197 protein-coding genes, 4 tRNA genes and 3 pseudogenes (2 of these 204 only partly in view) are annotated in these 230686 nt (G+C 42.1%); 96 read left to right on the top strand and 108 right to left on the bottom strand.

What is annotated here, in order from left to right; genetic code table 11:
- The 5 genes from CTY47_RS07130 to CTY47_RS07150 form a co-directional block, all read left to right on the top strand.
- Positions 1-238: the 3' portion of a TIGR04149 family rSAM-modified RiPP gene (locus tag CTY47_RS07130; protein WP_099464167.1), read on the top strand. 14 nt of this gene lie to the left of the window's left edge; only the last 238 of its 252 coding nucleotides appear in the window; the start codon falls outside the window, past its left edge; it ends in the stop codon at positions 236-238.
- Positions 239-356: 118 nt separating this feature from the next.
- Entirely contained in the window at positions 357-1589 is a 1233-nt protein-coding gene (locus CTY47_RS17295; protein WP_233202120.1) for a PDZ domain-containing protein, read from the top strand.
- A 28-nt stretch (positions 1590-1617) separates the two neighbouring features.
- Entirely contained in the window at positions 1618-2937 is a 1320-nt protein-coding gene (locus CTY47_RS07140; protein WP_099464168.1) for a radical SAM/SPASM domain-containing protein, read from the top strand.
- Positions 2937-4184, top strand: coding sequence for a radical SAM peptide maturase (locus CTY47_RS07145; RefSeq protein ID WP_099464169.1), 1248 nt, complete (start codon positions 2937-2939; stop codon positions 4182-4184). The genes CTY47_RS07140 and CTY47_RS07145 overlap by 1 nt, the downstream gene beginning before the upstream one ends.
- Positions 4185-4198: 14 nt before the next feature.
- Positions 4199-5437 (top strand): TIGR04150 pseudo-rSAM protein, encoded by a 1239-nt coding sequence (locus tag CTY47_RS07150; protein ID WP_099464170.1) that lies wholly within the window; start codon positions 4199-4201, stop codon positions 5435-5437.
- A gap of 124 nt (positions 5438-5561) precedes the next feature.
- Here the strand turns inward: CTY47_RS07150 and CTY47_RS07155 are convergent, their stop codons facing one another.
- The 8 genes from CTY47_RS07155 to CTY47_RS07190 all read right to left on the bottom strand — a co-directional run bounded on the left by CTY47_RS07155 (position 5562) and on the right by CTY47_RS07190 (position 16254).
- Entirely contained in the window at positions 5562-6878 is a 1317-nt protein-coding gene (locus CTY47_RS07155; protein WP_099464171.1) for an HlyD family secretion protein, read from the bottom strand.
- Positions 6878-9076: a peptidase domain-containing ABC transporter gene (locus CTY47_RS07160; RefSeq protein ID WP_199163407.1), complete on the bottom strand. Its 2199-nt coding sequence runs from the start codon at positions 9074-9076 to the stop codon at positions 6878-6880. The genes CTY47_RS07155 and CTY47_RS07160 overlap by 1 nt, the downstream gene beginning before the upstream one ends.
- Before the next feature lie 26 nt (positions 9077-9102).
- Positions 9103-10356, bottom strand: a complete 1254-nt coding sequence (locus tag CTY47_RS07165) for a TIGR04150 pseudo-rSAM protein (protein ID WP_099464172.1) — start codon at positions 10354-10356, stop codon at positions 9103-9105.
- Entirely contained in the window at positions 10353-11828 is a 1476-nt protein-coding gene (locus CTY47_RS07170; protein WP_099464173.1) for a radical SAM peptide maturase, read from the bottom strand. Before CTY47_RS07170 ends, CTY47_RS07165 begins: the two co-directional genes overlap by 4 nt.
- 3 nt (positions 11829-11831) lie before the next feature.
- Positions 11832-13079 carry a 6-bladed beta-propeller gene (locus CTY47_RS07175; RefSeq protein ID WP_099464174.1) on the bottom strand — a complete coding sequence of 416 codons (1248 nt, stop codon included), beginning with the start codon at positions 13077-13079 and terminating at the stop codon, positions 11832-11834.
- Between the two features lie 209 nt (positions 13080-13288).
- Positions 13289-13525, bottom strand: coding sequence for a TIGR04149 family rSAM-modified RiPP (locus CTY47_RS07180; protein ID WP_099464834.1), 237 nt, complete (start codon positions 13523-13525; stop codon positions 13289-13291).
- 37 nt (positions 13526-13562) lie between these two features.
- Complete coding sequence (locus CTY47_RS07185) at positions 13563-14843, bottom strand: TIGR04157 family glycosyltransferase (protein ID WP_099464175.1); 1281 nt, start codon at positions 14841-14843, stop codon at positions 13563-13565.
- 16 nt (positions 14844-14859) lie between these two features.
- The gene (locus tag CTY47_RS07190) at positions 14860-16254 is read right to left on the bottom strand and encodes a galactosyltransferase-related protein (protein ID WP_158228510.1); all 1395 of its coding nucleotides are present in this window, start codon (positions 16252-16254) and stop codon (positions 14860-14862) included.
- 357 nt (positions 16255-16611) lie between these two features.
- On the opposite strand from CTY47_RS07190, the gene CTY47_RS07195 reads away from it, so the two are divergent.
- The 3 genes from CTY47_RS07195 to CTY47_RS07205 are packed head-to-tail and all read left to right on the top strand — an operon-like array spanning position 16612 to position 19549.
- Positions 16612-18009: a glycosyltransferase gene (locus tag CTY47_RS07195; protein WP_099464177.1), complete on the top strand. Its 1398-nt coding sequence runs from the start codon at positions 16612-16614 to the stop codon at positions 18007-18009.
- The gene (locus tag CTY47_RS07200; RefSeq protein ID WP_099464178.1) at positions 17999-18847 is read left to right on the top strand and encodes a glycosyltransferase family protein; all 849 of its coding nucleotides are present in this window, start codon (positions 17999-18001) and stop codon (positions 18845-18847) included. The genes CTY47_RS07195 and CTY47_RS07200 overlap by 11 nt, the downstream gene beginning before the upstream one ends.
- Before the next feature lie 6 nt (positions 18848-18853).
- Positions 18854-19549 carry a glycosyltransferase family 32 protein gene (locus CTY47_RS07205; protein WP_099464179.1) on the top strand — a complete coding sequence of 232 codons (696 nt, stop codon included), beginning with the start codon at positions 18854-18856 and terminating at the stop codon, positions 19547-19549.
- A 117-nt stretch (positions 19550-19666) separates the two neighbouring features.
- Here CTY47_RS07205 and CTY47_RS07210 read toward each other — a convergent pair whose 3' ends face one another.
- Together CTY47_RS07210 and CTY47_RS07215 are read right to left on the bottom strand one after the other, a co-directional pair.
- Entirely contained in the window at positions 19667-20845 is a 1179-nt protein-coding gene (locus tag CTY47_RS07210; RefSeq protein ID WP_099464835.1) for a 6-bladed beta-propeller, read from the bottom strand.
- 137 nt (positions 20846-20982) lie between these two features.
- Entirely contained in the window at positions 20983-21795 is an 813-nt protein-coding gene (locus tag CTY47_RS07215; protein ID WP_099464180.1) for a radical SAM protein, read from the bottom strand.
- Positions 21796-22230: 435 nt separating this feature from the next.
- Between CTY47_RS07215 and CTY47_RS07220 the strand changes: the two genes are divergently transcribed.
- The 12 genes from CTY47_RS07220 to CTY47_RS07275 all read left to right on the top strand — a co-directional run bounded on the left by CTY47_RS07220 (position 22231) and on the right by CTY47_RS07275 (position 34651).
- A tRNA-Trp gene (locus CTY47_RS07220) sits at positions 22231-22303 on the top strand.
- A 216-nt stretch (positions 22304-22519) separates the two neighbouring features.
- Positions 22520-24106, top strand: a complete 1587-nt coding sequence (locus tag CTY47_RS07225; protein WP_099464181.1) for an SUMF1/EgtB/PvdO family nonheme iron enzyme — start codon at positions 22520-22522, stop codon at positions 24104-24106.
- A 37-nt stretch (positions 24107-24143) separates the two neighbouring features.
- Entirely contained in the window at positions 24144-25526 is a 1383-nt protein-coding gene (locus tag CTY47_RS07230) for a Gfo/Idh/MocA family oxidoreductase (protein ID WP_099464182.1), read from the top strand.
- Positions 25527-25537: 11 nt separating this feature from the next.
- A complete protein-coding gene (locus CTY47_RS07235; protein WP_099464183.1) occupies positions 25538-26488 on the top strand; it encodes a sugar phosphate isomerase/epimerase family protein in 951 nt (316 codons plus the stop codon).
- A 27-nt stretch (positions 26489-26515) separates the two neighbouring features.
- Complete coding sequence (locus CTY47_RS07240) at positions 26516-27193, top strand: helix-turn-helix transcriptional regulator (RefSeq protein WP_199163419.1); 678 nt, start codon at positions 26516-26518, stop codon at positions 27191-27193.
- 14 nt (positions 27194-27207) lie between these two features.
- Positions 27208-27783: a response regulator transcription factor gene (locus CTY47_RS07245; RefSeq protein WP_099464185.1), complete on the top strand. Its 576-nt coding sequence runs from the start codon at positions 27208-27210 to the stop codon at positions 27781-27783.
- A gap of 83 nt (positions 27784-27866) precedes the next feature.
- Positions 27867-30197: a TonB-dependent receptor gene (locus CTY47_RS07250; RefSeq protein ID WP_099464186.1), complete on the top strand. Its 2331-nt coding sequence runs from the start codon at positions 27867-27869 to the stop codon at positions 30195-30197.
- 36 nt (positions 30198-30233) lie between these two features.
- Positions 30234-30623: a putative signal transducing protein gene (locus tag CTY47_RS07255; RefSeq protein WP_099464187.1), complete on the top strand. Its 390-nt coding sequence runs from the start codon at positions 30234-30236 to the stop codon at positions 30621-30623.
- Positions 30624-30637: 14 nt separating this feature from the next.
- Positions 30638-30820, top strand: a complete 183-nt coding sequence (locus tag CTY47_RS17300; RefSeq protein ID WP_099464836.1) for a hypothetical protein — start codon at positions 30638-30640, stop codon at positions 30818-30820.
- Between the two features lie 163 nt (positions 30821-30983).
- Complete coding sequence (locus tag CTY47_RS07265) at positions 30984-32318, top strand: NADP-specific glutamate dehydrogenase (RefSeq protein WP_099464188.1); 1335 nt, start codon at positions 30984-30986, stop codon at positions 32316-32318.
- Positions 32319-32489: 171 nt separating this feature from the next.
- The gene (locus CTY47_RS07270) at positions 32490-33920 is read left to right on the top strand and encodes a RapZ C-terminal domain-containing protein (protein WP_099464189.1); all 1431 of its coding nucleotides are present in this window, start codon (positions 32490-32492) and stop codon (positions 33918-33920) included.
- Positions 33917-34651: a nucleotidyltransferase family protein gene (locus CTY47_RS07275; protein ID WP_099464190.1), complete on the top strand. Its 735-nt coding sequence runs from the start codon at positions 33917-33919 to the stop codon at positions 34649-34651. Before CTY47_RS07270 ends, CTY47_RS07275 begins: the two co-directional genes overlap by 4 nt.
- Positions 34652-34668: 17 nt before the next feature.
- Here the strand turns inward: CTY47_RS07275 and CTY47_RS07280 are convergent, their stop codons facing one another.
- Positions 34669-37620 (bottom strand): PEP/pyruvate-binding domain-containing protein, encoded by a 2952-nt coding sequence (locus CTY47_RS07280; protein ID WP_099464191.1) that lies wholly within the window; start codon positions 37618-37620, stop codon positions 34669-34671.
- Positions 37621-38006: 386 nt separating this feature from the next.
- On the opposite strand from CTY47_RS07280, the gene gdhA reads away from it, so the two are divergent.
- On the top strand, positions 38007-39341 hold the full coding sequence (gene gdhA / locus CTY47_RS07285) for an NADP-specific glutamate dehydrogenase (protein WP_099464192.1): 1335 nt from the start codon (positions 38007-38009) through the stop codon (positions 39339-39341).
- A gap of 155 nt (positions 39342-39496) precedes the next feature.
- Here the strand turns inward: gdhA and CTY47_RS07290 are convergent, their stop codons facing one another.
- Genes CTY47_RS07290 through CTY47_RS07300 form a run of 3 tightly spaced genes read right to left on the bottom strand, consistent with a single transcriptional unit; the run spans position 39497 to position 42045 of the window.
- Positions 39497-41125 (bottom strand): glycoside hydrolase family 172 protein, encoded by a 1629-nt coding sequence (locus CTY47_RS07290; RefSeq protein ID WP_099464193.1) that lies wholly within the window; start codon positions 41123-41125, stop codon positions 39497-39499.
- A gap of 48 nt (positions 41126-41173) precedes the next feature.
- On the bottom strand, positions 41174-41734 hold the full coding sequence (gene ruvC / locus CTY47_RS07295; protein WP_099464194.1) for a crossover junction endodeoxyribonuclease RuvC: 561 nt from the start codon (positions 41732-41734) through the stop codon (positions 41174-41176).
- Complete coding sequence (locus tag CTY47_RS07300; protein ID WP_099464195.1) at positions 41731-42045, bottom strand: DUF4286 family protein; 315 nt, start codon at positions 42043-42045, stop codon at positions 41731-41733. The genes ruvC and CTY47_RS07300 overlap by 4 nt, the downstream gene beginning before the upstream one ends.
- Before the next feature lie 78 nt (positions 42046-42123).
- Here CTY47_RS07300 and CTY47_RS07305 point away from each other — a divergent pair.
- Positions 42124-42197: transfer RNA gene (locus tag CTY47_RS07305), tRNA-Ala, on the top strand.
- A 140-nt stretch (positions 42198-42337) separates the two neighbouring features.
- Here the strand turns inward: CTY47_RS07305 and CTY47_RS07310 are convergent.
- From CTY47_RS07310 to CTY47_RS07330, 5 genes and pseudogenes are all read right to left on the bottom strand, one after another.
- Complete coding sequence (locus CTY47_RS07310; RefSeq protein WP_099464196.1) at positions 42338-42730, bottom strand: hypothetical protein; 393 nt, start codon at positions 42728-42730, stop codon at positions 42338-42340.
- A 196-nt stretch (positions 42731-42926) separates the two neighbouring features.
- Positions 42927-43865 carry a sugar phosphate isomerase/epimerase family protein gene (locus tag CTY47_RS07315; RefSeq protein WP_099464197.1) on the bottom strand — a complete coding sequence of 313 codons (939 nt, stop codon included), beginning with the start codon at positions 43863-43865 and terminating at the stop codon, positions 42927-42929.
- Between the two features lie 42 nt (positions 43866-43907).
- The gene (locus CTY47_RS07320; RefSeq protein ID WP_099464837.1) at positions 43908-44690 is read right to left on the bottom strand and encodes a porin family protein; all 783 of its coding nucleotides are present in this window, start codon (positions 44688-44690) and stop codon (positions 43908-43910) included.
- 11 nt (positions 44691-44701) lie between these two features.
- Positions 44702-45796 carry a PCMD domain-containing protein gene (locus tag CTY47_RS07325; protein WP_099464198.1) on the bottom strand — a complete coding sequence of 365 codons (1095 nt, stop codon included), beginning with the start codon at positions 45794-45796 and terminating at the stop codon, positions 44702-44704.
- Between the two features lie 277 nt (positions 45797-46073).
- Positions 46074-46961, bottom strand: a pseudogene (locus CTY47_RS07330) (DUF4301 family protein); the annotation flags it as partial.
- Between the two features lie 373 nt (positions 46962-47334).
- Between CTY47_RS07330 and CTY47_RS07335 the strand changes: the two are divergent.
- The gene (locus CTY47_RS07335) at positions 47335-48462 is read left to right on the top strand and encodes an Lcl domain-containing protein (protein WP_099464199.1); all 1128 of its coding nucleotides are present in this window, start codon (positions 47335-47337) and stop codon (positions 48460-48462) included.
- 322 nt (positions 48463-48784) lie between these two features.
- Here CTY47_RS07335 and CTY47_RS07340 read toward each other — a convergent pair whose 3' ends face one another.
- Positions 48785-50212, bottom strand: coding sequence for a CCA tRNA nucleotidyltransferase (locus tag CTY47_RS07340; protein ID WP_099464200.1), 1428 nt, complete (start codon positions 50210-50212; stop codon positions 48785-48787).
- 93 nt (positions 50213-50305) lie between these two features.
- On the opposite strand from CTY47_RS07340, the gene CTY47_RS07345 reads away from it, so the two are divergent.
- Positions 50306-51133: a hypothetical protein gene (locus tag CTY47_RS07345; protein WP_099464201.1), complete on the top strand. Its 828-nt coding sequence runs from the start codon at positions 50306-50308 to the stop codon at positions 51131-51133.
- 173 nt (positions 51134-51306) lie between these two features.
- Here CTY47_RS07345 and CTY47_RS07350 read toward each other — a convergent pair whose 3' ends face one another.
- From CTY47_RS07350 to CTY47_RS07360, 3 genes are all read right to left on the bottom strand, one after another.
- On the bottom strand, positions 51307-53910 hold the full coding sequence (locus CTY47_RS07350) for a DUF6383 domain-containing protein (protein WP_099464838.1): 2604 nt from the start codon (positions 53908-53910) through the stop codon (positions 51307-51309).
- 207 nt (positions 53911-54117) lie between these two features.
- Positions 54118-56931: a DUF6383 domain-containing protein gene (locus tag CTY47_RS17570; RefSeq protein ID WP_099464202.1), complete on the bottom strand. Its 2814-nt coding sequence runs from the start codon at positions 56929-56931 to the stop codon at positions 54118-54120.
- A gap of 626 nt (positions 56932-57557) precedes the next feature.
- Complete coding sequence (locus CTY47_RS07360; RefSeq protein ID WP_099464203.1) at positions 57558-58403, bottom strand: mechanosensitive ion channel family protein; 846 nt, start codon at positions 58401-58403, stop codon at positions 57558-57560.
- A 154-nt stretch (positions 58404-58557) separates the two neighbouring features.
- On the opposite strand from CTY47_RS07360, the gene CTY47_RS07365 reads away from it, so the two are divergent.
- The gene (locus CTY47_RS07365) at positions 58558-59379 is read left to right on the top strand and encodes a tetratricopeptide repeat protein (protein WP_099464204.1); all 822 of its coding nucleotides are present in this window, start codon (positions 58558-58560) and stop codon (positions 59377-59379) included.
- Positions 59380-59442: 63 nt separating this feature from the next.
- On the opposite strand, the gene leuB is transcribed toward CTY47_RS07365, so the two are convergent.
- The 18 genes from leuB to CTY47_RS07455 form a co-directional block, all read right to left on the bottom strand.
- Positions 59443-60510: a 3-isopropylmalate dehydrogenase gene (gene leuB / locus CTY47_RS07370; protein ID WP_099464205.1), complete on the bottom strand. Its 1068-nt coding sequence runs from the start codon at positions 60508-60510 to the stop codon at positions 59443-59445.
- A gap of 15 nt (positions 60511-60525) precedes the next feature.
- Positions 60526-60969, bottom strand: a complete 444-nt coding sequence (locus CTY47_RS07375) for a methylglyoxal synthase (RefSeq protein ID WP_099464206.1) — start codon at positions 60967-60969, stop codon at positions 60526-60528.
- Positions 60970-60995: 26 nt separating this feature from the next.
- On the bottom strand, positions 60996-62507 hold the full coding sequence (locus CTY47_RS07380) for an alpha-isopropylmalate synthase regulatory domain-containing protein (protein ID WP_199163408.1): 1512 nt from the start codon (positions 62505-62507) through the stop codon (positions 60996-60998).
- A 4-nt stretch (positions 62508-62511) separates the two neighbouring features.
- A complete protein-coding gene (locus CTY47_RS07385) occupies positions 62512-62982 on the bottom strand; it encodes a GxxExxY protein (RefSeq protein WP_099464207.1) in 471 nt (156 codons plus the stop codon).
- Between the two features lie 15 nt (positions 62983-62997).
- Positions 62998-63585, bottom strand: a complete 588-nt coding sequence (leuD, locus tag CTY47_RS07390; protein ID WP_099464208.1) for a 3-isopropylmalate dehydratase small subunit — start codon at positions 63583-63585, stop codon at positions 62998-63000.
- Positions 63586-63651: 66 nt separating this feature from the next.
- Positions 63652-65055 carry a 3-isopropylmalate dehydratase large subunit gene (gene leuC / locus CTY47_RS07395; RefSeq protein ID WP_099464209.1) on the bottom strand — a complete coding sequence of 468 codons (1404 nt, stop codon included), beginning with the start codon at positions 65053-65055 and terminating at the stop codon, positions 63652-63654.
- Between the two features lie 15 nt (positions 65056-65070).
- On the bottom strand, positions 65071-66573 hold the full coding sequence (locus CTY47_RS07400; protein ID WP_099464210.1) for a 2-isopropylmalate synthase: 1503 nt from the start codon (positions 66571-66573) through the stop codon (positions 65071-65073).
- 319 nt (positions 66574-66892) lie between these two features.
- The gene (locus CTY47_RS07405) at positions 66893-68362 is read right to left on the bottom strand and encodes a DUF4434 domain-containing protein (protein ID WP_099464211.1); all 1470 of its coding nucleotides are present in this window, start codon (positions 68360-68362) and stop codon (positions 66893-66895) included.
- 64 nt (positions 68363-68426) lie between these two features.
- Complete coding sequence (locus tag CTY47_RS07410; protein WP_099464840.1) at positions 68427-69971, bottom strand: ADP-ribosylglycohydrolase family protein; 1545 nt, start codon at positions 69969-69971, stop codon at positions 68427-68429.
- A gap of 131 nt (positions 69972-70102) precedes the next feature.
- Positions 70103-71704: a DUF4434 domain-containing protein gene (locus CTY47_RS07415; RefSeq protein ID WP_099464212.1), complete on the bottom strand. Its 1602-nt coding sequence runs from the start codon at positions 71702-71704 to the stop codon at positions 70103-70105.
- 115 nt (positions 71705-71819) lie between these two features.
- Entirely contained in the window at positions 71820-73223 is a 1404-nt protein-coding gene (locus CTY47_RS07420; protein WP_099464213.1) for a DUF5018 domain-containing protein, read from the bottom strand.
- Between the two features lie 18 nt (positions 73224-73241).
- On the bottom strand, positions 73242-74831 hold the full coding sequence (locus tag CTY47_RS07425) for a RagB/SusD family nutrient uptake outer membrane protein (protein ID WP_233202121.1): 1590 nt from the start codon (positions 74829-74831) through the stop codon (positions 73242-73244).
- Between the two features lie 17 nt (positions 74832-74848).
- Positions 74849-78280 carry a TonB-dependent receptor gene (locus CTY47_RS07430; protein ID WP_158228512.1) on the bottom strand — a complete coding sequence of 1144 codons (3432 nt, stop codon included), beginning with the start codon at positions 78278-78280 and terminating at the stop codon, positions 74849-74851.
- Between the two features lie 152 nt (positions 78281-78432).
- The gene (locus CTY47_RS07435; protein WP_099464216.1) at positions 78433-79389 is read right to left on the bottom strand and encodes a FecR family protein; all 957 of its coding nucleotides are present in this window, start codon (positions 79387-79389) and stop codon (positions 78433-78435) included.
- Between the two features lie 78 nt (positions 79390-79467).
- Complete coding sequence (locus tag CTY47_RS07440; RefSeq protein WP_158228513.1) at positions 79468-80019, bottom strand: RNA polymerase sigma-70 factor; 552 nt, start codon at positions 80017-80019, stop codon at positions 79468-79470.
- A gap of 359 nt (positions 80020-80378) precedes the next feature.
- The gene (locus tag CTY47_RS07445; protein WP_099464218.1) at positions 80379-81740 is read right to left on the bottom strand and encodes an efflux transporter outer membrane subunit; all 1362 of its coding nucleotides are present in this window, start codon (positions 81738-81740) and stop codon (positions 80379-80381) included.
- Positions 81741-81743: 3 nt separating this feature from the next.
- A complete protein-coding gene (locus CTY47_RS07450) occupies positions 81744-84938 on the bottom strand; it encodes an efflux RND transporter permease subunit (RefSeq protein ID WP_099464219.1) in 3195 nt (1064 codons plus the stop codon).
- Between the two features lie 11 nt (positions 84939-84949).
- Positions 84950-86056 carry an efflux RND transporter periplasmic adaptor subunit gene (locus CTY47_RS07455; RefSeq protein WP_099464220.1) on the bottom strand — a complete coding sequence of 369 codons (1107 nt, stop codon included), beginning with the start codon at positions 86054-86056 and terminating at the stop codon, positions 84950-84952.
- 313 nt (positions 86057-86369) lie between these two features.
- Between CTY47_RS07455 and CTY47_RS17310 the strand changes: the two genes are divergently transcribed.
- Together CTY47_RS17310 and CTY47_RS17315 are read left to right on the top strand one after the other, a co-directional pair.
- Positions 86370-86672 carry a DUF134 domain-containing protein gene (locus CTY47_RS17310; RefSeq protein WP_233202122.1) on the top strand — a complete coding sequence of 101 codons (303 nt, stop codon included), beginning with the start codon at positions 86370-86372 and terminating at the stop codon, positions 86670-86672.
- A 132-nt stretch (positions 86673-86804) separates the two neighbouring features.
- A complete protein-coding gene (locus tag CTY47_RS17315; protein ID WP_233202123.1) occupies positions 86805-87215 on the top strand; it encodes a NifB/NifX family molybdenum-iron cluster-binding protein in 411 nt (136 codons plus the stop codon).
- A 425-nt stretch (positions 87216-87640) separates the two neighbouring features.
- Here the strand turns inward: CTY47_RS17315 and ilvC are convergent, their stop codons facing one another.
- Genes ilvC through ilvD form a run of 5 tightly spaced genes read right to left on the bottom strand, consistent with a single transcriptional unit; the run spans position 87641 to position 93587 of the window.
- Positions 87641-88684, bottom strand: a complete 1044-nt coding sequence (gene ilvC, locus CTY47_RS07465) for a ketol-acid reductoisomerase (RefSeq protein WP_099464221.1) — start codon at positions 88682-88684, stop codon at positions 87641-87643.
- Positions 88685-88723: 39 nt separating this feature from the next.
- Entirely contained in the window at positions 88724-89449 is a 726-nt protein-coding gene (locus tag CTY47_RS07470) for an acyl-[acyl-carrier-protein] thioesterase (protein WP_099464222.1), read from the bottom strand.
- A gap of 11 nt (positions 89450-89460) precedes the next feature.
- Positions 89461-90015, bottom strand: a complete 555-nt coding sequence (gene ilvN, locus CTY47_RS07475; protein ID WP_099464223.1) for an acetolactate synthase small subunit — start codon at positions 90013-90015, stop codon at positions 89461-89463.
- A gap of 12 nt (positions 90016-90027) precedes the next feature.
- On the bottom strand, positions 90028-91728 hold the full coding sequence (gene ilvB / locus CTY47_RS07480) for a biosynthetic-type acetolactate synthase large subunit (protein WP_099464224.1): 1701 nt from the start codon (positions 91726-91728) through the stop codon (positions 90028-90030).
- A gap of 23 nt (positions 91729-91751) precedes the next feature.
- On the bottom strand, positions 91752-93587 hold the full coding sequence (ilvD, locus tag CTY47_RS07485) for a dihydroxy-acid dehydratase (RefSeq protein WP_099464841.1): 1836 nt from the start codon (positions 93585-93587) through the stop codon (positions 91752-91754).
- A 410-nt stretch (positions 93588-93997) separates the two neighbouring features.
- Here ilvD and CTY47_RS07490 point away from each other — a divergent pair, with 410 nt between their 5' ends.
- The 3 genes from CTY47_RS07490 (at position 93998) to aroC (ending at position 97233) form a co-directional block, all read left to right on the top strand.
- Positions 93998-95179, top strand: coding sequence for a MalY/PatB family protein (locus CTY47_RS07490; RefSeq protein ID WP_099464225.1), 1182 nt, complete (start codon positions 93998-94000; stop codon positions 95177-95179).
- 304 nt (positions 95180-95483) lie between these two features.
- Entirely contained in the window at positions 95484-96059 is a 576-nt protein-coding gene (locus CTY47_RS07495; protein ID WP_099464226.1) for an FKBP-type peptidyl-prolyl cis-trans isomerase, read from the top strand.
- 97 nt (positions 96060-96156) lie between these two features.
- Positions 96157-97233: a chorismate synthase gene (gene aroC / locus CTY47_RS07500; RefSeq protein ID WP_099464227.1), complete on the top strand. Its 1077-nt coding sequence runs from the start codon at positions 96157-96159 to the stop codon at positions 97231-97233.
- A gap of 109 nt (positions 97234-97342) precedes the next feature.
- On the opposite strand, the gene rlmH is transcribed toward aroC, so the two are convergent.
- Entirely contained in the window at positions 97343-97816 is a 474-nt protein-coding gene (gene rlmH / locus CTY47_RS07505; RefSeq protein ID WP_099464228.1) for a 23S rRNA (pseudouridine(1915)-N(3))-methyltransferase RlmH, read from the bottom strand.
- An 88-nt stretch (positions 97817-97904) separates the two neighbouring features.
- Between rlmH and CTY47_RS07510 the strand changes: the two genes are divergently transcribed.
- Entirely contained in the window at positions 97905-98276 is a 372-nt protein-coding gene (locus CTY47_RS07510; protein WP_099464229.1) for a DUF4783 domain-containing protein, read from the top strand.
- Positions 98277-99116 (top strand): carboxylating nicotinate-nucleotide diphosphorylase, encoded by an 840-nt coding sequence (gene nadC, locus CTY47_RS07515; RefSeq protein WP_099464230.1) that lies wholly within the window; start codon positions 98277-98279, stop codon positions 99114-99116.
- A gap of 163 nt (positions 99117-99279) precedes the next feature.
- Here nadC and CTY47_RS07520 read toward each other — a convergent pair whose 3' ends face one another.
- Together CTY47_RS07520 and CTY47_RS07525 are read right to left on the bottom strand one after the other, a co-directional pair.
- Entirely contained in the window at positions 99280-99855 is a 576-nt protein-coding gene (locus CTY47_RS07520; RefSeq protein ID WP_099464231.1) for an acyltransferase, read from the bottom strand.
- A 12-nt stretch (positions 99856-99867) separates the two neighbouring features.
- Positions 99868-100572, bottom strand: coding sequence for an SAM-dependent methyltransferase (locus CTY47_RS07525; RefSeq protein ID WP_099464232.1), 705 nt, complete (start codon positions 100570-100572; stop codon positions 99868-99870).
- Positions 100573-100624: 52 nt separating this feature from the next.
- Between CTY47_RS07525 and CTY47_RS07530 the strand changes: the two genes are divergently transcribed.
- Positions 100625-102007: a methyltransferase RsmF C-terminal domain-like protein gene (locus tag CTY47_RS07530; protein ID WP_099464233.1), complete on the top strand. Its 1383-nt coding sequence runs from the start codon at positions 100625-100627 to the stop codon at positions 102005-102007.
- Between the two features lie 128 nt (positions 102008-102135).
- On the opposite strand, the gene CTY47_RS07535 is transcribed toward CTY47_RS07530, so the two are convergent.
- Positions 102136-104208, bottom strand: coding sequence for an RNA degradosome polyphosphate kinase (locus CTY47_RS07535; RefSeq protein WP_099464234.1), 2073 nt, complete (start codon positions 104206-104208; stop codon positions 102136-102138).
- 58 nt (positions 104209-104266) lie between these two features.
- On the opposite strand from CTY47_RS07535, the gene CTY47_RS07540 reads away from it, so the two are divergent.
- On the top strand, positions 104267-104761 hold the full coding sequence (locus tag CTY47_RS07540) for a metallophosphoesterase family protein (protein ID WP_099464235.1): 495 nt from the start codon (positions 104267-104269) through the stop codon (positions 104759-104761).
- 11 nt (positions 104762-104772) lie between these two features.
- Here CTY47_RS07540 and CTY47_RS07545 read toward each other — a convergent pair whose 3' ends face one another.
- The 3 genes from CTY47_RS07545 to CTY47_RS07555 are packed head-to-tail and all read right to left on the bottom strand — an operon-like array spanning position 104773 to position 108981.
- On the bottom strand, positions 104773-105903 hold the full coding sequence (locus CTY47_RS07545) for an NUDIX hydrolase (RefSeq protein ID WP_099464842.1): 1131 nt from the start codon (positions 105901-105903) through the stop codon (positions 104773-104775).
- 58 nt (positions 105904-105961) lie between these two features.
- Positions 105962-106807 carry a lipoyl synthase gene (gene lipA, locus CTY47_RS07550; RefSeq protein WP_099464236.1) on the bottom strand — a complete coding sequence of 282 codons (846 nt, stop codon included), beginning with the start codon at positions 106805-106807 and terminating at the stop codon, positions 105962-105964.
- Complete coding sequence (locus CTY47_RS07555) at positions 106807-108981, bottom strand: S9 family peptidase (RefSeq protein ID WP_099464237.1); 2175 nt, start codon at positions 108979-108981, stop codon at positions 106807-106809. Before CTY47_RS07555 ends, lipA begins: the two co-directional genes overlap by 1 nt.
- Before the next feature lie 92 nt (positions 108982-109073).
- On the opposite strand from CTY47_RS07555, the gene CTY47_RS07560 reads away from it, so the two are divergent.
- Entirely contained in the window at positions 109074-110006 is a 933-nt protein-coding gene (locus tag CTY47_RS07560) for a TIGR01212 family radical SAM protein (RefSeq protein WP_099464238.1), read from the top strand.
- On the opposite strand, the gene CTY47_RS07565 is transcribed toward CTY47_RS07560, so the two are convergent.
- On the bottom strand, positions 109996-110487 hold the full coding sequence (locus tag CTY47_RS07565; RefSeq protein ID WP_099464239.1) for a DUF4251 domain-containing protein: 492 nt from the start codon (positions 110485-110487) through the stop codon (positions 109996-109998). The two genes, CTY47_RS07560 and CTY47_RS07565, sit on opposite strands and share 11 nt — an antisense overlap.
- A 152-nt stretch (positions 110488-110639) precedes the next feature.
- Between CTY47_RS07565 and CTY47_RS07570 the strand changes: the two are divergent.
- Positions 110640-113378: pseudogene (locus CTY47_RS07570) on the top strand (calcium-translocating P-type ATPase, PMCA-type); the annotation flags it as partial.
- A 101-nt stretch (positions 113379-113479) separates the two neighbouring features.
- Here the strand turns inward: CTY47_RS07570 and CTY47_RS07575 are convergent.
- The 8 genes from CTY47_RS07575 to CTY47_RS07610 all read right to left on the bottom strand — a co-directional run bounded on the left by CTY47_RS07575 (position 113480) and on the right by CTY47_RS07610 (position 124534).
- A tRNA-Thr gene (locus CTY47_RS07575) sits at positions 113480-113552 on the bottom strand.
- A 39-nt stretch (positions 113553-113591) separates the two neighbouring features.
- Complete coding sequence (locus CTY47_RS07580; RefSeq protein WP_099464241.1) at positions 113592-114053, bottom strand: hypothetical protein; 462 nt, start codon at positions 114051-114053, stop codon at positions 113592-113594.
- Between the two features lie 66 nt (positions 114054-114119).
- The gene (locus CTY47_RS07585) at positions 114120-115091 is read right to left on the bottom strand and encodes a DUF6340 family protein (RefSeq protein ID WP_233202124.1); all 972 of its coding nucleotides are present in this window, start codon (positions 115089-115091) and stop codon (positions 114120-114122) included.
- Positions 115092-115165: 74 nt separating this feature from the next.
- Positions 115166-116017 carry a sugar phosphate isomerase/epimerase family protein gene (locus CTY47_RS07590; protein WP_099464242.1) on the bottom strand — a complete coding sequence of 284 codons (852 nt, stop codon included), beginning with the start codon at positions 116015-116017 and terminating at the stop codon, positions 115166-115168.
- Positions 116018-116117: 100 nt separating this feature from the next.
- A complete protein-coding gene (locus CTY47_RS17080; RefSeq protein ID WP_199163409.1) occupies positions 116118-118121 on the bottom strand; it encodes a sensor histidine kinase in 2004 nt (667 codons plus the stop codon).
- A 41-nt stretch (positions 118122-118162) separates the two neighbouring features.
- The gene (locus tag CTY47_RS07600; protein WP_099464243.1) at positions 118163-120784 is read right to left on the bottom strand and encodes a valine--tRNA ligase; all 2622 of its coding nucleotides are present in this window, start codon (positions 120782-120784) and stop codon (positions 118163-118165) included.
- Between the two features lie 210 nt (positions 120785-120994).
- Positions 120995-123850: a DUF6383 domain-containing protein gene (locus tag CTY47_RS17575; protein ID WP_143813354.1), complete on the bottom strand. Its 2856-nt coding sequence runs from the start codon at positions 123848-123850 to the stop codon at positions 120995-120997.
- A gap of 159 nt (positions 123851-124009) precedes the next feature.
- Positions 124010-124534, bottom strand: coding sequence for a hypothetical protein (locus CTY47_RS07610; protein ID WP_143813355.1), 525 nt, complete (start codon positions 124532-124534; stop codon positions 124010-124012).
- Positions 124535-124737: 203 nt separating this feature from the next.
- Between CTY47_RS07610 and CTY47_RS07615 the strand changes: the two genes are divergently transcribed.
- The 3 genes from CTY47_RS07615 (at position 124738) to mazG (ending at position 128637) form a co-directional block, all read left to right on the top strand.
- Positions 124738-125655: an RluA family pseudouridine synthase gene (locus CTY47_RS07615; RefSeq protein ID WP_099464246.1), complete on the top strand. Its 918-nt coding sequence runs from the start codon at positions 124738-124740 to the stop codon at positions 125653-125655.
- 16 nt (positions 125656-125671) lie between these two features.
- On the top strand, positions 125672-127744 hold the full coding sequence (locus tag CTY47_RS07620; RefSeq protein ID WP_099464247.1) for a protein-disulfide reductase DsbD family protein: 2073 nt from the start codon (positions 125672-125674) through the stop codon (positions 127742-127744).
- Between the two features lie 107 nt (positions 127745-127851).
- Entirely contained in the window at positions 127852-128637 is a 786-nt protein-coding gene (gene mazG / locus CTY47_RS07625) for a nucleoside triphosphate pyrophosphohydrolase (protein WP_099464248.1), read from the top strand.
- A 94-nt stretch (positions 128638-128731) separates the two neighbouring features.
- On the opposite strand, the gene CTY47_RS07630 is transcribed toward mazG, so the two are convergent.
- The 8 genes from CTY47_RS07630 to hisS all read right to left on the bottom strand — a co-directional run bounded on the left by CTY47_RS07630 (position 128732) and on the right by hisS (position 135825).
- Positions 128732-129199 carry a hypothetical protein gene (locus CTY47_RS07630; protein WP_099464249.1) on the bottom strand — a complete coding sequence of 156 codons (468 nt, stop codon included), beginning with the start codon at positions 129197-129199 and terminating at the stop codon, positions 128732-128734.
- A 43-nt stretch (positions 129200-129242) separates the two neighbouring features.
- Positions 129243-129638 (bottom strand): hypothetical protein, encoded by a 396-nt coding sequence (locus CTY47_RS07635; RefSeq protein WP_099464250.1) that lies wholly within the window; start codon positions 129636-129638, stop codon positions 129243-129245.
- A 49-nt stretch (positions 129639-129687) separates the two neighbouring features.
- Positions 129688-130239: an RNA polymerase sigma factor gene (locus CTY47_RS07640; RefSeq protein ID WP_099464845.1), complete on the bottom strand. Its 552-nt coding sequence runs from the start codon at positions 130237-130239 to the stop codon at positions 129688-129690.
- Between the two features lie 112 nt (positions 130240-130351).
- A tRNA-Leu gene (locus CTY47_RS07645) sits at positions 130352-130438 on the bottom strand.
- 208 nt (positions 130439-130646) lie between these two features.
- A complete protein-coding gene (gene groL / locus CTY47_RS07650) occupies positions 130647-132287 on the bottom strand; it encodes a chaperonin GroEL (protein WP_099464251.1) in 1641 nt (546 codons plus the stop codon).
- 42 nt (positions 132288-132329) lie between these two features.
- Positions 132330-132599: a co-chaperone GroES gene (locus tag CTY47_RS07655; protein ID WP_099464846.1), complete on the bottom strand. Its 270-nt coding sequence runs from the start codon at positions 132597-132599 to the stop codon at positions 132330-132332.
- A gap of 413 nt (positions 132600-133012) precedes the next feature.
- Positions 133013-134452, bottom strand: coding sequence for a glycoside hydrolase family 30 protein (locus CTY47_RS07660; RefSeq protein ID WP_099464252.1), 1440 nt, complete (start codon positions 134450-134452; stop codon positions 133013-133015).
- A 14-nt stretch (positions 134453-134466) separates the two neighbouring features.
- Positions 134467-135825 carry a histidine--tRNA ligase gene (hisS, locus tag CTY47_RS07665; protein WP_099464253.1) on the bottom strand — a complete coding sequence of 453 codons (1359 nt, stop codon included), beginning with the start codon at positions 135823-135825 and terminating at the stop codon, positions 134467-134469.
- Between the two features lie 84 nt (positions 135826-135909).
- On the opposite strand from hisS, the gene CTY47_RS17620 reads away from it, so the two are divergent.
- Together CTY47_RS17620 and CTY47_RS17525 are read left to right on the top strand one after the other, a co-directional pair.
- Entirely contained in the window at positions 135910-136047 is a 138-nt protein-coding gene (locus tag CTY47_RS17620; RefSeq protein ID WP_394340713.1) for a DUF6722 family protein, read from the top strand.
- 2 nt (positions 136048-136049) lie between these two features.
- Positions 136050-136178: a hypothetical protein gene (locus CTY47_RS17525; RefSeq protein WP_262497727.1), complete on the top strand. Its 129-nt coding sequence runs from the start codon at positions 136050-136052 to the stop codon at positions 136176-136178.
- 50 nt (positions 136179-136228) lie between these two features.
- Here the strand turns inward: CTY47_RS17525 and CTY47_RS07670 are convergent, their stop codons facing one another.
- From CTY47_RS07670 to CTY47_RS07690, 5 genes are all read right to left on the bottom strand, one after another.
- The gene (locus tag CTY47_RS07670; protein WP_099464254.1) at positions 136229-136915 is read right to left on the bottom strand and encodes a zinc metallopeptidase; all 687 of its coding nucleotides are present in this window, start codon (positions 136913-136915) and stop codon (positions 136229-136231) included.
- 121 nt (positions 136916-137036) lie between these two features.
- Positions 137037-138308 (bottom strand): adenylosuccinate synthase, encoded by a 1272-nt coding sequence (locus CTY47_RS07675; protein WP_099464255.1) that lies wholly within the window; start codon positions 138306-138308, stop codon positions 137037-137039.
- Between the two features lie 29 nt (positions 138309-138337).
- Entirely contained in the window at positions 138338-138805 is a 468-nt protein-coding gene (locus CTY47_RS07680; protein ID WP_099464256.1) for a Fur family transcriptional regulator, read from the bottom strand.
- Positions 138806-138861: 56 nt separating this feature from the next.
- Positions 138862-139548, bottom strand: a complete 687-nt coding sequence (locus tag CTY47_RS07685) for a DNA alkylation repair protein (RefSeq protein WP_099464847.1) — start codon at positions 139546-139548, stop codon at positions 138862-138864.
- Between the two features lie 30 nt (positions 139549-139578).
- Positions 139579-141630: a dipeptidyl-peptidase 3 family protein gene (locus tag CTY47_RS07690; protein ID WP_199163410.1), complete on the bottom strand. Its 2052-nt coding sequence runs from the start codon at positions 141628-141630 to the stop codon at positions 139579-139581.
- A 268-nt stretch (positions 141631-141898) separates the two neighbouring features.
- On the opposite strand from CTY47_RS07690, the gene mnmA reads away from it, so the two are divergent.
- The 8 genes from mnmA to CTY47_RS07735 all read left to right on the top strand — a co-directional run bounded on the left by mnmA (position 141899) and on the right by CTY47_RS07735 (position 150246).
- The gene (gene mnmA, locus CTY47_RS07695) at positions 141899-142987 is read left to right on the top strand and encodes a tRNA 2-thiouridine(34) synthase MnmA (RefSeq protein WP_099464258.1); all 1089 of its coding nucleotides are present in this window, start codon (positions 141899-141901) and stop codon (positions 142985-142987) included.
- Positions 142988-143035: 48 nt separating this feature from the next.
- The gene (locus CTY47_RS07700; RefSeq protein WP_394340710.1) at positions 143036-143170 is read left to right on the top strand and encodes a hypothetical protein; all 135 of its coding nucleotides are present in this window, start codon (positions 143036-143038) and stop codon (positions 143168-143170) included.
- Positions 143171-143624: 454 nt separating this feature from the next.
- A complete protein-coding gene (locus CTY47_RS07705; RefSeq protein WP_099464259.1) occupies positions 143625-144851 on the top strand; it encodes an AraC family transcriptional regulator in 1227 nt (408 codons plus the stop codon).
- Positions 144852-144986: 135 nt separating this feature from the next.
- The gene (locus CTY47_RS07710; RefSeq protein WP_233202125.1) at positions 144987-146069 is read left to right on the top strand and encodes a DUF3575 domain-containing protein; all 1083 of its coding nucleotides are present in this window, start codon (positions 144987-144989) and stop codon (positions 146067-146069) included.
- Positions 146070-146075: 6 nt separating this feature from the next.
- Complete coding sequence (locus tag CTY47_RS07715; protein WP_099464261.1) at positions 146076-147134, top strand: DUF6562 domain-containing protein; 1059 nt, start codon at positions 146076-146078, stop codon at positions 147132-147134.
- A gap of 123 nt (positions 147135-147257) precedes the next feature.
- A complete protein-coding gene (locus CTY47_RS07720) occupies positions 147258-148346 on the top strand; it encodes a DUF6562 domain-containing protein (RefSeq protein ID WP_317044058.1) in 1089 nt (362 codons plus the stop codon).
- 289 nt (positions 148347-148635) lie between these two features.
- The gene (locus CTY47_RS07730) at positions 148636-149871 is read left to right on the top strand and encodes a site-specific integrase (RefSeq protein WP_004348478.1); all 1236 of its coding nucleotides are present in this window, start codon (positions 148636-148638) and stop codon (positions 149869-149871) included.
- 12 nt (positions 149872-149883) lie between these two features.
- Positions 149884-150246: a hypothetical protein gene (locus CTY47_RS07735; protein WP_004348477.1), complete on the top strand. Its 363-nt coding sequence runs from the start codon at positions 149884-149886 to the stop codon at positions 150244-150246.
- An 80-nt stretch (positions 150247-150326) separates the two neighbouring features.
- Here the strand turns inward: CTY47_RS07735 and CTY47_RS07740 are convergent, their stop codons facing one another.
- Together CTY47_RS07740 and CTY47_RS07745 are read right to left on the bottom strand one after the other, a co-directional pair.
- Positions 150327-150632, bottom strand: coding sequence for a helix-turn-helix domain-containing protein (locus CTY47_RS07740; protein ID WP_004348476.1), 306 nt, complete (start codon positions 150630-150632; stop codon positions 150327-150329).
- Between the two features lie 31 nt (positions 150633-150663).
- Complete coding sequence (locus tag CTY47_RS07745) at positions 150664-150963, bottom strand: helix-turn-helix domain-containing protein (RefSeq protein WP_004348475.1); 300 nt, start codon at positions 150961-150963, stop codon at positions 150664-150666.
- Positions 150964-151165: 202 nt separating this feature from the next.
- Here CTY47_RS07745 and CTY47_RS07755 point away from each other — a divergent pair, with 202 nt between their 5' ends.
- The 13 genes from CTY47_RS07755 to CTY47_RS07815 all read left to right on the top strand — a co-directional run bounded on the left by CTY47_RS07755 (position 151166) and on the right by CTY47_RS07815 (position 171100).
- Positions 151166-151522, top strand: a complete 357-nt coding sequence (locus CTY47_RS07755; protein ID WP_002561004.1) for a helix-turn-helix domain-containing protein — start codon at positions 151166-151168, stop codon at positions 151520-151522.
- A 3-nt stretch (positions 151523-151525) separates the two neighbouring features.
- Positions 151526-151876, top strand: a complete 351-nt coding sequence (locus CTY47_RS07760) for a helix-turn-helix domain-containing protein (protein WP_004291454.1) — start codon at positions 151526-151528, stop codon at positions 151874-151876.
- A 20-nt stretch (positions 151877-151896) separates the two neighbouring features.
- Complete coding sequence (locus tag CTY47_RS07765; RefSeq protein ID WP_004348473.1) at positions 151897-153465, top strand: DUF3945 domain-containing protein; 1569 nt, start codon at positions 151897-151899, stop codon at positions 153463-153465.
- Positions 153466-153526: 61 nt separating this feature from the next.
- The gene (locus CTY47_RS07770) at positions 153527-155614 is read left to right on the top strand and encodes a type IA DNA topoisomerase (RefSeq protein WP_005790822.1); all 2088 of its coding nucleotides are present in this window, start codon (positions 153527-153529) and stop codon (positions 155612-155614) included.
- A gap of 162 nt (positions 155615-155776) precedes the next feature.
- A complete protein-coding gene (locus CTY47_RS07775) occupies positions 155777-156229 on the top strand; it encodes a DUF1896 domain-containing protein (RefSeq protein ID WP_004304266.1) in 453 nt (150 codons plus the stop codon).
- Positions 156219-162032, top strand: a complete 5814-nt coding sequence (locus CTY47_RS07780) for an N-6 DNA methylase (protein WP_005790817.1) — start codon at positions 156219-156221, stop codon at positions 162030-162032. Before CTY47_RS07775 ends, CTY47_RS07780 begins: the two co-directional genes overlap by 11 nt.
- A gap of 656 nt (positions 162033-162688) precedes the next feature.
- Complete coding sequence (gene tet(Q), locus CTY47_RS07785) at positions 162689-164614, top strand: tetracycline resistance ribosomal protection protein Tet(Q) (RefSeq protein ID WP_004293868.1); 1926 nt, start codon at positions 162689-162691, stop codon at positions 164612-164614.
- Positions 164614-166932, top strand: coding sequence for a hybrid sensor histidine kinase/response regulator (locus tag CTY47_RS07790; protein ID WP_004348456.1), 2319 nt, complete (start codon positions 164614-164616; stop codon positions 166930-166932). The genes tet(Q) and CTY47_RS07790 overlap by 1 nt, the downstream gene beginning before the upstream one ends.
- A complete protein-coding gene (locus CTY47_RS07795) occupies positions 166925-168247 on the top strand; it encodes a sigma-54-dependent transcriptional regulator (RefSeq protein WP_004293870.1) in 1323 nt (440 codons plus the stop codon). Before CTY47_RS07790 ends, CTY47_RS07795 begins: the two co-directional genes overlap by 8 nt.
- Before the next feature lie 279 nt (positions 168248-168526).
- A complete protein-coding gene (locus CTY47_RS07800; RefSeq protein WP_004293871.1) occupies positions 168527-168949 on the top strand; it encodes a dihydrofolate reductase family protein in 423 nt (140 codons plus the stop codon).
- A gap of 238 nt (positions 168950-169187) precedes the next feature.
- The gene (locus CTY47_RS07805) at positions 169188-169793 is read left to right on the top strand and encodes an RteC domain-containing protein (RefSeq protein WP_004293872.1); all 606 of its coding nucleotides are present in this window, start codon (positions 169188-169190) and stop codon (positions 169791-169793) included.
- 103 nt (positions 169794-169896) lie between these two features.
- Positions 169897-170376: a Panacea domain-containing protein gene (locus CTY47_RS07810; RefSeq protein WP_004293873.1), complete on the top strand. Its 480-nt coding sequence runs from the start codon at positions 169897-169899 to the stop codon at positions 170374-170376.
- A complete protein-coding gene (locus CTY47_RS07815) occupies positions 170345-171100 on the top strand; it encodes a hypothetical protein (protein ID WP_004293874.1) in 756 nt (251 codons plus the stop codon). The genes CTY47_RS07810 and CTY47_RS07815 overlap by 32 nt, the downstream gene beginning before the upstream one ends.
- 52 nt (positions 171101-171152) lie before the next feature.
- On the opposite strand, the gene mobC is transcribed toward CTY47_RS07815, so the two are convergent.
- The 4 genes from mobC to CTY47_RS17665 form a co-directional block, all read right to left on the bottom strand.
- Positions 171153-173162, bottom strand: a complete 2010-nt coding sequence (gene mobC, locus CTY47_RS07820) for a conjugal transfer protein MobC (RefSeq protein WP_004348455.1) — start codon at positions 173160-173162, stop codon at positions 171153-171155.
- 30 nt (positions 173163-173192) lie between these two features.
- Entirely contained in the window at positions 173193-174440 is a 1248-nt protein-coding gene (gene mobB / locus CTY47_RS07825) for a conjugal transfer protein MobB (protein WP_004348454.1), read from the bottom strand.
- Positions 174419-174847 (bottom strand): conjugal transfer protein MobA, encoded by a 429-nt coding sequence (gene mobA, locus CTY47_RS07830; RefSeq protein WP_004291488.1) that lies wholly within the window; start codon positions 174845-174847, stop codon positions 174419-174421. The genes mobB and mobA overlap by 22 nt, the downstream gene beginning before the upstream one ends.
- A gap of 319 nt (positions 174848-175166) precedes the next feature.
- Positions 175167-175382 carry a hypothetical protein gene (locus tag CTY47_RS17665; protein WP_070612954.1) on the bottom strand — a complete coding sequence of 72 codons (216 nt, stop codon included), beginning with the start codon at positions 175380-175382 and terminating at the stop codon, positions 175167-175169.
- A 146-nt stretch (positions 175383-175528) separates the two neighbouring features.
- On the opposite strand from CTY47_RS17665, the gene CTY47_RS07845 reads away from it, so the two are divergent.
- From CTY47_RS07845 to CTY47_RS07930, 18 genes are all read left to right on the top strand, one after another.
- Positions 175529-176284: a ParA family protein gene (locus CTY47_RS07845; RefSeq protein ID WP_005643916.1), complete on the top strand. Its 756-nt coding sequence runs from the start codon at positions 175529-175531 to the stop codon at positions 176282-176284.
- Positions 176285-176289: 5 nt separating this feature from the next.
- Positions 176290-176739 carry a DUF3408 domain-containing protein gene (locus CTY47_RS07850; RefSeq protein WP_004311202.1) on the top strand — a complete coding sequence of 150 codons (450 nt, stop codon included), beginning with the start codon at positions 176290-176292 and terminating at the stop codon, positions 176737-176739.
- Entirely contained in the window at positions 176736-177125 is a 390-nt protein-coding gene (locus CTY47_RS07855; RefSeq protein ID WP_287647342.1) for a DUF3408 domain-containing protein, read from the top strand. The genes CTY47_RS07850 and CTY47_RS07855 overlap by 4 nt, the downstream gene beginning before the upstream one ends.
- Positions 177122-177862, top strand: a complete 741-nt coding sequence (locus CTY47_RS07860) for a hypothetical protein (protein WP_005643920.1) — start codon at positions 177122-177124, stop codon at positions 177860-177862. Before CTY47_RS07855 ends, CTY47_RS07860 begins: the two co-directional genes overlap by 4 nt.
- A gap of 202 nt (positions 177863-178064) precedes the next feature.
- Positions 178065-178376 (top strand): DUF4134 domain-containing protein, encoded by a 312-nt coding sequence (locus tag CTY47_RS07865; RefSeq protein WP_004311205.1) that lies wholly within the window; start codon positions 178065-178067, stop codon positions 178374-178376.
- Between the two features lie 10 nt (positions 178377-178386).
- The gene (locus CTY47_RS07870) at positions 178387-178719 is read left to right on the top strand and encodes a DUF4133 domain-containing protein (protein WP_048928299.1); all 333 of its coding nucleotides are present in this window, start codon (positions 178387-178389) and stop codon (positions 178717-178719) included.
- A complete protein-coding gene (locus CTY47_RS07875) occupies positions 178716-181220 on the top strand; it encodes a TraG family conjugative transposon ATPase (RefSeq protein ID WP_048928298.1) in 2505 nt (834 codons plus the stop codon). Before CTY47_RS07870 ends, CTY47_RS07875 begins: the two co-directional genes overlap by 4 nt.
- Positions 181221-181257: 37 nt before the next feature.
- On the top strand, positions 181258-181641 hold the full coding sequence (locus tag CTY47_RS07880) for a DUF3876 domain-containing protein (RefSeq protein ID WP_055229054.1): 384 nt from the start codon (positions 181258-181260) through the stop codon (positions 181639-181641).
- Positions 181642-181671: 30 nt separating this feature from the next.
- Entirely contained in the window at positions 181672-182301 is a 630-nt protein-coding gene (locus tag CTY47_RS07885; RefSeq protein ID WP_004308927.1) for a DUF4141 domain-containing protein, read from the top strand.
- 3 nt (positions 182302-182304) lie between these two features.
- Entirely contained in the window at positions 182305-183309 is a 1005-nt protein-coding gene (traJ, locus tag CTY47_RS07890) for a conjugative transposon protein TraJ (RefSeq protein ID WP_048928297.1), read from the top strand.
- 31 nt (positions 183310-183340) lie between these two features.
- Positions 183341-183964, top strand: a complete 624-nt coding sequence (gene traK / locus CTY47_RS07895) for a conjugative transposon protein TraK (protein ID WP_048928296.1) — start codon at positions 183341-183343, stop codon at positions 183962-183964.
- A 5-nt stretch (positions 183965-183969) separates the two neighbouring features.
- On the top strand, positions 183970-184278 hold the full coding sequence (locus tag CTY47_RS07900; protein ID WP_048928295.1) for a TraL conjugative transposon family protein: 309 nt from the start codon (positions 183970-183972) through the stop codon (positions 184276-184278).
- Complete coding sequence (gene traM, locus CTY47_RS07905) at positions 184259-185608, top strand: conjugative transposon protein TraM (protein ID WP_048928294.1); 1350 nt, start codon at positions 184259-184261, stop codon at positions 185606-185608. The genes CTY47_RS07900 and traM overlap by 20 nt, the downstream gene beginning before the upstream one ends.
- A gap of 68 nt (positions 185609-185676) precedes the next feature.
- Positions 185677-186663: a conjugative transposon protein TraN gene (gene traN, locus CTY47_RS07910; RefSeq protein WP_048928293.1), complete on the top strand. Its 987-nt coding sequence runs from the start codon at positions 185677-185679 to the stop codon at positions 186661-186663.
- 2 nt (positions 186664-186665) lie between these two features.
- On the top strand, positions 186666-187241 hold the full coding sequence (locus CTY47_RS07915; protein WP_032937888.1) for a conjugal transfer protein TraO: 576 nt from the start codon (positions 186666-186668) through the stop codon (positions 187239-187241).
- Positions 187242-187249: 8 nt separating this feature from the next.
- Positions 187250-188128 (top strand): toprim domain-containing protein, encoded by an 879-nt coding sequence (locus CTY47_RS07920; protein WP_048928292.1) that lies wholly within the window; start codon positions 187250-187252, stop codon positions 188126-188128.
- 18 nt (positions 188129-188146) lie between these two features.
- Entirely contained in the window at positions 188147-188653 is a 507-nt protein-coding gene (locus CTY47_RS07925; RefSeq protein WP_048928291.1) for a DUF3872 domain-containing protein, read from the top strand.
- Positions 188650-189177, top strand: a complete 528-nt coding sequence (locus tag CTY47_RS07930; RefSeq protein WP_048928290.1) for a glycoside hydrolase family protein — start codon at positions 188650-188652, stop codon at positions 189175-189177. Before CTY47_RS07925 ends, CTY47_RS07930 begins: the two co-directional genes overlap by 4 nt.
- Positions 189178-189242: 65 nt before the next feature.
- Here the strand turns inward: CTY47_RS07930 and CTY47_RS07940 are convergent, their stop codons facing one another.
- The 11 genes from CTY47_RS07940 to CTY47_RS17085 form a co-directional block, all read right to left on the bottom strand.
- Complete coding sequence (locus tag CTY47_RS07940) at positions 189243-190550, bottom strand: hypothetical protein (RefSeq protein ID WP_229119787.1); 1308 nt, start codon at positions 190548-190550, stop codon at positions 189243-189245.
- 157 nt (positions 190551-190707) lie between these two features.
- Complete coding sequence (locus tag CTY47_RS07945) at positions 190708-191016, bottom strand: hypothetical protein (protein ID WP_048928289.1); 309 nt, start codon at positions 191014-191016, stop codon at positions 190708-190710.
- Positions 191017-191068: 52 nt separating this feature from the next.
- Positions 191069-191374 (bottom strand): DUF6956 domain-containing protein, encoded by a 306-nt coding sequence (locus CTY47_RS07950; protein ID WP_083434146.1) that lies wholly within the window; start codon positions 191372-191374, stop codon positions 191069-191071.
- Positions 191314-191544: a DUF3873 domain-containing protein gene (locus CTY47_RS07955; RefSeq protein ID WP_008778214.1), complete on the bottom strand. Its 231-nt coding sequence runs from the start codon at positions 191542-191544 to the stop codon at positions 191314-191316. The genes CTY47_RS07950 and CTY47_RS07955 overlap by 61 nt, the downstream gene beginning before the upstream one ends.
- 20 nt (positions 191545-191564) lie before the next feature.
- Entirely contained in the window at positions 191565-191822 is a 258-nt protein-coding gene (locus CTY47_RS07960; protein WP_008778215.1) for a hypothetical protein, read from the bottom strand.
- Between the two features lie 24 nt (positions 191823-191846).
- On the bottom strand, positions 191847-193112 hold the full coding sequence (locus CTY47_RS07965) for a PcfJ domain-containing protein (protein ID WP_004310303.1): 1266 nt from the start codon (positions 193110-193112) through the stop codon (positions 191847-191849).
- Positions 193109-193528, bottom strand: coding sequence for a PcfK-like family protein (locus CTY47_RS07970; protein ID WP_004310304.1), 420 nt, complete (start codon positions 193526-193528; stop codon positions 193109-193111). The genes CTY47_RS07965 and CTY47_RS07970 overlap by 4 nt, the downstream gene beginning before the upstream one ends.
- A 23-nt stretch (positions 193529-193551) precedes the next feature.
- Positions 193552-193773: a hypothetical protein gene (locus CTY47_RS07975; RefSeq protein WP_008019901.1), complete on the bottom strand. Its 222-nt coding sequence runs from the start codon at positions 193771-193773 to the stop codon at positions 193552-193554.
- A gap of 11 nt (positions 193774-193784) precedes the next feature.
- Positions 193785-194000 (bottom strand): hypothetical protein, encoded by a 216-nt coding sequence (locus CTY47_RS07980; protein WP_034530475.1) that lies wholly within the window; start codon positions 193998-194000, stop codon positions 193785-193787.
- Positions 194001-194007: 7 nt separating this feature from the next.
- Positions 194008-194343: a hypothetical protein gene (locus CTY47_RS07985; protein ID WP_048928287.1), complete on the bottom strand. Its 336-nt coding sequence runs from the start codon at positions 194341-194343 to the stop codon at positions 194008-194010.
- Positions 194344-194430: 87 nt separating this feature from the next.
- Positions 194431-194817 carry a hypothetical protein gene (locus tag CTY47_RS17085; protein WP_229127933.1) on the bottom strand — a complete coding sequence of 129 codons (387 nt, stop codon included), beginning with the start codon at positions 194815-194817 and terminating at the stop codon, positions 194431-194433.
- 14 nt (positions 194818-194831) lie between these two features.
- Between CTY47_RS17085 and CTY47_RS17090 the strand changes: the two genes are divergently transcribed.
- From CTY47_RS17090 to CTY47_RS17330, 4 genes are all read left to right on the top strand, one after another.
- Complete coding sequence (locus CTY47_RS17090) at positions 194832-194987, top strand: hypothetical protein (protein WP_199163411.1); 156 nt, start codon at positions 194832-194834, stop codon at positions 194985-194987.
- Positions 194988-195370: 383 nt separating this feature from the next.
- Positions 195371-195985 carry a hypothetical protein gene (locus tag CTY47_RS07995; RefSeq protein ID WP_099464263.1) on the top strand — a complete coding sequence of 205 codons (615 nt, stop codon included), beginning with the start codon at positions 195371-195373 and terminating at the stop codon, positions 195983-195985.
- Between the two features lie 191 nt (positions 195986-196176).
- The gene (locus CTY47_RS17325) at positions 196177-196602 is read left to right on the top strand and encodes a transposase (protein ID WP_233202126.1); all 426 of its coding nucleotides are present in this window, start codon (positions 196177-196179) and stop codon (positions 196600-196602) included.
- A 29-nt stretch (positions 196603-196631) separates the two neighbouring features.
- Positions 196632-197474, top strand: a complete 843-nt coding sequence (locus tag CTY47_RS17330) for an IS3 family transposase (RefSeq protein WP_233202109.1) — start codon at positions 196632-196634, stop codon at positions 197472-197474.
- A 61-nt stretch (positions 197475-197535) separates the two neighbouring features.
- Here CTY47_RS17330 and CTY47_RS08005 read toward each other — a convergent pair whose 3' ends face one another.
- The 3 genes from CTY47_RS08005 to CTY47_RS08015 all read right to left on the bottom strand — a co-directional run bounded on the left by CTY47_RS08005 (position 197536) and on the right by CTY47_RS08015 (position 201137).
- On the bottom strand, positions 197536-198480 hold the full coding sequence (locus CTY47_RS08005; protein WP_099464264.1) for a ribose-phosphate pyrophosphokinase: 945 nt from the start codon (positions 198478-198480) through the stop codon (positions 197536-197538).
- A 62-nt stretch (positions 198481-198542) separates the two neighbouring features.
- Positions 198543-200243 carry an alpha-amylase family glycosyl hydrolase gene (locus tag CTY47_RS08010; RefSeq protein WP_099464848.1) on the bottom strand — a complete coding sequence of 567 codons (1701 nt, stop codon included), beginning with the start codon at positions 200241-200243 and terminating at the stop codon, positions 198543-198545.
- 54 nt (positions 200244-200297) lie between these two features.
- A complete protein-coding gene (locus CTY47_RS08015; RefSeq protein WP_099464849.1) occupies positions 200298-201137 on the bottom strand; it encodes a patatin-like phospholipase family protein in 840 nt (279 codons plus the stop codon).
- A gap of 166 nt (positions 201138-201303) precedes the next feature.
- Here CTY47_RS08015 and CTY47_RS08020 point away from each other — a divergent pair, with 166 nt between their 5' ends.
- Positions 201304-203508 (top strand): sodium-translocating pyrophosphatase, encoded by a 2205-nt coding sequence (locus CTY47_RS08020; RefSeq protein WP_099464265.1) that lies wholly within the window; start codon positions 201304-201306, stop codon positions 203506-203508.
- Positions 203509-203597: 89 nt separating this feature from the next.
- On the opposite strand, the gene CTY47_RS17335 is transcribed toward CTY47_RS08020, so the two are convergent.
- The 3 genes and pseudogenes from CTY47_RS17335 to CTY47_RS08035 form a co-directional block, all read right to left on the bottom strand.
- Positions 203598-203777, bottom strand: a complete 180-nt coding sequence (locus CTY47_RS17335) for a hypothetical protein (protein WP_233202118.1) — start codon at positions 203775-203777, stop codon at positions 203598-203600.
- Positions 203778-204782, bottom strand: a pseudogene (locus CTY47_RS08030) (ISAs1 family transposase); the annotation flags it as partial.
- A gap of 234 nt (positions 204783-205016) precedes the next feature.
- Positions 205017-205448: an eCIS core domain-containing protein gene (locus CTY47_RS08035; RefSeq protein ID WP_099464266.1), complete on the bottom strand. Its 432-nt coding sequence runs from the start codon at positions 205446-205448 to the stop codon at positions 205017-205019.
- A 282-nt stretch (positions 205449-205730) separates the two neighbouring features.
- Here CTY47_RS08035 and CTY47_RS08040 point away from each other — a divergent pair, with 282 nt between their 5' ends.
- Positions 205731-207920, top strand: coding sequence for a glutamine synthetase III family protein (locus CTY47_RS08040; protein ID WP_099464267.1), 2190 nt, complete (start codon positions 205731-205733; stop codon positions 207918-207920).
- Positions 207921-208014: 94 nt separating this feature from the next.
- Here CTY47_RS08040 and CTY47_RS08045 read toward each other — a convergent pair whose 3' ends face one another.
- Positions 208015-208899 carry a TIM barrel protein gene (locus tag CTY47_RS08045; protein ID WP_099464268.1) on the bottom strand — a complete coding sequence of 295 codons (885 nt, stop codon included), beginning with the start codon at positions 208897-208899 and terminating at the stop codon, positions 208015-208017.
- An 82-nt stretch (positions 208900-208981) separates the two neighbouring features.
- Here CTY47_RS08045 and CTY47_RS08050 point away from each other — a divergent pair, with 82 nt between their 5' ends.
- Positions 208982-210310 carry an MATE family efflux transporter gene (locus tag CTY47_RS08050; protein ID WP_099464269.1) on the top strand — a complete coding sequence of 443 codons (1329 nt, stop codon included), beginning with the start codon at positions 208982-208984 and terminating at the stop codon, positions 210308-210310.
- A gap of 77 nt (positions 210311-210387) precedes the next feature.
- On the top strand, positions 210388-211668 hold the full coding sequence (locus CTY47_RS08055; protein ID WP_099464270.1) for an O-acetylhomoserine aminocarboxypropyltransferase/cysteine synthase family protein: 1281 nt from the start codon (positions 210388-210390) through the stop codon (positions 211666-211668).
- 3 nt (positions 211669-211671) lie between these two features.
- Here the strand turns inward: CTY47_RS08055 and CTY47_RS08060 are convergent, their stop codons facing one another.
- The 3 genes from CTY47_RS08060 to CTY47_RS08070 all read right to left on the bottom strand — a co-directional run bounded on the left by CTY47_RS08060 (position 211672) and on the right by CTY47_RS08070 (position 215926).
- A complete protein-coding gene (locus CTY47_RS08060) occupies positions 211672-212829 on the bottom strand; it encodes a glycosyltransferase family protein (protein ID WP_099464271.1) in 1158 nt (385 codons plus the stop codon).
- Positions 212826-213626: a UDP-2,3-diacylglucosamine diphosphatase gene (locus tag CTY47_RS08065; protein ID WP_099464272.1), complete on the bottom strand. Its 801-nt coding sequence runs from the start codon at positions 213624-213626 to the stop codon at positions 212826-212828. Before CTY47_RS08065 ends, CTY47_RS08060 begins: the two co-directional genes overlap by 4 nt.
- Before the next feature lie 143 nt (positions 213627-213769).
- Positions 213770-215926 carry an elongation factor G gene (locus CTY47_RS08070; RefSeq protein ID WP_099464273.1) on the bottom strand — a complete coding sequence of 719 codons (2157 nt, stop codon included), beginning with the start codon at positions 215924-215926 and terminating at the stop codon, positions 213770-213772.
- 229 nt (positions 215927-216155) lie between these two features.
- Here CTY47_RS08070 and hemW point away from each other — a divergent pair, with 229 nt between their 5' ends.
- The 3 genes from hemW (at position 216156) to CTY47_RS17095 (ending at position 218160) form a co-directional block, all read left to right on the top strand.
- A complete protein-coding gene (gene hemW, locus CTY47_RS08075; RefSeq protein ID WP_099464274.1) occupies positions 216156-217283 on the top strand; it encodes a radical SAM family heme chaperone HemW in 1128 nt (375 codons plus the stop codon).
- Between the two features lie 141 nt (positions 217284-217424).
- The gene (locus tag CTY47_RS08080) at positions 217425-218000 is read left to right on the top strand and encodes a zeta toxin family protein (protein WP_099464275.1); all 576 of its coding nucleotides are present in this window, start codon (positions 217425-217427) and stop codon (positions 217998-218000) included.
- Positions 217993-218160, top strand: a complete 168-nt coding sequence (locus CTY47_RS17095; RefSeq protein ID WP_199163412.1) for a hypothetical protein — start codon at positions 217993-217995, stop codon at positions 218158-218160. Before CTY47_RS08080 ends, CTY47_RS17095 begins: the two co-directional genes overlap by 8 nt.
- A gap of 744 nt (positions 218161-218904) precedes the next feature.
- On the opposite strand, the gene CTY47_RS08085 is transcribed toward CTY47_RS17095, so the two are convergent.
- The 4 genes from CTY47_RS08085 to CTY47_RS08100 all read right to left on the bottom strand — a co-directional run bounded on the left by CTY47_RS08085 (position 218905) and on the right by CTY47_RS08100 (position 223033).
- The gene (locus CTY47_RS08085; RefSeq protein ID WP_099464276.1) at positions 218905-219111 is read right to left on the bottom strand and encodes a hypothetical protein; all 207 of its coding nucleotides are present in this window, start codon (positions 219109-219111) and stop codon (positions 218905-218907) included.
- Positions 219112-219323: 212 nt separating this feature from the next.
- Positions 219324-221483, bottom strand: a complete 2160-nt coding sequence (locus tag CTY47_RS08090; protein WP_099464277.1) for a S46 family peptidase — start codon at positions 221481-221483, stop codon at positions 219324-219326.
- 15 nt (positions 221484-221498) lie between these two features.
- Entirely contained in the window at positions 221499-221975 is a 477-nt protein-coding gene (locus CTY47_RS08095; protein WP_099464278.1) for a CYTH domain-containing protein, read from the bottom strand.
- Positions 221975-223033: a DUF2027 domain-containing protein gene (locus tag CTY47_RS08100; protein ID WP_099464279.1), complete on the bottom strand. Its 1059-nt coding sequence runs from the start codon at positions 223031-223033 to the stop codon at positions 221975-221977. Before CTY47_RS08100 ends, CTY47_RS08095 begins: the two co-directional genes overlap by 1 nt.
- Positions 223034-223095: 62 nt before the next feature.
- On the opposite strand from CTY47_RS08100, the gene CTY47_RS08105 reads away from it, so the two are divergent.
- Complete coding sequence (locus CTY47_RS08105; protein ID WP_099464280.1) at positions 223096-224319, top strand: S-adenosylmethionine:tRNA ribosyltransferase-isomerase; 1224 nt, start codon at positions 223096-223098, stop codon at positions 224317-224319.
- A gap of 65 nt (positions 224320-224384) precedes the next feature.
- Positions 224385-226361 carry a PorE family type IX secretion system protein gene (gene porE, locus CTY47_RS08110; protein ID WP_099464281.1) on the top strand — a complete coding sequence of 659 codons (1977 nt, stop codon included), beginning with the start codon at positions 224385-224387 and terminating at the stop codon, positions 226359-226361.
- 16 nt (positions 226362-226377) lie between these two features.
- On the opposite strand, the gene CTY47_RS08115 is transcribed toward porE, so the two are convergent.
- Both CTY47_RS08115 and CTY47_RS08125 read right to left on the bottom strand, forming a co-directional pair.
- Complete coding sequence (locus CTY47_RS08115) at positions 226378-226728, bottom strand: hypothetical protein (RefSeq protein ID WP_099464282.1); 351 nt, start codon at positions 226726-226728, stop codon at positions 226378-226380.
- Positions 226729-227254: 526 nt separating this feature from the next.
- Positions 227255-228385, bottom strand: coding sequence for an aldose epimerase family protein (locus CTY47_RS08125; RefSeq protein ID WP_099464284.1), 1131 nt, complete (start codon positions 228383-228385; stop codon positions 227255-227257).
- 212 nt (positions 228386-228597) lie between these two features.
- Here CTY47_RS08125 and CTY47_RS08130 point away from each other — a divergent pair, with 212 nt between their 5' ends.
- The 3 genes from CTY47_RS08130 to CTY47_RS08140 all read left to right on the top strand — a co-directional run.
- Complete coding sequence (locus CTY47_RS08130) at positions 228598-229392, top strand: thymidylate synthase (RefSeq protein WP_099464285.1); 795 nt, start codon at positions 228598-228600, stop codon at positions 229390-229392.
- 62 nt (positions 229393-229454) lie between these two features.
- The gene (locus tag CTY47_RS08135; protein WP_099464286.1) at positions 229455-229949 is read left to right on the top strand and encodes a dihydrofolate reductase; all 495 of its coding nucleotides are present in this window, start codon (positions 229455-229457) and stop codon (positions 229947-229949) included.
- 99 nt (positions 229950-230048) lie between these two features.
- Positions 230049-230686: the beginning of an alpha-2-macroglobulin family protein gene (locus CTY47_RS08140; RefSeq protein ID WP_099464287.1), read on the top strand. The gene runs 5008 nt beyond the window's last position; only the first 638 of its 5646 coding nucleotides appear in the window; its start codon is at positions 230049-230051; its stop codon lies off the right edge, out of view.

Below are 230686 nucleotides of genomic sequence, written 5' to 3' on the forward strand. Positions count from 1 at the left end.
GTTAAAATTGAATGAAGTGGCAAGAGCTGAGTTGAATGAACGAAGTATGTGCCGTATTCTAGGAGGAGGAACTCCCGGTTGTTGTCAATGTAGTTGTGCGTACGAAGGCCAAGGTGGTTCTACCACAAGTGCGAATAGTGGTGCTAATAATGCCGGTGGATATACATCGGACGGCTCTAATCCTTGCTGTGGGCCTAAGCCACATTCGTCTTGTGGAGTTAACGGCTTCTGCTCTTGATAAACTGTGTACATAGGTATCTTGTAAGGAAAACTTGTGTGATTTGAAATTAACAAACCACTGCACTACTATAGAAGTTATTCTAGTAGTGCAGTATAAACCTATATAATCTGCCAGTATGAATAAAATCCATAAAGCCATCTGTCACTCCGGCTTCGTTATTGCCCTTATAGCAGCAAGCATTTGTTGTACGAAACCTATGCAAGAGAGTTTCCCCAATCGGGTATCTTTTATTATTGGTCCTAAAAGCTTAGTAATGGAATTACCGGTACATTTTAATGATAGTGTAACTGCAAATTTAATTTTTGATACAGGAGGAACTATATTTGAGTTGGATTCTTCTTTTTGTATAGCGCATCCCGCCATTATGCATTCATCGCCAGATGCAATATTACCAACAGGAACGGCATGGTCTAAAGGTAGTAGTGCACTAGCTTCGACATATTATTCTGCAGCAATGACTATTCGCGTGGGAGAGACAAATCTTTTATTTAATAGAATGAATGTTTGGGATTGGAAAGGAACTATGTGCGATTGTTCTGATGGATTGTTTCATATTCCACAAAATGATACAACACATATATGGGAACTGAATTTTGAACATAATTATATAGAGATTCATTCTGATTCAAACTTCGTTATGCCGGAAAACTGCCAGACATTTCCTTTGACACGAGATCCACTTTCTCGGGTTTACGTTGACCTACCCCTGCAAGTGACCTTCTCTGATGGAGATACTTTGACACTTAACCGTAGATTTCTGATAGACACCGGTATGCATTGGGATGTGGTTCTGATTTCGGGAGTTCCGGAATTTGATTTTTTCAACAGCCGCCAAGATGCAGTCTGGGTACAAGAGCCCTATTATTTCCGACGTTTTATTGTGGGTGCTACACTATCCAATCAAGTACAATTGGATTCATTGAGAATTCATACAGCCGACTTTCCTACTTCAATGCCTGGTCAATATTTGGTAGGACTGAACTTTCTCAAAAGATTTAATGTCTATTTTGATTTGAAAAACAAGCAACTAGGCTTATTGCCAATCAAGAGCTTTCAGCGTATTTTCAATCCATTGTCCAAACGTTTTCACATGTCTTCCAACATGAATAAACAAGGAAAGTTTATTATTGATAAAATAGCTGATTATGATGAGAATTATTGTAAGAAAGCGGGATTAAAGGAGGGGGATGAAATTATTGCTGTTAATGGGAAAGATATTAAAACATGTACTACTGAAGAAAAGAAGGAATTTCTACTGCAAGATACGCTTATGTATGATATCAATCGCCAAGGAAAGCGATTGAAAATAAAAGTGATTGTGGATAGGAGTGAGAATTTTGAACTCTGATATATAAAGATAATTAAAAAGAAATAACATGAATGATAAAGTAAGCCGATACAACATTGAAATTGAATATCCTGAGGGGACTATACTTTATAATACACTGTCTGATACACTTTTGCCAATAGAAGCAAAAGAGTATGCCGTAATTGAAACTTTGATGGAGCATTTACCGACATTTCAAGAAAAATACCCGGACTTATATGCTGCATTCCGACAGTCTGGTTTCATTCTGCAATCTGATTTTGATGAACTGGCCTATCTCAAACTCCAGAATAGGCGAAGTGTGTATATGAATAGAAATTATCATCTTACGATAAATCCAACCTTAGATTGTAATCTGAAATGTTGGTATTGTTCGGTTGATTATACCGGAACAAAACACGACAAAAACAGGATGAGTGATGAAGTGGTGGATCATTTATTAAAGCACATTCATTGGTTAGTAACTAAACATAAATCGAATTCAATACTGTTGGATTGGTTTGGAGGTGAACCATTGATGTATTTTAATGAAATAATAAAGAGTGTGTCAGATTTTGCATTGCCACTTGCACAGCAATATCAAGTTGACTTTAAGCAACAAATCACAACTAATGCCACTTTATTGGATGAAAATAAAATTAAATATATGAAGGAGGCAAAATTTAATTTCATTCAAATATCTATTGATGGAAATGAACAGCGTCAAAATCTTATTAAGCGCTATGCCAATAAACGTGGTACATATAGAGATGTTATGAATAATATAAATTTGCTAACAGAATTGATTCCTGATATAGCAATTTGTTTACGTATAAATTATGATAGACAGACACTGAAGGACATAAAAGATATTATAAATGATTTTACAGAAAATAGTAGAAAATGTATTATGATTGATTTTCAGAAAGTGTGGCAGGTTTCATGCACAAATGAAACGCATAAATTATTGAAAGAAACAAGAGACTTATTTACAAAGTCTGGATTCAGATCTCGCATTTGGACCTATACCCCTTTTCGTTACAAATGTTGCTATGCGGACAGTATTAATCATTATGTAATCAATTATAATGGTGAAATATTTAAATGTACAGCTCGTGACTATAATGAAAAATTAATGATAGGGAACTTACAAAATGATGGATTGATAAGTTGGAATGATGGGATAATCAGTAAAATGTTTGCTAAGGCAACATTCGAAAATGAATGTTGTGAGAAATGTCGAATATTACCCCTTTGCATGGGACCTTGTATTCAAAAAAACTACGAGGCACTTATTAATAATAATCAACCCACCTGTATATATGACAATCCTGAATACTATTTGTCTTCTTATGTCTTAGAAAATGCAAAAAACAGAAATTTAATATAATGGATAATAAGTACTTAACAGCAGATGATATCAAATTTCAGTTAGCCAATCTGCGGCAATTAACGTTTGAGGTGACAGATGCTTGTAACTTATGCTGCAAATATTGCAACTATGGTGAGTTATATAATGACTATGATAAGCGTAAGAATTTAAAAATAAGTTTACCTGCTTCTCTAAAATTGATAGATTATTTAGCTTCTTACTGGAATTCTGAATATAATGTTTCTGTTAAGCGATATACATATATAAGTTTTTATGGAGGAGAACCGCTATTGAATATGACATTTGTTAAATCGATAGTAGATTATATAGAGAAGCTTCCTTGCCCAAATCGTAGTTTTGTTTTCTCGATGACTTCTAATGCATTACTTCTTAATCAGTATATGGATTATCTGGTAGATCATGGTTTTAATTTACTTATTAGTTTAGATGGAGATGAACACGCAACTTCTTATCGGGTAAATAAGAAAGGTAAGGTTGTATATTCTGACATTATTAGGAATATAGAAATATTGCGTAAAAAATATCCAGAATATTTCGAACACAAAGTGAATTTTAATGCAGTCTTACATAATCGGAATTCAGTCAGTAGTATTTACGAATTCTTTAAGACACATTATAATAAAACACCAAGTATTGGCGAGTTGAATAATATGGGTGTAAGCCCAGATAAAATAAAATTATTTCAGGATACGTATCGCAATTCAGAAGAAAGCTTACATCAAGCTGAAAATTATGAAGAAATAGAACGAGAGATGTTCCTGAAATCAGCGACCTATCAAACAGTGACGCATTTCATTCACCAATACAGTGGATATGTGTTTAGAAATTATTCAGACTTATTATATGGCAGAACAAACAAGAAAATTCCTACAGGTACCTGTCTTCCATTTAGTAAAAGGATGTTCGTTACTGTAAACGGTAAAATTTTACCGTGTGAACGTATCGGACAGCATTTTGCATTGGGTAAAGTTTCGGATGACAGTGGCGTTGAGCTTGATTTTGAAATGATAGCTGATAGATATAATGCTTATTATGCAAAATTAGCACCTCTATGTAAGAAGTGCTATAAAGCAGCATCTTGTATACAATGTCTTTTTAACCTTAAAGGGTTAGAGGATTCCCCCATTTGCTATGGATATATGGATAAGCGTTCATTTGAAATGTATAAATCAAATCAAATAGCATTTTTACGTAAACACCCGACAGATTATTATAGAATAATGGAAGAGGTCATAACTGAATAAAAACAAAATGCAACATGTTTGATAAAGAAAAAAAATATTGGTTAGTTATTGCTCCTTATGTATACTGTTGTATCAAGAACAAACAAGCTTTATTATATAATACTAAAAATGGGAAGTCTTTAGAGATTGAAAATAAAGCCATAATAGCTTTATTGCAGCAACTGCATAAAAAACAAAATCTTGGTACAGTTTATTGTAAAGGTAATAGGTTGGTAAAACCTGAATACAAAGATTTCTTATGTTCTTTTTTGGCGAAAGAAATGGGGTATATTCAGGATATAATGGATTTTCCCGAAAGGCCTATACAAATGATGCCTATTCTAAATATTCAATGTGACGTTGATAAATTACAAAAAACAGAAGAGAGAGATGTGGGAGAAATGGTTCTACTTTATTTGTCAGAATTGAATATTTACCTATATAATGTTTGTCATCATCATTGTGGTAACTGTAATAAGATTGCTAAACAAAAATTATGTTGCTACTTAAAAGAAAACGAACTATGTCAGGTTATTGACTTTACAGCATTAAAGCATATTTTTTCCCAAATTAAATACGCTCCAATAGGAAAGTTGAATTTATTTGGAGGTAATATATTTCAGTATCCACACTATGAAGCTTTATTACCTTTATTGACTCAATTCAAAGGAAAAATTCATATCTGGAGTCATTATTTGGACTTTGTGAATAATGTGAATTTGAATCCGAACTTTATTTACAATATTATTGTACCTTTTCCTTTGGAAAAAGAGCAACTGTTATTATCCTCATCACTGTTAAATAGTTTACAAATGAAAATTCATTTTTATGTTACTCAATATGATGAGTGTACAAAAGCTGAAGAGATAATAGATAAATATAAAATAGATGATTTCTCAATACATCCAGTGTATATAGATACAAATTCGGACTTCTTTAAAGAATATGTCTATATGAGTAAGGATGATATTTTGCAGTTTAATACCTCGTTCAATCAAATTTTTATACACCAAAATATGAATTCACATTTCTTTGGTTCGTTAACAATATCCGTGAATGGAGATGTAAGCGCAAATCTGAATAGTCCTGTTTTAGGAAATATCTATAAAGATGCTTTAGTTGATATAGTGAACAGAGAAATGATAGAAAATACAGCTTGGAGGAGAATTAGAGATAGTCAGCCTTGCTCAGACTGTTTGTTTCAATATCTTTGCCCTTCCCCATCTAATTATGAGGTTGTTATTGGAAAGTCAAATTTATGCCATGTGAAGTAACAATCTGTATAGCCACATATATCTTTATAAAATCAAAAAGTGATACATAAAAGCACTTTCAAAATTTGGAAATATTTAATAATAACTGTAAGAAGGATGATTATTCATAAGTAAGACAAAAAAATCACAACCCCAGCCCTTCCCTAAACACCTTCTTCAGCGGCATGAAGAAACGTTCGATCAAACGAAGATCATCTGTTACGATTTCTGCGGTAGCGGTCATTTCGTGTGAGACAGGAAGGGTTTTACCATAATTGGTTATAAGCCCTTGTGGAAAAGCGATTTCAATGGTATAATTGTTATCCGTAGGAACTAAAGAAATACTATTAACGGTTCCGTTCACAACTCCGAATTCCTGATCCGGATAGTTTGAAAAACGCACAATCACTCGTTGTCCGACTTTTACCTTACCCGAGCGTGCTACAGGTAATAAAGCTTTTCCCATTAATAAATCGGAAGTGGCAGGTACTACTGTAAAAACAGGGTCTCCTAATGGAATATACTGATTTTCATTCCAATATTTTGTAAACGTAACCTTGCCGTCTATAGGAGATGTCAAACAATAAGTCAGCTCCCACGTATGAATTACATTTGCCAACTCACTAGCTGTTGTCTGTAAATCTTGTTGTAATTGTGTCTTTTTTTCCATTTCCTGTAATTGAAGATCTAACACCGCTGTTTCGAGCGATGCTATCTGGATTGCCGCATTTTCAAATGAAGCGGCTACATCTTCCACCGTTTGGCGGCTTTGTAACAAAGCAGACCGGGCTGTCTCTTGTTCGTAGGGAGAAATTACGTTCCGTGAAAACAATAGCGAATCTCTTTCATATTGTTGATGCGCAATATCATACCGAGACTCTACAACCTGAAGTTGCCTTTTAAGATTCTGCGCATATTGCTTATATTTATCGATCTGATTATGTGTAGCAGCTATCTTTTGCGGATAGTAATTCAATTCGATATAATTCCTGTATTCCTGCAAGCTTCTGAGGAAAGAGACATAAGTTGTCTGCACATCTCCTAAAGCCATATCACGATCTTTCGGAAAATAAGCAGATAAACTGTCGGGATTATCAGGATACAGTTTCAGGTTCTCTTTTAAAAAGAGAATATCTGCTGTCGATGCCGGATTTTCAATCACGGCAAGTACTGTTCCTTCTGTTACATTAACTCCGTCGGCCACCATTAATTGATTAATCTTTCCGCTAGAACGTGAAACAACTTGCACTGCCGGATACCGCCCGGTTAATGTCATTTCGGATGTGATTACGTCGGGATAACGGAAAAAATAACTGCCGATAAGTATTGCCATCGTGACAATAAACAACAAAGTAATTCCCCAACGAACAATCCATGCAGGGATACTACCCATGACTTCCTGAACTTCTTCACTACGAAGATCAACCTGCTTTACACTATTTTTTTTAGTATCGTCTTCCATTAATTCCCCATCTCCAATTGATTTTTGACCAAGGTATAATAAATTCCCTTTCGGGCAGTCAATTCTTCATGTTTGCCTTCTTCTACAATTCGTCCATTATCAAGAACAACAATATTGTCTGCATCCCGTACGGTGCTAAGTCTGTGCGCTACTACCACAACTGTTCTTCCTTCATAAAATTTATGGAGTTGTTCCATTATCTCCCGTTCGTTATTTGCATCGAGCGCGTTAGTTGCTTCATCAAGGAAGATAAACTCCGGATTCTTATATACAGCACGCGCTATAAGTATCCGTTGTCGCTGTCCCTGGCTTATACCATTCCCTTCCGAACCAATCTTGGTATTATATCCCAAAGGGAGGGAATCAATAAAGCCTTTTATATTTGCTACTGTTACGGCATGCTGTAATTTATCTTTATCAATTGTATCTGTCCCAATAGCAATATTACGTGCAATTGTGTCGGAAAAGATAAAACCATCCTGCATCACACTTCCGCTTTTCTGCCGCCAGACATGAGGATTTATTTGTTTGAGAGGGATATTTCCTACGCGTATATTTCCTTTGTTCGGCTCATAAAACCCGAGCAAAAGTTTAATCAGAGTAGTTTTTCCGCTTCCACTGGAACCGACAATAGCCGTCACTTTCTTCTCCGGTATGGTGAGATTTACATTATCCAGGACATAATCTCTGTCTGCCCCATCATAACTGAATTTAAGATTCTCGATAGTCAATGTTCTCATCTCAGGCAATGTCGTCACCTTCATGCCGGCATTTTCCTCCTCATCTTCTTTCTGATGTATTTCCCCTAGTCGCTCCAAACTGATTTTAGCATCTTGGAAAGCACGCGCAAAACCAATAAACTGGTCTATAGGAGAAGAAAGCTGTCCTACAATATAAGTAAGAGACATCATCATACCAAGTGTCATATTCCCGGAAACGACTTCACGTGCTGCAAGGAAAGAGATCAGAATATTAGTTGTTTGACTAAAAAACGCGGTTCCTACCTGCTGATACTGCTCCACTGCCAGGCCTTTGATACTAATCTTAAATAATTTCACCTGTATACGCTCCCATTGCCAACGTTTTTCAGTCTCACAGTTATTAAGTTTAATCTCCTGCATCCCGGTGATAAGCTGAAAAAGATTACTCTGCTCTCCGGCAGCCTGTGCAAAGCGCTTAATATCAAGTTCACGACGGTACCGCATGAAAGCCAGTACCCAGACAATATACAATCCGTTTCCTACTAAAAACAGCCCCAGAATAGAAAGGCTGTAATAAGCCAATACAAAAGAAAAAACAATAAAGTTGACAAAAGAGAAAAGCGTACTGATAGATGAACCGGTCATAAAAGTCTCGATTCGTTTATGATCGCCGATACGCTGCATAATATCTCCAATCATCTTGGTATCAAAAAAACGGATAGGAAGACGCATTAATTTAGCCAGGAAATCTGATATTAATGCAATATTTACACGTGTATTGACATGCAATAGAATCCAACTTCTTATAAAATCGACAGATAACCGGGCAAGAAAAATGACAAGCTGAGCAATTAATATTAAAGTAATAAAGTTGAGGTTAGAGTCCCGTATGCCGGTATCCACTAAAGATTGTGTCAGAAAAGGCATGATCAGTTGAAATATACTGGCCGCAATCATACCAAGTATCAACTGTGTTAATTCATGCTTATAAGGCGAAATGTAACGGAAAAAGAAAGATAATTTATGTTTGCCTGCCTTTTTTTCTTCTTCAGCGTCGTAGAAGGATGGCCCCGGCTCCAAAAGTAAAGCGGTTCCGGTATCTTCATCTCCCGTTTTAGAACTGAGCCAACAACGGGAAAATTCGGATTCGGTATAAGTTACCAATGTGTTTGCCGGATCTGCAATATAGAATTTATCGTTTTTTACTTTGTAAAGAACAACAAAATGTTTCTGGTTCCAATGAAGGATACATGGAAGGGATACCTCTTTTTTTAATTGTTCCAAAGTAATCTTCACGCCACTTGTCCTAAAGCCAATAGATTCGGCGGCATCGCTGATTCCAAGCATGGAAACTCCTTCACGAGTGATGAAGGATTTCTCCCGTAAAGATTGAAGGGAATAGGTACGGCCATAATATTTTGCCACCATGCGAAGGCAGGTAGGTCCGCAATCCATAGCATCTAATTGGAGGTAGTGTGGAAATGTTTTTTTTATCATAATTGCATGATTATAGTAAACTCTTTTTATTTTAAACGGCATAAATTTGCTTTGCCGATCGCTATTTCATAGTTTGAAGGTGATGGACATAAATATTTATAAATACAAGTATTGCATGGCTCTACTTTATCACGGGTTTTACGCCAAAATGTGCCGGTTTTTAATTCTTGATATACAGATTTAAGTATTGTTTCATGACAAGTTCCTATTGGTTCTGAATTTACGTTTGAACAAATATCTCCATTTGTTTTTATATACAATTTCCCAAAATAATTTGTATTCACATGCTGATGAGAGAATATATCTTTTTTATTCAAATTTGGATTAAGAATATCTTTTTCATCCTGAAAAACATAATTTTCGAAGAAATCTAAATTGTCTCCTGTATAAAATGGTAATATTTTAGCCGTTATTCCTAACGCTTCAAATAAATTAGATACATAATTGAATTGATACTCATTAGATATTTTACATATAAATTCTGCTTTATCTTTTACCATTAGTACGCATTCTTGCATATTCTCAGTAATATCTGAAGCATCCATATGTATATTAAAAACTATATTACTTAAGGTCATCAATTCGTTGATTTTACTCTTATAGCCAATATCTTGCAAATGCTTAATATTAATATAAATATTTATTTTGAAATTGTAACTTTCAGAGTCTCTAATTAAAGAGATTAAATCCGGCCAATATATATACTCTAAAATATTACCTCCCATGAAATGTATATCAAAAACGTTGGCATATTTAATTTCGCGGAAAATTTTATTTACTATGTCAAATGACATCATTTGCTCCATACTATAACACCAATTTATCTGATTACAAATAGATTGGCAGTTGTCACAGGCATATGAACATTTTCCTCCTAACTCTAAATAAATATCCGTTAGATTTTTCAGTATAGTTGAACCAAAAACAGCGGAACTATTAATGTCATTTAAGTTTCGATCGACATCTTCGTTTATATTTATCTCGGGAACAACCACAACTGGTTTACCTAACGAGCTATTTTGGGGCAATAGGTCACCACAAAAATTATTCCTAACAGAATTTATAAAACCAGCAATAACCTCATTTGCTAATTCATTACAACTAACAGAAATACAATACAAATTATCTTTAGATATTAATCGATCTACAAACTCTGATAAAGCCGTATCACACATATATGTATATCCTCTTTTTGATAAAGTATTATATAATAATATTTTATCCTGCTTTTTCCAGATAAAGCAATATGAATCTAATAAAAACAAATATTCTTTTTTCATGCAAAAATAAGTTTATTAACCTCATTAAATAAATAACGATTATCCTCTAAATTTGAGAAAAGCACAGACAAATAATTCTGATATTGAACTTTATCCATACGTGTAGGACAGATTGGGACACCTTTCTCCATTTGCATCTGAAATATGCATTGACCGCAATCTGCAATAGAATAGCAATGTTTGCATTGTGATTCCATTTTTACGAAATAGGCATTATACATCTCCGCTATTTTATTAAAATCAATATGGAGATCATTATCAATATTTCCTAGTGCATATTGCGTACCGATTCTTTCACATGCATAAATCCGGCAATCAGAAGAAATAAATATTTTCTTAAAAAATGGAAGGCAAGTTCCTGTAGGGATTCTTTTCTTATAACGAGTATTCTGATATAAAAACTCGCAATAATGTTTATATGAATTGTTTAACTGATAGTAGAAAAAGAAACCTAACTCCTTATACAAAGGGGAACGCTCTTTTCGTTTAGATATTAATCGGGGAGGCTCAATATATGCAGCTTGTATTGCCTCATATTCTTTAAATCTATCTTCATTCAATTCATTCTGAGAAATTGGTTCAATTAACGGTATTTTACCAAACTCATTAAATATGAATTCATGAATTTCTTCTACTGTAGAATATTTATTTAAAACAGAATTGAATTCGACGTTTTTATTGAAATAGTCAGGATATGCATACATCAAATTTTTTGCATTGCTAAAAACTCTCTTGAAAGAAGGATTGTTGTTTATGTCAACCCGCAATTGGTCGTTCTCTTCATTTCCATCCAAACTAATAAGTAACCTGAATTCATGCTTTACTATAAACTCTTGATATTTATTCAGCAGAAGGCCGTTGGTAGTCATTGAATAAGAAAAATTTATTCCATATTTTTCTCCATATTCGGTAGCCAAAGCAACCACCTGCTCTATCAATTCAAAATTAACAAGTGGTTCTCCCCCATAAAAACCAATTCTTATAGGATGGTTATAGGATAAATTGTGACCAGACCTCCAATAATCCGACAGATATTCAAAGAAAACACGAACAGTTGAAATAGAAATAGTAGTTTCCAGATTCCCATTCATATATAAATCCCCATAGCAACAATATTTACACCTCAAATTGCATTTACCTGTTACCTGAAACAAAAGTGAGTCTACATTTGCAATTTGTTGTTTCACAATGTCTCCATTTATCCTTCCGGTTACATACTTTTCGGTATTCAAAGAAGAAAAAAAGCCATTGCTTTTCAGAAACTCATATTTCTTTATATAGTAAAGGATATCCTCACGGGATAGGTCTGGATATAGCGAAAGAAGGCACATTTCATTATTTTCTGAACATTCCGATTCATCCAGAGATCTGATTGTTTCTATAACAGGATGAATATTCACTAAACATAAATTCTTTATATCGTAATAATATGAAAAATTATTTTTTGTCTTGAAATACACTGTAGAATTCATAGATCACTTTTTTAAATGTACAACAATCACAATCGGATTATCCTCCGAAAAATCTCTCCCTGCAAACCGGGAGAACCGAGGGTCTGTCTTTGCCTTTTCCTTTAGCCACTCCTCTTGTTCGTATGGCCAGAAAAAGTCGATCATCTTTTCTCCAACAAGTCCGCATCGCATAAAGAAGTTCGGATATCCCGTCAAATCATCTTTAATTTTTACGGTCGATTTTATTTTTTTCTTCTTTTTGTCATAGTAAATTAAAACCGAAGGAGATTTTGGCACTTTTCTCAATGGACGAAAGGCGATTACCTCTCCGGCCGTTATAAATACATAATTATTACTTTCATATACATTCGACACCGAATATTTATGGTCCATAAGTTTTGCCAAAGGAGTATTATCCAGCTGGCCACCCTGGTAATCTTTAAAAGCTATATCAAACAATTCTTCAAATTTATACAAGGCATCGTCCGGAAGCTTCAATTCGTCGAACTTGATAATCCATCTCGGACTAAACTCCGCTCCGGAAACTTGGAAAACAGTATCTCTGAAATAGTTATAAAACAAAACATCCTCTTTGTAATTAGTCATAAAACGATCATAAGGTCCATCCCATGAAAGAAAGTGAGAAACTCTGTTTTTATGCCATGGCATCACAAAATGTTTAGATACGAACTCCAAATTCTTGTTCATCACAAAAACCGTATCCGGGAAATTGTATAATAGTAACTTGTCTTTTGATGAATTGAAAGCCACAGTATTAGCCAGATTCTTATTCGTTATTACGAACTCCGATTTGTTCACAGAATATAAAGAACGTTCCTTGCCTGTAAAAAAGCCCAGACTATCATATTCAATAACCTTATGTCCTTTTGTATAAAAATTATCCTCACAATACGTAATTTTACTTATTATTTCCGCCGGCTCTTCTCCCGGGCCTTGTCCCAAATTCCCGACTTTAAATAAGAATTTACCTGACCAGTCAAAACAATAGTTCAGATAAGCGATATAACGAGGGCTAAAAGAATAAAAAGGATAATTTCGTAACAGGCATTCATCTTTGGTTTCCAGTGGGATATAACTGACACTATCTGCCAACTCCGACAATAAGATTTCTTTTTGCGGGTTCAATAACGCTTTGGTTATCTCAATAGTAACAGGCATGTCTTCAGGCTCCACGCTTTCGGCAGAGCTTGTACTTTTGTCTTGACAAGAGATTAGCGCTAATATAAAGTATAAGAAGATTGCATTTTTCATATTATTTCGTTTTTAACAACAAACATTCAATGTGAAAAATCAGTATCTTACATCAAATTCTTCTCGTTTGTAAAAAATCAATAAAGACCCCAATCTATAAGATACTGATTCTATTTATCTCGCTAAAGGAAATCTTAATACTTTGGTCTTGTAGAAATTGATGTTTTCTTACTTGATCAAGTCTTTTACAGACCAAAGTATTTAATTTGTTAGCAAGTAGTTCCCCATGAAGTAGTGTATTTGTAAAATTCAGCTTGGCTATTTAAGCCTGTACTTCCATAATAATCTCCAGAGCATGCACAAGAACATTTACCACTTCCTGTATTGGCTTCTTTGTTTTCTCCTTCAAAGGCACAATAATTACCACCATAAATTCGTCCCATTTCACGATCTTTGAGATTAGATTTGCTGAGTGCATTCAGCTTTAAACTTTCGAGTTTTTTCATCTTTTGCATTTTTAAAATTGTTTTTAAGTCTTTTGGGTTAATTCGGCATTTTGTAGAAAGGAGACTTTTTGCCTTTAAAACAAAATGTATATAATTGATTGATGTTTTTCTCCATGCTTTTGTTTGTGTATCGTTGTGAATACAGCATCCTACTCTGTTTCGCATATTTATCCAGTGATGGCAACTGTATGAAGTTGTATAAAAAAGCAACCAGTTCTTCTATTGGAAAACTGACGCAGTCATTTTTCTCTTGTAAATGCACTTTATATCCATTTAAACCGTCTATTATCATTTCATCCAACCCCGACGAATCTGTGCCTATTATGGGTAAACTGTGCATCATCATCTCTATTGCAACGTAGCTGCATTGTTCATGCATAGAAGGTAACACTCCAATATCACTCATCTCATAAAACTCTGCAACTTGTTCAGGTAACAATCTGCCGCAAAAAGTAATCCGTTTCCAAATAGGATAACACAGCGGTAGGTATTCTTTGAATGAACCATCGCCAATTATGTACAAATGAACGCTTTGTGTACTTGCAACAATCTCTTTAAATGCCTCTATTAAATATTGTAGTCCCTTTATATGATCTAGCCGCCCAACAAACAGGATCATTTTTTCATTTCCAGGAATACCATATTTCTCCCGTAATTGCATTTTGTCCATTACCGTGTGATAATCGGTAAGACCATTATTAATTAACCATAATTTACAGGTTGGTATCTCGTAATAATCAATTAGAATCTGTTTGGCAAAATGTGATAAACAAATTATTTCATCGGCTAATTTAAATAACTGTTGTTCAAATTGTCCGGAGTATATAACTTCTTTCTCGAAGTCAGACAAGTCATTCACATTTTTGGATATAATACTTGAAAGCCGGGTTATATTGCTCTGCAAGGCAAAACACCAGGTAAAATAATGAATTGTCAGAATTATTTTACTTTCCATCCATTTACCTTTTAAGCATTCTGCCAAAAAATAATCTTGCGTGTAGTTTAAATGGAATATATGGGAATCGGCAGATGAAACATACTGTTCTAATTCTGATACCACATATTGGCAATATCTCTTCCTGTTTTCTTTTTGTTCCAAATCCAACTCTTTTCCTGCATAGTCAAGCAGTAATGGTATATCAATATATCGGACTCCATTATTTGTAGTCATTGTTGTTGCCTCCACATACGATCTTAAAGTCACCACTGTTATATTAAAGTCGCTAACAGCACATGCAGAAATCACACTCTGTATATACGTGCCAATTCCATAAACAGAAGCCCGTCCTTTTTCATCAAAGAGATATAATTGATTCATACCAACACGCTTTTATTTACTGATTATGATTATCCAACCAATGCCATGTGTTTATTTCATTTTGTAAATCAGGACTGTTCATCCGGCAAATTCTGATCAACTCTTTTTTTGCTTTTAAGTTTTGTTCCTGATTTGCAAAACAAGAGTTTTCTTTGCGGGGATGCCATAGATGATAAATGCTTCCCGGGACACGAAATACCGGTAAATTCAGAATTGTAATCCGTTTTAACCTTTCTGCATCTTCCGGCCCCCAGCCTACAAAATTTTCATTTTCCATACCTGCCCTCATGTATTGTTTACGGTTTGCCAAAAAGACGCCTCCAACAGTCAGCATACCGAACATGGTAGATAAAACGGGGTGCTTATTCTCCAACAGTCTTATATCCGGATTTTCCCGATATTTACTACTTAGTTCTTCAGGGATGCTATAGCAACATCCATCAAACGGATATGATAATACATTACCATACTTACGTATCGCTTCTGCCGCCACATACAATTGATCCAGAGGTACGACTATATCAATATCCCAAATCGCAACAATTGGAGTTCCAGCTCTTTTTATCATCTCATTCCGATAATGCGTATGATGAAAAATCCGGTTATTGTCTTTGCAAAAAATATACTCTACATGATTATAATGTGTAATGTTGACTAATTGAGTTTCACCCGCCTCTAGGAGGATAAAGCGTGCATTTGTCCGGGATGTATAGAATTCGATCATTGTATATAAATTTTCCAATCTTTGAGTGCTGTCAATTCTGACAGGAATTAAGATGGTGAGATCATCCAGGTTTTTATTTGCAGAGATGCAAGATGCGTTTTCTTTGTAATACATGTTTTCAATCATACGATTCTGTAGCAACTCAGCCTGAGTATTACATATATTATACTGAAAGAAATGACGGATGAATGCCTTAATGTCTTTTACTTCTTCATCGCTCAATTTTGCAATCTTTTTAAAAAGGGGGTATGAATATCCATTTAGTCCCACTCTTGCAGACAAGATGTCAAGTATAGATAACAAAGCTGATTTGGAAGTAAGCGTACAAATATTATTGTCGGAAGCATACTTGTCTTCCAGACGATAAAAAAAGTAGGAAGCTAATCCTGTCAATCCTTTTGCATGACTCAGATCATAATGATTACGAAAACAGACCGACAAAAAAAGTATTTCATCAATTTCAACGAAAACCTCATCAGCCACAGCTTCAATCATTTGTTGGTTAATGGCATATTGGATACCGGCACCAATACCTGCTAAACCTGTAGAAAAATTTGGATATTGCTTTGTGTCATAATCGGAAATAACAGATTCTATTATTCCAATAGCCTTATCCTGATTATCACCGGTAGACAATAATTGAATAGCATACGTTATTTGCGGGCAAATATTTAAAGGTTGTTCCATAACCATAGATATTATGAATCTAAAACTAACAACACGCACATAAACGCTTCTTGGCAAATATACGTTATTTTAATATAAATATAAGTCTAAATTCGAGAAATTATCCTTGATTTTTAAATATATAATTTGTTGACCAAATTAATATTTTTAATTATCTTTACAAAAAAAACAGATCATTTTTTTGATACATGATTATGAAATAGTTTTAGTAAACGAATCCTTCAATATTTCATAGTTATAATTTTATCGGATCATAGTTATAACTTTAGAAAATCATAGTTATGACTTCTTCTTTTGCATGAAGCTTTTGCGAAAAGCTGATATTTAGAATTGAATACCTTAAGCCATTAGAAAATTATGAATTGTAAAATTAGCATAAACATGTCTGTCGTTGTTCCGGTATATAATGTTGAAGAATATCTGCCGGCATGTATTGAATTTCTCCTGGATCAGGATATTACCATTGAAATCATTCTGATCAATGATGGTTCAACTGATGGTTCGGGAATGATAGCCGACCAATATGCCAATCAAGACAAACGGATTAAAGTGATTCATCAGGAAAATGGAGGAGCCTCGGCTGCACGCAATGCGGGTTTGGAAATTGCACAAGGAGAATACATCGCTTTTATTGATAGTGATGATTGGGTAAAGCAAAATTCGTTAGGTGAATTATACAGAGAAGCCACTAAACATCAAGCCGATATGGTAATGGGCAATATGCTGTTTTATTATCAAGACGGTAGCTTAAGTAACCCCAGTAATCCTGCCCCTAAAGACATTTGTAATATTCTACTTTCCGGCAAAGATGGATTTGTAAAACTAGCAAAGGCCAACGTTTATTCATCCATGGCATGTAATTATATATATTGCAAGAAGTTTTTAGATAAAATACAGGCCAGGTTTGAGGAGGGTATTATGTGTGAAGATGAGTTGTGGAGTCCTGTCGTTTTTTATCAAGCTGAGAAGTTCCTGATTACTGATATTAATTTCTATTATTACCGTCAAAGGGAAGGATCTGTCATGCATGCATCGAGTCGCCGACAACGTATGAAAGCCTTGTTCCGGGTCGGCAATCGTTTAACAGAATTTGCCGGACACCTTGATTTTATGGGAGAAGACGGAGAGTTTAAAAATTGGTTATATGTTAATATATTTTGGATTTATTCTAAAGCATTCATGTTTCTTTCCCGGATAAAAGATACTTCATACGTAGTACCTCAGTATCACTTAGATCGTTTTTGGCGGGATTGTTGGGAAATGATGCCCGAACCGCAAAAAAGATGTAAATATTATTATGATCTTGCGATAGCAGACTTACAAAGATATACGAATTGGTGTACTTCCGAAGGGGTGGCATCTGTCGCTTATCAAATTAAATCAGGAAAGAAACTGATGTTGATATACAATGCTGTACGCGGTGAAAATTTACATATAAAAAATGAAGTTATTCCGGCAAACTGGCTTATCACCACCGACCGACGCTATTTTCAACAAGCCGATGTTGTCGTGTTCTATCTTCCGGATTTAGCACAAGAGGTTGAAGGTGATTTAGACAAACCGGAAGATCAAATCTGGGTAGCCTGGCATTTGGAGGAGACAGAAAAGAACTATCCATGGGTTAATGATCCGGAATTTAAGGAGCTTTTCGACCTGCAAGTCTATTATCCTGAGGATGAAAAACAAGAAGAACATCCTGTGATTCAATTATGCCGTGCAATAAATAATAAACTAGATAAAAACTATGAATCTTAAATTCTGGCACCCACACAGAGGACCCGGCAACTTTGGTGACGAATTGAATGTTTCTCTTTTCAATCGTCTGTTTGGCTCTGTATTTGAAATGGAGAAATACAAAGATGTTGACTTCTACGGAATAGGAACCATCATCAGACCTGATATTGGGCAACAAAATAAGTGTGCAATTTTTGGGTCGGGTGTTTGGGAAGTGGCACCGCGTTACGACAAGCAAAATTGGAATGTATTCTTTCTGCGAGGACCTGTTTCATCTAACATTCTGGGATATGGTGGAGAAAAGTTTATTACGGATGCAGCCTATTCGCTTTTATTGTTGGATGACATGATACCCAGGCTTCCTAAAAAACATCCGGTTTCCGTGATGCCGCACATGTTGCAAATGCAACTGGTTGATTGGAAGTATATTTCTGAACAAACAGATGTAAACATAATTGACCCGTATGCACCAGTAGATTTTATAATGGAAGAAATAGCCACATCGGAGAAAATCATATCGGCAGCCATGCACGGAGCTATTGTTGCAGATATTTGCAGGGTACCTTGGGCTCGTTTGAAAATGGAACTTCTTACATTAGATGAAACATTTTTTATCAATGAACTGAAATGGAGAGACTGGTTGTATTCTATGGGACTATCGGAAAAAAGTGTTGCAGTTTGGAATACGCATACACAATCCAATCATGGAGAGTATGGCTATATTCAAGACATAGCAAACACTCTACAACGAGAAATAAAAAACGGGCATACATTCCAGTTATCTTCGGATATTATACTGGGGAATAAAATTAATTGTATTGCCAATGAAGCCGACAGGTTCTTAAATTACTACAAATAAACAATTATGAAAATACCCAAAATCATCCATCAAATCTATGATAATCCGGCAGGTGTTCCCGATATTCTGTCTGACGTATCGGAATCATGGAAAAAAGAACATCCTGCATGGAACTATCGTTTATGGGATCATGAAGCTATTCAAAAATTTCTGGAAGATAGTTGCCCTGAATTTATTCCGATTTATAAATCATTTCTTTGCAACAAACAAAGATGGGAGTTTATGCGTTATCTGATTTTATATCACGAAGGCGGCCTGTATGTTGACATGGATTACGAGTGTATTCAGCCTATGGACAGCCTTCTGGAAACACATTCCTGTTGTTTGGCTCTTGAACCGGCGGAGCATGCCGAACGATTTGGCAAACAAGAATTAATAGGAAATGCAATGCTGGCAGCCATTCCTCATCATCCTTTTTTTGAAAAGATAATTGAACAAATTATTCTTTCAGGCAACGGAAGAAAACAAACTATGACATGGCACGATACTCAAAATGCCGGAATCGAGATGATTAATAATTTGTATGAAGGATACGACTTCAAAGAAGAAATCACTTTACTCCCTGCAGATTTAGTAACACCTTTGTCTGCAAGAGAAATTTCTCTTTTATTGCTAAACAGGGAAACTCCGGAAATGGAGGATAAAGTGGAAAAAGCGTTTGCTGTACACTATTTCTTGGGGCAATGGAGGTTGAAACTGTAAATTCTTTGTATACAATTGAATATGCTGAGCCGTTAATGATTCCTAATAAAGAGGTATTTATATTTGCATAAAACTTTCCGTCTATGAAGCCAATCGTTTTCATCATATTTGTTTTTATTACTTGAACTTAAAAATCCGAACTACCGGATTATCATCTTCCTGAAGATTTTTTGCAACTTTCTCGCCATTTCCTTTCAGCTGTTTGTTTTTGTAAGCATCTATAACTGATGACGCTTGAATCAGTTCGGCAGCCATGTTTTTTGCAATGGCCGGTGTTCCGTTTGGCCCTCCCCATCTTCCTTGTCTCCAGGATTTTGTTTCATATTCTGTATCCCAGATAGATGCTTTATTTATTTCTCCGGTTTTAAAGTCATATATAAATGTAGGGATTCTTCCTTCAGGAGCATTAAAATCCAAAAGGAATGTACCTATTAACATAAATTTATCGGTTGTTAAAAAAGGTGTCCATATATTAGGTGGGTCAGATGCATAAACTGACGGTTTTCGGGTTAATAGGGGGATTAATCCTTTGGTTGCAGATAGTTGGTATAGTGTGTCGGATGATATATCTGCAATTATTATATCCGATCCGTAATACATATTATGGGAATAATACATTACGCGAGTCCTCCATTTTTTGCCTTCTGTTTGAACTATTGTATTTGAAATTCTTTTGGGGAAATGGATTCCTAATACCGAAAAAAGACTACCGTCTTTTTTTGAAACAAGTCTATAAGGTTTTTTTTTAGTTTTGTTTTCACGCCCAGGCTCTATAAAAACATCATCATATATAAGCAGTGACTCTTCATCAAAATTTAAAATTTTCATATCATTTTCAAACCCATTTATTTTCAAAGTCCGTTTGTACTCTCCCTTAAGAGAATATACTTGTATGTATTGGGAGCACACATAGATTTCTTCTTTTTTTTCATCTAAAATTGTACCGTTCTTAATCCATGAATACTCCACACCGCTCTGTCCTTTGTGATTAAAATGAGAATAGAGCTTCCCTGTATTACGATCAAAAACAAAGATGTCACCCAGTTGAAGTTCATATATAAGGATATATTTATTAGTAATTGCAGAAAGTTTCGCTGCTCCACCCAATAAAATATCATCGGTAGTTTCCAGTGGCACATACTCAATATCCGCCATGTCTTGAAGACACATTTTTTTTAGAGGATATTCTTTTGATAAGTCAAATACAGGCAAGTTACTCATCTTTGATTGGGAGTTCATTACTTGGCTTCCCAATAAAAAAAAGGATGTCAGTAGGATGAGATTTTTTATTTTCATGGTTTCCATATTTAAACATTATTGTGTAAATAGAAAATATCATACAATAAGTGATTTCCTTATATTTTCGATTTGTGAAGTTTTTTTGTCGAACTCTAAGTTTATTCTTGCTCGTATATAATAGAGCTACTGCCTAGTTAAGTCCATTCGTCCAAACTTCGGTTTGAGCGACCCCACTTTATTTCCAATTCCTGTGCATTCATATTGCAATATTTGCAGCAGGGTATTGGAGATGTTATCAACTTAATAAATTCGTCTTTTGACTGTGCTTTGTAAATATCGATGTAATTTTCAGCGGACTCTGAAATTCCCAGATTGAAAAAGTGGTTTAAATGATGGAAATTGGCTGCATTATTACAGGGGAAGAACTTTCCATTATTTAATTGACAGCAAGAACCAAAAATTTCGCAGGCCGCGTGGGACAATTGATCATCGGCCAAGCCTGACAGATCATAAACATCTTTATGGAAATTTTTAGGAGCTTCTTCCGGCTCGATAAAAAGGTCTACACCTTCTATCATTGCTTTTTCTTTGAATGCTGAAAAATCCAATGAAATAGGATAATGACTAACACGGATGAACGTACCTGTTGCCCGACACGTTTCCCAGAATGATTTAGACTTATTAAGCAATAGCAATCCATTAGTCACCAGTTGTAAAGGCATATAGGGAAAATATTTCACAACGATTCTCATAAAATCATTCACTTGCGGATGTAACAGAGGTTCTCCACCCAATAGGGTTATCATCTGGATATCATTCCTATCAAATAGTTGCGCCATTCTCGCCATATCTTTTTCAAACGCTCCAATTTCTAAAAACTCTTCATCAGCCAAAGGCGAAAAATGAGAACAACCCTTACAATTCAAATTACAATGTTCTGTCAAATGTATTTCGAACCTAAACCCAGAGGTTCTGATGGCTTCTAATTTATTTTGATAATCAGACATAGATAATTGATAAATTAATTTATAAAATCAGATATATGCACAAGCTAACCTTATGATAAAAATCTCAATCAGATATGTATCTTTAGATAACTAAAACATAGTGTGTAAATATCATAATTTTAATTCAATATTAACAACTATTCATCCATTAAATGGCAAAACCTACCACTAATATTAGTTAAAAAAGCAGACAAATACCTGATAAGAAATTAATGATTATAAGTCCACTTGATTTTCACCATAAAGCCCTCAAAATATAAGCTCAAGGCTAAATACGATTCCATGTCATAGATTAAGTAATTACAAAACACAAAATACAGAAAATTATAAGATATATTTAAAGCCAAATGGTATTCATCCGATAAAAATTACCCTAAAACATACGACACCCCTTGCATATTAAAAATATTAAACTACTTTTGCACCCGCAACGATACGGAAGTAGCTCAGTTGGTAGAGCACTGGTCTCCAAAACCAGGTGTCGGGAGTTCGAGCCTCTCCTTCCGTGCAAATTAACGATAGTAAGTTTTATACTATCGTTTTTTGTTTTACAAAGTATCTGTCATGTTGCACCTTTATTTCCGATATAAAAAAAATCTAATTTCGAGACATAATTCGTTAAATAGAAGCCATACCCTTTCATTTTTATAAATGAATATGCTACTTTTATTGCCGATTTTAAATCTAATTTAAGACTTACAATTTAAGAATACCATAAAAACAAATGACGGACAATAGATTTGCGAAACGCTACTCTTCCGACAAAAAGAAAAGTTTTTTTAAAGGAAAAAGCTTTATCTTACTGTTGGGAATACTTTTTGGAGCAGGAATAATGATTGCTGCCTATAAAACTTCAGTATACTTCTCTACAGACGAATCATGTATGATATGCCATGTTCATCCGCATGTAGAAACTAGCTGGAAATTATCGAAACACGTAAATAACAGAAGTGGAGTCAAAACACATTGTGTTGCGTGCCATCTTCCGCCACAGAACAACACATGGGCTCATTACTCAGCCAAAGCAAAACTGGGACTGACAGATGTATGGTCTTACCTGACTAAAGATAGTTCTGATTTTAATTGGGACAGCAAATCAGAACTTGAACATGCAGTAAAATACATTCCGAACGAATCATGTAAAGAATGCCATCAAAATCTTTTCCCTGAAGGTATTTCTAACGATGGAGTAACTGCCCATCTTTATTATGATGAAAATGAAAAGAAACTGAACCTGCAATGTATCAGTTGTCACCTGGATGCAGGACACTATAATCCGAACTATGTTCACTCCAAACTGACAGGCATACCGGGAGCTGACAAGGTTTCAGCAAGCGATTCAAGCAAGTTTTTCACTGATACAGTCAGACTGACTTCATTCAGTAACTATACCGAACAAATTCCGGGTACCGCCGTTTCATTCAAAATGATCGCGATCCCAGGCGGTACATTTGAAATGGGAAGCACTGAGAAAGAGCCATTCCACAAAGCCGATGAAGCTCCGGTTCGTAATATAACGCTAAGCCCGTTCTTTATGGCAGAAGTGGAAGTAACCTGGGATCAGTACTGGGCATTTTATGGCAATACCATGAGTGAAGGACGTACACCACCCGAAAAAATATATGCTAATAATAGCAATCCGAATGTAGATGCAATATCCGGACCTACTCCTCCTTTCGGCTTCCCGGATCAAGGTTGGGGGGGCGGAGACCGTCCGGCTATCACCATGACCCATTATGCTGCAGAAACATTCTGCCAATGGCTATCTAAAAAGACTGGAAAAAAATATCGCCTACCTACTGAGGCTGAATGGGAATATGCAGCCCGTGGAGGAACAGAAACTCCTTATTTCTTTGCAGGTAATCCAAAAGATTTCTCCGATCAGGGCTTTTGGCGTAAGTTCTTTGACGCAAAAACAGATAGTATAAGTTCATACGTGATTTACAGCAAAAACAGCCGTAATAAGACGCAGGAACCTGCTTTAGTGTTACCGAATGCATTCGGCCTGAAAAATATGTTGGGAAATGTAATGGAATATTGTGCCGACAAATATAATCCGGAAGCATATAGTAAGAGCAGTGTAAATGAAAAAAATCCGCTCGTTACGGAAGGTACAGAATGGGTGGTACGTGGTGGCAACTATACCTCTGATGCTGCAGATGTACGTTGTGCAGCCCGCGATCATACAAAACACGATGCCTGGTTGAAAACAGACCCACAACAGCCTAAGAGTATCTGGTGGTATTCTGACATTCGTGGTATTGGTTTCCGCGTAGTTTGTGAACCGGACGCCTCTTTAGGTGCTAAATAAAAGAAAAATCAATCTTAAAAGACTTTATAGAAATATCATGAAAAAAGAAAACAGTATCAGTAGAAGATCATTCCTTAAAAGCTCTGCACTTGCAAGTGCACTAGGAGCCGTAGGAACAGGCAGTGCAGCAAGTGTTATTTTAACCTCTTGTGGTGGCGAAAAAACCAATGCAGCGAAACCTCTGAAAGAGGCAGGAACCTATTATATTCCCGAATTACCAGACATGGCAGCTGACGGAAAAGAGTTGAAAGCCGGTATTATCGGTTGCGGAGGCCGCGGATCAGGTGCAACATTTAACTTCCTAAACGCAGCTAACGGAGTAACAGTCGTAGCATTGGGCGATACTTTCCAGGAAAAAGTAGACAATCTGGCAAAGAAACTGAAAGACGAAAAAGGCATCGACATACCTGCAGACAAACGTTTTGTTGGATTAGACGCATACAAGCAAGTAATAGATAGCGGCGTAGATGTAGTGATCATAGCCACTCCTCCTGTTTTCCGTCCTGTGCATTTCCAATATGCAGTTGAAAAAGGTAAGCATGCTTTCCTGGAAAAACCTATATGTGTAGACCCTGTAGGTTATCGTACCATCATGGCTACGGCTAAACAAGCAGCAGCCAAGAACCTTTGTGTTGTAACCGGAACACAACGTCACCACCAACGCAGCTACGTAGAATCCTACAAAAAGATCATGGAAGGTCTGATCGGCGAAATCACGGGTGGAACTGTTTACTGGAACCAGAATATGCTTTGGTATCGCGATCGCCAGCCAGGGTGGAATGACTGCGAATATATGATCAAAGATTGGGTAAACTGGAAATGGCTATCGGGCGATCATATTGTAGAACAACACGTACATAATATAGATGTATTTACTTGGTTCAGCGGACTAAAACCGGTAAAAGCTGTAGGTTTTGGTTCACGTCAACGTCGTGTTACAGGCGATCAATATGACAATTTCAGTATCGACTTTACCATGGAGAATGGCATCCATCTACACAGTATGTCACGCCAGATAGATGGTTGTGCTAACAACGTAAGCGAATTTATTCAAGGTACACGCGGTTCATGGGACAGCAGCACAATGGAGATCAAAGATTTGGCTGGTAATGTAATCTGGAAATATGATAGTGAAGCCGAAAAAGCTAACTTCAAACAATGTGATCCTTATACCCTGGAACATGTAAACTGGATAAATACGATTCGTGCCGGCAAACTTATCGAGCAAGCTTCGGAAACAGCCATATCCAACATGGCAGCCATTATGGGACGCGAATCGGCCTACAGTGGTGAAGCTATAACCTGGGAAACGATGACAGCTTCGGCTCTCGATTATACCCCGAAAGATTTGAACCTCGGCAAAATGGATATGAGTGGCTTTACTGTTCCTGTTCCAGGCAAACCTCAGGATAAAAAATAAACGATAAGCATATGACATTCAGCAGAAGAAACTTTTTAAGGACTACCCTATCAGGCGCAGCTCTTGCAGTGGGTAGTACAACGATTGCAGCTTGTTCCTCAAAGTCCGGCCAGCAAACAGCGACACTGGCAGGTGAAAAAAAGGCATGTAGCCTAAATGATAAAAAAGCAGAGCTAAAAATATCTTTCCAGGAGGGTACGGCTCCCGGCGAAAGCCTGAATGAGAAGCTAGACTACATGGAGAAACTAGGGGTCGTTGGTTTCGAACCCGGTGGCAAAGGCCTCGGCGAACGCGTAAAAGAGATCAAAGACGCTTTGAACGGACGCAATATCAAGGTTAGTGCAATTTGTGCCGGTTTTGACGGTTTTATCCTTTCTACTGATCCTGCCATCCGCAAGCAATGCATGGACACAATGAAAGAAATTATTACCGCTGCCGGCGAATTAGGTTCGACAGGTGTAATCATCGTACCAGCATTTAATGGGCAAGTTCCTGTGCTGCCCCACACTATGGAGACACGCGACTTCCTTTGCGAACAATTTAATGAAATGGGAACATTTGCCGCTCAAAACGGAACAACGGTCATATTTGAACCTTTAAACCGTAAAGAATGTTTCTATCTCCGTCAGGTAGCTGATGCGGCATCTATTTGCCGCGACATCAACAATCCGGGTGTACGCTGTATGGGCGACTTCTGGCACATGACATGGGAAGAACCATCGGACATGGGAGCTTTCATCAGTGCAGGAGATTATCTGCAACATGTACATGTGGCCAGCCGCAAACGTCGTAGTATGCCGGGTGAAGATGGAGATGCCGACAATTATATAAACGGCTTCAAAGGCCTAAAAATGATTGGCTATGACAAGTATGTAAGTTTTGAATGCGGCTGCCAGGGCGAACGTGAAACGGTAGTACCTGCCGCAGTAAAACTACTACGCGAACAATGGGAACAAGCTTAATACAATATGGCATTAGTTTATCCTAATATGCAATTAAGTGAGGTGGTGCAAGAGCATCCCTCACTTATTCCTGTTATCAACCGTTTCGAGATCCGTCTCGGATTAGGGGACAAGTCCGTGAGCGCTATTTGTAATGAGTATACTCTGGATACGGACTTCTTTCTGACTGTCATTAACACCTTTCTCAATGAAGAGTATTTCCCGGAAAAAAAACTTCGGACCTTCCATACTTCACAGATTATTGACTATCTGACAAAAACCAATCAATATTACCAACGTTACCAACTACCCAATATAGAACGCCATCTCGGTTCATTCATCTCCATGAGTACACCGGGTAACAATACTCTTAACCTTATTGGTAAGTTTTTCTCCTCATTTAAGGAAGAACTGACTACACGAATCAGAAAAGATGAACAAGTATGGTTCCCCTATTGTCTTTCATTAAGCGAGAAACTCCATTCCGGACCAAAGGAAGAGCTACTATTAAATTCCAGCCAACCGGAAGAAGATACCATCGAAGAATTGCTGGCAGACTTGAAAAGCATTATGATCAAGCACTTATCCGGCGAATATGATGAGAACCTATGTTATGCTGTAATTTTTGCTGTCAGTAGTCTGGAAAAAGACATAAAACAACACAACCGGATACGCTATCGCATCCTCATGCCAATGGTTTCGGCAATGGAGAAACTTTGTATTTAACGCTTTGTTTCAAAATGCACAGAAACAAACAAATAGCAATTATTTTGCCCGACACATTGCAAAGTCTGGGACTCTACAGCTTGCTGAACGAATACTTTCCTCCAGTGGAAGTGAACAGCTTCCCTTCCTTTGACGTTTTCTGTGCAGAGGGGAACGATTTATTTGATTACTATTTTGTACAACCCGAAACCTTTACATTCAACACCGATTTCTTTCTTCCCCGCAGGAGCAAAACAATCATCTTAACAGACGGAATAGAAGAAATGCGCTGTCAACAGTCTTTAAACCACCTCATGACAAAAGCTTCACAAGAAACAATCATCGAACAATTACAACAATACCTGGTAACCGACACCCCCAATACTTCTTCCGGCGACAACAACAAAGAATTATCTTCCCGCGAAACTGATGTACTTCAACTCATTGCCCGCGGTATTACAAACAAAGAGATTGCCGATAAATTAAACATCAGCCTTAACACTGTACTCACCCACCGTAAAAATATCACTGCAAAACTTGGCATTAAAACAGTTTCCGGCCTTACTTTCTATGCTATCATGAATGGAATCGTATCCGGAGAAGAATTTTAAAAATCACTACATCTAGTGATTGCCCATCCCACTCTTTTCCATTTTCTTTGCAAACAAAATAATTACTAACAAAAGGAATTTGCATGAAACAACACTACCTGTCTGCACTGGCGGTTCTTACTTTATTGGCTGTACAAACAGTTACAGCCGAAGAAGTACACAACAACGACACTATCAAAACATACAACTTAAATGAAGTAGTGATTACTTCATCCACCAAAGAAACAAACAATCTACGCACACTACCCGGTTCTGTCTCCATTCTGTCTCCTCAACAAATTGCAGGAAGACAAATCGAAGCACTAAAAGATATCAGTTCATTCGTTCCAAATCTTTATATGCCCGACTACGGGGCAAAGTTAACTTCCGCTATATATATTCGTGGAATTGGAGCCCGAAGTAGCGGACAATCCGTAGGCCTTTATGTAGATAACGTCCCATATCTGGATAAAAGTACATTCGATTTTGACCTGACAGATATACAGCGTATCGAAGTATTACGTGGTCCTCAGGGCACATTATATGGCAGAAATGCTATGGGAGGCATTATAAATGTGTACACCATCTCTCCTTTTGATTTTCAGGGAAAGAAACTATCTGTTTCTGCCGGAAGCTACGGACAATATACAATCAAAGCATCTCACTATGGAAAATTAAGTAATACAATAGGATTTACAGCCGGTGTTTACTACGACCATAACGATGGATTCTATACAAACGAATACACAGGAAAGCGTGTAGACAAAGGAGACGTGGCAGGTGGTCGCATCAAATTGGAAGGCCGTTTCACCCCCAACTTCCGCATAGTTTACTCCTTATCCGCCGACTACACCAATCAGGGCGCTTTTGCTTACGGACTTTACAATAAAGAAACAGGAAAAGTTGAACCCGTACGTTTTAATGATCCCAGTTCATATAAACGGACAATGGTCAATAACAATCTTTCCCTGGAATATAAAACCGACAAATTCGTATTTAGCAGTACTACAGGATATCAGTACTTCAAAGATGACATGAAAATGGATCAGGATTTCGATACACTATCCATGTTTACCCTGAATCAGAAACAAAAACAAAATGCCGTTAGTCAGGAAATAGCCTTCAAGAGTAATACAAAAAAAAATTATCAATGGTCTTTCGGTCTATATGGTTTTTATGATGCATTGCATACGGAAGGACCTGTAAACTTCAAGGAAGACGGCATCAAAAATATCTTACAGAAAACATTTGACGATTTGAAAAAACAAAACCCCAAAATGCCCCAACTTGTTGTAATGGATGAAAACCTGCTTATTCCCGGATCATTCGACACACCTTCTTACGGATTAGCTTTATTCCACCAGTCTACTTACAATAACCTGTTTGTAAAAGGCCTATCCATTACAGCAGGCATACGTCTGGATTATGAAAAACAAAAAATGACATACAACTCGGAAGCCAGGATGAAGATGGGAGTCAGTTTTAACGGAAGTCCGGCTATCGAACTAGATAAATTCTTTCCATATCCAACATCAAAAATAGACGAAAGCATATCACAAGACTTCTGGCAGGTATTGCCCAAAGTATCCCTTAAATATGAATGCACTCCTACTACATTCACTTATCTATCGGTTGCCAAAGGATATAAAACAGGAGGATACAATGTGCAAATGTCTGCCGATGTAATGAAGAGTCAGATGCAATACGACATGATGAAAGCCGTTGAAAGCATGTTACCTTTTCCTATAAAAGAACCATTGCCACTGGACGAAGTATCGGCTTACAAACCGGAATATAGCTGGAACTACGAAGCTGGAATCCGCAGCGAATTGATTAACGGACGCCTGAGTGCCGAATTCACATTATTCTATATGGATATACGCGACCTTCAACTGACCAAGTTCGTTGATAGCGGAAACGGACGTATTCTGACAAACGCTGGAAAAGCACGGAGCGTCGGTACGGAAATATCATTACGTGCCCGTCTGACCGACAATCTAACGGCCGATATAAACTATGGTTTCACACGTGCTACATTCCGTGATTATATCAGCGAAAAGAAAGAAAATTCAGAAGTTATTTCCACGGACTGTAAAGGGAATTTCATTCCATACACTCCGAGGCACACATTAAATATCGGAGTCCAATATACAAAACTGATACAAAACTGTTGGTTGGACCAGTTTACTGTTTCTGCTCAATTCTGCGGGGCAGGTAAAATATTTTGGACCGAATATAATGATATCACACAAAACTTCTATGGAACCCTTAATGCAAAAGCTGGTGTTCGTAAAGGAATCGTCAATGTAAATCTGTGGAGCCGTAATATTACAAATACAGATTATGCCGCTTTCTATTTTGAATCATTAGATCGTCCGTTTATCCAGAAAGGTAAACCATTCCAGATCGGAGCAGAAGTAGCTATTGCATTCTAGCGAAAAACAGCTATCTTTGTACAAAACGACACAGTTATGGATAAAATGGTGGAAATAGCGAGGTTCACATATCCTGCAGAAGCACAAACATTAATGTCTCTTCTCCGGGCTGAGGGCATAGAATGTTATCTACGAAATGAAATCAGTAGCCAGGTTATGGCCGGCTATGTAGATATAGGCGGCGCCAGACTGGAAATTCTGGAGAAGGATTTACCTCGTGCTTTAGAAATTATGGAGGAAGGAGGATATATGTCCCAAGAAGAAACAGAAGAGGATGAACCGATCGAACAAGTGGCGGGTTTAGCACAACATATACCATTCCTACGCAAATATTCACTCGAAAAACAAATCATTATTTTATTTGTAATAGTTGCCATATTCCTCGCGCTCGTTATCTACTTTGGTTCTCTGGCATCTTCAAACTAAACAAAATGTACGCAATGGCTCGCAGAAAGATCACAAATAGTCAGATTGTATGCATAACACTCTTATGGGGAGTTTTATGTTATATATTACTTGCATACAGCAAAACAATAAACTTTGATATCATATTCACATTAGTAGCATCCGCTATCATAGTATTTGTTCCTATCTATAAAAACGTAAAGCACAGAAACGAATAACATTTAGTCAGCTTTACGCCTCCAAAATATCTAAATGATATTTTTTCAGTATTTTTTCTTTCAAATATTTGCCAGTATCAAAATTTGACTTACCTTTGCGTCGTTGTGAATACAACAATGATGGGATAACATTGGTATAACATTCAAAATAAAAATCAGTCTTATGAAGGCAAGTGAAGTTTTAGACAACCTGAAAAGAAGATTTCCGAATGAACCGGAATATCATCAAGCAGTTTCAGAAGTATTAGGAACAATCGAAGAAGCTTATAACGAACATCCTGAATTTGAGAAAAGCAATTTGATTGAACGTCTTTGCATTCCTGATCGTACCTTCTCATTCCGTGTAACATGGATGGATGACAAGGGACAAATTCAGACAAACATGGGTTACCGTATCCAGCATAATAACGCTATCGGCCCATATAAAGGAGGTATTCGCTTCCACGCTTCTGTTAACCAGTCTATTCTTAAGTTCCTAGCTTTCGAACAAACATTCAAGAACTCACTTACTACACTTCCTATGGGTGGAGGTAAAGGTGGTTCGGATTTCAGCCCGAGAGGCAAATCAAATGCTGAAATCATGCGTTTCTGCCAGGCATTCGTTTTAGAATTATGGCGCCATATTGGTCCGGACACAGACGTACCTGCCGGTGATATTGGCGTAGGCGGACGCGAAGTTGCTTACATGTATGGTATGTATAAGAAACTGGCCCACGAAAATACCGGAACATTCACAGGTAAAGGACGTGAATTCGGTGGTTCACTGATTCGCCCGGAAGCAACCGGTTATGGAAATGTTTATTTCTTACTGGAAATGTTGAAAACTAAAAACATTGATATCAAAGGTAAGGTCGTTACTGTGTCTGGTTCAGGTAATGTTGCTCAATACACGGTAGAAAAATTGATCGAGTTAGGTGCAAAACCCGTTACCATGTCCGATTCTGACGGTTATATATACGACCCGGATGGTATAGACCGTGAAAAACTGGATTATATCATGGAATTAAAGAACCTGTATCGCGGCCGTATACGTGAATACGCCGAAAAATACGGATGCAAATATGTACAGGGAGGTCGCCCTTGGAATGAAAAATGCGATATTGCTATGCCAAGTGCAACTCAGAACGAATTAAATGGCGATGATGCAAAAGTTCTCTTAGCCAATGGTTGTTTTGCTGTATCGGAAGGAGCAAACATGCCTTCTACCCCGGAAGCAATCGATGCCTTTCTGGAAGCTAAGATTCTGTATGCTCCGGGTAAAGCAGCTAATGCTGGTGGTGTATCTGTATCAGGTTTGGAAATGACACAGAATGCCATGAAACTGAGTTGGACAAGCGAAGAAGTAGATGCTAAGCTAAAACAGATTATGCACGACATCCACGAACAATGCGTAAGATATGGCACTCAACAAGATGGTTACACAAACTATGTAAAGGGTGCAAACGTAGGAGGATTCATGAAAGTTGCCAAAGCTATGATGGCACAAGGAATCCTGTAATATCAAAAGATTAATGATTATATAGGGGGCTGGCTAACGATAAAAGTTAGTCAGTCCCTTTCTTGTTCGAGTTAGAAAAAGCAGGTTTGAAGTCCCACGCAAATAGAAATTTCCGATTTTCAATTCCCAGTTCTCAATTAAATAGTACCTTAGTGCCATAATTTAAGAGATATGGTAACAGAAGCACTAAAAAGACTCTACTACACTTATACCGGACATGAAGCAAATGAGATTACAGAATTACCTTCTTCCGGTTCTAACCGCCGATATTTCAGACTAACAGGAATTAAAACTTTAATTGGAGTAAGCGGAACATCACAAGAAGAAAATAGCTCGTTCATATACATGGCCGATCATTTCCGAAAAAAAGGATTGCCTGTTCCTAATGTATGCTGCTGGTCGGAAAACAAAACCTATTATCTTCAAGAAGATTTAGGAGACACTTTATTGTTCAATGCCATTGAAAAAGGGAGAAAGAGCAGCGTATTCGACGAATGCGAACGTAGTTTACTAAGAAAAACCATTACGATATTACCCTCTATTCAATTTGCAGGAGCTGAAGGATTCGACTTCTCAAAATGTTACCCTCAACCGGAATTCAACAAGCGTTCCATTCTTTGGGATCTGAATTATTTCAAATATTGTTTTCTGAAAGCTACCGGAATGGAATTTCAGGAAGACCGGCTTGAAGACGATTTCTTAAAAATGAGCGACGTATTACTTCGAAGTTCTTCTGCAACCTTTATGTACCGGGATTTTCAGTCTCGTAATGTTATGATAAAAGAGGGAGAACCCTGGTTTATCGACTTCCAAGGTGGACGCAAAGGGCCCGTTTATTATGACGTAGCTTCTTTCCTATGGCAGGCAAAAGCCAAATTTCCGGAAGACCTGAGAAATGAACTGCTGAACGATTACATACAAGCTTTACGCAAATACATTCCCGTAGATGAAAAGTACTTCTTCAGTCAGCTACGGCATTTTGTCCTTTTCCGTACACTACAAGTATTGGGAGCATACGGTTTTAGAGGTTATTTTGAAAAAAAGCCTCATTTCATCCAGAGTGTACCGTTTGCTATCGATAACCTGCGTCAGCTGTTACGCGAAGATTATCCCGAATATCCATACCTCAGTTCCGTATTAAGAGAACTAACCAACCTGAAACAGTTCTCCGACGATTTGCAGAAACGCACACTTGAAGTTAAGATTGTAAGTTTTGCCTATAAAAAAGGAATACCGAATGATCCAACCGGCAATGGTGGAGGTTTTGTATTTGATTGCCGCGCCATTAATAACCCTGGAAAATATGAACGTTACAACCATTTTACAGGATTGGACGAACCAGTAATCAACTTTCTGGAAAACGATGGAGAAATTACTGAATTTCTTGAACACGCATATACAATGGTGGACGCTTCCGTAAAACGCTACTTAGACCGGGGATTCACCAACCTGATGGTATGTTTCGGATGTACCGGAGGACAACACCGCTCAGTATATTCAGCACAACATTTGGCCGAACATCTCAGTTCCAAATTCGGAGTAAAAATACATCTTACACACAGAGAACAGAATATTGAACAAATCTTTGACGCAACAATATGAAAGCAATGATTTTTGCTGCCGGTTTGGGTACAAGGCTCAAACCATTGACAGATACTACCCCAAAAGCTCTACTCCCCACCGGAGGAAAGCCTATGTTGGAACATGTGATACAGAAGCTAAAAGATGCCGGGTTTCATCAAATCGTTATTAATATCCACCATCACGGACAACAGATACTGGACTTTCTGGAAGCCAACAATAACTTTGGCATCCGGATAAATATATCCGATGAACGCGATTATCTGCTCGATACTGGCGGAGGAATAAAAAAAGCCGCCCGTTTCTTGCAAGGAAACGAACCGTTCTTAATCCATAATGTAGATATATTATCTAATGTCGATTTACGCCATTTATACAACAAACACCTAGAAACTAATCCTTTAGCAACGTTATTGGTAAGCAAAAGAAATACTTCCCGATATCTTCTTTTTAATAAGGAAAACAAGCTTTGCGGATGGCGTAATCATGATACGGGAGAAGTAAAATCTTATTATCCCGACTTTGACCCGAAGCAGTATAATGAATATGCATTCAGTGGTGTTCATGTTGTGTCTCCCCAAATATTTGAATGGATGGAAGAATGGACAGGCAAGTTTTCAATCATCAACTTTTATCTGTCAATCTGTGCCAAAACAAACATCCACGCATATGAAATGGAAAATCTTCGTCTGTTAGATATAGGTAAGCCGGATACTCTGGAAAAAGCAGAAAAATGGATAACCGGCAAATAAGCCGGTTTCCAATATCCTTACGGTTTCATCACTACTCCCAGACTTTTCTTACCATCCATCTTTATGACTATAGGATTATCAAAGCAGACATGGCGAAGGTACTCTGTCTCCTCAACCGCCGGTTGAGCATTGAGGAAGTCTTCGTCAAACCATCCGTCACCTTTGAATGGATTGATTGTAAAATAACCAACACCAAATGAAGTCAGGTTCTGGAAGAAATGGGTTCCCTGACTCGGATCGATCCGGTAATTTTCAAGCCCGCATTCTACAATGACACGGGCATTACTGATATGAGGCCACTTTACCGGAATTCCCAACCATGAATCACTACTGCCCCAACGCCCCGGTCCAACCAGGACATAATTCTTTTCCTGTTCTGCGAACTGACGGTTCATTTTTTCTATTTCATAAGCAATTAACTGATTATTCGACGAATTAAATGCTCCTGTCTTCACATAAATTATATCTTGTACATCATTCACAATGCCATGTCCCAAAACACTTGTAGACGACAAAATCGTATCTTCATTGTTTACAACCGTAAGATCCTCATCCATAATTTCCTTATTATCCACAATAGGACGAACCTGTAACAGATAGAAAGTAGCCCTGCTACTATCGTTCGGATCAATATTAACGGCAAATTCAATCTCTATAGGGCGACCCATTTCATCTTGTCCGATATGCAACAACTTATCAAGCGTTTCAGCCAGGGGAAATACATCATGCTGAAGTATATTCACAAATGATACGATCTTACGGCCTCCCGGATAATATCCGTCACGGATAATCTGATCGTACGGATCATATGTAGAGACAATGTATTTTAAGGCACCGTCTGCGTCGGCTTCTTTCAAGCTCAGTTTCAAAAGATTGAAAGCATCGTCTACTGAAAAATTCTCCGCCAGATTCTTTAAGTCGAGTGCATAAAAACGAGTCTGCGTCTCACGCAATGCAAAATCCATCGTACTCATCTGTAAGATATTGTGCGGATGACGCGGAGAAAAACGCAACGTTATTCCTCCGTCTACAATATATTTCCCCAAGCCTAGCGCCACGTTAGCTATACCGTCCTCGGCCTTCTCATTACCTATCGGATAGAAGTTTAGCGAACGGGCTACACCAGAAAGAGTCGGATAGAAGTGATCATTATACCGGCTACCAACAACCTCTTGCAATACAATAGCCATCTTCTCCTGATCTATCAGATTGGATGTTGCAGTCATATACGCTTTACTGTCACGATAGAATACGGAAGCATAAACAGCCTTTATTGCATCACTTAACGTACGCAACATCTCATACTGATCTTCTACCTTCGGAACCATGTAGGTAGAATAAATACCGGCGAACGGTTGATAGTGAGAATCTTCTAACAGGCTGGATGAACGGACGGCAATAGGTCCTTTTACCACGTCGTAAAAAGCCATCAGGTCTTCTATCAGGCGTGAAGGCAGGCTGGCACGAAGGAAATATTTTAAAATTGTTTCGTCGTCAACATCACTAAGAGCTACCGGATACAATTCGTTTGTCTCCATAAACTCGTCGAAGATGTCGGTACAGATGACTACCGTTTTCGGAATCGTCACAAAAAAGTTTTCGTACTCTAATTTAGGATAACGCTTCACCATAGCCCCAATAAAAGCCAGTCCTCTACCCTTTCCTCCCAGCGAACCGTCACCGATACGGGCAAAATTACTATACTCATCAAAACGGTCTTTCTGATAGATAGCCACAACACCGGAGTTCTTCATGCGACGATACTGCACAATCAAGTCGAATATCAACTTGCGAGCTTCGTCCATATCTTTATAATCACTCACGTCTACATGCTTCAATACCTCAGCAGGAGGAAACATAGCCCTTGAATAGAAGAAACGGGAGAAATGATTACGCGAAAGATGATAAACCAATGAATCATCAGGTATCTGGAATACCTTACGCTGCAAATCTTTCAGGTCGGTGATACGCATGATCTCTTCCTTCGTTTGGGGATCGAGAATAACAAAGTCGCCAAAACCGAAGCGCTGCATAATCTTCTTTCTCAAATCCTGCGGATAGCTCTTTGAATTTTTGTCGATAAAAGAAGCCCCCAGTTCCCTGGCATACACAGAATTACTTGCCTCGGACGATTCAAGAACAAAAGGAATAATCATTCCTGTTTTTCTTACATACTGGCCAAATTTGTAACCGGCATACGGATCTTTTACCCCGTCGTGCATAAAGCTCATATCCGATATGATTCCTAATATATTATCCCGGTATTGATTAAATATACGCACGGCCTCTTCATACGTACGTGCCAGTTTTATTTTAGGACGGCCACGCATACGCAACGTACGTTGGTGTCCATTCAGAGCTTCTTTGGCAAACATTTGGCTCTGTTCCAATACAAACTTATATAAGTGAGGCAACGCAGACGAATAAAAACGAACCGAATCTTCAACCAACATGATGATCTGCACACCAACTGCCGTATCATCAGGAGCATTCATCTTATCCTCTATCAATTTAATAATTGCAAGAAGTAATTCCGAATTACCCAACCAGCTAAACACATAGTCTATCGCTCTCAAGTCTTCTTGTGCCATGCGTTTGGATACTTCTTTCGAAAAAGGAGTAAGAACTACGATCGGAATATTAGGATAATGGATCTTTATCTCTTTTGCTGCAGCAAATATATCGCGATTATCCATATTAGGCATACAGATAATCAACTCGAAGTTACGATTACTTAACTCGGCCAGAGCTTCGGCTTCCGTAGTTACCTGAGTAAAACGGGGAGGATAGCGTAAACTCAACGAAGTATATTCATTGAATATTTGTTCGTCAACCCGCCCATCATCCTCCAGCATGAAGGCATCATATTTAGTAGCAATAAGCAATACGTTATATATACGCTTATTCATCAGATTAGCAAAAGATGTGTCTTTAAACACAAGATCTTTAAAGTCCGGTATACCGCTCATATCTTAATACTGTAAGAATTATATGCAGCCAAAAGTAAAGAAAAATCCGTAAACATACCGAATATTGTGCCCGAATAGCATGCCTGACGAAAAAAAGATACAATGCTTTGTCTTTTTTCATCAGGACAAGAATATAGTGTTACCATACGGAAAATAAAAGTTTTAACCCGATAAAACAAATCAGCCCCACATATTCTTTCAAAAGAATCCTACTGATAAAATGTCAGCGCATACACCCCATACAAACCGATATTCACCCGTATTCACTCAAAAACATGCACCAATAACATATAAATCACTATCAAAAAGTCACCAAAAACGCATTGTTATTCCGGAGCATTCTTTACATTTGCATACAGAATGTAATCTTAAAAAAGATATATACTATGAAGACTGAATTAATCTTATCGGCACTGGAAGCAAAGCATCCGGGAGAAAAAGAGTATTTACAAGCAGTAAAAGAAGTTCTTCTGTCCATCGAAGAAGTCTACAACCAGCACCCTGAATTTGAAAAGGCTAAAATCATTGAAAGACTGGTTGAACCAGACCGTATCTTTACCTTCCGTGTGCCCTGGGTAGACGATAAGGGCGAAATACAGGTAAACTTAGGTTACCGCGTACAATTCAACAACGCCATCGGCCCGTATAAAGGAGGTATTCGTTTTCATCCGTCTGTAAATTTGTCCATCCTTAAATTCTTAGGATTCGAACAAACATTTAAGAATGCATTGACCACACTTCCTATGGGGGGCGGCAAAGGAGGTTCAGATTTCGCGCCAAGAGGTAAGAGCGATGCAGAAATCATGCGCTTCTGCCAGGCGTTCATCTTAGAATTATGGCGCAACCTGGGACCTGACCGCGATGTTCCTGCCGGAGATATAGGAGTAGGCGGACGTGAGGTAGGCTATATGTACGGTATGTACAAAAAGCTGGCACGCGAAAACACCGGAACCTTTACAGGTAAAGGCATGGAATTCGGAGGCTCTATACTCCGCCCGGAAGCAACCGGCTTTGGAGCCTTATACTTCGTTCATCAGATGTTAGAAACACATGGAATAGATATAAAAGGAAAAACCATTGCCATTTCCGGTTTTGGAAATGTGGCATGGGGTGCCGCTACCAAAGCTACCGAACTGGGAGGTAAAGTGGTAACCATATCTGGTCCTGACGGATATATATACGACCCTGCAGGCATCTCGGGTGAAAAGATCGAATATATGCTCGAACTTCGTAATTCCGGGAATGACATTGTAGCTCCATATGCAGAGCAATTCCCCGGTTCTACATTCTATCCGGATAAAAAGCCCTGGGAACAGAAAGTTGACATTGCACTACCTTGCGCTACCCAGAATGAACTGGATGCCGAAGATGCACGCAAGTTAATTGCCAACAAGACACTTTGCGTTGCCGAAGTTTCCAACATGGGATGTACTGCCGATGCTGTAGATTTGTTCATTGAACATAAACAACTCTTTGCTCCCGGCAAGGCGGTTAACGCCGGAGGTGTTGCCACTTCGGGCTTGGAAATGACGCAGAACGCAATGCATATCTCCTGGACAGCGGCCGAAGTAGACGCACGTTTGCACCAGATAATGAGTGATATCCATAATCAATGTGTAGCCCACGGTAAAGACGGAAAATATATCAATTACGTAAAAGGAGCAAACATTGCAGGCTTCATGAAGGTAGCCAAGGCTATGATGGCACAAGGCGTGGTATAGAGAATCATATAAACACACTTTTATAAAAGCTATCGGCAGGGAAGGTTACTCTGTCGGTAGCTTTGTTTTTGATACCTTTCTTTATATAAAAGGAAAAAAGAAAGCCGCCGTAAAAGAAGATCACGGCGGCTTTGGCTTCTGAAAAGAACAGTATCCTATTCTGTTACAGGCGGAGGTAAAATGCGCTTTGCTTGGTCTTCGCCGGAAGTACCTTGCGCCTGGGCATTATAATCGCCATACCAGTAAATGGTGGTGGCATAGTCTACATAGCCGCTGTCCCAACCCAACATCTCTATATCAAACCTGAACTTCTCCTTAAACGGTATACCATCCAGATTGCGGGTACGCAGAAAAGCATTGTAGGCATGCGAACTGGGCAGATCGGCTCTGGGAGCTCCGCCAAATGGCGTGTAGAAAGGATAAACCGGAGCCCATGAGCTGTTGTAATAGTCTTCCGTGCCTGTACCAAAGTGAGAAGGGAATGTATCGTTGTCTACCCATATCTTTTCATCGCCTTCGCCGTACCAGCGGGGAGCATGGTTGAATAGAGATAGCAGGTCACCTTTATATACGCCTTTACCTTGAATCGTGGCAAAATTCCAGTCGGCACACTTGGCAGCCTCGTCAGGATTATTATGAATATAGATTCCGGTGTCTTGCCACCATGAAGCATGGAAGTATAACGAACGATCTTTGTCCCAAGCCAGTGGCAGGATGTTTACTTCCATCTTAGCATCTACGTCTGAGGAAGAGATATTTTGTAGTTTCAACGTTCCGTTTTCTTTATACGGCATCAGCCAGCGGCTCACGATCTTTCCCTTTCCATCAGAATACAAATACCAGCAATTGACGGCAGGAGCACCCATACCTCCGCCCGAAAAGTCGCTCAAAGGAACCCAAACAGTTTGTTTTCCGTCAAACTCGGCACTGAAGATAATTTCACGCATGAGTTGGGCAAACTGCGCCGTGTCTGCTATTCCTATCGTAAAGGTGACATCATAAACTGCGTTCTCGCCCTGAGGGAGTGTAATACTGGTAGCTTCGGAAGCCGACAATCGTTTCTGTTCTTCCAGTATAGTTCCTCGTTTGGCAACCGGATTCTGAAGTTGTTTGTTTACTTCCGCAATCTTATCGGCTACCCGTTGCAACACTTCGGCCGAAAAGGTTTCCACCTTCGTTCCTGCCGGATAGGTTCGGTAGTTAATACCGTAATATTTAGGAGTAGGATCTACACCCGGCTCATCTTCAAATGTAATCTTACAACTTTCGGAATATGGGATTGGCAAAAAGGATGTGTTTCCACCCTTTCCTTCGGGTTCATAACTGGTATGTGCCTGAACCAGGCCGGGAACAACGTCTGGGATATTGATTTGCATTAGGTCATAGGCCGGGATAATCCATCCGGGCTCTGTTGCTCCATCAAAGTAAAAGCGCCAAGTCCCGCGTTTATTCAACGTTGTAATCCAGATACGGGTGATTACTCCAGGACCTTTTTCGTCAAACATAACCTTTTCGATTCGTCCCTCTATCGTATCAGTCCGTTCTATACCGAAGCCGTCGTTATTGGCAAACCACCCAGGATCGGAAGGAGATACGGAACGCCGGTCATAACTGCTTACCTGACTACAGGTATAATACGGATCAGGATAAAGCGATAATTCTTCCATGGAAACCATCTCGTCCAAAAGAGATTCCATGGTAACTGTTTTGTGCGGAGAATCGCAACTGAGAATTGTTGTCCCAAACAAGACAACCAACACAACTAGTTCTTTAAGCTTTTTCATTAACACAGATTTAAGTTCATTTTATTTACATTAGTCATTCTATCTACATCAATCTCTTACTTTACCGGGGTTCTTTGCAATGAAATCTTTCCAACCCGTATATTTCTTCTCCTGGGCCGGCCTGTTGGTCTGGAAATAATGACAAACGGCCGCCGCCAATCCGTCTGTTGCATCCATCTGCGGAAGCATCGATTCCTGAGGAATATGCAAAAAGCGTTGCAACATACCGGCTACTTGTTCCTTTGCTGCATTACCATTGCCTGTAATAGACATCTTTATCTTCAGGGGTGCATACTCAAAGATAGGAATGTCCCGTTCCAGAGCAGCAGCCATTGCGACTCCCTGAGCACGTCCGAGCTTCAGCATGCTCTGTACGTTCTTTCCAAAGAAAGGCGCCTCGATGGCCAACTCATCCGGATGATATTGATCTATCAATCCGAGAACACGCTCGAATATTTTACGAAGACGAAGATAATGATCTTCAAATTTATCCAATTGCAAAACACCCATCGCCTCCATGCTTGGCTTATTACCTTCAATTTTCAATACGCCGTATCCCATAACAATAGTACCGGGGTCTATACCTAATATAATGCGGTCTTTCGTCATCTTTCCCAATCTATATCTTCCAGCAATGTACTAAAACCTGCAATTTTATGACCGAACCGATTGACCAACGCCGTATGGAGCCCACTTCCTTCTTTTTCCAACCAATAGTTTAATGTATCGATATTCTTCACAAAGAATTGCACCGAATAACTAAACCCTTCATCTTCGGCAGTCTGCATAATACGACGCAAACTTGGAGCTTGCAGAAACCCACTAGCCGTAGCCTTCGGAATATAATTTTCCTTAAGATACTTCAGGCCTTCTTCGTGAATATCCCTCTCTATATGAAAAGTTGTATTATAAACAATCATTTATCTATTAAATTTATCACACAAAGATAACGGATATATCAGGAAAACATCTATATTTGCACTCAGAAAATGATAACCGGGGCATTAGCTCATCTGGCTAGAGCGTTAGACTGGCAGTCTAAAGGTGATCGGTTCGAGTCCGATATGCTCCACGATAAATCTATAATTAATTAAGCCTTAGCGTAAACATAAAAAGAATACCGTTCTATCCTCTCGGACCAAACGGTATTACGCGCTGTCTAATTTCCAATTTAACTAATAGTAATCAATAAAGTTCTTCGTAATTGAAAAGTTATAACGTGATATCCATTCCTGTTGGAAAATTGGAACGTGGAGAAACCATATTTGGATCACGCCAATATAAATGATAACTCTTGCGATGGATTCCAACTGCTAAAATCGTAAAAGTAAAATTTGTTCTATCCGAACAATAATAGAATAACGTAACTGTATTATTCGATATGTGGAAAATAGTCTCTGTACCATACTTGTATCTAGTTCCCTCTAGATTCTTTGTGTCATTCTTTGACTGCAACGTTGCAAAAACGCTATCTAAATGTCCGGTTTTTATCTCATCTTTCGAACTTTTACCAACAGTAGCCTGTACGTTAGTGTTCCCATTAATCCAAGCGGCAAGAACTGCTGATGTAGCTAATACTGTACCGTTAATCTGCATTTGTGCCATAATAATTCTTTTTATAAATTAATACTTACTTGCAAGCTTATGAAACAAAAGTACTACGACAGATATACTCAGCCTATTTTTATTTGCAGATTGTGGATAATGCTTGTTGAAACCAAGAATATAATCTCTATATCCTACAAACTGAAACAGGCTGCCTCTTTTCGAGGCAGCCTGTTTCAGTTTTATTTTTAATATGTCATTTTACAAAAGGAGCCTTTTTAAGATAAGCGGCACAATCTTTCACCCCGGCAAATTGTGTACGTCCGTCCGGCATGTGTTCCAGTTCAACAAAATAATCCTGAATACCATTTGCGTACATCTGCTTAAAGATCATTTCAAAATTCATCATACCACTCTGACCCAGCACAGCACGGTCTTTAATATGCAGAACCTTAATGCGGTCAGCATATTTCTTCATATATTCCACCGGATCATTTTGTCCCATAACCGTCCAGTAAACATCCATCTCAAAAAATACCAAAGAAGGATCAGTCCCTGCAAGGAACAAATCATAAATGACATCGCCCGATCTATCCCAAAAGCCATCTCCCTTACGTTCCCCGGGTTTAACCACACGCTGAAATTCCATATTATGATTATGATAGCCAAACGGAAGACCTGCAGCTTTTACAATTTCGCCACCTTTATTAAATATATCACAAATCAATGCGGCATCTTCATGGGATGCACATTTAGGCATCATAGGTTGAATCAGATATTTACAACCCAGCTTTACATGGTCTTCGGCAGTAGGTTTCCAATACTCCAGGATTTGAGACATATTTTCTTTTGTATACTCCCTTGTAGGAGGATTTACATGAGAACTGATGATTTTAAGACCGGCATCTTCTGTCATCTTTTTAAATTCCATCATGTCTACATCCCCTATTTTCCCTTTATTATATCCGGCAAGTTCAAGATCGGTATAACCCATTTCTTTTACTTCCTTCAAACGTTTAGGAAGGTCTTCATACAATTCTCCGGCAAGGGAATATATTTGTAAACCTATCTTTTTCTTTGCGGCAACTACAGGAGCCGGAGTAGTGGCTGCATACATAGATCCGGCTTTACCTGCCAATAGTCCTGCAGCAGTAAAAAGGGATGCATTCTTCAAAAAATCACGTCTGTTACTCATAATAATATATTTTTCTATGGTATGTACAAAGTTATGAAAATATCAGAAAGCGTAACCAAATCCTACATTCAAATAAATAGGATACATAGCAAAAGTTACCGTATCGAAATCTTTCTGGAATATATCACTCAATCCCCAGGTCAGATCGGCACAAACATCAAGATGCTTAAATGCTCTCCATTTCGTACCAACTTGTACCCCACATTGGAAGGTTCTCAGATTATCTGAAAAATCATACGAAGCACGGTTGTCATCTTTAAACTCAACTTTTGTTCCGGTCGGATTAATTTCACGTAAATAACCATCATAAACATACCCGGAGAAGTCGCCGTTTGTCAGGAAAGAAACATACGGACCTGCAGAAAAACTCATTCTGTTATTCAGTTTGTAAGAAGCAAGTACCGGGATACTGAAATAGGTATTACGTACTTTAGTTTGCACACCTCCCGTCCAGTTTCCTTTCAGTTTTTCACCTCCGGTCCCTATGATTTCCATACTATAATTCTTCACTGTAGCCTTTGTTTCCATACCTTTGTTTTCAACGCGGAGCCCCAAAATCATTCCCCACTTTTTCTCTACGCCGAACCATTTTATAACATTGCCTTCAACCGACAGGCAAAGAGTAGGTTTATAGCCGTCTATAGAACGTATTTCACGAGGTAACGGAACCGGAGCAGTACCGCCAATGTTAAAACCGGCTTTCACCTCATATTCTAATCCCCGGAGAGAAGACCATATAATGCCTTCGTTTCTCTCGACCTGCGCGTTTACCGTTGCAGCAAACAGTAGCATCAATACACAAATTGCAGATATATGTTTTTTCATCATACTTCCTTTTATTCGTTTTCAGAATGAATCACCTCTACCTCATCAATATATAGGGTACTGCCTACAGCCCCTTCAAAGTAATCTCCCCGTATGCTGGAAGAAAATACAACAGCCAGCTGGTAGCCTCCGTTTTTCAGCTTTTCTTTATCCACAACCTTGCCCGGGCGTGCCACAAAAGGAATATAGAAATGAGTCCACTCATCGGTTGCCTGCTGATTTGAAATCCGGGCAACAGAAATCAGATTGGGACTGGTAAGTGCATTCGTGCCGTCCAGATAGCGGACATTTTCATCCGTTTCATAAAAAATGGCATAAATATCACACTGGTCTTCCTTTCCCGGAACCGGTTTTCCTTTAGAAGTAAATTCTTCCCCCGGTTTATACTTATAATACCCGCTTAAATAGGTAGGAACATGTTCAAAAGGTCTGCCAAAACGAGTTGCTTTTAATGCATTTGTTAATGCAGACGACGCATCAAATGTTCCTATAAATAAATTACCGGCTGCAATATACATTCCGACTAAACTGCCCAGACTACCTGTACTACATGTCACAAGTTTTGCACATTTGCCAACATATCCGTCCGCAAACTGGCTGGTAGGATAATCCGTCGGGCTTTTTGGCACACCGGTTAAAGCATAACCGGCATTCGCACTTCCCCAATTTACAGCATCACCACTTGATGAAAGATCATAGAATATCTGGAAACGCTCATTTTTAGGTTCCAAAGTAATCGTCTCAAAATGATAATCGGTACTAATTCCCGAAACTATACAACGTACAACATATGTCTTATTCCAGTTTCTATCTTCCGAAGTTACAACATACGTACGCGGAGTCGTAAAATCAAAAGTCGTTCCGCTGGCCGGACTAATTGTTGCACCAGGGGTCAAAGTAAACTCAGGGGATAATTTGGTTATATCTGCATCACTTCTAACAATGAGAGTTATACTTTCATTCTCTATTTCCGGTTCTGCCTTCAGAACATTGCCCGGCACCGAACAAGTAAGTATATCGGCTTCGGCATTCGGAGCCTCACTTTGTATACACGACAATAGAGGCAAACACAAAAGAAAGCATGCAATTACACTTCGTATTTTCATCGTCTATATCCTTTTTACAACTGTTTTACACTCATTTTTTTGAAAAAACATTGACAAAGGTAAGCCTATATTTTGAAAAGAATCAGACTTAATCAGGTTTAATAACTTTTTTTACAATGGGATATAGTTTTATTACCATCTCCCGGCTACTATGAAAAACAGTATAAATCACTTTGTCATTATGCAAGAAGAAAGCAGATCGTTAACCGGAAAACAAACCATCCCGATGATTTTGTAAAATCATCGGGATGGTTTTCAAAAAAGATCGGGATAATTCTTATTGATGTTCTCTGCGTAATAAATCGTTCACAGTCTTCACCGGATTAAATGTTTCGATAGGCACCTCTACAAAAACTGTATTCCAATCGCTCATAGCACCATTCCATAAACCGGGCAATTCCAAAGCTTTCAGATCACGCCCGTCTTTACTTTTATAAGATATAAAACCGGTATTCTTATCCACATAATCAGGCAAATTATATTTTTCGCCTTTATAATTCTTCACGGCACAAACCAAATCAACAGGGTTAAAATGCGTCCCTTTCTCAAACATTGCTTTCTTAGCAGGATCAGTCATATCAATCTGGGAGCTTTCCAGGACTTGCAAAGAAACTGTTCCGTCAGGATTAACGGCAAGGAACGGACCTCCGCCTGGTTCGCCTACATTTTTCACCATTCCGCAGACACGCAACGGACGTAGCAATTTACTACGGATATATAATACAAGTTCTGCATCCTCAAGCAATTTTATATCATGATTCTTAATACATAAATCGTTTTGCAAGAAATAAATCATCTCTTCGATCTGACTATGGTTATATTTACCGCTTTCAATCAGATTCAGATAATTAAATATCTTTTCCTGCAGAGAAACCAATACGCCTGCAATAACTTTTTTCCAAATAACAGTAGAGCATTTAAAACTATCCGGAACTACATTATCTATGTTTTTAATAAATACAACATCGGCCTCCACATCATTCAGATTCTCAATCAATGCACCATGTCCGCCCGGACGGAACAATAATTTACCATTCTTATCACGGAACGGATTGTTTTCCATATCGGCCGCAACCGTGTCGGTACTCGGTTTTTGGATAGAGAAAGATATGTCATATTTAACGGAGAATTTCTCTTCATATTCTCCCTTTTTAGAGGCAACCAACCTGTCTCTTATACTCTTCTGACGCTGCCGACGATCTTATGCGTTTTCTTCTTTTTTTTTTTCTTTTTTTTTTTTTTTTTTTTTTTTTTTTTTCTTCTTTTTTTTTTTTTTTTTCTTTTTTTTTTTTTTNGGAACAAAAAACAACTACGACAGAACAGGAAACAACACAAACCCTATTGGCATAGAAAACTCCACCTCCGTAAATGCAAACACCGTAACCTGGTATGTAGGAGAAAACGTACAATCCGGCTACTCGGCCACTAACGCTACCGAAAGAAACAGGCTGAAAGCACCCAATGCTGCGAGGGTAACGCTGACAGGAAGCAAAACCCTGGCGACAGACGATGCCTACACATGCCACTTCGACGTCTTTATGGGCAAAAGCGGCAGTGTGGAAGACTTCTCGTTACGCCGACACACCAACTACACGCTGACGGTAAACATCAACAATTCACTTGAATTTATTAGAAGCTATGTAACAAATAGTAGTGGCAACCTATATTATAAGAATGATGATCCCCGGATATGGCACAGCGTGGCTTCTGTGTGGGTACCGATTAATCAAGCGTTGGCCAATACATATAAAGCTTGGATAGGAAGTAATTTAACTAATTATCCACCTTTTAATTACGATGGTGGTACAGTTACGGGTACTCTTGGCTCCGATTATATGGGCGTTTCTTCTACCGCTACTTTAAATACGCCTTATTCAATAGAGGTTGAGAAGACAGAACGTGGTACTACTACATCTAATTACGCTGCCGCTATTGATTATTGTAAAGGTAAGGGTAGCGGTTGGCGTATTCCTACAATAATAGAGTCAAAAGGAATATATGATAATAGGCCATCCCTCCAAAGCGCCGGTTGCGCTGCGTTCATCGGCAATTGGTACTGGAGTAGTTCGGTCTGCAGTGGTAGTACCGGCATTCGTTGCGTACTGGTCTTTAGTAATGATAGTTACAGATACGCCAGCACGGACAACAATAGTTATTATGTCCGCTGTGTGCGGGGTACATTAGTACCGCCAAATGGAGTCACCATCACCCAGTCCGTAGCCGATGCTTACAAGGCTGCTAAGCCTAACCTTACAACTTATCCTCCATTCAATTATGATGGTGGTGCGGTTTCCGGTACAACGGGTTCTGATTATAAGGGTGTATCTTCTACTGCTACTATAAGTACTCCTTATTCCATCGAGGTGTCTAAAACTCAGCCTTCGGGTACTTATCGTTACGATAATGGCAATGTCAAGGTTCAGTGTACAGCTTTGGGTAGCGGTTGGCGTCTTCCTACTCAGATCGAGTTGTTCGCCATGTATCAGAATAAGTCTAAACTAGAGTCCGTATCCGGCTTCGCTGCATTCATCAGCTCTTACTACTGGAGTAGTTCGGTCTACAATGGCAACGCCGACGGACGTTGCGGACTGTACTTCAGTAATGGCAATTTCGGTTGGAGCGGCACGAGCAACAACCACTGTGTTCGCTGCGTGCGGGATATCTGATTAGCAGATAGAAAATGGCTTTAGCCTGGTTTCAATTGCCGTCGGTTGAAACCGACGGAGGCGGTAGATTCCCCTCTTTCAAGGGCTTTAGCCCAACCTGAAAGAAATTTGGCTAAAGCCAACAAAAAATGTACATCCCTTAATCCGTCCACTAAAGTAGACGGCAACCGAACTTAGGCTAAAGCCAACAAAGAGAACATACTTTAGGCCGTCCGCTGAAGCGGACGGTAACTAAAACCAGGCTAAAGCCATTACATAGCAAGGGAACATCCGGAGTATTTCGCTGTATCCGGTAATGTTTTTTTGACACGCTCCGTTGCTGTTAGTGCGGCATAAGCCCCATCTTTTCAGCCCTTTCCAACATGAATAAACGGGCGGCTTCGTACTCGTTAGGGATAATACCATCCAGGATAGCATTCTTTATAGCCTCCTTAATCACTCCTACCGGCTGCGAAGGCGGAAGTCCAAAGGTATTCATGATCTCTTCGCCCGATACCGGCGGCTGGAAATTACGAACACGGTCTTTCTCTTCTATTTCTGCAAGTTTCTCCCTTACCAACCGGAAGTTTGCCAGGAAGCGGCGTACTTTCTCAGGATTTTTGCTCGTTATATCGGCTTCACACAGCTTCATTAAATCATCAATATCGTCGCCGGCATCAAAAAGCAAACGGCGGATAGCAGAATCGGTCACCTCGTCGTCCGCCAAGGCAATAGGACGCATATGCAGGCTAACCATTTTCTGGACATACTTCATCTTCTCATTCATCGGAAGCTTCATTTTCCTGAAAATACCCGGAATCATACGTTCGCCTATAAAATTATGGTTGTGGAACGTCCAGCCCAAACGATTGTCGAACCGCTTTGTTGCCGGCTTAGCTATGTCATGGAAGATGGCACTCCATCGCAACCATAAATTATCCGTGGTCTTACTTAATCTGTCCAGCACCATTAAGGTATGTGCAAAATTGTCTTTATGTCCGATGCCTTCTTTTGTCTCCACTCCCTTTAAGGCACATAGTTCAGGAAAGATAAGAGGCAAAAGCCCGCACTTGTCAAGCAGGTCGAAGCCGATGGAAGGCTTTGGGGAGAGCACTATCTTATTCAGTTCATCCACTATACGTTCTTTCGAGATTATCGAAATCCTGTCTTTATTACGTATAATAGCATCAAATGTATCGGGATAAATAAAGAAGCCCAGTTGAGTAGCAAAACGTACGGCACGCATCATCCGCAACGGATCGTCGCTAAAGGTGATGTCCGGGTCGAGTGGCGTACGGATAGTTAAGTCGTCCATATCATCCAGTCCTCCGAAAGGATCAACCAGCTCTCCATACCGGTCTTTATTCAGACAAAGGGCTAAAGCATTAATCGTAAAGTCGCGTCTATTCTGGTCGTCTTCCAGTGTCCCGTCTTCCACTACCGGTTTACGGCTGTCATGGCTATATGATTCTTTCCGTGCACCAACAAATTCCAATTCCAAATCGCCGCATTTAACCTGGGCTGTCCCGAAATTCTTAAACACGGACAAGTGCGCCCCGCGTCCTAACTTTTTTGCAACACTCTTTGCCAGTTCTATTCCGCTGCCAACAGCAACGACATCTATATCTTTAGACGTGCGGTTCAGATAAATATCTCTCACATAACCACCTATTACATACGCTTCGACACCTAATTCATCGGCCGCTTCCGAAATAATGCGGAACGGTTTTGCCGAAATATGTTTCAATATATCTTCTTGCTCTATATACATATATGTCAATAAAATGGTACAAAGATAATTAAATAATCAGACATATTTTCTGTAAGTTTGCAACTTGAAATAAAATCAAAAGGAGAATTACAAATGAAAAAGACAGCCATTTGCATAGCACTAGCTGCTCTCACTTTAGCAGGATGTAACGATACGGAAAAAAAAGCACAAGCCCATTTGGATAAAGCACGTGCCATGTACGAACGTAACGAATTGTTCTCTGCCAAGAACGAAATAGACAGCATACGCGCCAACTATCCCAAAGAATATAAAATACTAAAAGAAAGTCTCGCATTAATGCGCCGGGTCGAATATAAAGAGGCCGAACGCACGCTTGCTTTCTGCGACAGCATGATGCCTGTCAAACAACACGAAGCCGACAGCCTGGCCAAAAAATTCACTTTCGAGAAAGACAGTGTCTACGAAGAAATAGGCAACTATATATGGAAACAGCAAACGATAGAACGTAACTTGAAACGTTGTTATATCCGTTGCGGTGTAAACGAAAAAGGCGAAATGTATCTGGCAAGCGTCTATTTCGGCAGCCGCCCGATAGAACATACCGGGATTAAGCTCAGTACTAAAGACGGTATGTTTGCAGAAACAGCTTCAATACCATACGATGGCGGAGTAAACTACCGTTTCCAGGATCTGGGCAATACAACGGAAGTAGTTACTTATAAAGGCGATAATGGCATCGATGCTGTAAAATTCATCTTTACAAATGAAAAAGAACGGATCAAAGTAGATTATACGGGAGGAAAGCCATACGTCATCTATATAGCTGATGGAGACAAGAAAGCCATCGTGGAGACTTATAATCTGGCTACCGTATTAAGTGACATTGAGAACATGCGTAAAGAAACGGAAAAAGCAAACAAACGCATGAGCTACCTAAAGAACAAGCTGGATAAATCGTAAACCTTTGCAGATAAATGCAGACCGTATTGATATAAAGTTAGCATCTGAAACAAATTTGGTAAGCATCCGAATAAAAAAAGGTAGGCATCTGAATAACTGTTCATAAAAAGAGCCGTATGGCAAGCTCCCGAAGGGCTTCCATACGGCTCTACTATTTTATAGAGACAGGTAACTTATCTCACGATTACTTTCTGAGCGTTTCCGCCTTCAACAGATACAACTACGATACCCTTTCCTGCAGGCAGGGTGAAATTGTCGGAAGTAGCTGTTACAGTAGCGATAACCTGACCTAAAATATTAGTCAAAGTAACCTTCTTGCCTGTTGCATTGTAAATTGTAACATTATCCGTACCGCCGGTAATCACGATTTCAGAAACCGCAACATCTTCATTTCCGGTAGGAGCAGATGTATTATCCACAGTAAACGGAGCACCTACGTTAGACATTACAACTACATTATTAACTACGCCCACATACGGAGTATGGAAATCATTACCACCGCTAAGCGTACGATTCAGTTCCCTCTGATTTTCTAACAGATAACCACCATCAGAAGCGGTCTTGAAAGCAAACAAAGCAGGACTGTCGGCCATAGTCTTAATTGTATCACTTGTTATAAAGCCTGCACGGTAATAAGTTACATTGTTATTAACAAATGTCTTATTGGAATCGCGCAATGAAACCAGATAGTAGCGGGTAGCTGCGTCTGCAGTTGCAGTTTCCGGAGCATGCAAAGCAGAAGAAACATAATACAGGCTCTTACCAGGTATTACCGTGTCTGCTTTTTCAACCCACAAACTAAAGTTATCGGCACTATAATCAGCCTTTAAGATTTCCTGGCCTTCGTTCTTAACTTCGGCATAGAAATTCAGCGGATTCATTGTCAGATATTTTCCATTTGTACCAATTTGCTTATGGTTGTTTCCAAATGAAGCATATTCGGGAGCATCTACGGCAGTAAAGTCAAAGTATGCAACCTTATCAGACAAAATCAGATTTGCATTGTTGATATCCAAAGATACGAAATCAGCGCCTGTAGTCAATTTATACTTGCCACCTTCCAAAGCGGTTACAAATGTAAATGTAAGGGCTTTACCTGCTGTAGAAGTCAGTACCAAACCTGTATTGTTAGGTTCTACATTGTTGGCTACAGAATCGTTAGTAAACTGCTGAGCCAATTTATAAGTAGCCGTATACAACTTATCACCTAAGCTGGTTGCACCCGTATTTTCACCTACATTAGGTATAGAATCCTGTACAATAGCAACTTTAAATGCAATTGGAGTTTCTGAGCTGCCTGCTTTAGCACGCAACATAGAATCTGCTGCAAATACCGGCAAATTACCAACACCCAAACCGGCAACAGCACTTAACTGATATCCGTTATCTGCAATTTCGGAAACTGTAAAATGACGAACACCTAAGAATTTATCATCAAAGTTTATATCTTTCTGATATACGAATGTGATAGAGTCGGTTCTGCCTGAAATAGTATATGTATTAGCCATACCTTGTACCGGGAAGATTTCTTTGTTCATTCCGAAATCGGTACCATCATAACGGCTACCAACACTATATTTACCATTGTTCTCCAATACATACCACTGTCCTTTAGCCTGGAATGCAGACAAAGAATCGGCAGACATCATAGGAACAGAAGCAGAAGTAGATACCCAATACTCACCTGCAGTATTCAGACCGGCACTCTTCAGATAGTAAACACCTGTTCCTGTAGGAATAGTAGAAGGCGTACCTCTTTTAACAGTAATCATAGGTGCTGTTCCTTGTGCAGGAGCAGGCGTAGTTGCCACCAAGTTAGCGACAGTCAACACTTTTGTAGAACCAACACTTGCATACACAACACGTGCAGAATCGCCTAATATTCCAATAGGACTTGCATTTACAGTAGGAGCATCTTTTACAAACATAGCCAAAGAATCATTCTTCAGGTTAATTGTAAATTTAAACTTCTGGAAGTCTGCATTACCTACTGTATGTAAACTGTTTTGAGCATAAGTTGAATCCAATGCAAAGTTTGCACCGAACACACCGGTAGCTCCAGCTATAACAGTCTTTGTTGTATCCACTCCAAAGTATTTAGGAGTACCATCCGGGAAAGACTGGTCATTTTGCAATTGCAATGTCATATAGCCTTCATCACCTGCAGCAGACAAGTTTTTCGCTAAGATTTCCTGACCTGCAAAAATGTTACCACCATAAGTACCGTCGAACATCAACTGAAAGACAGAAAAGCCATTACCTAATTCTTCGGCGTTAAGCTTCAAAGAAGCAGGAGGAAGCGCAACAGTAAAGCTTGATGTAGATGTAGAAGACAGTTCTAAATCACTACCATTTACATATAGCGCCATTAGCTGATTATTTCCGTAAGAAGCTTTAATAGCACCTCCATCTGTAAATAACCACTTATCGATACCAGCAGCCAAATTAGGCACTGCATCTGCAGAAGCAGCAAAAGACAACACGGCTTGGGTTGCCTTATTGGTAAACTGATAAGCAGTACCGCCAATTGTTGTGCCCGCATTCGTTATTTGCCATAATGCCGAGTCAATCGAAGCTTTTGTTGCAGTTGCAAGATCAATAGTCTTAACAATCACAGAGTCAGCCTTGTCTCCACTCAATGCCAAATAGTTACTACCATCTTGTAAATAATAGTAGTTTCCGGCCGTCCATTCGGCAGGAGGCACAGCAGCATTAGCCGTGAATACGCCTGCAACCATAAGTGCAGCCGCAGCCAAAAGTGTACATTTTTTGTTCATATACATATAGATTTTATTTATACAATCAACCTCTAAACAAGAAGCTTTACAAAAATGTTCTCGATGTGAGCTGCATTAACAGCAATTTAGCGACTTATAACAAATAGGAGGATTGATGCAAGGTTTGCTATATGCACAAGCAGAAAAGCCCCACCGGAAAACCGGTGGGGCGAATCTATGAATAGGATAAACCTATTTAGTTTTCAATTATTTTACAACAGCCTTAACAGCAGCTTCGCCTTCTACAGCTACGATTACAACACCCTGAGGAGCAGCAATCACTTCACTGTCTGAAGTTGCAACTATTGTAGTCTTCTGACCTAATACGTTAGATACAGTTACAGCCTTACCAGCAGCACCGTAAACAGTTACGTTACCTTCGCCAGCTACTACACTGATAGTGTTAGCTTCTGTTGATTCGTTGCCGGTTGGAGTATCAACTGCCTTAGTTGTGAATGGAAGAGCATTTTCTGCAGCAACAAGAACTAATTTACCATTATCCTGTTTCATGCATTGACCGTTTGCTGCTTCAATCAACATTTCACCGTCTGTAGGAGTTGCACGGAAGGCAAATACAGCTTTATTATCAGACATCTTTACTGTATCAGGATCAGCAGCCAGATCCTTACGGTTGTAAACCAACAATGTATCTTTTGCCAAACCATATTGTTTTGCAAGGATGAATTCCAACTTACCATCTTTATTTACATTCAGATAGTTAGCCATTACATCACCAGATGTTTCTGACTTCAGTTCCAAACCGGCTGTTGTCATAAGGTAGAACAACGGTTTCTTTGGATCTGTTACTTTTGCTGTATCTACGAACAATGAATAAGCTGCATCCAATTCTGATTCTGATTTCAATACCGGTTCAAACTTATCGTTCATACCGATCATCAATGATGTATTTTCTGTAGAAGTAAACTGCATATGAGCAGATGAATTCTTTGTCACATTTACATAATCAGGAGCTGCTGGAGTTACAATCTTGAAATAACCGGCAACTGTTGAACCATATTTTACAGGAACCATTACACCTGCACTTGCAAATGATACTACAGAATCTTTTGATGTTGTTAAATCATCATATTTAACAGGAGCAGTAGTATTAACATTAGCCATAATCAATTCATATTCTCCGGCATTCTTTGTGGCACGGAAGAATACTGCAACTGAATCCTGGTCTACCGTCTGGTTTGTCTTCATCATACGGAAAGTCTTAGGATCGTTTGCGCTGGAAGCATGCCAGTTATAACCTAATACTCTCTGGTCGCCAAACTGTTCTTTCAACAAATAAGCAGAACGTTGCAGATCGTCAGCTCCAAACTTATTGTCTGTTGCACCATTGGCAGAAACCAATTTGAACTTCATGGCATCGGCTTCTTCCATATCTTTAGCATTTACTGCACTGTCACCGGAAGCAACATATACATAAGCGCTAGAACCCAGAGGAGTCACAACCTGCAACTTAACAGAAAGGTTTGCTAATTCATCAGCTGTAAAATGTTTGTAACCAAGATACTTGTCAGCCTTAACTTCATCTTTAATAGCTGTCAATTTAACTGTATCACCATTTTGCATGATATAGTTACCGTCTAATGCATAAACAAATGCATTGTTATTAGTTGTATTCTTATTGTCTCTATTAATGAACTGATAACGACCGGCACCATCTTTCTTAACAGACCACTGTGTAGCAGGAATCAAATCTGAAATTTCATCTGAATACTGAATAGTTGATCCTGTCAATAATGCTGTCCAATATTTATTATTGTTGTCTTTAACAGCACCTTTCACAACTTGTACATAATATGACTTTGTTACATCGATGTCAGCCTTTGTTCCAGAACCTAAAGTAACATAAGGAAGAGCATCTATATTAGCAGCAGGAGAAGTTGTTAACACTTTTGTACCTGCACTACCCAGATAACCCCAAGCTACATTTGATTCTATCGTAGCTGTTTTATCTGCTGTAGTAGTAGCAGTATTAGTTAAATCTGCCGTATTAGCTTTGATAATCAAAGAGTCACCAGCAATACGACCTGTATTCACTTTAATTGCAAACAAATAAGTTGCTAAAGGACGACCAGCAGCAGCAACTGTATCAGTAGGTGTACCTGCTACAGTTCCATAAACAGCAGAACCAAACGCCGAGTGTCCTAAGGTGTCTAATACAAATTTAAAACCTGCACCAGCATCCCATGTAGCTGCACCTTGTGTCTTATGTTGAACTGTATCTGCAACGATAAATAATGTATCTGTTACAAGTTTTGTTCCATAGTAGTTCTCGTTTGTCCACTTAGGACCTTCTACAACCTGAAGCATAATTGAATCGCTTGCAGCAGCATTTCCGGCAGATTTACCTTCTGCACTACTACCTGTAAAATCAACAGCTTTAATTTTGTATTTTGTGAATACATTATCAGACAAGTCATTACCAAATGCCAGCTTGAAATAACCATTGTTCTGATTATTCAATTCTTCTGCTGTTAATTGGATATCAGCAACTTCTGTAGCTGTCCAGTTCGTAGCAGATGCATTCTTCTGAATCTTTACAACACTACCAACAAGATCCATTGAATAGATATCGCTACCAATCTTAGCTTGAATAGAACCGTTAGCAGTAGTTTTCCAACCCCACTCTGTAATAGGATCTTTGTCTGTTACAATAGCATTACCTGCTTTAGCCGGCAAATTCAATTTAGCAGTAGTAGCTTTATTTTCAAAAGTAAAAACAGAGTCACCTGTTGTCTTTTGAACTTCAATAGTCAGCTTCCACATAGCAGAGTCCAAAGATAAAGGCTCTGTAAAGTTACCAGCAGCAACAGTCATGACTTTAATACTGTCTTTTCCGTCACGCTTGTCTGCAGCAAGATAACTTGAACCATTTTTAATGTGATAGTACTTATCAGCAGGAGCCAATTTAGCCGCAATTTCACTTCCTGGAGCGTACTGTGCGCTTGCTGATAATCCACCGGCCATCAGAGCAATGGCCAAAAGAGTAGAAAATCTCTTGTTCATAATTCAAATAATTTATATTAATACTAAGTAAATAAGTTCTTTAATCTAAAAATATCCCTCACCTCAAAACATACCAAGGGATGTAATTCATCTAATCTTGCCAACAAAAGTAAGCATTGTTTTTATATCTGCAATCCATTTCTTGTGTTTTTTTCTCTTTTAGTATACTTTCTTATCAACAAAACAACATAGTGTGTACGAAATTGTCGATTCCTTATACAAAACACTCAACAGTGGTATATTTAAGCGGATATTCCAATATATAATATAATGTACGCGCATGTACATATCTTTATATCCAAATCATCGGGATCATTTTTCAATATCATCCCGATGATTTCAAAAAATGATCCCGATGATTTCTTTCTGAGAAAATGAAAAGCCCGCAATCAAGAGACCACGGGCTTAAAATCGTTCCTTTTATAACCAAATAATACTAAAGTAATAAAATAAAAGCCCTGAAATATCTTTTATCAGACAGAATGATTTACTTCTGCCGATTATATATCTTTTAAATTTTGATACACAAAGATAAATCTTTTCGATCATCTATAGGAAAAAATCTATTCGATCTAACCAAGTCTATTGGTTTATGAACAAAAAGATTCATTTCGAGTACATATCCCTCAATCTTTCGCCTGATGTACAGTAAGCTGAGGGAATGGGAATCCGATACCTTCGGCATTAAACGTTGCATAAATAGCCTGATTTATATCAAAATAAACTCCCCAATAATCAGCACTCTTCACCCACACGCGTACAACAATATTTACACTGCTATCTGCCAATGCCGTTAATGCAATAAATGGAGCTGCCGGATCAGACAATATACGCGAATCTTTAGCCAAGACAGATTCTATTACGGACTTTACCTTCTCAAAATCACTTCCATATTCAACTCCAAAAGTCCAATCTACACGGCGGCTTGTCTGATGACTAAAATTTGTCACTACCCCACTGCTTAACGAACCGTTTGGAATATAAATTATCTTATTATCAGCAGTAGACAGAACCGTATGGAAAATTTGTATCTCTTTCACCGTTCCCCCGACATTCTGAGCTTCAATATAGTCTCCTACTTTATAAGGTTTAAAAAGAAGAATAATTAAACCGCCGGCAAAGTTTGACAAATTGCCGCTCAGAGCCATACCGACTGCAACACCGGCAGAAGCAAGCAAAGCTGCAAACGATGTTGTTTGTACTCCCAATGCTCCTACAACCGAGATAATTAACAATATCGTAAGAACAACATTTACTAAACTACCGACAAATGTCTTAACAGAAAGGTCGATATCACGTTTATTCAATATCCGGCGAACCAACTTATTAATCAGGTTAATAACTAACCGGCCAACTATAAAAACCAAAAAAGCTTTTATCAGTGTCCAACCCAAAGTAGATCCTTGTTCAACAAGAGACCTCAAAGCAATTTCCAGCTTCGTAGCAGTTTCTGTAGCATCTAATAATAACATATCCTTTAAATTTAATTCTTATATTATATTTAACTCTTAGCGAATAAAATTATTACAAATTGTAGCAAAGGTATAAAGTTTTTTTATTCCAGCTAAAAGATTAATTTATTATGTAGATTTGCGGCAAATCAAATAACAGATTAAACATAATAGAATGAGAATCCTTAGCATATTTGCAGCTCTATTCTTACTTGTAGGCAATGTCTACGCCCAAACATACGAAGAATACATAAAAAAAAGCTATGACTTCCTGGATAAGAACGATTTAGTATCTGCTGAAGAAAGCCTGAAAGCGGCAATGCGTTTAGAACCAGGAAATCCTACCAACTATGCACTGCTTTCAAATCTGGGAACAATTCAACGCAGGCAAGGTAAATTAGAAGAGGCTCTCACTTCATATTCCGCCGCATTGAGCCGCCAGTCTAAAAATATAGGAATTCTGGAAAATCGAGCTTCCTTATATTCCGAATTGGGAGAAACAGAGAAAGCGTTGAACGATTACACAACCCTTCTGCTTATCGATCCAACCCACCAGGAAGCTCTTTATTGCCGGGGATTACTTTACATACAATTAAAAAACTTCATTTGGGCAGAACAGGATTTCGACAAAATCCTGGAAGTAAACGAAAAGTCTGTACGCGGCCGCCTTGGGCATGCGATCCTTGAAAAAATGCGCGGCAATTATGATGAGAGCGAACGCATATTCAACTACCTGATTAATGAAATGCCCCGCGACTGGATTTTATACGAAGGCCGTGCCGATCTTTACTTTATGATGGGGAAGAATGCACGCGCCATGGCTGATATAAACCGGGTGTTTGTTGAAAGTACTCCCAGTGCTGCACTTTATGTTTTGCGAGGTAAGATAAAACTATCCCAATATGAAAAAGAGCCGGCTGCTCTCGACTTCCAAAAAGCATTAGATATGGGTTACGATAAGGCTGTGATTGAAGAGTTAATGAAAATGACAAAATAAAATAATGGCGGTGCGTTCACTAATTCCGACTTTTGACACACCGCCATTTCCAAATCCCTATTTTCAATTACTGATTCGTTCGGCAATCCAGTCTCCTACTTCACTGGTAGAATATGATTTGCCATTCTGTGAAATATCTTCCGTCACCACGCCGGCATCCATAGAGGCAGCGACAGCCTCACGGATCACTTTTCCTTCTTCCATCAGATTGAAGGCATATTCAAACATCAGGGCGGCACTCAGGATAGTAGCCAACGGATTAGCTATATTTTTTCCGGCTGCCTGCGGATATGAACCGTGAATAGGTTCAAATACAGATGTATGTACACCTATGGAAGCAGAAGGAAGCATACCCAACGAACCTGTAATAACAGAAGCCTCATCGGTCAGAATGTCGCCAAACATGTTTTCAGTAACCAAGACATCAAAACTCTTTGGCCATTGGATCAGACGCATAGCTGCATTATCCACAAACATATATTCCGTCTCCACATCCGGAAATTCTTTTTCTATCTCTTGTGATACCTGTCGCCATAAACGGGAAGTAGCCAAAACATTAGCTTTATCTACAACAGTTACTTTTTTACGGCGTTTCTGTGCATACTGATATGCCAGACGTACAATGCGTTCAATCTCTTCGCGAGTATAAATACATGTATCATAAGCCGTATTGCCATCTTCGCTACGTCCTTGCGGGCGCCCGAAGTACATACCTCCGGTCAACTCACGGATACACATAAAGTCTGCACCTTCCACCAGATCGGCACGAAGGGGCGATTTATGGATCAAGGAAGGGAATGTTGTCACCGGACGAATGTTTGCAAACAAGCCCAGCTTTTTACGCATAGCCAGCAAGCCCTGCTCCGGACGAACCTTTGCAGACGGATTATTGTCATACTTAGGAGAACCGATAGCTCCGAAATAAACCGCATCACTCTGCATACACAGTTCGTGTGTTTCATCGGGGTACGGATTGCCTACCGCATCAATAGCACAAGCACCAACCAATGCCTCCTTATAACTCAAATCATGTCCGAACTTCCGGCATACGGCTTTTACAGCTTTCATGCCTTGTTCTACTATTTCGGGACCAATCCCGTCTCCTGCCAATACAGCAATATTCAATTTCATTACGTTAGTATTTTGTTATTCTCTTTTGAAATATTCATACTTGGGCTCTGTAGGAACGTAAGAATCATCATCCCACAAAGAGCTTGTAATCATCAGGTCTGCACTGTAACGGTTACAAGCAATAGGTACATTATGAACACGGCATTGGCGAAGCAACATCTGAATGTCTGCTTCATGTGGCTGTGGATTCAGGTCGTCAATCAGGAACACGGCCAAATCTATTTCTTTGCGAACTACCATGGCTGCGATCTCCGCATCACCCCCCAAAGGACCGGAATGCATCCGTGTCATATCGATTATAGCCCCGGTTTCTTCAAGTGCCTTTTTAACAAGACCGCCCGTAGTTCCGGTACAAACCAAATGATGATGTGACAGGTATGTAGCATTGTGAACTGCCCATTCAACCATATCCGCCTTACGATTATCGTGCGCTACAAGCGCAATAGTTAACCTTTTCATACTACCTATAATTTTAATTAGACAATTTAGCCTTCTATTTTATTCAGCATCTTCAGAGTTGCTTTGATGGCTGCTTCCGTTTGGTCGGCATCCAATCCGCGTGTCTTAAAATCTACCCCGGCATAATTCCAACTAATGACAGTCTGCACAAAAGCATCGGTACGTCCACCGGGAGGAATCGTTACAGAATAGTTTGTCAACATTGGAAACGGCCGTCCAAGATTTGCATAGATACGACGTAAAGCGCGTACAAAAGCGTCATACTGACCGTCACCGGAAGCCGATTCTTCATATGCCTCACCATCGATCTCTATCTTCAACGTTGCAACCGGTTTCAGCCCCTGAGCCAAAGATAAAGAATAATTCAATATCCGTATCTTCTGATCTGCCATCGCATCATGATGCAACACATCACTAATGATATACGGAAGGTCTTCAGGAGTAACCATCTCTTTCTTATCTCCCAGTTCGATGATGCGTTCGGTAATCTTCTGCATGGCTTCTTCATCCATATCGATCCCCAGGGTTTCAAGATTCTTACGAATATTTGCCCTGCCGGATGTCTTACCCAACGCATATTCGCGAACACGCCCAAAACGTTCGGGAAGCAGCTCGTTACAATACAGATTATTCTTGCTATCTCCATCTGCATGTACGCCGGCGCATTGTGTAAAAACATTCTCGCCTATAATTGGTTTATTGAGCGGGATATGTACACCCGAATAAGTCTCGACCAAACGGCTCACATGGTTAATACGTTCTTCGCGGACACTGCTCACTTCATCCAACTGGTCTTTAAGCATTGCCACCACACTACTGAGCGGCGCATTTCCGGCACGTTCGCCCAAACCGTTCACTGTTGTATGGATGCCGCGAATGCCGGCACGAATTGCAGAATAGACATTCGCCACTGCCAGATCGTAATCGTTATGCGCATGGAAGTCGAACTTCAACTGAGGGTAACGATCCACCATCATTTTACAATATTCGAAAGTATTACCCGGATTCAACACGCCCAGCGTATCAGGCAGCATAAAACGGCAAATAGGCAAATCCATCAATCCGTCTATCAATTGGAATACATAATCGGGGGAGTTCTTTATCCCATTCGACCAGTCTTCCAGATAAATATTTACATCGATATTCCTTTCGGCAGCATTCGATACAACCGAACGGATATCGGCAATGTGCTGTTCGGGGGTCTTACGAAGTTGCTTGGTAACGTGCTTGTAAGAACCTTTGCAAAGCAGATTCATCACATGGCAACCGGCAGAACCGATCCAGTCGAGCGAAACCGTCCCGTCAACAAAGCCCAGCACTTCAAGTTGTCCCAGCCTTCCGGCACGTTCCGCCCACTGGGCTATTTCTTTGACCGCCTCAAACTCTCCATCCGAAACACGGGCGGAAGCAATCTCTACCCGGTTCACGCCAAGTTCGACAAGCAGCATTTTTGCAATGCTCAGCTTTTCGCGTGCCGAAAAAGAAACGCCCGACGTCTGTTCCCCATCCCGGAGAGTTGTATCCATTATCTCGACCATATTCTCATTTCTCCTTCGTTGTTACTTTTTGGCACACAGATGAGACAGATGAGACAGATGACCGCAGATTATTTTTTTTATCATTCGTAAAGATCTTCCTCTTTACTTGCGGATGTTCTCCAAAGTTCAACAATAAGCCTATTTCAATCTGTGTTGCCTTTAAATAGTTTATCAATTGCAATTCATGTTCAGAGCAGATACTGCTTGTAGCTTTTAATTCTAGAATAATATGATTATTGACAACTATATCTGCAAAATATTCTCCCACAACCAATCCTTGATAATACACTTCTATGCGTTTCTGCGCTTCGCAGGCATAGCCACGCTGTTTTAATTCCCAATAGAGCGCATTCTGGTACACACGCTCCAGAAAGCCATACCCCAAAGAATTATAAACGCTATAAAAAGCATTTATTATTCCTTCCGTCTCTTCTTTAAATAAATAATCCGCGTTAATCTGTCCCATCTGTGTCATCTGCGTGCCATTGTGTTATCTAGCCCTTTCGTAGGCTTCTATTTTAGACTGGTTGGCCAGGAGATAATCGATGTCGTCCAGGCCATTCACAAGACAGTCCTTTTTGTAAGCATTGATGTCGAAGTGCTCACTATGACCGGTAGCATTGTTGGTAATGGTCTGCCGAGGCAAGTCTACCGTCAGTGTCACTGCAGGATCTGCCCCTACAGAAGCAAAAACTTCGGCAAGGAACTCTGGTGATACAACAACCGGCAAAAGGCCGTTGTTCATAGAGTTATTTTTAAAAATATCGGCAAAGAAGCTGCTAACAACCACGCGAAAACCATATCCGCTTATCGCCCACGCGGCATGTTCTCGGCTCGATCCGCTACCAAAGTTCTTTCCGGCTACCAGTATCTGCCCCTTATAAGTATTCTGGTTTAGCACAAAGTCGGGATTAGGGTTGCCCGCTTCATCGTACCGCCAGTCACGGAAAAGATTGTCGCCGAATCCTTCGCGTGTGGTTGCTTTCAGAAAACGGGCGGGAATGATCTGGTCTGTATCCACATTTTCCAAAGGCAGAGGGACGCAGGTTGATGTCAGGATGCTTATTTTCTCTTTCATTATATTTATCTTTTATGTTTTACTATCTTATTTCACCTAAGATTAAATCATTTCCCATGTTTTGATTTAATCTTCTGCCAAATCTCTCGGATCTGTTATACAGCCGGTAACTGCTGCTGCCGCTGCAACCAGCGGCCCCGCCAAAATCGTACGTGCGCCGGGACCCTGACGGCCTTCGAAGTTACGATTGGAAGTAGAGACGGCATATTTTCCGGCCGGCACTTTATCTTCATTCATAGCCAGACAAGCCGAGCAGCCCGGTTGACGGAGTTCGAAACCTGCCTCGTTCAATATTTTGTCTATACCCTCGGCACGTATCTGACGCTCCACCATCCAGCTTCCGGGGACCAGCCAGGCAGTTACATTATTGGCCTTCCTTTTTCCTTTCACCAAAGATGCAAAAGCACGGAAATCTTCAATACGGCCATTCGTGCAGCTTCCCAGAAAGACATAATCTATTTTCTTTCCCAGTACAGGTTCTCCAGCTGTAAATCCCATATAGTCCAACGATTTTTTATATGAAATACGACCGGCTTCATCTATTTTTTCCATAGCCGGAATGTTTTCACGAATGCCCATGCCCATGCCCGGATTGGTTCCGTATGTAATCATAGGTTCTATATCTTCGGCATGGAAAACAATCTCTTTATCGAATCTGGCATCGGCATCACTATAAAGTTTACGCCATTCGGCAAGACTCTTTTCCCACGCTTCGCCACGCGGAGAAAATTCGCGGTCTTTCAGATAAGCAAACGTTACGTCATCCGGAGCAATCATACCGCCACGGGCACCCATCTCGATAGAAAGATTACAGATTGTGAGGCGTTCCTCCATTGTGGTATTGCGAATGGCCTCGCCGGCATATTCCACAAAGTAGCCGGTAGCACCTCCGGTTGTCATCTTGCTTATGACATAAAGGGCGAAATCCTTAGCCGTTACGCCCGGTTTACGTTTTCCGTCAATGGAGATACGCATTGTTTTAGGTTTGCGTTGCATAATACATTGGGTTGCCAATGTCATCTCCACCTCACTGGTTCCGATACCGAAAGCAATAGCCCCCAAAGCACCATGGGTAGAAGTATGCGAGTCGCCGCAAACCAATGTCATTCCCGGTTGGGTAAGTCCGTTTTCAGGACCTACGACATGGATAATACCGTTTTTAGGATGCTGCAAACCGTAATAGGTCAGGTTAAAATCCTTCGCATTCTGTTCCAGCGTATCAACTTGGTTCTTGGAGACTGGATCGTCTATTGGCTTATCCTGATTCAGAGTCGGAATATTATGATCCGGCATGCAGGTAATCTGTTCAGGCCGGAAAGGTTTCAGGCCACGGGCTTTTAATCCGGCAAATGCCTGCGGGCTGGTTACTTCATGACAGTACAATCTGTCGATATATAACTGGATGGTTCCATCGGGCAGCGTGTCTACGACATGCTTTTCCCAAATCTTTTCAAATAATGTCTTGCCCATATCTTGATTCTGTTATTATTCTACGATAAATTTATTAATTGCATCTACAAAAGCTTCCACCGAAGCAGCTATAATATCAGTATTTGCAGAAAAGCCGTAATAAATAGAGCCGTTGTATTCTACCTGCATATGAACTTTTCCGGTATCGTCGCTACCTTTACTTATTGCCTGAATAAGAAACTCCTGTATTGTCATATCGCTATTACTGATAGCTTTTTTCACCGCTTTGATACCTGCATCGACAGGGCCGTTCCCTGCAGCCGCTTCATAGCGCTTAACGCCCGACATATTCAAACAGATACTGGCAACAGACTGTACACCTACACCGCTTGTTACTTGCAGATAATCCAGTTTGATACGGTGGGTAGCCGTACGGTCTTTACCTACCAGCATCAGCACGTCATCATCATTTATATCTTTCTTGCGATCGGCCAGTTTCAGAAACTCTTCGTACGCTTTATCCAGCTTTTCCTGGTCAAGTTCCACTCCTAAAACATGCAGACGATTCTTCAAAGCAGCACGGCCGCTACGGGCGGTCAGTACGATAGCGTTATCGTCAATACCAACATCCTTCGGATCTATGATTTCATACGTCTGTACATTTTTCAGCACACCGTCCTGATGGATTCCCGACGAATGTGCAAAAGCGTTACGGCCTACTATAGCCTTATTAGGCTGAACCGGCATATTCATCAGGCTCGAAACCATGCGGCTTATTCCATATATTTTAGATGTATTGATATTGGTAACGATTTCGCGCTCTTTGTGACTTTTAAAAATCATGGCGATCTCTTCCAGTGAAGTATTTCCCGCACGTTCGCCAATGCCGTTGATTGTGACTTCCACTTGGCGGGCGCCATTCAATACGCCCTGTACGGTGTTAGCTGTTGCCATGCCTAAATCGTTATGGCAATGGGTAGAGATAATGGCATTTTGAATACCGTCTACATGTTCCATCAGGTATTTGATCTTCGCACCATATTCATCCGGCATGCAGTATCCTGTTGTATCAGGTATATTGACAACAGTAGCTCCTGCTTTGATAACCGCTTCTACTACACGAGCCAGATATTCATTGCTGGTACGTCCGGCATCTTCGCAATAAAATTCAATATCTTCGGCATATTTCTTTGCATACTTAGTAGCGGCAATGGCACGTTCGAGTATCTCATCTTGATTGGAGTTAAACTTATATCTGATATGATAATCGGAAGTTCCGATACCTGTGTGAATACGTCCGCGCTTGGCAAACTTCAAGGCTTCTGCAGCGACCTCTATATCTTTTTCAACAGCACGCGTCAATGCACAAATAGTAGGCCAAGTCACAGCCTTGGATATTTCAACCACACTTTTGAAATCACCCGGACTAGACACAGGGAAGCCTGCTTCTATCACATCCACTCCCAACATTTCGAGAGCTTTGGCAACCTGGATCTTTTCTACTGTATTTAACTGGCAACCCGGGACCTGCTCCCCATCCCGTAATGTTGTGTCGAAAATGAATAATCTGTCTGACATATTATTATCGTTTAATGTATTAATATCTTACGTTTGTCCGCTAAAACTAAAAAAGCCCTTCTCACAAGGAAGTGAGAAAGGCTCTTTCATTTATTTATCATGCCCGGCAAAGCATACAGTCTCACTTCCTATCCCGTTCCCAGAGTAGAATAATAGATAGAGAAATAATGAGACTATTTTGTATGTTCCGTGTCATTTCTATTTCTGTTTAATGATGCAAAGATACAGTCTTTTTTTTAACCACAAAATATAATTCGATATTTTTTGATTAATATTACTTATAAAACGTAAGATAAATCCTATTACAACAATCAAATCATCAATACCCAATCGTATCACGCCCGGTTACCAGATATTGCATATAGTCATTATACAATTTCACAGTAGGCTCACCTCCCGGTTGAGCAGTCTGCCAACTGGCATTCATCAATCCGGTATAAGCATAACAGCAAACTTTCTCGAAATTGTCAAGCATCAGCAAATCATGCACCACCTGATCTATCGGACGAGGATAAAGCGCATTTTTCTCACCAAAAAGGAAGACTTCCATATCCATCCAAAGATGGCTACCGGCTTCGTCACAATAATTCTGGAGGATTTCTGCGACTTCTTTTCCTGTATAGTCTCCTTCCGGCATACGGTGGAAACCAAACGGACAAAGAATATCCAAGTTGGCAAGCAGTTTCGGGTAATAACCGTTCGAGCTCTTAACATCGTGACAGTTGGTAGCCAGCATCACAGGTTTATCCGGAGCCAACGAACGGGCATAAGCTGTAAACTCTTTAAAGAAATGTACCAACTCATCCCGGCGTTCATCATTCTCACCCAAATAACCTCCTACCTCATTCGAAATATACCATCCGTAGAAGGACTTATGGTGTCCGTACATCTCCCATAATTCTTTTGCCACTTTCTTAGACCAATCCAAGGAACCTTGTGTGAAATCAAACCAGGCATAACCACCCACACCCAGAAATACTTTCATGTTCAGTTTGTCGGCTTCATCCAAAACAGACTCCAACGGCTTATCTGCAGCTAAATCTTTCCAGGCAGGATAGTTAGGAGATTCTTTACCGAAATTAGTATGATTCAACAAGGAATCACCTTCTTTCTTCGGATATACTTTAGACTCATAGTAAGGGAATCCGGTATAACCTGTTTTATCCATATCATGCTGACCTACATATTTCTGGTTACGGAAAAGTTCCTGTATTACCACAATATCCATCTCTATATCATGCATACCCTTCATCATTTCTGCCCATTGTGCATTTGTCAACTTGATAATATCCTTGTTCCAGAAATGTCCCTCGTTCTCGCACCAGTGATAAAACTCGAACCAACCACCATCTATCCGGCGTGTAGAACGTATTTTGGAGTCGATAATAGTCAGAGGTTCAATCATTGTCTTCACTTCATTTCCCGATTCAGCCACCAGAATAATGTTGCGGTTACCTATATACTTCTCAGTATCCAGCCAGAAACGGACACCCGTATTTCCTCCTGCAGGAACTTCCTTTTCTTCAGTATGCAAACAAGAGGCTTTATCTACATTATCCATATAGACAGAGATTTTGTACTTCCGGTCAGCTGGTGATTCATTCCAAACAGCACCCCGGATATCAAGTTTTACATTCTTGGTAATAGGAGATGGAGGTATTAATGTCAGACTGGCACGGGTGTCTTTCGATATACCTGCAGTTTGATTATTGGTACTGCCGGTACAGCCTGCCATCGCAAGCAGTACCAGCATAATAATACATTGTAACGTTTTCACTGTGTTTTTCATATTAAAATCTTTTTCCTATAAGACACATGTATCCCCGTACATACTTACAGGAACCCCTCATTTCTTATTGACAAGGCAGCTCATGAACTACTTTCTGATCCGTATAAAGAATTGCATCCGTCATCCAGATGTCAGCTCCTTTCACAGGATTTATCCATTTGCATTTAACAGTATAGTCGCCTTTCGGAAGATCGTAGTTGAAATAAATTTCACGTTTCCGGTGATCGAAGAACTTTGGCATCTTGCTTGTATCAACAAGTTTATCGTTCAAATAAATTTCAACTTCTGCCACATAATCTTCAGGAGCTGTACCTTGCAACCAACCTTTCAGCACTAAAGCCGTACCATTATAATGCAGAGAATCAAAAGCGGTAATTGACTTATTCAACGTTTCTTTACTCAACAAATACAAACCTTCAAAACTCACTTCCAAACGAACCGGCTCCGGCTTCTGGTAGGCAATTGTTACCATTTCACCATCTGTCTTACCTCCATTTTTTTCAATCTCGGCAAGTGCATGTTTCATACTCAATTCATATGCTTTGTTCAAAGAGATTGTTGTATGAGAGAAAGGAGTATCAACAACAGGGTCCAATGCCTCAGTCCAACAGGTCGGAATATTACTATATCCTAACATCGTACCCAAGATACCGGCAGCTGTAGAAGGGTTGCAATCCGAATCCTGACCGGCACGTGTCGATATATCCATTGTCTTAAAAAAATCGCCTTCACCATACAATAAACCTAATGCAACATAAGCCGAGTTCATCTTTGCTTCTATGTCAAAAGGAACCTGAATACCATCCGGACAAGAAATTTCTTCACCCCATTTCTTTTCAATCTCAAACCAAGTCTGTTTCCAGTCATTCGGATATTGTTTATGCCAGTCGATGACATCACTTATACATTTATAAAATTCGCTTTCCTGAGGTATTGTCTTCAAGGCTTCACCTACTATGAAATTAATGTCATTACTTACATACGCCAAAGAATACATAGCAGCCACAAAAACGCCACCATACCAGCCGTCGCCATAAGACATAATATGTCCGGTACGGTCACAAATATCTGCAGCTTTATTCGGCATACCGGGTGTCATTATTCCGGCGAAATCTGCCTCAATCTGAAAATCTATACAATCGGCATGTGGATTATTTTTCCAATGCCCACAGGCCGGAGGCATTAATCCGTTAAGCAAATTATACCTTGCTATCTGATTGGCATGATCCAGAGGATAACCAGCTCGAAGAAAGGCCATAGCAAACGAATCCGCAGGTGCATCCGAACCGTATTTATCAATCACATCAACGAATGTAAGATCTACGTAGACATCGTCGTAAAGACCAGGAGCCGTATCATACCATTTTTTTACTTCTCCTTTACTCCAAGGAATAGGAATATAGTCTTGAATCATGGTCCCCACATAACGAAATTCGGTAGGCCCGCCATAGGTACAACCAATAGTCTTACCGGCCCAACTTCCCTTTACCTTATCGAACAGTTGTTCTTTGGAAAGAGTTAAATTCAAATCCGGCTGTTTCTCGGTTTTATTACAACCAAGCAGAGACAGAGCAAAACATCCGGCAACAACAAACAATTGTGCTTTCATAAAATTAATAGATTTAAAATAGAGTGAGCTAAGTAACGTATTTTTTAGCAGTGGACATCTGTTTATAAAAGGAAAATTCCATGAATTATTTACTGAAACTGATAATCCCAAAACCATATTTAATAATTTCATCACTTTCCTTTCAGATACTTTTTATATTCATCAAAAGCCCCGGTTCCGGGTCTAAAAGTAGCCCAGCTAAAATTTGTAATTTTAGTTGTAAATAAGCCGGCTACAAATAATTGATCCTGCAATTCTTCCCAGTCTTTCGGCCTATAAGGAACATCCGGACACCAACAATTTTTAAATGATTCTATATCAACCCCAAACTCTACTCCTGTTTCATCACAAGCTTTTTTAACTTGAGTAAAATAATTAGGTAAATCAACGTCAACATCCACCAAACAACGCCCACCTATATCTTGTAAATAAAGTACATCTATATCCGGTGTTTTTTTTAAAATAGCTTTGAACCATTCACCGCACAAATCTGCAGGTTTTCCCCGGAATAAAGCGGGAGCTATGTGTACCGGATATTTTTTTGTCTTAGACTTACAATAAGCTGCAACTTTTTGCAAATAGTCTGCCAATAAATCCCTTGCAGGATTATTCTGCCAACATCCATCAGGAAAAGAACCATCATGAAATTCTTCCGTAATATACCACCCTGCGAAACAAGAACAGGAACCAAACATCTCATAAATCTCATCAATAACCAATTTGTTTTTTTCAAACAATACATCATAAGTTGCCTGTATATTTTTATCTCCGTTATAATCACCACCAAATAGTCCAAAGACCAACTTAAACCCCTGCCTTTCTGCAGCTGCAACCATATTATTTACTATAGGATACTGTATTTTATTCCAAGGAACTTTCGTATTCAAATACCACGAAACATCATTCTGATTGCCAAACCCCTGCGTATATTGAACAATCCATGTATCAATATCAACATCTTTACAAGCCTTGAAGTCGCTATCCCAGTCTTCGTTTTCATAGCCAGAAGTCAATTGGATAAATAAGCTATTGAATTGAGGTGTTCCGGCTTGAAGTTCATATGAAGTAAGTTGTTCTAAAGCATCAATTTTCACCTCTCCGGAATGTGCTTCCCCTGACTGATTAACTATTTCGATACGATAACCTACAAATCGAGATAAATTCAATGAGTCTTTAGAATTACCTTTCAAAAACTTAAACGAAGAATAAGGTATTACTAATCTTTGCCAGCTGCCACAACTCAGAATGATGTCATTCGTATAAACAAAATACACTCTCTCATCCCTCGAAGCTACCAAAGTTTCATCTTGTATCAAATGTATACGAAGTTGATCCATATTACCTTTTTCTCCTTTTATCCAAATAGATATACCTAAAGGACAAAATGAAAGATCCGGGCGATAGTCCGCCCATACCTCTTCTAACAGAACACTTTCTTTTTCTCCATCTTCAGGTTTTCCTGAAAAATTATACTTTAAAGAGAAAGAACCGTCTCCTTCTATTTTATCTGCTCGATCTACAGTTTTCTTAATTTTCGCCTTCGGACAATTCCTGCCCGGCTCAATAATATATACATTACAAGCTTCTTCATCATAAGTATTTAATAATTTAGTAGCTTTCACTTGTTTCAATAAATCGTTTGATTCTCCGGAGTTAAAAAAATCTGCCGGAGCACGATTAAATGAGCAAGCTGAAAAACACGCATACATAAATATCAATAATAGATTTTTCATAAAATCATACTTTTAACAACAATAAAGGCTGTCTAAAAACTCAGTTTCCTGAACTGAAACCTTTTTTATTTTAGACAGCCTTTTGTTGACTATTAACACCCTTAACCTTTAATACCTATTGTGGATAATATGTCATTTTATAAGCTATAATACCTGATTTATCCGCTGCACCACAAGCAATAGAAGCATAAATATACACCTCACAACCATTTACAATTGTTGCAACATCTCCATATTGATTATAGTTCACTTCACCATATACATCACTTTCCAATAACTTAAATTTGGCATAGTCTGCATCGTCCGGTACTAATGTCAGATTATTCTTATCCGTAATTTCAAAAACTTTCATTACAACACCATCCCAAGCCCAGAAACCTTGTTCCAATGTCACCAGAAATTTATCTCCATTTACCTCAAACACATCAAAATCAAATATTTTATATAGGTTATTTTTCGGATTCATCCGGATAATATCCATACTTGGAGGAAAGACCTCTAAACGGCTACCTTTTTCCAGTTTTTCACTATCATTGCCATCATATATACAATATGTAATATAATGATCCGAATTTTCATCCAGTGACTCACGCTTTACTGAAGCAAATGACCATGCTTCTTTTGCACTCGCATATTTAATAATTGTTGGTTTTGTATTTACCGGAACACCATCACGGAACTCCCAATAATAGAAATCGGTCATACCAGGAGCTGTTGCATAAATATAGCCCTTTCCTTGTTTCAGATTCCCTATCACACTCATTTTTCGTCCTAACAAACCCGGGCAACCAGCATCTTCCGTATAATTCAAAATTTCCTTTGCAGGGCTATTCTCATCATCATAATAATAAACAATAAAACCCGCACTATATTCATTATACCGATTTACAAGAATATGTCCCGCATCATCTGTTTTCACCTGCATGGTAAATGTAGTAGGAGCTGGTATTATCTTTTTGAACTTTCCGGTGATATTATCATATACCCTAACTCCATCTCCAGCGGTCCATATATCTGCATCATGCACATAAATATTATCTCCTGCAGCATCCATACCAGAAATATAAGGGCGGACAATTCCCATTTCCGTAGAATTCTTAAACCACATTTTTTTGAAAATTGTCTTTGGAGGGGTTGGAAGAATTTTAATAATATTCGTACGCTTTACACCTTCCCCATCAGTAACCGTAATTTTCAGAGGATCAGTAAAATCCATTTCACCTGTAATAGCAGGTTCTACATAGCAATTGTTCTCCACGTTGGCAAATGGTTTCAAGCGCGTTAAGTCTAAAGGAGAATCCTCCGTTGTAGGAACTTTAATATATAAAGTATCACCATCATTATACGGCCCTACCATTGTTGCACCATATTCTGTAGATCCACCAGGAATCTTTACGAAGAAATTTAATAGTCCTTTATTATATGTAACACCGTTATCCATATCCGGTGACTCACAACCAAATACTAGGAGCAGGAGCAAACTGCAATAAAAAGCATTCAATATTTTATTGGTATTCATAACATAATCTTTTTAGCATTATTTCCATTCATCAAATTGTTCACAGGCCGGATTACGCTGAATCTCAGTCAGAGGTATAGGAAAACGATAATATTTCTCAGGAAATATACGTTTCTTCCCTCCATCGCAATCTACCTGATCATAAGTAAATGTTCCATCTTCATTTCTAGTTATTTTCGTACCATGACAGTTAACGTTATTAAGGACAATAGAAGCCTGTTTCCAACGTCTTAAATCCCAATAGCGATGTCCCTCAAAAGCCAGTTCAATCATCCTTTCATGCCGTAATAAAGACATAAACTCAGACTTACTGCTTGCTGTAACCGGTTTATCAAATCCTGCACGCAGACGCACCTGATTCAATGCAATTAAGGCTTCACTTAAATTATCTTGTTGGGCCATAGCCTCAGCGTATATCAAAAGAACTTCTGCATAACGCATAGCATAATAAGTCAATTCTCCGGGTTGAAAACCATTCCTCTGGCCTTCATCAAACAGTTTACGCATATAATATCCCGTACATGTTGTACCACCGCCAATAGCATATCCATCAACACCTCCGACATAAGTTTCTATTTTACGTCCTTTCCAATCAGCTCCATTATATAAAATTGATGCATAAAAACGCTTTTCACGTCCTTCATACGGATTCTTTGCCTGTTCAGGATTATCCCAACTAAAATCAGATCCATCAGCCATCTGATAAGCCGATACTAACTCTTCTGTAGGGCTAACCTGCGCATATCCTTTGTCTCCAGGAGGACAATAAAAATAATCAAATGAATAACCAAAATTTGGAGATTGGTAGCCAAAATCAAGAATAGATTCTTTCGATGTTCCCGCGGCTCTTTTATAAGTAAATAATTTGGCATAATCATCTTCCAACTCATAAATACCTAAATCCATTACAGCCTTTGCTGCATCAGATGCTTTCTTCCATCGTTCAGCATAAAGCATATAACGGGCTTTAAAAGCCAAAGCCGCCCCTTTTGTCAATTTTCCTTGATTATTTTCTTTGTCCGAAACAACCTTTACAGGTAGATGCTCTATAGCAAAATCTATATCTCTCTCAATAAAATCCCAGCATTCTTCAACGGAGCTACGAGAGTTTTCTTTCTTATCCGGCAATTGTTCGAAAATAATAAAACTGCCACCATACACTCTTGACAACTTAAAAGAGACCCAAGCTCTAAAAAAACGGATTTCAGCTTCAGCCCGCAATGTTACTTCTTCCGGTAAGTTAGATCCATACTTTTTCAACCCATCCAGAAATTCATTACAATCACGAGTCCACGTATAAGCCCAATCCCAGCAGCCCATTGCATTATTATCCGGAGTTACCATCTGGCTACCAAAAATAAACAAATTGGCATCTGCAACCGGAGTATTCATTTTCAAAATATCTGAATGTGCATCATCTTCCACATAAGGCGTATAATACGTCTGCCCAATCAAAGGATAAAATTTATTCAAATATAATTCCAGATTTTTTTCGTTTGTCCAAGGCACTTCATCTGAATAAGACTTTGTCAGTTCAGGATCAAGGCTACAACTCGCCAAGCATGTCATTGCAAACAAACCAGTATAAATAATTATTTTATTTAGCATATCCATTTCGTATCATATTAAAAGGTTAAATTAAGTCCAAATTCCACCGTACGTTGTTGTGGATAATAGCCTTGATTCACATCCGGCATTTCAGGATCCAAATATGGCAAAGCATCTATCGTAAACAAATTTCCACCAGAAATATAAAAACGAACTCTTTCTATAGATATTTTCTGAGTTAATATCCGAGGAATCGTATAACCTATCTGAGCATTTTTCAAACGAAGATAAGCTCCGTTCTTCAACCACCAGGAAGATTCAGAACTCCCGTTTGAACGACGTGAAATACCTAATCGAGGATATTCTGCATTTGTATAGTCCGGTCTCCAAGCCTTTTCTATCAAATAATAAGGAGAGTTTCCATCACAGAAAAACGGCTGAGTGTAGAATGTATGATCCGAAAATTTACGATCCGAATAGTACCCGCACAAAGAAATATCACAAAGAGCAGCACCCTGGAAAAACATATTAAAGTCAAAACCTTTCCAATCTGCAGCCAAATTTAAGCCAAACATCATTTCTGGCGTAGCACTTCTTCCTATCCACGTTTTATCTTGTTCATACGTAATACGTCCGTCGCCATTCACATCCTTCAGTTTAATATCACCCGGCAAAGTAGGTCCTAAAACAGCACTGTGATCTATCTCTTCCTGTGATTGAAAAAGCCCTTCAGCTATAAATCCGAATTTCTGATTCATAGGTTTTCCTGTTAATCGTCTGTACTCCGGAACATTCGGGTCTTCAGTTGTTTCTATCACTTTATTTCTCGCCCATGATAAATTTCCCCGTACGCTATAATTAACTTCTCCTATTTTATTCCTATGTGTTAATGTTATTTCAAATCCACGATTATCAACAATACCGGAATTCAAATAAGCAGGAAAATAACCGCCCATAGAAGGAGGCATCAAATTTCCCTGAGCCTGCAGAATATCTTTTGTTTTCATATAAAAAAGATCCAATTCTGCGCCCAAAAGGCCATTCCACATTGATGTTTCCAGACCTATATTATAAGAAGTTGTTGTTTCCCATTTTATATTATCATTCGGAACACGATCTACACCCAAATAACGTCCCAAAGCATTTCCAATCATAACAACAGGGTCTTTTCCCATACTCATTGTACGTATATAAGCATAGTCGCCGGTTTCTCCAATATTATCATTCCCCAATTTTCCTACGGATAACCTCAACTTAAGATTATCGACAAAAGATACATTCTCTTTAAAAAAGGACTCATTAGAAATACGCCACCCCAAAGCTACTCCGGGAAAAAATCCCCAACGGTTATGCTGTGGTAAACGAGCGGAGCCGTCAATACGTCCTGTAAACTCAAAAAGATAACGCTCATCATAAGCATAATTTAAACGGGTAACATAACCCGCACGACGAAAGTTAGAATGTGAACCTTTCACCAAATCATCCAATACTATTTCACCATAATCCAGGTCCATAATATCCGTAATAGGGAAGCTTTTTCGTCCGGCAGACATTCCAGTACCATTATCTTCAGCATATTCATATAAGAACAATGCACCAACGGCATGTTTGCCAAATGTATTATCATAATTAGCAGAAGCCTGAACCGTAGAGCGCCAGGAATCAGAAAACCATTGGTTAATCGTTGCATCTCCACTAAGAGAATGACGTCCCCATTCATCATGATACGTCTTATCCCCCATGTGATATACCATCAATTTATAAGGTAAAAGAACAGACTTTTTCATTGAATATCCCTTGTCATACCCTAAATTCAACTTAAAGCTAAGCCCCTTTACGAAAGGTAAATCATATTTTATACTCATACTCCCTTCAAACCGATTACTCCTGTTATTCTGTTCTCCTGAAAGATCGCGGGCTGCCAATGGGTTTTGATTTCCATTATCTGGATTTAGGCTACCAGCATAACTACCATCAGGTCTGAAAGCCGTAACAAAAGGATATGCCAACAATGCCTGACTAAAAATAGATGCATAACTATTTCCCAATCCGGCACTTAATCCAGGTTCTTTCTGAGTCGATTGATTTGCAGCAATATTAAATGATACTGTTAAGTTATCAATCACCTTTGCATCTAAATTTGCCCTTACATTATACCGATCGTACGACGTACGATCTATAATTCCATTTTGATTAAATGCACCAAGTGAAACAAAATATTTAAACCGGTCATTCCCTCCATTCAAAGACACGTTATTAGTAAATGTAGGCGCAGACTTCTTGAACAGGAGATCAAACCAATCTGTATTTCCAAATATCTCTTCCGGATCTCCATTTATAATTCTATTTAAATCACTATCCGAAAAACGGCGAGCCTCTTTAGGCACACCATCCATTTCTTCTGCCTTATCGTACCAATAAGCATAATCCGGTCCATTAAGAAACTTCGGAAAATTTGTATTCATGCTTATCTGAGCAGACGTATTAAAAGTTATCGTTGGCTTTTGTTGTGAACCACGTTTAGTAGTAACCAAAATAACACCATTCGCAGCACGAACACCATAAACTGCCGCAGATGTCGCATCTTTCAGGATAGTAATAGACTCAACTTCATCCGGATTAATGTTTGGAAATGGCCTTTCAAAGCCATCTACTATAACCAAAGGATCATTATTTCCTAAGGTATTTGAACCACGAACTAACAAAGAAGCGCCATCGGATCCTGGTTGGCCAGCTTCTTGTCTGGTTATCAAACCTGGCAAGCGCCCCTGCAACATAGATGATAAATTCCCGGATGTTGCGGTTTTCAAGTCTTTCGCTTCAATCTGAGCAATAGAACCCGTAACATTTATTTTACGTTGCGAGCCATAACCAACAACAACAACCTCGTCCAAAGTCTTAGTATCTTCTTTCAAAACAACTTTAACAGTATTCCTGTTTCCTACACGGATATCCTGAGAAACATATCCTATATAAGATACCTGTAATATATCATCCGGTACTACTTCGATCGAAAAATCTCCATCAATACCTGTAATAACCCCTTGTTTGGAACCTCTCACAACTACATTTGCTCCAATTACAGCCACTCCAGCAGGATCCAGAACAACACCTGTTATTTTCTTCTTTTTAGTAGATATGCTCTGTTTTACTTTTAGAGAATCTCTAGAAGCCAAAACAATCTGGTTACCGGAAACTTCATAAGTGATATTCGTTCCTTTAAAAATATCATTCAAAACATCTTCCAGTTTCTGATTCAAAACATCAACAGTGACAATGCGATCCAGATCTATCATACTGGCATCATACATAAATGACTGGCCTGATTTCTTCTCAATAGCTTGTAATACTTCTTTGACAGTAACTTTTTTAAGATTAACTGTGATCTCCTGTGACAGCAAGTTGTTAGTACTTGCATAAGCGGAAGATACAGGAGAGAAAAGACTAAAAAATGACAATAAAATGCCATAAAAACCTTTTTTTAAGCAATAATTTCTGTGTTTATTCATAACTTTGCAAAAATCAAAGAGGAAACTTGCATAATACACAACTGCAAATCTTGTTTTATGCGTTAACTTCTCAAGAGAGAGGGTCGTTATACGACCCTTTTTCATTAATAATCAGTATTATTTCATAGGCTAACATTTTTCTATTAAACTTTCTATTTGATACTCACATTTTTTTTATCATAGGTTATTTCCATAGGATTTATACGAGACATCATTCTCAAAATTTCATCCAACTGCTCCGTCGTAATTGTAAATGTATATTTATACTTATCTTTCAAATTATCTGCCAGAACAATATCCACATCATACCATTGATTCAAATACTTAACAACTTCACTCAGACTTTTTTCTTCAATCTTGAGTTTCTCTTGTGCCCATAATGCATTGAAATAAGCATCCGTATTTTCGATAAAAGCATTACCCGTACTTTTATCCAAAACAGCTGCTTCACCGGGGTTTATCCATAAAGGATTATCTATAGGTGTCTTCTGAAACGATACTTTACCGGATAGGAGGCTAACAACCAATTCTTCTTTTGTAGAGTTTATACTAAATGAAGTACCATATACTTTAACCAACGATTGATCGACATTGACAAAAAACGGATGCAAGGAATCTTTCTTAACCTCCAGATAGGCTTTACCTTTTATTTGTATGTTACGATTTTCCGGAGAAAAATCATTAGCATAAATAATCTCCGAATGAGGAGCTAACCAAACTTGAGTTCCATCAGGAAGTGCTATTTTACTTTTACCATTTAATGTTGCATACTGGAAAACAACAGGGCATTCCTTGTCTGAATGATTAATAATATATAATGAAGAAATAGCTATCAACAGGATAACGACCGCAACTGATCTATAAATCCATTGAAATGGAATAGCTATACATTTAACTTTTTCTGAAATACGCTTATTTACTATTTCCCAGGCTCTCTCTTTATCCGGATTAAAAGAAGAAGCTTTATATTGAATCATATTCCAGATTTTCTCTACATCTTTCTGTAAATCCACTGAAGAAGCCTTCTTAGCATCTAAAAGCTGAGATGAATCTAAGGACTCCCCTCTTTTTAGCTTACGTATTATATTTATCCAAAAATCATGTTTCATAATAAACCCTTTATATAAGAGTCACCCTATGAAAGCATAACACGTAAGCCTCCACGTTTATTTAACATTGATTTGCAATTACCAAAGATATGAATAATTATTCCCTAAATATTGCCGGATACGCGATAAAGCGTTAGAGATATGAGTTTCTACAGTACGAATAGATAAATTCTTTAGTTCTGCAATCTCTGCATTGGAAAGATTTTGTTCTCGGCTCAGGCGAAAAATTTCACTACATTTTTCAGGTAAAGATAGTATAGCTTCTTGTATAATATTCTGAAGTTCATGCAATTCTATTTCTTCATTCTCACAAGCAACATCATATGGCATCTCATCACAAAATACAATATGTCGATTATCCCTATAATAATTTAAAGTTCTATTCTTTACCGCTTGAAACAAATAAGATTTTAAGGTTAGTTGTATTGTTAACTGTTCACGTTTATCCCACAAATAAACAAACAAGCCCTGTACAATTTCCTCCGACGCAAACGTATCATCCAAACTTATATTGACAAAACGGCACAACGGAACATAGTACTTATCAAATATAAGTCTAAAAGCTCTTTTGTTTCCTTCTTTTACCTGGTTTAAAAGAGCAATATCATCATTTACAAAATCGTCATTCATGACACTGTAAAAAACACATTTATTCGAAATAATTAAATGGCATATACTATAGTACATGAAGANATTATGAATTTACAGTGTTTACTTTAAATAATTTTATTATTATTGCAACGAGATTTGATTTTATGAATAAGAATAGTCATTTTAATTATAGCTGTTGATATAAAAAGGCCTTTTTTTATTATATTTTAGATATTTGAAACTATAGTTCTTCATGGACTACCAATCAATGGAAGATATGAGAAAAAAGAGCCTGCTTCATCAGGAACTGAAATTTCCTTTTTGAAACAAGCTCAAAAACAATAGAAAAGGTTTGGCTAAAATAATTTAAATTTAGATATATGGATTTAAATGCTTCCTTATTCTCTACCTCCTCCCAAAGCATGATAAAGATTTATTATACTTTGAATCTTGGTAAAATGATTGGCTGTTTGTGACAATTGTGCATTTAATAGTGATTGACGGGCTGTCAGCACTTCCAGATAGGTGGTCGTACCATGCTCCATTAATAAAGAGGTACTTTCCAGCGCTTTTTGTAAAGAAAGAACTTGCTTTTCAAACAAATCCATTTTTGCTTTACTGGTCTGGCAAGCAACTAAAGCATCATTGACTTCACTACCTGCATTCAGGAGAGTTTGCAAAAACATTTGGTTTGCTTCTTCCTGTTGTGCTTTGGCTATACGGTATTGAGCCATTATCTGTCCTCTATTAAATAAGGGTTGTGTAAGAGAGCCAACTGCTGATGCCAGGAATTTACCAGGATTGACAATCATACTTCCTGCCGAATTAGTCCATCCGGCACTTCCGTTTAATACAATAGATGGATAAAAAGCCGAACGCGCCTGATTGGTTGCGTAAAAAGCCTGTTCCATCGAACGCTCAGCCGAACGAACATCAGGGCGGTTTGACAACATTTGCATAGGAACTCCGACTGCTACGTCTTCTGGAAATTGCTGACCTGCCAATTTACCACGTTCGTAACGACGTGGAGTTTCAGCAAGCAATAATGCAAGGCTATTCTCCACCTGATTGATTTGTTCTTTCAAGTCAAGTATGGAAGTTTGTACACTATAATAAGCAGCTTCCATTTGAGATGTGGAAGCCTCATTGGCCAAACCGGCTTCCATTAACGCACGAGTAGAAGCTACTGTTTCTTTCCAGGATTCTTCTGTTTGTTCTGAGATAATTAATTGTTCATCCAGCATCAATAGCGTATAATATACATTTGCTATTCCGGCAATCAATTGAGTACGTACGGCTTGCTGATAATCCTTACTTTGGGCATATAACGCTTTAGCTTGTTGCTTTGCATTACGCATACGCCCAAAAATATCTAGCTCCCAACTGGCTGTAACAGGCAATGTGTAGGTCTTAGTTGTTTTACTACCGTCAAAACTGCTTAATGTTCCTTGGGGTGCAAGAGCAAATGAAGGCAAAAAAGCGAGTTTTGCCGACATCAATGCCGCTTCCGCCTCTTCAATCCGTAATTGAGCAGACAAGAGGTCTGTATTATTTTGCAGGCCTTGCTCGATAAGAGTTTGCAATTGCGGATCTGTAAAAAGCTCTTTCCAGCTCATATTACCGAAGTTAGTCGTATCATCAGTAATTACCTCTTCTCCGTATAAATTATCCGGAGTCGTCGTAACCGGCTTATATTTGGTATATATGCCGCAACTGCTCAGCAGGGCAATTGCGGCTGTTAACAAGATTATTCTCTTCATATCTTAATTATTTTCATTGTTTAAACCACTACGTTCAGTTTGGCTTTTTTGCTTTTCCAACGCAACTTGGATATCGGCTTCTACTTCCATCGGCGGACGGATTTTTTCTTGCATATATTCAAAAATTATGTAGAACACCGGTACAACGAACAATAATGCCAATGTCCCAATAGCCATACCTCCGATAACACCTGTACCCAACGAACTATTACCATTGGCTCCGGCTCCGGTAGAAAACATCAACGGAAGCATACCGAAGATCATTGTAAGCACGGTCATCAAAATCGGACGCAAACGAGCTTGAGCTGCCGAATATGCAGATTCTATTATTCCCATTCCTTGACGACGACGCTCAACAGCAAACTCTGTAATCAAAATCGCAGTCTTGGCTAAAAGGCCTATCAACATGATTACACCAGTCTGCAAATAGATGTTGTTTTCTAATCCGAATAATTTAGCAAACAGGAATGACCCCATCAAACCAAACGGCACAGAAAGAATGACAGCCCACGGAACCAAGAAACTTTCGTATAGACAAGCCAGAATCAAATAAATGAGCAGGATGCAGACTGCATAAATAAAGAGCGTTTGTGAACCTCCGCTACTAGCTTCTTCACGCGCCATACCACCATATTCGTAACCGTAACCCGTAGGTAACATTTGTGAGGCTACTTCCTCAATAGCTTTCTGTACTTCACCTGTAGAATATCCTGGTACCGGATTCACATTGACAGTAATACAGCTAAAAAGGTTAAAACGGTTGGCTACTTCGGGACCAAGTACTCTTTTTAGAGTTACAAACTGACTTATAGGAGCCATTTCCGTACCATTTCGTACGAACATATTATTTAGAGCCTGTTCATCAAGGCGATATTCCGGTGAAGCTTGCGACATCACTCGATATACTTTCCCAAACTGATTATAGTTGGAAATGTATGATCCACCACAATAACTGCCCAATACATCAAGTACTGCCGAAGGCGAAATGCCTGCACGTTTACATTTGGCAGCATCCACATCTACTGCTATCTGAGGAAAATTCATGGCATACGACGTATAAGCCATTGCTATTTCAGGGCGTTGGTTTAAGGCTCCGATATACTGCATGGCATTCTTGTAGAACGTACTCATGTCCCCACCCGTACGATCTTGCAAATTCAGTTCAATAGAGTTACCTAAACCGTATCCTGGTATCATACCCGGCTGGAAACAAAATATTTGTGCTTCTTTAATTTGAGCGAATTGTGCATTCAAACGTGCTACTACGGCATCGGAAATATGTTCACTGCCTTTACGTTCATTCCAATTCTTCAAACGAATGATAGCCATACCGTAAGAAGTTCCCTGCCCTGCCAAAAAACCATAACCAGCTACGCGGGAGTAGTGTTCAATTTCCGGTGTGTTTTTTAAAATATTTTCTACTTTATCCAATACTTTCGTTGTTTCTTCCAACGTACTACCCGGGGCAATAGCGACATTAGCCATGATAGTTCCCTGATCTTCCTGTGGAACAAGACCTGTTTTTGTATTGCTGATCAGCCATCCCAATAAAATGACGGATGCAATCATTCCTGCCCACACCATCCAACGGTGATGAATAAAAAACATAACACCTTTTTTATATTTACCCAACACGGCATTGAACGAGGCATTATAAGCAGCACGTACCCGTCCGTTAATACTTTTAGCACTTTTATTACCATCGCTGGGACGCATCATCATGGCACAAAGAGCCGGACAAAGTGTCAACGCACAAATCATGGAAAGTCCCACAGACGTGGCCATTGTTACACCGAACTGCGTATAGAAGATACCTGAGGTTCCCCCCATAAAAGTTACAGGTACGAACACTGCCATAAATACGCACGTACAGGAAATAATAGCCATCGTTACATCTCCCATCGCGTCTTTTGTCGCCTGATAGGGCGATGTATAGCCTGCATCGAATTTTGCTTGCACAGCTTCCACCACCACAATGGCGTCATCCACCACCGTACCGATAGCAAGCACCAAGGCAAATAAAGTTAATATATTGATGGTAAATCCGGCTGCTGTCAGACAGGCAAATGTTCCTATTAATGAAACAATGATCGAAATAGAAGGGATAAATGTACTTTTAAAGTCCTGAAGGAAGAAATATACCACAAGGATTACAAGTATGATCGCTACAATCAATGTTTCTACTACATTATAAATAGAGGCAAAAAGGAAGTCGTTAGAACTCATCATTGTAATAAATTCCATACCGGCAGGCAATTCTTCTTCCATCTTTTTTAATTCTGCAGAGATACGTTCATTTACTTCTGTAGCATTGGATCCTGCAACTTGGTAAATCATAAATGTAACGGCAGGCTTACCGTCCATTTGGCTATCGAAACCATAGCTTAATGTCCCTAGTTCTACCTTAGCAACATCTTTAAGACGTAATACAGAACCATCTTCTCGAGCACGTACAACGATATTCTGGAATTCTTCCACACTTTTCAGACGTCCACGATACTTCATAGTGTATTGGAACACATTTTTCGAATTCTCGCCTAACGAACCGGTTGGAGCCTCAATATTCTGCTCTCCCAACACGGCAGTCACATCTGAAGGTATCAAGCCGTATTGGGCCATACGTTCAGGATTCAACCAGATACGCATACTGTAAGTATCGCCTAGCTCCATAACATCACCTACACCTTCAATACGTTTGATACGAGGAACAACGTTGATGTCTAGATAATTTCCAAGAAATGTTTTATCATAGCGCCCGTCAGGACTTACAAGAGCATCGATTTGCAAAAAGCTGGTTTGCCGTTTTTGTGTGCTGACACCTATACGAGTTACCTCCGCCGGTAATAAACCTTGCGCTTTTGTTACACGATTCTGCACATTGACCGCCGCCATGTCAGGATCTGTTCCCTGTTTGAAATAGACTTCAATAGTTGCCGAACCTGCATTAGTAGAAGTAGAAGTCATGTACATCATATTTTCTACACCATTGATACTTTCTTCCAATGGCATGATGACACTATTCATCACCGCATCGGCATCTGCTCCGGTATAACTTGCCGATACATGGACTGTAGGCGGAGCAATATCCGGATATTGTTCGACAGGTAAAGTGAAGAGAGAGATCAATCCAATCGCCAAGATAAGAATAGAGATGGAAATGGCCATAACAGGCCGTTTGATAAATATGTTTCCTTTCATACTTCGATTCTTTATTTAACTTGTGTTCCTTCACGAACCAATCCGGCTCCTTCGGATATAATTTCTTCACCGACTTTCAGTCCGTCAAGTACAATATATTCACGACCGTCATTGATTTCGGCAACGGTAATTAATGTGGAAACAGCTTTACCGTCCACTACTTTATAAACAATAGTTTTATCTTGCAAACGCACTGTTGCGCCTTGCGGAATAATGATACAGTCATCATAAGCCTGTGGAATAAGTACATTGCCGGAAGCTCCACTATGAAGCAAACGGAATTCGTTTGGAAATACAGCACGTACGCCAACCGTACCAGTCTGCCGATCTATTACTCCACTGATAGATTCGATTTTTCCTTTCTGCTCATAAATAGACTGGTCGTTCAGTTTCAATGTGACTTCCGGCATATTAGCCAAAGCGTCATCCATACTTTTATATTGACGGCTCATTGCTAAAAGCTGATTTTCGGTCATAGAAAAATATACATACATGTTTGAATTATCGGAAACTGTAGTCAGCGGTTGGGGGATACTAGCACTGACCAATGCTCCAACACGATAAGGCAACATACCGATAACTCCGTCACTCGGACTTTTAACTTCTGTATAGGAAAGATTATTACGAGCATTTAACTCCTGTGCCTCCGCCTGTGCTAATTGAGCTTTTGCTGTTAGAAAATTATTTTGGCTTGTTTTCAAATTAAATTCGGAAACAACCTTTTTGGCAAAGAGTTCTTTTGTGCTGTTATAATTCAATTCGGCTGTGCTCAAAGCTGCTTTTGCAACCTCTACATTTGCTTGAGCTGTTTTCAGAGCTGCTTTATAAGGAATTTGATCTATGACAAAAAGCAACTGCCCTTTTCGCACTGCCTGCCCTTCTGTTACACAGAGTCGTTCTATAGTACCCGATACTTGCGGATAAATATCTATATCTTGACGACCACGAATTGTAGCAGAATAGGGTGTAGTCAACTCTTTATCTGCGGTAGAGACTTTCATCGTTGCGTAAGACGCTTTCATCTGCGCATCCGGAGCATGTTTACAGGATGCCATCCACACTATTGTACAACTAACGATAGCCATCAGTTGTATTCCTTTCATATTTGCTTTTACCATATATTGAATATTAAATTGAGTGCAAAAGTAAGAGATAAAAATCGAATCTTGTTTGCTTGAATCTCTAGAGAATTATTCTAATTTTATAGTTACTAAGTGTTTTAAGAAACATAGACCACCAATCAATATCTATCCTTGCCCGAATATCAAGAGCCCGTACAGTCCGGTTATTTACAGATCAGCAACATCTATCATACATACAAAAGGTGGATGAAGAAAATATAACTCAAACAGATTTAAGAAAAGCACTTTGTTATTTTTTTATTTTGAACATTTGTTCATTATCTTTGCGATTGTAAATAGTAAATATACAATGTCACCACGTCCAAAGAACATACGCAAAATCAATAATACGCCTTCTGTTGCAGGATTTAAGCCGATAGCTTTCAACAGTTGTTGTAAAGAGACTATACTCTTGCATTTTGAAGAATATGAAGCTATAAGATTATGTGATTATGAAATGAAAAACCAACAAGAGGCTTCCGTCTCAATGGGGGTATCACGTCCGACCCTTAGTCGGATATATACCAGTGCTAGGCAAAAGATTGCCAAAGCATTGGTTCGTGGTGTTGCTATAATGATAAAAGGCGGAGTAGTGTACACAGATAGTGAATGATTCCGTTGTGGAGTATGCGGTTTTTTATTTAATAATATCGATCCTGCACTTAAAATCCGCAAAATAAAATGTCCTGTATGTCACTCTGATGACACAAACATAAGTAATATTAACATTAATAAAAATGAGATTATGATGAAAATTGCAATTCCGACCAAAGGCAATGTGGTTGATAACCATTTCGGTCACTGTGAGTATTACACAATTTTGACAGTAGGGCAAGACAATCAAATTCTAAGCAGTGAGACTATTCCTTCTCCGCAAGGATGTGGATGTAAATCCAATATCGCAGAAGAATTGGAAAACATGGGTGTCAGTGTAATGTTGGCAGGGAATATGGGACAAGGAGCTTTGAACGTCCTTACATCTCACCATATAAAAGTAATGAGAGGTTGTTCCGGAAATATTCTGGATGTTGCCACTGACTATCTGCGCGGGAAAATTACAGATTCCGGCATAGGCTGTTCGTCCCATGAACATCACCATGAATGCCATGCTTCTCTTTCATTGCACTCAATTGCACCGAAAGATAAGAAAGAATAAACCCTGGCAAGATTCAACCAAGTAAATGGATTGGAGATTTGTACACGTTTCAGGCTTCCGGTTACAGGTACGGTTAATTGATTTGATTTCATAATGCGATGACTTTGGCTAATGCATATATGAAGATTATTTTTGAATTATGACATTTCATAGTTATGATTTTTTTTAGTCATAACTATGATCCGTTAAAATCATAACTATGATTTTTATAAGTAATTATCCAACCAACTTCACTGATAAACAGGGATAAGTTACTGTCAAATCATACTTAAAAAAAGTATTCAATAAATTCAAAACAGTTTCTTATAATCAGATGTGTTTACCTAATATTTTCCCTCATGGACTAAATATTTTTATTTTTGGAGATAATAAAAAAGGCGGAGAATACTCTCTGCCTTTTTTATCACCATAAATTCTGAATATAATTAATTATTTTCCGGACGCAATTTACGTACTACAGCACCTGCACGCCACATTTCGCTTTCACGAAGAGCTTTCAATTCTTTTTCCAAACCTTCGCGATAATCAGGTTTGCTGTTTGTATCAATAGAACGCTGGGCTTCGTTGCCACAGGCAACTTCGCTATATAGCTTTTCAAATACTGGTTTTGTTGCATCATGGAACGGCCCCATCCAATCCAAAGCACCACGCTGGGCTGTAGTTGAACAGTTTGCATACATCCAGTCCATACCGTTTTCAGCAAACAAAGGCATCAATGATTGAGTCAATTCTTCAACAGTTTCATTGAACGCTTCAGAAGGTTCATGTCCATGTTCACGCAATGTTTCGTACTGAGCCAGCAGCAAACCTTGAATAGCTCCCATCAAAGTACCGCGTTCACCTGTCAGATCGGAATATACTTCTTTCTTGAATGTCGTTTCAAACAAATAACCAGAACCAACACCGATACCCAAAGCCACAACACGGTCGAAAGCACGACCTGTAGCATCTTGGAAGATAGCATAACTTGAGTTCAACCCACGTCCCTGAAGAAACATACGGCGAAGGGAAGTTCCTGAACCTTTCGGAGCAACCAGAATTACGTCTACGTCTGCAGGAGGTATAATATTAGTACGCTCTTTGTACGTAATAGCGAAACCATGAGAGAAGTACAATGCTTTCCCCGGAGTCAGGTATTTCTTTATACGTGGCCATACTTCAATCTGTGCTGCATCTGAAAGAAGAACCTGAATAATTGTAGCTTTTGCACAAGCTTCTTCTATGTCGAACAGTGTTTCTCCCGGTACCCAACCGTCAGCTACTGCCTTATCATAAGTCTTACCTTTGCGCTGTCCAACGATAACATTAAATCCGTTATCACGTAAGTTCAAACTCTGCCCTGGTCCCTGAACACCATAACCAATTACTGCGATAACTTCATCTTTCAACACTTCTCTTGCCTTTTCCAACGGAAATTCTTCGCGGGTAACAACATTTTCGTCTACACCGCCAAAATTCATTACTGCCATTTTCTTTTACTATTAAAATATAATGTATTAATAAAAATTCTATTTCCAGGTAACCGCCGCACGACAAATAGCCTTGCCTTTATGGCATATAGCCATATCATACTTACCAGGGATTGTTTCAATAGAATACAATCCCAACATCATACCGTATTTGCCTTCTGCCTGATAAGCTATTTCAAAACGGTTTACCTCTTTCTCGCGGAACATATTAATGTCAAACAGGTCTAGTAAATGTTCCATATATTTAATGCTATTCAAATGTCCGTTTATATCCAGGTCGCTATACTTCACCATGTAAGGGACACCTTCTGTTTTGTTCTCTACCGGGAGAATCTTTCCAGGCTTTTCTATTGGACAAATACGATCGGATATATATATGCTCAACCCTTCCACATCCAACAAAGTAGGACGACGCGATTCCAAATCTATAGCCGCCCAGATAGAACGGGCAAAACCAAAAGTTTTTCCTTCACCATCCGCCAGCTCAAAGCAACGGCTGGTAAAGAGTCGGCCTACCTCATCCACCCAAGTATAAACCGTTATAGATTGGGCATTTTTCGGATATTCAGTCACTTCGAGAGCCAAACGGGACAGAACCCAGGCAGTATGCCTCTCCGTCATATCGTCATACCCGAAACCACGTCCTGCCGCATGTGCCGAAGCTGCATGAATCAAGTAATTACCTATCATTGGAATCGTAACACGACCTCTAAAATCCATTTGGTACGACTCCGCATCAAAGTGAAATACTCCTACTTTCTCCATATCTACCTTTATTACTGTTGTCTTCCTTGCAATTTACGTTCCATATCTGCCAACATATCACTCAAGCGTTCGACTTTACTTTTCGTGATAGCCACGCGCCCGGAACGAATAAACTGCAAAACGCCGATAGACCCGCTAAGTTCTTCAAACAAAGCCTGTGTCTCATCATAATGACCACTCTTTTCCAATACAACGCAATCTTCGTTCATTTCCAAAATACGGGCATTATACTTACGAATCAGGTCTTCCACCGTTCCCATCTTGATAAAGAGCTCGGTACTCAACTTATAGAGAGCTATTTCCTGATATACCAGATCTTCGTCTGTATTATAGTAAGCTTTCAGAATATCAACACGCTTGTCAATCTGTTTTACAACCTTGTCAATCATATCCTCATCGGCAAAAGTCGTAATAGTGAACTTATGGATACCGGCAATAGCTGAAGGCGAAACTGAAAGTGTCTCTATATTCAGCTGCCGGCGCGTAAAGATAATCGTAATCTGGTTCAAAAGACCAACGGTATTCTCCGAAAAGATGATAACGGTATATAATTTCTTTATATTCATAACTGTTCTTCCTTACTTATCTCCTAAAATCATGTTCGTAACACTTCCCCCGGCCGGAACCATCGGATAGACCATACCACAGGTTTCCACATTGGCAACCAATACATAAGCACCGTCATGATTCAGCATTTCGGCAATCGCGTCATCCAGTTCTTCACGTTTATCAACAGCACGGCTGGCTATTCCATAAGCTTTAGCAATCCCAACAAAATCCGGATTCTTCATTATCGTATTTGAATAACGTTCGTGGAAGAATAATTCCTGCCACTGGCGCACCATACCTAAGAAATCATTATTAAGAACAATAACTTTCACATTCAGATTTTCCTGCATGATAGTCCCCAGCTCCTGAATCGTCATCTGGATGCCGCCATCACCGGTAAAAAAACAAACCGTACGTTCAGGAGCGCCCAGTTTCGCACCAATCGCTGCAGGAAGACCATAACCCATTGTTCCCAAACCACCAGATGTTACTACACTGCGGGTTTGTTTATATTTGAAATAGCGCACACCCATCATCTGATTTTGGCCTACGTCTGTAACCAACACAGCATCATTGCCCGTTGCTTCAGATACTTTACGGACTACTTCACCCATCTTCAGTTTGCCTTCGGAAGGATAAAGCTCCTTGCCGATCACTTTTTCGTATTCTTCCTTTTCATCCGGTTCAAATTCGGCATTCCATTCAGGACGTTTACGTTCTTCCAATAAGGCGGTAATCATCGGTATAGAATGTTTAGCATTACCCAGCACTTTTACGTCTACAGGAACATTCTTTCCTATTTCCGAATTATCGATATCCAGATGAATTATTTTTGCCTGTTTAGCATAAGTTTTCAAATCCCCGGTTACACGGTCGTCAAAACGCATACCGATAGCAATTAACACATCACATTCGTTCGTTTTACGGTTCGGACCCACATTTCCATGCATGCCAAGCATTCCTTTATTTAAAGAAAAGTCAGAAGGCAAAGCCGACAAGCCAAGAACTGTTGAACCTGCCGGTATATCATTCTTTAACAGGAATGTTTTCAATTCTTCTTCCGCGCCACCCAACACAACGCCCTGTCCTACCAAACAAAATGGTTTTTCAGCATTATTGATAAGGCTCGCAGCTTCTTCAATCCTTTCTTTCTTTATATCTGGTTCCGGTTGGTAGCTACGGATATAATCTACTTTTTTATATTCATATTCCAGTAAACCAACCTGAGCATCCTTTGCTATATCAAGCACAACCGGGCCAGGACGGCCGGTTGATGCAATATAAAATGCACGCGAAACAGCCCAAGCAATTTCTTCGGGTTTACGAACCTGATAAGCCCATTTGGTAATAGGTTGTGCAATACCAATGACATCTACTTCCTGGAAAGCATCCGTTCCTAATAATGGTGATGGTACCTGTCCGGCAATTACTACCATTGGCGTACTATCCATCATCGCATCGGCAATGCCTGTAATAGTATTGGTTGCTCCGGGACCTGAAGTAACCAATGTCACTCCTACTTTACCAGAAACACGGGCATAACCCTGAGCTGCATGCGTAGCGCCTTGCTCATGGCGCACCAATATATGCCTTAATTTATCTCTGTAATCATATAAACTATCATAAATAGGTATCGCCTGTCCGCCCGGATAACCGAAGATAGTATCTACTCCTTCAGCAATCAGCGCCTTCAGCAAAGCTTCCGAACCGGTTATCTTATGTGTATCCATATTAAATTATATTAGCCTTGTGTTTAATCTTCTATTATACGAACTCCTCCTTTATCCGCCGAGCTTACCATCTTAGCATAAGCCTTCAGCGCTTTCGAGACGACTCGCTGACGGTGAGGAGCAGTAAATGCTCTCGCTCCACGGGCTTCTTCCGCTTTACGACGTTCGGCCAATTCGACATCGCTCACCTTTACATTAATAATACGTTCGGGTATATTTATTTCTATAATATCGCCATCCTTTACCAAGCCGATAGCACCCCCGGCAGCAGCCTCGGGAGATACATGTCCAATAGAAAGCCCGGATGTTCCACCACTAAAACGTCCATCGGTAATCAATGCACATTCTTTACCCAAATGACGGCTCTTGATATAAGAAGTAGGATAAAGCATCTCCTGCATGCCAGGTCCTCCTTTCGGACCTTCATGGGTAATGACAACCACATCTCCTGATACAACTTTGCCTCCCAGGATACCCTCGCAAGCAGCATCCTGTGAATCGAATACTTTTGCCGGACCTGAGAACTTCCATATGCTCTCATCCACCCCGGCTGTTTTTACAACACAACCGTCGAGAGCAATGTTACCTTTCAGGACAGCCAAACCGCCGTCTTTCGAATAAGCATGTTCCACATCACGGATACAGCCATTTGCACGGTCGGTATCTAATTCTTTATAATAAGACTCCTGTGAGCCCATTCGAATACTGAACTTATGTGCAGGTGCACTCTTGTATTTCTTTATAGCTTCATCTGTTACACCTGGAGAAGTAATGCCAAAACTATCTACAGCCTCTGCCAATGTTTTACCATCTACACGCTTTACCGTGCCATCCACCAAACCGCCTTCCATCAACTCTTTCATAATAGAAAGAATTCCACCGGCACGATTTACATCCTGCACATGATAGATATGTGTATTCGGAGCTACTTTACATAAACAAGGCGTCTTACGGGAAAGTTTGTCTATATCGTCCATAGTGAAATCAACTTCTGCCTCTTGAGCAACAGCCAGCAGATGAAGCACCGTATTTGTAGAACCACCCATTGCAATATCCAAAGACATTGCATTAAGGAAAGCCTGGCGGGTAGCTATACTGCGAGGTAAAACGGAGTCATCGCCATCCCGGTAATATTTATAAGCATTTTCGACAATCTGTTTAGCAGCATCTCGGAATAGCTGAATACGATTTGCATGCGTAGCAACAATCGTACCATTGCCAGGAAGAGCCAGACCTATTGCTTCGTTCAGACAGTTCATTGAATTGGCAGTAAACATACCGGAACAGCTTCCGCAAGTCGGGCATGCACTGCGCTCCACTTGTTTAATTCGTTCATCACTCACTGAAGTATCCGCAGACTCTATCATAGCATCAATCAGGTCGAGATGACGGCCGTCCAGTTCTCCAGCCTCCATCGGACCACCAGACACAAAGATTGCGGGAATATTCAACCGCATGGCTGCCATCAACATTCCCGGAGTGATCTTGTCGCAATTACTTATGCAAACCATAGCATCTGCCTTATGAGCGTTCACCATATATTCAACACTGTCGGCAATAATATCACGTGAAGGAAGCGAATAAAGCATTCCATCATGCCCCATAGCTATACCATCGTCAATGGCAATCGTATTGAATTCGGCAGCAAAACATCCGAGTTTTTCTATTTCCGTTTTCACCAGTTGCCCGATTTCATGCAAATGTACATGCCCCGGTACAAACTGTGTAAATGAATTAACTATTGCAATAATAGGTTTGCCTAATTGTTCTTCTTTCATGCCATTGGCACGCCACAAAGCACGCGCACCTGCCATTCTGCGGCCTTCGGTACTGTATGAACTTCTTAACGGATGCTTCATCATATCTTTTATAAATTAAAAAAGCCCTTCTCTATAAGGAGAAAGGCTTAAGAATATCTTCACGATTTCACAACATCTTACACACCTTTCTCCTTACCTACTAATGACTAGAAGGACCACCACGAGAATAATATGCAATACGTTGTTCATCATCTTTTCTTTTCGTCTTTATTTTACTTGACGCAGCAAATGTAGAACAATAATCGGAATCAACAAAGGATTTAAAAGAAAATTCTTTCTTTTTCTTTCATTTATCAACAAAAAAAATATGTTACACTTGCACTTTAACACACCACAAAGGCTTTTCCAATAGATTTAAAAGCAATCATTTCATATATCATAGATATCTATATTATAAAGATTTGTATCTTTGACGGCAACACAGACAAGAAACAGACATTTTATAGAATATGAAACAGTACAACTTTGATGAAGTAATCGAACGTCGCGGCACAAATTGTATAAAACATGATTTACTAAAAGAACGGTTCGGCGATGAAAAGTTAATACCTCTTTGGGTAGCAGATATGGATTTCCGCACACCCGATTTCATTGTCGAGGCCATAAAAAAACGCTGTGAACATGAGGTATTCGGTTATACATACGGCTCGGACGAATATTATGAAAGTATCATTAACTGGGTACATTACAAGCACAACTGGAAAATACAAAAAGAATGGATCAGTTATATTCCCGGCATAGTAAAAGGCATCAGTTTTGCACTTCAATGCTTTACCCGTCCGGGGGACAAAGTCATAATCCAGCCTCCGGTATATCATCCGTTCCGCATCGTTCCGCAAAGTATGAAACGCGAAGTTGTTTACAATCCGTTAAAACTGGTGGAAGGTTCGTATGAAATGGACTTCGAACAACTGGAATCTATTATAGATGAAAAATGCAAGGTATTAATCTTGTGCAACCCACACAACCCGGGTGGTATTGTATGGAAAAAAGAGACATTAGTACAACTTGCCGAAGTATGCGCCAAACATCATATCCTCGTTATCTCCGACGAAATCCATGCAGAAATGGCTTATCCGCAATATAAACACTATCCGTTTGCTACCGTATCCGATAATGCGGCTTTATGTTGCATCACATTTATGGCTCCCAGTAAGACATTCAATATTGCAGGAATCGTAACATCATACGCAATTATCCCCAATGATCGTTTACGCAAAGAATTTTATGAATTTCTCGAAGCCGGAGAATTCGGAGACGGAACAATATTTGCTTATGAAGCAACAACAGCCGCATATACATATGGTGCTGAATGGTTACAACAAATGCGTATGTATATTATGGAAAACGTCCGTTTTGTAGATGAATTCATCAAAACAAACTTACCCAAGATTAAAATGTACATGCCACAAGCCTCCTTCCTTATTTGGTTAGACTGCCGAGGACTAAAACTTAATCAAGAAGAGCTTGTCGATTTATTCCAAAACAAAGCAGGTCTGGCATTAAACGATGGAAGTATATTCGGTCCGGGAGGCGAAGGACACATGCGTTTGAATATTGGTTGTCCACGCTCTATCTTGGAAACATCATTAAATGCATTAAAGAAAGCACTAAATAAAGAAAAGAAATAAATTACCCTGAATAAGGATTGTATATTTCAGGTATACAATCCTTACTTTATTTTGAAAAATCTTGAAAATAATTATATAGTATCATCAAGTACTTCCTCACAATTGCATATTACCTTATATACAATGTTGCCTATTCTAAAATATAGGCTATTAAAACGGTGCAAAGGTAATTATAATATTCTTAAAAATAGATATATCCGGCAAAGCATCCTCTATTTCTTTGGGAAATACGCCGATAAGTCAGAAATAATCCGTAAATTTGTCAGCTTAATAGTATTTTTACATTATAAAAACGAGATTACATATGAAAATTACGGCAAATAAGTACGTTGCGGTTACTTACGACCTGAACGTAGGCGAAGGTGAAGAGCGCGAACTGATGGAAAAAGCAACAGCCGAAGTTCCTTTGAAGTTCATATTCGGAACAGGCATGATGCTCCCCGCTTTCGAAGATGCCTTGAAAGGACTGGAAGTAGGTGATACCTTCAACTTCTCTATAGCTCCTGCCGACGCATACGGCGAATATGTAGAAGAGCATGTACTGGATCTTCCGAAAAACATTTTCGAGGTGGACGGCAAGTTTGACTCTGAAATGATTAAAGAAGGTAACACAGTCCCAATGATGGATTCCAACGGTAATCGTATGAACGGTTCTGTTCTGGAAGTAAAGGAAGATATCATTGTAATGGATTTTAATCATCCTCTGGCTGGTGAAACCTTACACTTTAGCGGAACAGTACTTGATGTTCACGAACCTTCTGAAGAAGAAGTAGCTGCAATGACAGCTCCTGCAGGCGGATGTAATTGCGGCTGCGATGATTGCGGCAGCGACTGTGGAGACAAAGACCACGACAGCTGCGGTTGCGGTGGTTGCCACTAATAATTATAGAATCGATATTTATTGAATGGTTAATAGTTAATTGGCAACAAACAATTAGCTATTAACCATTTTTCATTTAGCAAAAACCCACAAGCTTATGTTCAACACTTTTGGTAATATATACAGGCTAACGTCGTTCGGCGAATCGCACGGCGCAGGTATCGGAGGCGTAATAGACGGCTGCCCTTCCGGCATTGATCTGGATATGGATTTTATCCAGCAGGAATTAAACCGAAGAAAACCAGGGCAGTCACGCATCACTACTCCACGCAAAGAAGACGACGAAGTACAATTCTTTTCCGGTATATACGAAGGAAAAACAACCGGGACGCCAATCGGCTTTATTATCTGGAATAAAAATCAACACTCGGCCGATTATGACAACATGAAGTCTTTATATCGTCCCTCTCATGCTGACTACACCTATCAAACTAAATACGGCATCCGTGATCCGCGCGGAGGAGGACGTTCGTCCGCCCGCGAAACAATTGCGCGTTGTGTTGCCGGAGCTATTGCTAAACTGGCCCTACGCCAGCGAGGCATCCGGATACAGGCATTTACTTCACAAGTTGGTTCTATAAAGCTGGAAGGTTCTTATCAGGATTACGATCTTAACCTGACAGAAGATAGCGCCGTACGTTGTCCTGATCCGGCAAAAGCAGCCGAGATGGAAGAACTTATAGCAGAGATCAAATCAAAAGGAGACACAGTAGGAGGCGTAATCACGTGTGTAATAACAGGTACTCCTGTAGGATTAGGCGAACCTGTCTTTGGCAAGTTACATGCAGCATTAGGGCATGCAATGCTAACTATCAATGCTGTAAAAGGATTTGAATATGGAGACGGATTTGATGCTGCACTTTTCAGAGGCTCCGAACGTAATGACCGTTTCTTCAACGATCATGGCCATATAAATACACATACAAATCATTCAGGAGGAATACAAGGCGGCATTTCAAACGGGCAAGACATATACTTCCGCGTTGCATTCAAATCCGTAGCAACCATTTTGATGGAACAGGAAACAGTAACACAGGATTGTGAAGATACAATACTGAAAGCCCGCGGACGCCACGATCCATGCGTACTTCCGCGCGCAGTGCCCATCGTCGAATCAATGGCAGCCATTACCTTACTTGATTATATGTTATTGCAAAAAACGCATGAATTTTAAAACTGCCCCGAAGCATTTTATTCATTTCTCCACGAAGAACTAAACAGATCACGGCTGTGATCCGACCAAACCACAGCCGTGAACCGATTAAAAGAACCTGTTCCTTATTCTATTCATGATGATAAGGTTCGTTGTTCAGAATAGTCATCGCTCTGTATATCTGCTCCACAAAGATTAAACGAATCATTTGGTGCGAGAAAGTCATTTTACTCAAAGAAATCTTTTCGGATGCAGCCTTGTAAACAGCTTCACTAAAGCCATAAGGACCACCTATCACGAAGACTAGCCGCTTTGGAACCGCGTGCATTTTTTTCTCTATATAGGAAGAGAACTGCATTGAGGTAAACTCCTTGCCCTTTTCATCAAGCAAAACAAGGTAATCTCCCGACTGAAGTGCTCTTAAAATCAGCTCGCCTTCTTTTTCTTTTTGTTGCGACTCGGATAGATTCTTTACATTCTTTATATCAGGAATAACTTCCATCTCAAAAGGGATATAGTGTACCAAGCGGTTCTTATATTCATTAATAGCTTCTACAAAATAACCGGCATCTGTCTTGCCTATCACAACCAATGCAATCTTCATCTGTTTACAATTAACGCATTTAGAGGGGCTAAGTTACGAGAAAAATACATACCTTTGTAGCTGATTATTCACAAAAAAGAGGAAAGCTATGAAACGATTTTTACTTACGCTCGCCTTGATACTCTCTGTATTAAGCATCCAGGCAGCTGATATAACGAATATATCAAATGCTTTCAAAGGAGGAAATGCCTCATCACTATCTGCTTCCATGGATAAAGAAGTAGATATGGCATTGCCCAATTCTACAAAGAAATGCAACAGCAATGAAGCCATTGCACAACTGAACACATTCTTTAGTTCTAACAAACCTTCCGGATTCACGATAGTTCATCATGCCGATAAAAAGGAAAGCGGCTTTTTCGTTGGCAAACTTTCAACAGGAAGCGGCGAATACCGGGTAAATGTGACCTACCGCTCGGAAGAAAACAAAGCGATTATACAATCAATCAGAATAGAATAAATGGATCAACTAATTGACGACTTAATCAAGCTATCTTTCGCCGAAGACATTGGAGATGGCGATCATACGACATTATGCTGCATTCCTGAAACTGCCATGGGAAAAAGCCAGCTTATCATCAAGGAAGATGGTGTACTTGCCGGTGTGGAAATGGCCAAACGTATCTTTCACGACTTCGATCCGGAATTAAAAATGACTATTTTCATCAACGATGGAGCAGAAGTAAAGAAAGGGGATATAGCATTCACGGTAGAAGGGAAAGTACAATCTCTGTTGCAGACCGAACGCCTGATGCTGAACGTAATGCAACGTATGAGCGGTATAGCAACAACAACCCGTAAATACGTAAAAGCATTAGAAGGCACCAAGACACGCGTACTGGATACCCGTAAAACAACTCCGGGTATGCGTATGATGGAAAAAGAAGCTGTAAAGATCGGAGGAGGCGTAAATCACCGTATCGGATTGTTTGATATGATTCTGCTGAAAGATAATCATGTAGACTTTGCCGGAGGTATCGAACAAGCTATCACCCGTGCACAGAAATACCTAAAAGAAAAAGGCAAAAATCTGAAGATAGAAATTGAAGTGCGTAACTTTGATGAACTGGAACAAGCCATGAAAGTGGGTGGAATAGACAGAATTATGCTTGACAACTTCAATATAGAGAATACAAAGGAAGCTGTACGCCGCGTAGCAGGTCGCTATGAATTGGAATCTTCCGGCGGTATCACATTCGACACCTTACGCGACTATGCAGAATGTGGTGTTGACTATATCTCTGTCGGCGCTCTTACCCACTCTGTAAAAAGTCTGGACATGAGCTTGAAGGCTTGCTAAAAAGTATACATGAACAGCAATAAAAGGGATATATGTTTTATTAATAAAAGTCCCGTCTTAACACTTTAAAAGTCTGCTCTTTTAGTGTTAAGACGGGACTTTTTTATTCAAAAGACAACTCTTTTGCAAGCCCTCTCCTACTTATGTTTATCGGACAGCAATATTATTTTATCCGTTTTACTTCATTATCCAGAAGTTGATATTCTTGTCCGCTCTCAGGACAAGTTGCATAGCCAGCCTTATCAAAAGAAAGTTGATGGCCATATTCGCTTACCCAACCTACCTGCCTGGAAGGATTACCTACAACCAATGCATAAGGAAGAATATCCTTCGTCACCACACTTCCTGCCCCAATCAAAGCATAAGCGCCAATAACATGTCCGCAAACGATTGTTGCATTGGCTCCTATTGTTGCACCTTTGCCAACATACGTTTTCTTATATTGATCTTTACGGCAAACGGCACTACGTGGGTTCGTAACATTTGTAAACACGCAGCTAGGACCAAGAAACACATCATCATCGCATACAACTCCGGTATAAACAGAGACATTGTTCTGCACCTTTACATTATTGCCTAATACAACATCCGGTGAAACAACCACATTCTGTCCGATATTACAATTCTTTCCAATCTTGCATCCCGCCATCAGATGGGAGAAATGCCAAATATATGTACCGTCGCCTATAACACATCCCGGGTCAATTACAGCAGTTTCGTGAGCTTGATATGCAGCCATACGCACTATATATTATTTATAGATTAAAAAGATTGTGGGCTTCTTACTTAAATCAGGCACCTTTCCTACCCATTCTTTAATCGGACGAGTATGGATATATTCATCCTCACACGTAATATCAGATGCTATACATAGCTTGGTAGAAGGACGGCACGTACGGATAAGCTCATCCGCCAACTTATTATTTCGGTATGGAGTTTCTATAAAAAGTTGTGTTTGGTTCTCCGAATAGATGCGCCCTTCCAGTTTCTTGATCGCATTTATCCGTTCCGAAGCCTCTATCGGCAAATAACCGTGAAAAGCAAAGCTTTGTCCATTAAAGCCGGAACCCATTACCGACATCAAAATAGAAGAAGGACCAACCAACGGCACAACCGGATAATTTTTACGTTGAGCAATAGCCACCACATCAGCTCCCGGATCTGCAATGGCAGGACATCCGGCTTCAGATATAACACCCATATTCTCTCCTTTTGCCAACGGGGACAAATAGCCGGTCACTTCTTCGGGAGAAGTATGCTTATTCAATTCATAAAAAGTCAGTTCATCTATCACTATAGACGGCTCTACTTTCTTCAGAAAGCGACGTGCCGTACGTACATTTTCAACAATAAAATGCTTTATCTGCAATATAACTTCACGATTGTATTCCGGCAACACACGGCGATGTTCCGTTTCTCCCAAAGTGACAGGTATAAGGAAAAGAGATGCTTGCATACTGTTTGTTTTCTGCAAATGTAGTATTTTTGTAGCAAACAAACAGAATAAGATGTCACTTCCTATTGATTTTATTACCCGTACACGTGCCTTGCTAGGCGACGAATTCAGCAAATTGGAAACAGCTTTGCAGGCCGAAGTACCCGTAAGCATCCGTATCAATGAAAAGAAAGGAACTCATACACCCAACGGCGGCGAACCTGTGGCATGGTGTAAAAGCGGCTTTTATTTGCCGGAACGTTTATCTTTTACTTTCGATCCTTTATTTCATGCAGGAGCTTACTATGTGCAGGAAGCCTCATCCATGTTTCTGGAACAAGCCATTAAACAGTACGTAACCGAACCTGTACGTTGTTTGGATTTATGTGCCGCTCCGGGAGGAAAATCCACCCATCTTGCCAGCCTTTTGCCGGAAGGCAGTTTGCTTGTAAGCAACGAAGTTATCCGGAGCAGAAGCAATATCCTTGCAGAAAACATGGCCAAATGGGGAATACCCGATGTTATTGTTACCAACAATGACCCTGAAGAAATAGGCAAGCTTACCCATCTATTCGATGTCATTGTAACAGATGTTCCCTGTTCCGGTGAAGGAATGTTCCGTAAAGATACCGACAGTACAGGCGAGTGGAGCCTTGCCAATGTTAACTTATGTGCCGGACGGAGCCGACGTATCATCCATGATATATGGAATGCTTTAAAGCCCGGAGGCATACTGATTTACAGCACATGCACATACAATACGGAAGAAGATGAAGATAATGTATATTACATTACAGAAGAATTAGGTGCCGAAGCCCTTTCAATCTCAACACCGGAAGAATGGCAAATAACCGGTGCCCTTAAACACAATTATCCGGTTTACCGTTTCTTTCCACATAAAACCAAAGGCGAGGGGTTCTTTCTGGCCGTTCTCCGCAAAGCAGAAGGTGAAGCCGAAGAAATTCGTTTCAAGACAAAAGAAAAGAAAGAAAAAAGAAAGGCGGAACCTCCCGTTCCGGAATATGCAAAAAAGTTTCTTCAGTATGAAAATTTATTTTCATCAGGATGGAACAAAAATTTCATACTAATGAAACCAAAATCAGTTGCCGATGTATATCCGTTTTTACACGACCGGCTGCATATCCTCTCGGCAGGCGTTTGCCTTGGTGAGCTGAAGGGCAAAGACCTGATTCCTTCGCAAGAACTGGCACTTAGCACAGCACTGCGCCGGGATGCTTTCCCGTCTGTGGAACTTAGCTGGGACGATGCAATACGCTATCTAAAAAAAGAAGCCCTTCTCCTACCCGAAAGTATAGAGAAAGGCTACGTATTAGTTACTTACAAAGGATTCCCTCTAGGTTTCGTAAAACACTTGGGCAACCGTGCCAACAATCTTTACCCACAAGAATGGAGAATAAGAACAAGCTACTTGCCGGAAAATATACAAATTCTGTAGTCAAGAAAGTATATCTAGTATTATTAAAGAACAACAATGGTAAGGAAGAAGTCGTAAAACAAGGAGAAAGTTTCCATTTTAACGCAGAAGAAGGCAGGGATTATTCAAAATAATCCTGCCTTTAATCATCATGATCTATTTTTCAAGTATTCATAAATAGCCAACTGCGCACGGACTTTATGCGGATTATCATCCCGTTTAAAGTTATTGCATAAATTTTCATCGATCCGGCAAGCCTTTACGTTATCACGCATCTGTATATTCAGAATATCTATTATTTCCTGCTTCAACTCCGGTACTAATATAGGGAAAGCTGTCTCAATACGGCGATTCAGGTTACGGCGCATCCAATCGGCAGAAGTCAAATATAAGTTTTCTTCTCCATCATTATAAAAATACCAAACTCTGGAATGCTCAAGAAACATATCGACAATACGGGTAATCCGGATATTACGGCTATACGGTTGATCTGGAACCAAACAGCAAATACCCCGAATAATCAAATCTATCTCTACACCATTCTCACTGGCCTTATATAATTCATTAATCATATTTTGATCATGAAGACCATTCATCTTCAATATGATACGACCTTTCCGGCCTTGCTTTACATGTTCTGTCTCTTGCTGAATCATACGGGTCAATTCCGATACCATATTAAAGCGGGCAACCAATAAATGCCGGAACACCGGTTCTGACGCATTACCTTCTAATATTGCAAACACTTTATTTATATCCTGTACTATTTCAGCTTTGGAAGTAAGCAATGCCATATCAGAATAGATTTTAGCTGTCTTCTCATTAAAATTGCCCGTACTTAGATAAGCAAAGTCTTTCCGCTTGCCTCCGTCTTCATTATCCTTACGTAGGATAACAGCTACTTTTGCATGTACCTTCAACCCCGGGATGCTATAAATAATACGAATGCCGGCCTGCTCCATACGTTCCGCCGTACTCATATTGTTTTCTTCATCAAAGCGGGCTTTCAATTCAACAAAGACCGTAACTTTTTTTCCATTCTGGGCAGCACTGATCAATGTATTGATAACAGCAGAGTTTTCTGCCACACGATATTGGGTAATCTTTATTTCCTCCACCTTCGGGTCAAAAGCTGCCTCCATTAAAAAACGTATCAGATAATCAAATGACTGATAAGGGAAGTGAAGTAATACATCTTTCTTTTTGACGACTTTAAACACAGACTCCATTTCGTCAAGAAAAGAAACACGCATCGGAACCGGTATTTGCTGCTCCAGCTCTTTTCCTTTCGGATTAGGCAGCTTTATTAAATCTTGTAGATTCAGATAACGACCTCCAACAACCAAATCGTCAGCAGTAATTCCAAAAGCTTCACAAACAAAAGCCAGGAAATCATCCGGCATCGCCCGATCATACATAAAACGGCTTAATGCTCCAATCTTCCGTTTCTTTACTTTTTCCCGGATATCTTTAACAATATTACCGCTTTTCTCATTATCCAAATAAATATCTGCGTCTCTTGATATTTTAATACTATAACAACTGTCAATTACATAACCAGGAAATACACTAGACAGGTTTGCACGTATAATATCATCAATAAACATAATATATGATTTTCCCTCATGTACTGGCAACTCTATAAAACGGGGAACTTTTGCATACGGAATCTTCATTAATGCATAATGGTATTCAGGGACATATCCGGGAGTAGATAAGCGCTTGCTTTTCTTCACCATACGGATCACAAGATAAAGACGGCGGTCACGTATAAAAGTTCGGATATCTCCCGCCTGAATCATTACCGGAGATAAAAAAGGGAAAATTTCCTCATTAAAAAAATTATGAACAAATTCTTCATGAAAAGATTCCGGTATACTGTCTTGATAAAGATAAATATTCTGTCTGTTAAGTTCCGGCAAGACTTTATCATAAAATATACGATAATATTCTCCTTGCTGCCGGTTTACCTCTTTCGTAATATCCGCTAAAACTTCCTCTGCCTCAGCACCGCTCTCTTCTGTATAATTCTTTTTCATAATAACACCACGGTGTTCGGCTACACGTATTTCGTAAAATTCTTCCAGGTTGGAAGAATAGATAGAAAGGAACTTAATCCGTTCATAAATAGGAAGAGCATCATCTTCTGCCTCCAACAAGACGCGGTAATTAAAAGATAACCAACTAATGTCCCGTTTAAAGTATTTATATGAATTCTCCATAATATTCTTATCTTAGGTGCGTAAATATAGATACTTTTGTCGGATAAAAGAAATTGTTATGCTTAAAGTTGGACTTCTTTCAGATACGCATGGATACTGGGATGACAAGTATTCGGAATACTTTAAAACGTGTGATGAAATATGGCATGCAGGCGATATAGGTTCAGATATACTGGCCTCCAAACTTGCCTTACTAAAACCATTGAGAGCTGTTTTTGGCAATATAGACGGACAATCAACACGTTTGCAATATCCCAAAGTTGCCCATTTCAATGCAGAAGGGATGAATGTAATGATGACACATATCGGCGGATATCCGGGACGCTATAATCCTGAAATTCGACAAGAACTATATGACACACGCCCCAACCTGTTTATTGCAGGTCATTCGCATATATTAAAGGTGGTATTCGATAAAAATCTGAATTGCTTATATATAAATCCCGGAGCAGCGGGAAAGAGTGGATTTCATCAAGTCAGAACATTAGTCCGTTTTATGATAGAAGACAAAGCGATCAAAGATCTTGAAGTTATTGAATTAGGACACAGATAAAAGAAAAAGTTCTACTGTTTTACAGGATTTTCGCAACAAAAACGTTCTGCCAGCAAAACGGTATTCTGTAAATAGGGAAATTCTTTTTCAAAGGCTTCACTAAATACACCCTTATTCATATTCTCCTCAATCTGTTTCGTAGTCCACAATTTACCTTCTCGTTTTTTACACATTTTTAATTGATCTTCTTTGCGAAGACACACCACATACAATGAAACAAGATGTTTTACTTTTTCATTTTCAAATGTATAACGGATTAAAAAACGAGGAGTTATACCTTCCTCTTTACCTAAACTACCAAGAGTTTCTTTAACTGTATTTTCTATGCTATGCCTGAACAACACATAACTATAATATGGATAGTCAAACATATTCGGAGAAATAAAAGCCTCGTGACTTCTCTTTGCCAAATACAACATTCCGTCATAGATAACTGCTATACGGACAACCGGATGATAATATTTTTTTGATAAAGCACGGCTTACCGACCTGGCAATACAACCTATTACTTTACCTTTTTCGTTCAATACAGGTAGCCACATTTCTTTCTTCAGGCTTCCTCTCATCAAAGACAAACGAATCTGTTCATAAAGAATAACACATACGCCGATAATCAAGCCTAATTCTCTATATAAAAAACGTTCTGTACGCACACTTTGTATCGAATCCGGAAGAATGCTATAAAGCAAGATAATAAATAAATGTAGTGTATAGAAATTCTGGACAATCTGGGATACAAAATAAAATTCATTTAAAGTTGTACGAAGTAATGTCCGTTTATAAGTCGGTTTTTTAGAATCCCTGATTTTTTGTAAAATTGTACGTTTTGAAAAGCCCACTATAGTGAGAACTACAACCAATATAACTTCTGTAATGAGAGGTGAATAGACATATAAAACAGGCTCCAGCTTCAAACAAAGAAAAACAGAAAACAATACTAGTGTAGCAGCAGAAGGCAATAATAAAAACTGGTAAACACGCTCTTTTATCAGCACTTGGAAAAGAAAGATACAAACGAAACAAAAAGTAATACCTATTATAAAGGATAATAAATAAGAAAAATAATTATCCAGAAACATAAATAGCAATAGAGGCAATAATCCTATTGCCTGATTATCCAACCCTTTCTTTACTTTATTCATTCTCCCCCCTTTCATCCGCTTTATAATAAAACAACCAACATTCACAAAAGTTCATCAATTAAATATGCTTTTCCGCATGATAAGATGAACGTACAAGCGGAGCGCTCTCCACTTTATTAAAACCTTTTTTTAATGCTGTCAATCTATAAGATTCAAAGTGTTCAGGGGTTATATACTCTACAACAGAAATATTCTTTCTCGAGGGTTGAAGATATTGTCCGATGGTCAGTACTGAGACACCGGCTTTTAACACATCATCCATTAACTCATACACTTCTTCAGAGCTTTCTCCCAATCCAACCATAATACCTGTTTTGGTTGTTATCCCGCTCTTTGCAATATGGGATAATACGGCTAAACTCACATCATATTTTGCGGCGCTACGCACTAACGGAGATATTCTCCGCACTGTTTCCATATTATGCGAAATAATTTCAGGAGCAGCATTAACCACCATATCCACCAATTCAAGATTTCCCTGAAAATCGGGAATGAGAACCTCCACTGTAGTTTCAGGATTAATCTCTTTAATCTTACGAATCGTATTCACCCAATGCTTTGCACCCAAGTCTGACAAATCATCACGGTCTACCGAGGTGATAACCGCATGCTTCAACCCCATCAGACGGATACTTTCGGCTACATTCTCAGGTTCCTTCAAATCCAAAGGTAAAGGTTTACCTGTTAACGTATTACAAAACCTGCACGAACGCGTACATATTTCGCCGCCAATCATAAAGGTAGCAGTTCCTCTGCTCCAGCATTCACCCATATTCGGACATTTACCACTAGTACAGATTGTATGTAAACAATGAGATTCTACTATGTTTTTTGTCTTTGTGAATTGGTCGTTTCCTCCGAGCCGGATTTTCAACCAATCCGGCTTCCTCAAATGTTCTGCCATTACAAGTTATCAAATAAATAATTAGACATTTTGGTATACAAATGATAACGTGTATTACCACCAATGATGCTATGATTCCGGTCTTTATACACGTGCATATCAAACTGTTTACCAGCTTGCACCAATGCTTCGGCATATTCCATTGTTTGCATAAAGTGAACATTATCATCTGCAGTTCCGTGTATCAATAATAATTTTCCCTGCAAATCTTTTGCTTTACGAAGCGGAGAGGTCGCCGCATAGCCTTCAAAGTTCTCATTAGGGGTACGCATGAAACGTTCCGTATACACAGAATCATAATATTTCCAGTCTGTAGGAGGAGCTACAGCAATACCCACCTTAAAAGTTCCGTTGCCGATACTCAAAGCCATCAACGTATTATAGCCGCCAAAACTCCAGCCCCAGATAGACATTCTATTTTTATCTATATAAGGAAGTTTACCCAATGCCTGGGCAGCTTCGACCTGATCATGAGATTCGATATCTCCCATACGTAAATATGTACATTTGCGGAATGCTTCCCCGCGGGCACCAGTCCCGCGACCATCAACACAAACCACAACAATGCCTTTGCTTGCCAGATAATACTCCCAGTCAAAACTATATTGATCTAGTACTTGTTGAGAGTTCGGGCCACTATATTGTGTCATCATTACCGGATATTTCTTTGAAGAATCAAAATTGGCAGGTTTCACAATCCAAGCATTTAAGTCATAGCCAGATGCCGTATGTACTGTCATAAACTCCTTCCGGGCAAATGAATATTCAGAAAGTTTATTCTTTAAGGCCATATTATCCTGTAACACGCGTAACGTTTTTTTTGTTTTAGTTTCGTTTACCGTGATCTTTGCCGGAGTATTGGCATTTGAATAATTATTTACATAGTAAGCAAAATTATCGCTAAACGTAGCATTATTCGTTCCTTCCTCTGTAGAGAGTTTAGTCTTCGCCCCTTTTGCATCTATCTTATAAACAGAACGGCGAATCGGGCTTTCTTCTGCCGATTGGTAATAAACAGTCTTCGTTGCTTCATCTATCCCCAGGAATTTAGTAACATCCCAATTACCTTTCGTTACCTGGCGTTGCATAACACCTGTCGGCGAATAGAGATAAATATGATTATAGCCATCTTGTTCGCTGACATATACAAAACCATCTTTCATAAACTGGATAGATGTCATCAGATCCGAATCAATATAGCTTTTATTATCCTCGCGAAGAACCAAACGTGAAACGCCGCTCTTCGGGTTAATATAATACATATTAAAAGCATTCTGCCAACGATTCAATGTCATAACAGCCAACTGGTCAGGATTATTGGTAAAGACGATCCGTGGAATATAAATATCCCCGTCACCCGGCACTTTCAGCGTTTTAATATCTTTCGTTTCAATACTATATGAATGAACACTTACTTTTGAATTCTTCTGTCCGGCTTTCGGGTATTTATAATTATAATAGCCCGGATATAGTCCGTCTCCATACATCTGCATAGAATATTCCGGAACTTCCGATTCATCAAAGCGAACATATGCCAAATATTCACTATCAGGAGACCAAGCCATCAGATTCGTTACAGCAAACTCTTCTTCATATACCCAGTCTGTGATACCATTCAATATTTTATTTAATTCACCATCTTTCGTTACCTGTACTTCCGTATCATAGTCAAACTTTCTCAACCAGATATTATTATCACGTACATAAGCACACATACGGCCGTCAGGAGAAAAAGTCGGGATCATTTGTTTACTGGCAGACTCCGTAAGAGGTTTCAAATAATTACGACGGACATCATAATCATAAACAACAGCTTTAGAAGAACGACGGTATATAGGTTCTGTTTCACGCCAGACCAAAATATGATGTCCGGTGTTACTGATCGTATATCCGTCAAAATCTACAAACGTACATTCACGGGCTTTACCGGTGTCAAACAGAGTGTCTACCGGATTACCTGTACGGTAAGAATATTTAATGATCATACTCTTATCTTTACTCATTGCCGTATAGTGTTCGCCATCCGGCAATGAACGCATTTCACCAATATTCGTAACCTGACGGAACTTTCCATCCGTTATCTCTTTCAAACCTAACTGCTTACTTCCATTCTGAGCAAAAGCACTTCCCATTGCTACCAATGAGAGCAATATACAAAGACTTATTCTTTTCATTATCTATTTATAGTAGTATTGTTGTACTTTAAATTAAGTTGCAAAGTTAACATAAAAGCAATGAATAAGAAGTTTTTATATATCTTTGCTGTGTGAAAAATACTAAACCATATAATGAATTCGGAGACTTTTTAAAGGAAATATTCCCTTATAAAGTACAAAAAATATCTATTAACGCCGGATTCACCTGTCCAAACAGGGACGGGTTAAAGGGCTTTGGCGGTTGCACATACTGCAACAACCAGACTTTCAGCCCAGAATACTGTCATACTGAAAAAAGTGTCACCGTACAACTTGAAGAAGGCATACGTTTCTTCTCCCGTAAATATCCGGACATGAAATATCTTGCCTATTTCCAAGCCTACACTAATACGTATGACGAAACGGAAATATTGATCAGGAAGTATGAAGAAGCCCTGAGCTATCCCGGAGTGGAAGGTATTATTATCGGTACACGTCCTGACTGTATGCCAGACACATTACTGGAATACTTTGCCAAGCTATCCACCCGCAAATTCGTTATGATAGAATATGGAGTAGAAAGCACATTGGATAAGACCTTGTTACACATTAATCGCGGACATACATATTCGGAATCGGAAGAAACGATTCGACGTACAGCCGGCATGGGCATCTATACGGGAGTACATCTTATTTTAGGATTGCCCGGAGAAAGCAGAGAAGAAATATTGCATCATGCCGATATTTTATCTGCACTGCCCATTACCACATTAAAGCTGCATCAATTACAACTAATCCGCAACACGCGCATGGCTAAAGAGTATGCAGAGCATCCCGACTTATTTCATCTGTACACGGTTGACGAATACATCGAATTGGTAATCGACTTTATTGAACGGTTAAACCCCTCTATTGTAGTAGAGAGGTTCGTATCTCAGTCTCCCAAAGAACTGCTTATTGCACCCGATTGGGGAGTAAAGAACTTTGAATTCACAGCCAAAGTAAACAAACGAATTGCCGAACGAAACACTTGGCAAGGCCGTTTGATCTCTACTATTTCATAGATGCAACTTCTCCATAGAATGTAATGCTCTGCTTATTGACCGGTACTACATTAATGGTTGATGAACCGTTAGGGTAAATTTGCACATTGAAAGTATAGTTATCTTCATCTGTACGAACTTTAAATTTTATCTGTGCATCTCCCTTCTTTTTATAAGTTACTTTGTATTCGCTCAAGGGTTTCTCAAAACGCAACCCGTTTCCTCCACCATAAGGAACAGAGTAAGCCTGTCCAAAATAGGGGAGATAAGAAATCACTGAATCTCCTTTCACCTCTAATGAATAAGAAGAAGTTAGATTAACTGATCTTCCACTCATTGGAATAGCACGGTTTACATCTATTTTGAAATGACCCTTGTCAATCATTTCTTTCACCTGTAACTCTTTTTGCTCCTTTTTCTCTTTATTACTTTGAGCAAAAAGGGATTGCCCACCAATTAACAGGACAATCCCCAGCAAGAAAACTAACCTAACATTCTTCATAACCTTAAACACTAAACACCACTAGCTTTTATATATAAGACAATTAGTCAGACCAAAAGGTTTAATTAACAGATATAAAATAACTTAATAATAATCTAAAAAAGGAGATTATGAGTATTGGCAAATAAACACCTTGTGTAAGTTCGACAACTTTATCTATCTTTATCGCCATAAAAGCAATAAATAGTATTATAAATTATATGGAGCAAAAACATCAGTACCGGGGTTTAACTAAACAAGAAGTTGAAGAAAGCAGACAGCTGCATGGAGAGAACATATTAACACCTCCTGAAAAAGCTTCACTATGGAGCCAGTTTTTAGAAAAGTTTGACGACCCCATCATCAAAATCTTACTTGTAGCTTGGATACTTTCCATGATTATCGCCGGAGTACACTGCTGGGGGCCGGAGGCTAAAGGTTTTACTGCTTTTTTAGAACCAATAGGAATCTTTTTCGCTATCATGCTTGCCAGTTGCGTAGGGTTCTTCTTTGAAATGAAAGCAAACAAGGCATTTGATATTTTAAATACGGTTAATGACGATACTTTGGTAAAGGCCATCCGTGACGGAAACATATGCCAGATATCCAAAAAAGAGGTTGTAGTAGGCGACATCATTGTACTGGAGACAGGAGAAGAAGTACCAGCCGACGGAAACCTGCTGGAAGCTATTTCACTTCAAATAAATGAGTCGACCCTAACAGGCGAACCAATTATCAGCAAAACAACCAATGAAGCCGATTTTGACCACGAAGCCACCTATCCGTCCAATGCCGTTATGCGTGGAACTACCGTTGTAGACGGACACGGAATAATGAAAGTAGAAAAAGTAGGAGATGCCACCGGATATGGCAAAGTATATGAAGGATCACAAATAGAAAGCGGTGTAGAAACGCCTCTGCAAACGCAATTAGCCGGTTTAGCCAAAGTAATCAGCAAAGCCGGTTATTCTATAGCCGCCCTCACCTTTATTGCTTTATTGGCTAAGTTACTTCTTTCATCATCCGGCATGCCGGTTATGGATCTGATAGCCCATATTCTGAACATTTTTATGGTAGCCGTTACGTTAATCGTAGTTTCAGTACCGGAAGGTTTGCCAATGAGTGTTACCTTAAGTCTCGCATTGAGTATGAACCGAATGCTCAAGACAAACAATCTTGTCCGCAAAATGCACGCATGCGAAACGATGGGAGCAACTACTGTTATCTGTACGGACAAAACCGGTACATTAACGCAAAACCAGATGCAAGTACATCAAACTAATTTCTATAATTTGAAAGGCCAGAAACTTGAAGACAATGAGATTAGCAATTTAATAAAAGAAGGTATCTCTGTAAACTCTACTGCCTATCTGGATTTCTCGGACAACGATAAAGTTAAAACACTAGGTAATCCAACTGAAGCCGCTCTGCTTCTATGGTTAAACAGTCAACAGCAAAACTATCTGGACTTAAGAGAAAATGCAGCCGTAATAGAGCAACTGACCTTCTCTACGGAGAGAAAATATATGGCTACTGTCGTAAAATCACCTTTGCTCAACAAGACAATATTGTATGTAAAAGGCGCTCCTGAAATAGTGTTGGCCAACTGTCAGCGTGTCGCAACCGACGGAACGTTTAAGCCGGTTGAAGATTGTAAAGCCAACATAGAAACGCAACTGCTGAATTATCAAAACCAAGCCATGCGTACACTGGGATTCGCTTATCAGGTATTAGACGACAAACAGGAAACATCCGTTTTTGCAAATGGCAAACTTCATAATGCAGATCTTACTTTCTTAGGAATCGTAGCTATCTCCGATCCTGTCCGTTCGGATGTTCCGGCAGCTGTGCAAAGTTGTCTTAACGCGGGCATTGACGTTAAGATCGTTACCGGAGATACGCCGGGAACCGCAAAAGAAATCGGAAGGCAAATAGGCACATGGCAAACAAACGACACCGAACACAATATTATTACCGGACCTAATTTTGAAGCGTTAAGTGATGATGAAGCACTTAATCGTGTTTTAGACCTCAAAATCATGTGCCGCGCCCGCCCTACAGACAAACAACGTCTTGTTCAGTTGCTTCAACAAAAGGGAGCAGTAGTGGCAGTCACCGGAGACGGAACCAATGACGCTCCTGCACTAAAAGCAGCCCAGGTAGGTTTGTCCATGGGAGACGGAACATCCGTAGCCAAAGAAGCCAGCGATATCACTATCTTAGACAATTCCTTTGGCAGTATCACCCGTGCCGTTATGTGGGGGCGTTCTCTATACCGTAATATACAAAAGTTCCTGTTATTCCAGTTAACGATTAACGTGGCAGCCTGCCTAATCGTTTTACTAGGTTCGTTGCTTGGCACCGAATCTCCATTAACCATTACACAAATGTTGTGGGTTAATCTTATTATGGACACATTCGCAGCAGGAGCTTTAGCATCTTTGCCTCCCAACGAAAAGGTAATGCAAGACAAACCACGTAAAAGCGGAAAAGGAGGAGATTTCATCATTACCCGTTCAATGGCCTACAACATTTTTGGGGTCGGTATCTCTTTCGTCATCATCCTGATAGGACTGCTTTTATACTTCCATGCAGAAGATGGATTAACGCCTCATGATTTATCATGGTTCTTCAGTTTCTTCGTTATGCTGCAATTCTGGAATATGTTTAATGCTAAAGCATTCATGGAAGGCACCTCTGCTTTTGCCAATCTGAAAGAAAGTAAAAGCTTTTTATTTGTTGCTCTGATTATCGTTATAGGGCAATATCTGATCGTTACTTTCGGTGGAAAAATGTTTAGTGTCATACCTCTTTCATGGAAAGATTGGGCAATTATTATCGGTTCCAGTTCATTTGTCCTATGGATCGGAGAAGCATGTCGCTTCATTCAGAGCCTCCTCAAAAAGAAGTAGGCGTATTTCTACAAAAAGGTAGGCAACTAAAATGAAAAAGGTAGGCAACTTTTTACAATTAGTTGCCTACCTTTTTTATGTTCTAAATCATACAAATTATGAGCCGAAAGCCGGACTTGAACCGGCGACCTACGCATTACGAATGCGTTGCTCTACCAACTGAGCTATTTCGGCAATGTTCTTGTTTTTATTTCGGGCACAAAGGTAAAAAGTCTAATCGACATCTGAAAGAAGTTTTGCTAAAAAATCGTCCAGATCTGCATCTAAATCTTTCAACAGAGGATCGTCTAAACGAAGTGTTTCATCGTCAAGGAACAGAAGTTCTTCTATCACAACAAAATCTTCATCCGTTAAACTGATAGATAATGGTTTCATAAAGCGGGGATGATTAAACATATCCTTTGTGGACAAAATAGTCAATACCGCTTTCACAGATGCAGCTACCCGCTTATTGAACACATCCTCCTCTTCCGTATTATTCACCCAATCGAAAATTACAATTTTCTCTATCAGATGTTCTTCATCATCATATATCTGCAACTCTCCGCTTTCTGCATCTGCCTGCACATACAAGTCACTGATAAAACTCCCCGACTCATCTTTTGCAAGCTTATTAATCGCAGTTGAAAACGCAGACTCTATAACAGATTGTATCTTTGCATTATTTGAATTCATAATCTTTATTTATTCTTCTTATTCGAAAGCCTTGCCAAAAGTAATAATAATTCGGATAATATCCGGTTAATCTTCCCCAAATTGCATATTTAGTTTTTTATCCGAACGTACACGGTCCTGCAATGCCCCAACATATATTTTCAACAACTTAGTGTTTGCGTTATCATCGCCTACGTTTTTTTTAAACAAATCATACGATTTGGTAGCCCATTCCTGTGCAACTTCCAGCTTTCCTTCCATCTCATAACACAAGGCTAAATTAGAAGCAGATTTCGCCTGCCCTTTCCAATCCTTTGCATTCTTATAGATTGAGTTCCAACGTTCAACAGCATAATCCCACTTTTGCCCGGAAGTATAAGCAGCCGCTTCCTTCCAACGCGACCCCATTCCGTTATAATACCAACGGGATTCATTAACCCAGTGAGGCACAAAGTTTATATATACTTTTGCACCTATATATTGTCCTGCCGTTCGCAAGGCCGTGTTAGCATCAGGCAATACATATTTCAGTATCGACAAGTTATCCGCACTTTCATTCCAGAAAATACTATCATTTATAAATACCGTAGCCAACGGATTGGAACGCCCCGGCAAATAACAACGTACAACTCCGCCAATTTCAACTTTAATATTCCCCATCAGATATCCTTCGGGAAAGGCAAAAACATCTTTTTCCATATTAAACAACAAGCGATCAAAGGAAATAACAGCTCCTGCCCCGGTCTCTTCACACAGGGAGACAATTTGTTCCGGAAGCAATTTAACATCGGAATAATATATACTATCATTACGTGTGGCATGATGGTAAAGAAGTACATCATCAAAATAATCAGCCTCAACAATAGACTTTCCCAATGAACGGCAGGCATCAAACAAAGCACTGTCTGCCAAAGCCCTGCAAGTATCCTGCTTTGTTCCCATCAAAGTATATTCATACCCAACGTCTGCCGGTTGTGGCAGTGCATTATTCACAATCAAGACTTTCGTCACACTTTCGGGAAAAGTAACTTCCGAAGGGTTATATGTTTGTATATCCATATAGCTTATTGGGCTACAGGCATAACAAAAGAAAACAATCAGCAAATAAAATATATTTCTCATTTTTCTATATATCATGATAAATCACACACTGCCTTAAAATATCCAATAGATTCCGCTATACCAAGAAACGGATCTTTCATATCCTTTTCATATTCCAAACTGCACATCCCCGTATAGTTGACTTCGCGCATCATTCGTACCAACGCTGGAAAATCAATTTTCCCCCGGCCTATCTCTATACCAACTCCGGCTTTAGATGCTTCCGTCACATCTTTTATATGCATGTCGAACACCCGGGTATGATATTTTTTAAGATCTGCTACCGGGTCACAACCATTGCGTAAGTCATGCCCAACATCCAGACACATGCCGATACGTGAATCCAATTCTTTCGTATGTTCCCAAACATCAGTAGCATCAGGATATGTTTTTATGTCAGGCCCATGCAAATGAATGGCATAATTCATATCATATTCTTTTACCTTCTTGTCAACATAGGGCAATAAATCATAATCGGGAACTCCTACAATTGTTTTTACTCCTACCCGTTCAGCATATTCAAAAGCACGATCAATTTCATCTTCGCTTTTCATATAAATGGGTCCAACGGCATATCCTGTTACTTTATGAGCAGCACACTTACGATGAAAAGCCTGTATTTCTTCATTCGTACTATCCAATGGCAAATGAAAATCTTTAATACAAAGGTAATGCACATCTAACCGTTCCAACACCTTTAAAGTTGTGTCCAAATCAAAATTGACAAAAGTATAGCCAGCCATACCTAACTGAAAAGGATTTACAGCTTTAGACGCTCTCCGAATATTATAACCCGGAGTTCGGGCATTTGCCACAGATGCTGTTCCACATAACAGTATACTTGCTGCTCCTTGTTTAAAAAATGTCCGTCTTGAATATTTCATGGTTTAAACTTTATATAAAAGCGATTTTACACTGAGACTTAATCTCCACTTATTTTATATTTGAAACAAATATAACTTTTTTCCGGATGTTTTGTTGCATTTATGAATCATTATCAGAGTCGGAATTTCTCAATGGTAATACCACATAGAATACAGATCCTTCCCCTATTCTTGAGGTTACGTCTATACTCCCTCCCATCTTTTCTATCAATCCTTTACAAATAGCAAGTCCTAAGCCAACCCCTTTACTCCAATCATTTAATTGGACGAAACGTGAAAAAATACGTTTTTGTTGTTCCTCCGGAATACCTTCGCCTGTATCTTGAACAAAGAAGCGGACATTCGAATCAATCAGGGTATAACCAAAACGGATAAATCCCTGCCGGGTATGTTTTATTGCATTCGTCAGAAGATTTGTTAAGATTTGGGTTAACCGATTACGATCTGTTTCCATAATAGCCGGAAAACATTCTTCTAACTTTAGTTCAACATGTTCCGGCATACGCAATAAAATAACGCTGTATATTTCTTTCATTAATGAAGGTAAATCTTGTTCTGCATATATGAAAGTCATCGAATTCGATTCAATTTTGGAGATATCAAGAACGTCTGCTATTAACCGTTGTAGTAGTTCATTGTTGTTTTGTATAATTTCAGCCAGCTTCTCACGGACTTCACGGTTTTCTTCATCTATCAGAACCTGAGAAAAACCCACAATTGCATTCAGAGGCGTACGTATCTCGTGATTCATGTTTGCCAGAAAAGCAGACTTCAGACGATCCGCTTCTTCTGCCTTTTCTTTAGCAACCTTCAACTGCAATCCATATTTATGACGAGAATAAGCTATAAAAAACAATAAACAACATATCACAACAAGAAGTATCAACCCTCCTCCCATAATCAACATATGAGAATGGATTTTTGAAGTTTCAAGCTCCATCTGTTTTGTCTTCAACTCCAATTTGTCCATATCATGTTGTGTTTTTAGCTTAGCCAAATCATTATAAAAAGAAACTTTCTGAATAGAATCCTTTTTCAAAATCAATGAACGATAAATTTTTGCAGCATCACAGGTTTCCCCTTTTAAATTATAAAGATCAGCATTTTTAAACATCATCTTCATTACAAAATCAGTCAAATTCTGCCGTTCATAATATGACATTAACTCATCATTCAATTTTATAGCTAGGTCATATTTACCAATCAATTCATAATACAATGATTTTATTTGTAAAATAACCCTATCTTCACGACGGAGTTTTTCTCTATTTACAATTTTCTCGGCTTCCGTCAAATGCAATAAAGCTACATCCGGTTCTTTCAGTCCAATTGCAATGGTAGCATACGAGCGATGATAGAAATACTGAATCATATATAATGGGTTCTCAGCATCCACACGCTCCACTCCTTTTTCTTTACATTCTTCTATGTAAGTATTCAGTTTATCAAGATAATAAATTTTCTTTTTATTGCTTATCGAACTATTCTGCAAATGACGTATAATGGTAATACGTTTTATTAGAGGAGACTCCTTCTTCTCCATAGCCTGAAAGATTTCTTCATAAAGAGCTTCTCCTTCCTCCGTCAGCCCCTCTCTCAAATAATAATCGGCTAATGCCTGATTAGCCATGTCTTCCCCATCAGGAAAATTATGTTTCTTCGCAAAATCTTTTAAAGCATTAATAGCCGGAATCACTTTTTCTTTCTGGCCGCCACGAGTATAGCTGTAAATGTTCCATCCCTGCATACGGCATATTTCTTCCAAACGATTATCACGAAGCAAAACCGGTTCAGCTCTCTCCATAATAATACGCATACTATCGGCATTCTTCGCATAATAGTACATTGCCTGCAAGAACAAGGCACTTCCTATATAGTAGTTATTACGTTGCTTTTCAGCTTCCTTTAATAATAAGCTGGAATAAATTTCATAAGAGTCATTACGAAAACTCTCATTGGCCAGGTCATAAATCTTTTTCAATTTACAACTGTCCGGTAGTTTTTTCAGTTCAATAATCAGACTGTCTATATCAGCACCTGATTGTGCTGACATAGGCATCTGCATCGTAATCAAAATAAGAATTAAAGTTACTACATACTTCATTACAGAGTTTGTTGTAGCAGATAGTTACATCTATTTCTCATCTATTTCTGCAAAGCAGCAATGCTCTCTTCAATAGATTTAATTTTACTTTCCGCATCGGCCTGCTTCTTTTTCTCCATGTCAATCACCTTAGCCGGAGCCTTGTTTACAAAACTTTCATTAGCAAGTTTCTTCATAACCGAGGCAAGGAATCCTTGCTGATATTTCAACTCATCCTTAAGTTTTGCAAGTTCTTCGTCTACATTAATCATACTTCCCAACGGGACAGCATATTCGGTTGTGCGTACCAGGAAAGATACTGCGCCTGCTGTTTTCTCATCCACATTTGCTATAGCAGATAAATTACACATCTTGGCAATAACCGGATTAAATGTATCCTGGTGTTCTCCTAAAACCTGTAGCTCAAGAGTATCTTTATTCGGTATGCTCTTTTGCAAACGTATAGTACGAACACCACCCACAATTTCTTTTACAATTTCAAATGCATCTAAATAAGAGTTATCAACAGATGCCACTTCCGGCATCTGCGCAACCATTATACTTTCATGCTCTTTTCGAGGTTCGAGCGCCTGCCATAACTCCTCAGTAATGAATGGCATAAACGGATGAAGCAAGCGTAACAGAGAATCAAAGAAACCGAGTGTTGATAAGTAGGTAGACTTATCAACAGGTTGTTGATAACCTGGCTTAACCATCTCCAAATACCAGGAAGAAAACTCATCCCAGAATAATTTATATACAGCCATCATTGCTTCGCTCAGGCGATACTTATTGAAAGAATCATCTACTTCTGCAATAGTCTTGTCGAGCTGCATTTTAAACCACTTTACAGCAATAGCGGAAGCTTCCGGCTGTTCTATTGTTTCATCTACCGTCCAACCTTTTACCAAGCGGAAGGCATTCCATATTTTATTATTAAAGTTACGTCCTTGTTCGCACAATGCATCATCAAAAGGAATATCATTTCCGGCAGGGGCAGCCATCATTAGCCCCATACGTACACCGTCAGCCCCGTACTGTTCTATCAACATTAAAGGGTCGGGGGAGTTTCCTAATGATTTAGACATTTTGCGTCCTTGTTTGTCTCTAACAATACCAGTAAAATAAACATTCTTAAATGGCATGGCATTACGATATTCATAACCTGCCATAATCATACGTGCCACCCAAAAGAAGATAATATCCGGCCCTGTTACCAAATCGCTTGTCGGATAATAATAATTGATTTCTTCATTATCCGGATTATTAATTCCATCGAACAATGAGATAGGCCATAACCACGACGAGAACCAAGTATCAAGGCAATCTTCATCCTGACGCAGGTCTGCCATAGTCAAATTATGATTTCCGGTTTTTTCTTTCGCCAGTTCCAATGCTTTATCGGCAGTTTCTGCAACAACAAAACCACCCTCCGGCAAGAAGTAAGCAGGAATACGGTGTCCCCACCAAAGCTGACGGCTGATACACCAGTCTTTGATGTTTTCCATCCAATAACGGTACGTATTCTTGAACTTAGGAGGATAAAATTTAATATCATCCTTCATTACCGGTTCCAACGCTATTTGTGCCAGATGTTCCATCTTTAAGAACCATTGCATTGACAATTTCGGTTCTATAGCAACACTTGTACGTTCCGAATAACCGACTTTATTTTCATAAGCCTCAACTTTTTCTAGTAAATTGGCTTTTTCAAGGTCTTTTGCAATCTGTTCACGTACATCAAAACGATCCATACCGACATACAAACCGGCAGCTTCGCTGATTGTACCGTTATCATTAAAAATATCGATAGAAGGCAAATTATATTTTTCGCCTAACATATAGTCATTTACATCATGAGCAGGAGTTACTTTTAAACAACCTGTGCCAAACTCGATATCCACATAATCATCTTCGATAACCGGAATCACCCGGTTTACCAATGGTACAATAACTTTCTTTCCTCTCAAATGCTGGTTTTTAGGGTCGTTCGGATTAATACACATAGCCGTATCACCCATAATCGTTTCGGGGCGAGTTGTTGCAACAACGGCATATCCGTCTTCTCCTTCTATTTTATACCGTAAATAAAACAAACGGCTGTGCTCTTCCTTATAAATAACCTCTTCATCCGACAAAGCAGTAAGTGCTTTCGGGTCCCAGTTTACCATACGTACACCACGATAAATAAGCCCCTTAGCATATAAGTCTACGAACACTTTCAAAACACTTTCGGAGCGTTTTTCGTCCATTGTAAAAGCTGTACGATCCCAGTCGCATGAAGCACCCAGCTTACGTAACTGTTTCAGAATAATACCACCATGCTCTTCTTTCCATTCCCAGGCGTGCTTCAAAAATTCATCACGCGTCAGATCTGTTTTTTTTATACCTTCCTGAGCTAATTTATTAACCACTTTTGCTTCTGTAGCAATAGAAGCATGGTCGGTACCCGGAACCCAGCAAGCATTTTTCCCCATCATACGGGCGCGACGAACTAAAATATCCTGAATGGTATTATTAAGCATGTGTCCCATATGCAATACACCCGTGACATTAGGAGGCGGGATAACAATTGTATACGGCTCTCGACCGTCCGGTTTAGACTTGAAATAACCATTATCCAACCAATATTGATACCACTTTCCTTCAACCTCTGCAGGGTTATACTTACTTGCAATTTCCATATTTTATATTCTTTCTTATTCTAATTTGTTTGCAAAAATACAAAAAAATAAGACAGTTAATTAGTTTATCAACCTTTTACATGCAGTAATAAATCACATACGTACATATTATACTATATACAGCGCAAAAAGGCCATCCCAATTACCTTGAGACAGCCTCTAAAACTTTGTATCTGTTCTCCCTTTTCTCAGAGATACTGACAAACGTACTTATTTTACAACAGCCTTAACAGCAGCTTCGCCTTCTACAGCTACGATTACAACACCCTGAGGAGCAGCAATCACTTCACTGTCTGAAGTTGCAACTATTGTAGTCTTCTGACCCAATACATTAGATACGATTACTTCCTTACCAGCTGCACCGTAAACAGTTACGTTACCTTCGCCAGCTACTACACTGATAGTGTTAGCTTCTGTTGATTCGTTGCCGGTTGGAGTATCAACTGCCTTAGTTGTGAATGGAAGAGCATTTTCTGCAGCAACAAGAACTAATTTNGCACCGTAAACAGTTACGTTACCTTCGCCAGCTACTACACTGATAGTGTTAGCTTCTGTTGATTCGTTGCCGGTTGGAGTATCAACTGCCTTAGTTGTGAATGGAAGAGCATTTTCTGCAGCAACAAGAACTAATTTACCATTATCCTGTTTCATACATTGACCGTTTGCTGCTTCAATCAACATTTCACCGTCTGTAGGAGTTGCACGGAAGGCAAATACGGCTTTGTTATCAGACATCTTTACTGAATCCGGTTTTGCATTCAGATCCTTACGGTTGTAAACCAACAATGTATCTTTTGCCAAACCATATTGTTTTGCAAGGATGAATTCCAACTTACCATCTTTATTTACATTCAGATAGTTAGCCATTACATCACCAGATGTTTCTGACTTCAGTTCCAAACCTGCTGTTGTCATAAGATAGAACAACGGTTTCTTTGGATCTGTTACTTTTGCTGTATCTACGAACAATGAATAAGCTGCATCCAATTCTGATTCTGATTTCAATACCGGTTCAAACTTATCGTTCATACCGATCATCAATGATGTATTTTCTGTAGAAGTAAACTGCATGTGAGCTGATGAATTCTTTGTTACATTTACATAATCAGGAGCTGCTGGAGTTACAATCTTGAAATAACCGGCAACTGTTGAACCATATTTTACAGGAACCATTACACCTGCACTTGCAAATGATACTACAGAATCTTTTGATGTTGTTAAATCATCATATTTAACAGGAGCAGTAGCATTAACGTTAGCCATAATCAATTCATATTCTCCGGCATTCTTTGTGGCACGGAAGAATACTGCAACTGAATCCTGGTCTACCGTCTGGTTTGTCTTCATCATACGGAAAGTCTTAGGATCGTTTGCGCTGGAAGCATGCCAGTTATAACCTAATACTCTCTGGTCGCCAAACTGTTCTTTCAACAAATAAGCAGAACGTTGCAGATCGTCAGCTCCAAACTTATTGTCTGTTGCACCATTGGCAGAAACCAATTTGAACTTCATGGCATCGGCTTCTTCCATATCTTTAGCATTTACTGCACTGTCACCGGAAGCAATATATACATAAGCGCTAGAACCCAGAGGAGTCACAACCTGCAACTTAACAGAAAGGTTTGCTAATTCATCAGCAGTAAAATGTTTGTAACCAAGATACTTGTCAGCCTTAACTTCATCTTTAATAGCTGTCAATTTAACTGTATCACCATTTTGCATGATATAGTTACCGTCTAATGCATAAACAAATGCATTTGTATTAGTTGTATTCTTATTATCTCTATTAATGAACTGATAACGACCGGCACCATCTTTCTTAACAGACCACTGTGTAGCAGGAATCAAATCTGAAATTTCACCTGAATACTGAATAGTTGATCCTGTCAATAATGCTGTCCAATATTTATTATTGTTGTCTTTATCAGCACCTTTCACAACTTGTACATAATATGACTTTGTTACATCAATATCAGCCTTTGTTCCAAAATCTAAAGTAATATAAGGAAGGGCATCTATATTAGCAACAGGAGAAGTTGTTAACACTTTTGTACCTGCACTACCCAGATAACCCCAAGATACTTTTGATTCGCCTTCAATTGTATTTGATTTAACAATCAAAGAATCCCCAGTAACACGACCCGTATTCAATTCTATTACAAACAAATAAGATCCCAAAGAACGGCCATCTGCGGCAATTGTATCAAATGCAGTTGTACCATAAACAGGTCTTCCGGGAACAGCACGACCTAAAGTATCCAATGTAAATTTGAAACCAGCAGCAGACTTCCACTCAGCAGCACCCTTTATGTCATATTTAATAGTGTCGACAACCACAAACACTGTATCTGTCGTAAACTTCGTATCCTTTTTTGCATCTATAACCTGAAGCATAATAGAATCGTTTGCCGTCACCTTAACAGCTTTAATTTTATATTTTGTAAATACATTATCAGACAAGTCATTACCAAATGCTAATTTGAAATAACCATCATTCTGATTATTCAATTTTTCTGCCGTTAATTTGATATTAGCAACTTCTGTAACAGCCCATTTTGTAGAAGGAGTGCCTTTTTGAACCTTTACCAAATAATCTGCAGGAGTAAAACCTGTCAACTGCAAAGAATAAACATCGCTACCAATCTTTGCCTGAATAGAACCATTAGCAGTAGTTTTCCAACTCCATTCCGTTATAGGATCTTTGTCTGTTACAATAGCATTACCTTCTTTAGCAGGTAAATTTAATGTTGCACCTGTTGCTTTATTTTCAAAAGTAAATACAGAATCACCTGTTGTCTTTTGAACTTCCACGCTCAGCTTCCACATAGCAGAGTCCAAAGATAAAGGCTCTGTAAAGTTACCAGCAGCAACAGTCATGACTTTAATGCTGTCTTTTCCGTCACGCTTGTCTGCAGCAAGATAACTTGAACCATTTTTAATATGATAGTACTTATCAGCAGGAGCCAATTTAGCCGCAATTTCACTTCCTGGAGCATACTGCGCACTTACTGATAATCCACCAGCCATCAGAGTAATGGCTAAAAGAGTAAAAAACTTCTTGTTCATAATTCTAAATTTAATATCAATGTTTAAGTTCTATTATTCAAATCATCCTGATCTTTTTGTAAAATCATCCCGATCTTTTTGCAAAAAGATCGGGATGAAACGAGAAAAGAAAGAATAGGTATTTTTTACAGATACTGCCAGATAAAAGCCAACGGATTATTATCTAATAGCACCTACTCTCAAATAACCAAAACTTCCCACATGAAATTTACTACCATATTGTTGTGCTATACAATATTCTAAAGCCTGAACATTATTCATTCCGACATTACTTGCCTGAAAGAAACCGAAATTAGGTTCAAAATAAATAATGTCATCACCATTTCCTGTTATAATAAGAATCTCATGATTGGCCGGCCCAAGAGTTGCGCTTGCATTACCAATCCACAATTCTCCTCTATATATACTATTATGGGCAAGAGCTGTTCCACTCGACGGAGGATAATTCGCCGTTTGAGATTTGCCAGCAACATTCTGAGCTTTAGCATAATTCATCATTGCTGTACCTTGTCCGAAATCCTTCGCTGCTTCGACAGCTTCCATAAAACTTCTCAGTTTATGCCATATTCCATGCTCACTTATTAAAAAGTTACACATATAATAACAAACCCCATTTTTCTCAGGGCCACCACCAGATCTTAACCAAGTATCCTGAGAAATCGCTTTTAATTTTACTAATGCCATAATTCTATTATTTTTTAATATTGCCTACTCTATTCAGTTTTCGGCTTCCCTGTTTTTATTTTATCAGAAGCAAAAGTAAATCTGAGAGACAGAGTAAAGGATTTTTGTTTTTAAATTACAGTATTTATTCTCCGGTTTATATCAATACCTATTGCAGCATTCCCTAAATGCCAGTATCTTTGCAAACTATATACATAACGAATATGAGAAGACGCTCAAATTACAAAGGCGCAAATCAGCCAAGAGTTCCAAGAGGACGCAAGATTACAGTAAAAGAACAAAACACCTTGCTCTCTTTTTTGTTTCAACAGCTGAATGAACAAAGTAAAAGCTCCGTAAAAGCATTACTAAGCAAAGGACAAATTTCGGTTAATGGGAAAGTAACCAGCCAATTCGACACACAGTTGGAGCCAAATGATGTAGTCGGAATCAGCTATGAGCGCGGTAAAGTTGCATTTAATAATCCATTATTAAATATCATTTGGGAAGACGACTATTTGATTGTCGTTAATAAAAGGGAAGGCTTGCTCTCTGTTTCGAACAATCGTATAAAAGAGCGTACTGCATACCATATATTAAGCGACTATGTAAAGAAGTCTGACCCAAGAAACAAAATATTTGTGTTGCACCGTTTGGATAGGGAAACATCCGGTTTAATGATGTTCGCCAAAAGTCGTGGCATACAAGAAGTGTTGCAATCCAACTGGAATGAAATGATTACACAACGCAGTTATGTAGCCGTCGTAGAAGGTCGTCCGGAAAAAGATACCGACCTTATCGTTTCAAACCTCGCAGAAAATGCACAAATGCAGGTATATGTTACATCAACCGGAGATGGGAAAGAAGCAATTACCAGATACAAAGTATTAAGAAGTAATGGTTCATACTCTCTGCTGGAACTGGAACTGGAAACAGGCCGCAAAAACCAGATACGCGCACAAATGCAATCCATCGGTCATCCTATTACAGGAGATTATAAATACGGAGCGGAAACCGACCCTACCGGACGTTTGATGTTGCACGCCCGGAAACTTTATTTTATTCATCCCGAAACGGAAGAAGAAATGTGTTTTGAAACGCGCATACCAGACGCTTTCAACTCTTTAGCTAAACAGACTTAGAAACAATTATAAAAACATGAAAAGACTCGTTAGTATTTTAGCATTAGCACTGATAACGCTAACTATACAGGCTCAGATACTCACGCCTGTAAAATGGAAAGTTAAACTGGAGGATTCAGCTTCTCCGGAAAAAGAAATTGTGTTCACCGCTACTTCCGACAGAGGCTGGCATCTCTATGATATGGATCTGCCGGAAGGAGGACCAGTATCTACGTCATTCACCTTTGAGACTCTGAAGGGAGCCGAACTAATCGGTAAACCGGTCTCCTCCGTCAAACCAACCACGGTTTATGACGAGCAGTTTGCTATGAATCTGCGTTGGTACCCGGGAACTGTCTCTTTTACTCAAAAAATAAAGGTGACCGATCCTGCCAAATTCAAAGTAGAAGGACAGATCGAATTTATGGCTTGTAATGATGAAACATGTTTACCTCCGGATCACGTCGATTTTTCTTTTGACAAAAAGAATATTCAGATGGACGCTTCTGCAGCAAACACAAATCCGACTACAGACAAAGATGATGTAACCGCCCTTCAACCTGATACGGAAAAAGTATCCCAGGAGACAGAAGAACTTACTACTCCTGATTTAACAGATAAAACTCCGTCTCCTGCAAAAATAAGCAATGCATTGACGGATGATGCTGCTTTATGGACTCCGGTTATCAGCGAGTTAAAAGGATATGGAGATTCAACAGTTTCAGCCGCAGACACATCCTGGTTATTTATTTTCTTCGCCGGATTCCTTGGTGGTTTAATCGCATTGCTTACGCCTTGCGTATGGCCAATGATACCGATGACTGTCAGTTTCTTCCTGAAACGCACAAAAGATCGTAAAAAAGCAATTCGTGATGCCATCACTTACGGTATTTCCATCATTGTTATTTACCTGATAATGGGATTGCTTATTACCGGTATCTTCGGAGCCAGCGCGTTGAATGACTTATCAACAAATGCAATCTTTAATATTATATTCTTCCTGTTGCTGGTAGTTTTCGCAATCTCCTTCTTCGGAGCATTCGAAATGGTATTACCTGCTTCATGGACAAACAAGCTGGACAATAAAGCAGATTCTACTACCGGTATTTTAAGTATCTTTTTCATGTCGTTTACTTTAGTATTGGTGTCTTTCTCTTGTACGGGTCCTATCATCGGAACCTTACTTGTTCAGGCAGCTTCAATGGGCACAGCAGTTGGCCCGGCAATCGGAATGTTCGGTTTCGCATTAGCATTATCAATACCATTCAGCTTCTTTGCAATCTTCCCGAATATGTTGCAGAGTATGCCAAAATCGGGCGGTTGGCTAAACTCAGTTAAGGTTGTATTAGGCTTCCTCGAACTAGCGTTAGCTTTAAAGTTCCTTTCCGTTGCGGATTTAGCTTATGGATGGCGCTTACTGGATCGTGAAGTATTTATCGTACTCTGGATTATTATATTCTTCTTATTAGGAAGCTACCTGTTAGGCAAAATCAAGTTTAGCCATGACAGTGATGTAAAATATGTATCTGTACCACGCTTATTTATGGCAATTATTTCTTTTTCATTTGCCGTATATATGGTACCAGGACTTTGGGGAGCCCCACTAAAAGCAATCAGCGCCTTTGCTCCTCCATTATATACACAGGATTTTAACCTGTATGATAATGAAGTACATGCTGCTTTCGACGATTACGAATCAGGTATGGCTTATGCCAAGAAGGTGAATAAACCTGTTATGATCGATTTCTCCGGTTATGGTTGTGTAAACTGCCGTAAAATGGAAGCTTCTGTCTGGACTGATCCCAAAGTTAAACAGTTACTGGAAAAAGATTATGTATTAATTACATTATTTGTCGACGATAAAACAAAGTTGCCCGCTCCTATTGAAATAGAAGAACATGGCAAAGTACGTAAACTAAAAACTTACGGAGATAAATGGAGTTATCTGCAACGAAGCAAATTCGGAGCTAATGCACAGCCATTCTATGTACTATTAAATAATGAAGGAATGCCATTAGGACCGTCTTATGCATTCAATGAAGACGTTGCAAGATACATCCAGTTCCTGCAAAACGGACTAAAACAATACAAAGAAGAACAAAATAAATAACGGTTTTACCGGAATTACATAAAGGACGCTGATTAAGCAGATCATTATTCTGCAAAGTCTGCGTCCTTTTGCATTACTCATTCCGGTAAATACAAACAAACATTACAATGAGCAGCAAACAAGAAAAAATGGAAGCCTTTGGCAGATTGCTCGATATTCTGGATGAATTACGGGAAAAATGCCCTTGGGATCGCAAACAGACAAATGAGAGTTTACGTACAAATACGATTGAAGAAACGTACGAGCTTTGTGATGCCATCATGCAAAACGACAACGAAAACATCAAAAAAGAATTAGGAGATTTACTTCTGCATGTTGTCTTTTATGCAAAAATCGGTGATGAGAAACAAGAATTTGATATTAAAGATGTATGCGATAGTCTTTGTAACAAACTGATATTCCGCCATCCCCATGTATTTGGCGATACTTCTGCCGATACATCCCAAAAAGTAGAACAAAACTGGGAACAACTCAAACTCAAAGAAAAGGGAGGCAACAAAACCGTATTGGAAGGAGTTCCCGCATCTCTGCCTTCTATAGTAAAAGCTCACCGCATTCAAAACAAAGCCCGTAATGTAGGCTTCGATTGGGAACAGCGCGACCAGGTTTGGGATAAAGTCCGGGAAGAGTTCAATGAACTTAAAACCGAAATCGATCACATGGAAACTGATAATATGGAAGCTGAGTTCGGAGATTTATTCTTCAGCCTGATTAATGCGGCCCGCTTATACAAAATTAATCCGGACAATGCATTAGAACGTACAAACCAGAAATTCATACGCCGCTTCAATTATCTTGAAGAACATACTATTAAACAAGGGTTATCTTTGAAAGAAATGACTCTGGAAGATATGGACAAACTCTGGAATGAAGCAAAAGCGAAAGGTCTATAAAAACAAAAGGGGAACCGACATCACGTCGCCACCCCTCCCTTAACTTAAACGCCAAAACTAAATCTAAACAAAAAACACAAATAATGATAATATTTTATTTTTTCTGTTTCTCTACCTTCTTTTCTCCCGATTCTCTTATAAAGCTTCTCATAAATCGGTTTTCCGCCTCTTTATATTTATAAAGCTTTTCAGGAGAGAGTATTTTTTTAAATTTATTAAAATACTCTTTTTCCAGTTCTACTTCTTTGGCATGTGCTTCTAAACAAGCATCTATTGCTTCAGTGTACTCAACATCCGTAGGAGTATCTTTAGAACGTAACTGCTTACTCAATTTTCTGCAAGAACGACTGGCTTCAAATGTTTTTTGGCGAAACTCATCACAAAGCGGAATAAACAATGCAGCTTCTTCTGGAGTAAGGCCAACCTCTGCCGTTATAAATGCATTTCTTTTTGCTTGAAACGCCTCCCTATCAAAATGTCTTTGTCTCTTCTCCTGCCCGAAAGCATTTATAGAGCTTAGAACTGAAATCGCTACAAATGTAATAAAAAATATTTTATTCATACAAGTATTTTTTCAAAAAAAATTTATTTAGATGACAAAATCTTCAATTTATTTCAGAATCTGCCATTTCTTGATCAAATAAATAATCAGTATACCGTTCTTCCAGATACTCCAGGTATTCTTGATCTTCTTCTGCTTGTATAGCTACCAATGATTCTGAGGGAACCGCAGTTTTCACAATTAAAGGATTTGAAACATTTTCTTCCTTTTGCTGTATTCCCACTATCGCTTTAAAGAATAAGCCCAAACCAGCAAAAACCGCAGCCATATACAACCAGGGGCGTATGCGGTCAAACATAGAGACTTGCTTTTCTCTAGTGTCCGGTTTGTCCGGTAGTTGGTTCATTATCTGAGAAGTAAGCCCTTCCATATATCCTTGCGGCACAGAAAAAGGATTCTTACCTTTCAATTGTTCCAGATTATTTTGTTCAGTTTTCATACTTCTCTTTTCTTTTAATACTCCTTTGACGATAATTCGACAAAAAGGTTTAAATATCTTTCGTTAAAAACTCTTCTACTTTTTTTACGGCATGATGATACGAGGCTTTAAGCGCACCTACCGAGGTACCTAAAACATCCGACATATCTTCATACTTCATATCGTCAAAATATTTCATATTAAATACCAACCTCTGTTTCTCAGGCAAAGAAAGAATAGCCTCCTGTAATTTCATCTGGGCAGCATCGCCATCAAAGTATTCGTCCCCCTTTAAACGTTCCAGAAGAAAAACATCTGTGTCGTCCACCGACACGTTATTAATAGCCCGCTGTTTATTAAGAAAAGTGATGCATTCATTTATAGCTATCTTGTAAAGCCAGGTGGATAATTTGGCTTCTCCCCTGAAATAATCAATATTTGTCCATGCTTTTAGAAAGGTATTTTGCAGCAAGTCATTGGCATCATCATGGTTTAACACCATTTTACGTATCTGCCAATATAACTTTTCACCATAGATGTTCACCACCAACGTAAAGGCATCCCTTTGTTTGGCCGGATCACGTAGTTGTTCTACTATTTCATCTTCCGTATATTGTTGCATCTCTCCTATTTTGGTTGTAAATATAAGAAATAATGAAGAAACTACAATTATGCACATTTGCAGCGCAACCACAAAATAAAAGCGGACAAATAATAATCTGTCCGCTTTTATCTGGTGCCCAGAACAGGACTCGAACCTGCACGATCGCAAAACCACTCGCACCTGAAACGAGCGCGTCTACCAATTCCGCCACCTGGGCAATCTCATACTTTGTTTCGTATTCCTCCGAATGCGCTGCAAAGGTAATTGTTTTTTCTATATATCAAAATTACTTCTTTGTTTTTATCCCTATTTTAAAAAGTCGAGCTATAATCATCCCCTATACATTAATATATGTGATTAACGCAACAACGGCCGCTTCTTTAATAAGAAACAGCCGTTGCTTTTATATTAATGGGATTTGTTGATTACATCATACCGCCCATTCCGCCACCCATACCCGGATTCATTGGAGGCATAGCTGGAGTATCTTCTTTTTTATCAGCGATAACACATTCGGTAGTAAGGAACATACCTGCAATAGATGCTGCATTTTCCAAAGCTACACGAGTTACCTTAGCCGGGTCGATTACACCGGCTGCACACAAGTTTTCATATTTGTCAAGACGGGCATTGTAACCATAGTCGCCCTTGCCTTCTTTTACTTTCTGTACAACAACGGCACCTTCTTTACCTGCATTTTCTACAATCTGGCGAAGCGGTTCTTCAATTGCTCTTTTAACAATTTCAATACCTGTAGTTTCATCTTCGTTTTCGCCCTTCATGCCTTCCAGAACTTCGATAGCGCGGATGTAAGCTACACCACCACCAGGAACTGTTCCTTCTTCAATTGCAGCACGAGTTGCATGCAAAGCATCGTCAACACGGTCTTTCTTTTCTTTCATTTCTACTTCAGAAGGAGCACCTACATATAATACCGCAACACCACCAGCCATTTTAGCCAAACGTTCCTGAAGTTTTTCTTTGTCGTAATCGGATGTCGTATTTTCAATCTGAGTCTTAATCTGGCCGATACGAGCCTGGATAGCAGCTTTATCACCTGCTCCGTTTACAATTGTAGTTGTATCTTTGTCTACAGTGATCTTTTCTGCTGTACCCAGCATATCTAATGTAGCACCTTCCAGCTTCAAGCCTTTTTCTTCAGAAATTACAGTACCGCCAGTCAATACAGCGATATCTTCCAACATAGCCTTACGACGGTCGCCAAAGCCCGGAGCCTTAACAGCACAAATCTTCAAAGAGCCACGCAGACGGTTAACTACCAATGTAGCCAAAGCTTCGCTGTCAATGTCTTCTGCAATAATCAACAAAGGACGTCCGCTCTGTACAGCCGGTTCCAGAATAGGAAGCAGGTCTTTCAATACAGAAATCTTCTTGTCATAGATCAAAATATATGGATTCTCCATATCGCATTCCATCTTTTCAGTATTGGTTACGAAGTAAGGAGAGATATAACCGCGGTCAAACTGCATACCTTCTACTACGTCTACTGTAGTTTCGGTTCCTTTGGCTTCTTCTACTGTGATAACGCCTTCTTTCTTTACGCGTTGCATAGCTTCTGCAATCAGCTTACCGATGTTTTCATCGCCATTAGCAGATATCTTAGCTACGTGTTCGATCTTTTCGAATTTGTCGCCAACTTCTTCTGCCTGAGCAGCAATACTTTCAACAACTTTTCCAACAGCCTTGTCAATACCACGTTTCAAATCCATAGGATTAGCACCTGCGGTAACGTTTTTCAAACCTACACCAATGATAGATTGAGCCAATACAGTAGCAGTAGTTGTACCATCACCGGCATTGTCGTTAGTTTTAGAAGCAACTTCTTTAACCAACTGCGCACCCATATTTTCAAATGGATTAGACAGTTCGATTTCTTTAGCAACCGTTACACCGTCTTTAGTAATATGAGGAGCACCAAATTTCTTTTCAATAATTACGTTACGTCCTTTCGGGCCTAATGTTACTTTTACAGCATTAGCCAACTCATCTACACCTTTCTTCAAAAGGTCGCGGGCATCCATATCGTATTTAATCTCTTTTGCCATGATATTTATAGTCTTTAATGTTATATTTCAGAATAATGAAAATTAGATAATAGCTAAAATGTCAGATTGACGCATGATAAGATATTTCTCACCATCCAGTTCGATTTCTGTTCCGGCATATTTACCGTACAGGACAGTATCGCCACCCTTCACAACCATTTCTTCATCCTTTGTTCCGTTACCTACGGCAACAACTTCACCCTTTAAAGGTTTTTCTTTTGCTGAATCGGGAATAATGATTCCGCCAAGTGTCTTTTCTTCTGCTGCAGCGGGCTTAATCAGCACTCTGTCTGCTAATGGTTTAATGTTCATCTTCTTTTCTATTTTAATTGTTAATAATATTACTGTAATTTGTGTGTTTGTCACACACGCCTATATATATACCAATTCTGTGCCAAAACGGTTGGTAGAAAAAAGACTGACAATTTTTCACAAGATACGACATTCAATTGCAGACACGACTGACAGGTTGACTATCTATTTTGTCTCATTTGTCTATTATTTGCCACAAAACACCTGCCGTATTAATTTTAAAGAGCTGAATATTTATCTTTTTTATCGTGAAGTTTTATTCTTTTGACCCGGGTCAAAATCAATTTCCAGCCTGGTAAAAATCATTTTTCACCAAGGACAAATTTAATTTCCAGCAGCCCAAAAGCATAAAATGTCAGTATGAAAAAGATAAAATCTTCCATACTGACATTTTAATATTGATATGTTTCCAATTAATCTATAAGAAGGGTAGAAATAGAATGAGCCTGAAGTACGGGCTGATAAACCCGGTCTTCTACCCGTAAGGAGACAAGTCTGTTATCGCTTGTTTCATTGGCAATCACAACAACGATACTTTTATCAGGATTACGGAATGCCAACAAATTAGTATAAGCCCCATCCGTTGCCAGCTTGCGGGCTCCGGGCTGAACATAATGGCTAACGTGTTTCAGCACATAATATTCGGGAGTATAACGATACTTTTTAGTTGCAGGATCGACAACAACCAGTGAGTTTTGTGCCCATCCCCAACGGCTAATACCACCTTCATCCAAGGAAATATTCCAGTACATATAAGCAACAGCACCGTTGTTAAGGTAGTGTTGCATCAAACTCCAGGAATACATGGCGCCTTTCCAATCATTTTTGCCGTCGCCACACTCCTGTTCGGTCTGATATAATTTCATTCCAGGATAACGTTTATGAATACCGGGAATTGCATTTTTGCCGGCCCATTGAAAACCGGCTCCTTTTATATATTTACTACACAGCGAATCTGTAAAAATCGTATCCACCAGCAATTCATTGGAACGTTCCATTGTACCGAACATAACCTCCACACCCAGATCTTCCATTGCCGGGCCCAGATATTCGCCAATAAAACGGGCTAAAGATGAAGCCGTCCAACAACAACTGGGAAAAACCTGCGCCGAATTAAACTCATTCTGCGGCATTACCGCAAAGATAAGAATCCCTTGTTCTTTATATGCTTCTATAAACTTTGAGAAATAAAGGGCATAAGCCCGTAAATACAAAGAATCTTGTATGAACATATCCGTACCTTCGCGCCCTACTTTATCAAGCGGCAAACCATTGCGGTACTTCTCGTCGTAATTTTCCCCGGTATAAGCCGAAGCATAATGTTTATTGTATTTCATCCACGATGGAGGACACCAGGGAGAAGCCCACAGGCGTAATTCCGGCTGGTACTTCTGCGCATTGCGGATAAAAGGGATGAGCGTCTGCAAATCGTTGGCTACAGTGAATTGTTTCATCGCAAAATCGCCATCTGTTTCATTATACGAATACCAGTCGCGAGAGAAATCGTTGGCTCCCACCGGCATACGGCATATAGTAAAATTGGCGCCTTCATCCGGGAAGAACAGTTCTTGCATAATATCTTCCCGTTCGTTAGGTGAAAGTTTATTCAATGATAGCCAGCCCAATTCGTTAAAACAAGCACCAAAGCCGTCAATCTGCTGCTGGGGTTCATCCACACAAACGGTTACATCTATATTAGGTATCGTGTCCAACGATGCAGACAGAATATCCGGTTGCTTTACCCATGGAATAGAATCCGTAGTAGTTACCCATTCTGCCCTAGGCTGGAAAGTACAAGACGCAAATAAGGAAAATAATGCTCCTGCAAATGAATACAGATATAAAGACTTCATTGAATCATCCGGTATTATTTAAATTGGGAGATCAGCTCGTCTATAGTCACCGGCGTTTGCTCGCCGGTAATCATATTTTTCAAGTTAATCTTATTCTCTGCCATCTCTGTCTCGCCAATAATAGCAACAAAAGGTATCTTTTTGGTATCGGCATATCCCATTTGCTTTTTCATTTTGGCAGATTCGGGATAAAGTTCCGTACGGATACCTGCTGCACGAACTTTAGCAACAAGAGGGAACAAGTAAGCTTCTTCCTTTTCTCCAAAGTTGACAAATAATAATTGAGTAGTCTGTAAAGAATCGGCAGGATACAGATCCAGCTGGTTCAATACATCAAAAATACGATCGGCTCCAAATGATATTCCAACACCCGATACACCTTCCATACCAAATACCCCGGTCAAATTGTCATAGCGTCCGCCTCCGGTGATGCTACCAATTTGCACATCAAGCGCTTTCACTTCGAATATTGCGCCGGTATAATAGTTCAAACCGCGTGCTAATGTTAAGTCAAGTTCCAATTCTGCGTGCAAAGATGTATGTTTTAGCCGATCCAGGATAAAGGCAAGTTCATCTACTCCTTTTAAACCGATTTCAGAATTTGCAAGAATATCACGCAGTTTGCTAACTTTCTCTTCGTTCGTTCCATTCAGCATGATGATGGGTTGCAAACGCCGGATTGCTTCCTCCGAAAGTTCTTTATTGCGAAGTTCTTCGTTTACATTGTCCAAACCGATCTTATCGAGTTTGTCGATAGCAACCGTAATATCAACAATCTTATCCGCTTCACCTATAATTTCGGCAATACCGGAAAGAATCTTACGATTGTTCATCTTTATACAAACGCGGATGCCAAAACGACGGAATACTTCATCCATGATCTGCACCAGTTCCACTTCGTTTACCAAAGAGTCTGAACCAACAACGTCTCCATCACATTGGTAAAACTCACGGTAACGTCCTTTCTGCGGACGATCGGCACGCCATACAGGCTGTATCTGATACCGTTTAAACGGAAAACTTATCTCATTACGATGCTGAACCACAAAACGGGCAAAAGGAACAGTAAGGTCATAGCGCAGACCTTTCTCACAAGCTTTCACTCCAAATTTAACAGCATTGCGTTCTAACAATTCTTCATCTGTAATACCTGCAAAACAATCACCTGAATTCAATATCTTGAAAAGCAGCTTATCACCTTCTTCTCCATACTTTCCCATCAATGTAGAAAGGTTTTCCATTGCCGGAGTTTCTATTTGTTGAAATCCGTACAGATGATAAACTTCACGGATTGTATTAAATATATAATTACGTTTCGCCATTTCTTCGGGCGAAAAGTCGCGTGTACCTTTTGGGATAGATGGTTTTTGCATGACTAACTTGTTATTTATTATTCCGGCCACAAAGGTAATGCTTTTGTAGAAATAGGAAAGTTTATCCGGCAAGTTAGTTAATACATAACAACCGGCGTAGTTATATCATCATTCATGAGGGATATTTCACCTTTCAGTTGGGTCATTTATATGGTGTGTACGTTACTAGCTTTGTTTATATTTGCTTTTGGTTTATATTTTACTAAAAAGAAGGAGGAATAAATATGGACAGTTTTAATTGGGGTATATTCATACCAATGGGAGGTGTGCTATTAATAGCCTTTGGCTTCTTTGCATGGATGAAATATGATGAATGGATAGAGAAAAAAGGCAATAAACATTCTTCTAAATAAAAAAGCCTGAGGCATCAAACCTCAGGCTTTTATTTTATCTACTTCCCTCATCAATCTCTACTTCTCGCTCCCAGGAAAATCATTATATAATATAATAATGTAGCCAACGAACCTAAAGCGGCAACCACATACGTATAAGCAGCCGAGCGCAAAGCATCTTCCGCTTTATCATGTGTATATGCATTCGTTATACCTGCCTGATTTAACCATGCCAAAGCACGCTGACTGGCATTTATCTCCACGGGCAAGGTAATAAAACTGAATATGGTGGTTGAAGCAAATAAGATTATACCAAACAGCAACAACTGAGGAAACTGGTGGATCAATAACATACCACCCAACAATACCCATGTCATTATGTTTGAGGCAAAGCTTACCACCGGCACTAATGCCGAACGCATCTTCAACGGAGCATAAGCTGTAGCATGCTGCACCGCATGTCCGCATTCGTGAGCAGCTACGGCTGCGGCGGCAATACTATTACTATAATAAACAGATTCACTCAAGTTTACTGTATGGTTGGCAGGATTGTAATGATCAGTCAAATGTCCCGGTGTTGAAATTACCTTTACATCATAGATTCCATTGTCGTGCAACATCTTTTCTGCAATATCCTTTCCGGTCATACCATTCGGCATAGGTATCTTTGAATACTTCTCAAACTTATTTTTAAGACGAGAAGATACCAACCAGCTTAATAAAGCAAAGCCTATAAATATAATCCAATACATGCTCATAAATTTCTTTCTAATTTAGTTTGTTTATAAAACCTACGGCAAAAAGTCTGCCAAACATAAGAATGGCAGGAGACAGCCCTTACGGGATGTGGTCTTCTGCCATTTTGTATCTTATTTTTAATTAATCTTCTGTATATCTGACAATCGTCTGTTCACGATCCGGGCCAACAGAAACGATTTTAACAGGAACCCCCAACTCTTCTTCCAGGAATGACAAATAAGCATTAAATTCTTCGGGGAATTCATCCTCGCTCTGCATTTTTGTCATATCAGTCTTCCAACCTGGCAATTCAACATATACAGGTTCTACAGTTCCTTCTATTTCATAAGGGAATTCGGTCACTTCCTCTCCGTTGATCTTATATGCCACACAAGCCTTAACTGTGTCGAAAGTATCCAACACATCGCTCTTCATCATGATAAGCTGGCTAACGCCGTTTATCATTACAGCATACTTCAAAGCTACCAGATCAATCCAGCCACAACGACGTTTACGTCCGGTAACAGAACCGAACTCATGACCCAATTCACAAATCATATCGCCTGTATTATCAAACAATTCCGTAGGGAAAGGTCCGCTGCCTACACGCGTGCAATAAGCTTTGAAAATACCGTATACGTCGCCTATATTACGGGGAGAAACACCCAAACCCGTACAACATCCGGCACAGATCGTATTGGAAGAAGTTACGAACGGATATGAACCAAAGTCTATATCCAACATTGTACCCTGAGCACCTTCTGCCAAAACAGACTTGCCTTCTTTCAAGAAGTTATTGATTACATGTTCGCTATCTATCAACTTAAACTGTTTCAGGTATTCCAACGCTTCAAACCATTGAGCTTCCAATTCTTTTATATCATATTCATAGTTCAATGAGCGCAGAATAGACTCGTGGCGGCCTTTTGCGGCAGCATACTTTTCTTCGAAATTATGTAGCAAGTCACCTACACGAACACCGTTACGGCTAACCTTATCGGTATAAGTAGGACCGATGCCTTTACCTGTGGTTCCGATCTTTCCGGAACCTTTGGCTGCTTCGTAGGCAGCATCCAGAATACGATGCGTAGGAAGAATAAGATGGGCTTTCTTTGAAATATACAGTTGCTTTGTCAAATCATGCCCACTGGCAGCCAAAGCTTCTGCTTCTTGTTTAAACAATAGCGGATCCAGAACCACACCGTTACCGATAACATTTACTTTTCCTCCCTGAAAGATACCGGACGGGATAGAACGTAGCACATACTTTTCACCGTTAAACTCTAAAGTATGCCCTGCATTGGGACCACCCTGAAAACGAGTTACCACATCGTAATTCGGAGTCAGGACATCAACAACTTTACCTTTGCCTTCGTCACCCCATTGCAATCCTAATAAAACATCTACTTTCATTTTTCTATATATAATAGGCTGTTAATATTCTATTTACTCAATTTCTGCATTTTATACTTATACTTGCATTTACTGCATATGCCATAAATATATAAACTGTAATATTCCGGCGTAAACCGGGATATTTTCAAACTATCCAGATCCGCCTTCAATATATTATTACGCACTTCACGTATTGCCCCGCACTTCGTACAAACCAGATGCAGGTGCGTATCTGCCAACAATCTCAATTCATACTGTACAACCTTGGTATTAACCTGATGACGTACAATCAGCCCGGCATCAACCAATACTTCCAACGTATTATAAAGCGTAGCTTTGCTAACATGAAAATTGCCATCCTCTAATTGCTGATGGAGCATGCACATATCAAAATGTCCGGGGAAAGCACATATATATTTCAATATAGTGTATCTTTCCTCAGTCTTCCGCAGTTTCTTATCAGTAAGATACTCGGTAAACAAAGTCTGCATTTCGGTATATTCTTTCGCTTCCATTTTTTTGCAAGCCACGCAAACGACAAAGTTAGCGCATTTATTTTAAACGCAAAGCCTTAGAGGTAATATTCAAATTCAAATTTTAATTCATTATAAATTTCCTGCAAGTCCGGACGGCTCTCAAAAACGTGAATCTGTTCGAACCCGCTTAATATCCGCCTGGACTGTTCCTCTGACTGACGACCATAAAATTTCATGGCACTTATAGCCGCCTGCCGCTCCATTAATGAAGCACCGGGCTCTTCATCAGTTACCGTATGCATCAACTCCGATACCAGAACCTCAGCACTGACGGGAAGCATAACATTCTGTCCTTTTTTAAATAATTCACTCCAGATCAGGAAAGCCAGAGTCCGGGAAAATTTATCTTTTTTATTATTGATAAGCTCTAAAGTCAAGTCTCCGGCAAAGGACAGTTTACTAAACAAGTTCCTGCTGCATTGTTCCGCAATTTCCAAATAAGGAATCTCCGCCATCCACTGTTTAGCCTGACCCATTGTAAAGGTCTCTACAGGCTGTAACATCGTAGCCAGCATCTTAAACTCCCGGATATCTTCTTTCCATAAAGCGGCAGCCAAATCTGCATCTTTCTCATACAACGCTGCTATTTGCTTTACTTCAGGATACGGAACACCGAAGTTTAATTTATAAACAATTCCTTTTTCACGCATACTGGTTGAAATAACACCATTCATTGCCAGACGCAAATGCGTGCGTATTTCCTTTATCTTATCTTCTGTCATAGCCCTAACTGCCAACTATCAATTGCCTTTTTAATTATAAGAAGGCAAAAACGAATACTCTTTACTATAGCGAAGCATCTGATCGGCATAGCCTTCTGTATAGTCCAAAACAATATCTACCACCTCGCCTTTTTCATTCTTCACCTCTTTCATAACCGGATTCACAAATCCTTTATATGGAGCAAGATTAAGTTTGGCATAACGTTCCAGCACTTCGGCATGCAGTTCCGGATCCACTTTTACACCATAATCTTCCACAAGTTTCTTGCCGGCTACAAAATCACCTTCACTTTTAATACGTTGCACTTCGGCCAACAGTTCTCCAAACAGATTGCGTAACTTAGCATAATCATTTACAACAACAAAAGTCTTTCCGTCTCTCTTTTTCAGTTCTATTACATTGTCGGTTTTTCCTTTTTCAAATACCCATTTGGCAATTAGCTGACGGTTACGCATATGAGCTTCTTCTACATTCTTTCCCTTTTCAATACGGACAAGTTGAGTCATCAAGCCATTCATTATATATTTATAATATTCGGCCTTATATGCCTCTGCATCCGGCACAAGTCCTAATTCTACTATTTTAGGATCGCCCAGATAATACAAACCAAACAAGTCGGCACGGGTTTCTTCCAGTGTAGAACTATAAGCCTTCAATGCATCCGGATCGGTACCTGGCAGCAGTTTTCCTGAACCATGTCCCAGGCATTCATGCAAGTCGGTATGTAAATTATCTGTTATAAAACCGTATTTATTCAAAGCGTTTCGCTCGGTTTCGCTCCATACAAACTCTTCGTTAAAGCCGTTTCCCTGGGAAGCTTTATCGTATGCCTCCGTAATATTCTCTATTGTCACCGACTTTGAACCATGGTCCCGGCGAATCCAATCTGCATTCGGAAGATTAATGCCAATCGGAGTAGCCGGATAACAATCGCCACCTAACATAGCTACTGTAATTACTTTTGCGCTAACGCCTTTTACTTTTTCCTTTTTAAACCTGGTATCTACAGGAGAATGATCTTCAAACCATTGGGCACTGTCGCTAATCAATTTTGTACGTTTAGTGGCTCCGCTGTTTATAAAGTTAACAGTCGATTCCCAACTGGCTTTCATTCCCAGCGGGTCACCGTATGTTTCGATGAAACCATTTACAAAGTCCACCTCCGAATCCGTATCTTCCACCCATAAAACAGAATAGGCATCAAAGGTTTTCAAATCTCCGGTCTTATAATATTCTATCAGCTTTTCTATAATAGCTTTCTGCGCATCATTCTCGGCAAACGGCACTGCCTTTTGCAGTTCAGCCACGATCTGTTCTATTGCCTGAGAATATAATCCTCCGACTTTCCAAACCTTTTCAACTATTTTTCCGTCTTCTTTTACCAAGCGGCTATTCAATCCATACGAAACAGGCGTATGATCTTTCGGATCTTTCATTTTCCCATAATAAGCTTCAACTTCCGGCTGGGTAATACCGCCACCATAATAGTTATTGGCCGAAGCTAATATAATATCTTCATCTCCACTCTGAATCGTTCGTTTAGCCATTACTGCAGGATCAAACAATACAGGAGACAACTCTTGTATCAACTGCTCCGCGCCCTGCCCGTCACGAACAGGAAGCTTTGCAACATCAACCTGTCGGACACAATCTGCAAAAAACTCTGGGGTAAAGGCTGGAATAAATTTATCTTCAGCATAATGATGATGAATGCCATTAGCAAACCAAACTCGTTTCAGGTAAGTTTCCAATGCTTTAAACTGCGGATTTTGTTTATCTCCTTCATAATTTTGATAAATAGCTTCCAACGTACGGCGGATAGCCAGGTTGTAACGGTTATTCTGGTCATACAAAATATCACGTCCCATCAATGCCGCTTCAGACAAATGATACAGAAGTTGCTTTTGTTTCAGTGAAAGAGACTCAAAACCGGGTACTCTATAACGAAGTATTTGCAGGTCGGCAAATTGATCTGCAACATAATCAAAATCATTGTTATTTACTTCGGCCTTCTCAGCCTTTTGGCCTGTACAGGCTGTCATCGCCATTGCAGTCATAAGTGATACTATTATTTTCTTCATACAATATTATATCTTGAAGTTCTTTCTATAATGTATATCAAAAACAGGTTATCATGCAAAGATAACTACTTTACCACATTCCGAAAACAAATAGTAAAACTTTTAGCCTTGCTTAAAGAATTCCTTATTATTTCTTCAGCATAAAGCTTTTGTTTCACCCCGATGAAACCCCTATAATCAACAGTAAAAGGATTTATTTCATTGCCACTACCCCGGCTCTCTGTTATCTAAAAAAATAACAGTACCTTTGTACTTTATATTTTAATTTATGGAAATAGCAGCATTAGTATCAGGAGGAGTAGACAGTTCTGTCGTTGTTCACATGTTAAAGGAAGCGGGATACAATCCCACCATCTTCTATATCCGGATAGGAATGGAGGATAAAGACGGTTACATAGACTGTCCTGCAGAAGAAGACATCGAGATCACTTCTTATATTGCCCGTAAATATGGCTGCAAATTTGAAGTGGTTTCTCTGCATGAAGAATATTGGGAACGGGTCGTAAGCTATACGATCGATTCCGTTAAACGCGGCCTTACGCCAAATCCCGACATGATGTGCAACAAATTCATCAAGTTCGGATGTTTTGAAGATAAATGGGGTAAAGACTTTGATAAGATAGCAACCGGCCATTATGCCACGACAACAGAAATAAACGGCAAGGTATGGCTTTCGACAGCCAAAGACCCGGTAAAAGACCAGACCGATTTCCTCGGACAAATCACCCGTTTACAAATCAGGAAACTGATGTTCCCTATTGGCCATTTAATGAAAAGCGAGGTACGTGCTATCGCAGAAGAGCAAAAACTCCCCAGTGCCAAACGCAAGGATAGCCAAGGCATTTGCTTTTTAGGAAAGATCAACTATAACGATTTCATAGAGCGCTATTTAGGACGACGCGTAGGCAAAATTGTAGAACTGGAGACAGGAAAAGTTTTAGGCAAGCATAATGGTTATTGGTTTCATACCATCGGACAACGCAAAGGTTTAGGCTTAAGCGGTGGCCCTTGGTTTGTGATCAAGAAGGATATCAAACGCAACATTATCTATGTTTCCAACGGTTATGACCCGGAAACGCAGTACGGCAAAGTAATTAACCTAAATGGCTTCGATTTCATTACAGAAGACCCATGGGGAGATTTTGCCGACGAAAAGGAAATTACGTTCAAGATCCGTCATACGCCGGAATTTACCCACGGACGTATTCGCCGCATAGGCGACCTTTACCGCATAGAATCCGACAACAAAATTCAAGGAATAGCTCCCGGTCAATATGGTGTGGTTTACGACAAAGAACACCATCTTTGCCTTGGCAGCGGCATGATTATAGAGGAAGAGAAAGCAAGATTATACTAAAACCGTCTGCCTATTCATTAAAAGAGATTGTTGTACAAGCAAAAAACATTGAGCGTAAAAACGATCGCTTTGTTGTATCCATATCTTCCACAACAGGTAAAGACGGGACAAGAGAAGACAGAAGCTACAGCCGGCAATTTAAGTGTACAGATAGATAAAATGAAGCAGTCTACATCCAGGTAGAAAAGAGCTTTGTCGGCAAGAAGCCCCGAACCTGCTGTCGCAAGTTAGTATTTTCGTACCGTCCGGTGAAAACAATTGCCATGCTATTTTGATAAATAAATGGTATCCGTTATCTTTGTGCACATTCCGCTTTTCGGGGCGGAATGAGACATGTGACAACGGAAGCGTTTAAAAATACCGATCTCCATAAATCAAACTTCGCAACTTTGGTTCAGTGTTGTTGGAGAGATGGTAGCGACAAACGCTCACGTCCTTTTGTTATATACTTACTTATTGCAACCCTTCCGGGTATGCTACGTGGTAGCCTATATACATAAGTGGCGTGAGTACTGTTGCTTTATCTAACAACACGGGTATTGCGAAGACCTGATTTATGGATAAAGTTAACAGTGGCTCACGTCTTTCTTGTGTTCAGACGCGATGAAACGTAGTGTAAAATGAATAGGATGATTTTATGAACCTGATTATTCCCGAATGGGAATCCGTTTTGCAGATGTTGGTACCGATGTGTACCGTTATCTGCATGGCGGGAGCGATTTTGCTTCTTCTTCATGCAGAAGGCAGTCGTTCCAAGCGTTTGCTGGCGTATGTCATGCTGGCTTGGGGAGTAGCTTATGCAGCCCGTGCCTTTGGTATTTTGTTCGGCTTTATGGGAACGATGGAGAGTAACATCCTTGCCCCTTTTGTCTTGATAGCCGGCAATCTTTATGCCATCATTACCCTTTTCTATCCTCTTGAAGTCGTCCGTCCCGGCTGGCTCAACCCGAAACGCTGTTTGCTGGTCATGTCCCCTTACCTGGTGATTGTAGCTTTCTATTTTGCGGTTATGTATCTGCTCGGCGAAACTCCTGTCTGTCTGGCTCATTGGGGTACCTTTCTCATTAATATGAGACAATTCAATGTCTGGTACAGATTAGTTATCGCTTTTTCCGTGTTTGCATATATTGCTTATCTGATTCTGATAGTCTATCGCTATGAGGTTTCATACCGGCAATGGTGTGATGCAAACTATGCTTCGACCGAAGACATGGAAATATCCTGGCTGCGGTTTTACGGTTTGGGGACGATGTTTATCATGTTCGCTTTCTGCTGGATATTGCTGGATGGCAATACTTATTGCTATATAGTACATAATATCATAGTCCAACTGTTTTTCGGTTTCATCTTTTACAAAGGCTTTTTCCATGAAAACCCGTATCCGGAAAACTTCTTCCGCCATACCATGAATGAAGAAGAAGCCCGGAAAAATGAAGAAGTGGAAAAACTGCTGCCTCCTTTAACCGTGGATAATGTGGAACAACAGGAAAAAAGTATGAATGAAACGGTATTCCTTGTAAAACTGCCCGAATACAAAACAGAAGTACAGCAATGGATGGAAGAAACAAAACCTTATTTGCGTAAGGATTTCAAATTGATGGATGTGGCAGGGGTACTTCCGTTGAACCGGACTTATCTTTCACAGGTATTCAATGAAGGCTGGGGAGAAAGTTTCAGCGATGTGGTACGCAGCTACCGCATACATTACGCCGAAGAGCTGTTGCGGAATCATCCGAGACTTACAGTCAACCAGGTTGCTCTGAAATCCGGCTTCACTTCACCTTCGGCATTGCACCGGGCTTTTGCGCAATATCACGACGGGATTACACCTAAACAATACCGTGAAAAAGAGAATTCAAGATAAAACAGACCTCAATCCCGCATGAATACTAAGATTTTGATAAAATGACAATATAGTTTTGACGAATTGCAACTTAATGATATATAGCTTTGCGAAACAGAGCAAACAACGATAGTCAAAAAACAAATATATGTATTGATGAATAAAAAAATCATTAGTTGCCTGATAACGGGGTTCATTCTTTGTTCCTCATTGAATGCACAAACATTCGTTTTCCATTACCCGCCTTGCATACAAATGTTCAAGGCGGACTACAAAAGTAACCGGCAGACATTACAATTATTGAAGAAACAGTTGCAAACGTTTTCCAAAGGAAAGGATACGCTCTATGTGAACGGTTATTCCGGGGAATGTGGTAATGACTCCCGCAACCGGCGTACCGCTTTTTACCGTTGCAACAACCTGAAAGGTTTTCTTATCAATTACTATGGATTGCGCGAACGCGATTTCAAGACAGTAAATATCCCTCACAACCATCCCGATTTGGGGGATATAATCATAATCAGCTATTCACCACTGCCACCACTCAGGCAGATGGAAGAGGACGCATCGGAATCCCTTCCGGCTGAGAAAGATGAGAAAGGACAGAAGACCGAAGAAACCACTCCGGTTGTTGTGGAAAAAGAGACGGAACCGGTTAGAGAAGAACAGGAAATAAAGGAAGAGATACAACAAGCGGAACAACCGGCCCTCACGGTAACGCCGGAAACCGCATCTTCTTCCGGTCGCTACCTCGCCGTCAAGACCAACCTTGCGGCATGGGCGGGTACAATTATGAATGTCGCCGCCGACGTGCAGGTGAGCGAACATTTCTCCGTAGAATTGCCCGTACTCTGGTGTCCGTGGTACGTCAGCGACAAACATGCCGTGAAGACGTTTACCATCCAGCCCGAAGCCCGCTACTGGCTGTCACGTCCCGGTACGGGGCATTTCTTCGGCGTACATGCACACGTGGGATGGTTCAATGTAAAGTGGAACCGCGACCGCTATCAGGACACCTCCCGTCCGCTACTCGGAGCAGGCATCAGTTACGGTTATCTGCTGCCCTTTAATGAACATTGGGCAGGCGAGTTTACGCTCGGCGCAGGCTATGCTAATATGAAATACAACACCTATTATAATATAGATAACGGCGCACGCATAGACACCCGAACGAAGAACTACTGGGGCATCACCCGCGTGGGGCTGTCCGTTGTCTATCGCTTCAACCTTAAAAAGTAACGGCTTATGAAACAGAAATACACGATAGGATTTCTCGCCCTTGTGCTGACAATCGTCCTTGCCGGTTGTGTACACGATTACCCGTCCATGACGGAAGACGGCGAAGAGGGCGTTGACCCTACGCTCGTTGAGGTCAACACCGAAGTGACGCTCGATTTGGAACTTGTTCCGCTGGAAATCATCACGCAGAAAAATGCACGCAGCGGAACCCATAAGGCCCGCAGCGGAACAACGAAAGCCGCCGACGGCTACCGCCGCCGCTTCATCATCGAGGCGTGGCGGGAAGGCAAGCCCACAGCCCGGCAGGTAACGGTGATGGAGACCGCCGAAGAAGAAAACGGCGACGGGAAAATCTCGCTCCCCATTCATCTGAAACTTCATGCGCTGGACTATACCCTCGCCGTATGGACGGACTACGTAAAGGCAGGTACGACGGACGACCTCTATTACAATACGGACAACTTGCAGCAGGTAGCCTGCCGCGACCCCTATACGGGCAGTACCGACTATCGCGACTGCCTCTACGGCTCCGCCGTCCTCGACCTGCGGCAATACCGCGACGAATGGAACGCCCGGGTGCAGGTGAAAGTGGATATGGTGCGACCGCTGGCGAAGTATGAACTGATAGCCACCGATGTGAAGGATTTCCTCCGCAAGACAAAGAAGCAGCGTGCCGACGATGAAACATTCACCATCACGTTCTCCTACGGCTTCTACCTCCCCACGGTGTTCAACGTCCTCGCGGGCAAGCCTGCGGATTCGCGCACGGGCATAGCCTATACCACTCCGCTCACCGTCCCCGCGGACGGGCAGAAGGAATGCACCATCGGCACGGACTTCGTGTTTGTGAACGGCACGGAATCGTTTGTCAGCCTTTCGATGGAGATACGCGACGGCGGCGGCGACGTCATCAGCCGCACCACCGGGCTGGAAGTGCCCTACCGGCGGGGACACCTCACCACCGTGCGTGCCCGTTTCCTCACCAACGAGATGCAGGGAGGCGTGGACATAGACGACGATTTTGACGGGAATATAGACGTAGACCTCGACGGTCTGCTACATTGATAAAAGAGTGAATTACCAATAAATTAAAATTTTAAATTACTGAACACATGAAAAAGTATCATCTTTACCTCTGGATTATCGCCCTCGTGGGGCTGATGACCTCGTGCAGTCAGGACGAAACCGATGCGCTGCATCCTCGAAGTATGGACGAAAGACCAAATGAGTCCGGCCTTGAAACACCGGGAAGAAAAAGTGGGACTGACCGGCAACAACGTAGTATTCGATTTCAAGATAGATGAAGGCACATACGACTGCCTTTTCTGGGCGGACTTTATCGCAACGGATGCAAACGGTCTGTCTGCCACAATCGGAGGCCTAAGCAGCGGGCATTACGACGACAAGTTTTATGGCACTGCTAACTCCACCAACGGTCTGAAAGCCATCTCGATTATTGAAAGCGCGTACATCTTTAACACCGATGCCCGGGATGCTTTCTTCGGTCACTATGTATTAAATAAAGGAACGGCAGCCGTGACAAATCCCTCTATCCCTGCACTGACCCGCCCGTTTGCCAAACTGACGATAAAAGAAAAGAATGCTACAAACTACGGCTATTGCAACGGGCTGACTGCCACGTATGATGTGCCTACCACGTTTAATGTACTGGACGGAACGGTTGGTAGTGGCACGGCTCAGGTGACTTGCAGCAGCAAATCAGCCGAACAGCAGACCCTCTTCTCCGACTATATCTTTACCGATGCCTCTTCCACTTTAGGCAGTATTAATTTGACCTTTACAGGAGTGTCGGGTAAAGATTTGCAGTCGGTCACCATCCCTGCCGGAATCCCCCTCAAGCGCAACTACAAGACCAACGCTGCCGGAAGCCTGATTTCGGAAAAGCCGGTACCCATCAAAGACGTGAAACTGACTGTGGACATCAACAGCGACTGGGCAACGCCGGATGAGGAGTACGATAACGAAGTCGCCATTGCCAGAAATATCCTTGACCTTGCAAAGACCGAGGGAAGTGGCGACGATGCCAAAGCCTACAAATACACCATCGACACCCCCGAAGAACTGGCGGCGCTCGCCACGCTCGCGAACGCCGATGCGGTGATAACGGGCAGCACCAATGCTAAATATAGTGAAGCCAACTACAAGCTCAGCGGCAACATCGACCTCAAAAACGAACCGTGGACACCGATAAATTATTTTTATGGTACTTTTGACGGACAAAGTTACTACAAAAAAGTGAAATGCGGAAAGTTATAGTGATAGAATTGAGTTACAAGGGTTTTAGTTGAAGTGGCGATAATTCGTGAAGCCATTACAATCCCTGCCGAAGCCAAATCCTGACGCCGCAACGTTACTTGTTCGTAACCATGCCCGAAAATGCGACAAACGGGTACGGATAGCGAAACAATACGTTAAGGAATAGTGAGTTACCGATAACTCACGCAAAAATTTCGGTTACGGAAAAAGATTGCTCCGTTCCTCCCCGTTTTGCGTACCGACACCGGACTCTTCACCAACTAATTTTGAAACCAAAAAATTAAGGACGATGAAGAGTACATTTTCAGTAATCTATTACCTCAAGCGTCAGGTAGTGAAAAAGGACGGGACAGTACCCGTCATGGGACGCATCACGGTGGACGGCAGCCAGACGCAGTTCAGCTGCAAGCTGACAGTCGATCCGAAACTGTGGGACACCAAAGGTGGACGTGTCACAGGCAGAAGCGCGGCGGCACTCGAAACGAACCGTATGCTTGACAAGATGCGGGTGCGCATCAATAGGCACTATCAGGAAATCATGGAACGTGACAACTTCGTCACGGCTGAGAAGGTGAAGAACGCTTTTCTCGGACTGGAACACCGCTACCACACGCTGATGCAGGTGTACCGTCGTCACAATGAGGACTATGAGAAACAGGTGGAAGCAGGCATGAAAGCAAAAGGTACACTGGAAAAGTACCGTATCGTTTACAAGCACCTGCAAGAGTTCCTCGACATCCGCTACCATGTGAAGGACATCGCACTGAAAGAGCTTACCCCCGCTTTCATCTCCGACTTCGAGATGTTCCTGCGCACGGACAAACACTGCTGCACCAATACCGTGTGGCTGTACGTCTGCCCGCTACGGACGATGGTGTTCATCGCCATCAACAACGAGTGGCTGACACGCGACCCGTTCCGCGAGTATGAAATCAAGAAGGAGGAAACAACACGCAGTTTTCTGACCAAAGAGGAAATACGCCTGCTGATGGACGGGAAACTGAAAAACGCCAAACAGGAACTGTACCGTGACCTCTACCTGTTCTGCGCTTTCACCGGGTTGTCGTTCTCGGATATGCGCAACCTCACGGAAGAGAATATCCGCACCTACTTCGACGAACACGAGTGGATAAACATCAACCGCCAGAAAACGGGCGTGGTGTCCAACATCCGCCTGCTTGACATCGCCAACCGCATAATCGGCAAATACCGTGGGCTGTGCGAGAACGGCAAGATATTCCCCGTCCCGCATTATAACACGTGCCTTGCCGGTATCCGTGCCGTCGCCAAGCGTTGCGGCATCACCAAGCATATCACGTGGCATCAGAGCCGCCACACGGCAGCCACGACGGTATTTCTCTCTAATGGCGTACCTATCGAAACCGTCAGCTCCATGCTCGGACACAAGAGCATAAAGACGACGCAGATTTACGCGAAGATAACCAAAGAAAAACTCAATCAGGACATGAAGAACCTTGCCGCAAGGTTGAACAGTGTTGAGGAATTTGCAGGTTGCACCATCTAAAAAAGAGAAGCCATGAAACGTGACATAATCATCATAGAGGACAAGGCGGTCAGCGTAACCGGTAACGACGTGTGGATGACCGCCACCGAAATCGCCGGACTGTTCCATACGACCGTCCCGGCAGTGAACGCCGCCATCAAAGCCATCCGCAAGTCGGACGTGCTTAACGACTACGAGGTGTGCCGCTACATGCAACTTGAAAACGGACTGTACGCAGATGTGTACGCGCTTGAAATCATCATCCCCGTCGCCTTCCGGCTGAACACCTACAACACCCACCTGTTCCGCACATGGCTGGTGGGAAAAGCTCTCGCCAAAGAGAAACGGCAGGCATACGTGATGTTCATACAGAACGGAAAAGCCGGGTACTGCTGATTGCGCATACCACATAAGACAAGGAAACGGGCAGCACCACAAAAAGTGTCGCCCGTTTCCTTTTTTCTTGCCAACCGCGCTCACTCCAGCGGCTTGCGGTAATTTGCTTCCAGCACTTCACGCAGCCCCGTTTCCGGGTAAAGCACCTTCCCTCCCAAAAGTATGAAGGGCAACACGCGGTTGTTGCGGTATTCCTGCAATGTGCGTCGGCTTACGCGGAGCAGTTCCGCCACCTCGCCGTCCGTCAGGTAACGTTCCCCGTCCAGCAGAGGACGGTAACTTTCCAGAAAGGCGGACAGCCATTTCGAGCCTTTGCGCATATCCTGCACCACAGAGGCTATCGGCTCGTCTTCCATCGTAAAAACATCGTTGTTCTCGTTCATCATAACTTCGGATTCAGTGGGTGAATAAATCAAATCATCTGCCGTGCGGATAGAGCGTGCCGATAAGCGGTATCAGCCGCTTCACCTCCTCCGGCTTGTAATAAAACCTGCGGTTTATCTGCGAGTAGCCGATAAGCCGCCTGTCGCGCAGCGTCTGCAACGTGCGCGAACTTATTCTCAACTGCCTACAGACTTCCTCGCCCGTGAGCCATCTTTCCATGCGCCTCGTGTCGCTTTTGCGCCTCAGGGCGGCGACCTTCTCCGAGAGTGCGCCGAATGCCGCCACCATCATCTCGAAAGTCTTTTTCTCGATAGATACTATTTCCATATTCATGCAATTATCGGTTTGCCCGCAAAGGTAACGGTACGGTCCTGAACACGTGCCGTTTTCCGCTGAAAGGCTGCCTGTTGCGCCGTTTGACCGGGTTACGGAGCCATCTTCCGTAAAAATCTTACGTGAGTCACGTAGTGAGTTGTTAAAGCCCCTTTTGTTTATTGCCGATTTTTGCTGCAGAAACAAAAAGAAAGGACTGAATATGAAAGTGATAACGATGGAAAGTTCCGCCTTCCGGTCATTGACGGAACAGATAGCGGAGATTGCGGCACACGTCCGTGCCGCCTCCGGCGACAAGAAAGCGGCATCGCCCGACAGGTTGCTCACCACACGCGAGGCGGCGCACCTGCTTAACGTGAGTACCCGCACCCTCCAGCGTATGCGCAGCGAGCAACGCATCGGTTATGTCGTGCTTCGCGGTAAATGCCGCTACCGGCAGTCGGAAATAGACCGCCTGCTTGAAGCGTGTGCCGTCAACGAGGACGCGGCGACACCGCAGGAATTGAAACGCAACCACACGCTGCGCACTGGCGGCAAACCAAAAGGAAGGAGGACATAGGTCATGGAACTGCTCACACGAAACAACTTCGAGGGCTGGATGCAGAAGCTGATGGAACGGCTCGACCGTCAGGACGAACTGCTGCTGGCGATGAAGGCTGAGGGGAAACAGCCTACTATCACGGAAAGCATCCGCCTTTTCGACAATCAGGATTTGTGCATGCTGCTCCAGATAAGCAAGCGCACACTGCAACGCTACCGCAGTGTCGGCGCATTGCCCTACAAGACACTGGGCAAGAAAACCTATTACAGCGAGGAGGATGTGCTGACATTCCTTTCCAACCATATCAAGGACTTCAAAAAAGAAGATATAGCCTTCTACAAGGCTCGTATCCATAATTTCTTTCATAAATAACCCATTAAAACATTTTTCAAATGGCAAAGAAAAAAGACGAAAAGGACGTGCTGGTAGTCCGTGATGAGAAGACGGGCGAGATCAGCGTGGTAGCCGGGCTGAATGCAGACGGCACACCCAAGCGTACCCCTGCGAAAGCTGAGAACGCGCAGAGTTTCCTGCAATTCGACCGACAAGGCGACGTGCTGGACAACTTCTTCAAGAACTTCTTCCGGCAGTGCAAGGAACCCAGCCGCTTCGGTTTCTACCGCATCGCGGCAGACCAAGTGGATTCCATGCTTGGCGTGATGAAAGACCTGCTTCAGCATCCGTACCAGAACAAACAAATCCTTGCACCGCACAAAATCGACACCTTCCCTTATCAACAGCAGGTGCAGGAAGAGATGGCGGCACAAAAGACAGAGAAACAAGAACCTCAAAAACAGGAAAACATGGAACAACAGAAAGAACAGCAGGAAAGCCCGCAACAGACGCAGGGCAGACAGGGCTACCAACCCATCAACGAGAGCAAAATCAACTGGCAGGAGCTGGAGGACAGATGGGGCGTGAAGCGTGACGACCTTGAAAAGTCCGGAGACCTTACGAAGATGCTCCACTACGGCAAGTCCGACTTGGTAAAGGTCAAGCCCACCTTCGGCGGCGAATCATTCGAGCTGGACGCCCGCCTCTCCTTCAAGAAGGACGGTGAGGGAAATGTCAGCCTCGTGCCGCACTTCATCCGCAAGGAGCAGAAGTTAGATGAGTACAAGGAACACAAATTCTCCGACGATGACCGGAAGAACCTGCGCGAAACGGGCAACCTCGGCAGGGTCGTGGACATTGAGGACAGGGAAACGGGCGAAATCATCCCCTCCTACATCAGCATCGACCGCAAGACGAATGAAATCACGGACATTCCGGCAAACAAGGTGCGCATCCCGGAGCGCATCGGCAAGACGGAAATCACCAAACAGGAGCAGGACATGCTCCGCGCCGGACTGCCCGTGCGCGACAAGCTCATCGAGCGCAACGACGGCAGGAAGTTCGTCACCACCCTTCAAGTGAACGTGGAGCAGCGCGGCGTGGAGTTCGTGCCGGGAACCGGAAGGTCGCCCCGTACCGCACAGACGCAGGAAGCCAAAGGTGACACCTCGAAAAGTCAGGCGCAAGGCGGGGAAAATGCCGCACAGACCAAGAAGGAGCAACGCCGCAACACGTGGATGAACGAGGACGGCAGCATCCGCCCCATCAGCAAATGGAGCGGCGTGAACTTCACCGACAAGCAGAAAGCCGACTACGTGGCGGGTAAAGCCGTGAAACTGGAGAACGTGACCGACAAGCAGGGCTTCCATGCCACGATGTATATCAAGTTCAACCCGGAGAAGGGCCGCCCGTACCGCTACGAAACGAACCCCGACAACGCCCAGCAGGTCGCCCCGTCCAACGAGAGCCGCACACAGGTGGCGGTGAACAACGAGGGCAAAACCAACGAGGCGACAAAGAACCTGAAAGAGCCTTTGCAGAAAGGTCAGACCGCCCCGAAGGACGACCGCCAGCAACAGCAGCAGGAGAAGCCGAAAAAGAAGAACAACAAAGGCATGAAAATGTAATCCCGTGTCCGCCACTGAATCCAAAATAAAATCCAAAGTATCAACAAAAAAGCAAGAAAACATGAAGACAATCATTGCAGAAAAGCCCTCCGTGGCACGTGAAATCGCCCGCATCGTGGGCGCGACAAAGAGAGAGGAAGGATATTTCGAGGGAGGCGGCTATGCCGTGACATGGGCATTCGGACACCTCGTTCAGCTTGCCATGCCCGACGGCTACGGCGTGCGCGGATTTGTCCGTGACAACCTCCCGATTATTCCCGACACATTCACGCTCGTCCCCCGTCAGGTCAGGACGGAGAAAGGTTACAAGCCCGACAGCGGCGTGGTGTCGCAGATAAAAGTCATCAAAAGACTGTTCGACACAAGCGAACATATCATCGTGGCGACCGATGCCGGACGCGAGGGAGAGCTTATCTTCCGCTACCTCTACCACTATACGGGTTGCACCACTCCTTTCGTGCGCCTGTGGATCAGCTCTCTCACCGACAAAGCTATCCGTGAGGGACTGCGGAAACTCGAAGACGGCAGCAAATACGACAACCTCTACCTCGCCGCCAAAGCGCGGAGCGAATCCGACTGGCTCGTGGGCATCAACGGCACACAGGCGTTATCCATCGCCGCCGGACACGGCACGTATTCCGTGGGGCGGGTGCAGACACCAACGTTGGCTATGGTATGTGAACGCTACTGGGAGAACCGCCGCTTTACGTCCGAAGCATTCTGGCTGCTCCATATCGCAACGGACGGTTGCGACGGCGAAGTCGTGAAATTCTCATCCTCCGAGAAATGGAAAGAGAAAGAACCGGCGATGGAACTATATAATAAGGTAAAGGCGGCAGGTTGCGCCACTGTCACGAAAGCCGAGCGCAAGGAGAAGACGGAGGAAACTCCCTTGCTCTACGACCTGACCACGCTCCAGAAAGAAGCCAACGCCAAGCACGGCTTCACGGCGGAACAGACGCTTGAAATCGCGCAGAAACTCTACGAAAAGAAGTTGATAACCTATCCGAGAACGGGAAGCCGCTACATCCCCGAAGACGTGTTTGCCGAAATTCCCAAACTGCTCGCTTTCATCGGCACACAGCCCGAATGGAAAGACAAGGTGCGGGCAAAAGCCGCCCCGACACGCCGCAGCGTGGACGACGGCAAGGTGACAGACCACCATGCCCTGCTCGTCACGGGTGAGAAACCGCTCTTCCTCTCCAAAGAGGACAATACCATCTATCAGATGATTGCCGGGCGCATGGTCGAGGCATTCTCTGAGAAATGCGTCAAGGATGTGACCACTGTCACGGCGGAATGTGCCGGAGTGGAGTTTACCGTAAAAGGCAGCGTCGTGAAGCAAACCGGATGGCGTGCCGTCTATGGCGAGGAAAAAGAGGAAATTACCATCCCCGGCTGGCAGGAAGGCGACACGCTGACACCGAAAGGCTCGTCCATTACCGAAGGAAAGACCAAACCCAAGCCGCTGCATACCGAAGCCACCCTGCTCTCGGCAATGGAAACGGCGGGCAAGGAAATTGAGGACGACGCACTGCGGCAGGCGATGAAGGACTGTGGCATCGGTACTCCCGCCACACGCGCCTCCATCATCGAAACGCTTTTCAAGCGCGGTTACATGGAACGCTGCAAGAAGTCGCTTGTTCCCACCGAAAAAGGACTTGCCCTCAATTCCGTCGTCAAGACGATGCGCATCGCCGATGTTGCCATGACGGGCGAATGGGAAAAGGAGCTGGCGCGTATCGAGCGCGGGGAACTGTCCGCCGACACCTTCCGCAAGGAGATAGAGGCGTACACACGTGAGATAACCTCCGAACTGCTCTCGTGCGACAAGCTCTTCGGCAGCCGTGACTCCGGCTGCGCGTGTCCCAAGTGTGGCACGGGCAGGATGCGGTTCTACGGCAAGGTGGTACGCTGCGACAACACGGAGTGCGGACTGCCCGTGTTCCGGCTGAAAGCGGGACGCACCCTGTCCGACGATGAAATCAAAGACCTGCTCACCGAAGGGCATACCAAGCTGCTCAAAGGGTTCAAGAGCAAACAGGGCAAGAGTTTCGATGCTGTTGTCGCCTTTGACGGGGAATATAACACGACTTTTGTGTTCCCGGAGGCTAAAAAGGGCAAGAAATTTTCAGGACGGAAGAAATAGTATTAACTTTGCCACTTGTTCAGAGTAATGAATTGTTCTTCGATACCGGATTACACTCATACTTTGGATTTAGTGGTGGCACTCGGAGGGATACCGAGTGCCTTTTTCTTCCTTTTTCCAACCGATTATCCCGTTAATTATCAATCCGCTAAATCCAAAGTAATGAACAACAAGAAGAAAAACGAGGGTCAGACCGACTTTTCCTATTACGGTCTGTACCTGCTGGACTATCTCCGCACGAACAAGTTTGAACAGGCTGACGACACCGCTTTCATACGGGAACGGGCCGACCGTGCCGCCGAAACGTATGAGAGGGCACGGCTTGAAGGCTATCCCGCCGATGGTGCGCAGGAACTGGCGATGGACACGCTGCTGCGCGGGCTGCATTATTCCCGTTACGCCATCCTCCGCGAAGTCGTGGAAAACGAGTTTGCCGATGAAGTGCCGGAAGAGAAGCGTGAAGCCTTTGTCCTGAAACTGCTGCCGCTTGTCGGCAACGTGTTCTCCGTCTATGACCTCTCGGATGACAATTTCGCCCTGTCTTCCGATTACGACCTGCTCTACACGGAGCTGACGGGAGCAACCGTCCTTTACTTAGACGAATATGGCGTTTAACCGCAAACAGAAACTGCGGGACAACATCGAGGCGATACGGACGGCATTCATCCTTGACAGGGAAAACAGGACAGCGACAACCGAAGAGCGTGCCATACTTCAAAGGTACTGCGGTTTCGGCGGTCTGAAATGTATCCTCAACCCTGCAAAGGAACTGACGGATGCCGTCCGGTGGGCGAAATCCGACCTCGAACTGTTCGCCCCGACGGTGGAGCTGCACAGGCTTATCCGTGAGAACAGCAAGGACGAAACAGAGTACAAGCGGTTTGTGGATTCGCTGAAAGCGTCCGTGCTGACCGCTTTCTACACCCCCAAAGAGATAACCGACACCATCGCGGACGTGCTGGCAGATTACAGCGTCCGCCCCGCCCGTATGCTCGAACCGTCGGCAGGTGTCGGCGTGTTCGTGGATTCCATGCTACGGCACAGCCCCAATGCGGATGTGATGGCTTTCGAGAAGGATCTGCTCACGGGTACAATCTTGAGGCATCTCTATCCCGACCAGAAAATGCGCACCTGCGGTTTTGAGAAAATCGAAAGACCGTTCAACAATTATTTCGACTTGGCGGTGTCCAACATTCCGTTCGGTGACATTGCCGTGTTCGACGCGGAGTTTCAGCGGAGCGACTCTTTCGGCAGACGCTCCGCCCAGAAAACCATCCACAACTATTTCTTTCTCAAAGGACTGGATGCCGTGCGTGACGGCGGTATCGTGGCGTTCATCACCTCGCAAGGGGTATTGAATAGCACCAAGACCTCCGTGCGTAACGAGCTGTTCAGTCAGGCCAATCTGGTATCCGCGATACGCCTGCCCAACAACCTGTTCACGGACAACGCGGGGACGGAGGTGGGCAGCGACCTGATTGTCCTGCAAAAGAACCTCAGCAAGAAGGAAATGTCGCAGGACGAGCGGCTGATGACCGTGATACAGACGGACACGAAAACCGACCTGACCGACAACGCCTATTTCATCCACCACCCGGAACGCATCGTGCATACGACGTCGAAACTTGACACTGACCCCTACGGGAAGCCCGCTATGGTTTATCTGCACGAGGGCAAGACCGCAGGTATCGCCGGGGACTTGCGCCGGATGCTCAACGAGGATTTCCATTACAGGCTCGCCATGCGTCTGTATTCGGGAACAATCTGGCAGTCGGGAACGGAAGAAAAGGTTACCGTTCAAAAGGAGGCGGAGCGTCCTGCTATAAAATTGGAAACGGTATCTTCGGCGCAGACGGTGGAAACTCCGACGGAAAAACCGCAACCCGTTGAGGAAAAACCGGAGATAGAGCCACGTCCGAAATATTCTGACGGGGTGCAGCTCTCCTTGCTCAACCTCTGGGGGATGACGGAAGAGGTCAGCCAACCGAAAACCTCCAAAAAGAAAAAGACGGTGAAAAAGGCAGTTACGGCAAAGTCCACTCCGCCCAAACCGAAAGTCACGGTTACACCGACAGCTCCAACTGCAAAACCCGCTATGGAGAATAAGGAGGTGAAAGCGGAGAACACCGCCAAGCCTGCCGACCCGGACGACATCTATGCAAAGCTGGACTGGGAAACCAATCCTCCCATCAACGGCTTCTACGAGATGATGATGGAACTCACGCCGGAGCGCAGGAAGGAACTTCGGGAGCTGGCAAGGCAGCATAATGAAAAACATGAAAACAGAACGGTTGCGACGATCACGCCGGAAGTACCACGTGAACAACCCCGGCAGGAGGAAACACAGCCGGAAGCAGTCGCCGCACCTGCTGTTACCGATGCTCCACCGGAAACGGTGGCTACTTCCCTTTTTCCCGACATCGAACCGGAAAAGCCGAAGGAGGAAGTCGCGGACCTTACGCCGCGTGCCTACCATCGCACGCCGGAGATGCACCTGCGCGAAGGCTCGCTGGTGGCTGACCGGGGGCGTCATAACATCGGCTATCTGAAGGACATCACGCCATACGGGGCTACATTCCAGCCGCTCGACCTGAAAGGATACCAGAAGGAAAAGGCGTTGTTGTATGTGTCGCTGCGTGACGCCTACGAGCGTCTGTACCGTTATGAATCGCTCCGGCGCGAGGCAAATGTTCCGTGGCGAGAGCATCTGAATACCTGTTACGATGAGTTTGTCATGCGCTACGGCAACCTCAACGCCAAGCAGAACGTGAAGTTAGTGATGATGGACGCGGGCGGGCGTGACATCCTTTCGCTGGAACGGGTGGAGAACGGAAAGTTCGTCAAGGCGGACATCTTCGAGCATCCCGTTTCCTTCTCCGTGGAGAGCCATGCCAACGTAGGCTCTCCCGAAGAAGCCCTGTCCGCGTCGCTCAACAAATATGGCACGGTCAATCTCGACTATATGCGGGAGATAACCGACAGCACGGCGGAGGAGTTGCTCACAGCCCTGCAAGGACGCATCTATTACAATCCGCTCGTGACCGGTTACGAAATCAAAGACCGCTTCATAGCCGGGAACGTGATAGAGAAGGCGGAACGCATAGAGGCTTGGATGGGCGAAAACCCCGAAAGTGAGCGTATGCCGGAAGTGAAACAGGCGTTGGAGGCTCTGAAAGATGCCGAACCGCCGCGTATCGCCTTCGAGGATCTGGACTTCAATTTCGGGGAACGCTGGATTCCGACGGGTGTCTATGCCGCCTACATGAGCCGGCTGTTCGACACGGAGGTGAAAATCGCCTATTCCGCAAGCATGGACGAGTTTTCGGTTGCGTGCGGCTACCGCACCATGAAAATCACGGACGAGTTTCTGGTAAAGGGGTATTACCGGAACTATGACGGTATGCACCTCTTGAAACACGCCCTGCACAACACCTGCCCCGACATGATGAAGTCCATCGGCAAGGACGAGCATGGCAACGACATCAAGGTGCGCGACAGCGAGGGCATACAGCTCGCCAACGCCAAGATTGATGAAATCCGCAACGGTTTCTCCGAATGGCTCGAAGAACAGTCGCCGCAGTTCAAGGAACGGCTGACGACAATGTATAACCGCAAGTTCAACTGTTTCGTGCGCCCGAAGTATGACGGCTCGCACCAGACCTTCCCCGACCTCAATCTGAAAGGCTTGGCAAGCCGGGGTATCAAGAGCGTCTATCCCTCGCAGATGGATTGCGTCTGGATGCTGAAACAGAACGGCGGCGGAATTTGCGACCACGAGGTGGGAACCGGCAAGACGCTGATAATGTGCATCGCCGCGCATGAGATGAAGCGTCTGAAATTGGCACATAAGCCGATGATTATCGGGCTGAAAGCCAACGTTGCGGAGATTGCCGCCACCTATCAGGCGGCATATCCCAACGCACGTATTCTGTACGCTTCGGAGAAGGACTTTTCGACCGCCAACCGTGTGCGCTTCTTCAATAATATAAAGAACAACGACTACGATTGTGTCATCATGTCGCACGACCAGTTCGGCAAGATACCGCAGTCGCCGGAGTTGCAGCAGCGCATCCTGCAAGCGGAGCTTGACACGGTGGAGGAAAACCTCGAAGTGCTGCGGCAGCAGGGAAAGAACGTGTCGCGGGCTATGCTGAAAGGTCTGGAGAAGCGCAAACACAACCTTGAAGCGAAGCTGGAGAAGGTGGAACATGCCATAAAGTCACGCACGGACGACGTGGTGGATTTCAAGCAGATGGGCATCGACCACATCTTCATAGATGAGAGCCACCAGTTCAAAAATCTGACGTTCAACACGCGCCATGACCGTGTGGCGGGACTGGGCAACAGCGAGGGAAGCCAGAAGGCACTGAACATGCTCTTTGCCATACGCACCATACAGGAGCGCACGGGCAGAGACTTGGGAGCGACCTTCCTTTCGGGTACTACCATCAGCAACTCGCTGACGGAGTTGTATCTGCTGTTCAAGTATTTGCGTCCGAAGGAGCTGGAACGGCAGGACATCCGATGTTTCGACGCTTGGGCGGCGATATTCGCCAAGAAGACGACGGATTTTGAATTTAACGTGACGAACAACGTGGTTCAAAAGGAGCGTTTCCGCTACTTCATCAAGGTGCCGGAACTTGCCGCCTTCTATAATGAAATCACGGACTACCGCACGGCAGAGGACGTGGGCGTAGATCGTCCCAACAAGAATGAGATACTGCACCACATACCGCCCACGCCGGAGCAGGAGGACTTCATACAGAAGCTGATGCAGTTCGCCAAGACTGGCGATGCCACACTTCTGGGCAGGCTGCCGCTTTCGGAAACGGAGGAAAAGGCGAAGATGCTTATCGCCACCGACTACGCCCGCAAGATGGCACTCGACATGCGCATGATAGACCCGCATTATGAAGACCACCCCGATAACAAGGCGAGCCACTGTGCCAAGATGATCGCGGAGTATTACCAAAAATACGACGCGCAGAAAGGCACGCAGTTCGTTTTCTCGGACTTGGGGACATATCAGCCGGGCGACGGGTGGAACGTCTATTCGGAAATCAAGCGCAAGCTGACGGAGGATTACGGCATACCGCCAAGCGAGGTGCGCTTCATTCAGGAGTGCAAGACCGACAAGGCTCGGAAGGCGGTGATAGACGCCATGAATGCCGGAACGGTGCGTGTTCTGTTCGGCTCCACCTCCATGCTCGGAACGGGTGTGAACGCACAGAAAAGGTGTGTGGCAATTCATCATCTCGATACGCCGTGGCGACCGTCCGACCTGCAACAGCGTGACGGACGCGGAGTTAGAGCCGGAAACGAAATTGCCAAGCATTTCGCCGGGAACAACGTGGACGTAATCATCTACGCGGTGGAGAAGTCACTGGACAGCTACAAGTTCAACCTCCTGCACTGCAAGCAGACTTTCATCAGCCAGCTCAAAAGCGGTGCTATGGGGGCGCGTACCATCGACGAGGGGGCAGTGGACGAGAAATCGGGCATGAACTTTTCGGAATATATGGCGTTGCTATCCGGCAACACCGACCTGCTGGACAAGGCGAAACTTGAAAAGCGCATCGCCTCGCTCGAAGGGGAACGCAAGTCGTTTAACAAGGGCAAGCGTGATTCGGAGTTCAAGTTAGAGTCGAAGACGGGCGAGTTGCGTAACAACACGGCTTTCATAGATGCCATGACGGAGGACTGGAACCGCTTCCTTTCGGTGGCGCAGACCGACAGGGAGGGCAACCGCCTTAATATAATAAAGGTGGACGGTGTGGATTCCGCCGATGAGAAGGTTATCGGAAAGCGTTTGCAGGAGATAGCGAAAAACGCCACTACGGGCGGGCTTTACACACAGGTCGGAGAACTGTACGGTTTTCCGATAAAGGTGGTGAGCGAGAGGATACTCAAAGAGGGATTGGAGTTTACCGACAACCGCTTCGTGGTAGAGGGGAACTACAAGTACACCTATAACAACGGACATCTGGCAATGGCTGATCCGATGGCTGCCGCCCGAAACTTCCTGAACGCGATGGAGAGGATACCCTCCATTATCGACCAGTACAAGGCGAAGAACGAGGTGCTGGAGAGGGAGATACCGCAGTTGCAGGAGATAGCGGGCAAGGTGTGGAAGAAGGAGGACGAGCTGAAGCAGCTGAAATCCGAACTTGCCGCCCTTGACCGAAAAATACAGCTGGAACTTGCGCCGCCCACGCCCGAAGTCGCCGAAAAGGAGAAAGAAGGGCAACAGGTCAAGCCGGAAGCGGAAGATGTGAGGAACAGGCAGGCGCAATATCCCGAAAATGCACCGCCGCAGATACGCAGTCCGGCGGATAGTATCGTTGCCAACCATGTCATAATCGGGCGTCCGGGACTGTATGCCAAGGAGGAAACCCGGTTCAAAGGATTGAAAATATAACCTTAGGAATTTTATCTGAAGTATTAATAAGGGCTATCCCAAAAGGTCTAAAAGTAAATTTTATCCTTTCTGCAAGTATCTGTAGGATGGCAACTGCATTTTTTTCTTTTTGGGCAGCCCTTATTAAAATTTATTCTTATTTTAGGTTATATACATTCATGTCCATTTATGTAAAAAATCCTGCTGACCTTGTTTATGTCTTGTCAGTCACCATTTGCAAAACCATATTTGACCCTCAAAGAGGCTGAATTTGATAAGCAACTTGCTACATACTCATAATAAGGAGCTAAATAGAACACGAATGGGAAATACTCAAATGCCAAACTAAAGAAGATATTGGCCAAAATAAACGCTATACCGAGAGAGAAACTTGATTTTTCAACTTCCTAAAACAGTGTTGTTCAAACATTTCTACTTATTTGTACTTACCAGTTGAACCTACGTTTCCCTAATAAAATGTCTATGGTAAAAAGTTAAAAAATCCTCCTACTTTTGTTAGATATATTTTTTTGTGTAATTTTGTAATCGTTATGCGGCAGTAATAATATACATATTAATACGAGTTAGGAATCCTGTAGTTCTCATATGCTACGAGGAGGTATTAAAAGGTGCGTTTCGACAATGCATCTATTGTAGTATATTATTGCTTAATCCAAATGAATATTATAAATTTAGGAATTCTTGCTCACATTGATGCAGGAAAAACTTCCGTAACCGAGAATCTGCTGTTTGCCAGTGGAGCAACGGAAAAGTGCGGCTGTGTGGATAATGGTGACACCATAACGGACTCTATGGATATAGAGAAACGTAGAGGAATTACTGTTCGGGCTTCTACGACATCTATTATCTGGAATGGTGTGAAATGCAATATCATTGACACTCCGGGACACATGGATTTTATTGCGGAAGTGGAGCGGACATTCAAAATGCTTGATGGAGCAGTCCTCATCTTATCCGCAAAGGAAGGCATACAAGCGCAGACAAAGTTGCTGTTCAATACTTTACAGAAGCTGCAAATCCCGACAATTATATTTATCAATAAGATTGACCGAGCCGGTGTGAATTTGGAGCGTTTGTATCTGGATATAAAAGCAAATCTGTCTCAAGATGTCCTGTTTATGCAAAATGTTGTCGATGGATCGGTTTATCCGGTTTGCTCCCAAACATATATAAAGGAAGAATACAAAGAATTTGTATGCAACCATGACGACAATATATTAGAACGATATTTGGCGGATAGCGAAATTTCACCGGCTGATTATTGGAATACGATAATCGCTCTTGTGGCAAAAGCCAAAGTCTATCCGGTGCTACATGGATCAGCAATGTTCAATATCGGTATCAATGAGTTGTTGGACGCCATCACTTCTTTTATACTTCCTCCGGCATCGGTCTCAAACAGACTTTCATCTTATCTTTATAAGATAGAGCATGACCCCAAAGGACATAAAAGAAGTTTTCTAAAAATAATTGACGGAAGTCTGAGACTTCGAGACGTTGTAAGAATCAACGATTCGGAAAAATTCATCAAGATTAAAAATCTAAAAACTATCAATCAGGGCAGAGAGATAAATGTTGATGAAGTGGGCGCCAATGATATCGCGATTGTAGAGGATATGGATGATTTTCGAATCGGAAATTATTTAGGTGCTGAACCTTGTTTGATTCAAGGATTATCGCATCAGCATCCCGCTCTCAAATCCTCCGTCCGGCCAGACAGGCCCGAAGAGAGAAGCAAGGTGATATCCGCTCTGAATACATTGTGGATTGAAGACCCGTCTTTGTCCTTTTCCATAAACTCATATAGTGATGAATTGGAAATCTCGTTATATGGTTTAACCCAAAAGGAAATCATACAGACATTGCTGGAAGAACGATTTTCCGTAAAGGTCCATTTTGATGAGATCAAGACTATATACAAAGAACGACCTGTAAAAAAGGTCAATAAGATTATTCAGATCGAAGTGCCGCCCAACCCTTATTGGGCCACAATAGGGCTGACTCTTGAACCCTTACCGTTAGGGACAGGGTTGCAAATCGAAAGTGACATCTCCTATGGTTATCTGAACCATTCTTTTCAAAATGCCGTTTTTGAAGGGATTCGTATGTCTTGCCAATCCGGGTTACATGGATGGGAAGTGACTGATCTGAAAGTAACTTTTACTCAAGCCGAGTATTATAGCCCGGTAAGTACACCTGCTGATTTCAGACAGCTGACCCCTTATGTCTTCAGGCTGGCCTTGCAACAGTCAGGTGTGGACATTCTCGAACCGATGCTCTATTTTGAGTTGCAGATACCCCAAGCGGCAAGTTCCAAAGCTATTACAGATTTGCAAAAAATGATGTCTGAGATTGAAGACATCAGTTGCAATAATGAGTGGTGTCATATTAAAGGGAAAGTTCCATTAAATACAAGTAAAGACTATGCATCAGAAGTAAGTTCATACACTAAGGGCTTAGGCATTTTTATGGTTAAGCCATGCGGGTATCAAATAACAAAAGGCGGTTATTCTGATAATATCCGCATGAACGAAAAAGATAAACTTTTATTCATGTTCCAAAAATCAATGTCATCAAAATAATGGAGCGGTCAGGAAATTTCTATAAGGCAATACAGTTGGGATATATACTTATCTCCATTCTTATCGGATGTATGGCATATAATAGCCTCTATGAATGGCAGGAGATAGAAGCATTAGAACTTGGCAATAAAAAAATAGACGAGCTCCGAAAAGAAATAAACAATATCAATATTCAAATGATAAAATTTTCTCTATTGGGTGAAACAATACTGGAATGGAACGATAAAGATATCGAGCATTACCATGCACGGCGTATGGCAATGGACAGTATGCTTTGCCGTTTCAAGGCCACCTATCCAGCAGAGCGCATCGATAGTGTGCGCAGTCTTTTAGAGGATAAGGAACGACAGATGTTCCAGATAGTCCGGTTAATGGATGAACAACAATCTATTAACAAGAAGATAGCCAATCAAATTCCGGTTATTGTGCAGAAAAGTGTGCAGGAACAGTCCAAAAAGCCAAAACGAAAAGGTTTCTTGAGCATCTTCGGCAAAAAAGAGGGAACGAAGCCAACGACAACAACGACTACGCTCCGTTCATCCAATAGAAACATGGTCAACGAACAGAATGCGCAGAGCCGTCGATTGTCAGAACAAGCCGATAGTCTTGCTGCCCGTAATGCAGAACTTAACAGACAACTGCAAGGATTGATTTGCCAAATCGAAAAGAAGGTGCAATCTGATTTACAAAATAGAGAAAGCGAGATAACAGCCATGCGTAAAAAATCATTTATGCAGATAGGCGGCTTGATGGGATTTGTTCTTTTGCTGTTGGTCATTTCCTATATCATCATACACCGTGATGCAAAGAACATTAAACGATACAAACGCAAGACAACGGATTTGATCGAGCAATTGGAACAGTCCGTGCAACAAAATGAGATACTCATAACCTCCCGAAAGAAAGCGGTATATACTATTACCCATGAGTTGCGTACACCACTGACGGCAATAACCGGCTATACCGAACTTTTGCGGAAAGAATGCAATAGCGGTAATAATGGGCAATATATCCAAAATATACTGCAATCCTCCGACCGTATGCGGGATATGCTCAACACTTTGCTTGACTTCTTCCGCCTGGACAACGGCAAGGAACAGCCCCGTCTGTCACCCTGCCGGATTTCTGCAATCACGCACACACTTGAAACGGAGTTCATGCCTGTTGCCGTGAACAAAGGGTTGTCCTTGTCCGTGAAGACTGGACACGATGCCATTGTATTGACCGACAAAGAGCGAATAATACAAATCGGGAATAACCTGCTGTCAAACGCTGTCAAGTTCACAGAAGAAGGCGGTGTTTCTTTGATTACTGAATATGATAATGGAGTTCTGACACTGGTCATTGAAGATACAGGTACAGGCATGACAGAAGAGGAACAGAAACAAGCGTTCGGTGCGTTTGAACGTCTATCAAATGCCGCTGCAAAGGAGGGTTTCGGGCTTGGGCTTGCCATAATGCGTAATATTGTGTCGATGCTTGGCGGAACAATCCGTTTGGACAGCAAGAAAGGGAAAGGCAGTCGTTTCACAGTTGAAATTTCTATGCAGGAAGCTGAAGAACAGCTTGGATATACAAGCAATACACCTGTTTATCATAACAATAAATTCCATGATGTTGTCGCCATTGACAATGATGAGGTATTACTTCTAATGCTGAAAGAGATGTATTCCCAAGAAGGAATACACTGCGACACTTGCACCGATGCTGCGGCACTGATGGAAATGATACGCCAGAAAGAATACAGCCTGTTGCTGACAGACTTGAATATGCCTGGTATAAACGGTTTCGAATTGCTGGAACTGTTGCGTTCGTCCAACGTGGGCAATTCACCAACAATCCCGGTGGTTGTGGCAACCGCTTCGGGCAGTTGTAACAAAGGGGAACTATTGGCAAAAGGCTTTGCCGGATGCCTGTTCAAGCCGTTCTCCATATCGGAACTGATGGAGGTTTCCGACAGGTGTGCCATAAAAGCGACACCGGACGGGAAACCGGACTTTTCCGCCTTATTGTCCTATGGCAATGAAGCCGTCATGCTGGAAAAGTTGATAACTGAAACAGAAAAGGAAATGCAGGCGGTACGGGATGCAGCAAAAGAAAAAGACCTGCAAAAGCTGGATTCCCTGATCCACCACCTGCGCAGTTCGTGGGAGGTGCTCCGTGCCGACCAACCGCTGAATGTACTTTACGGATTGCTTCGTGGCGATGCTCTCCCGGATGGTGAAGCGTTAAGCCATGCCGTGACTGCTGTGCTGGATAAGGGAGTGGAAATAATACGGTTGGCAGAAGAGGAAAGGAGAAAATACGAAGATGGATAAGACAAAAATAATTGTGGTGGAAGACAACATCGTGTATTGCGAATATGTCTGCAATATGCTGTCACGGGAGGGCTACCGCAATATGAAGGCTTACCACCTCTCAACCGCGAAGAAACATCTGCAACAGGCAACAGATAATGATATCGTGGTTGCCGACCTGCGTCTGCCTGACGGCAGTGGCATAGACCTTTTGTGCTGGATGCGAAAGGAGGGAAAGATGCAGCCCTTCATCATTATGACCGACTACGCCGAAGTTAATACCGCCGTGGAAAGCATGAAACTCGGCTCGATAGACTATATTCCCAAACAGCTTGTGGAGGATAAACTTGTCCCCCTGATCCGTTCCATACTGAAAGAACGTCAGGCAGGACAACGCCGTATGCCTGTATTCGCCCGTGAAGGTTCCGCTTTTCAGAAAATCATGCACCGGATAAGGCTGGTAGCCGCCACCGACATGAGCGTGATGATATTTGGTGAGAACGGCACGGGTAAGGAGCATATTGCCCATCTGTTGCATGACAAGAGCAAACGTGCAGGCAAGCCATTTGTGGCGGTGGACTGCGGTTCACTCTCCAAAGAGCTTGCACCGTCGGCTTTCTTCGGACACGTCAAGGGAGCGTTTACAGGTGCGGACAATGCCAAGAAAGGATATTTCCATGAGGCGGAAGGCGGCACGCTTTTTCTGGACGAGGTAGGAAACCTCGCGTTGGAAACCCAACAGATGTTGCTCCGCGCCATACAGGAGAGGCGGTATCGCCCGGTCGGAGACAAGGCAGACCGGAATTTCAATGTCCGCATCATCGCTGCTACCAATGAAGATTTGGAAGTAGCGGTGAATGAAAAGCGTTTTCGGCAGGATCTTCTGTACCGCCTGCACGACTTCGGGATAACCGTTCCTCCGTTGCGTGACTGTCAGGAAGACATCATGCCGCTGGCAGAGTTCTTCCGTGATATGGCAAACAGAGAGCTGGAGTGTAGCGTGAGCGGGTTCAGTTCCGAAGCACGTAAAGCGTTGCTGACACACGCATGGCCGGGCAACGTGCGGGAACTTCGGCAGAAAGTTATGGGTGCTGTATTGCAGGCGCAGGAAGGTGTTGTCATGAAAGAGCATCTGGAACTTGCCGTGACGAAACCGACCTCTACTGTCAGCTTCGCCTTGCGCAATGACGCGGAGGATAAGGAGCGGATATTGCGTGCGTTGAAACAGGCAAACGGCAACCGGAGTGTCGCCGCAGAACTGCTCGGCATAGGCAGGACAACACTATACAGCAAACTTGAAGAGTATGGACTTAAATATAAATTCAAGCAATCATAGCCCGTAATTCACTGAATTTGGCTATCTTTGCATAACATTTGAGAAAAACGGCGATTGGCAGGAGCTTTTCGCCGCCAACATATAGGATAAGACCGCAAGGCGTTTCAAGCGAAAATCTGGTAAATTGGAACTACGGAGACGATTGCGTGATGCTTATGCTATGCTTACGCATAGCGTGCATTCACGTACTCTCCGTAAAGGCTTTACCAGAGCCATCGCTTGAAGGTAGTGTGAATTGCACGCTACTTTTTTACCCTTGCCTAACGAAAGGAAACGATTATGGGTAAAGTTCAGATTCTCGCCGTACTGACGATGGACGGATGTCTTTCTTCAGAGTTATATGATAAAGCACATCAGGATTTGTGCCTTGACCGTTGCGGTCTTGATGAAATCAGGAAGAAAGCCCTTTACCGTGTGACACCGGACTATTCCATTTCAATGCTGCACGAATGGAGAAAAGACGGCACAAACATCCGTTACCTCGCGGAAGCCACACTGGATACGGCAGATTATATAAACGGACTACTGCGTATGCACGCTGTGGATGAAATCATACTATACACCGTTCCTTTCATATCCGGAAGCGGACGACATTTTTTTAAGTCGGCTCTGCCAGAGCAACACTGGACGCTTTCCTCCTTGAAAAGCTATTCCAACGGTGTATGTCGCATTATCTATATCCTTGATAAAAAAGCAAGATAGCCAAAATGTGCGGCAAGCATACATTTCTATTTTCAGGAATAGAATAAATGTTCTGATTACAAACAATTTAAGTCGGAGATAATTTGTCCTTGTGAAAAAATATTGAATTTTATACCTCTGAAATCCAGTACTTTGTAAAATTGAGTGTTGGATTTTTTATTTTCTGCCGCGTTTTTTGCCAATTATATTCATGTGCGCACGCAGAAAACAAAGTGTAATTTTCAAAATTGACAGAACCATGAATTATTTCTTGCTGGCGGAAACCGACTTTTTCCGCCTGATAAACGAAGCCGGTGACTGCAATATGGAAACGGCATACACGGCTTTTGCCACCCAAGTGATCGAACTGTGTAACGGTAGCATGGACGCGAACCTTACCGTCATCGCGCTTGCCTACATCGAAATCGAGTTGCAGCACCATCCCGTGCGCAACCTGTCAGAAGAAAAGAGAGAGATTGCCGCCTATGTCAGCAAGGCCCTGTCTTTCGTGAGGAAGATGCAGAAATTCCTTGCCACGCCCCAAGTGCCGCCACTGATATCCGCCAACAACACAACAGAAACCGCCACCAGCCTCCTGCAATGGACGGGCAATGCCATCGACCTCGTGGAACTTATCTACGGCATCGACGAGATGGGCTGCATCAACAACGGCAACATGCCGCTCAAACAGCTTGCCCCGCTCCTTTACAAGATATTCGGGGTTGAGTCGAAGGACTGCTACCGTTTCTACACCGATATCAAACGCCGGAAGAACGAAAGCCGCACCTACTTCCTTGACAGAATGCAGGAGAAATTGAACGAGAGGATGCTGCGCGATGATGAGTTGGATCGTATGAGGAGATAAAAAACAAATTCATTAGAATAAATCACATCAATTCAATTCATTATTTTGTTATATTAGAAAAAGATATTAACTTTGCATTGAAATTGATATAGTCATAATTCAGATGAACTCAATACACGATATAACAGACTACATTATCTTACGAGTAAAATCGGAAGATAGATTTGCGTCTTTAATAAATTTAAAGTTGCAGAAGTTATTGTATTATGTTCAAGCATGGTCTTATGGTATCAATAAAAAACCTATGTTTGACGGCGAGTTTGAAGCATGGATTCATGGTCCGGTAAATCGAGAAATCTACAATCGATTTAATTCTACAAAATATCTCTATTCAGAAATCAATATTGATGATTGCATGAATCACAATGTGAGTTTATCATCAGAAGACGCTGAATTCATTGACTTTATATTGGAGAATTATCTTAAATATAGCGGTGCTGAATTAGAACGATTGTCCCACAATGAGATGCCTTGGATTGAAACACGTGGAGATTTAAATGTAAATGAGCGTTGTGACAAGGTTATTACTCCAGAACTAATGATTGAGTATTATGGGAAAAAATGGGAAACTATTAAATCTTAATTCAGATTCTCCTAAATACGGAAACAAATCATTAGTTACCAAAGAACAAGAAAATGAGTTAAAGAGAAGGAAGATAACTTTTTCCTTCTCTTACTTTAAGCAGATACCTAATTTTCAGATTGGAGAGTGTTCTAAGGGATGGCATATTGGGCTTCTTGAAAGATTAGGTGCTTTGGGTACTATGACACCGCAAGAAGTATTAGAAGAAAATAGAGGTAGTATTGCATTAAGATGTCATCCAATAGATTGGAGTGCTAAAAACATTCCTATTCAACGAAAAGATTTAGATTGGCTACCAAAAGAAATATTGGACAATGAGACAGATTTTCCAATAATGCAATTTTCGATAACAAAAAGTACGGGGCGTATTGTAGGTTATTTTGATCGGGATTCTTCTATATTTCACATAGTATTATTAGATCCTGAACATAATATACAACCGGCAAAGAAAACTAATTATCAAATACAACCAACTACAAAAGGGTTATCTCAATATGATGATTTATTAAATAAGTTGGAACGAATTAAAAGTATCGTATCAGATTGTTCTGATAAAAAGTGCAAATTGCATTCACATATTAGTGTTATAGAAGAATTACATGACAATATTGTTTATATAGGACTTGATAATGACTTCTATAGCACTTATCAAGAAATCTTAAAGAAAATTCCATTGCAAAAAATTTTGGAAAACGGAATCTTAGTAAGTATGGATAATGCTTAAGTTCTAAAAAAATGAAGAAAGGTTTATGGTAAGCCTTTCTTCATTTTTTTATTTACTTCTGCTGCAACAGATATTTCAGGTTATCATCGCCCGCGATGCGCTCCAGTTCCTCCTGCACAATCTGCTTCACCTCTTCCTTGATACGCCGGTAGTTCGCCTGCACCGTTTCTTTCATGCGGTCGTTGCCGTCCTCGTCCGTGAAATCGGTAATGACCGGAATTTTCTTGTAGGCACGTTCCTCCCGCTTCACCTTCTCGGCATCCACCACAATCTCGCAGTGAAAAATTTTCTGTTCGATACGTTCGTTGAAGTTGTCGGACACCGAACCGACAAACATTCCCTGCGTCAGACCGGAAATCTTGCTCGGCGGAATGAGCGCATCCATCTGCGTGTTGATGGAGGTGGAAACATCCTGCCGGTTGATGGAGATAGACTGCCGTTTCTGCAACACCTTACCGAACCGTTCCGATAGTGTCTTTGCCGTTTCACCTACCACCTGCCCGGAGAAAATGTTACCGACCGTATTCATCACCACTTTCGCCTCCTTATCACCGTAGTCGCGCACCAGCTGGCTGAAATCCTGAAATCCCAGACACACGGCAACCTTGTTGCTTCGGGCGGTGGCTATAAGGTTGTCCAACCCCTTGAAGTATATCGTGGGCAGCTCGTCGATGATGACCGATGACTTCAGCATTCCCTTCTTGTTGATGAGTTTCACGATACGGGAGTTATACAATCCGAGAGCCGCCCCGTAGATGTTCTGACGGTCGGGATTGTTGCCCACGCATAGGATTTTCGGCTCTTCGGGATTGTTGATGTCCAGCGTAAACTCGCTGTCCGACATCACCCAATAGAGCTGCGGGGAAATCATCCTCGAAAGCGGGATTTTCGCCGACGCTATCTGCCCCATGAGCTGCTCCGCAGCCCCTCCGAGCCAAGCATCCATGAACGGGGAAAGGTAGTTTTCCAGCTCCGGGTAAGAGGTCAGTATCGGGAAAATATCCTCGTAGCGGCGGTTCAAAAACTCGATGGCATGGGGAAACGTGCAATACTTCCCGTTCTGATAGATTTTGAGATACCAGATAATGCTGGCAAACAAAATGATAGGTGACTCCACGAAGAAGTCGCCCTGCTTTTGCACCCAAGTTTTATTGAGGTTAAGCATTATCGTGTAGGCACTCTCGTAAGCGTCCGTAATATCCTCCATGAAATCCGGGTGTATGGGATTGCAACGGTGTGAGCGTCGCGGGTCGTCGAAATTGATCACATAGAATTTCGGCTTCACCTTGTAGCCCTCCGGGTGGTTCAGCAAATGGTTGTAGGCTATGGTGGACAAGTCACTGAATTTGAAGTCATATACATACATCGAGAAGCCCTTTTCAATCTGTTGCTTGATAAAATTGTTTACCACGGCGTATGACTTGCCGCTGCCCGGCGTACCCAACACGATGGACGCACGGAAGGGATTCACCACATTGATCCAGCCATTGTTCCAACGCTTTTTGTAATAGAAGCGTGTGGGCAGATTGACCGAATACTCGCTTTCGATGAGCCTCGTTTCCTGCATGAAACTCTCATTCTCGTTGTTGAAAACATCCTCCATCAGATTGTGTTTCAACAGGCGGCTCATCCACAGCCCGCCCATCAAAAGACAGACATAGCCCGTGCCGATGGTAAGGATATACAAGCCCGTCACCGCTTCAACCGGCAGCGGCAGAGCCAGTATCCACCAGTTGAGGAAAAACAGCACGAATCCGGCGGCGAGTGCCGTCCATATTCTTCCCCAAGTGATTTTCTCGCCCTTGACCCCTTTCGTACCCAGACAGGACAGGGCAAGCAGCAGGACGGCAAACAGTTTCGTGTACAGAATGGAATGGAACAGCCCCGCCGTGCGGTCGAAGTTCAGAAGGATTTTGTCCACCACACCGATGTTCACGCCCCATAGCCGGATGGCTTCGTAGCAGAACCAGTACACGTTCATGACCACTAAAATGATACTCACGGCACGCAGAAAATCCATGATTTTCGCCAATGCCCTCAAATCGTCTTCTTGTTGTGACATACATTGATTTTTTAATTGTTGATACTCCGATTACAAACCCAAGCCCTTGCGCTTTTTCTTCTTTTTGCGCTTCATCGCCCGGATGAAAGCCTCTTCCTCGGCATCTACCGCCGGACCTTCGGGAGTGAGCAAGCCCATTCCGCCCGATACGTCTTCACGGTCGTATGCGGTCTGTCCGTGTGCCTTGTCCGCAGCATCCATAGGGATGGATAACGGTATCGGCGGTTGTCCGGCGTATGGCAGGGTGAAGTGTTCCTGCAAGGCATTCGCCGAAAGCTCCTTGCCCATGCGCGAACCGTTCAGCACACTCCCCGTGCGGTGGTCGATGAAGGTAGCCCCGTAGATGCGCCCTTCCTCCGTGTAGCGCAGTACGGTGTCGATGCCCTTCTCTTTAAGTTGGGAAACAAACCTATCCTTGTCATAAGTGCCTTGCAGCACGGAAAGAACGGTACGTTTCGTCATGTCTGCCAGTTTCCTGTCCTTAATCTCCGATCTGGAACGTACAAACTTCTTCTGCATGGCTTCATAGCCTGCGGACTTCCCGAAGAGCGAGGACTTGAACGGGTTGCCCACCTTGTTGCCCCTGCCGTCCGTGACGGAATAGACCAGCCCGTGATATTCCCGTCCGCGCACGTTACCCCTCGCTTCCTCCACCGTCAGGTTATAGATGGAAAGGAGCGCACGGTATTCGCCCATCGTCTGGAAACGGTACTGCCCGTTCAGAGCTTTCACGGTGTTGCCTACCTGTTTCTTCACATCGCCTGCCGATGCGTCCACCTTGCTTAGCGGCGTGTCAAGACGGCGGTTCCTGCGCTCCGCATCGTGCAGCCCGTATTTCTTCTCCAGCTCACGGGTGATTTGTTTGCTACGATAGTAGTTGTTCTTGTCGCTGATACATTTCCCGTTCTCGTCCACCCGAACCGTCACGATGTGCAGGTGGTGGCGGTCGATGTCCTCGTGCTTGAAAACAAGATAAGGCTGGTTGCCGAAACCGAGTTTTTCCAGATACTCGCGGGCTATATCCTGCAATTCCGCATCGGTCAACGCATCCTCCGGATGCGGGTTGAGCGAAATATGCACCACCGGCTTCTCCACCTTCATCTGTGGCGGCATGAAGGTGAGAAAACCCTCCATCGCCTTGTTGATGTCCACCTTTCCCGAACCGTCATTGTAGATGCGGTTGGTCGTAAGCAACCGCCCCTGCGCCTCGTTAATCTTCTCCCCGTTATAGGCAATCGCGCCGTACAACGAGTTTCCTACACTGATTTTTGCGACCATTTCGCCTCCATTTCCCTTGAAAGTTCCACAATCCGGCGGCTCAGTTTCACGAGTTCGACGGTGTGTTGCTCTAATTTGTAGAGCAACGCCATCGCCTTTTTCTCTGAAAAATGCAGCCTCAGTTCCTTCACGACTTGGTTGTAATTCGTACCCACGGCACGGAACTGTGCATGAAAATCCGACAGTTTGGTGTAATAGTCCACCAGCGTCTTGTCCACCTTAAGCACCTTGAACGGCTGTCCGAAGAAGTGCGCCTTGAGGAAAACCGACCGTGCATAGACACCCGATTTTCCGAACATGGCGAGGAAACGGTTGTGTTCCTCCTCATTGAAACGGACGGTGTAACGGTACACCGCCGGATCAAGTTTGGGATTTCTCCCTGATTTGCTTTTCCTTTTCTCTTTCATATTACTTTGGATTTAGCGGATTGACGGCATAAGCCGCCGCTTCGGATTACAGCACCGCAGTTTTGAAAGGCTTCCCGACTTCGGAGGGAAAGCCCGCCCCCTGCAAGGGCAAGGCGTTTTCCGGGATGCTCAAAATATTTTGAGCGGCTGAAAACATACCTTGCTATGTTCAGGTGAACATAAAAATCCGTTGGGGACGGATTGGGGATGATTTCTTTCAAACTCCGGGCTGCGCCACCTGCGGCGTACCCTGCCGTTCAGGTGCAAAGTTACGCCCTTAAAGCGATGTCGGACAGAGGCTTGACCCAGACAATCAGTGTCAACCGGCGCAACGTGCTGCCACTTGCCGGAGAAGTGATACAAGTTCCAAAATATCCTTGTTTATTTGCAGTGTGATTCGGATGTGGGACTGAAAATACACTCCTTCCGCCAGATGTTCGGACAGCAATCCGGGCATCAATCCAAACGGTTGAAAACAGGTGTATGTATTCAGATAGTTTTCCAAGCACACGTCCGTGCGGACGGATAAAAGCATGGACGGTTGGACAAACCGATGAATACCCGCAGGCACAGCCGGATTAAGGAGTGAATAAATAAATGAATGGGAGTGCGTGCGTACGTACTAATGACAATACGCTACCGCCACCGGACAGATGTATAACCAAATAAATTATCAAAAAAATGAAAGAAGCAACTTATGTGGCAATCTCCACGCAGAAAGGTGGAGCGGGTAAGACAACCCTGACAGTGCTTGTAGCAAGCTATCTGCACTATGTGAAAGGCTACAACGTAGCCGTGGTGGACTGCGATTTCCCGCAGTACAGTATCCATGACATGCGCAAGCGTGACATGAAAGCCGTCATGGAGGACGGGCATTACAAGGTGCTGGCGTATGAGCAGCTCAAACGACTGAAGAAGAACCCGTACACCATCAGATGCAGCCGTGCGGAAGATGCGGTAAAGACCGCCGAAAATCTGGTGGCAGCGCAGCCCGACCTCGATTTCGTGTTCTTCGACCTGCCGGGAACAATCAACAATGCCGATGTGGTGCAGACCATTTCCCAAATGGACTATATCTTCACGCCCATCATCGCCGACCGTGTGGTAATGGAGAGTTCCATCAAGTTCGCCACTGTCATCAACGAACAGATGATAAGCACGGGCAAGTCCGGCATCAAAGGGATTTACCTCGTGTGGAACATGGTGGACGGACGCGAAAAGACTGAACTTTACAAGGCATACGACAAGGTCTGTGCCGAGTTCGCCCTGCCCATTCTGGAAACACATCTACCGGACAGTAAGCGCTTCCGCAAGGAGACGGCGGCAGAACGCAAGGCGGTATTCCGCTCCACGGCGTTTCCGGCGGACAAAATACTGGTACGCGGCAGCAACCTCGACAAACTCGTCGATGAGATTCTCGGCATCATCAAAAACTGAACGGCATGGCAAAGAAAACAAGAATCGAGGACATCGACAGCGAAGCCGTAATCAACTCATTTCGACTGGACGATACAAGCATTCCGCCGGAAGCAAGAAGCACGGACGGGAACGCTCCTGTCCCACCTCCGAAAGAAGCGATACAAGAAGCCGTTTCTCCACCCGCCTCGCACTCCAAAGAGGAGCCGGAACGCAGGCGCAGGAACAGCAAGCCGGAAAAATTGGATTATGACACAGTATTCATATGCGGTTCCAATATCACGGCAAGGCTCGGCAAGCAGGTCTATATCCGCAAGGAGTACCACGACCGCATACAGAAGATGCTTCATGTAATCGGAGGCAACGAAGTGACTATCGCGGCATTTCTTGACAACGTGCTGACACACCATTTCACGCTGTTCCAAGACGAGATAGCCGAATCGTTCAAACGGCACATGGAATCCTATAATTTATAAACACTCAAAAACAACAAAGAAGTATGAAAAGAACAAATAAGAACCGTCAGGCTGAGTATCTGCAAACAGGAAAGAGTGAAAGAACCGCTGTCCGTGCAGCAAAGTGTGTAACCGACTACGGGCAGGAAAATACCGACGTTGACTTCCGCAAGGATAAAGGCAGAGACAAACCGCTCTCGACTTTCCTGCAAGCATCGGAAATCAAAACGCGGCAATGTATATACATCAGCCGAGAAATTCATGAGAAAGTCGCTATCGTTACCAGTCGGATGGGAAACGGTTTGAGCATCGGCAAGTTTGTGGATAACATCCTCCGCGACCATTTCCGACAATACGGGCAGCAGTACATGGAACAGATTGAAAACGCCCAAAAAGTAAGATTATGACAAAGGCGTTTTTAATCGTATCGGTTGCTTGCAACGTGTGGTTTCTGTTTCTGCTGTTCTATGACCGCATCATGGACACGAAGCTCATCCGTTTCTTCAGACATATTGCCGGGCTGTGGCGGTCATTGGACAGTACGGTGGCAGAGCAAGGAAAGGATAAGGAAATACCTCACGCAGACACCTCGGACATCATTGGCAAGAGCCGTTTCAAGATGGCATCGACCCGGACAACCGCTGCCATACCGACGCAAGAAGCCGCCACTTCGGAAAAAGGCATTGAGCTGTCGGAGGAAGAGGCTACTTTTGACGACGGAAACACGGAAACCGTCTCACGCCCGACACAAGTACCGGAGGACAAACTCGATGAAACCTTCACGAGCATCCCGCCCTCGGAACTGGAGTACGGAGAAGATGAACCGGAGGATGAAGAACCAGACAAAAAGCAGGCTTCGGGAAGTAGCTTCGAGGATATTGACATGGCAGTACACACCATACGGAAGGAATCACCATCCGATGAGGAAATGCGACACGCCGGAAAGGTCATGACGGAACTGGACGGGACAGAGCTTTTCACAAGAATAACGGAACGCCTGACCGATGAAGCAATGAGCGAGAGGATTGCAAAGGCGATGGCAGTTTTCGTGGACACGGTGAACATGACCGTGACACAACAAAAGGAAAAGGTGTTCGTGATTCCCGACAACATCGAGGAGTTCGACTTCCGAAACTATGTATAACAACTAAAAAAGAATGGAAATGAAAACGTAAAATGACGACACCCACGCGCACGGCGGTACAAGGTACAGCCAACCCGCAACGGACAGCCCCAAGTCCGTAGAAACAAACGGGCAACCACTAAAACCAAAGTAAAGTAATCAAGTATCAACCGCCCGAAAAAGGACTATCCACCCTTTGGACGGCACAAAAAAAGAACAGTTTATGAACAAGAACATCAGACAAAAGTTAATCATCGCTGCGGCACTTATGATTGCCGCAACCGCCTCCGCTTTCGCACAGGGAAACGGTCTGGCTGGCATCAACGAAGCCACCTCTATGGTGAGTTCGTATTTCGACCCCGGCACGAAATTAATCTACGCCATCGGCGCGGTAGTCGGGCTTATCGGTGGCGTGAAAGTGTACGGAAAATTCTCGTCCGGAGACCCGGACACCTCGAAGACCGCCGCCTCGTGGTTCGGGGCTTGTATCTTCTTGATTGTCGCCGCCACTATCCTGCGCTCATTCTTCCTTTAATAAACAATGTATGGCTGAATACCCGATAAACAAGGGTATCGGCCGTCCGGTCGAGTTCAAGGGTTTGAAGGCTCAGTACCTCTTCATCTTCTGCGGAGGTCTGCTGGCTCTCTTCGTCCTGTTCGTCATCCTCTATATGGTCGGCATCGACCAGTGGATATGTATCGGCTTCGGCGCGGCATCTTCTTCCGTCCTCGTATGGCAGACCTTAGCGCTGAACGCCCGGTACGGCGAACACGGGCTGATGAAATTGGGAGCGGCAAGGAGCCATCCCCGATACCTTATCAACCGACGGCGGATCACCCGATTACTCAAACGGCAACGAAAGGAAGAAACGACATGAGAAATACATCCAAAATGACAACACTGGAAAACAAGTTCCCCCTGCTGGCGGTGGAGCATGGCTGCATCATCTCCAAAGACGCCGACATCACGGTGGCTTTTGAGGTGGAACTGCCGGAGCTTTACACCGTGACGGGCGCAGAGTACGAGGCGATACACGGCTGCTGGTGCAAGGCTATCAAGGTGCTGCCGTACTTCTGCGTCGTGCATAAGCAGGATTGGTTCATCAAGGAGAAATACAAGCCGGAGTTACAGAAGGACGACATGAGTTTCTTGAGCCGTTCCTTTGAACGCCACTTCAACGAGCGTCCGTACCTGAAACACTCCTGCTATCTCTACTTGACCAAGACGACGAAAGAACGTAACCGTATGCAGAGCAACTTCAGTACGCTGTGCCGGGGACATATCATCCCGAAGGAGCTGGACAAGGAAACCGCCGGGAAGTTCATGGAGGCCGCCGAACAGTTCGAGCGCATCATGAACGACAGCGGCTTTGTGAGGCTGCGCCGCCTCTCCACCGACGAGATTGTCGGGACGGAGAAGTCCGCCGGGCTGATAGAGCGTTACTTCTCGCTCATGCCCGAAGGCGACACGACCTTGCAGGACATCGACCTCTCGGCAAAAGAAATGCGTATCGGTGACAACCGCCTGTGCCTGCACACCCTCTCCGACGCGGAGGATATGCCCGGAAAGGTGGCTACCGACATCCGCTACGAGAAACTCTCCACCGACCGCTCGGACTGTCGCCTCTCCTTCGCCTCCCCCGTGGGGCTGCTGCTTTCCTGCAACCACATCTATAACCAGTATGTGATTATCGACAACAGCGAGGAAAATTTGCAGAAGTTCGAGAAGTCCGCAAGGAATATGCAGTCGCTATCCCGATACAGCCGGAGCAACAGCATCAACCGCGAGTGGATAGACCAGTACCTGAACGAAGCCCATTCCTACGGGCTGACCTCGGTACGGGCGCACTTCAACGTCATGGCGTGGAGCGATGACGCGGAGGAACTGAAGCATATCAAGAACGATGTGGGCAGCCAGCTGGCAAGCATGGAGTGCGTGCCGCGCCACAATACCATCGACTGCCCGACGCTCTACTGGGCGGCGATGCCCGGCAACGCGGCGGACTTCCCGGCGGAAGAGAGTTTCCATACATTCATCGAGCAGGCGGTGTGCCTCTTCACGGAGGAAACCAACTACCGCAGTTCGCTCTCGCCCTTCGGCATCAAGATGGTGGACAGGCTTACGGGAAAACCGTTGCACCTCGACATCAGCGACCTGCCGATGAAGCGGGGTATCACGACCAACCGCAACAAGTTCGTGTTGGGTCCTTCGGGCAGCGGCAAATCCTTTTTTATGAACCACCTCGTGAGGCAATACTACGAGCAGGGTACGCACGTGGTGCTGGTGGACACGGGAAACTCCTATCAGGGCTTGTGCGAGATGATCCGGTGCAAGACAAACGGGGCGGACGGCGTGTACTTCACCTACACGGAGGAGAAACCGATTTCGTTCAACCCGTTCTACACCGATGATTACGTGTTCGACGTGGAGAAAAAGGACAGCATCAAGACATTGCTGCTGACGCTCTGGAAGTCGGAGGACGACAAAGTGACGAAGACGGAGAGCGGCGAACTGGGCAGTGCGGTGAACGCCTATATCGAGCGTATCAGGGCTGACCGGAGCATCGTCCCCTCGTTCAACACCTTCTACGAGTATATGCGCGACGACTACCGCCGCGAACTGGCGGAACGTGAGATAAAGGTGGAGAAGTCCGACTTCAACATCGACAATATGCTCACCACCATGCGGCAGTATTACCGGGACGGACGCTACGACTTCCTGCTCAACTCCACGGAGAACATCGACCTGCTCGGCAAGCGGTTCATCGTCTTCGAGATTGACAGTATAAAGGAAAATCGCGAGCTTTTCCCTGTGGTGACCATCATCATCATGGAAGCCTTCATCAACAAGATGCGCCGATTGAAAGGCGTGCGCAAGCAACTGATAGTGGAAGAGGCTTGGAAGGCTCTATCTTCGGCGAACATGGCTGAGTACCTGCGCTATATGTACAAGACCGTGCGCAAGTATTACGGGGAGGCAATCGTGGTGACGCAGGAGGTGGACGACATCATTTCCTCGCCCGTCGTCAAGGAGAGCATCATCAACAACTCCGACTGCAAGATACTCCTTGACCAGCGGAAGTACATGAACAAGTTTGATGCCATACAGTCCCTGTTGGGTCTGACGGAGAAAGAGAAGTCGCAGATACTCTCCATCAACATGGCGAACAACCCGTCAAGGCTCTACAAGGAAGTGTGGATAGGACTGGGCGGCACGCAGTCGGCAGTCTATGCCACCGAAGTTAGTGCTGAAGAGTATCTGGCGTACACCACCGAAGAAACGGAAAAAGTAGAGGTTTACCGTCTGGCGGAACAGTTGGGCGGCGACATTGAAGCCGTCATCCGGCAGCTTGCCGAAAGGCGGAGAAAAAAGGAATAAATAGAAACAGATTCATCAACTAAAAAAGAAAATGCGTATGAGTATATCAAGAACGAAAATGCTGCAAATCAGCAAGTGTTTAATCGGGCTGGCGGTCATGGTGCTGCAATCCTGCGACATAACGGACAACCGACGCGACCTGCTTTGCGGAAACTGGGAGAGTGTGGAGGGCAAGCCCGACGTGCTTATCTACAAGGAGGGCGAAGCCTATAAGGTGACGGTATTCAAGCGGAGCGGCATCCGCCGCAAGCTGAAGCCGGAAACCTATCTCTTGCAGGAGGAGAACGGCAATCTGTTCATGAACACCGGATTCCGCATCGACGTGTCCTACAACGAGGCGACGGACATCCTGACCTTCTCGCCGAACGGGGACTACGTGCGTGTGAACCCGAAACCGGACCATCCGATAGGCGAGCAATAAATAATGAAATCCACTAAAATCCAAAGTAACATGAGAACAAGAATAACACTTATTATCTGCCTGTGCCTGTTTGCAGTCGGCAGGGCAAGCGCACAGTGGGCGGTGATAGACCCGTCCAACATCGCGCAGAGCATCGTGAACACCTCGAAGAACGTGGTACACACTTCCACGACCGCCCAAAATATGATAAAAAATTTTCAAGAGACCGTGAAGATTTACGAACAGGGCAAGAAGTATTACGACGCACTCAAATCCGTGAACAATCTGGTAAAGGACGCCCGGAAGGTGCAGCAGACCATCTTGATGGTGGGTGACATCACCGACACCTATGTGACCAGTTTCCAGAAGATGATGCGTGACGACAACTTCACGGTGGAGGAACTGGGAGCCATCGCCTTTGGCTACACCAAGTTATTGGAGGAATCCAACGATGTGCTGACGGAACTGAAGAATGTGGTGAATATCACCACGCTCTCCATGACGGACAAGGAGCGCATGGACGTGGTGGAACGCTGCTACTCCAAAATGAAGCGTTACCGCAACCTCGTGAGCTACTACACCAACAAGAACATTAGCGTGAGTTACCTGCGTGCGAAGAAGAAAAACGACCTTGACCGCATCATGGGGCTGTACGGGAACATGAACGAAAGATATTGGTAGCCTATGAATTTCGACAACCTTCACCAAATTCTGCGCTCGCTCTACGAACAGATGGTGCCGCTATGCGGGGACATGGCGGGCGTGGCGAAAGGCATCGCCGGGCTGGGCGCACTCTTTTATGTGGCCTACCGGGTATGGCAGTCGCTGGCGAGAGCCGAACCGATAGACGTGTTCCCTATGCTCCGCCCGTTCGCGATAGGCTTGTGCATCATGTTCTTTCCGACGGTGGTATTGGGTACGATAAACAGCATCATGTCGCCCGTCGTGCAGGGTACGGCAAAGATGCTGGAGGCGGAAACGCTGGACATGAACCGATACCGTGAGCAGAAGGACAAACTGGAGTACGAAGCGATGATGCGCAATCCCGAAACCGCCTACCTCGTGTCAAACGAGGAGTTTGACAAACAACTGGAAGAACTGGGCTGGTCGCCCGGCGACATGGTGACGATGGCGGGGATGTACATCGAGCGCGGGATGTACAACATGAAGAAGGGCATCCGCGACTTCTTCCGCGAGATACTGGAACTGATGTTCCAAGCCGCCGCCCTCGTGATAGACACCATCCGCACGTTCTTCCTCGTGGTGCTGGCGATACTCGGTCCGATAGCCTTCGCCATATCGGTGTGGGACGGCTTCCAAAGCACGCTTACACAGTGGATATGCCGCTACATACAGGTCTATCTGTGGCTGCCCGTGTCGGATATGTTCAGCACCATACTGGCGAAGATACAAGTGCTGATGCTGCAAAGCGACATCGAACGGATGCAGGCTGACCCGAACTTCTCGCTGGATTCGAGCGACGGGGTGTACATCGTCTTCATGATAATCGGCATCATTGGTTACTTCACCATCCCCACGGTAGCAGGCTGGATTATCCAAGCCGGAGGCATGGGAAGCTACGGTCGCAACGTGAACCAGACGGCAGGACGAGCCGGAAGTATTGCGGGCAGCGTGGCGGGCGCAGCCGCAGGAAACGTGGTCGGACGTGCCGGGAAACTGCTGAAATAATCAACTGACAATTAAAAACGAATAAACAACAATGGAATTTAAGTCACTTAAAAACATCGAATCATCGTTCAGGCAGATACGCCTGTCCGGTATCGTCTTCCTCTCGTTGTGTGCCGTAATAACGGTATGGAGCGTGTGGAGTTCCTACCGCTTCGCGGAGCGGCAACGAGAAAAGATTTACGTGCTGGATAACGGCAAGTCGCTGATGCTGGCTCTCTCGCAAGACTTGTCGCAGAACCGTCCGGCAGAAGCGAGGGAACACGTGCGCCGTTTCCACGAGCTGTTCTTCACGCTCTCACCCGAAAAGAGCGCGATAGAGCATAATGTGAAACGCGCCCTGCTATTAGCGGACAAAAGCGTGTACAACTACTATTCGGACTTCGCCGAGAAAGGGTACTACAACCGCATCATCGCCGGGAACATCAACCAAGTGCTGAAGGTGGACAGCGTGGTGTGCGACTTCAACGGCTATCCCTACCGTGCCGTGACCTACGCCACGCAGAAGATCATCCGGCAGAGCAACGTCACCGAGCGCAGCCTCGTGACCACGTGCCGCCTTTTGAACTCGTCCCGTTCGGACGACAATCCCAACGGTTTCACCATCGAGGGCTTCACCATCATCGAAAACAAGGATTTACAAACCATCAAAAGGTAACAGACATGAAGAAAATCAGAAAATCATTTTGGCGTGCGTACTGGAAGCTCCACGACAAAAAGAAAATGCTGGTGGCAAGGCTCAAAGGCTATCTGGACGGTTTGCCCCCGAAAACACGCAAGCGCATCGTGCTGGCGATGCTCGCCGCCTTCACGGTGCTTGCCCTTTACACCTTCGGCAAAGCTGTCTATGACATCGGCAGGAATGACGGCAGCCGGATAGTAACAGACCATGCCGGACAGGTGGAACTGTCCGTAAAGCCGGAAAACAATCATAATGTAATACCTTATTTATATGAAACAGACGAAGAATGAACCTAAAAACGAGAACAAGGCGGCTCCCGACAACGGGAAACCGAAGAAGGAGCGCAAGCCGCTGACCGAAGCCCAAAGGCTGAAACGTCAGAAAATGATAGTGCTGCCCGCTATGGTGCTGGTATTCATCGGTGCTATGTGGCTGATATTCGCCCCGTCTTCCGACAAGGAGCAGCAACCGGGAACGGGTGGTTACAATATCGAAATGCCCGACGCTGACAAGGCGAACCGTCAGATCATCGGCGACAAGGTGAAAGCCTACGAACAGGGGGCGATGGAGGAACGGCAGGAGAACCGCAGCCGCACCATGCAGGAGCTGGGCGATATGTTCGACCGCGAAGTGGCGGAAACGGATAGCGGCAGGGACTTCGACCTTGCCAATCCCGGAGGCATGGAAGAGAATGTGAAGTCCGCCCCGAAGACCATCCAATCATCCGCAGCCGCCTACCGCGACCTCAATGCCACGCTCGGCAACTTCTACGAGCAGCCAAAGAACGACAATGCGGATATGGACGAACTGTTAGAGCGTATCGCCTCGCTGGAATCGGAACTGGAAACCGAGAAAGGCAAGGCATCCGCTATGGATGACCAAGTGGCACTCATGGAGAAGTCCTATGAACTGGCGGCGAAGTACATGGGCGGGCAGAACGGCACACAGCCACCTGTCGGACAGGCGGCAGAGCCTTACCCCGTGCAGAAAGCCGGAAAGAACACTGCTGCACCTGTCAGGCAGGTAACGCATCAGGTGGTATCTTCGCTCTCACAGCCGATGAGCAACGCTGAGTTTGTCGCCTCCTTCTCGCAGGAGCGCAACCGCAGTTTCAATACGGCGGTGGGTGTCACGACTGTATCGGACAGGAACACCATATCGGCGTGTGTCTATGGGGCGCAGAGTGTGACTGACGGGCAGGCGGTAAGATTACGGCTGCTGGAGCCGATGGCAGTGGCGGACAAAATCATACCCCGCAATGCAGTGGTGGTAGGCACGGCAAAGATTCAGGGCGAACGACTCGATATTGAAATTACTTCGCTGGAGTACGCAGGTACGATTATCCCGGTAGAACTGGCGGTGTATGACACGGACGGACAGCCCGGCATCTTCATTCCAAACTCGATGGAGATGAACGCCGTCAGGGAGGTTGCCGCCAACATGGGCGGCTCGCTGGGCAGCAGCATTAATATCTCCACCAACGCAGGGGCGCAGCTCGCCTCCGACTTGGGCAAGGGGCTGATACAAGGCACGAGCCAGTATATCGCCAAGAAGATGCGTACCGTCAAGGTGCATCTGAAATCCGGATACAAGGTCATGCTATATCAGGACAGAGATTGAAAACAATAACAATCAACGACTAAAAAACAACAACCAAATTTTTATTTACCACTAAAATCCAAAGTAGAATGAAAAAAGTAATCATCATGCTTGTCCTCGCTATGGGCATCGCAACTGCCAACGCGCAGGAGAACGTAACCGTTGTAACGGACAACGGAAGTGAACAACCGACCTTGACAAAGGAGGTCTATCCGCAGAAGGAGGCGGACGGCGATCTGTATCACGGGCTGACAAAGAAGCTGACCTTCGACCGCATGGTTCCCCCGCACGGCTTGGAAGTGACCTACGACAAGACCGTCCACGTCATTTTCCCCTCGGAGGTGCGCTACGTCGATTTAGGCTCGCCCGACCTGATTGCGGGTAAAGCCGACGGAGCGGAGAACGTCATCCGCGTGAAAGCGACCGTGAGGAACTTCCCGAACGAAACCAATATGTCCGTGATAACGGAGGACGGGAGTTTCTATACCTTCAACGTGAAGTACGCCGCCGAACCGCTGCTGCTCAACGTGGAGATGTGCGACTTCATCCATGACGGCGAGGCAGTGAACCGCCCGAACAATGCGCAGGAAATATACCTGAAGGAGCTGGGCAGCGAAAGCCCGATGCTGGTGCGCCTTATCATGAAGTCCATCCACAAGCAGAATAAGCGCGAGGTGAAGCACATCGGCTGCAAGCGATTCGGCATCCAGTACCTGCTGAAAGGCATCTACACGCATAACGGGTTACTCTATTTCCACACGGAGATAAAGAACCAGAGCAACGTGCCTTTCGATGTGGACTACATCACATGGAAAATCGTGGACAAGAAGGTGGCGAAGCGTACCGCCGTGCAGGAGCAGATCATCCTGCCGCTCCGTGCGCAGAATTACGCCACACTCGTGCCGGGAAAGAAGAGCGAGCGCACGGTATTCACGATGGCGAAGTTCACCATTCCCGACGACAAATGCCTCGTGGTGGAACTCAACGAGAAGAACGGAGGTCGCCACCAGTCTTTCGTGATTGAGAACGAGGACTTGGTACGTGCCAATACCATCAACGAACTTCAAGTGCGCTGACCATGAGAAAGTACATCGCAATAGTCATCGCGTCGCTTGCCCTGTTCACGGGGCAGGCGCACGCCCAGCGATGCCTGCCGAAGATGCAGGGCATCGAGGTCAGGGCGAACATGGCGGACGGTTTCAATCCCGGCGGCAACGACGGCGGGCACAGCTTCGGGGCGGCTCTTTCCACCTACACGAAAAAGGGGAATAAATGGGTGTTCGGCGGCGAGTACCTGTTGAAGAACAACCCTTACAAGGACGGGAAGATACCCGTGGCGCAGTTCACGGCGGAGGGGGGATACTACTTCAAGATACTCTCCGATGCCCGTAAAATCGTGTTCGTCTATGCAGGGGCTTCGGCTCTTGCCGGATATGAATCGGTGAACTGGGGCGAAAAGGTGTTGCATGACGGCTCCACGCTCCATGACCGGGACTCCTTTATCTACGGCGGTGCACTGACGCTCGATGTGGAGTTTTACGTGGCAGACCGTATCGCTCTGCTCGCCAACCTCCGGGAGCGTTGCCTGTGGGGTGGCGACACGAGGAAGTTTCATACGCAGTGGGGCGTGGGCGTGAAGTTCATCATAAACTGACGCACCGCATGGAACGGACGGAAATCGATGCCATGAGGCATATACCCCTTGCGGACTTCCTCGCACGGCTGGGACATGAGCCTGTACGAAGAAGCGGCAACGAATTGTGGTATCGTGCGCCATACCGCAATGAGCGCACGCCCTCTTTCCGTGTGAACGTGGCGAAACAGCTCTGGTACGACTTCGGTACGGGCAAGGGCGGCGACATCTTCACGCTTGCCGGGGAGTTTATCGGAAGCAACGACTTCATGGAACAAGTGAAGTTCATAGCGGAAACCGCCAATATGCCTATGCCTGTTCCCGAAATGAGTAAACCGACTTTCCTGCCTAAACCGTCAGAACCTGCCTTTGAAGGAGTGGAAGCCACCCCGCTGTTTCGTTCTCCACTGACGGACTATCTGGCGGAACGGGGTATTCCTTACGGCATTGCATCCCGGTATTGCTGCCGACTGAATTACGGTGCGCGTGGCAAGCGGTATTTCGCCGTCGGTTTTCCGAATGTGGCGGGTGGCTATGAAATCCGCAGCCGCTTCTTCAAAGGATGTGTGCCTCCGAAGGATGTGTCGCTGGTCAAGGCGGAAGGCTCTCCGGCTGACGTATGTAGCGTATTTGAAGGATTCATGGACTTTCTTTCCGCTGCCACGCTCGGATTGGAAACGGGTGATTGCCTTGTGCTGAACTCCATTTCCAACGTGGAAAAGGCTATGAGGTATCTGGACGGTTACGGGCGCATAGACTGTTACCTCGACCGTGACGAAGCCGGACGGCGCACGTTGGAAATGCTGAAAGGACACTACGAGGAACGTGTCTGCGACCGTTCCGCCCTCTATGATGGTTGCAAGGACTTGAACGAGTATCTGCAACTGACAACGAAAAAAGAACAATAACTTAAAAATCAAAGGACAATGAACATACTGAACAACAAGAACAAGAGAACACCAATCTTCAAGGCGTTGGCACTCTGCCTTTTCGCCGCCGTGTCGCTCACCGCCGTATCGTGTGACGACGATATGGACATCCAGCAATCCTATCCCTTCACGGTGGAAACCATGCCAGTACCCAACAAGGTGACGAGTGGGCAGACGGTGGAAATCCGCTGTGAGCTGAAAAAAACGGGCGACTTCGCCAACACCCTCTATACCATTCGTTATTTCCAGTTCGAGGGGGAAGGCACGCTGAAAATGGCGGGCGGCATCACGTTCCTGCCCAACGACCGCTACCTGCTTGAAAACGAGAAGTTCCGGCTGTATTACACGGCGGAGGGCGACGAAGCGCACAACTTCATCGTAGTGGTGGAGGACAACTTCAACAACTCATACGAGCTGGAATTTGACTTCAACAACCGCAGCGTGAAGGACGACGGGATTGTTTCCGTTATCCCCATCGGCAATTTCAAACCTCTGCCAAGATGATGCGTGTATTCATGGCTATCCTCTGTTCACTTATGGCGGTCTGTTCTGTGTCCGCACAGATCAGCCGCCAAGAGGAAACGGACGGGCAGGCGGCAATTTACCGCCTGCCGCTTATGGAACGAGCATTTTTGTGTACCCGCTACTTTGAGGGCTGGCACTCGGAGAAACACCACCCATACGTGGGCTGGGGTCACCGTGTGCAGTCGGGCGAAAGCTATTCGGCACGCACCATGACGAAACGACAGGCGGACGCACTCCTGCGGAAAGACTTGCGTAAGTTCTGCGCCATATTCCGCAAGTTCGGGCGTGACAGTCTGCTCCTTGCCACACTCGCCTACAATGTCGGTCCATACCGGCTTTTGGGGAGCGGAAAGATACCTAAAAGCACGCTGATCCGAAAATTGGAGGCGGGCGACAGGAACATTTACCGGGAGTATATCGCTTTCTGCAACTACAAGGGTAAACGGCACGCCATGCTGCTCAAACGGAGAAAGGCGGAGTTTGCGCTGCTGTACATTCCGTAACATGGCAAATGTCTGACAAATGAAACTCCGATGAAGCCACAACTTCATCGGAGTTTCCCATTTTGTTAGAATTGAATTCTGACTTCTTTCTCTTTAATATGTATCAAATCCCCCATAATCGTCATAGGACACATTTTCCCATTCCAAGGTTCGTCATAGCATTCCTCTTTATCACAATTTTGTTTTTCACAAAATGAATGCAATGGACAAACATAACCACATTTATGTAATCCCGTTAAATATGTGAACAGAGCATTGTGTCCAATTAAAGCTAACATATCGTCAGACAGTTTACTGGAATCTGTTAAGGACGATGGTGGTGGATTAAAATCTCCGTTGTCAGTATAGCTATAAGGCATTCCTAAAAAATCTATCAATGTTTTGATTCGTTCCTTAGATAGAGGTTGGTAATCAGTAATCAAAGTTAATATTGGAACAAAACCTTTGGCTGGACGTATTCGTTCAAGAACTTCTCCAATATAATCTATTTCTACTTGGACACTTTTAGAAAACACTTGCTTGAATGCGTCTATAAGAGTATCAAAAAAGTCACAAACTGACATTGATTTACCATTGATATTTATTTTAGCTTCATTTATGAACTGTTCAAACAGTTCTATTGCTGATAAATTCGGATTTTCATTCGCATATGCTAATTCATTGATTAAAACTTCAGCAGGAGAAAGACTAAATAAAGATATGTAGCAAATTGTTATCAATTTTATATTATCTGACGCTATTGCTGAAAAATGTTGTTCTGCAATAATCTTAACTAAATTATATGGGAGGTCATATCTTTCATGAGTTGCAGTTTCATCAATTAGCATTTGATATAATGCAGCCATACTCTCCTTGATAATATTAGCCCCCAAAGTTATTGCTTGTTTTGAACCATCTGTAAAACAGATGTCTAATGTTATCACAGGCAATATCCTATTATTCAATTGTTTATATTTTCGATGAATACAGATACGTTCATTTACATCTATCTTAAAATCATTTCTCCGTGTATCTGCAAGTGGACAATATCCCATTCCACATTTCACAATAGCTATTTTATTCGCCAGTTCTGGAGAATAATCTATATCTAATGGGAGTGTGATAGTAGATGTTGCATTTTCTACAAAAGCATATGTTTCTGCCATTATATTATATCGAACCATACTATCATATAGTCCCCACGGAGTTGATACATTTTGAAGAAAGTGAATATACTCATGAACAATAGTGCCTAATGTTGGAATATCAAGTTCATCTATATTTCCATCATATGAATCATGAATACGAATCTGCATAAACGCAGGTTTATATTCACCTCGACTATTATTCAGTTCGGTTATAATGTGTTTTTGACTTGTCGTTAATTCACACATATTTTACTACTATAATTATGAGTATTAAACTTTTGCAAAGATATTCATAATATTCCATATATCGCCAAAAGCGATTGAAACAGCGGTTTCTTTGCTACTTTCTTTGTCCGCCATCATGCTCACTGAAAGAAAGTAGGCGGCTTTCGCCGCCCACCTCTCAAAAACGGGTGTAAAGCCCCGTCACCATCGTGAACATTTCCTCCAGCATATCGCAATATATCCCCTCGTGCGTTTCAATGTCCTTCGTCCTGCTCTCGAATGTCTTTTTGCTGAACGTCCTGCGGTAGAAACGCATATTGTAGAGGTCTGCACCTCCGTCGTAAATGATGTCAAGACGGTTGGCACTCGTTTTGTTCCTCGCAAGGCTCATGCGTAAGCCGTTGCCCATGTCTATGAAGTCTTTGCTTCCCGTCATGGCGGCAAAGCGTCTGCCGCCTATCTGCTCCAAAATAGTCTTTGCTATCATATTCGTTGTTTTTAGGTGTTATGTTGTGGCGGTGCGGACACCGCCACAATGTTCAAAATTCTGTTTTCTCGGTTATGGGTGTGCATCTTTCCAGCCACTCTTTCAGACACTCCATGTTATACTCGCTCGTTATGACTGCCGTATGGCTGTCAATGGCAGTAAACCTGCTACTTTCATAGTTGTCTATCCACCCCTTTAAGGTATCAACTCCCCATGCTTCGGCATCGTCAAACATACCGTCCAATACCGTGATAGGCTCGCTGAACTTGACTATCAGCGTTTGGTAGCCTGCTTCGTTCATCGCTTGTCCTCCTTCCTTTCCTTTGCCGTTAGCCACTTGTCCCGTGCGGCTCGACATTCGTCTAATGTGGGTTTGACACAAGAGAAAAGTTCCCCGTCCGTGTGGCGGTAGTCGTATTGCACAAGGGTGCGTTTGCGTCTGCCGATACCCGTTTGGAAATTCTCGTAGTTCTCCGTTCCTGCCGATTGGCAGGTGCTTACTCTGTTAATTGTCATTTTTGTTGCCATAGTCGTTGTTATTTAGATGATTAGAAATGTACAGACAGCACTCTGTGTTGCATCACCATTTCGGGGTTACTCGTATAGCGTTGGTGCAGGTAGAAATGATGTGAGCCGAAGCCGTAAAGGAAGAACTTGCCAAGTTCGTGTTTCTCGGCAAAGTCCTTGACGCTCGCCCTTAATTGCTCCTCACTCTGACAAAGAGTGAGGAGGTTCATAAATTCAAGGAACATCGTGGGGATTTTATCATCCCATAGGAAAAGCATGCTTTCAAATCTTACTTCCATAATGTTAGTTGTTAGATGTCGATATTATGCCGCTTTCATCCGCTGGCGGATAAGGTTGGCGTTCTTGTTCACAAGGGCGATGATGCGGTCGTGGTATTCGGAGTTCTCGTTGCATACGCCACGACACTGCACCACCTCAAAAGTTTTTAGTGACACCTCTATCGTTTCAATTCGTTTTCCGTCAATGGTGGCGGATAGGATAAGGGAGTCTTTTCGTTTGTGGTAACCGCCCACACAATGGTGCATCGTCCTTCCTTCCTCTGCCATTTCTTCCACGCTCTCTATGACTTTGACGCAAATAAGGCTGTCGGTAAAGGCAAGTCCGAAGAATATGCCCTTAGCTTTCAGATATTGTTTCTCGTCCTCAATCGCTTTCCTGCGTTGCTGTTCAGTCCGCTCATGTTTCCTTTGCAGGTTGCGCTTTGCCACCAACTTGTCGTGTTCAACTTTGAGGTCGGCAGGGCAAACGTATTTCGGGCTGTTTGTGTCCTTGCCGAAATGACGCAGGAGGTCTATGGTGTCACGCCACATTGAGCCGTCCTCAATGGTATAGCCGTTGCGGATACATATCTTGATTGAAGCCCAATACTCTCCAATATTGAAAGAGTGGTACAGATAGTAGCGCAACATGGGATATTGCCCTGCCTTCAACAGCGTTTCCGCACGGCTGTCCGACAATAATGCCGGTATTAGTTTGGTGGGTACAATGTCGTGGAAATTGCCGTTAAAGCCGTTTCTGCGGAGCGTCGGCAACACCTTATATCTTGGATATATCGGGGAATATGAGATATGGCGGTACGCTTCATTGTCATTGCGGATAGCAAAAGGAGAAGCGAATGAGAACGTGTCGATGTAGCATCCCAATGTGCGTGGAATGGCAACAACAGCCTTACGCCCTTGTTCATTCCACCAATACTGCCCGATTTCAAGGGCATAGGACTTGGCATTAACCCCTTTCTCCATACCCACGACAAGCAAGAACATTCGTAGCACTTGGTATTCTCCGCTTGTGGTAAGGGTTGTGAAATACTGCTTTTGTCTTACCTTGCGCTGATAGGTGAGGCAGACTTTCAAACTTGCTCCACATTCAGGACACGTACAATGCTCGGTCTGCTCCGTCATTACCCAACTATGACCGCAATCCATACAAGTGGTACGACCTTTCGGCAAGCGGTGTGCATAATGCTCCACGCAATTACGGAATGCCCAATTAATCTGTATCGGGGTTATCGGGCGTAGTTTCTTGCTTTGGGCAAGAACTGCTTTTTCAAATTTGTTTCTCGGTTTCATAAGCCAAAATCAAATAATGAGGGTTGAACTTGGGTTTCTGTTTTCGCCTTTGTCGGCTTGGTGCGGTTCTGCAACTTGCGGAGTTCCTCGTCTTGGTATCTGCGGACTGCCTGCTGACGTGCTTCTGCTTTTTCCTCTGCCGTGAGTTCCACAATGTGGTTCACCGCCACTTGGCATTGGATAGGCTTGCCCACCTCAATCTCGTTCTCGTCATAGTAGTGTACTGCTTGTCCGTATATCTCTCCGTCCGTGAAGCCGTTACAACCGCTTTTCTGCACATAGTTCAGAATGTAGGTTACGCAATCGTCAATGTTCTTGGCTGGATTGCGGTAGTTCTTCGCAAAGAGCGTGTCTTCCTCCGCACGTTGTTCCAAATACATCTGTATCGTTCTCTTGAAATGGTCTGTTCCTTTCATATCGCTGTCGTTTTTATGAGTTGTCAAATAGTATGTTTCAAAATCTCCCTCCAATAAATCGGCTCAACCTCGCTCAATAGGAAGTCTATAAAGTCCTTCCGTGCGTCCTTGTTCAGTTCGTGGTAGAGTCCACGGAAGACGGACATATTGCCGTTGAGGTATGTTTCCACCATGTACTCGAAGATGTTGCCCACCTCGTAGTATCTGCATTGTTGCTCCACTGTCTTGCTTCTTCTCTTTGCCATGTCGGTAGGGATTAAAGGGTGAATAACCAAAGAATGAAGTCAAAGAACAGGATAACGGAAAGAATAGCCACGATTACCCCTATTGCCACTCGGAACACTCCGTTTATTATCTCTCTGACGATGTACCAAAGGATGCCGGACACCCAAAAGGCGGTGCGCATGATTGGGGTGCATATCGCAAGCCCTATGTATTGCGCCATTTGTCTGAAATTTACCGTTGCTGTCATAGCCGTATCATTTGTTAAGTTCCACGATGCTGTCTATCCTGCCGTATAGGAAACTGCGGAGTGCCGTCTTGTCGGTAGCCTTGTATTCCGCCCAATGCCCATACTGCTTTACAATGTAGGTTCGGAGAATGTCGGAAAAGTCAAACATCCAACCTTGCAAGGGTACTGCGCTCTTGAAATAGGTGTTGCTGTTCACGTTGCGTGTAAGCCAATCCTTTTCCTCTCGGCTCAATTTCTCACCATTGTTCAGTTTGGTGCGAAGTCCGTACACCTTGCTGCCTTGCAGGTTCTCCAAACTTGATACTTCCCATGCCACGAATTTTGTTGCTATTGCCGTTCTCATATCCGTTTTGTTTTTGATTTTTTGTTTTTTAATGCGGATTCAAGAGCTGAGGGAGTTGAGTTTCAAACTATCTTATCTGCCTCTCGTTTATCCGACATTTTTTTTTAATGCGTCTTTCTGTCGCATCGGTCGTTTTCGTTTCGGGTGCTTAAAAAGGTAGGGATTAGGGAATGCAAGGTTTTTCGGAAAAATACTACCCGAAGGGCTGGAGATTTTTCCAGAAAACAGGAGGCTTGACCTTGCTTTCCCGTACAATCCCGGAGTTACCTTTGCACCCAGCACGAAAATGACTGCCTGATGCGGCTCACTGAAAGGCGCGAAAATGGAGGTAAACGGAAGTGGAGGCAGATTAGACAGGAAAACTTCAAAAGAGAAATCCGTGAAAAAGACATCCCCAACAGAAAAGAACATAGCCGGTAGCGTGAAACCGGGCAAACCATCGGCAAGGAAGTATGTTTTTATCTGTTTGGCCAAACGTGTTTGGTCGGATGGATAAAATCATTCTTCCCGGTTTGTCTGCCGTGAGTGACGGCTTGTTCCATTTATGGAATGTGCGGTCATACACGGCTTTCCGCTTCCGGCGCAAAAGGACAACGAAAAAAGAAAAATCGTCAAAACCCCGTAAAAGCACCTCTTTGGCATAAGCACAAAAGAAAGGGGCCTTGTCTCATCAGTCTAAACTATTGTTTAGGCGTGAGGCAAAGCCCTTTTCTCCGCTTATGCGGCAGTCGGCACACGTTCGTTCAAAATCTTTTTGGGCGATGGTGTGCTGACGGATAAAATCGCTTTTACGGAAAAACTTGTGTGAGAAGAAAAAAACGGGAGATTCATTTCTAAATCTCCCGTTTTATTGTTACTTTTGCATACGAAGAGTTCTTTGAAGGTTACGCAACGCACAGAAGAATAATGCAGTAGATAACTAACTAATTCGTAACCTATTACTATTATGAGCGATTACCCAATGCTCATTTCCAATAAATTACACTCTTTTCGTAACTTCCTATGACAAGGCTACACCATCAGCAATATGAACGTTTCAATCATATCCCAATCCACTTCCGATATTAATGCCGGATTGTTCGGATATATAAGCTCATACGGAACGGTCAGCAACCTTATCGTGGTGGGAACGGTCACCGTAAATGGCGGAGGTAAATGTAGAGCCGGAGGTATATGCGCTTGGCTGGGTGGAACCATTGAATTTTGCCGCTTCAACGGTACCGTTTCCTCCACCACCACGGGCAGCGACAAGTTGAACTATGCCGGAGGAATTACGGGAACTCATGTCGGGGCCCTCCGAAAGATCACCGGCTGCATTGCCAATGCAAAGGTAACGGTTAACGGCGGAAAAGCCGACGAATCCGCAGCAGGCGGTCTGGCAGGCAGTTTCTATGGCTCTGACTGCAAATACTCGGCGTGGAACAACGCCTCCAACGAAGGGACTTCCAATATGATAGGAAAGAATGCAGACACCAACAGCAGCACGGGCACCGGCAACAACTCCTTCACCAACATCAGCGAACTGAACGCCCTGCTCTCCGGCATCAACACCGGCGTGCCCAACAGCACTTATATCTGGCAAGCAGGCGATGGCGGCACCGATTACCCGAAGCTCGTTCAGCGCACGCCTGCCGGAAACTGACCTGCGGGAAACAGCTATTCGGGCAGCCATGCGTTAATGTCCGGGTGTCAAATCAGATAAGGCACTTCCCCGCCTCGTCCGGTTCGATTTCAGCAAATACGAAAAAAAGAGCCTGTCAAACAATTGACAGGCTCTTTTTATGATTAATATGTCTAGTCCTAAAATAGCGTTACACCAAATTAAGTAACGAAATGAAAAAGTCAGAAACCAAGTACATTAGACGTACACAAAAGGATTACAGCATGTCCTTTAAATTATCAGTAGTTCAAGAGTATGAAACAAGCCGGCTAAGTATGGAGGCTATTCAGCGTAAATATGGCATACAAGGAAGCCATACATTAAAACGTTGGATTGAAAAATATGGTAACTTTGACGTGTCAAACAAATCTCATTGTCCCGTGGAAAAGAGTAAGGAACAGCAACTGCTTGAATTGGAGCAGAAAATAAAGTTGTTGGAGCGCAAGAACGCCCGCCTGGAGAAGGAACTCGAATTAAAGGATATAAAAGCCGAATTCTTTGATATGATGATAGATATCGCAGAAAAGGAATATCACATCGATATCCGAAAAAACTCCTTTCCCGAACAGTCCTCCAATACAAAGAAGAAAAATCCGTAAGTATCAGCGGGATCTGCCGACTGCTCGGGATAAGCAGGCAAAAATATTACCGTCAGCATTGGAGTATAGACAGGAGTCGCCAAAAAGCTACCGAAGTTGTAGAGATAGTACAGGGTCTCCGTTTGGAGATGCCCCATATAGGTACCCGTAAACTCTATCATATGCTTCAGCCGGTATTGAAAGAGAAGAAAGTTGGCCGTGACAGGCTGTTTGACATACTACGTGCCAACCACATGCTCATAAAGCCTGTCCGTTCCTATCATGTGACGACCAACTCCCACCATCGGTTCCACAGGCACAAGAACCTTGTGGCAAATATGGAATCTATACGTCCGGAAGAAATCTGGGTTTCGGATATAACCTATATAAGAAATAGAAACAGTCACTTGTATCTCTCATTGGTTACAGACGCTTATTCAAAGAAGGTTATGGGATATGACCTTTCCTGTTCTTTGGACACTCAGGGTACCCTTAATGCCTTAAAGATGGCCAACGGCAACCGATTGTACAGGGAGGAACCCTTAATACATCACTCAGATCGTGGTATACAATACTGCTCCGATGCATATCAGAGATTATTGAAACGGTATCATATCATACCGAGCATGACTGAATCCTATGATCCTTATGCAAATGCCATAGCAGAAAGGATAAACGGGATACTCAAACATGAGTTTCTGCTTGAAGACCTTAATCTTCCATTGGCACAGATGAAGCGTCTGGTAAAGGATGCTGTTTATAAATATAATAATCTCAGACCACATTACTCGTGCGGATACAAAACACCGGAGTATATGCACCATCAGAGGCAGATTAAAATTAAAAGTTATAAAAACAAACAGTTCAGCAAGGCTAGCCTTGCTGAACTGTGATAAATGTTTTAGTTTTGTCCAATAACTGTAACGGTTATTTAGGACTAGTCAATATGAAAAATTATTTGATCACATACAATGAGCTGATAGATTCGTCTTTACATACACGACGGATAGCCTCAGCAAACATATCTGCAATAGAAAGCACTTTCACTTTTTCGCATTTTTTTGCATAAGGTATAGAATCGGTAAAGATCATCTCTGTAAGTGCGGACTGGTCTACACGCGTAGAAGCAGGATCCGACATTACGGCATGACTGGCAATGGCACGTACGGATTTAGCTCCATTTTCCATCATCAGGTTAGCAGCCTTTGTAATAGTTCCGGCTGTATCGACCATGTCGTCAACCAATAACACATCCAATCCTTTCACATCACCAATAATACGCATCTCTGCCACTTCATTGGCACGTAAACGGGATTTATGGCAAATCACCATTGGCAAGCCCAAATATTTAGAATAACTGCTGGCACGTTTTGTACCACCGACATCCGGCGTAGCTATGCACAAATTATCCATTGGTAAAGATTCCTTGATATAATCAAGGAATACGGATGATGCATACAAGTGATCTACCGGAACATTGAAAAATCCCTGAATCTGATCAGCATGCAGATCCATCGTAATCAAACGGTTAATACCTGCCGTACTTAACATATCAGCAATTAACTTAGCACCGATTGACACACGGGGTTGGTCTTTTCTGTCTTGGCGTGCCCAGCCAAAATAAGGAATTACCGCAATGATAGAATGAGCCGAAGCACGTTTGGCTGCATCAATCATTAAAAGCAGTTCCATCAAATTGTCCGAATTAGGAAACGTAGATTGTACCAAGAATACATCCCTGCCACGAATAGATTCTTCGTAAGAAACCGAAAATTCTCCATCGGCAAAGTGTTGAATGTTCATCTGTCCCAGAGGACAACCTAGACTGTTGCAAATTTTCTCTGCAAGATACCGGGAGTTGGTTCCCGAAAACACCAAGAAAGGAGTTTGTGCACTCATTATTCCGAATATTTATCTTAAAGTGAATTGTTTTAATGTGCCGCAAAGGTATAAAACAATTGTCAATTATTATAAGTAAATTTCAATAATTTGCCGGAATAAGCAGGAAGCGCCACCTGATAAGGGTAAGCATCAGTGAGTGTACTAACGGTATGTTCTGTTGTCAGCAGGTCTGTCAATACAGCTGCTTTGTTATCTTCAAAACCTAATGCTTTAAATGCATCAGCCGGTATTTCCACGCGTACAGTTTGCTCCGCCTTGTCAAAATTAACTACAGCCAATAAAACTTCATTTTTATACTTACGCATAAACACATATTGACGATGCGGGTTAAAATACGGATTCGATTTATTTGCATACATCAAATCATAAAACTCGCCATTTGCAATAATAGGCTCATCGTGCACTACATTCAATAATTTACCATATACTTCACGTAGCTGTTTCTGGTCATCAGTTAGTTTTCCTCCGTCAAACTTCCAGTCATCGATCCAATTACGCAAAGACTCCACACTCCAGTAATCAAAAATTGTGGTACGTCCGTCACGACCGCTAAACCCTTCCTGATCCATGCCACGTTCACCAACCTCCTGACCGCTATATATCATTACCGGATTCACATTCATTGCTGCGGAAACAATCATGCCGGGAACTCCGGGACGGGCATCGCCCGCAAAGAAATCCGAAGCGATACGTTGTTCATCATGGTTTTCCAAAAAATTCAACATATTATGCTGGATACCTTCCAGCGCTTGCCAGGAATATGTAATATTACTTGCAGGAGCCTGCCCCGTCATAACCGCACGGACTGTATCATACAAGCCTACTTTATCGTATAAATAATCAAAATGTCCGGTATAAATATAATTCCGATACTCGTCCGGATTATACACTTCAGCAATGAATATTATATCCTTATAGATCTTCTTTACCTCAGGAATAACCCAATTCCAGAACTCAACCGGAACCATCTCCGCCATATCGCAGCGGAAACCGTCAACACCTTTATCTGCCCAAAACAGTAAAATGTCTAACATTTTATCCCATGTACCGGGACGAGGATCAAAATGGCAGGTTCCGCCATTCATATAATCTACACCATAATTCAGTTTCACGGTCTCATACCAGTCATTTTTTCCCGGAGAAGCACTAAAACAATTATTTCCTGTAACTTTAGCCGGGAATTCGCTATATTCGTAGTCTTCTTCCTGGGCTCCGAAATGCAGCGTTAGCGACTGCCCCGGTATATAATAAAAATTATTATTCGCATCAAATGCTTTTGTTGTATTATCTTGCTGTCCCAAGTCTTGCACAAACGGCAGCCGGACATCCGAATTATATTGACGTGCCACATGGTTCGGCACAAAGTCTATAATAACTTTCATTCCGGCATTGTGCGTACGCTTCACCAGTTCTTCAAACTCCTTCATTCGCTCATGTACGTTATCCGCCAAGTCCGGATCTACATCATAATAATCTTTGATTGCGTAAGGGGAACCGGCCTTGCCTTTCACTACGGCATTATGGTCTTTACGTATCCCATAAGCCGTATAGTCTGTTTTTGTTGCATGCTCTATTACTCCGGTATACCAAATATGAGTTATCCCCAACTCCTTAATTTTGGCTAAAGCTTTCGGCGTAAAAGCAGAGAACTTTCCTACGCCATTCATCGTTTTATCTCCATACTTTACCAGGAAAGTATTCAAGTTCCCGAACCATCGTGGGAACACCTGATAAATAATCATCTTTTCCATTTGTTTCATCGTGTTATTCATCGACTCAGTTTTTTATTTCCGGAAAGCCCCGCACAAAAATCATTAAGGCTGTAAAGCTCTGTTCTTTTTTGTAGTAATAGCTTTCACCAACGTTTCAAATTTGTTTTCCCGTAACACTTTCTCGAAAGCGCGTCCGGCAGCGGCATAACCGATATTTGTTATAGTCTCTACATTTTCAAGGTCGAAAGTTTTATACAGCCCGAACTCTTCCGCTTCTATCAACACATCGCACATCTCCCGGTCTTCCAGTGTATTGGCACGGAACATATAATGATAAGACCGTTCTGCGATATGAAATATCGTCTGCTTATATTTTTGAGAAACAAGCGGACTTACATTCACGCCTATTACTTTATCACATACATCACGTATTATCGAGACAGGGAAATTATGGAACAATCCGCCATCTACATAATGCACTCCATTTATCACAACCGGACTGAATATAATAGGAATGCTGCATGAAGCCGTAACAGCTTCAACAATAGGACCGCTCCGGAACTCATGACTTTCGCCATTATCCAAATCGGTTGCCATAATTACAATCGGGATCCTCAAATCCTCTATATTTTTAGTTCTCAAATGCCTTTTCAGAAAATAACGGAAGCGTTTACTATCAAACAATCCGGCTTTGGGCAACTGTAACTGGGCGAATTCAGAAAACTCGCGTCCGGTAAAAAGTTCCTTGATTTCGTCTGCCGTATATCCGTCTGCAAACAACGTTCCCATCAAAGCTCCTACACTTGTTCCGGCTATTATATCCGGCATCAGTGCACATTCTTCAAGCATTTTGAAAACTCCGATATGCGCAAAACCCTTTGCTCCTCCTCCACTCAGAGCCAAACCTAATTTATAAGCTTTACGATCCGTTTCTCCTGTCATCTGCATTTCACTTCTTTATATCGGTAACAAATATGCTGTTTTTTTTAGTATGAAACATAATTATTCATGAAAAAGTTTCCCACCGGTTATATTTTTGCTACATTTACGGATAAAGATAAAGCGTCAATATTTCTACTATATTACATAAACTTTAAATCTGTCGGCTATGGTTACAAGTATTTTCTGGATTATTCCGCTGGCGTCTCTCATAGCGCTGGCGTTTGCCTGGTATTTCTTCAGGCAGATGATGAAAGAGAGTGAGGGTACTGAATTAATGGCAAAAATTGCATTGCATGTACGTACGGGAGCCATGTCTTATCTGAAACAACAATACAAAGTCGTGGCTCTTGTCTTTCTTGGCCTTGTTGTCTTGTTTTCCATTATGGCTTACGGTTTGAAAGTTCAGAACGAATGGGTGCCCATTGCATTTCTGACAGGCGGCTTTTTCTCAGGACTTGCCGGGTTCCTCGGAATGAAAACAGCAACTTATGCTTCTGCACGGACAGCCAATGCAGCACGTACATCATTAAACAAAGGGTTACAAGTAGCTTTCCGAAGCGGCGCCGTTATGGGATTAGTTGTGGTAGGACTCGGATTGCTCGATATTTCATTCTGGTATATATTACTGAACGCCTTTATTCCGGAAGAAGCATTAGCCCCGACACACAAACTTACAATCATTACAACAACAATGCTGACATTCGGAATGGGTGCCTCAACACAAGCTCTGTTCGCCCGCGTAGGTGGTGGCATTTACACCAAAGCCGCAGATGTAGGAGCTGATCTTGTTGGTAAGGTTGAAGCAGGAATTCCAGAAGACGATCCACGCAATCCGGCTACTATTGCAGACAATGTTGGCGATAATGTCGGCGATGTTGCAGGCATGGGAGCCGATTTATACGAATCCTACTGCGGTTCCATCCTTGCCACTGCAGCATTAGGCGCAGCGGCTTTTGTTGCATCAGGCGATACAGTGATGCAATACAAAGCTGTTATTGCACCCATGTTAATTGCTGCCGTAGGCATTGTTTTATCAATAATCGGTATATTTGCCGTACAAACCAAAGAAGACGCTTCAATAAAATCATTGTTAAAAGCATTGGCCGTAGGAACAACCCTCAGTTCGGTACTGATTGCAATTTCCACATTCGGTATATTATACCTGCTAGGTATGCAGAATTGGTTCTGGATAGGATGTTCCGTTATAATCGGTTTATTAGTAGGCATAGTTATCGGACAAGCAACGGAATACTATACCTCCCAGTCATACAAACCTACCCAAAACGTATCTCAAGCCGGATTAACCGGCCCTGCCACCGTGATCATCTCCGGTCTGGGATTAGGTATGCTTTCAACAGCTATTCCTGTATTGGCTGTTGTCACAGGCATTATATGTTCTTTTTTATTTGCTTCCGGGTTTGATTTCAACAACGTAACTATGGGATTATACGGAATCGGCATAGCTGCTGTGGGCATGCTTTCTACCTTAGGTATCACATTAGCGACAGATGCCTACGGACCGATAGCAGACAATGCCGGAGGAAATGCAGAAATGTCAGGACTAGGGAAAGAAGTACGCAAGCGTACCGACGCATTGGATTCCCTGGGAAATACTACGGCCGCTACAGGCAAAGGTTTTGCCATTGGTTCGGCAGCATTAACAGGACTGGCATTGCTGGCTTCTTATATTGAAGAGATAAAAATAGGGCTATTACGGCTTGGCGAAACAGTTCTTTCTTTTGCCGACGGACGTACTATCGAAGTATCCAAAGCCTCTTTCTCCGACTTCATGTTTTATTATGATATTACATTGATGAATCCCAAAGTATTATCCGGCATGTTTATCGGTTCTATGATGGCCTTCATGTTTTGTGGGCTTACCATGAATGCCGTAGGACGTGCAGCAGGCCACATGGTAGAAGAAGTTCGCCGCCAGTTCCGCGAAATAAAAGGTATCCTTACCGGCGAGGCTGAACCAGATTACGCCCGCTGTGTAGAAATAGCAACAAAAGGTGCTCAACACGAAATGGTTCTTCCCTCCATGCTGGCAATCATTGCTCCGGTATTGACAGGTTTTATATTCGGTGTTTCGGGTGTTGTAGGCCTGCTTATTGGCGGATTAAGTACCGGATTCGTACTGGCCGTATTTATGGCTAATGCCGGCGGTGCCTGGGATAATGCGAAGAAACATATTGAAGAAGGTAATCATGGGGGCAAAGGAAGCGAAGCCCACAAAGCAACTGTCGTTGGAGACACTGTTGGCGATCCGTTCAAAGATACATCCGGTCCAAGTCTCAACATACTCATTAAACTTATGAGTATGGTTGCAATTGTAATGGCCGGCCTGACTGTGGCCTGGAGTATATTCTGATTAATAGCCCTAAATGGGTTTATGTCCATGGCAAATGTTATGCTGTTTATAGAATACGGTAGTATTTTCCCGCCTACAGGGCAAACGCATTAGGATTTTTGATATAGTACCATTGCCTTTTTCATTATCTCTTTCTTTATATTGGGCTTTAATGCTGCTGCTAACATTTTCTTTTTCAAGGATGCTCCTTTTTTGTATGTAAAGGCTTTCAGTACCGGCATTGCCATTTTTCTTAATATAGCCAGGTTTAACACTTGGTTCTTTTTCATTTTGGTCTCATCTTCATTAAAAGATACATCTAGTTGCCAATGCAAATTGTTCTCTATTTTCCAGTGATTTCGTATGATATTCAATTGCATGGGTGCATCTTTCTCCAAGGAAGATATGAAACATCTTGTTTCTGTGGTCGTTTCTCCTGTAGACAGTATCGTTCTTTGGGAAGTAATTGTACCAAAGCTTTTGATTCCTTCCCATTCTTTTCCACACTCAGGTATCCATCCCTAATGAGAACAGGAATGACAAATACGGACTTCTTCTCTCCCATGTCCTCGGGTTATTTCTTCGGCATGATCTATCCATTTAGCTTTATCACGGTTGTTTTCTACTCGAATCCCTTCTAATATACCTTCATATAATTTCTCTTGATTGGCTTTCACAATAATCAGATAATCAGCTTTAGCTGCTGTAATAGCTTTGATAGACTCTTTTTGACAATGTAGAGCGTCCGCAGTAATAATAGTACTTGCCAAATAAAGGTCTGTAACTAATTTGCGAAGTTGCTCGGGCTCGTTTATCTTTTTATCTGCCACCTCCTGTCCTAAACACAATCCGGTTCCGGTAGCATAAGCAGTAACTACATTCAAACCAGAAACATCGGTTACAGAGGCAGCATATTTGCCATCAAAGGCTACTATTTCTTTATCTTTACTAGCCTGAGAATGATCCAAATCGCCGCGTAATTGAGATTGAAGGGCTGACATAGTCTTGCGAAAAGACTGTTCCAAACTCGAGGGATTAACCAAAGAGAAAAAGCGACTAAAAGTATCATGGGAAGGCACACCAACAAAACAAGAACCTAAGTACTCAGAGAGCAAATCTTCACTAGATTCAGCGATTTCAACGATATCATCCCAGTCTTTACCTCCACAAAGGATACCAACAAAAGCCATGAAAATAATGCTACAGGAAGGGTAGTATAGACGATTACCTGTACGGAAGTCTTCAACATCACGAGCAAAAGATAATAATAAAGAGTAATCAGAAGAAGGAGTCATAAAGAATATAAGTTAGAGATACAAAGCAAAGGTAGAAAAAAGTACAAAAAACACAGGAAAGAAAGAAAAAATCCTAATGCGTTTGCCCTGTTCCCGCCTAAAAAAAGTTGAGTTGACAACCGTCAACCGACCGGTTGATAATTGTCAACTCTACTTTAGTTCGGCATGATCCCCTGCAATATTTGGCTGGAACTTCAATGTCATTTCCGCTCCGTTTTGTTCATCACGAGATTTCTATCTCGAGGTAAATTTTCCATTCTGCAACGTAACCTCATTTAGCTGTGCTACATCTTTTAACTCTTTACGAGAAGCCTCCGGCACCGGAGCAGCCGCTTCTTCTCCATTAGCTACCCGCATAGCTCTTTGCCCCATCAAGTCGGCCTCATGTTCAAGCTCTGCATTATCATTCACAGGCATTCCGCCTACTACGGTTGTAGGCTGCACACGTCCTTGCATTTGCTGAACTACATGCCAGGCTTCATGAGATAAAAGGTGCTCCTGTCCCGGACCTAAATAAATATTTGTTCCTTGTGCATAAGCAAGCGCATTAATGTTTGCCGGCCTGGGAGAGTCATAATGCACCCTTACATCATCTAACGTAAAGCCAGAGAGAGTCTTGATTGCACACTTTAAGTCCTGAGGCAATTCCTTTACATATCCTGCCATAATTATTATCTGTTTACCCTCCTACTCTGTTAAAGGCTTTTCGGAACCCGCCTGTTATTTTCTTATCTCTGTAAGCTTACGGAAACAAAACTAAAGGCTACGCAAAAAGATAACTATTATAATTTGTGAAACAGGGAATCCGGTTTGCGAACAATAGAAAAAGACCTTCCTGATAAAATTCAAACTCTCATCCGCAGGAATATATATTTTAACAACGATCTGTAAGCCAAAATAAAGATTTGCTTGTATCTTTGCCGCCGGTATAACATAAAAACAATCCGTATGTCAATCTCACGCTTTAATGCAGTAGAGAAGGCTTCCAACCGTAAAGCCGTCGAAGTAATCACTCCCAATCGTAAAGTATCCGAATATTTCGGTGAGAATGTTTTTAACCGTAAGGCTATGCAAAAGTATCTTTCGCAAGAAACTTACAAAGCCTTAACCCACGCCATTGACAATGGTGCTCCTATCGACCGGCAATTTGCTAACCACGTAGCTGCCGGTATGCGTATGTGGGCCTTGGAAAAAGGCGTTACCCACTACACGCACTGGTTCCAACCACTTACAGACGGAACTGCCGAAAAGCATGACGCTTTTGTTGAACATGACGGCAATGGCGGCATGATTGAAGAATTCAGCGGAAAACTGCTTGTACAACAGGAACCGGATGCATCCAGCTTTCCAAACGGAGGTTTAAGAAACACCTTCGAAGCCCGCGGATATTCGGCCTGGGATCCTTCGTCTCCGGCATTCATCGTAGACGACACGTTATGTATCCCTACCGTTTTCATTGCCTACACAGGCGAAGCGTTAGACTATAAAACTCCGTTGATCCGCTCGGTTGAAGCTTTAGGAAAAGCGGCAAAAGAAGTTTGCAACTATTTTGATGAAGACGTAAATAAAGTAATCACCTTCCTTGGCTGGGAACAGGAATATTTCCTGGTTGATGAAGATTTATATTCTGCACGCCCGGACTTATCATTGACAGAACGTACTTTACTGGGACACGAAAGTGCCAAAAACCAGCAGTTGGACGATCATTATTTCGGCGCCATTCCTTCTCGTGTACAAGAGTTCATGAAAGAGTTGGAAATCGAATGTTATAAACTGGGTATTCCGGTAAAAACCCGCCATAATGAGGTTGCTCCGAACCAGTTCGAATTAGCACCTATTTATGAAGAATGTAATCTGGCAAACGACCATAACCAGTTACTCATGTCGGTTATGAAACGCGTTGCACGACATCACAATTTCCGTGTATTGTTGCACGAAAAGCCATTCAACGGTGTGAACGGTTCGGGCAAACACTGCAATTGGTCGATGGGTACAGATACAGGCATCAACTTATTCTCGCCGGGCAAAGACCGCGAAGACAATTTGCGCTTCATTACTTTCGTAGTCAACACTCTGATGGCTGTATATAAATACAATGCACTACTGAAAGCCAGCATTGCATCGGCTACGAATGCACATCGTTTGGGAGCAAACGAAGCGCCTCCCGCAATCATTTCTTCTTTCCTGGGAACACAGATTTCAGAGATATTGGATAAGTTCGAAAACAGTTCCATTGAAGATGCCATAGAAGTAGACGATAAGAAACGCTTACATCTGGGATTCGGACAAATACCCGAACTGTTATTGGATAATACCGACCGTAACCGTACGTCGCCTTTTGCTTTCACCGGAAACCGTTTTGAGTTCCGTGCATTGGGTTCATCAGCCAACTGCGGTTCGGCCATGCTGGCATTAAATTCTGCCGTAGCCTATCAGCTACGCCAATTCAAGAAAGATGTGGAAGCACTTCGCGCTGCCGGAAAAAGCAAGGAAGCTGCCATCTTTGAAGTACTGAAAGAGTATATAAAAGAATCCAAACCGATCCGTTTCGACGGTAACGGTTACTGCGACGAATGGAAAGCGGAAGCTGCACGCCGCGGGCTGGATTGCGAAAACAGCGTTCCGTTACAATACGATGCTTATCTAAAACCGGAAGTAATAAAAATGTTTACAGCTACCGGCGTACTGAGTGAGAAGGAGCTGGAAGCACGCAACGAAGTAAAATGGGAAGTCTATATCAAAAAAGTACAGATAGAAGCGCGCGTATTGGGTGATCTGTCAATGAACCATATCATTCCGGTAGTACTGCATTACCAGTCTTTATTGCTCAGCAATATCACCAAACTAAAAGAGACATTCAGTGCGGAAGAATATGAGGAGTTGGCTGCAGAGCCGCGTCGTTTGGTACGTAAAATATCTCAGCATGTAGGTTGCGTTACAAAAATGACAGACGAAATGATCGAAGCCCGCAAGATGGCAAACCGCATCGGCGACCTTCGCACACGTGCTGTTGCTTATCACGATACAGTGGCTCCTTACCTGGATGCTATCCGCGACCATATAGATGAGTTGGAACTGATGGTGGACAACCAGATGTGGCCGCTACCGAAATACCGCGAACTGTTATTTATCCGGTAAACACGAACCTACGGAATATAAGAGAGGGGCTGTTTGAACAATTGTTCAAACAGCCCCTCTTCTTTTGTTAACTCTATTTCATAGCTTCAGGCTACTAAAATTTCACGTATGGTGCTTTCATCAGGAAGTCGTAATCATATTTCACTGCTTGTAGCGGTGTCATATTATAAGTTTCCTGTTCTATGAAGTAATCTTCCAGTCCGGCTTTATCCGCCACGGCAAACAAAGCTTTGAAATCTACCATGCCTTTTCCCATTTCCGTACTACCTTTTCCATTCGGATTGGCATCTTTCAGGTGCCAGTTAGAGAAACGTCCCGGATAACGGTTTACATAATCATGGCATTTATAGCCTCCGAACACCACTTGTGCCGTATCCATCTGGAAAGCAACCAAATCTTTGTCTGTATTCTCGATCATGACGTCGAAAGGAATCTCTCCGTCCAACTTATGAAATTCGTCCACATGGTTGTGGAAAGCAAAGCGCAGACCGTTAGCTTTTGCCATTTCGCCACACTTATTAAACTGGTCTGCCAAACGTCTTACGTCCGAAATGCTCTTAATATCTCCGGCAGGATAACCGGCTTGTATAATCCACTTGCAACCCAATTCGGAAGTAGCATCCATATTCTTCTTCCAGAAATCCCAGCCTTCGGCATTACCATTGGCAATCAGTCCACTTCCGGTATGCGAACCAACCATTTTAGCTCCCAAATCATTCAGGTATTTCTTCATTTCAGCAGGAGTTTTACCATAAAACTTACCTTCTTTATAGCCGGCAGCTTCCAATCGTTTGTAACCAATGTTCACTACAGCTTTCATCGTTGCATCGAAGTTTTTCTCCAAATCCTCGCGCACACTGTATAATTGCAAACCTATTGCTTTTTCTTTATTCGCCAACACAGAAGCGAATCCATCAGGTACCACACTTAAAGCAGCAACAGCAGCTCCTGCTTTTAAAAAGTTTCTTCTTGTAATCATGTTTTTATTATTTTCTTTAAGATTAGCAGCGCTAAAGATAAAAAAATATTTTTACTTTCGCACAAAATTCAGACGATCAGTCATGCACGGTACAAAAAATCTAACAAAAGGCCCTATCACCCGCCAATTATTCAATCTGGCAATACCCATAATGGGAACCTCCTTTATCCAAATGGCATATAGCATAACAGATATGGCCTGGGTTGGACGACTGGGAAGCGAATCGGTAGCTGCCGTTGGAGCAGTGGGTATTCTTACCTGGATGACCAATTCGATCGCCTTATTAAATAAAATAGGAGCAGAAGTCAGCGTAGGGCAAAGCATCGGAGCCCAGAACCAGAAAGATGCCAGGCTTTATGCATCTCATAACCTGACCATTGCCCTGATACTTTCCATCTGTTGGGGGCTATTGCTATTCGTTTTTGCAAATCCTATTGTCGACATTTATAAACTGGAAACGCCGATTGCCACAAAAGCCGTAGAATATCTGCAGATCATTTCTACAGCATTTCCATTTATATTCCTTACGTATGCTTTTACAGGCATCTATTATGCAGCCGGACTAAGCAAAGTTCCATTTTATATAAGTGGGGCAGGACTTGTAATGAATATGATTCTGGACCCCTTATTTATCTTCGGATTAGGCTGGGGAACAGCTGGCGCGGCATGGGCAACATGGCTATCAGAAGGAATTGTAGTTGTCCTCTTTATCTATCAATTAAAAAAGAGAGGTAAACTGCTTGGCGGATTCCCTTTCTTCACCAAATTGAAGAGCAAATATGCAAAACGTATCTTCCAACTGGGACTTCCTGTTGCGGCACTTAATACATTCTTCGCTATTATTAACCTATTCATGGCACGTACAGCCTCTACTTACGGAGGACATATCGGGTTAATGACGCTTACAGCCGGCGGACAATTAGAAGCAATTGCCTGGAATACATCTCAGGGATTCAGCATGTCGCTCAGCGCATTCGTAGCACAAAATTATGCTGCCAAATGTAAAGAGAGGGTTATGAGTGCTTACTACACGACAATGAAGATGACAACAACGCTCGGTATTCTTTGTACTTTTCTATTTGTTTTCTACGGAAGTGAAATATTTTCATTGATCGTACCGGAACAAGCAGCCTATGAAGCAGGTGGGATCTTCCTCCGCATAGACGGCTATTCCATGATATTTATGATGCTTGAAATCACAACCCAGGGAATATTCTATGGAACAGGACGCACTATGCCTCCTGCGATTATCAGTATCACGTTTAACACGCTTCGTGTTCCGATAGCCATCGGGCTCACTACGATAGGATTCGGTGTAGCAGGCGTATGGTGGGCCATCAGTATTTCAAGTATGCTTAAGGGGATTGTTGCTTTTATCTGGTTCCGTATTTTACAAAAAAGAATATTGTAATTACTTTTCTCCTAACAGAAAAGTAATAATCCTTACATTTGCAACTCAAGTAAAAATTACCAATCAATAGAATCAATATGGCAAACAAATTGAAACCGGAAACCCTGTGTGTACAGGCCGGCTGGCAACCCAAAAAAGGAGAACCACGAGTACTACCTATTTACCAGAGTACGACATTCAAGTATGAAACCAGCGAACAGATGGCGAAACTTTTCGACCTGGAAGAGAGCGGATTCTTCTATACCCGCTTGCAAAATCCGACAAACGAAGCCGTAGCCGCCAAAATTGCCGCCCTTGAAGGAGGCGTTGCTGCTATGCTTACTTCATCCGGACAGGCAGCCAGTTTTTATGCCTTCTTCAATATCTGCGAGGCAGGCGATCATATTGTAAGCGCAACCAGCATTTATGGCGGAACATATAACCTGTTGGCTGTTACGCTTAAGAAGTTAGGAATTGAATGTACATTCGTTGACCAGGATGCCAGCGAGGAAGAAATAAGCAAAGCGTTCCGTCCAAATACAAAACTAATGTTTGGAGAGACACTTTCCAATCCCGGAGTAATGGTATTGGATATAGAGAAATTTGCCCGTATAGCCCATAAGCACGGCGTTCCTCTGATCGTTGACAATACGTTTGCAACACCTATTAACTGCCGTCCGTTTGAATGGGGGGCAGACATTGTTACTCATTCCACAACAAAATATATGGACGGCCACGCAACTGCTGTAGGAGGCTGCATTGTTGACAGTGGCAACTTTAACTGGGATGCGCATGCCGATAAATTCCCAGGCCTTTGCCAACCCGATCCGTCATATCACGGACTTACTTATAGTAAAGCCTTCGGTAAAGGGGCATTTATCACCAAAGCTACCAGCCAGTTGATGCGCGACCTGGGAGCCATACAAGCTCCGCAGAATGCATTCTTGTTGAATTTAGGACTTGAGACACTGCATTTACGTGTACCTCAACATTGTAAAAATGCTTTGGCTGTAGCCAAATGGTTACAAAAATGCGACAAAGTAGCCTGGGTTAACTATCCGGACCTGGAAGACAACAAACATCATACATTAGCCAAGAAATATTTGCCAAACGGTTCTTGCGGAGTTTTGTCATTCGGATTAAAAGGCGGACGCGATGTAGCAATCAAGTTTATGGACAGCCTGCAACTGGCAGCTATCGTAACCCACGTAGCAGATGCCCGTACCTGTGTTCTTCATCCTGCCAGCCATACACACCGTCAGCTTACCGACGAACAATTGATAGAAGCAGGAGTTGCACCCGACCTGATCCGTTTCTCCGTAGGTATCGAAAATGCAGACGATATCATTGCAGATATAGAACAGGCATTGGATAAGTAAAGATTAAATAGGAAGAAACCGTCCCAACCGACAAGTCCAGTTTGTTATAAGGCGCTGGAAAAAAGTTGGGACCGGCTCTTCATCTACCAGTAAGTCGGAGCGGAATTCACGCAAAATGAGCCAGTCGGCCTGTTTTACCCAATGGGAGAAGCGGGTATTAGGTTTGTGTGTTTCTGATAAATCGAGTAAGGTATCCAAATCGAATTGGTTACTTATGATACCAGCTCCCTCCAAAGAGGCGTCGAAAGCGTTGCAAGCTTGTTCTATATGAGTAGGAACCATAAGGACAGGCTTATTCAAATACATCGCCTCGCAAACAGATTCAAAACCGGCTGTTGTTGCATATGCCTTTGCTCCAGCCATATATTCAATAAAAAGTGTGTCATTTAATTGGTGGAATGTCAGGTTCGTATCCACCTGCAATTCCGCAGAAACGTTCTTTTTATCCCAAAAGAAATGCATACTTACCTGCGGATGCTTTTTATGCCAAGTCCCAATTTCTTCACTAAAACCGCTATTTAAAAGATAACCATGTAAATAATTGCCATTACGGGGTGTTGCTTCAAGCACCTCTTGCCTTAGCAAAGGAGGTACCACAATTATCCTCTTTGATGGAACTTCACGCATCTTCCTAAAAGATAAAGCCAGTTTCTTCACCGAGCCAATTGCTGTCATCCGGGTAAAGAATTTGAGAGAAGCCAGAGACAAAGAGTTTAACCTAGGGAAACTAAAGTCCGGGTGTAGAAAAAGATATTGATGGGCGATGCATATCATTTCTGCCCGGGGACGGAAGAATAAATAGGTCAATCCGGTCAGCAACTCATAAAAGTTCACAACCACATCCGCTTTTGTCTCCTTTATAATCCGGTTTATATATAATATACTTGCTACATATTTATGCAGGCGGGCCAAATTATAAACAACACTCTTCAATAAATTAGCCTGTTTATTTTTAGCTGTCGGCAAAAAGTTAGGACTTTCAAAAGAAAAAACAGGCGTTGCTATTTTCTCCGTAAAGAACAAAGGCAACCTGCGTGCGGGACTCTTACCAACAAGCACGCCTACTACTTCATGTCCTTCGGCAACGAGTTTCTGCTTTAAAGACAATGCTTGGGTTAAATGTCCTCTACCCTCACCCTGCACAATAAAAAGTATCTTCATATAACAGCTGAATAATAATGTTCTTTTTGTATATCTTTTTCCGTATTGTTTTCCAGATTACTGTAAGAGATAACATTCCATTCTCCATCTTCATTTTCTACAAGGGCAGTCATACTTTCGACCCAATCACCCGAGTTCAGATAATGAATATTCCCATAATACACATTGGCAGCCTGATGGATGTGGCCACATATAATGCCATCCAGTCTTTTGGCCTCGGCCAATCTTACCAGTTCACTTTCAAACTTCGATATATATGAAACAGCGCTTTTAACTTTATGTTTTACTTTTTGAGATAAAGAATAATAAGTTTTACCTTTTTTTTCACGATAACGGTTATATATCTTATTCACCCACAGGAGAAATGTATATCCGGCATCTCCCAGCATTGCCAGCCAACGCATATTGGAAGTAACTGTATCAAAAATGTCGCCATGCGTTACCAGATAGCGTTTGCCGTGGCTTTCCAACAAATAATCTTTTACAATAGAGACATTCGATATTTGAAAAGGTATTAAGTTATCCAGAAAGTCATCATGGTTTCCACGAACATAAATAATCTGTGTCCCTCTCTTCTCCATCATTTTCATTAATACTTTAAAGAAGTCCGTATGTTTTTGCTTCCACCGTTTACCAGTTTTTTTAAGTTGCCAGCCATCAATAATATCACCATTTAAAATAAGATGTTTGCAATCTACATGTTTCAGGAAGTTGGTTACTTCTTCCGTTCGTGAATGCTCGGAACCTAAATGAATGTCGGATAAGACTATTGTCGGGTAATATGTTCTTAATTCCATGTTGTTTCTCTAATTTAAGACAGAACAAATGAACGATATCCATATTACAACTATAAAACAAGACAATGAAGATAAAATGACAAAGGGCTATTCCCTCACAGGAACAGCCCTCCAATCCAAATGTATTAATTATTATTTATAAATCACTCTTCCGACTGAGTAGCTTCATAAGCCTTCAATAATTTATCTTGTACATCAGACGGAACAAGCTCATAATTAGCAAATTTCATTGTAAATGAAGCACGGCCACCAGTTATAGAACTCAAAGAAGTAGAATAAGAAGACATTTCTTTCAAAGGAACTTTTGCCGATAATTTCTCAAATCCCTTTTCACTATTCATACCCATAATGATAGCACGGCGCCCTTGCAGATCACTCATTACATCTCCCAGATAGTCGGCTGGAACAGAAACCTCCACATCATAAACCGGCTCCAGAATCTTTGGCCCGGCTTCCTTAAATGCAGTGCTGAAAGCATTACGGCCTGCAAGCATGAAAGATATTTCATTACTATCTACCGGGTGCATCTTTCCATCGTAAACAATTATACGTACATCACGGGCATACGAACCGGTTAATGGCCCTTGTTCCATACGTCCCATAATACCTTTCAGAATAGCCGGTAAGAAACGGGCGTCAATAGCTCCGCCAACAATACTATTTACAAACACAAGCTTACCACCCCAATCTAGATCGATTATCTGCGTATCGCGCACACTGATTTTGTATTCCTGTCCGCCAAAACGATACATATCCGGAGCCGGCATACCTTCGTAATACGGTTCTATAATCAAATGAACTTCGCCAAACTGACCTGCACCACCGGATTGTTTCTTGTGACGATAATCAGCACGTGCGGCTTTAGTAATCGTTTCACGATATGGTATTTTGGGTTCAATATATTCGATTGCTACTTTATCGTTGTTTTCGATTCTCCATTTCAATGTACGAAGATGGAATTCACCCTGGCCGGAAACAATAGTTTGCTTCAATTCCTTTGATTGTTCTATTACCCATGTCGGATCTTCCTCACGCATACGAATCAATATCTCCATCATCTTTTCTGCATCCGCTTCATTCACGGGTTTAACAGCACGACGGTATTTAGGGTCTGGATATTTTATAAAGTCAAAACGATAATCGCATCCCTTTCCATTCAACGTATTACCACGGCGAACGTCTTTCAACTTCACAGTTGCACCAATATCTCCGGCAACCATTTCCGTTACCTCGTTACGGTTCTGACCCGCAACAGAGAATAGCTGGGCAATACGTTCTTTCGAACCACGGTCGGCATTCATTAGATCATCACCTTCCTTTACTTTACCTGATATCACTTTAAAATAAGAAACCTGGCCGATATGAGGTTCTACTGTAGTTTTAAAGAAAAACAAACTGGTAGGACCATTTGAGTCCGGAGTAACTTCCACGCCTTCTGTTGTTATCAGGCGAGGCATTTTATCTGTACAAGGAACCACGTTCCCTAAGAATTCCAAGGTACGGCGCACGCACATATCACGACCTGCGCATACGCAAAATACAGGAAACATATCGCGTCTTACCAAACCTGCACGAATACCTGCACGCATATCATCTTCGCTCAAAGTTCCTTCTTCAAAGAATTTTTCCATCAGCATGTCATCATGTTCGGCTGCAGCTTCAACCAGTGTTTTGTGCAAATCCATGGCTTTTTCCATTTCATCCTCCGGTATTTCCAATACTTCAGGAACTCCTCCTTCCGGTTTCCAACGATACATCTTCATCTTCAACACATCAACGACTGCATTAAAAGCAGCACCTACATTCACCGGATACTGGATTAAAACCACTTTTCCTCCCCAACGGTCTTGCAGTTGGGCAACAGTCCCGTCAAAATCCGCTTTATCATTATCCAACTGGTTTACCACAAAGATAACCGGTTTATGAAATTGTTCTGTATACCGGAACTGATTAATAGTTCCCACCTCAACTCCATATTGGGCATTCAATACCATCAACGCCGTATCTGTCACGTTCAAAGCCGAAACCGCACCTCCTATAAAGTCATCCGAACCGGGACAATCTATAAAATTCAGTTTACGATCCTGCCATTCAACACTGAAAACGGTTGAGAACACTGAGTAACCATACTCCTTCTCAACCGGGAAATAGTCGCACACCGTATTACCACCGTCCACTGTGCCACGACGTTTTATAACTCCACCCTCGTAAAGCATAGCTTCAGCGAGAGTGGTTTTCCCAGAGCCCGAACTTCCCAAGATAGAAATGTTCTTAATTTCGTTTGTTTGGTATACTTTCATGATATCAGGTATTTAATGAGTTTAACAATAAAGTTTCTTTTTCATGAATATCACGTCATGAGGCCGCAAATTAGAGATTGTTAAGGAGAAAAGCAACGCATACACCCCTGTTTGAGAACTATGTTATTAAGCAGGCTAGACTTTAAAAGTCTCAAAAAGTCGCGTCATAAACCAAAGCAATGGCTATTTTTATTTAAGTTTGCTACGTTAAACAATCAAACCAAACAATATGGCAGGGCTTTATATACACGTTCCATTTTGTGCCAAGCGATGCTTGTACTGCGATTTTTTTTCCAATACGGAGATGAAATACAAAGAATCGTATGTAGCCGCCATCATCAGGGAAATAGACCTCAGAAAAGAATATTTAGCCAACGAACCTTTGAATACTATTTATTTCGGAGGTGGTACACCCTCCCAGTTAGAAGCTTTTGATTTTGAAAGAATATTTGACGCAATCTATCGCTCATTCAACTGTTCGAACTGCCAGGAAGTTACATTAGAGGCAAACCCGGACGATATGACTCCCGAATATGTAGCCATGCTCTGCAACTTTCCATTCAACAGGGTTAGTATGGGAGTACAGAGTTTTAAGGAAACTGACCTTCATTTTCTTAATCGCAGGCACAACCGCAAGCAAGCTATTGAAGCAGTCAATCTTTGTAAAGACAACGGCATATACAATATCAGCATTGATCTTATCTACGGTCTTCCTAACCAGACTTTGGCCGATTGGATACATAATCTGGACGAGGCAATAGAATTAAACGTACCCCATCTCTCATCCTATCATCTTATATATGAAGAAGGAACTGCGCTATACAAATTAAAAGAAGCCGGAAAGATACAACCTATAGCGGAAGATTTAAGCGTCAGCCTGTTTTCATCACTGATAGATAAACTGACCGAAGCCGGTTATCAACACTATGAAATTTCCAACTTTGCCAAGCCCGGATTCATATCCCAACATAACAGTTCATACTGGACAGGAAAAAAGTATTTAGGCATTGGCCCGTCCGCCCATTCCTACAATGGAACAGAACGAGAATGGGGTATTTCATCCCTACCCGCATATATCAAAAGCATCAGTACCGGTATTCCTTCCATTGAAAAAGAAAAACTGGATCTATACACCCGCTACAACGACTATATCATAACCGGACTCCGAACCATGTGGGGCATCAACCTTCACAAAATTCAGGAGCAATTCGGAAACAAACTCAGAACTTATTGTGAACAACAAGCTGCAATCCATAAAAAACAAGGCTTACTGATTCAGGAAAACGAAACTTTAACTTTTTCCCGCCGGGGAATCTTCATTTCTGACGGAATAATGAGTGACCTCCTTTGGGTTTAATTTTACACAAAAACGCTGGTTTAGACAACGAACAGGCATGTTAAAAGGACATTTGTTGCACATTTTTGTTATTTTTGAGAAGAAAATCAACCAACATTAAAAACTATTACATATATTTGTCCCGTCAAAATACAGCAAGTAGTGCCATATTTATACATTATATCAGGATGCAACGGCGCAGGGAAGACAACAGCTTCTTTTACAATTCTGCCAGAAATGTTGAAATGTAAAGAGTTTGTCAACTCGGACGAGATAGCCAAGGGGCTTTCCCCTTTCAATGCAGACAACATCGCCGTAGCCGTTGAAGCAAGCCGTATTATGTATAAACGTATAAAGGAACTCATCGGAGCCGGTGAGACTTTTGCAATGGAGACTACACTGGCTACCCGTTCGGTTGCAAACCTGATACGGGAAGCACAAAAGATGGGTTACTACGTTACATTGTTATACTTCTGGCTTAACACCCCGGATTTAGCAGTTGAACGTGTAAAGATGCGGGTTGCGGCCGGAGGACACAATATTCCGGAAAGCACGATTCGTCGCCGTTACGAAGCGGGTATCCACAATCTATTCGAACTTTACATACCTATCAGTGACTATTGGATGATAACAGACAATTCAATGTCGCCTATGGAAGTTATTGCCAAAGGCTTTAAGAATGATAAAAAGGAGATATATAAACCGAGTATTTACACAAAACTTGAACATCATGAGTGAGCAAGAAGTAAGAGAATTCGAGGAAAATATAGTTAGAGGTGCAAATATTGCTTTTCAGCGTTTAGTAACTGAAAAAAAGAAAGAAGATGGCGAACTTGTTTTTTCCCGTAACGGACACGTATTCCGAGTAAAAGCAGCAGACATCGAAAAGTTTATCTAAACTATAAATTCCATTCTAAATAGAATTACAAAAGGGGCTGTTTAACGAATGAAACTCGTTAGGCAGCCCCTTTCAATTGCCTATTCTTTTTTTACAGGTTGCCTACCCTGTTCAATTTAGTTGCCTACCCAAATACTGTCATATATGGGTCTCAATAAAAGGTCGTTTAAGGGTTCACTTTGTCACCTTCTGTCACTTTCTTCGGGGGGTATTCCAAAATGTGAAAAATTATCCATAGACACTCCATATAAATATACAACTTGCTAATATAGATAATATTACAATACACTAACGCGGTTTTTAAACGCCTAAAAACGGTCAATACTGATTTCATTTTAACACTTCCGCGAACACTTTCCCTGATGCTTAAATAAGCTGTTTATTGCTTCTTTAATATAGCTTTAGCCTGGTTTCAATTGCCGTCGGTTTTAACCGACGGATAGTAAAGCCTTCTTCTTTCAAGGGCTTCAGCCCAATAAGAATGAGATAATCAAAAAGAGCTTTCCAAGAAGAAATTTGGCTGAAGCCAATACAGATAAATCCCCTTTTAGTCCGTCCGCTGAAGCAGACGGCAATTGAAACCAGGCTAAAGCCATATAAAAAACGGTTACTCTTTCTTACTTAACTTCTTCACAAAACATACAAAGCTTCCCTAAAACAATGCTGGTATCATCCGGTTGTTGTTAATGATAGAATTAGATTTGGTTTATAATAGCATTAGATTTGGTTAATAAGGGCGCTTCTTTAATATGGCTTTAGCCTAAGTTCAATTGCCGTCGGTTTTAACCGACGGATAGTAAAGCCTTCTTCTTTCAAGGGCTTCAGCCCAATAAGAATGAGATAATCAAAAAGAGCTTTCCCAGAAAGAAATTTGGCTAAAGCCAATACAGATATATCCCCCTTTAGTCCGTCAGCTGAAGCAGACGGCAATTGAAACCAGGCTAAAGCCATATTAAATAAGCGATAAACAGCTTATTTAAGCATCAGGGAAAGTGTTCGCGGGAAGCACTAAAGCGTTACAGGCATGATTTCGCAACAACGATACAATAATATATATATCAACAACATACAGCCGATATCAGATCATTTTGCAATTTAGGAATACCCCCCGAAGAAGGTGACAGAAGGTGACAAAGTGAGTGATATGTCCAAAGACTATATCACTACTCTACAATATCCATTTCTTTCAACAGATAACCGGCATTTGCATATTTATCTATTATAAAAAGGACATAACGGATATCGACAATAATACTACGCTGATAATCGGGTAAATATTGGATATCGCCACCTACACCTTCCCAGTTACGGTCAAAATTAATACCAATCATCTCTCCATTTGCATTCAATACCGGACTACCCGAATTACCTCCTGTAGTATGGGTCGTAGCACTGAAAGCAACAGGCATTCTGCCATCCGGCATAGCATACTCCCCAAAGTCTTTGGCCTGATATAATTCTTTCAAACGGGCAGGAACAACAAATTCCCAATTAGTAGAATCTTCCTTTTCCATTACTCCATCCAGCGTAGTCTGGCAACCATAATAATCGCAATCACGCGGGCTATATCCTTTCACTTGGCCATAAGTAAGGCGCAAAGTTGAGTTAGCATCCGGAAAATCAGCAAAATCTCCATGCATAGCCAACAACCCCTTTACATATTCTTTATGCGCCAAATTATAACTATCGTCAAACCCCTTCAATGCCTCAGTCAGCATCTTCTTTTCCGCCTGCACCGATTTTGCAAATAAGATCATCGGATCTTCCTGAAGAGCCTTAACCGAGGGACGGGCTTTAAAATTATTGAAGTTGGCCTCACTACCGAATATAGATTCTTTAAAAATATAATCTACAAACTTATCAACATCTCCTTTAAATTTTTTATCTATAATGGCAAAATACTCCGGCTGCGATTGTTTTGGTACCAAACGGCGATATTCCTTCAACATTATCTTCGCTATCTTTTTATCTACTTTCGGAGAATAGTTTTTATCGGCAAAACGCAAATAAGCTCTTTCCAGCAATAATAATTGATTTTGTTGTTCTGCGCGGTCTTTTCCACCCAGAGCATCACACATAGATTGGATATCGGTAGTTATATTCGCAAACTCGATACCACGCGCCAAAGCTTCGTCAAGCATCCAGTTACGGAAACGCATATCTTTCCGGTCTGATACAATTTGTGCCAATGTCTCCAATGCTTCAGGATATGAAGGTTCCGACATTTTACCGGACCAGGCAATCAAACGATCCTGCTCTTTTTGTTTCACTTGTTCAAAGTTGCGATTATTGATAGCCCAATTACAGCCAATAGCATTTTTATAGGCGTTTGTCGAACCGGCATACTTACTGGCATATTGTATACGCACCTGGGGGTCTTTCAGCATTTCTTCCAGCATGGCCTGCTGACGAAGTTCACGAATATTAATTCGAACGGCATTATCTATATCCCGCCTTTCAGCCACTTCCCAGGACGTATAATACTTATTGGTACGCCCGGGAAAGCCCATTATCATAGCATAGTCATTTTCCGCTACCCCTTTCAAAGAGATTTTAAACCATCGTTTGGGACGAAGCGGGACATTTGTTTCCGAATAAGGGGCAGGATTGCCATCAACATCGGCATACACACGAAACACAGAAAAATCACCTGTATGCCGCGGCCACATCCAGTTATCTGTATCAGCGCCAAACTTTCCTATCGAAGATGGCGGAGCTCCGACCAAACGGACATCCGAATAAATCTTTTTCGTAAACATATAATACTTGTTGCCTCCGTAAAAAGCTTTGATCTCTACCACTGTCCCCGGATTATCCTGCAAAAATTTTTCTCCTGCTTTCTTTTTTGCCAGCCCATTCAAATACCTGGAAGAAAGAAAGTTCTGTCTGTTATCTGTATCTTTCTCCAATTCAGCCCTGACATATTCCGTCACATCATCTATTTGATCAATAAAAGTAACGGTAAGTCCGGGATTTGACAATTCCTGATCACGGGTTGCAGCCCAGAATCCATCTGTCAGATAATCATGCTCCAATGTACTATGCTGCTGGATACTTCCATAGCCGCAATGATGGTTTGTAAGGATAAGCCCATCAGGCGAAACAACTTCGCCGGTACACCCGCCGCCGAATATAACGACAGCATCCTTCAACGAAGCCGAATCAGGACTATAAATATCATAATCTTCCAACTTCAAGCCCAGTGCTTTCATCTCCGGGAGCTTCTGTTGCTTCAATAATGGCAACAACCACATTCCCTCATCTGCCATTGCCGGCAACGACAGTACAGCTATTGTAATAAAAAAAATAAATTTCCTGATCATGGTGTTTATTGTTGTTTAGTTATTATCCCACTGTGTATAAGGATTTTTAGTTAGCATAGAATTATAATAACGACGATCTCCTGTTACTTCTTCTCCTAACCAAGCGGGCTTTTCAAAAGATTCATCTTCCGAAGCCAATTCTACTTCGGCAACGATCAGACCTTCATTTGCTCCATAAAAGACATCTACCTCCCACACATGCTTGCCCACATGTACCAAATGACGAATTTTATCTATTGCTCCCGGTTCGCATAAACAGAGCAACTGCTCTGCATCTGTAAGGGAGATTTGTTGTTCAAACTCATAACGGCTCAACCCTTTTTCGTCAGAAGGCCCCTTTATCGTGAGATAACCTTCTTCTCCCCGAATACGTATCCGCACCGTACGTCCAGGTTGAGAACAAATATATCCTTGCACAATACGTTGGCTACTATACACTTCCTTGCTAAAATCACCGGAGACAAGGAATTTCCGTTCAATCTCTGTCGCCATTATTTTATAGTTACCATTGTGGCGCCAAAACCATATTCGCGGAAAGACGCATCTTGGTAATAATGCTGTTTATATCTTGTCTTTAACTCTTTTTCTAAAGCTTTACGGAGAACTCCGTCTCCCTTACCATGTATAAAGACGATCTTCTGTCCTTTATGATTAGCATATTGAGCCAGTACTTCATGAAACTTGTCCAGCTGATAATTCAACATATCTGCATTACTCAGCCCATTCGTATTGTCCAGTAACTCATTAATATGTAAATCAATTTCCAACACGGCACTGTTTACATCCTTTTTCTTTACAATGTTTTGCGGAATGCGTCTGTCATCCCTTGCTTTCTGCTGCATAGCCTCCTGCAGATCAGTTGCAGAAATAAGGAGTTCCTTTTCGGGTAAATCACCACGTACTATCGGATATAAAAGGGCATCATCTTCAAAATAGTCATTTTCCATAAAACAATGCAGTTTATAGAATTTAACCGTATCCAAACGTAATTCTACAGATACTGTGTTTTTTAAAGAATAGGGCTTATCCTTTTTAAACGCAATAAGTTGAACACAAACACGCTCCAGGTCGTTTAATTCCTGTTTTCCGAATTCTTCTATAAATATTTTCGTATTTGGTTCCACCAGTCCGTTATAACGGCTGATCCAGCTGTTATTCAACCTATTCATATAATTAAAAAACAGATAGTAATTACTATCGTTTACGAAATAGGCCTCATAGCCGGTCTGCTGGATGGATTTGGGTTCTAAAGGTAAATAAGCCAGATAAATATTCAGCCTTTCACCTTCAATGGTTTCCTCCGGCACGTCTTCAACTTTCGGTTCGGGTTTTGATACATGGGTTTCTACAGGTGCTTGTACCTGCGGTTTATTAGAGCTATGAACCTGCATATCCCCTTCGCCCACGACAACAACTTCGCGTATAAACGCAGGAACTTCAAAACCATCTTCATCTTCTACCAGAACCTGGTCTTTTCCTTTAAAGCTACGGACAATACCGCCTCCCGTACTATTAAGGAATCTTACTTTGTCTCCTATTTTAATGCTCATATCTTTTATCTATTGTTTATTATGTGGACAAAGTTCATTAATTTTGCGCAGATATTAAAGCAATGACAACAAAAACTCAGCAGATACGCATCGAAGATTATAATTATTCGCTGCCCGACGAACGAATCGCAAAATTTCCGTTACCACAACGTGACGAGTCTAAACTTCTTCTTTACCGTAACGGTAAAATAAGCGAAAGTATATTCAAGCACATCACAGAATATTTACCGGCAGGCTCTTTGATGGTATTCAACAATACACGGGTAATACAAGCCCGGTTACTCTTTAAAAAAGAGACCGGTGCCAAAATAGAGGTCTTTTGCCTGGAGCCTATAGAACCACACGATTATGCATTGGTATTCCAGCAAACGGAACGTTGCAGCTGGACATGCCTGGTAGGGAACCTGAAAAAATGGAAAGAAGGGCTATTAAGCAAAACCATTCTTATCAACGATACTCCGGTGACTTTAAATGCAGAAAAAAAACATACATGTGGCGATAGCCATCATATCGAGTTTACCTGGGATAATCCATCCTACACATTTGCAGACTTATTAGATGCCGCCGGAATATTGCCTATTCCTCCTTACCTCCACCGGGAAACAGAAAAAAGTGACTTACAAACCTATCAAACGGTTTACTCCAAAATAAAAGGATCAGTCGCTGCTCCAACCGCAGGCTTGCATTTCACTCCGGAAGTATTGGCAGATATAGATGCCCATAATATCGGAAGGGAAGAAGTAACGTTGCATGTAGGTGCCGGTACTTTCAAACCTGTCAAAAGCGATACGATAGAAGGACATGAAATGCATACGGAGTTTATATCCGTACGCCGTAGCTCCATTGAACGGGTAAAAAACAATCTGGGTAAAATCATTGCCGTTGGAACCACTTCTGTCAGGACATTAGAAAGCCTTTACTATATAGGCGTCGCATTAGCAAACAATCCGGATACCAGTTCCGACGATCTTATTGTCAGGCAGTGGATGCCTTATAAAGAAGGAAATAATCGCCTGACACCAACAGAAGCCCTGCAAAACATACTGGACTATCTCGACAGCCATCATGCAGACAAACTTGTTACGGCTACCCAGATAATTATTGCTCCGGGATATGAATTTAAGGTTGTAAAAGGGATTGTAACAAATTTCCATCAACCCAAAAGCACCCTACTTTTGCTTATATCAGCCTTTGTGCAAGGAAACTGGAAAGCTATCTACGATTATGCACTGACACATGAATTTCGTTTCTTAAGTTACGGAGACAGCTCACTACTTATAAGATAAGGAAAAAGGGATGCAATAACATTATCTGCTATTCGTTATATTTGCATGGATATACAACAAACAAGATGAAACGATATTTCGCAACTTATCTACTTTTGCTGCTGGCAGCTTCGTTCCTTTATTCCTGCAAATCGGTCAAATTAAGCGATGCAGAAGAAAAACAACGCATTGGGGAATACTTTGAAGCTGCCGGGCTATATCGTAAAATATATACAAAAACCCCTCCTAAAAAAAGAGATTTGCGCGGTTATATTGCTTATCGCATGGCCGAATGCAACCGTCTGATCAACAATACACCGAAAGCAACCAGTGCCTATATGAATGCGCTCCGATATGATTACCCGGACAGTACGGTTAATTTACGTATGGGACAAATGCTTCAGAAAAGTGGCAAATATGCAGACGCCATCAAGTATTACAATGATTTTCTGGCAACGTCATCCGATAATATCCTTGCATTAAATGGCGTAAAGGGATGCGAAATGGCTCCCGACTGGCGCAATAATCCGACCCGTTATGTAGTAAAACGAATGGAGAAATTTAACTCCAGGAGAGGAGAGTTCAGCCCGATGCTGGCAGGAGACAAATATGATCAATTATATTTTGCCTCTTCACGTACAAAAGATAAGGACGTTAAAATAAGCGCAATAACCGGCCAAAACAATAATAACCTGTTTCTGGTTAAACAGGATGAAAAAGGAGCATGGCTAACACCCGTAGAACTGGAAGATGAGGTAAATACCGAATTTGACGAAGGAACCCCTTCCTTCTCGCCCGACGGAAACACAATGTACTATACTTATTGTTCGCAAGATCCGGAAGGGCCACGCACTTCTGAGATTTATGTATCAGCCCGTAGCAGTGCAAAATGGGGTAAAGGCACACGCGCTACTATTGTAAAAGATTCGGTTACGGCTCTTGGGCACCCGGCTGTTTCTCCGGACGGAAAATATCTATATTTTGTTTCCGATGCTGTCGGAGGCTTTGGAGGAAAGGATTTGTTTCGTGCGCGTATTATAGGGAACGACTTCGGGCCAATGGAAAACTTAGGTCCGGAAATAAATACCCCCGGAGATGAAATGTTTCCTTATGTCCGGGATTCTGTGACTCTTTATTTCTCATCTAACGGACACCCCGGTATGGGAGGGTTAGACATTTTCAAAGCAACACTGGACAGCACCGGCAAATGGAATGTAGTAAACGCAGGTAGTCCTATCAATTCCATGGGAGATGATTTTGGCATCACTTTCGCCGGTAAAGCAGAAAAAGGTTTTTTTAGTTCAAACCGTAACGATGCACGTGGTTACGACCATATTTATTCATTTGAACTACCTACCATCACAATCTTTATTGAAGGCATTGTAAACGATGTAGACGAATATCCTATAGAAGATGCAACAATCCGCATTGTAGGAAAGGACGGCCTTAATGTAAAAGTACCGGCCAAAAAAGACGGCACATACAGGGTTGAACTGGAGCGCGATATACGTTATGTTATGATGGCCAGTGCACGCGGATATTTAAATCAGAATTATGAATTAAAAACAAGCCCGGAAGAAAAAAATGAGACTTATATCGTGGATTTCTTCCTTTCCCCCATCAGCAAGCCCGTCGTCATAGAAAATATTTTTTACGACTTCGACAAAGCAACCCTGCGTCCCGAATCAAAGAAAGCATTGGATGAAATGATTAAGATGCTAAACGACAATCCGAATGTAACTATCGAACTCGGAGCACATACAGACCGTAAAGGATCGGAGCAGTACAACGAACGCCTGGCGCAACGCCGCGCCCAGTCTGTGGTAGACTATCTGATAGCCGGAGGAATTTCTAAAGATCGCCTGGAAGCAAAAGGATATGGGAAAAGTGTACCCAAAGTTATCAACAAAAAGATGGCCAAATTATACGATTTTCTAACAGAGGGAGATGTGTTAACAGAAGAGTTTATCTTAAACCTTCCCCCCGAACAACAGGAAACCGCAGATCAGATAAACCGAAGAACCGAGTTTAAGGTATTAAGAACAAATTATAATTTGTTCTAATATGGGGGTACCCCCATCATGGCAGCGTGCTGATTTCTGAAAAAGAAATGGGCCAGTCAATCGCATTCATCAGAATGCCAAACGTTACACGTTGCTGAAGTGTCACTTCTTTGCATTGAGAATAAAGTTCGAATACGGTAAGTCCCATCAGCATCTTCAGTTTGTAATGAATATCTTTGACAAGTGTTATACTTGCCAATACAGTCACTTGCGAAGCAGCACAAAAATCTCCGTCCGTCAATTGGGCTTTTTCCTGTAAAGCCGGATAGTGGCGAGACCGGATAAGAGAAACATCTTCTCCCACTTCATTCACGACATCCAATAAGATACGGCATATTGCTATCCGTTGTTCATTCGTTAACTTCATAATATGGTAGATGCCTCACAGTTCTCCCTTGTTTGGCAAATAAATAAATAAAAAAGCGTGGGAACTGTTAATCTATTATTCGAAACTGAGGCATCGCCAAACACCTTTCGGACAAATAATAAACAAAAGCCCCACGCCCTATATTATCATACATGAGAAATGTATATAACAAGGGGTGAGCGCTTATTGCTATTATCTTCGTCCAAAATTGAAAGTTGGCGATTTTCAGTTTCAAAGATAATATCTTAAACGCTTTATCGTACTCTACGTACAAAGGCAGGAAAATCAAAGCCTTGACCTTTATATGATGGGGCAAATATAGCAAAAAATAACGAAACATATTTATTCATAAGAAATATCAAGGAAGAGGTTCATGAAACAAATAACGTCATTAAAACCGTGTCCATCCCTCCCCTAAAAGGCAAGGTTAAAAACAAAACCATCCCGATGATTTGTACAAATCATCGGGATGGTTTCAGAAAATGACCGGGATGTTTTTTTTATTCAAAAAGCATCCTTTTTCCTTTTATTTATTTACTACAAATTTATAGATGCAGTGGCTCGTATATTTTTCGCCCGGGCGAAGAACAACACTTGGGAATGAAGGTTGATTAGGACTATCCGGATAATGCTGCGTTTCCAGGCAAAAAGCTCCGCGGTGAGGATATACGGTACCCTGTTTGCCTTTATCCTTGCCATCCATAAAATTGCCAGTATAAAACTGGATTCCGGGCTCGTTGGTATAAACTTCCAAAGCAATTCCGCTGGTTGGGCTATAAGCCTTAGCTGCCAATACATTTATATCTCCATTCGTATTCAAAACCCAGTTTAAATCATAACCACGTCCTTTTACCAATTGATCGAACGATTCATCAATATGAGCACCGATAGCCACTGGCTGACGAAGGTCGAGAGGAGTGTTTTCAACCGGGGCTATCTCAGAAACCGGAATTAATAAACTATCTACCGGAGTATAGTTGTCTGCATTAATCATGATTTCTTCATCCAGGATATCAGAACCGGGTACACCGGACAAATTGAAATAACTGTGATTTGTAAGGTTCACCACAGTAGGTTTATCGGTAGTTGCTTCATATTTAATATCAACAGCATTATCATCTGTCAATGTATAAATGACTTTTACATCCAGATTACCCGGGAAACCGGCATCACCATCCGGAAAAACACGGGATAACTCTACCGACTGATCATTAATTTGCTTAGCATCCCACATTACGGCATGAAAACCTTTATCACCACCATGCAAGCAATGGCCATTATCGTTATGGGGCAATTCATATTCAGTGCCATCCAACGTAAACTTACCCTGGGCAATACGGTTGCCATAACGTCCGATCAATGCTCCGAAATTGCCACTGGAAGCTACATAATCTGCTATATTGCCATAACCCAATACAACATCCGTCATCTTACCGTTTTTGTCAGGAACCATTACAGAAACCAAACGTCCGCCATAATTCGTTACACACGCTTCGGCTCCGTTCTTATTCTTTAGAACATACAATGCGGTCGGTTTGCCATCTACTTCCGATACGAAATCGGATTTCATTAACCCCGAAAGAGTAGCCTCTTCCTTCTTTTCGCCGCACGACAACAACATACACATTGCCATAACAGCCATACATAGTCTTTTCATTTGAATAGGAATTAAAAGTGTTCTTTTATTTATTTGGCAAAGATAGACTTTATATCTAAAACTAACTGCTACAGGCACACAGAAATTCATAGTTGCAACTCCCGATATTTATCATCTCAGTTTTATGCACAAACAGTTTTCATGTGTGCATAGAATTATCTTGTTTTATACAATACATTTTGTAACTTTGCCAATCACTAGAAACAGTAAGGATGAAACAATATTTGGCATTGCTAGAACGAGTACTAGCCGAAGGGACAAGAAAAGAAGACCGCACCGGAACCGGAACAATCAGCGTGTTCGGTCATCAGATGCGTTTCAATCTGGAAGAAGGTTTTCCGTTACTTACAACGAAAAAGTTGCATCTGAAATCCATCATATATGAATTGCTATGGTTTCTAAAAGGCGATACCAATGTAAAATATTTGCAAGAACACGGTGTACGCATCTGGAACGAATGGGCGGATAAAGATGGAGACCTGGGACATATCTACGGTTATCAATGGCGTTCATGGCCAGATTACAAAGGAGGGTCTATCGATCAAATAACGGAGGCTGTTGAAACAATCAAACACAATCCGGATTCCCGGCGGATTATTGTAAGTGCATGGAACGTAGCCGACCTGGATAATATGAACCTGCCTCCATGCCATGCTTTTTTCCAGTTTTATGTGGCTAACGGAAAATTAAGCCTGCAATTATATCAACGGAGCGCCGATATATTTCTGGGTGTCCCTTTCAACATAGCATCTTATGCACTGTTATTACAAATGATGGCACAGGTTACAGGACTAAAAGCAGGAGACTTCGTACACACTTTAGGAGATGCACACATTTATAGCAACCATTTGGAACAGGTAAAATTGCAGCTTACCCGCGAACCGCGCCAATTGCCAAAAGTAGAGATCAACCCTGAAATTAAAAGCATTTTTGATTTCAGATACGAAGACTTTGCCTTAACAGGATATGATCCGCATCCTCACATAAAAGGAGACGTGGCTGTTTGACAAAACAGTTCCGTTTATAGAATGATAACAAAACAGTTTAATACACAAAAATCGATAAGCTTATGAGTACAATTTCTATCATCGCAGCTATCGCAGACAACAATGCTATCGGGAAAAACCAGCAATTGTTGTGGCACATGCCGGAAGACATGAAACATTTTAAGGAATTGACTACCGGACATGCCGTAATTATGGGACGTAAAACATTCGAATCTCTTTCCAAGCCACTTGCCAACCGAAAAAATATCGTATTGACAACTTTACCGGAAGCAGGCTTCGTAGATTGCTTCGCTTGCGAATCTATGGGTGCAGCATTAGATATTTGCGAAAAAGAAGACGAAATATTTATTATCGGCGGCGCCTTGGTATATCGCCAGGCTTTACGCATTGCAAACAAAATGTATATTACCCGCATTCATCATGAATTTGAAGATGCTACTTCTTTCTTCCCGGTAATAAACTGGGATTTATGGGAAGAAGTAGAACGCCAGGAATTTCCGGCGGATAAAAAGAATCCCTACCCATATACATTTTTAACTTACGTGCGTAAAAAGTAAACATTAACGTACGTTTTACAACTTTTTGCTCTTTCTTTGTATCTATATATAATAGGAAACTGTTGACAATGCATAATTGTCAATTAAAAAAGTAAAGATATGAAGATAAGAGCATTTGTTGTTTCAATCCTGATCGTTTGCGGTATAACAGCCGGCATACTATATGCCGGAGCAACTAAACAATCGGCTAACCAAAAGGCAATTACAGAAGCAATACAATCACAAAACACTGCTGCGCTGATTCAATCATTGATAACAAAAATGAAGAATCAGCTGGAGAAAAACGATGATACATTTCCCGAGTTAATAAAAGAAGTAGAAACGTATACAAAGGCTTGCAACGATTCGGCCTCATCTGCCATTCTTCATTCAATGGTAGCGGAAATGTTCAATCATTATTATAATCAAAACCAATGGAACATTAATCAGCGCACTGACTTGGCAGGCTATGTTCCCGAAGACATTCGTGAATGGACGGCAAATCTTTTCACAAACAAAATAAAAGAAGAGCTGACAACATCTTTACAACCAGCCTCTTTACTACAACAGACACCTATAGATAAATATAAAACCATTCTGATTACAGGCAAAAATTCAAGCAATTTACGGCCAACATTATACGATTTCCTGATTTTCCGTGCTATTGAGATACAGCCGTCCGATGCTCTTTATCAGGAATTACTGGCATTCCGTCGCAATCAACCAAATAAAAAAGCACTTTTGCTGGATGAATTAGA

Source organism: Parabacteroides provencensis (assembly GCF_900232875.1).
GTDB classification, from domain to species: Bacteria; Bacteroidota; Bacteroidia; order Bacteroidales; family Tannerellaceae; genus Parabacteroides; species Parabacteroides chinchillae.

Bases quoted from the DNA above. Each gene is read 5' to 3' on its own strand.
- CTY47_RS17295 (WP_233202120.1), top strand. From the start codon at position 357: ATGAATAAAATCCATAAAGCCATCTGTCACTCCGGCTTCGTTATTGCC.
- CTY47_RS07140 (WP_099464168.1), top strand. From the start codon at position 1,618: ATGAATGATAAAGTAAGCCGATACAACATTGAAATTGAATATCCTGAG.
- CTY47_RS07145 (WP_099464169.1), top strand. From the start codon at position 2,937: ATGGATAATAAGTACTTAACAGCAGATGATATCAAATTTCAGTTAGCC.
- CTY47_RS07150 (WP_099464170.1), top strand. From the start codon at position 4,199: ATGTTTGATAAAGAAAAAAAATATTGGTTAGTTATTGCTCCTTATGTA.
- CTY47_RS07155 (WP_099464171.1), bottom strand. From the start codon at position 6,878: ATGGAAGACGATACTAAAAAAAATAGTGTAAAGCAGGTTGATCTTCGT.
- CTY47_RS07160 (WP_199163407.1), bottom strand. From the start codon at position 9,076: ATGATAAAAAAAACATTTCCACACTACCTCCAATTAGATGCTATGGAT.
- CTY47_RS07165 (WP_099464172.1), bottom strand. From the start codon at position 10,356: ATGAAAAAAGAATATTTGTTTTTATTAGATTCATATTGCTTTATCTGG.
- CTY47_RS07170 (WP_099464173.1), bottom strand. From the start codon at position 11,828: ATGAATTCTACAGTGTATTTCAAGACAAAAAATAATTTTTCATATTAT.
- CTY47_RS07175 (WP_099464174.1), bottom strand. From the start codon at position 13,079: ATGAAAAATGCAATCTTCTTATACTTTATATTAGCGCTAATCTCTTGT.
- CTY47_RS07180 (WP_099464834.1), bottom strand. From the start codon at position 13,525: ATGAAAAAACTCGAAAGTTTAAAGCTGAATGCACTCAGCAAATCTAAT.
- CTY47_RS07185 (WP_099464175.1), bottom strand. From the start codon at position 14,843: ATGAATCAATTATATCTCTTTGATGAAAAAGGACGGGCTTCTGTTTAT.
- CTY47_RS07190 (WP_158228510.1), bottom strand. From the start codon at position 16,254: ATGGAACAACCTTTAAATATTTGCCCGCAAATAACGTATGCTATTCAA.
- CTY47_RS07195 (WP_099464177.1), top strand. From the start codon at position 16,612: ATGAATTGTAAAATTAGCATAAACATGTCTGTCGTTGTTCCGGTATAT.
- CTY47_RS07200 (WP_099464178.1), top strand. From the start codon at position 17,999: ATGAATCTTAAATTCTGGCACCCACACAGAGGACCCGGCAACTTTGGT.
- CTY47_RS07205 (WP_099464179.1), top strand. From the start codon at position 18,854: ATGAAAATACCCAAAATCATCCATCAAATCTATGATAATCCGGCAGGT.
- CTY47_RS07210 (WP_099464835.1), bottom strand. From the start codon at position 20,845: ATGAAAATAAAAAATCTCATCCTACTGACATCCTTTTTTTTATTGGGA.
- CTY47_RS07215 (WP_099464180.1), bottom strand. From the start codon at position 21,795: ATGTCTGATTATCAAAATAAATTAGAAGCCATCAGAACCTCTGGGTTT.
- CTY47_RS07225 (WP_099464181.1), top strand. From the start codon at position 22,520: ATGACGGACAATAGATTTGCGAAACGCTACTCTTCCGACAAAAAGAAA.
- CTY47_RS07230 (WP_099464182.1), top strand. From the start codon at position 24,144: ATGAAAAAAGAAAACAGTATCAGTAGAAGATCATTCCTTAAAAGCTCT.
- CTY47_RS07235 (WP_099464183.1), top strand. From the start codon at position 25,538: ATGACATTCAGCAGAAGAAACTTTTTAAGGACTACCCTATCAGGCGCA.
- CTY47_RS07240 (WP_199163419.1), top strand. From the start codon at position 26,516: ATGCAATTAAGTGAGGTGGTGCAAGAGCATCCCTCACTTATTCCTGTT.
- CTY47_RS07245 (WP_099464185.1), top strand. From the start codon at position 27,208: ATGCACAGAAACAAACAAATAGCAATTATTTTGCCCGACACATTGCAA.
- CTY47_RS07250 (WP_099464186.1), top strand. From the start codon at position 27,867: ATGAAACAACACTACCTGTCTGCACTGGCGGTTCTTACTTTATTGGCT.
- CTY47_RS07255 (WP_099464187.1), top strand. From the start codon at position 30,234: ATGGATAAAATGGTGGAAATAGCGAGGTTCACATATCCTGCAGAAGCA.
- CTY47_RS17300 (WP_099464836.1), top strand. From the start codon at position 30,638: ATGGCTCGCAGAAAGATCACAAATAGTCAGATTGTATGCATAACACTC.
- CTY47_RS07265 (WP_099464188.1), top strand. From the start codon at position 30,984: ATGAAGGCAAGTGAAGTTTTAGACAACCTGAAAAGAAGATTTCCGAAT.
- CTY47_RS07270 (WP_099464189.1), top strand. From the start codon at position 32,490: ATGGTAACAGAAGCACTAAAAAGACTCTACTACACTTATACCGGACAT.
- CTY47_RS07275 (WP_099464190.1), top strand. From the start codon at position 33,917: ATGAAAGCAATGATTTTTGCTGCCGGTTTGGGTACAAGGCTCAAACCA.
- CTY47_RS07280 (WP_099464191.1), bottom strand. From the start codon at position 37,620: ATGAGCGGTATACCGGACTTTAAAGATCTTGTGTTTAAAGACACATCT.
- gdhA (WP_099464192.1), top strand. From the start codon at position 38,007: ATGAAGACTGAATTAATCTTATCGGCACTGGAAGCAAAGCATCCGGGA.
- CTY47_RS07290 (WP_099464193.1), bottom strand. From the start codon at position 41,125: ATGAAAAAGCTTAAAGAACTAGTTGTGTTGGTTGTCTTGTTTGGGACA.
- ruvC (WP_099464194.1), bottom strand. From the start codon at position 41,734: ATGACGAAAGACCGCATTATATTAGGTATAGACCCCGGTACTATTGTT.
- CTY47_RS07300 (WP_099464195.1), bottom strand. From the start codon at position 42,045: ATGATTGTTTATAATACAACTTTTCATATAGAGAGGGATATTCACGAA.
- CTY47_RS07310 (WP_099464196.1), bottom strand. From the start codon at position 42,730: ATGGCACAAATGCAGATTAACGGTACAGTATTAGCTACATCAGCAGTT.
- CTY47_RS07315 (WP_099464197.1), bottom strand. From the start codon at position 43,865: ATGAGTAACAGACGTGATTTTTTGAAGAATGCATCCCTTTTTACTGCT.
- CTY47_RS07320 (WP_099464837.1), bottom strand. From the start codon at position 44,690: ATGAAAAAACATATATCTGCAATTTGTGTATTGATGCTACTGTTTGCT.
- CTY47_RS07325 (WP_099464198.1), bottom strand. From the start codon at position 45,796: ATGAAAATACGAAGTGTAATTGCATGCTTTCTTTTGTGTTTGCCTCTA.
- CTY47_RS07335 (WP_099464199.1), top strand. From the start codon at position 47,335: ATGGGCAAAAGCGGCAGTGTGGAAGACTTCTCGTTACGCCGACACACC.
- CTY47_RS07340 (WP_099464200.1), bottom strand. From the start codon at position 50,212: ATGTATATAGAGCAAGAAGATATATTGAAACATATTTCGGCAAAACCG.
- CTY47_RS07345 (WP_099464201.1), top strand. From the start codon at position 50,306: ATGAAAAAGACAGCCATTTGCATAGCACTAGCTGCTCTCACTTTAGCA.
- CTY47_RS07350 (WP_099464838.1), bottom strand. From the start codon at position 53,910: ATGAACAAAAAATGTACACTTTTGGCTGCGGCTGCACTTATGGTTGCA.
- CTY47_RS17570 (WP_099464202.1), bottom strand. From the start codon at position 56,931: ATGAACAAGAGATTTTCTACTCTTTTGGCCATTGCTCTGATGGCCGGT.
- CTY47_RS07360 (WP_099464203.1), bottom strand. From the start codon at position 58,403: ATGTTATTATTAGATGCTACAGAAACTGCTACGAAGCTGGAAATTGCT.
- CTY47_RS07365 (WP_099464204.1), top strand. From the start codon at position 58,558: ATGAGAATCCTTAGCATATTTGCAGCTCTATTCTTACTTGTAGGCAAT.
- leuB (WP_099464205.1), bottom strand. From the start codon at position 60,510: ATGAAATTGAATATTGCTGTATTGGCAGGAGACGGGATTGGTCCCGAA.
- CTY47_RS07375 (WP_099464206.1), bottom strand. From the start codon at position 60,969: ATGAAAAGGTTAACTATTGCGCTTGTAGCGCACGATAATCGTAAGGCG.
- CTY47_RS07380 (WP_199163408.1), bottom strand. From the start codon at position 62,507: ATGGTCGAGATAATGGATACAACTCTCCGGGATGGGGAACAGACGTCG.
- CTY47_RS07385 (WP_099464207.1), bottom strand. From the start codon at position 62,982: ATGACACAGATGGGACAGATTAACGCGGATTATTTATTTAAAGAAGAG.
- leuD (WP_099464208.1), bottom strand. From the start codon at position 63,585: ATGAAAGAGAAAATAAGCATCCTGACATCAACCTGCGTCCCTCTGCCT.
- leuC (WP_099464209.1), bottom strand. From the start codon at position 65,055: ATGGGCAAGACATTATTTGAAAAGATTTGGGAAAAGCATGTCGTAGAC.
- CTY47_RS07400 (WP_099464210.1), bottom strand. From the start codon at position 66,573: ATGTCAGACAGATTATTCATTTTCGACACAACATTACGGGATGGGGAG.
- CTY47_RS07405 (WP_099464211.1), bottom strand. From the start codon at position 68,362: ATGAAAAACACAGTGAAAACGTTACAATGTATTATTATGCTGGTACTG.
- CTY47_RS07410 (WP_099464840.1), bottom strand. From the start codon at position 69,971: ATGAAAGCACAATTGTTTGTTGTTGCCGGATGTTTTGCTCTGTCTCTG.
- CTY47_RS07415 (WP_099464212.1), bottom strand. From the start codon at position 71,704: ATGAAAAATCTATTATTGATATTTATGTATGCGTGTTTTTCAGCTTGC.
- CTY47_RS07420 (WP_099464213.1), bottom strand. From the start codon at position 73,223: ATGAATACCAATAAAATATTGAATGCTTTTTATTGCAGTTTGCTCCTG.
- CTY47_RS07425 (WP_233202121.1), bottom strand. From the start codon at position 74,831: ATGCTAAATAAAATAATTATTTATACTGGTTTGTTTGCAATGACATGC.
- CTY47_RS07430 (WP_158228512.1), bottom strand. From the start codon at position 78,280: ATGAATAAACACAGAAATTATTGCTTAAAAAAAGGTTTTTATGGCATT.
- CTY47_RS07435 (WP_099464216.1), bottom strand. From the start codon at position 79,389: ATGAAACATGATTTTTGGATAAATATAATACGTAAGCTAAAAAGAGGG.
- CTY47_RS07440 (WP_158228513.1), bottom strand. From the start codon at position 80,019: ATGAATGACGATTTTGTAAATGATGATATTGCTCTTTTAAACCAGGTA.
- CTY47_RS07445 (WP_099464218.1), bottom strand. From the start codon at position 81,740: ATGAAGAGAATAATCTTGTTAACAGCCGCAATTGCCCTGCTGAGCAGT.
- CTY47_RS07450 (WP_099464219.1), bottom strand. From the start codon at position 84,938: ATGAAAGGAAACATATTTATCAAACGGCCTGTTATGGCCATTTCCATC.
- CTY47_RS07455 (WP_099464220.1), bottom strand. From the start codon at position 86,056: ATGGTAAAAGCAAATATGAAAGGAATACAACTGATGGCTATCGTTAGT.
- CTY47_RS17310 (WP_233202122.1), top strand. From the start codon at position 86,370: ATGTCACCACGTCCAAAGAACATACGCAAAATCAATAATACGCCTTCT.
- CTY47_RS17315 (WP_233202123.1), top strand. From the start codon at position 86,805: ATGATGAAAATTGCAATTCCGACCAAAGGCAATGTGGTTGATAACCAT.
- ilvC (WP_099464221.1), bottom strand. From the start codon at position 88,684: ATGGCAGTAATGAATTTTGGCGGTGTAGACGAAAATGTTGTTACCCGC.
- CTY47_RS07470 (WP_099464222.1), bottom strand. From the start codon at position 89,449: ATGGAGAAAGTAGGAGTATTTCACTTTGATGCGGAGTCGTACCAAATG.
- ilvN (WP_099464223.1), bottom strand. From the start codon at position 90,015: ATGAATATAAAGAAATTATATACCGTTATCATCTTTTCGGAGAATACC.
- ilvB (WP_099464224.1), bottom strand. From the start codon at position 91,728: ATGGATACACATAAGATAACCGGTTCGGAAGCTTTGCTGAAGGCGCTG.
- ilvD (WP_099464841.1), bottom strand. From the start codon at position 93,587: ATGAAGCATCCGTTAAGAAGTTCATACAGTACCGAAGGCCGCAGAATG.
- CTY47_RS07490 (WP_099464225.1), top strand. From the start codon at position 93,998: ATGAAACAGTACAACTTTGATGAAGTAATCGAACGTCGCGGCACAAAT.
- CTY47_RS07495 (WP_099464226.1), top strand. From the start codon at position 95,484: ATGAAAATTACGGCAAATAAGTACGTTGCGGTTACTTACGACCTGAAC.
- aroC (WP_099464227.1), top strand. From the start codon at position 96,157: ATGTTCAACACTTTTGGTAATATATACAGGCTAACGTCGTTCGGCGAA.
- rlmH (WP_099464228.1), bottom strand. From the start codon at position 97,816: ATGAAGATTGCATTGGTTGTGATAGGCAAGACAGATGCCGGTTATTTT.
- CTY47_RS07510 (WP_099464229.1), top strand. From the start codon at position 97,905: ATGAAACGATTTTTACTTACGCTCGCCTTGATACTCTCTGTATTAAGC.
- nadC (WP_099464230.1), top strand. From the start codon at position 98,277: ATGGATCAACTAATTGACGACTTAATCAAGCTATCTTTCGCCGAAGAC.
- CTY47_RS07520 (WP_099464231.1), bottom strand. From the start codon at position 99,855: ATGGCTGCATATCAAGCTCACGAAACTGCTGTAATTGACCCGGGATGT.
- CTY47_RS07525 (WP_099464232.1), bottom strand. From the start codon at position 100,572: ATGCAAGCATCTCTTTTCCTTATACCTGTCACTTTGGGAGAAACGGAA.
- CTY47_RS07530 (WP_099464233.1), top strand. From the start codon at position 100,625: ATGTCACTTCCTATTGATTTTATTACCCGTACACGTGCCTTGCTAGGC.
- CTY47_RS07535 (WP_099464234.1), bottom strand. From the start codon at position 104,208: ATGGAGAATTCATATAAATACTTTAAACGGGACATTAGTTGGTTATCT.
- CTY47_RS07540 (WP_099464235.1), top strand. From the start codon at position 104,267: ATGCTTAAAGTTGGACTTCTTTCAGATACGCATGGATACTGGGATGAC.
- CTY47_RS07545 (WP_099464842.1), bottom strand. From the start codon at position 105,903: ATGAATAAAGTAAAGAAAGGGTTGGATAATCAGGCAATAGGATTATTG.
- lipA (WP_099464236.1), bottom strand. From the start codon at position 106,807: ATGGCAGAACATTTGAGGAAGCCGGATTGGTTGAAAATCCGGCTCGGA.
- CTY47_RS07555 (WP_099464237.1), bottom strand. From the start codon at position 108,981: ATGAAAAGAATAAGTCTTTGTATATTGCTCTCATTGGTAGCAATGGGA.
- CTY47_RS07565 (WP_099464239.1), bottom strand. From the start codon at position 110,487: ATGAAGAATGTTAGGTTAGTTTTCTTGCTGGGGATTGTCCTGTTAATT.
- CTY47_RS07580 (WP_099464241.1), bottom strand. From the start codon at position 114,053: ATGAATTCAAATAATGCAAAGATACAATCTGTTATAGAGTCTGCGTTT.
- CTY47_RS07585 (WP_233202124.1), bottom strand. From the start codon at position 115,091: ATGGATATACAAACATATAACCCTTCGGAAGTTACTTTTCCCGAAAGT.
- CTY47_RS07590 (WP_099464242.1), bottom strand. From the start codon at position 116,017: ATGAAATATTCAAGACGGACATTTTTTAAACAAGGAGCAGCAAGTATA.
- CTY47_RS17080 (WP_199163409.1), bottom strand. From the start codon at position 118,121: ATGAAGTATGTAGTAACTTTAATTCTTATTTTGATTACGATGCAGATG.
- CTY47_RS07600 (WP_099464243.1), bottom strand. From the start codon at position 120,784: ATGGAAATTGCAAGTAAGTATAACCCTGCAGAGGTTGAAGGAAAGTGG.
- CTY47_RS07610 (WP_143813355.1), bottom strand. From the start codon at position 124,534: ATGGCATTAGTAAAATTAAAAGCGATTTCTCAGGATACTTGGTTAAGA.
- CTY47_RS07615 (WP_099464246.1), top strand. From the start codon at position 124,738: ATGAGAAGACGCTCAAATTACAAAGGCGCAAATCAGCCAAGAGTTCCA.
- CTY47_RS07620 (WP_099464247.1), top strand. From the start codon at position 125,672: ATGAAAAGACTCGTTAGTATTTTAGCATTAGCACTGATAACGCTAACT.
- mazG (WP_099464248.1), top strand. From the start codon at position 127,852: ATGAGCAGCAAACAAGAAAAAATGGAAGCCTTTGGCAGATTGCTCGAT.
- CTY47_RS07630 (WP_099464249.1), bottom strand. From the start codon at position 129,199: ATGAATAAAATATTTTTTATTACATTTGTAGCGATTTCAGTTCTAAGC.
- CTY47_RS07635 (WP_099464250.1), bottom strand. From the start codon at position 129,638: ATGAAAACTGAACAAAATAATCTGGAACAATTGAAAGGTAAGAATCCT.
- CTY47_RS07640 (WP_099464845.1), bottom strand. From the start codon at position 130,239: ATGCAACAATATACGGAAGATGAAATAGTAGAACAACTACGTGATCCG.
- groL (WP_099464251.1), bottom strand. From the start codon at position 132,287: ATGGCAAAAGAGATTAAATACGATATGGATGCCCGCGACCTTTTGAAG.
- CTY47_RS07655 (WP_099464846.1), bottom strand. From the start codon at position 132,599: ATGAACATTAAACCATTAGCAGACAGAGTGCTGATTAAGCCCGCTGCA.
- CTY47_RS07660 (WP_099464252.1), bottom strand. From the start codon at position 134,452: ATGAAGTCTTTATATCTGTATTCATTTGCAGGAGCATTATTTTCCTTA.
- hisS (WP_099464253.1), bottom strand. From the start codon at position 135,825: ATGCAAAAACCATCTATCCCAAAAGGTACACGCGACTTTTCGCCCGAA.
- CTY47_RS17525 (WP_262497727.1), top strand. From the start codon at position 136,050: ATGGACAGTTTTAATTGGGGTATATTCATACCAATGGGAGGTGTGCTA.
- CTY47_RS07670 (WP_099464254.1), bottom strand. From the start codon at position 136,915: ATGAGCATGTATTGGATTATATTTATAGGCTTTGCTTTATTAAGCTGG.
- CTY47_RS07675 (WP_099464255.1), bottom strand. From the start codon at position 138,308: ATGAAAGTAGATGTTTTATTAGGATTGCAATGGGGTGACGAAGGCAAA.
- CTY47_RS07680 (WP_099464256.1), bottom strand. From the start codon at position 138,805: ATGGAAGCGAAAGAATATACCGAAATGCAGACTTTGTTTACCGAGTAT.
- CTY47_RS07685 (WP_099464847.1), bottom strand. From the start codon at position 139,548: ATGACAGAAGATAAGATAAAGGAAATACGCACGCATTTGCGTCTGGCA.
- CTY47_RS07690 (WP_199163410.1), bottom strand. From the start codon at position 141,630: ATGAAGAAAATAATAGTATCACTTATGACTGCAATGGCGATGACAGCC.
- mnmA (WP_099464258.1), top strand. From the start codon at position 141,899: ATGGAAATAGCAGCATTAGTATCAGGAGGAGTAGACAGTTCTGTCGTT.
- CTY47_RS07705 (WP_099464259.1), top strand. From the start codon at position 143,625: ATGAACCTGATTATTCCCGAATGGGAATCCGTTTTGCAGATGTTGGTA.
- CTY47_RS07710 (WP_233202125.1), top strand. From the start codon at position 144,987: ATGAATAAAAAAATCATTAGTTGCCTGATAACGGGGTTCATTCTTTGT.
- CTY47_RS07715 (WP_099464261.1), top strand. From the start codon at position 146,076: ATGAAACAGAAATACACGATAGGATTTCTCGCCCTTGTGCTGACAATC.
- CTY47_RS07720 (WP_317044058.1), top strand. From the start codon at position 147,258: ATGCGCTGCATCCTCGAAGTATGGACGAAAGACCAAATGAGTCCGGCC.
- CTY47_RS07730 (WP_004348478.1), top strand. From the start codon at position 148,636: ATGAAGAGTACATTTTCAGTAATCTATTACCTCAAGCGTCAGGTAGTG.
- CTY47_RS07735 (WP_004348477.1), top strand. From the start codon at position 149,884: ATGAAACGTGACATAATCATCATAGAGGACAAGGCGGTCAGCGTAACC.
- CTY47_RS07740 (WP_004348476.1), bottom strand. From the start codon at position 150,632: ATGATGAACGAGAACAACGATGTTTTTACGATGGAAGACGAGCCGATA.
- CTY47_RS07745 (WP_004348475.1), bottom strand. From the start codon at position 150,963: ATGAATATGGAAATAGTATCTATCGAGAAAAAGACTTTCGAGATGATG.
- CTY47_RS07755 (WP_002561004.1), top strand. From the start codon at position 151,166: ATGAAAGTGATAACGATGGAAAGTTCCGCCTTCCGGTCATTGACGGAA.
- CTY47_RS07760 (WP_004291454.1), top strand. From the start codon at position 151,526: ATGGAACTGCTCACACGAAACAACTTCGAGGGCTGGATGCAGAAGCTG.
- CTY47_RS07765 (WP_004348473.1), top strand. From the start codon at position 151,897: ATGGCAAAGAAAAAAGACGAAAAGGACGTGCTGGTAGTCCGTGATGAG.
- CTY47_RS07770 (WP_005790822.1), top strand. From the start codon at position 153,527: ATGAAGACAATCATTGCAGAAAAGCCCTCCGTGGCACGTGAAATCGCC.
- CTY47_RS07775 (WP_004304266.1), top strand. From the start codon at position 155,777: ATGAACAACAAGAAGAAAAACGAGGGTCAGACCGACTTTTCCTATTAC.
- CTY47_RS07780 (WP_005790817.1), top strand. From the start codon at position 156,219: ATGGCGTTTAACCGCAAACAGAAACTGCGGGACAACATCGAGGCGATA.
- CTY47_RS07790 (WP_004348456.1), top strand. From the start codon at position 164,614: ATGGAGCGGTCAGGAAATTTCTATAAGGCAATACAGTTGGGATATATA.
- CTY47_RS07795 (WP_004293870.1), top strand. From the start codon at position 166,925: ATGGATAAGACAAAAATAATTGTGGTGGAAGACAACATCGTGTATTGC.
- CTY47_RS07800 (WP_004293871.1), top strand. From the start codon at position 168,527: ATGGGTAAAGTTCAGATTCTCGCCGTACTGACGATGGACGGATGTCTT.
- CTY47_RS07805 (WP_004293872.1), top strand. From the start codon at position 169,188: ATGAATTATTTCTTGCTGGCGGAAACCGACTTTTTCCGCCTGATAAAC.
- CTY47_RS07810 (WP_004293873.1), top strand. From the start codon at position 169,897: ATGAACTCAATACACGATATAACAGACTACATTATCTTACGAGTAAAA.
- CTY47_RS07815 (WP_004293874.1), top strand. From the start codon at position 170,345: ATGGGAAAAAATGGGAAACTATTAAATCTTAATTCAGATTCTCCTAAA.
- mobC (WP_004348455.1), bottom strand. From the start codon at position 173,162: ATGTCACAACAAGAAGACGATTTGAGGGCATTGGCGAAAATCATGGAT.
- mobB (WP_004348454.1), bottom strand. From the start codon at position 174,440: ATGGTCGCAAAAATCAGTGTAGGAAACTCGTTGTACGGCGCGATTGCC.
- mobA (WP_004291488.1), bottom strand. From the start codon at position 174,847: ATGAAAGAGAAAAGGAAAAGCAAATCAGGGAGAAATCCCAAACTTGAT.
- CTY47_RS17665 (WP_070612954.1), bottom strand. From the start codon at position 175,382: ATGCTTTTATCCGTCCGCACGGACGTGTGCTTGGAAAACTATCTGAAT.
- CTY47_RS07845 (WP_005643916.1), top strand. From the start codon at position 175,529: ATGAAAGAAGCAACTTATGTGGCAATCTCCACGCAGAAAGGTGGAGCG.
- CTY47_RS07850 (WP_004311202.1), top strand. From the start codon at position 176,290: ATGGCAAAGAAAACAAGAATCGAGGACATCGACAGCGAAGCCGTAATC.
- CTY47_RS07860 (WP_005643920.1), top strand. From the start codon at position 177,122: ATGACAAAGGCGTTTTTAATCGTATCGGTTGCTTGCAACGTGTGGTTT.
- CTY47_RS07865 (WP_004311205.1), top strand. From the start codon at position 178,065: ATGAACAAGAACATCAGACAAAAGTTAATCATCGCTGCGGCACTTATG.
- CTY47_RS07870 (WP_048928299.1), top strand. From the start codon at position 178,387: ATGGCTGAATACCCGATAAACAAGGGTATCGGCCGTCCGGTCGAGTTC.
- CTY47_RS07875 (WP_048928298.1), top strand. From the start codon at position 178,716: ATGAGAAATACATCCAAAATGACAACACTGGAAAACAAGTTCCCCCTG.
- CTY47_RS07880 (WP_055229054.1), top strand. From the start codon at position 181,258: ATGAGTATATCAAGAACGAAAATGCTGCAAATCAGCAAGTGTTTAATC.
- CTY47_RS07885 (WP_004308927.1), top strand. From the start codon at position 181,672: ATGAGAACAAGAATAACACTTATTATCTGCCTGTGCCTGTTTGCAGTC.
- traJ (WP_048928297.1), top strand. From the start codon at position 182,305: ATGAATTTCGACAACCTTCACCAAATTCTGCGCTCGCTCTACGAACAG.
- traK (WP_048928296.1), top strand. From the start codon at position 183,341: ATGGAATTTAAGTCACTTAAAAACATCGAATCATCGTTCAGGCAGATA.
- CTY47_RS07900 (WP_048928295.1), top strand. From the start codon at position 183,970: ATGAAGAAAATCAGAAAATCATTTTGGCGTGCGTACTGGAAGCTCCAC.
- traM (WP_048928294.1), top strand. From the start codon at position 184,259: ATGAAACAGACGAAGAATGAACCTAAAAACGAGAACAAGGCGGCTCCC.
- traN (WP_048928293.1), top strand. From the start codon at position 185,677: ATGAAAAAAGTAATCATCATGCTTGTCCTCGCTATGGGCATCGCAACT.
- CTY47_RS07915 (WP_032937888.1), top strand. From the start codon at position 186,666: ATGAGAAAGTACATCGCAATAGTCATCGCGTCGCTTGCCCTGTTCACG.
- CTY47_RS07920 (WP_048928292.1), top strand. From the start codon at position 187,250: ATGGAACGGACGGAAATCGATGCCATGAGGCATATACCCCTTGCGGAC.
- CTY47_RS07925 (WP_048928291.1), top strand. From the start codon at position 188,147: ATGAACATACTGAACAACAAGAACAAGAGAACACCAATCTTCAAGGCG.
- CTY47_RS07930 (WP_048928290.1), top strand. From the start codon at position 188,650: ATGATGCGTGTATTCATGGCTATCCTCTGTTCACTTATGGCGGTCTGT.
- CTY47_RS07940 (WP_229119787.1), bottom strand. From the start codon at position 190,550: ATGTGTGAATTAACGACAAGTCAAAAACACATTATAACCGAACTGAAT.
- CTY47_RS07945 (WP_048928289.1), bottom strand. From the start codon at position 191,016: ATGATAGCAAAGACTATTTTGGAGCAGATAGGCGGCAGACGCTTTGCC.
- CTY47_RS07950 (WP_083434146.1), bottom strand. From the start codon at position 191,374: ATGTCGAGCCGCACGGGACAAGTGGCTAACGGCAAAGGAAAGGAAGGA.
- CTY47_RS07955 (WP_008778214.1), bottom strand. From the start codon at position 191,544: ATGGCAACAAAAATGACAATTAACAGAGTAAGCACCTGCCAATCGGCA.
- CTY47_RS07960 (WP_008778215.1), bottom strand. From the start codon at position 191,822: ATGGAAGTAAGATTTGAAAGCATGCTTTTCCTATGGGATGATAAAATC.
- CTY47_RS07965 (WP_004310303.1), bottom strand. From the start codon at position 193,112: ATGAAACCGAGAAACAAATTTGAAAAAGCAGTTCTTGCCCAAAGCAAG.
- CTY47_RS07970 (WP_004310304.1), bottom strand. From the start codon at position 193,528: ATGAAAGGAACAGACCATTTCAAGAGAACGATACAGATGTATTTGGAA.
- CTY47_RS07975 (WP_008019901.1), bottom strand. From the start codon at position 193,773: ATGGCAAAGAGAAGAAGCAAGACAGTGGAGCAACAATGCAGATACTAC.
- CTY47_RS07980 (WP_034530475.1), bottom strand. From the start codon at position 194,000: ATGACAGCAACGGTAAATTTCAGACAAATGGCGCAATACATAGGGCTT.
- CTY47_RS07985 (WP_048928287.1), bottom strand. From the start codon at position 194,343: ATGAGAACGGCAATAGCAACAAAATTCGTGGCATGGGAAGTATCAAGT.
- CTY47_RS17090 (WP_199163411.1), top strand. From the start codon at position 194,832: ATGGATAAAATCATTCTTCCCGGTTTGTCTGCCGTGAGTGACGGCTTG.
- CTY47_RS07995 (WP_099464263.1), top strand. From the start codon at position 195,371: ATGAACGTTTCAATCATATCCCAATCCACTTCCGATATTAATGCCGGA.
- CTY47_RS17325 (WP_233202126.1), top strand. From the start codon at position 196,177: ATGAAAAAGTCAGAAACCAAGTACATTAGACGTACACAAAAGGATTAC.
- CTY47_RS08005 (WP_099464264.1), bottom strand. From the start codon at position 198,480: ATGAGTGCACAAACTCCTTTCTTGGTGTTTTCGGGAACCAACTCCCGG.
- CTY47_RS08010 (WP_099464848.1), bottom strand. From the start codon at position 200,243: ATGAAACAAATGGAAAAGATGATTATTTATCAGGTGTTCCCACGATGG.
- CTY47_RS08015 (WP_099464849.1), bottom strand. From the start codon at position 201,137: ATGACAGGAGAAACGGATCGTAAAGCTTATAAATTAGGTTTGGCTCTG.
- CTY47_RS08020 (WP_099464265.1), top strand. From the start codon at position 201,304: ATGGTTACAAGTATTTTCTGGATTATTCCGCTGGCGTCTCTCATAGCG.
- CTY47_RS17335 (WP_233202118.1), bottom strand. From the start codon at position 203,777: ATGAAAAAGAACCAAGTGTTAAACCTGGCTATATTAAGAAAAATGGCA.
- CTY47_RS08035 (WP_099464266.1), bottom strand. From the start codon at position 205,448: ATGGCAGGATATGTAAAGGAATTGCCTCAGGACTTAAAGTGTGCAATC.
- CTY47_RS08040 (WP_099464267.1), top strand. From the start codon at position 205,731: ATGTCAATCTCACGCTTTAATGCAGTAGAGAAGGCTTCCAACCGTAAA.
- CTY47_RS08045 (WP_099464268.1), bottom strand. From the start codon at position 208,899: ATGATTACAAGAAGAAACTTTTTAAAAGCAGGAGCTGCTGTTGCTGCT.
- CTY47_RS08050 (WP_099464269.1), top strand. From the start codon at position 208,982: ATGCACGGTACAAAAAATCTAACAAAAGGCCCTATCACCCGCCAATTA.
- CTY47_RS08055 (WP_099464270.1), top strand. From the start codon at position 210,388: ATGGCAAACAAATTGAAACCGGAAACCCTGTGTGTACAGGCCGGCTGG.
- CTY47_RS08060 (WP_099464271.1), bottom strand. From the start codon at position 212,829: ATGAAGATACTTTTTATTGTGCAGGGTGAGGGTAGAGGACATTTAACC.
- CTY47_RS08065 (WP_099464272.1), bottom strand. From the start codon at position 213,626: ATGGAATTAAGAACATATTACCCGACAATAGTCTTATCCGACATTCAT.
- CTY47_RS08070 (WP_099464273.1), bottom strand. From the start codon at position 215,926: ATGAAAGTATACCAAACAAACGAAATTAAGAACATTTCTATCTTGGGA.
- hemW (WP_099464274.1), top strand. From the start codon at position 216,156: ATGGCAGGGCTTTATATACACGTTCCATTTTGTGCCAAGCGATGCTTG.
- CTY47_RS17095 (WP_199163412.1), top strand. From the start codon at position 217,993: ATGAGTGAGCAAGAAGTAAGAGAATTCGAGGAAAATATAGTTAGAGGT.
- CTY47_RS08085 (WP_099464276.1), bottom strand. From the start codon at position 219,111: ATGGCTTTAGCCTGGTTTCAATTGCCGTCTGCTTCAGCTGACGGACTA.
- CTY47_RS08090 (WP_099464277.1), bottom strand. From the start codon at position 221,483: ATGATCAGGAAATTTATTTTTTTTATTACAATAGCTGTACTGTCGTTG.
- CTY47_RS08095 (WP_099464278.1), bottom strand. From the start codon at position 221,975: ATGGCGACAGAGATTGAACGGAAATTCCTTGTCTCCGGTGATTTTAGC.
- CTY47_RS08100 (WP_099464279.1), bottom strand. From the start codon at position 223,033: ATGAGCATTAAAATAGGAGACAAAGTAAGATTCCTTAATAGTACGGGA.
- CTY47_RS08105 (WP_099464280.1), top strand. From the start codon at position 223,096: ATGACAACAAAAACTCAGCAGATACGCATCGAAGATTATAATTATTCG.
- porE (WP_099464281.1), top strand. From the start codon at position 224,385: ATGAAACGATATTTCGCAACTTATCTACTTTTGCTGCTGGCAGCTTCG.
- CTY47_RS08115 (WP_099464282.1), bottom strand. From the start codon at position 226,728: ATGAAGTTAACGAATGAACAACGGATAGCAATATGCCGTATCTTATTG.
- CTY47_RS08125 (WP_099464284.1), bottom strand. From the start codon at position 228,385: ATGAAAAGACTATGTATGGCTGTTATGGCAATGTGTATGTTGTTGTCG.
- CTY47_RS08130 (WP_099464285.1), top strand. From the start codon at position 228,598: ATGAAACAATATTTGGCATTGCTAGAACGAGTACTAGCCGAAGGGACA.
- CTY47_RS08135 (WP_099464286.1), top strand. From the start codon at position 229,455: ATGAGTACAATTTCTATCATCGCAGCTATCGCAGACAACAATGCTATC.